Origin of the sequence: Caballeronia cordobensis, assembly GCF_001544575.2 — a bacterium.
GTDB lineage: Bacteria > Pseudomonadota > Gammaproteobacteria > Burkholderiales > Burkholderiaceae > Caballeronia > Caballeronia cordobensis.
In genome coordinates this window covers 168,596-389,840 of record NZ_FCNY02000002.1, presented here as the reverse complement: position 1 = coordinate 389,840, position 221,245 = coordinate 168,596, and the positions used below count along the sequence as shown (strand labels likewise).

242 protein-coding genes, 5 tRNA genes, 1 pseudogene and 1 riboswitch (2 of these 249 cut by a window edge) are annotated in these 221,245 nt (G+C 63.7%); of the genes and pseudogenes, 99 read left to right on the top strand and 149 right to left on the bottom strand.

The features are described from left to right. The 3 genes in view from pcaF to AWB70_RS05430 are tightly spaced (at most 21 nt apart) and all read right to left on the bottom strand, a layout consistent with a single transcriptional unit that may run on beyond the window. Positions 1-516 carry the 5' end (the start) of a 3-oxoadipyl-CoA thiolase gene (gene pcaF / locus AWB70_RS05440; RefSeq protein ID WP_053567955.1) on the bottom strand. It extends 687 nt beyond the left edge of the window, so only the first 516 of its 1,203 coding nucleotides appear in the window; its start codon is at positions 514-516; its stop codon lies off the left edge, out of view. Between the two features lie 21 nt (positions 517-537). Next, positions 538-1,194, bottom strand: coding sequence for a 3-oxoacid CoA-transferase subunit B (locus AWB70_RS05435; RefSeq protein ID WP_053567954.1), 657 nt, complete (start codon positions 1,192-1,194; stop codon positions 538-540). Positions 1,195-1,206: 12 nt separating this feature from the next. Beyond that, positions 1,207-1,911: a 3-oxoacid CoA-transferase subunit A gene (locus AWB70_RS05430; protein ID WP_014191079.1), complete on the bottom strand. Its 705-nt coding sequence runs from the start codon at positions 1,909-1,911 to the stop codon at positions 1,207-1,209. A gap of 181 nt (positions 1,912-2,092) precedes the next feature. Here AWB70_RS05430 and AWB70_RS05425 point away from each other — a divergent pair, with 181 nt between their 5' ends. Both AWB70_RS05425 and AWB70_RS05420 read left to right on the top strand, forming a co-directional pair. Further along, the gene (locus tag AWB70_RS05425; RefSeq protein ID WP_053567953.1) at positions 2,093-2,908 is read left to right on the top strand and encodes an IclR family transcriptional regulator; all 816 of its coding nucleotides are present in this window, start codon (positions 2,093-2,095) and stop codon (positions 2,906-2,908) included. A 24-nt stretch (positions 2,909-2,932) separates the two neighbouring features. Further along, complete coding sequence (locus AWB70_RS05420) at positions 2,933-3,856, top strand: LysR family transcriptional regulator (protein WP_053567952.1); 924 nt, start codon at positions 2,933-2,935, stop codon at positions 3,854-3,856. A 3-nt stretch (positions 3,857-3,859) separates the two neighbouring features. Here the strand turns inward: AWB70_RS05420 and AWB70_RS05415 are convergent, their stop codons facing one another. Beyond that, positions 3,860-4,273, bottom strand: coding sequence for a DoxX family protein (locus tag AWB70_RS05415; RefSeq protein ID WP_053567951.1), 414 nt, complete (start codon positions 4,271-4,273; stop codon positions 3,860-3,862). 103 nt (positions 4,274-4,376) lie between these two features. Here AWB70_RS05415 and AWB70_RS05410 point away from each other — a divergent pair, with 103 nt between their 5' ends. The 7 genes from AWB70_RS05410 (at position 4,377) to AWB70_RS05380 (ending at position 9,443) form a co-directional block, all read left to right on the top strand. Continuing rightward, a complete protein-coding gene (locus AWB70_RS05410) occupies positions 4,377-5,267 on the top strand; it encodes a LysR family transcriptional regulator (protein ID WP_014191075.1) in 891 nt (296 codons plus the stop codon). Positions 5,268-5,409: 142 nt separating this feature from the next. Then, positions 5,410-5,826, top strand: coding sequence for a hypothetical protein (locus tag AWB70_RS05405; RefSeq protein WP_053567950.1), 417 nt, complete (start codon positions 5,410-5,412; stop codon positions 5,824-5,826). Between the two features lie 75 nt (positions 5,827-5,901). Beyond that, positions 5,902-5,978 (top strand) — tRNA-Pro (locus tag AWB70_RS05400). Between the two features lie 171 nt (positions 5,979-6,149). After that, positions 6,150-7,019 carry a hypothetical protein gene (locus AWB70_RS05395; protein WP_053567949.1) on the top strand — a complete coding sequence of 290 codons (870 nt, stop codon included), beginning with the start codon at positions 6,150-6,152 and terminating at the stop codon, positions 7,017-7,019. A gap of 242 nt (positions 7,020-7,261) precedes the next feature. Beyond that, a complete protein-coding gene (locus AWB70_RS05390) occupies positions 7,262-7,546 on the top strand; it encodes a hypothetical protein (RefSeq protein ID WP_053567948.1) in 285 nt (94 codons plus the stop codon). A gap of 106 nt (positions 7,547-7,652) precedes the next feature. After that, positions 7,653-8,165, top strand: coding sequence for a hypothetical protein (locus tag AWB70_RS05385; protein ID WP_053567947.1), 513 nt, complete (start codon positions 7,653-7,655; stop codon positions 8,163-8,165). A 174-nt stretch (positions 8,166-8,339) separates the two neighbouring features. Then, on the top strand, positions 8,340-9,443 hold the full coding sequence (locus AWB70_RS05380) for an acyltransferase family protein (RefSeq protein ID WP_053567946.1): 1,104 nt from the start codon (positions 8,340-8,342) through the stop codon (positions 9,441-9,443). Between the two features lie 153 nt (positions 9,444-9,596). On the opposite strand, the gene AWB70_RS05370 is transcribed toward AWB70_RS05380, so the two are convergent. Genes AWB70_RS05370 through AWB70_RS05360 form a run of 3 tightly spaced genes read right to left on the bottom strand, consistent with a single transcriptional unit; the run spans position 9,597 to position 10,706 of the window. Next, positions 9,597-9,962 carry a hypothetical protein gene (locus AWB70_RS05370; RefSeq protein WP_075644212.1) on the bottom strand — a complete coding sequence of 122 codons (366 nt, stop codon included), beginning with the start codon at positions 9,960-9,962 and terminating at the stop codon, positions 9,597-9,599. Continuing rightward, positions 9,956-10,435, bottom strand: coding sequence for a glycoside hydrolase family 24 protein (locus tag AWB70_RS05365; protein WP_053567943.1), 480 nt, complete (start codon positions 10,433-10,435; stop codon positions 9,956-9,958). Before AWB70_RS05365 ends, AWB70_RS05370 begins: the two co-directional genes overlap by 7 nt. Beyond that, on the bottom strand, positions 10,416-10,706 hold the full coding sequence (locus AWB70_RS05360; RefSeq protein ID WP_053567942.1) for a DUF7940 domain-containing protein: 291 nt from the start codon (positions 10,704-10,706) through the stop codon (positions 10,416-10,418). The genes AWB70_RS05365 and AWB70_RS05360 overlap by 20 nt, the downstream gene beginning before the upstream one ends. A 62-nt stretch (positions 10,707-10,768) precedes the next feature. Between AWB70_RS05360 and AWB70_RS05355 the strand changes: the two genes are divergently transcribed. After that, a complete protein-coding gene (locus AWB70_RS05355; RefSeq protein WP_053567941.1) occupies positions 10,769-10,972 on the top strand; it encodes a hypothetical protein in 204 nt (67 codons plus the stop codon). A gap of 7 nt (positions 10,973-10,979) precedes the next feature. Here AWB70_RS05355 and AWB70_RS05350 read toward each other — a convergent pair whose 3' ends face one another. From AWB70_RS05350 to AWB70_RS39510, 27 genes are all read right to left on the bottom strand, one after another. Next, positions 10,980-11,324, bottom strand: a complete 345-nt coding sequence (locus AWB70_RS05350; protein WP_143281619.1) for a hypothetical protein — start codon at positions 11,322-11,324, stop codon at positions 10,980-10,982. 71 nt (positions 11,325-11,395) lie between these two features. Then, positions 11,396-11,863 (bottom strand): tail fiber assembly protein, encoded by a 468-nt coding sequence (locus AWB70_RS05345; protein WP_235024145.1) that lies wholly within the window; start codon positions 11,861-11,863, stop codon positions 11,396-11,398. A 3-nt stretch (positions 11,864-11,866) separates the two neighbouring features. Beyond that, positions 11,867-12,751 (bottom strand): glycine-rich domain-containing protein, encoded by an 885-nt coding sequence (locus tag AWB70_RS05340; protein WP_053567939.1) that lies wholly within the window; start codon positions 12,749-12,751, stop codon positions 11,867-11,869. Next, entirely contained in the window at positions 12,751-13,344 is a 594-nt protein-coding gene (locus AWB70_RS05335) for a YmfQ family protein (RefSeq protein ID WP_053567938.1), read from the bottom strand. Before AWB70_RS05335 ends, AWB70_RS05340 begins: the two co-directional genes overlap by 1 nt. Next, complete coding sequence (locus AWB70_RS05330; protein ID WP_053567937.1) at positions 13,335-14,387, bottom strand: baseplate J/gp47 family protein; 1,053 nt, start codon at positions 14,385-14,387, stop codon at positions 13,335-13,337. The genes AWB70_RS05335 and AWB70_RS05330 overlap by 10 nt, the downstream gene beginning before the upstream one ends. Next, positions 14,380-14,820, bottom strand: a complete 441-nt coding sequence (locus AWB70_RS05325) for a phage GP46 family protein (protein WP_082378041.1) — start codon at positions 14,818-14,820, stop codon at positions 14,380-14,382. Before AWB70_RS05325 ends, AWB70_RS05330 begins: the two co-directional genes overlap by 8 nt. Positions 14,821-14,874: 54 nt before the next feature. After that, positions 14,875-15,369 carry a phage baseplate assembly protein V gene (locus tag AWB70_RS05320; RefSeq protein ID WP_053567936.1) on the bottom strand — a complete coding sequence of 165 codons (495 nt, stop codon included), beginning with the start codon at positions 15,367-15,369 and terminating at the stop codon, positions 14,875-14,877. A gap of 23 nt (positions 15,370-15,392) precedes the next feature. Next, positions 15,393-16,556 (bottom strand): phage baseplate assembly protein, encoded by a 1,164-nt coding sequence (locus tag AWB70_RS05315; protein ID WP_063786673.1) that lies wholly within the window; start codon positions 16,554-16,556, stop codon positions 15,393-15,395. Further along, complete coding sequence (locus tag AWB70_RS05310; RefSeq protein ID WP_053567935.1) at positions 16,553-17,785, bottom strand: DNA circularization protein; 1,233 nt, start codon at positions 17,783-17,785, stop codon at positions 16,553-16,555. The genes AWB70_RS05315 and AWB70_RS05310 overlap by 4 nt, the downstream gene beginning before the upstream one ends. Before the next feature lie 3 nt (positions 17,786-17,788). Next, positions 17,789-19,465 carry a phage tail tape measure protein gene (locus tag AWB70_RS05305; RefSeq protein WP_053567934.1) on the bottom strand — a complete coding sequence of 559 codons (1,677 nt, stop codon included), beginning with the start codon at positions 19,463-19,465 and terminating at the stop codon, positions 17,789-17,791. Next, entirely contained in the window at positions 19,458-19,652 is a 195-nt protein-coding gene (locus AWB70_RS05300; protein WP_053567933.1) for a hypothetical protein, read from the bottom strand. The genes AWB70_RS05305 and AWB70_RS05300 overlap by 8 nt, the downstream gene beginning before the upstream one ends. A gap of 10 nt (positions 19,653-19,662) precedes the next feature. Continuing rightward, complete coding sequence (locus AWB70_RS05295; RefSeq protein WP_053567932.1) at positions 19,663-19,956, bottom strand: phage tail assembly protein; 294 nt, start codon at positions 19,954-19,956, stop codon at positions 19,663-19,665. Next, positions 19,953-20,312 (bottom strand): phage tail tube protein, encoded by a 360-nt coding sequence (locus AWB70_RS05290; protein WP_053567931.1) that lies wholly within the window; start codon positions 20,310-20,312, stop codon positions 19,953-19,955. Before AWB70_RS05290 ends, AWB70_RS05295 begins: the two co-directional genes overlap by 4 nt. A gap of 10 nt (positions 20,313-20,322) precedes the next feature. After that, entirely contained in the window at positions 20,323-21,807 is a 1,485-nt protein-coding gene (locus AWB70_RS05285) for a phage tail sheath subtilisin-like domain-containing protein (protein WP_053567930.1), read from the bottom strand. Next, positions 21,807-21,989, bottom strand: coding sequence for a DUF2635 domain-containing protein (locus AWB70_RS05280; RefSeq protein WP_053567929.1), 183 nt, complete (start codon positions 21,987-21,989; stop codon positions 21,807-21,809). Before AWB70_RS05280 ends, AWB70_RS05285 begins: the two co-directional genes overlap by 1 nt. Before the next feature lie 9 nt (positions 21,990-21,998). Further along, on the bottom strand, positions 21,999-22,619 hold the full coding sequence (locus AWB70_RS05275; protein WP_053567928.1) for a phage tail terminator protein: 621 nt from the start codon (positions 22,617-22,619) through the stop codon (positions 21,999-22,001). Further along, complete coding sequence (locus tag AWB70_RS05270; RefSeq protein ID WP_053567927.1) at positions 22,616-23,056, bottom strand: hypothetical protein; 441 nt, start codon at positions 23,054-23,056, stop codon at positions 22,616-22,618. Before AWB70_RS05270 ends, AWB70_RS05275 begins: the two co-directional genes overlap by 4 nt. Next, positions 23,053-23,394 (bottom strand): head-tail adaptor protein, encoded by a 342-nt coding sequence (locus AWB70_RS05265; RefSeq protein ID WP_053567926.1) that lies wholly within the window; start codon positions 23,392-23,394, stop codon positions 23,053-23,055. Before AWB70_RS05265 ends, AWB70_RS05270 begins: the two co-directional genes overlap by 4 nt. Before the next feature lies 1 nt (position 23,395). Further along, positions 23,396-23,728, bottom strand: a complete 333-nt coding sequence (locus AWB70_RS05260) for a head-tail connector protein (protein WP_053567925.1) — start codon at positions 23,726-23,728, stop codon at positions 23,396-23,398. Further along, a complete protein-coding gene (locus tag AWB70_RS05255; RefSeq protein WP_053567924.1) occupies positions 23,725-23,946 on the bottom strand; it encodes a hypothetical protein in 222 nt (73 codons plus the stop codon). Before AWB70_RS05255 ends, AWB70_RS05260 begins: the two co-directional genes overlap by 4 nt. 56 nt (positions 23,947-24,002) lie before the next feature. After that, on the bottom strand, positions 24,003-25,244 hold the full coding sequence (locus tag AWB70_RS05250) for a phage major capsid protein (protein WP_053567923.1): 1,242 nt from the start codon (positions 25,242-25,244) through the stop codon (positions 24,003-24,005). A gap of 11 nt (positions 25,245-25,255) precedes the next feature. After that, complete coding sequence (locus tag AWB70_RS05245) at positions 25,256-25,942, bottom strand: HK97 family phage prohead protease (protein ID WP_053567922.1); 687 nt, start codon at positions 25,940-25,942, stop codon at positions 25,256-25,258. Next, the gene (locus tag AWB70_RS05240) at positions 25,932-27,206 is read right to left on the bottom strand and encodes a phage portal protein (protein ID WP_053567921.1); all 1,275 of its coding nucleotides are present in this window, start codon (positions 27,204-27,206) and stop codon (positions 25,932-25,934) included. Before AWB70_RS05240 ends, AWB70_RS05245 begins: the two co-directional genes overlap by 11 nt. Then, on the bottom strand, positions 27,206-28,906 hold the full coding sequence (locus AWB70_RS05235) for a terminase large subunit (RefSeq protein WP_053567920.1): 1,701 nt from the start codon (positions 28,904-28,906) through the stop codon (positions 27,206-27,208). Before AWB70_RS05235 ends, AWB70_RS05240 begins: the two co-directional genes overlap by 1 nt. Continuing rightward, positions 28,903-29,283 (bottom strand): hypothetical protein, encoded by a 381-nt coding sequence (locus AWB70_RS05230; RefSeq protein WP_053567919.1) that lies wholly within the window; start codon positions 29,281-29,283, stop codon positions 28,903-28,905. The genes AWB70_RS05235 and AWB70_RS05230 overlap by 4 nt, the downstream gene beginning before the upstream one ends. Positions 29,284-29,462: 179 nt before the next feature. After that, on the bottom strand, positions 29,463-29,816 hold the full coding sequence (locus tag AWB70_RS05225) for an HNH endonuclease (RefSeq protein ID WP_053567918.1): 354 nt from the start codon (positions 29,814-29,816) through the stop codon (positions 29,463-29,465). Then, the gene (locus AWB70_RS39510; protein WP_268760510.1) at positions 29,816-29,941 is read right to left on the bottom strand and encodes a hypothetical protein; all 126 of its coding nucleotides are present in this window, start codon (positions 29,939-29,941) and stop codon (positions 29,816-29,818) included. Before AWB70_RS39510 ends, AWB70_RS05225 begins: the two co-directional genes overlap by 1 nt. 300 nt (positions 29,942-30,241) lie before the next feature. Here AWB70_RS39510 and AWB70_RS38665 point away from each other — a divergent pair, with 300 nt between their 5' ends. Beyond that, complete coding sequence (locus AWB70_RS38665) at positions 30,242-30,397, top strand: hypothetical protein (RefSeq protein ID WP_159680168.1); 156 nt, start codon at positions 30,242-30,244, stop codon at positions 30,395-30,397. 32 nt (positions 30,398-30,429) lie between these two features. Here AWB70_RS38665 and AWB70_RS05220 read toward each other — a convergent pair whose 3' ends face one another. From AWB70_RS05220 to AWB70_RS39685, 14 genes and pseudogenes are all read right to left on the bottom strand, one after another. Next, the gene (locus AWB70_RS05220) at positions 30,430-30,915 is read right to left on the bottom strand and encodes a hypothetical protein (protein WP_053567917.1); all 486 of its coding nucleotides are present in this window, start codon (positions 30,913-30,915) and stop codon (positions 30,430-30,432) included. An 88-nt stretch (positions 30,916-31,003) separates the two neighbouring features. Continuing rightward, a complete protein-coding gene (locus AWB70_RS05215) occupies positions 31,004-31,369 on the bottom strand; it encodes a phage protein NinX family protein (protein ID WP_053567916.1) in 366 nt (121 codons plus the stop codon). 104 nt (positions 31,370-31,473) lie between these two features. Further along, positions 31,474-31,848: a beta-sandwich lipoprotein gene (locus AWB70_RS05210; protein WP_053567915.1), complete on the bottom strand. Its 375-nt coding sequence runs from the start codon at positions 31,846-31,848 to the stop codon at positions 31,474-31,476. A gap of 449 nt (positions 31,849-32,297) precedes the next feature. Continuing rightward, positions 32,298-32,699: pseudogene (locus tag AWB70_RS38215) on the bottom strand (hypothetical protein); the annotation flags it as partial. Beyond that, on the bottom strand, positions 32,696-32,827 hold the full coding sequence (locus tag AWB70_RS39505) for a hypothetical protein (protein ID WP_268760509.1): 132 nt from the start codon (positions 32,825-32,827) through the stop codon (positions 32,696-32,698). The gene AWB70_RS39505 and the pseudogene AWB70_RS38215, both read right to left, overlap by 4 nt. Next, positions 32,824-33,195, bottom strand: coding sequence for a DUF4406 domain-containing protein (locus AWB70_RS05195; protein ID WP_053567914.1), 372 nt, complete (start codon positions 33,193-33,195; stop codon positions 32,824-32,826). Before AWB70_RS05195 ends, AWB70_RS39505 begins: the two co-directional genes overlap by 4 nt. Beyond that, on the bottom strand, positions 33,192-33,602 hold the full coding sequence (locus AWB70_RS05190; protein WP_053567913.1) for a hypothetical protein: 411 nt from the start codon (positions 33,600-33,602) through the stop codon (positions 33,192-33,194). The genes AWB70_RS05195 and AWB70_RS05190 overlap by 4 nt, the downstream gene beginning before the upstream one ends. Beyond that, positions 33,602-34,105 (bottom strand): PDDEXK family nuclease, encoded by a 504-nt coding sequence (locus AWB70_RS05185; protein ID WP_235024144.1) that lies wholly within the window; start codon positions 34,103-34,105, stop codon positions 33,602-33,604. Before AWB70_RS05185 ends, AWB70_RS05190 begins: the two co-directional genes overlap by 1 nt. 59 nt (positions 34,106-34,164) lie before the next feature. Further along, a complete protein-coding gene (locus AWB70_RS05180; RefSeq protein WP_053567911.1) occupies positions 34,165-34,488 on the bottom strand; it encodes a hypothetical protein in 324 nt (107 codons plus the stop codon). Next, positions 34,485-35,456, bottom strand: coding sequence for a phage replication initiator YdaU family protein (locus AWB70_RS39165; protein WP_235024143.1), 972 nt, complete (start codon positions 35,454-35,456; stop codon positions 34,485-34,487). Before AWB70_RS39165 ends, AWB70_RS05180 begins: the two co-directional genes overlap by 4 nt. Beyond that, on the bottom strand, positions 35,453-35,797 hold the full coding sequence (locus AWB70_RS05170; protein WP_053567910.1) for a hypothetical protein: 345 nt from the start codon (positions 35,795-35,797) through the stop codon (positions 35,453-35,455). The genes AWB70_RS39165 and AWB70_RS05170 overlap by 4 nt, the downstream gene beginning before the upstream one ends. Beyond that, positions 35,797-36,273, bottom strand: a complete 477-nt coding sequence (locus tag AWB70_RS05165; protein ID WP_321167001.1) for a YmfL family putative regulatory protein — start codon at positions 36,271-36,273, stop codon at positions 35,797-35,799. The genes AWB70_RS05170 and AWB70_RS05165 overlap by 1 nt, the downstream gene beginning before the upstream one ends. Positions 36,274-36,488: 215 nt before the next feature. Next, positions 36,489-36,665 (bottom strand): hypothetical protein, encoded by a 177-nt coding sequence (locus AWB70_RS38660; RefSeq protein ID WP_159680165.1) that lies wholly within the window; start codon positions 36,663-36,665, stop codon positions 36,489-36,491. After that, complete coding sequence (locus AWB70_RS39685; protein WP_053567908.1) at positions 36,662-36,862, bottom strand: helix-turn-helix domain-containing protein; 201 nt, start codon at positions 36,860-36,862, stop codon at positions 36,662-36,664. Before AWB70_RS39685 ends, AWB70_RS38660 begins: the two co-directional genes overlap by 4 nt. 98 nt (positions 36,863-36,960) lie before the next feature. On the opposite strand from AWB70_RS39685, the gene AWB70_RS05155 reads away from it, so the two are divergent. The 7 genes from AWB70_RS05155 to AWB70_RS38650 all read left to right on the top strand — a co-directional run bounded on the left by AWB70_RS05155 (position 36,961) and on the right by AWB70_RS38650 (position 39,212). Continuing rightward, on the top strand, positions 36,961-37,860 hold the full coding sequence (locus AWB70_RS05155) for a helix-turn-helix domain-containing protein (protein WP_159680162.1): 900 nt from the start codon (positions 36,961-36,963) through the stop codon (positions 37,858-37,860). 16 nt (positions 37,861-37,876) lie between these two features. After that, positions 37,877-38,113 (top strand): hypothetical protein, encoded by a 237-nt coding sequence (locus AWB70_RS38210; RefSeq protein WP_053567907.1) that lies wholly within the window; start codon positions 37,877-37,879, stop codon positions 38,111-38,113. Continuing rightward, complete coding sequence (locus AWB70_RS05150; protein WP_053567906.1) at positions 38,106-38,402, top strand: hypothetical protein; 297 nt, start codon at positions 38,106-38,108, stop codon at positions 38,400-38,402. Before AWB70_RS38210 ends, AWB70_RS05150 begins: the two co-directional genes overlap by 8 nt. A 186-nt stretch (positions 38,403-38,588) precedes the next feature. Continuing rightward, a complete protein-coding gene (locus AWB70_RS38655; RefSeq protein WP_159680160.1) occupies positions 38,589-38,756 on the top strand; it encodes a hypothetical protein in 168 nt (55 codons plus the stop codon). After that, positions 38,753-38,917: a hypothetical protein gene (locus AWB70_RS38960; protein WP_167350981.1), complete on the top strand. Its 165-nt coding sequence runs from the start codon at positions 38,753-38,755 to the stop codon at positions 38,915-38,917. Before AWB70_RS38655 ends, AWB70_RS38960 begins: the two co-directional genes overlap by 4 nt. Beyond that, complete coding sequence (locus AWB70_RS39500) at positions 38,914-39,036, top strand: hypothetical protein (RefSeq protein ID WP_268760507.1); 123 nt, start codon at positions 38,914-38,916, stop codon at positions 39,034-39,036. The genes AWB70_RS38960 and AWB70_RS39500 overlap by 4 nt, the downstream gene beginning before the upstream one ends. Positions 39,037-39,062: 26 nt before the next feature. Beyond that, positions 39,063-39,212 carry a hypothetical protein gene (locus tag AWB70_RS38650; protein ID WP_159680157.1) on the top strand — a complete coding sequence of 50 codons (150 nt, stop codon included), beginning with the start codon at positions 39,063-39,065 and terminating at the stop codon, positions 39,210-39,212. 78 nt (positions 39,213-39,290) lie between these two features. On the opposite strand, the gene AWB70_RS05145 is transcribed toward AWB70_RS38650, so the two are convergent. Continuing rightward, on the bottom strand, positions 39,291-39,587 hold the full coding sequence (locus AWB70_RS05145; protein WP_143281618.1) for a hypothetical protein: 297 nt from the start codon (positions 39,585-39,587) through the stop codon (positions 39,291-39,293). Between the two features lie 813 nt (positions 39,588-40,400). Further along, on the bottom strand, positions 40,401-40,622 hold the full coding sequence (locus AWB70_RS38205; protein WP_143281617.1) for a hypothetical protein: 222 nt from the start codon (positions 40,620-40,622) through the stop codon (positions 40,401-40,403). A gap of 89 nt (positions 40,623-40,711) precedes the next feature. On the opposite strand from AWB70_RS38205, the gene AWB70_RS05130 reads away from it, so the two are divergent. Next, positions 40,712-41,110 carry an XkdD/Y8K6 family phage-associated protein gene (locus AWB70_RS05130; RefSeq protein WP_053567902.1) on the top strand — a complete coding sequence of 133 codons (399 nt, stop codon included), beginning with the start codon at positions 40,712-40,714 and terminating at the stop codon, positions 41,108-41,110. A gap of 13 nt (positions 41,111-41,123) precedes the next feature. Here AWB70_RS05130 and AWB70_RS05125 read toward each other — a convergent pair whose 3' ends face one another. Beyond that, a complete protein-coding gene (locus AWB70_RS05125; protein WP_053567901.1) occupies positions 41,124-41,741 on the bottom strand; it encodes a hypothetical protein in 618 nt (205 codons plus the stop codon). A gap of 108 nt (positions 41,742-41,849) precedes the next feature. On the opposite strand from AWB70_RS05125, the gene AWB70_RS05120 reads away from it, so the two are divergent. Genes AWB70_RS05120 through AWB70_RS05105 form a run of 5 tightly spaced genes read left to right on the top strand, consistent with a single transcriptional unit; the run spans position 41,850 to position 43,915 of the window. Further along, positions 41,850-42,035 carry a hypothetical protein gene (locus tag AWB70_RS05120; RefSeq protein WP_053567900.1) on the top strand — a complete coding sequence of 62 codons (186 nt, stop codon included), beginning with the start codon at positions 41,850-41,852 and terminating at the stop codon, positions 42,033-42,035. Further along, positions 42,032-42,223 carry a hypothetical protein gene (locus tag AWB70_RS38200; protein ID WP_143281615.1) on the top strand — a complete coding sequence of 64 codons (192 nt, stop codon included), beginning with the start codon at positions 42,032-42,034 and terminating at the stop codon, positions 42,221-42,223. Before AWB70_RS05120 ends, AWB70_RS38200 begins: the two co-directional genes overlap by 4 nt. Continuing rightward, the gene (locus AWB70_RS05115; protein WP_143281614.1) at positions 42,220-42,570 is read left to right on the top strand and encodes a hypothetical protein; all 351 of its coding nucleotides are present in this window, start codon (positions 42,220-42,222) and stop codon (positions 42,568-42,570) included. Before AWB70_RS38200 ends, AWB70_RS05115 begins: the two co-directional genes overlap by 4 nt. Positions 42,571-42,608: 38 nt before the next feature. Continuing rightward, a complete protein-coding gene (locus tag AWB70_RS05110; protein WP_053567898.1) occupies positions 42,609-43,631 on the top strand; it encodes a hypothetical protein in 1,023 nt (340 codons plus the stop codon). Continuing rightward, positions 43,628-43,915 (top strand): DUF4031 domain-containing protein, encoded by a 288-nt coding sequence (locus AWB70_RS05105; RefSeq protein ID WP_053567897.1) that lies wholly within the window; start codon positions 43,628-43,630, stop codon positions 43,913-43,915. The genes AWB70_RS05110 and AWB70_RS05105 overlap by 4 nt, the downstream gene beginning before the upstream one ends. Here AWB70_RS05105 and AWB70_RS05100 read toward each other — a convergent pair whose 3' ends face one another. Then, the gene (locus AWB70_RS05100; protein ID WP_053567896.1) at positions 43,916-44,113 is read right to left on the bottom strand and encodes a hypothetical protein; all 198 of its coding nucleotides are present in this window, start codon (positions 44,111-44,113) and stop codon (positions 43,916-43,918) included. A gap of 317 nt (positions 44,114-44,430) precedes the next feature. Continuing rightward, entirely contained in the window at positions 44,431-44,661 is a 231-nt protein-coding gene (locus tag AWB70_RS05095; protein WP_053567894.1) for a hypothetical protein, read from the bottom strand. 111 nt (positions 44,662-44,772) lie between these two features. On the opposite strand from AWB70_RS05095, the gene AWB70_RS05090 reads away from it, so the two are divergent. Both AWB70_RS05090 and AWB70_RS05085 read left to right on the top strand, forming a co-directional pair. Then, the gene (locus tag AWB70_RS05090; RefSeq protein ID WP_053567893.1) at positions 44,773-44,991 is read left to right on the top strand and encodes a DUF4224 domain-containing protein; all 219 of its coding nucleotides are present in this window, start codon (positions 44,773-44,775) and stop codon (positions 44,989-44,991) included. After that, positions 44,988-46,091: a tyrosine-type recombinase/integrase gene (locus tag AWB70_RS05085; protein ID WP_053567892.1), complete on the top strand. Its 1,104-nt coding sequence runs from the start codon at positions 44,988-44,990 to the stop codon at positions 46,089-46,091. Before AWB70_RS05090 ends, AWB70_RS05085 begins: the two co-directional genes overlap by 4 nt. A 12-nt stretch (positions 46,092-46,103) precedes the next feature. Here the strand turns inward: AWB70_RS05085 and AWB70_RS05080 are convergent, their stop codons facing one another. Then, complete coding sequence (locus AWB70_RS05080) at positions 46,104-46,589, bottom strand: hypothetical protein (protein ID WP_143281613.1); 486 nt, start codon at positions 46,587-46,589, stop codon at positions 46,104-46,106. Positions 46,590-47,159: 570 nt separating this feature from the next. Here AWB70_RS05080 and AWB70_RS05075 point away from each other — a divergent pair. After that, positions 47,160-47,414: a hypothetical protein gene (locus AWB70_RS05075; protein WP_053567890.1), complete on the top strand. Its 255-nt coding sequence runs from the start codon at positions 47,160-47,162 to the stop codon at positions 47,412-47,414. A 109-nt stretch (positions 47,415-47,523) separates the two neighbouring features. Further along, positions 47,524-47,880, top strand: coding sequence for a hypothetical protein (locus AWB70_RS38195; protein WP_143281612.1), 357 nt, complete (start codon positions 47,524-47,526; stop codon positions 47,878-47,880). Between the two features lie 106 nt (positions 47,881-47,986). Here the strand turns inward: AWB70_RS38195 and AWB70_RS05065 are convergent, their stop codons facing one another. The 14 genes from AWB70_RS05065 to AWB70_RS04995 all read right to left on the bottom strand — a co-directional run bounded on the left by AWB70_RS05065 (position 47,987) and on the right by AWB70_RS04995 (position 61,569). Then, positions 47,987-48,367: a MerR family transcriptional regulator gene (locus AWB70_RS05065; protein ID WP_014191072.1), complete on the bottom strand. Its 381-nt coding sequence runs from the start codon at positions 48,365-48,367 to the stop codon at positions 47,987-47,989. Between the two features lie 91 nt (positions 48,368-48,458). Further along, positions 48,459-48,863, bottom strand: a complete 405-nt coding sequence (locus AWB70_RS05060; RefSeq protein ID WP_014191071.1) for an integration host factor subunit alpha — start codon at positions 48,861-48,863, stop codon at positions 48,459-48,461. A gap of 62 nt (positions 48,864-48,925) precedes the next feature. Further along, positions 48,926-51,358: a phenylalanine--tRNA ligase subunit beta gene (gene pheT, locus AWB70_RS05055; protein ID WP_053567889.1), complete on the bottom strand. Its 2,433-nt coding sequence runs from the start codon at positions 51,356-51,358 to the stop codon at positions 48,926-48,928. Between the two features lie 84 nt (positions 51,359-51,442). After that, a complete protein-coding gene (pheS, locus tag AWB70_RS05050) occupies positions 51,443-52,456 on the bottom strand; it encodes a phenylalanine--tRNA ligase subunit alpha (protein ID WP_053567888.1) in 1,014 nt (337 codons plus the stop codon). A 202-nt stretch (positions 52,457-52,658) separates the two neighbouring features. Further along, the gene (gene rplT / locus AWB70_RS05045) at positions 52,659-53,018 is read right to left on the bottom strand and encodes a 50S ribosomal protein L20 (protein ID WP_008350196.1); all 360 of its coding nucleotides are present in this window, start codon (positions 53,016-53,018) and stop codon (positions 52,659-52,661) included. 25 nt (positions 53,019-53,043) lie between these two features. Then, positions 53,044-53,241 carry a 50S ribosomal protein L35 gene (gene rpmI / locus AWB70_RS05040; RefSeq protein WP_004191477.1) on the bottom strand — a complete coding sequence of 66 codons (198 nt, stop codon included), beginning with the start codon at positions 53,239-53,241 and terminating at the stop codon, positions 53,044-53,046. A 230-nt stretch (positions 53,242-53,471) separates the two neighbouring features. After that, complete coding sequence (infC, locus tag AWB70_RS05035) at positions 53,472-53,999, bottom strand: translation initiation factor IF-3 (RefSeq protein WP_074168877.1); 528 nt, start codon at positions 53,997-53,999, stop codon at positions 53,472-53,474. A 47-nt stretch (positions 54,000-54,046) separates the two neighbouring features. After that, positions 54,047-55,954: a threonine--tRNA ligase gene (gene thrS / locus AWB70_RS05030; RefSeq protein WP_053567887.1), complete on the bottom strand. Its 1,908-nt coding sequence runs from the start codon at positions 55,952-55,954 to the stop codon at positions 54,047-54,049. Positions 55,955-56,249: 295 nt separating this feature from the next. Continuing rightward, positions 56,250-56,326: transfer RNA gene (locus AWB70_RS05020), tRNA-Val, on the bottom strand. Between the two features lie 96 nt (positions 56,327-56,422). Continuing rightward, entirely contained in the window at positions 56,423-58,645 is a 2,223-nt protein-coding gene (locus AWB70_RS05015) for a RelA/SpoT family protein (RefSeq protein WP_053567886.1), read from the bottom strand. Positions 58,646-58,669: 24 nt separating this feature from the next. After that, the gene (locus tag AWB70_RS05010; RefSeq protein WP_053567885.1) at positions 58,670-59,023 is read right to left on the bottom strand and encodes a RidA family protein; all 354 of its coding nucleotides are present in this window, start codon (positions 59,021-59,023) and stop codon (positions 58,670-58,672) included. A gap of 63 nt (positions 59,024-59,086) precedes the next feature. Next, positions 59,087-60,007, bottom strand: a complete 921-nt coding sequence (locus AWB70_RS05005; protein WP_053567884.1) for an alpha/beta fold hydrolase — start codon at positions 60,005-60,007, stop codon at positions 59,087-59,089. Positions 60,008-60,220: 213 nt separating this feature from the next. Next, positions 60,221-60,862: a CoA transferase subunit B gene (locus AWB70_RS05000; protein ID WP_053567883.1), complete on the bottom strand. Its 642-nt coding sequence runs from the start codon at positions 60,860-60,862 to the stop codon at positions 60,221-60,223. Positions 60,863-60,864: 2 nt separating this feature from the next. Continuing rightward, positions 60,865-61,569 carry a CoA transferase subunit A gene (locus AWB70_RS04995; protein WP_014191061.1) on the bottom strand — a complete coding sequence of 235 codons (705 nt, stop codon included), beginning with the start codon at positions 61,567-61,569 and terminating at the stop codon, positions 60,865-60,867. A gap of 220 nt (positions 61,570-61,789) precedes the next feature. Here AWB70_RS04995 and AWB70_RS04990 point away from each other — a divergent pair, with 220 nt between their 5' ends. Then, positions 61,790-62,335: a LuxR C-terminal-related transcriptional regulator gene (locus AWB70_RS04990; RefSeq protein WP_053567882.1), complete on the top strand. Its 546-nt coding sequence runs from the start codon at positions 61,790-61,792 to the stop codon at positions 62,333-62,335. Positions 62,336-62,342: 7 nt separating this feature from the next. Here the strand turns inward: AWB70_RS04990 and AWB70_RS04985 are convergent, their stop codons facing one another. Together AWB70_RS04985 and AWB70_RS04980 are read right to left on the bottom strand one after the other, a co-directional pair. Next, the gene (locus tag AWB70_RS04985; RefSeq protein WP_053567881.1) at positions 62,343-62,780 is read right to left on the bottom strand and encodes an acyl-CoA thioesterase; all 438 of its coding nucleotides are present in this window, start codon (positions 62,778-62,780) and stop codon (positions 62,343-62,345) included. Positions 62,781-62,798: 18 nt separating this feature from the next. Then, positions 62,799-63,572: an SDR family oxidoreductase gene (locus AWB70_RS04980; RefSeq protein WP_014191058.1), complete on the bottom strand. Its 774-nt coding sequence runs from the start codon at positions 63,570-63,572 to the stop codon at positions 62,799-62,801. 180 nt (positions 63,573-63,752) lie between these two features. Here AWB70_RS04980 and AWB70_RS04975 point away from each other — a divergent pair, with 180 nt between their 5' ends. Next, the gene (locus AWB70_RS04975) at positions 63,753-65,426 is read left to right on the top strand and encodes an electron transfer flavoprotein-ubiquinone oxidoreductase (RefSeq protein WP_014191057.1); all 1,674 of its coding nucleotides are present in this window, start codon (positions 63,753-63,755) and stop codon (positions 65,424-65,426) included. A gap of 43 nt (positions 65,427-65,469) precedes the next feature. Here the strand turns inward: AWB70_RS04975 and aroC are convergent, their stop codons facing one another. The 3 genes from aroC to AWB70_RS04955 all read right to left on the bottom strand — a co-directional run bounded on the left by aroC (position 65,470) and on the right by AWB70_RS04955 (position 69,230). Beyond that, complete coding sequence (aroC, locus tag AWB70_RS04970) at positions 65,470-66,576, bottom strand: chorismate synthase (protein WP_053567880.1); 1,107 nt, start codon at positions 66,574-66,576, stop codon at positions 65,470-65,472. 64 nt (positions 66,577-66,640) lie between these two features. Next, positions 66,641-68,578, bottom strand: a complete 1,938-nt coding sequence (locus AWB70_RS04965) for an MFS transporter (RefSeq protein ID WP_053567879.1) — start codon at positions 68,576-68,578, stop codon at positions 66,641-66,643. A gap of 199 nt (positions 68,579-68,777) precedes the next feature. Continuing rightward, positions 68,778-69,230, bottom strand: coding sequence for a CBS domain-containing protein (locus AWB70_RS04955; protein ID WP_014191054.1), 453 nt, complete (start codon positions 69,228-69,230; stop codon positions 68,778-68,780). A 248-nt stretch (positions 69,231-69,478) separates the two neighbouring features. Between AWB70_RS04955 and AWB70_RS04950 the strand changes: the two genes are divergently transcribed. From AWB70_RS04950 to AWB70_RS04940, 3 genes are all read left to right on the top strand, one after another. After that, positions 69,479-70,816: an O-acetylhomoserine aminocarboxypropyltransferase gene (locus AWB70_RS04950; protein WP_053568119.1), complete on the top strand. Its 1,338-nt coding sequence runs from the start codon at positions 69,479-69,481 to the stop codon at positions 70,814-70,816. Beyond that, positions 70,813-71,664 carry an alpha/beta fold hydrolase gene (locus AWB70_RS04945; protein ID WP_053567877.1) on the top strand — a complete coding sequence of 284 codons (852 nt, stop codon included), beginning with the start codon at positions 70,813-70,815 and terminating at the stop codon, positions 71,662-71,664. Before AWB70_RS04950 ends, AWB70_RS04945 begins: the two co-directional genes overlap by 4 nt. Positions 71,665-71,786: 122 nt before the next feature. Next, complete coding sequence (locus AWB70_RS04940) at positions 71,787-72,107, top strand: Mpo1-like protein (protein ID WP_014191051.1); 321 nt, start codon at positions 71,787-71,789, stop codon at positions 72,105-72,107. Here AWB70_RS04940 and AWB70_RS04935 read toward each other — a convergent pair whose 3' ends face one another. Then, complete coding sequence (locus AWB70_RS04935; RefSeq protein ID WP_014191050.1) at positions 72,108-73,415, bottom strand: YihY family inner membrane protein; 1,308 nt, start codon at positions 73,413-73,415, stop codon at positions 72,108-72,110. 106 nt (positions 73,416-73,521) lie between these two features. Here AWB70_RS04935 and wrbA point away from each other — a divergent pair, with 106 nt between their 5' ends. From wrbA to AWB70_RS04910, 5 genes are all read left to right on the top strand, one after another. Next, complete coding sequence (gene wrbA, locus AWB70_RS04930; RefSeq protein ID WP_014191049.1) at positions 73,522-74,142, top strand: NAD(P)H:quinone oxidoreductase; 621 nt, start codon at positions 73,522-73,524, stop codon at positions 74,140-74,142. Next, the gene (locus AWB70_RS04925) at positions 74,139-74,534 is read left to right on the top strand and encodes a DUF2069 domain-containing protein (RefSeq protein ID WP_053567876.1); all 396 of its coding nucleotides are present in this window, start codon (positions 74,139-74,141) and stop codon (positions 74,532-74,534) included. The genes wrbA and AWB70_RS04925 overlap by 4 nt, the downstream gene beginning before the upstream one ends. Before the next feature lie 163 nt (positions 74,535-74,697). Beyond that, positions 74,698-76,152, top strand: coding sequence for an FAD-binding oxidoreductase (locus tag AWB70_RS04920; RefSeq protein ID WP_053567875.1), 1,455 nt, complete (start codon positions 74,698-74,700; stop codon positions 76,150-76,152). Then, positions 76,149-76,952, top strand: a complete 804-nt coding sequence (locus AWB70_RS04915) for a metallophosphoesterase (RefSeq protein ID WP_053567874.1) — start codon at positions 76,149-76,151, stop codon at positions 76,950-76,952. Before AWB70_RS04920 ends, AWB70_RS04915 begins: the two co-directional genes overlap by 4 nt. A gap of 49 nt (positions 76,953-77,001) precedes the next feature. Further along, on the top strand, positions 77,002-77,712 hold the full coding sequence (locus AWB70_RS04910) for an SOS response-associated peptidase (RefSeq protein ID WP_053567873.1): 711 nt from the start codon (positions 77,002-77,004) through the stop codon (positions 77,710-77,712). 9 nt (positions 77,713-77,721) lie between these two features. On the opposite strand, the gene AWB70_RS38645 is transcribed toward AWB70_RS04910, so the two are convergent. Next, positions 77,722-77,886, bottom strand: a complete 165-nt coding sequence (locus AWB70_RS38645; protein ID WP_156903001.1) for a hypothetical protein — start codon at positions 77,884-77,886, stop codon at positions 77,722-77,724. A 121-nt stretch (positions 77,887-78,007) separates the two neighbouring features. Then, the gene (locus AWB70_RS04905) at positions 78,008-78,946 is read right to left on the bottom strand and encodes a LysR family transcriptional regulator (RefSeq protein WP_014191044.1); all 939 of its coding nucleotides are present in this window, start codon (positions 78,944-78,946) and stop codon (positions 78,008-78,010) included. 228 nt (positions 78,947-79,174) lie between these two features. Here AWB70_RS04905 and AWB70_RS04900 point away from each other — a divergent pair, with 228 nt between their 5' ends. Genes AWB70_RS04900 through AWB70_RS04885 form a run of 4 tightly spaced genes read left to right on the top strand, consistent with a single transcriptional unit; the run spans position 79,175 to position 83,928 of the window. Further along, positions 79,175-80,629 carry an efflux transporter outer membrane subunit gene (locus AWB70_RS04900; protein WP_235024142.1) on the top strand — a complete coding sequence of 485 codons (1,455 nt, stop codon included), beginning with the start codon at positions 79,175-79,177 and terminating at the stop codon, positions 80,627-80,629. A 2-nt stretch (positions 80,630-80,631) separates the two neighbouring features. Continuing rightward, complete coding sequence (locus AWB70_RS04895) at positions 80,632-82,833, top strand: FUSC family protein (protein ID WP_053567871.1); 2,202 nt, start codon at positions 80,632-80,634, stop codon at positions 82,831-82,833. Further along, on the top strand, positions 82,820-83,023 hold the full coding sequence (locus AWB70_RS04890; protein ID WP_014191041.1) for a DUF1656 domain-containing protein: 204 nt from the start codon (positions 82,820-82,822) through the stop codon (positions 83,021-83,023). The genes AWB70_RS04895 and AWB70_RS04890 overlap by 14 nt, the downstream gene beginning before the upstream one ends. 41 nt (positions 83,024-83,064) lie before the next feature. After that, positions 83,065-83,928, top strand: a complete 864-nt coding sequence (locus AWB70_RS04885) for an efflux RND transporter periplasmic adaptor subunit (RefSeq protein ID WP_014191040.1) — start codon at positions 83,065-83,067, stop codon at positions 83,926-83,928. Between the two features lie 60 nt (positions 83,929-83,988). Here AWB70_RS04885 and AWB70_RS04880 read toward each other — a convergent pair whose 3' ends face one another. The 13 genes from AWB70_RS04880 to AWB70_RS04820 all read right to left on the bottom strand — a co-directional run bounded on the left by AWB70_RS04880 (position 83,989) and on the right by AWB70_RS04820 (position 97,941). Continuing rightward, positions 83,989-84,810, bottom strand: coding sequence for an ABC transporter substrate-binding protein (locus tag AWB70_RS04880; protein ID WP_053568118.1), 822 nt, complete (start codon positions 84,808-84,810; stop codon positions 83,989-83,991). 237 nt (positions 84,811-85,047) lie between these two features. Continuing rightward, positions 85,048-86,064, bottom strand: coding sequence for a succinylglutamate desuccinylase (gene astE / locus AWB70_RS04875; RefSeq protein ID WP_053567870.1), 1,017 nt, complete (start codon positions 86,062-86,064; stop codon positions 85,048-85,050). After that, the gene (gene astB / locus AWB70_RS04870) at positions 86,048-87,388 is read right to left on the bottom strand and encodes an N-succinylarginine dihydrolase (protein ID WP_053568117.1); all 1,341 of its coding nucleotides are present in this window, start codon (positions 87,386-87,388) and stop codon (positions 86,048-86,050) included. The genes astE and astB overlap by 17 nt, the downstream gene beginning before the upstream one ends. A 27-nt stretch (positions 87,389-87,415) precedes the next feature. Further along, positions 87,416-88,888, bottom strand: coding sequence for a succinylglutamate-semialdehyde dehydrogenase (astD, locus tag AWB70_RS04865; protein ID WP_053567869.1), 1,473 nt, complete (start codon positions 88,886-88,888; stop codon positions 87,416-87,418). A 12-nt stretch (positions 88,889-88,900) separates the two neighbouring features. Then, entirely contained in the window at positions 88,901-89,929 is a 1,029-nt protein-coding gene (astA, locus tag AWB70_RS04860) for an arginine N-succinyltransferase (protein WP_053567868.1), read from the bottom strand. Further along, positions 89,926-90,972 (bottom strand): arginine/ornithine succinyltransferase subunit alpha, encoded by a 1,047-nt coding sequence (aruF, locus tag AWB70_RS04855; protein ID WP_014191034.1) that lies wholly within the window; start codon positions 90,970-90,972, stop codon positions 89,926-89,928. The genes astA and aruF overlap by 4 nt, the downstream gene beginning before the upstream one ends. Before the next feature lie 16 nt (positions 90,973-90,988). After that, positions 90,989-92,215: an aspartate aminotransferase family protein gene (locus AWB70_RS04850; RefSeq protein ID WP_053568116.1), complete on the bottom strand. Its 1,227-nt coding sequence runs from the start codon at positions 92,213-92,215 to the stop codon at positions 90,989-90,991. Between the two features lie 126 nt (positions 92,216-92,341). Continuing rightward, positions 92,342-93,313 (bottom strand): GlxA family transcriptional regulator, encoded by a 972-nt coding sequence (locus AWB70_RS04845; protein ID WP_235024148.1) that lies wholly within the window; start codon positions 93,311-93,313, stop codon positions 92,342-92,344. Positions 93,314-93,356: 43 nt separating this feature from the next. Then, positions 93,357-94,184: an ABC transporter ATP-binding protein gene (locus AWB70_RS04840; protein ID WP_045450441.1), complete on the bottom strand. Its 828-nt coding sequence runs from the start codon at positions 94,182-94,184 to the stop codon at positions 93,357-93,359. An 18-nt stretch (positions 94,185-94,202) separates the two neighbouring features. Beyond that, on the bottom strand, positions 94,203-94,928 hold the full coding sequence (locus tag AWB70_RS04835; protein ID WP_053567866.1) for an ABC transporter permease: 726 nt from the start codon (positions 94,926-94,928) through the stop codon (positions 94,203-94,205). Between the two features lie 22 nt (positions 94,929-94,950). Next, positions 94,951-95,640 carry an ABC transporter permease gene (locus tag AWB70_RS04830; RefSeq protein WP_053567865.1) on the bottom strand — a complete coding sequence of 230 codons (690 nt, stop codon included), beginning with the start codon at positions 95,638-95,640 and terminating at the stop codon, positions 94,951-94,953. Positions 95,641-95,888: 248 nt separating this feature from the next. After that, positions 95,889-96,290 (bottom strand): hypothetical protein, encoded by a 402-nt coding sequence (locus tag AWB70_RS04825; protein ID WP_014191028.1) that lies wholly within the window; start codon positions 96,288-96,290, stop codon positions 95,889-95,891. Positions 96,291-96,339: 49 nt separating this feature from the next. Then, positions 96,340-97,941: an EAL domain-containing protein gene (locus tag AWB70_RS04820; RefSeq protein WP_053567864.1), complete on the bottom strand. Its 1,602-nt coding sequence runs from the start codon at positions 97,939-97,941 to the stop codon at positions 96,340-96,342. Positions 97,942-98,207: 266 nt separating this feature from the next. Here AWB70_RS04820 and AWB70_RS04815 point away from each other — a divergent pair, with 266 nt between their 5' ends. The 4 genes from AWB70_RS04815 to rpsU all read left to right on the top strand — a co-directional run bounded on the left by AWB70_RS04815 (position 98,208) and on the right by rpsU (position 100,107). After that, positions 98,208-98,741, top strand: a complete 534-nt coding sequence (locus tag AWB70_RS04815; protein ID WP_014191026.1) for a GNAT family N-acetyltransferase — start codon at positions 98,208-98,210, stop codon at positions 98,739-98,741. A 55-nt stretch (positions 98,742-98,796) separates the two neighbouring features. Then, positions 98,797-99,390, top strand: coding sequence for an IMPACT family protein (locus AWB70_RS04810; RefSeq protein WP_053567863.1), 594 nt, complete (start codon positions 98,797-98,799; stop codon positions 99,388-99,390). Continuing rightward, positions 99,387-99,722, top strand: a complete 336-nt coding sequence (locus AWB70_RS04805; protein WP_053567862.1) for a 2Fe-2S iron-sulfur cluster-binding protein — start codon at positions 99,387-99,389, stop codon at positions 99,720-99,722. Before AWB70_RS04810 ends, AWB70_RS04805 begins: the two co-directional genes overlap by 4 nt. 172 nt (positions 99,723-99,894) lie before the next feature. After that, positions 99,895-100,107 carry a 30S ribosomal protein S21 gene (rpsU, locus tag AWB70_RS04800; protein ID WP_006999077.1) on the top strand — a complete coding sequence of 71 codons (213 nt, stop codon included), beginning with the start codon at positions 99,895-99,897 and terminating at the stop codon, positions 100,105-100,107. 337 nt (positions 100,108-100,444) lie between these two features. Here rpsU and AWB70_RS04795 read toward each other — a convergent pair. The 4 genes from AWB70_RS04795 to AWB70_RS04780 all read right to left on the bottom strand — a co-directional run bounded on the left by AWB70_RS04795 (position 100,445) and on the right by AWB70_RS04780 (position 104,108). Then, positions 100,445-100,521, bottom strand: a tRNA-Met gene (locus AWB70_RS04795). A gap of 39 nt (positions 100,522-100,560) precedes the next feature. Next, complete coding sequence (locus AWB70_RS04790; protein WP_053567861.1) at positions 100,561-102,081, bottom strand: peptide MFS transporter; 1,521 nt, start codon at positions 102,079-102,081, stop codon at positions 100,561-100,563. 203 nt (positions 102,082-102,284) lie between these two features. After that, a complete protein-coding gene (locus tag AWB70_RS04785; RefSeq protein ID WP_053567860.1) occupies positions 102,285-102,917 on the bottom strand; it encodes a LysE family translocator in 633 nt (210 codons plus the stop codon). A 66-nt stretch (positions 102,918-102,983) separates the two neighbouring features. Next, entirely contained in the window at positions 102,984-104,108 is a 1,125-nt protein-coding gene (locus AWB70_RS04780; protein WP_053567859.1) for a porin, read from the bottom strand. A gap of 259 nt (positions 104,109-104,367) precedes the next feature. Between AWB70_RS04780 and AWB70_RS04775 the strand changes: the two genes are divergently transcribed. Beyond that, positions 104,368-105,111 carry an SDR family oxidoreductase gene (locus AWB70_RS04775; RefSeq protein ID WP_053567858.1) on the top strand — a complete coding sequence of 248 codons (744 nt, stop codon included), beginning with the start codon at positions 104,368-104,370 and terminating at the stop codon, positions 105,109-105,111. 18 nt (positions 105,112-105,129) lie between these two features. Here AWB70_RS04775 and AWB70_RS04770 read toward each other — a convergent pair whose 3' ends face one another. Beyond that, positions 105,130-105,810, bottom strand: coding sequence for a reverse transcriptase-like protein (locus AWB70_RS04770; RefSeq protein WP_053567857.1), 681 nt, complete (start codon positions 105,808-105,810; stop codon positions 105,130-105,132). 128 nt (positions 105,811-105,938) lie between these two features. Between AWB70_RS04770 and AWB70_RS04765 the strand changes: the two genes are divergently transcribed. Continuing rightward, positions 105,939-106,445: a PRC-barrel domain-containing protein gene (locus AWB70_RS04765; RefSeq protein WP_053567856.1), complete on the top strand. Its 507-nt coding sequence runs from the start codon at positions 105,939-105,941 to the stop codon at positions 106,443-106,445. A gap of 52 nt (positions 106,446-106,497) precedes the next feature. On the opposite strand, the gene AWB70_RS04760 is transcribed toward AWB70_RS04765, so the two are convergent. Beyond that, positions 106,498-106,740 (bottom strand): hypothetical protein, encoded by a 243-nt coding sequence (locus AWB70_RS04760; protein ID WP_014191017.1) that lies wholly within the window; start codon positions 106,738-106,740, stop codon positions 106,498-106,500. An 85-nt stretch (positions 106,741-106,825) separates the two neighbouring features. Between AWB70_RS04760 and AWB70_RS04755 the strand changes: the two genes are divergently transcribed. Beyond that, positions 106,826-107,050 (top strand): hypothetical protein, encoded by a 225-nt coding sequence (locus tag AWB70_RS04755; protein WP_053567855.1) that lies wholly within the window; start codon positions 106,826-106,828, stop codon positions 107,048-107,050. A gap of 64 nt (positions 107,051-107,114) precedes the next feature. Here the strand turns inward: AWB70_RS04755 and AWB70_RS04750 are convergent, their stop codons facing one another. Both AWB70_RS04750 and AWB70_RS04745 read right to left on the bottom strand, forming a co-directional pair. Continuing rightward, complete coding sequence (locus AWB70_RS04750; RefSeq protein WP_063786675.1) at positions 107,115-107,849, bottom strand: DUF2968 domain-containing protein; 735 nt, start codon at positions 107,847-107,849, stop codon at positions 107,115-107,117. Positions 107,850-108,107: 258 nt separating this feature from the next. Further along, entirely contained in the window at positions 108,108-108,659 is a 552-nt protein-coding gene (locus tag AWB70_RS04745; RefSeq protein ID WP_053567853.1) for a hypothetical protein, read from the bottom strand. Between the two features lie 270 nt (positions 108,660-108,929). On the opposite strand from AWB70_RS04745, the gene AWB70_RS04740 reads away from it, so the two are divergent. The 3 genes from AWB70_RS04740 to AWB70_RS04730 all read left to right on the top strand — a co-directional run bounded on the left by AWB70_RS04740 (position 108,930) and on the right by AWB70_RS04730 (position 111,485). Continuing rightward, positions 108,930-109,205, top strand: a complete 276-nt coding sequence (locus AWB70_RS04740) for a hypothetical protein (protein ID WP_053567852.1) — start codon at positions 108,930-108,932, stop codon at positions 109,203-109,205. Between the two features lie 161 nt (positions 109,206-109,366). Continuing rightward, positions 109,367-110,779, top strand: coding sequence for a glycerophosphodiester phosphodiesterase family protein (locus AWB70_RS04735; protein ID WP_053567851.1), 1,413 nt, complete (start codon positions 109,367-109,369; stop codon positions 110,777-110,779). Between the two features lie 202 nt (positions 110,780-110,981). Beyond that, positions 110,982-111,485: a hypothetical protein gene (locus AWB70_RS04730; protein WP_053567850.1), complete on the top strand. Its 504-nt coding sequence runs from the start codon at positions 110,982-110,984 to the stop codon at positions 111,483-111,485. An 11-nt stretch (positions 111,486-111,496) separates the two neighbouring features. Here AWB70_RS04730 and AWB70_RS04725 read toward each other — a convergent pair whose 3' ends face one another. Further along, positions 111,497-113,083 carry an inorganic phosphate transporter gene (locus AWB70_RS04725; protein ID WP_053567849.1) on the bottom strand — a complete coding sequence of 529 codons (1,587 nt, stop codon included), beginning with the start codon at positions 113,081-113,083 and terminating at the stop codon, positions 111,497-111,499. Positions 113,084-113,375: 292 nt separating this feature from the next. Here AWB70_RS04725 and AWB70_RS04720 point away from each other — a divergent pair, with 292 nt between their 5' ends. The 4 genes from AWB70_RS04720 (at position 113,376) to AWB70_RS04705 (ending at position 115,519) form a co-directional block, all read left to right on the top strand. Beyond that, positions 113,376-114,314, top strand: coding sequence for a CHAD domain-containing protein (locus AWB70_RS04720; protein ID WP_235024141.1), 939 nt, complete (start codon positions 113,376-113,378; stop codon positions 114,312-114,314). Between the two features lie 133 nt (positions 114,315-114,447). After that, a complete protein-coding gene (locus AWB70_RS04715; protein WP_053567848.1) occupies positions 114,448-114,657 on the top strand; it encodes a hypothetical protein in 210 nt (69 codons plus the stop codon). 101 nt (positions 114,658-114,758) lie between these two features. After that, the gene (locus AWB70_RS04710; RefSeq protein WP_053567847.1) at positions 114,759-115,133 is read left to right on the top strand and encodes a hypothetical protein; all 375 of its coding nucleotides are present in this window, start codon (positions 114,759-114,761) and stop codon (positions 115,131-115,133) included. A 125-nt stretch (positions 115,134-115,258) separates the two neighbouring features. Further along, the gene (locus AWB70_RS04705) at positions 115,259-115,519 is read left to right on the top strand and encodes a hypothetical protein (RefSeq protein WP_053567846.1); all 261 of its coding nucleotides are present in this window, start codon (positions 115,259-115,261) and stop codon (positions 115,517-115,519) included. A gap of 600 nt (positions 115,520-116,119) precedes the next feature. Here the strand turns inward: AWB70_RS04705 and AWB70_RS04700 are convergent. From AWB70_RS04700 to acs, 4 genes are all read right to left on the bottom strand, one after another. Beyond that, positions 116,120-116,209 (bottom strand) — tRNA-Ser (locus tag AWB70_RS04700). A gap of 43 nt (positions 116,210-116,252) precedes the next feature. After that, positions 116,253-118,277 carry a sodium:solute symporter family protein gene (locus AWB70_RS04695; protein WP_014191005.1) on the bottom strand — a complete coding sequence of 675 codons (2,025 nt, stop codon included), beginning with the start codon at positions 118,275-118,277 and terminating at the stop codon, positions 116,253-116,255. Further along, complete coding sequence (locus AWB70_RS04690; protein WP_053567845.1) at positions 118,274-118,600, bottom strand: DUF4212 domain-containing protein; 327 nt, start codon at positions 118,598-118,600, stop codon at positions 118,274-118,276. The genes AWB70_RS04695 and AWB70_RS04690 overlap by 4 nt, the downstream gene beginning before the upstream one ends. An 80-nt stretch (positions 118,601-118,680) precedes the next feature. Beyond that, positions 118,681-120,663, bottom strand: coding sequence for an acetate--CoA ligase (gene acs, locus AWB70_RS04685; RefSeq protein WP_053567844.1), 1,983 nt, complete (start codon positions 120,661-120,663; stop codon positions 118,681-118,683). A 330-nt stretch (positions 120,664-120,993) separates the two neighbouring features. Between acs and AWB70_RS04680 the strand changes: the two genes are divergently transcribed. The 9 genes from AWB70_RS04680 (at position 120,994) to AWB70_RS04640 (ending at position 128,513) form a co-directional block, all read left to right on the top strand. Then, complete coding sequence (locus AWB70_RS04680; protein WP_053567843.1) at positions 120,994-121,917, top strand: DMT family transporter; 924 nt, start codon at positions 120,994-120,996, stop codon at positions 121,915-121,917. A gap of 236 nt (positions 121,918-122,153) precedes the next feature. Then, positions 122,154-122,696 carry a TIGR00645 family protein gene (locus tag AWB70_RS04675; RefSeq protein ID WP_014191001.1) on the top strand — a complete coding sequence of 181 codons (543 nt, stop codon included), beginning with the start codon at positions 122,154-122,156 and terminating at the stop codon, positions 122,694-122,696. A gap of 51 nt (positions 122,697-122,747) precedes the next feature. After that, positions 122,748-124,271, top strand: coding sequence for a fumarate hydratase (locus AWB70_RS04670; RefSeq protein WP_053567842.1), 1,524 nt, complete (start codon positions 122,748-122,750; stop codon positions 124,269-124,271). Positions 124,272-124,471: 200 nt separating this feature from the next. After that, positions 124,472-124,948 carry a bacterioferritin gene (gene bfr / locus AWB70_RS04665; protein WP_014190999.1) on the top strand — a complete coding sequence of 159 codons (477 nt, stop codon included), beginning with the start codon at positions 124,472-124,474 and terminating at the stop codon, positions 124,946-124,948. 8 nt (positions 124,949-124,956) lie between these two features. Then, entirely contained in the window at positions 124,957-125,820 is an 864-nt protein-coding gene (gene murI, locus AWB70_RS04660) for a glutamate racemase (protein WP_053567841.1), read from the top strand. Between the two features lie 177 nt (positions 125,821-125,997). Then, on the top strand, positions 125,998-126,234 hold the full coding sequence (locus AWB70_RS04655) for a (2Fe-2S)-binding protein (protein ID WP_014190997.1): 237 nt from the start codon (positions 125,998-126,000) through the stop codon (positions 126,232-126,234). Positions 126,235-126,554: 320 nt separating this feature from the next. Continuing rightward, positions 126,555-127,286: an energy transducer TonB gene (locus tag AWB70_RS04650; protein WP_053567840.1), complete on the top strand. Its 732-nt coding sequence runs from the start codon at positions 126,555-126,557 to the stop codon at positions 127,284-127,286. Between the two features lie 27 nt (positions 127,287-127,313). Next, entirely contained in the window at positions 127,314-128,072 is a 759-nt protein-coding gene (locus AWB70_RS04645) for a MotA/TolQ/ExbB proton channel family protein (protein WP_014190995.1), read from the top strand. A gap of 18 nt (positions 128,073-128,090) precedes the next feature. Beyond that, a complete protein-coding gene (locus tag AWB70_RS04640) occupies positions 128,091-128,513 on the top strand; it encodes an ExbD/TolR family protein (protein ID WP_014190994.1) in 423 nt (140 codons plus the stop codon). Positions 128,514-128,906: 393 nt separating this feature from the next. On the opposite strand, the gene AWB70_RS04635 is transcribed toward AWB70_RS04640, so the two are convergent. Beyond that, positions 128,907-129,869 (bottom strand): LysR family transcriptional regulator, encoded by a 963-nt coding sequence (locus AWB70_RS04635; RefSeq protein ID WP_014190993.1) that lies wholly within the window; start codon positions 129,867-129,869, stop codon positions 128,907-128,909. A 162-nt stretch (positions 129,870-130,031) separates the two neighbouring features. Here AWB70_RS04635 and AWB70_RS04630 point away from each other — a divergent pair, with 162 nt between their 5' ends. The 4 genes from AWB70_RS04630 to hemP all read left to right on the top strand — a co-directional run bounded on the left by AWB70_RS04630 (position 130,032) and on the right by hemP (position 132,385). Further along, entirely contained in the window at positions 130,032-130,904 is an 873-nt protein-coding gene (locus AWB70_RS04630; RefSeq protein ID WP_053567839.1) for a pirin family protein, read from the top strand. 157 nt (positions 130,905-131,061) lie between these two features. Then, positions 131,062-131,460 (top strand): OsmC family protein, encoded by a 399-nt coding sequence (locus AWB70_RS04625; protein WP_053567838.1) that lies wholly within the window; start codon positions 131,062-131,064, stop codon positions 131,458-131,460. Between the two features lie 40 nt (positions 131,461-131,500). After that, positions 131,501-131,989 (top strand): SRPBCC family protein, encoded by a 489-nt coding sequence (locus AWB70_RS04620; protein ID WP_053567837.1) that lies wholly within the window; start codon positions 131,501-131,503, stop codon positions 131,987-131,989. A 147-nt stretch (positions 131,990-132,136) separates the two neighbouring features. Then, entirely contained in the window at positions 132,137-132,385 is a 249-nt protein-coding gene (gene hemP, locus AWB70_RS04615; RefSeq protein ID WP_053567836.1) for a hemin uptake protein HemP, read from the top strand. 258 nt (positions 132,386-132,643) lie between these two features. Here the strand turns inward: hemP and AWB70_RS04610 are convergent, their stop codons facing one another. The 6 genes from AWB70_RS04610 to uvrB form a co-directional block, all read right to left on the bottom strand. After that, positions 132,644-133,057 carry a GlcG/HbpS family heme-binding protein gene (locus AWB70_RS04610; protein WP_014190988.1) on the bottom strand — a complete coding sequence of 138 codons (414 nt, stop codon included), beginning with the start codon at positions 133,055-133,057 and terminating at the stop codon, positions 132,644-132,646. Positions 133,058-133,097: 40 nt separating this feature from the next. Then, on the bottom strand, positions 133,098-134,501 hold the full coding sequence (locus AWB70_RS04605) for a 4Fe-4S binding protein (protein WP_200826397.1): 1,404 nt from the start codon (positions 134,499-134,501) through the stop codon (positions 133,098-133,100). Beyond that, the gene (locus tag AWB70_RS04600; RefSeq protein ID WP_014190986.1) at positions 134,498-135,349 is read right to left on the bottom strand and encodes an FTR1 family iron permease; all 852 of its coding nucleotides are present in this window, start codon (positions 135,347-135,349) and stop codon (positions 134,498-134,500) included. Before AWB70_RS04600 ends, AWB70_RS04605 begins: the two co-directional genes overlap by 4 nt. 65 nt (positions 135,350-135,414) lie before the next feature. Further along, positions 135,415-135,753 carry a cupredoxin domain-containing protein gene (locus AWB70_RS04595; RefSeq protein ID WP_041730263.1) on the bottom strand — a complete coding sequence of 113 codons (339 nt, stop codon included), beginning with the start codon at positions 135,751-135,753 and terminating at the stop codon, positions 135,415-135,417. A gap of 71 nt (positions 135,754-135,824) precedes the next feature. Next, positions 135,825-136,370 carry an iron transporter gene (locus AWB70_RS04590; RefSeq protein WP_081478172.1) on the bottom strand — a complete coding sequence of 182 codons (546 nt, stop codon included), beginning with the start codon at positions 136,368-136,370 and terminating at the stop codon, positions 135,825-135,827. 311 nt (positions 136,371-136,681) lie between these two features. Further along, positions 136,682-138,778, bottom strand: coding sequence for an excinuclease ABC subunit UvrB (gene uvrB, locus AWB70_RS04585; RefSeq protein ID WP_014190983.1), 2,097 nt, complete (start codon positions 138,776-138,778; stop codon positions 136,682-136,684). A gap of 388 nt (positions 138,779-139,166) precedes the next feature. Here uvrB and AWB70_RS04580 point away from each other — a divergent pair, with 388 nt between their 5' ends. Further along, positions 139,167-140,366 (top strand): amino acid aminotransferase, encoded by a 1,200-nt coding sequence (locus tag AWB70_RS04580; RefSeq protein ID WP_053567834.1) that lies wholly within the window; start codon positions 139,167-139,169, stop codon positions 140,364-140,366. A gap of 76 nt (positions 140,367-140,442) precedes the next feature. On the opposite strand, the gene AWB70_RS04575 is transcribed toward AWB70_RS04580, so the two are convergent. After that, positions 140,443-140,661: a hypothetical protein gene (locus tag AWB70_RS04575; protein ID WP_053567833.1), complete on the bottom strand. Its 219-nt coding sequence runs from the start codon at positions 140,659-140,661 to the stop codon at positions 140,443-140,445. Between the two features lie 239 nt (positions 140,662-140,900). Between AWB70_RS04575 and AWB70_RS04570 the strand changes: the two genes are divergently transcribed. After that, the gene (locus tag AWB70_RS04570) at positions 140,901-141,452 is read left to right on the top strand and encodes a hypothetical protein (protein WP_053567832.1); all 552 of its coding nucleotides are present in this window, start codon (positions 140,901-140,903) and stop codon (positions 141,450-141,452) included. Between the two features lie 80 nt (positions 141,453-141,532). On the opposite strand, the gene AWB70_RS04565 is transcribed toward AWB70_RS04570, so the two are convergent. Next, positions 141,533-142,945, bottom strand: a complete 1,413-nt coding sequence (locus AWB70_RS04565) for a lactate utilization protein B (RefSeq protein WP_053567831.1) — start codon at positions 142,943-142,945, stop codon at positions 141,533-141,535. A gap of 11 nt (positions 142,946-142,956) precedes the next feature. After that, a complete protein-coding gene (locus AWB70_RS04560) occupies positions 142,957-143,691 on the bottom strand; it encodes a (Fe-S)-binding protein (protein ID WP_053567830.1) in 735 nt (244 codons plus the stop codon). A gap of 190 nt (positions 143,692-143,881) precedes the next feature. Between AWB70_RS04560 and AWB70_RS04555 the strand changes: the two genes are divergently transcribed. Then, positions 143,882-144,697 (top strand): IclR family transcriptional regulator, encoded by an 816-nt coding sequence (locus tag AWB70_RS04555; RefSeq protein WP_014190978.1) that lies wholly within the window; start codon positions 143,882-143,884, stop codon positions 144,695-144,697. A 79-nt stretch (positions 144,698-144,776) separates the two neighbouring features. Here the strand turns inward: AWB70_RS04555 and pbpG are convergent, their stop codons facing one another. Further along, entirely contained in the window at positions 144,777-145,961 is a 1,185-nt protein-coding gene (pbpG, locus tag AWB70_RS04550) for a D-alanyl-D-alanine endopeptidase (protein ID WP_014190977.1), read from the bottom strand. A gap of 749 nt (positions 145,962-146,710) precedes the next feature. Between pbpG and AWB70_RS04545 the strand changes: the two genes are divergently transcribed. Then, positions 146,711-147,286: a phasin family protein gene (locus tag AWB70_RS04545; RefSeq protein WP_014190976.1), complete on the top strand. Its 576-nt coding sequence runs from the start codon at positions 146,711-146,713 to the stop codon at positions 147,284-147,286. 169 nt (positions 147,287-147,455) lie between these two features. On the opposite strand, the gene lpdA is transcribed toward AWB70_RS04545, so the two are convergent. The 3 genes from lpdA to aceE all read right to left on the bottom strand — a co-directional run bounded on the left by lpdA (position 147,456) and on the right by aceE (position 153,998). Then, positions 147,456-149,513, bottom strand: coding sequence for a dihydrolipoyl dehydrogenase (lpdA, locus tag AWB70_RS04540; RefSeq protein ID WP_075644211.1), 2,058 nt, complete (start codon positions 149,511-149,513; stop codon positions 147,456-147,458). A gap of 74 nt (positions 149,514-149,587) precedes the next feature. After that, positions 149,588-151,225, bottom strand: a complete 1,638-nt coding sequence (gene aceF / locus AWB70_RS04535) for a dihydrolipoyllysine-residue acetyltransferase (protein WP_053567829.1) — start codon at positions 151,223-151,225, stop codon at positions 149,588-149,590. 79 nt (positions 151,226-151,304) lie between these two features. After that, positions 151,305-153,998, bottom strand: a complete 2,694-nt coding sequence (gene aceE, locus AWB70_RS04530; protein ID WP_014190973.1) for a pyruvate dehydrogenase (acetyl-transferring), homodimeric type — start codon at positions 153,996-153,998, stop codon at positions 151,305-151,307. 295 nt (positions 153,999-154,293) lie between these two features. On the opposite strand from aceE, the gene fixL reads away from it, so the two are divergent. The 7 genes from fixL to AWB70_RS04495 all read left to right on the top strand — a co-directional run bounded on the left by fixL (position 154,294) and on the right by AWB70_RS04495 (position 164,295). Then, the gene (gene fixL / locus AWB70_RS04525) at positions 154,294-156,828 is read left to right on the top strand and encodes an oxygen sensor histidine kinase FixL (RefSeq protein WP_041730259.1); all 2,535 of its coding nucleotides are present in this window, start codon (positions 154,294-154,296) and stop codon (positions 156,826-156,828) included. Further along, complete coding sequence (gene fixJ / locus AWB70_RS04520) at positions 156,825-157,460, top strand: oxygen response regulator transcription factor FixJ (RefSeq protein ID WP_014190971.1); 636 nt, start codon at positions 156,825-156,827, stop codon at positions 157,458-157,460. The genes fixL and fixJ overlap by 4 nt, the downstream gene beginning before the upstream one ends. A 312-nt stretch (positions 157,461-157,772) precedes the next feature. Beyond that, entirely contained in the window at positions 157,773-159,080 is a 1,308-nt protein-coding gene (locus AWB70_RS04515; RefSeq protein ID WP_053568113.1) for a DUF3300 domain-containing protein, read from the top strand. 63 nt (positions 159,081-159,143) lie between these two features. Beyond that, positions 159,144-160,055: a DUF2950 domain-containing protein gene (locus AWB70_RS04510; RefSeq protein ID WP_053568112.1), complete on the top strand. Its 912-nt coding sequence runs from the start codon at positions 159,144-159,146 to the stop codon at positions 160,053-160,055. 201 nt (positions 160,056-160,256) lie between these two features. Beyond that, complete coding sequence (folD, locus tag AWB70_RS04505; RefSeq protein ID WP_053567828.1) at positions 160,257-161,111, top strand: bifunctional methylenetetrahydrofolate dehydrogenase/methenyltetrahydrofolate cyclohydrolase FolD; 855 nt, start codon at positions 160,257-160,259, stop codon at positions 161,109-161,111. A 155-nt stretch (positions 161,112-161,266) separates the two neighbouring features. Then, on the top strand, positions 161,267-163,384 hold the full coding sequence (locus AWB70_RS04500; RefSeq protein WP_053567827.1) for a M3 family metallopeptidase: 2,118 nt from the start codon (positions 161,267-161,269) through the stop codon (positions 163,382-163,384). Between the two features lie 140 nt (positions 163,385-163,524). Continuing rightward, positions 163,525-164,295 (top strand): hypothetical protein, encoded by a 771-nt coding sequence (locus AWB70_RS04495; protein ID WP_053567826.1) that lies wholly within the window; start codon positions 163,525-163,527, stop codon positions 164,293-164,295. A gap of 28 nt (positions 164,296-164,323) precedes the next feature. Here the strand turns inward: AWB70_RS04495 and AWB70_RS04490 are convergent, their stop codons facing one another. Then, on the bottom strand, positions 164,324-165,601 hold the full coding sequence (locus tag AWB70_RS04490; RefSeq protein WP_053567825.1) for an amidohydrolase family protein: 1,278 nt from the start codon (positions 165,599-165,601) through the stop codon (positions 164,324-164,326). A 76-nt stretch (positions 165,602-165,677) separates the two neighbouring features. Further along, positions 165,678-166,505, bottom strand: a complete 828-nt coding sequence (locus AWB70_RS04485; protein WP_235024140.1) for a nitrilase-related carbon-nitrogen hydrolase — start codon at positions 166,503-166,505, stop codon at positions 165,678-165,680. Positions 166,506-166,611: 106 nt separating this feature from the next. On the opposite strand from AWB70_RS04485, the gene AWB70_RS04480 reads away from it, so the two are divergent. Continuing rightward, positions 166,612-167,535 (top strand): LysR family transcriptional regulator, encoded by a 924-nt coding sequence (locus AWB70_RS04480; protein WP_053567824.1) that lies wholly within the window; start codon positions 166,612-166,614, stop codon positions 167,533-167,535. Here the strand turns inward: AWB70_RS04480 and AWB70_RS04475 are convergent. The 8 genes from AWB70_RS04475 to AWB70_RS04435 form a co-directional block, all read right to left on the bottom strand. Continuing rightward, positions 167,495-168,079 (bottom strand): GNAT family N-acetyltransferase, encoded by a 585-nt coding sequence (locus AWB70_RS04475; protein WP_053567823.1) that lies wholly within the window; start codon positions 168,077-168,079, stop codon positions 167,495-167,497. The genes AWB70_RS04480 and AWB70_RS04475 overlap by 41 nt on opposite strands. A gap of 81 nt (positions 168,080-168,160) precedes the next feature. Then, complete coding sequence (locus AWB70_RS04470; RefSeq protein WP_053567822.1) at positions 168,161-170,938, bottom strand: DUF4118 domain-containing protein; 2,778 nt, start codon at positions 170,936-170,938, stop codon at positions 168,161-168,163. Between the two features lie 646 nt (positions 170,939-171,584). Next, on the bottom strand, positions 171,585-172,169 hold the full coding sequence (gene kdpC / locus AWB70_RS04455; RefSeq protein ID WP_053567821.1) for a potassium-transporting ATPase subunit KdpC: 585 nt from the start codon (positions 172,167-172,169) through the stop codon (positions 171,585-171,587). A 4-nt stretch (positions 172,170-172,173) separates the two neighbouring features. After that, entirely contained in the window at positions 172,174-174,306 is a 2,133-nt protein-coding gene (kdpB, locus tag AWB70_RS04450; RefSeq protein ID WP_014190959.1) for a potassium-transporting ATPase subunit KdpB, read from the bottom strand. Positions 174,307-174,320: 14 nt separating this feature from the next. Next, positions 174,321-176,090: a potassium-transporting ATPase subunit KdpA gene (gene kdpA, locus AWB70_RS04445; RefSeq protein ID WP_053567820.1), complete on the bottom strand. Its 1,770-nt coding sequence runs from the start codon at positions 176,088-176,090 to the stop codon at positions 174,321-174,323. Continuing rightward, positions 176,087-176,182 (bottom strand): K(+)-transporting ATPase subunit F, encoded by a 96-nt coding sequence (gene kdpF / locus AWB70_RS04440; RefSeq protein WP_041730256.1) that lies wholly within the window; start codon positions 176,180-176,182, stop codon positions 176,087-176,089. Before kdpF ends, kdpA begins: the two co-directional genes overlap by 4 nt. Then, the gene (locus AWB70_RS38955; RefSeq protein ID WP_193788504.1) at positions 176,179-176,286 is read right to left on the bottom strand and encodes a potassium ABC transporter ATPase; all 108 of its coding nucleotides are present in this window, start codon (positions 176,284-176,286) and stop codon (positions 176,179-176,181) included. The genes kdpF and AWB70_RS38955 overlap by 4 nt, the downstream gene beginning before the upstream one ends. 226 nt (positions 176,287-176,512) lie before the next feature. Next, positions 176,513-178,402 (bottom strand): DUF262 domain-containing protein, encoded by a 1,890-nt coding sequence (locus AWB70_RS04435; RefSeq protein ID WP_053567819.1) that lies wholly within the window; start codon positions 178,400-178,402, stop codon positions 176,513-176,515. A 353-nt stretch (positions 178,403-178,755) separates the two neighbouring features. Between AWB70_RS04435 and xth the strand changes: the two genes are divergently transcribed. After that, positions 178,756-179,538, top strand: a complete 783-nt coding sequence (gene xth / locus AWB70_RS04430) for an exodeoxyribonuclease III (RefSeq protein ID WP_014190957.1) — start codon at positions 178,756-178,758, stop codon at positions 179,536-179,538. A gap of 18 nt (positions 179,539-179,556) precedes the next feature. Here the strand turns inward: xth and ntrC are convergent, their stop codons facing one another. The 3 genes from ntrC to glnA form a co-directional block, all read right to left on the bottom strand. Continuing rightward, positions 179,557-181,041 carry a nitrogen regulation protein NR(I) gene (gene ntrC / locus AWB70_RS04425; protein WP_053567818.1) on the bottom strand — a complete coding sequence of 495 codons (1,485 nt, stop codon included), beginning with the start codon at positions 181,039-181,041 and terminating at the stop codon, positions 179,557-179,559. A gap of 105 nt (positions 181,042-181,146) precedes the next feature. Beyond that, positions 181,147-182,289, bottom strand: coding sequence for a nitrogen regulation protein NR(II) (gene glnL, locus AWB70_RS04420; RefSeq protein WP_014190955.1), 1,143 nt, complete (start codon positions 182,287-182,289; stop codon positions 181,147-181,149). Positions 182,290-182,417: 128 nt separating this feature from the next. Further along, a complete protein-coding gene (gene glnA, locus AWB70_RS04415) occupies positions 182,418-183,833 on the bottom strand; it encodes a type I glutamate--ammonia ligase (protein ID WP_014190954.1) in 1,416 nt (471 codons plus the stop codon). A gap of 352 nt (positions 183,834-184,185) precedes the next feature. Here glnA and AWB70_RS04410 point away from each other — a divergent pair, with 352 nt between their 5' ends. Then, positions 184,186-184,650 carry a rhodanese-like domain-containing protein gene (locus AWB70_RS04410; protein ID WP_053567817.1) on the top strand — a complete coding sequence of 155 codons (465 nt, stop codon included), beginning with the start codon at positions 184,186-184,188 and terminating at the stop codon, positions 184,648-184,650. A gap of 9 nt (positions 184,651-184,659) precedes the next feature. Here the strand turns inward: AWB70_RS04410 and AWB70_RS04405 are convergent, their stop codons facing one another. The 6 genes from AWB70_RS04405 to hrpA form a co-directional block, all read right to left on the bottom strand. Next, positions 184,660-185,355, bottom strand: coding sequence for a copper homeostasis protein CutC (locus AWB70_RS04405; protein ID WP_053567816.1), 696 nt, complete (start codon positions 185,353-185,355; stop codon positions 184,660-184,662). Next, positions 185,352-186,170 carry a competence/damage-inducible protein A gene (locus tag AWB70_RS04400; protein ID WP_053567815.1) on the bottom strand — a complete coding sequence of 273 codons (819 nt, stop codon included), beginning with the start codon at positions 186,168-186,170 and terminating at the stop codon, positions 185,352-185,354. The genes AWB70_RS04405 and AWB70_RS04400 overlap by 4 nt, the downstream gene beginning before the upstream one ends. A 10-nt stretch (positions 186,171-186,180) precedes the next feature. Further along, positions 186,181-187,038, bottom strand: a complete 858-nt coding sequence (locus AWB70_RS04395; RefSeq protein ID WP_014190950.1) for an EI24 domain-containing protein — start codon at positions 187,036-187,038, stop codon at positions 186,181-186,183. A 78-nt stretch (positions 187,039-187,116) separates the two neighbouring features. Next, the gene (locus AWB70_RS04390) at positions 187,117-188,130 is read right to left on the bottom strand and encodes a sterol desaturase family protein (protein ID WP_014190949.1); all 1,014 of its coding nucleotides are present in this window, start codon (positions 188,128-188,130) and stop codon (positions 187,117-187,119) included. Between the two features lie 85 nt (positions 188,131-188,215). After that, complete coding sequence (locus AWB70_RS04385; protein ID WP_041730255.1) at positions 188,216-189,241, bottom strand: YVTN family beta-propeller repeat protein; 1,026 nt, start codon at positions 189,239-189,241, stop codon at positions 188,216-188,218. Positions 189,242-189,388: 147 nt separating this feature from the next. Continuing rightward, positions 189,389-193,837, bottom strand: coding sequence for an ATP-dependent RNA helicase HrpA (hrpA, locus tag AWB70_RS04380; protein WP_235024139.1), 4,449 nt, complete (start codon positions 193,835-193,837; stop codon positions 189,389-189,391). 22 nt (positions 193,838-193,859) lie between these two features. On the opposite strand from hrpA, the gene argA reads away from it, so the two are divergent. Beyond that, positions 193,860-195,242, top strand: a complete 1,383-nt coding sequence (gene argA / locus AWB70_RS04375; RefSeq protein WP_014190946.1) for an amino-acid N-acetyltransferase — start codon at positions 193,860-193,862, stop codon at positions 195,240-195,242. A 60-nt stretch (positions 195,243-195,302) separates the two neighbouring features. After that, positions 195,303-195,575 carry an oxidative damage protection protein gene (locus AWB70_RS04370; RefSeq protein WP_008350541.1) on the top strand — a complete coding sequence of 91 codons (273 nt, stop codon included), beginning with the start codon at positions 195,303-195,305 and terminating at the stop codon, positions 195,573-195,575. A 300-nt stretch (positions 195,576-195,875) separates the two neighbouring features. Here the strand turns inward: AWB70_RS04370 and AWB70_RS38190 are convergent, their stop codons facing one another. After that, positions 195,876-196,058, bottom strand: coding sequence for a hypothetical protein (locus AWB70_RS38190; RefSeq protein WP_143281610.1), 183 nt, complete (start codon positions 196,056-196,058; stop codon positions 195,876-195,878). 170 nt (positions 196,059-196,228) lie between these two features. Between AWB70_RS38190 and proP the strand changes: the two genes are divergently transcribed. Further along, positions 196,229-197,704 (top strand): glycine betaine/L-proline transporter ProP, encoded by a 1,476-nt coding sequence (gene proP, locus AWB70_RS04365; RefSeq protein ID WP_053567814.1) that lies wholly within the window; start codon positions 196,229-196,231, stop codon positions 197,702-197,704. Between the two features lie 47 nt (positions 197,705-197,751). Here proP and AWB70_RS04360 read toward each other — a convergent pair whose 3' ends face one another. Continuing rightward, the gene (locus AWB70_RS04360) at positions 197,752-198,204 is read right to left on the bottom strand and encodes a metallophosphoesterase family protein (protein WP_053567813.1); all 453 of its coding nucleotides are present in this window, start codon (positions 198,202-198,204) and stop codon (positions 197,752-197,754) included. 66 nt (positions 198,205-198,270) lie between these two features. Here AWB70_RS04360 and AWB70_RS04355 point away from each other — a divergent pair. After that, positions 198,271-198,355 (top strand) — tRNA-Leu (locus AWB70_RS04355). A 22-nt stretch (positions 198,356-198,377) separates the two neighbouring features. Here AWB70_RS04355 and AWB70_RS04350 read toward each other — a convergent pair. Continuing rightward, entirely contained in the window at positions 198,378-198,590 is a 213-nt protein-coding gene (locus AWB70_RS04350) for a hypothetical protein (protein ID WP_041730253.1), read from the bottom strand. Positions 198,591-198,696: 106 nt separating this feature from the next. Further along, positions 198,697-198,990 (bottom strand): hypothetical protein, encoded by a 294-nt coding sequence (locus tag AWB70_RS04345; RefSeq protein ID WP_041730987.1) that lies wholly within the window; start codon positions 198,988-198,990, stop codon positions 198,697-198,699. A gap of 173 nt (positions 198,991-199,163) precedes the next feature. Here AWB70_RS04345 and AWB70_RS04340 point away from each other — a divergent pair, with 173 nt between their 5' ends. From AWB70_RS04340 to AWB70_RS04330, 3 genes are all read left to right on the top strand, one after another. After that, positions 199,164-199,505 carry a hypothetical protein gene (locus AWB70_RS04340; RefSeq protein WP_235024138.1) on the top strand — a complete coding sequence of 114 codons (342 nt, stop codon included), beginning with the start codon at positions 199,164-199,166 and terminating at the stop codon, positions 199,503-199,505. A 37-nt stretch (positions 199,506-199,542) separates the two neighbouring features. Further along, positions 199,543-200,343: a phosphodiesterase gene (locus AWB70_RS04335; protein ID WP_053567812.1), complete on the top strand. Its 801-nt coding sequence runs from the start codon at positions 199,543-199,545 to the stop codon at positions 200,341-200,343. Positions 200,344-200,413: 70 nt separating this feature from the next. Beyond that, positions 200,414-201,628 carry an MFS transporter gene (locus tag AWB70_RS04330; RefSeq protein ID WP_053567811.1) on the top strand — a complete coding sequence of 405 codons (1,215 nt, stop codon included), beginning with the start codon at positions 200,414-200,416 and terminating at the stop codon, positions 201,626-201,628. On the opposite strand, the gene AWB70_RS04325 is transcribed toward AWB70_RS04330, so the two are convergent. The 5 genes from AWB70_RS04325 to AWB70_RS04305 all read right to left on the bottom strand — a co-directional run bounded on the left by AWB70_RS04325 (position 201,607) and on the right by AWB70_RS04305 (position 203,975). Beyond that, complete coding sequence (locus AWB70_RS04325) at positions 201,607-202,023, bottom strand: response regulator (RefSeq protein WP_053568108.1); 417 nt, start codon at positions 202,021-202,023, stop codon at positions 201,607-201,609. The genes AWB70_RS04330 and AWB70_RS04325 overlap by 22 nt on opposite strands. Positions 202,024-202,058: 35 nt before the next feature. After that, a complete protein-coding gene (locus AWB70_RS04320; protein ID WP_053567810.1) occupies positions 202,059-202,691 on the bottom strand; it encodes a response regulator in 633 nt (210 codons plus the stop codon). 105 nt (positions 202,692-202,796) lie between these two features. Next, a complete protein-coding gene (locus tag AWB70_RS04315; protein ID WP_014190937.1) occupies positions 202,797-203,372 on the bottom strand; it encodes a ferritin-like domain-containing protein in 576 nt (191 codons plus the stop codon). Between the two features lie 204 nt (positions 203,373-203,576). Further along, a complete protein-coding gene (locus AWB70_RS04310; protein ID WP_008350559.1) occupies positions 203,577-203,738 on the bottom strand; it encodes a DUF1328 family protein in 162 nt (53 codons plus the stop codon). A gap of 60 nt (positions 203,739-203,798) precedes the next feature. Next, positions 203,799-203,975, bottom strand: coding sequence for a DUF1328 domain-containing protein (locus tag AWB70_RS04305; RefSeq protein ID WP_008350561.1), 177 nt, complete (start codon positions 203,973-203,975; stop codon positions 203,799-203,801). 233 nt (positions 203,976-204,208) lie between these two features. Here AWB70_RS04305 and AWB70_RS04300 point away from each other — a divergent pair, with 233 nt between their 5' ends. Both AWB70_RS04300 and AWB70_RS04295 read left to right on the top strand, forming a co-directional pair. Further along, positions 204,209-205,660, top strand: a complete 1,452-nt coding sequence (locus tag AWB70_RS04300; protein WP_053568107.1) for a sensor histidine kinase — start codon at positions 204,209-204,211, stop codon at positions 205,658-205,660. Between the two features lie 183 nt (positions 205,661-205,843). Then, the gene (locus AWB70_RS04295) at positions 205,844-205,978 is read left to right on the top strand and encodes an entericidin A/B family lipoprotein (RefSeq protein WP_014190935.1); all 135 of its coding nucleotides are present in this window, start codon (positions 205,844-205,846) and stop codon (positions 205,976-205,978) included. A 144-nt stretch (positions 205,979-206,122) separates the two neighbouring features. Here the strand turns inward: AWB70_RS04295 and AWB70_RS04290 are convergent, their stop codons facing one another. Both AWB70_RS04290 and AWB70_RS04285 read right to left on the bottom strand, forming a co-directional pair. Beyond that, entirely contained in the window at positions 206,123-206,905 is a 783-nt protein-coding gene (locus AWB70_RS04290; RefSeq protein ID WP_053568106.1) for a DUF4397 domain-containing protein, read from the bottom strand. Positions 206,906-207,230: 325 nt separating this feature from the next. Beyond that, on the bottom strand, positions 207,231-208,172 hold the full coding sequence (locus tag AWB70_RS04285) for an EamA family transporter (RefSeq protein WP_053567809.1): 942 nt from the start codon (positions 208,170-208,172) through the stop codon (positions 207,231-207,233). A gap of 219 nt (positions 208,173-208,391) precedes the next feature. Beyond that, positions 208,392-208,533: riboswitch (TPP riboswitch) on the top strand. Between the two features lie 141 nt (positions 208,534-208,674). Between AWB70_RS04285 and thiC the strand changes: the two genes are divergently transcribed. From thiC to AWB70_RS04255, 7 genes are all read left to right on the top strand, one after another. Then, complete coding sequence (gene thiC, locus AWB70_RS04280) at positions 208,675-210,606, top strand: phosphomethylpyrimidine synthase ThiC (protein WP_053567808.1); 1,932 nt, start codon at positions 208,675-208,677, stop codon at positions 210,604-210,606. A 229-nt stretch (positions 210,607-210,835) separates the two neighbouring features. After that, entirely contained in the window at positions 210,836-211,039 is a 204-nt protein-coding gene (locus AWB70_RS04275; RefSeq protein WP_374730226.1) for a YMGG-like glycine zipper-containing protein, read from the top strand. A 200-nt stretch (positions 211,040-211,239) separates the two neighbouring features. After that, entirely contained in the window at positions 211,240-211,752 is a 513-nt protein-coding gene (locus AWB70_RS38950; protein ID WP_053567807.1) for a hypothetical protein, read from the top strand. A 251-nt stretch (positions 211,753-212,003) separates the two neighbouring features. Further along, complete coding sequence (locus AWB70_RS39495; protein ID WP_268760500.1) at positions 212,004-212,132, top strand: hypothetical protein; 129 nt, start codon at positions 212,004-212,006, stop codon at positions 212,130-212,132. Between the two features lie 243 nt (positions 212,133-212,375). Beyond that, positions 212,376-213,977: an L-lactate permease gene (locus AWB70_RS04265; protein ID WP_053567806.1), complete on the top strand. Its 1,602-nt coding sequence runs from the start codon at positions 212,376-212,378 to the stop codon at positions 213,975-213,977. 100 nt (positions 213,978-214,077) lie between these two features. Beyond that, positions 214,078-215,010, top strand: a complete 933-nt coding sequence (locus AWB70_RS04260; protein WP_053567805.1) for a DMT family transporter — start codon at positions 214,078-214,080, stop codon at positions 215,008-215,010. A gap of 100 nt (positions 215,011-215,110) precedes the next feature. After that, positions 215,111-215,638 carry a hypothetical protein gene (locus tag AWB70_RS04255; protein WP_053567804.1) on the top strand — a complete coding sequence of 176 codons (528 nt, stop codon included), beginning with the start codon at positions 215,111-215,113 and terminating at the stop codon, positions 215,636-215,638. A 9-nt stretch (positions 215,639-215,647) separates the two neighbouring features. Here the strand turns inward: AWB70_RS04255 and arfB are convergent, their stop codons facing one another. The 3 genes in view from arfB to recB are tightly spaced (each overlapping or abutting the next) and all read right to left on the bottom strand, a layout consistent with a single transcriptional unit that may run on beyond the window. Next, positions 215,648-216,058 carry an alternative ribosome rescue aminoacyl-tRNA hydrolase ArfB gene (arfB, locus tag AWB70_RS04250; protein WP_053567803.1) on the bottom strand — a complete coding sequence of 137 codons (411 nt, stop codon included), beginning with the start codon at positions 216,056-216,058 and terminating at the stop codon, positions 215,648-215,650. Beyond that, positions 216,055-218,028, bottom strand: coding sequence for an exodeoxyribonuclease V subunit alpha (recD, locus tag AWB70_RS04245; RefSeq protein ID WP_053567802.1), 1,974 nt, complete (start codon positions 218,026-218,028; stop codon positions 216,055-216,057). Before recD ends, arfB begins: the two co-directional genes overlap by 4 nt. Beyond that, a protein-coding gene (gene recB, locus AWB70_RS04240; protein ID WP_053567801.1) for an exodeoxyribonuclease V subunit beta crosses the window boundary here: on the bottom strand, positions 218,025-221,245 show its 3' portion. 472 nt of this gene lie beyond the right edge of the window; 3,221 of the gene's 3,693 nt are visible here — the last part of the coding sequence; its start codon lies beyond the right edge, outside the window; its stop codon occupies positions 218,025-218,027. The genes recD and recB overlap by 4 nt, the downstream gene beginning before the upstream one ends.

Sequence of the window (221,245 nt, the reverse complement as noted above, 5' to 3'; positions counted from 1 at the left end):
GTCCGCCACGTTCTCGGCGGTTTCGGGCATCGAATCGACGCCGTATTGTTTCTTCATCAGCGGATTGATGAAACGCCAGCCGATGGTCGTGTCGTGAATTTCAGCGGAACGCGAAAACGCGCTCGTCGCCTTGCCCATCACGAAGGGCGCGCGGCTCATGCTTTCGACGCCGCCCGCGATCATGAGGCTCGTCTCGCCCGCCTTGATCGCGCGCGCGGCGACGCCAATCGCGTCCATGCCCGAGCCGCACAGGCGGTTCACCGTCGAGCCGGGCGTGCCGACCGGCAAGCCCGCCAGCAACGCCGACATGCGCGCGACGTTGCGGTTGTCTTCGCCCGCCTGATTCGCGCAGCCATAAATCACTTCGTCGATGGCTTCCCAGTCCACTTCCTTGTTGCGCTCGACGAGCGCACGCAGCGGCACCGCGCCGAGATCGTCGGCGCGCACGGACGAGAGCGAACCGCCGTAGCGGCCGATCGGCGTGCGGATCGCATCACATACGAATGCTTCTTTCATTGTTTATGTCTCCAGGTTCTCTCAGGCGGCCTCGGACAGCGGCGCGTATTGAAGCGGCACCTTGGCCAGCTTCTGCAATTCATCGAACGACAAGCCTTCCACCATCTCGCGCACGACGAAGCCTTCCGGCGTCACGTCGAAGACGGCGAGGTCCGTGTACACGCGGTTCACGCATTCGACGCCCGTCACCGGATACGTGCAGACATCAACTAGCTTGCTTTCGCCCTGCTTCGTGAGCAGTTCCATCATCACGTAGACCTGCTTCGCGCCGATCGCGAGATCCATCGCGCCGCCGACCGCCGGAATCGCGTCGGGCGCGCCGGTGTGCCAGTTCGCGAGATCGCCCGTGGCCGAGACCTGGAACGCGCCGAGCACGCAGAAATCGAGATGGCCGCCGCGCATCATCGCGAACGAATCCGCGTGATGGAAAAACGCGCCGCCCGTCAGAAGCGTGACGTGCTGCTTGCCGGCGTTGATGAGTTCGTCGTCCTCGGCGCCTTTCTCAGGCGCGGGGCCCATGCCGAGCAGCCCGTTTTCGCTGTGCAGGAAGATTTCGCGGTCGGCCGCGAGATGATTGGCGACGAGCGTCGGCACGCCGATGCCGAGGTTCACATACGCGCCTTCGGGAATGTCCGCGGCCACGCGCCTGGCCATTTCGTCACGAGTGAGTTTCTTCATGGCTGCTTTTCCTTAGGCTGCGAGTTCTGCGGCGAGTTGGTCCACATGAGCGGCTTGCGGCACTTCCACGACGCGCTGCACGAAAATGCCCGGCGTCACGATGTTTTCGGGGTCCAGCTCGCCGAGCGGCACGACCTTCGACACCTGCACGATCGCTGTCTTCGCGGCGCTCGCCATGATCGGGCCGAAGTTGCGCGCAGTTTTACGATAGACCAGATTGCCCCAGCGGTCGCCCTTGTAGGCCTTCACGAGCGCGAAATCGGCGTGCAGCGGCGCTTCGAGCACGTAATGCTTGCCGTCGATCACGCGCGTTTCCTTGCCTTCCGCGAGCTTGGTGCCATAACCCGTCGGCGTGAAGAATCCGCCGATGCCCGCGCCCGCCGCGCGGATGCGCTCGGCCAGATTGCCCTGCGGCACGAGTTCCAGTTCGATTTCGCCCGCGCGGTAGAGCGCGTCGAACACATGCGAATCGGTCTGGCGCGGGAACGAGCAGATGATCTTGCGCACGCGCTTGGCCTTCAGCAAGGCGGCCAGGCCCGTGTCGCCGTTGCCGGCGTTGTTGTTGACGATCGTGAGTTCGCGGGCGCCCTGCTCGATGAGCGCGTCGATCAGCTCGGACGGCATGCCCGCCGTGCCGAATCCGCCGATCATGATGGTCGCTCCGTCATTGACGTCGGCTACGGCCGAGGCGAGCGAATCGAAAATCTTGTTGATCATTGCCGTTCCTGTCTGTCTCGAACTGGGGTTTACCTGCTCGTCAGCACACTTGCGCTGAAATGTTCGTCATGCGAACATGGATTCGTTTAGCGAACATCGGCATGGTAGTCCTGCATTCGTTGTCGTGTCAACGAAGCAAGTGCGAAGTACGGGTTTTTACCGGTGTCTTGAATCGAGGCTTATGAAAAATTCCACTCCAGTCAGCGAAGTCGAGGCGCAAGACACTCCGTCGCGTCCGGGCGATGCCTACGTCCAGTCGTTCGCGCGCGGGCTCGCCGTGATCCGCTCCTTCGATGCGAACCGCCCCGCACAGACGCTGACCGATGTCGCCGCCGCCACCGGCCTGACGCGCGCCGGCGCGCGCCGCATTCTTCTGACGCTGCAGGCGCTCGGCTATGTCGAGGCGGACGGGCGGCTCTTTCAACTGACGCCGAAAATTCTCGATCTCGGCTTCGCCTATCTGACGTCGATGCCGTTCTGGAACCTCGCCGAACCGGTCATGGAGGATCTCGTCGAACAGGTGCATGAGAGCTGTTCGGCGGCGGTCCTGAACGGCGCGGAAATCGTCTACGTGCTGCGCGTGCCGACGCACAAGATCATCACGCAGAATCTGTCGATCGGCAGCCGTCTGCCCGCGTTCTGCACGTCGATGGGCCGGGTGCTGCTCGCCGCGCTCGACGATGCGCGGCTCGACGACGCGCTCGACGCGAGTTCGCTCGTCGCGCGCACGCCGCGCACCATCGTCGATAAGGACGCGCTCAAGGAGGCAATCGCCGTCGTGCGCCGGCAAGGCTGGGCGATCGTCGATCAGGAACTGGAGGAAGGTCTGATTTCGATGTCCGCGCCGATCCGCGACCGCCAGGGGCGCGTGATCGCGGCGCTGAATATCAGCGGCAACGCGCAGCGCAAGAACGCGAAGCAGATGGTGAAGGCATTTCTGGAGCCGCTTCAGGAAGCCGCGCAGCGCGTATCGGACATGGTCGCGCGGCGCGGCTGACGCTCCAACCACGCGCGAGCCAGCATGAACGATCTCGATCTCAACCTGATTCCGTACCTCGTCGCCATCGACGAGACGCGCAACGTAAGCCGCGCCGCCGAACGCCTCGGCGTGAGTCAGCCGCGCGTGTCGACGGCGCTTGCGCGCCTGCGCGAGTACTTCAACGATCCGCTCTTCGTGCGCACCTCGCGCGGCATGGAGCCGACGCCGCGCACCATCGCGCTCGTGCCCGCGGCGCGCGAGGCGCTCGAGCGCATCGAGCGCGGCCTGCTCGACCGGCAGCACTTCGATCCCTCGACGAGCACGGACACGTTTTCGATTGCGCTGTCCGATGTCGGCGAAATCGTGTTTTTGCCGCGGCTCCTGCAGGCGTTCGCGAAGCACGCGCCGGGCGCGAATCTGCGTTCGGTGTCGGCGTCGCACGGCGATGTCGAACGCGGGCTCGAAGCGGGCGAGATCGATCTCGCGGTCGGTTACTTTCCCGATCTGCGCGGCAACAACTTCTTTCAGCAGCGGCTGTTCTCGCATCGCTTCATCTGTCTGATGCGGCGCGATCATCCCTTCGCCAACGAGCCGCTCACGCTCGAGCGCTTTCTTGCATGCGGCCATGCGGTCGTGCGCGCCGAGGGCCGCAGCCAGGAGATTCTGGAGAATCACCTCGACAAGGAGCGCGTCCGGCGTCGCGCCGTGCTCGAAACGCCGCATTTCATGAGCTTGCCGTTCATCCTCTCGCGCACCGACCTGATCGCGACGGTACCGCATGCAATCGGCTTCGCCTACGTCGCCGAGCATGCGTCGATCACGCTCGCCGAGCCGCCGCTTCCGCTGCCGCGCTTCGATCTGAAGCAGCACTGGCATCGCAAGTTTCACAACGACGCGCGCACGATGTGGCTGCGCGGCGTCGTCGCGTCGCTTTTCAACGACGCGCTCGACGAGTGGCCGAAGTGAGCGTCAACGCCGGGCGTCGATGCTCCATGCGCCCGGCCCCGCCGCCGCGATGAACAGATAGATGAACGACAGCAGCACGGCCGGCTCGCCCCCATTCAGAAGCGGCAGAAAGAAGCTGCCCTTCGGCGCGTGACCGATGAAATACGCGAACGCCAGTTCGCCCGACAGCACGAAGGCCGCCGCGCGTGTGAACAGGCCGATCAGCACGAGCGCGCCCCCGACCAGTTCGATGACACCCGCCGCGCCGAGCAGCGAAAAGAGCGGCAAGCCGTCGAACATCGCGATGTGCGGAACATGGAAAAGCTTCGCGCTCGCGTGCGTGAGCACGACATACGACGCGACGATACGCAGCAGCACGTGTGCGTAGCCGGCAAGCGCCGGCGCGCCGGCCGAAGCGGAACGGAATTCAGTAGACATTGCAAACGCTCCTTCGAAAGTGGATTGCGGCAGTCTATGCAGCCATGGTCCGTCGATAAATCCGGCTAACATTAGCGTTTTGTTTCCAGACAGGAAATGATCGATGGATGCTCTGACCAGCTTGCGCGTGTTTCGGGAGGTCGTCGAGGCGGGCAGCTTCGTCAAGGCCGCCGAGCGGCTCGATATCTCGACGGCCATGACGAGCAAGCACGTCGCCAATCTGGAACGGCAGTTGGGCGTGCGCCTTCTGAACCGCACGACGCGCCATCTGAGTCTTACCGAAGCCGGCAGCGTGTACTACGAACAGTGCAGCGAGGCGCTCGATATTCTTCAGGCCGCGGAGGCGGCCGTCGGCGTGCAGACGGCGCAGCCGCAGGGCGTGCTGAAAGTGACCGCGCCGGGCTGGTTCGCGAATCGCAAGTTCGCGGATCTGCTCGTTGCGTATCAGGCGCGCTATCCCGGCGTGCTCGTCGATCTGCGGCTGGAAAACCGCTTCGTCGATCTGGTCGAGGAAGGCTACGACATGGCGATACGCGCGACGTCCGAGCCCTCGCCTTCGCTGATCGTGCGGCCTCTGTGCAAGATGCCCTTCGTGCTCGCGGGCTCGCAGACGTATTCCGAGAAGCATGGCCGCGTGCGGCATCCCGATGATCTCGCGCGGCATCGCTTCGTGCTGCCCACTTACACGAACATCGATTCGGTGACGCTGACCGGTCCGGACGGCGCGTTCGTCGTGAAGAATCAGGCCGTGCTCAAGACCAACGATACATCGATGGCGCTTCAGCTCGTGCGCGCGGGACTCGGGCTCGCGTATTTTCCGGCGTGGATCGTCGAGCCCGAACTGGCGTCGGGCACGCTCGTGCGCGTGCTGCCGGCCTATACGGCCTTCGCACCGTCCGTCTACGCGGTGTACACGAGCCGCAAATACATGACGACGAAAGTGCGGACGTTCATCGACTTTCTGTCGGAGTCGCTGGCCGATCGGCCAATATGATTAGGAATACTCTTATTCTAGCGTCGTTTTCCGCGTGTCATGATCGCGCCGCTTTCGGCTCAGGCGATCGAGTTGCGACAAAAAATGTCAACTTCGCGCCGCCGGGATCGTTCCTGTCACCCGCACGCGAGGCTCGCGCGAAATGGATTTTCCCCTGCTCCCCCTGGCGTTCAATCTGGCATTGCTGGGCATGGCGCTTTTCATCTGCCGCACGTTGAACGCGAGTCAGGCTTCGTTGAGGTGGAACGGCGCGCTGATCTTTCTCGTGCTGTGCATCGCGGCGATGCTGCTGGATTTCACGCTGACGATGGTCTTCGCGTCCGCTCACTTCCATGAGCGCAACCAGTACGACACGTTCGGCTCGCGGCTCGCGTGGGGCGAGCGCATTCCCGCGTATCTGATCCCATGTGCGATCTCGCTCTTGCTGGCCTGGCGGTTCCGCAGGCGTCAGCAGTTCGCGCACGAACGCGCGAATAGGGATGAACGCGGCACTGCCTGGGGCCGCTCAAGGCGCCGCTTCGCTCCAATCGGCATCGATGCGCTCACGCCGCGCGAGTGAATTTGTCGAGTTCTATGGCGAAATGCGTCGAAGCAGTTCTACTATTCGTTTCCCTCTGATATACTTTTGCTCTTTCGGGGCGTAGCGCAGCCTGGTAGCGTACCTGCATGGGGTGCAGGTGGTCGGAGGTTCAAATCCTCTCGCCCCGACCAGATCAAAACCCGCGTTGGCATTGGCTGACGCGGGTTTTTTCTTTTGCGCCGGCTGTATGTAAATACAGTGAATTTTAGGCAGGAAATTAGGCGCGCCTAATACAGCCTCCGCCCTTCCGTGCTACAACTGTACGTCTATACAGTATTGAGTTCGGGCCTTAGGAAGAAAAAATGAGTAACGAGCATCGACTTACCATTGGTGACTTCCTGACGGACGTCCCGCCCGGAGACGCAAGGGAGGTCTCCATCGAAGGGGCCATGAAGGCGAGTAACGGTAACGTTCTTCTCCAGCCAAAGGATCTTTTCCTCAATTGCGAAACCTGCGACGGGAATCGGTATTTCGACCATGATGGCAAGTGGCTTCAATTCCCCGGCGATAAGGGAGAGTCGCTTTCGCTCTTTTGGACTTATCACTGCAAGAATTGTGAGCAAGACTCGAAGACGTTTGCCCTCGTGCTCACCTACCCTGAAGGCTCGAACGCCACTGTTCGCACCGCGATGAAGTTCGGAGAAGCGCCGCCATTCGGAGCGCCACTGCCAAAAAGACTGCTCAGCCTCGCGGGTGGCGAACGGGATTATCTATTGAAGGGCAGGCGCTGCGAAAACCAGGGGCTCGGCATCGCTTCGTTTGCCTATTATCGACGTGTCATTGACGCCCAGAAGAATAAGCTGTTCGATCAGATTATTCGCGTTTGCAAGGAAACCCAGAACGTCCCGGACCTCGTCGCCGAGCTCGAGGCGGCGAAGAGCGAACGCCAATTTACAAGCGCTGTTGACAAGGTAAAAACGGCTCTGCCGGATAATCTTAGGATACGCGGGCATAACCCACTAACGCTGATTTACGACGCCCTGTCGGAAGGCCTTCACGCAGACACAGACGAAGGATGCCTTGAAGATGCGAAAACGATTCGGGTTATCCTCGCAGAGCTAACCGAACGTATCTCGCAGGCACTGAAAGACGACGCCTCGGTTAACGATGCGATCCAGCGCTTACTCGCCAAAAAGCAGGATCGTGAGCGAAAGGACAATGTCAATAGTTGATACCGCGCTCATGCTTTGAATGTCTTGAAGTCATCGAGAACGCTTTGCGGTACATTCATACAGTGCCCGAAGTAGGCGGACGGATCCCAAGATGACGACGATATGGTGCCCTGTCTGCGCGCGGAGGCTCGCGCGCGACGAGTTTCAGCCGGCGGTCGGCGACATGCCGAATCGGTGGGTGTGCGGGGATTGCGATTGCGTCGTCAACGAGTATGACGACGAGTACGAGCAGCCTGAGTGCGATGGGTAAGAACGGAGCCGTTCTTCTTGGCGAGGTCGCCGAGCGCGCGAGCCACATCGAGATAGCGTGCTCGCGCTGCGACCGCAAGGGCCGGTACCGAGTTGCTAAGCTGGTCGCGCGGCTCGGCGAGGACTTCCCGATGACGGACCTCGGCGCCGAGCTGGCGGATTGCCCGCGGCGGAGCATGGCCGCGCATCACGAGCGGTGCGACGTGTATTTCCCGACGCTTGTGCAGATCATGGCTGATGAAGAGCACAGATCCGCTTCGACGAGCGACGACTGCTGAGGGCCGCCGCCAGGTAACAGATAGGCATTCTGGATTCGGGCTATCGGCTCTGACGACCTTAGCGATCCCGTGAAGACGACGACAATTCGAGTATTTGACTGCGACGATGACTGACGAACGCCCTGAACAAACGCAAGCACCAGATAACAGTTGGGTCGGCGCATCCGACGATTTGAGACAAGCACGGTTAAAACATGCCGATCGCCTAGCGACAACATATCAGGAGCTAATTCAGAAGCAGGTTGAGGCGATCTCGAAGTTTTTGCTTCTTGTCAATGCAGGCGGAGCAGCAACCGTCCTTTCCGCAATGGCTCAAGGTGTAGAAGACGACTTCCGCCTCGCGCTGACATTCTTCGTGCTCGGAATTGCCTTTGTCGGGCTGGCAATGGCGTCATCATGGTGGATTTATCAATCCGGTTCTCGCGCCCATGCAAGTCACTTCACACGTCACGTCCAGGGAGAAATCGACTGGCTGGATTACATGAAGGCCATCCAGCCGGAGCATTGGAGTTTTTCCCGGCGGTTGAACGAACGCTGTGCCAATTTTATCTATTGGGCATCTTTCTTCCTCTTCTTGGGTGGTTGCATCGCCGGAGCCTTTTCGATCTGGTGCCACTGAGCCCTACCTTCGCGCGCCGTTTATGCGAACCGCCTAGCGAAGTTGCACGAAGATCTGAATGCGCCGCGTCTCCGTGCGGCCCGCCGACGTCGTGATCGCGCACGCGACGACATCTAATTGGTCCGATCGTTTACGTTAAAATGCGCGGCGTAATTTTCGAGACATGGGTAGAAAATGAAGGGAAGAATCGACGCGCTGACGTCGCTCAGGTTTTTCGCAGCCGCCGCGATCTTCGCTCTGCACGCTGTGCAGATACCGGGCTTCCCCGTAACATCCTTCGGCAGTTTCAACCCTGTCCACGGCGTTTCTTTTTTCTACGTCCTGTCCGGTTTTATCCTGCATTACAACTATCGCGACAAAGAGATTCCGTGGCTTAGGTTCATGGCGCTGCGATTCGCCCGAATCTGGCCGCTGCACCTTTTCGGGCTGGGCCTCGCGCTAGCGCTGCGCTGGTCGGACATCGTGAGTTGGATCCACGCATACGTCTCGCCCGCCTGGCTGTTCGGCATCGTGTTCCTGCTCCAGGCATGGGCGCCGGACAACAATATCTATTTCGCGATCAACGGCGTTTCTTGGTCCATCTCGGTCGAGATGTTTTTTTACGCCTGCTTCGTACCGTTGAGCCTTGGATTCCGCAAGAAACCGTTCATGCTGCTGCTCGGCGCGATAGCGTTTCACGCGATTTATCTCTTCGTGACGCGGAACCACGAGGGGCCGCCCAATCTGATCAACCCCGCGTTTCGCCTATTAGAGTTTGTAATCGGGATAGCGGCAGCTGAGTTAATGACGCGAGCTCGAAGCCGTGGGATAGCTACGAAATTTAGTACTTTCGCTGAGTTCGCTGCGATCTGCATCGTGCTGTGGGCAGACTCGACGACGGGGGCTGTTATCGGCTTCATGCAAGGCAAAGCGACCGACCCCGTGCTCGCGACAATCTATACGATGTGGCCTGACCCGTTTATAGCTGCGTTGTTGGTGGTTTTCGCATCAGGGGCGGGCGCCATGTCCAAAGTACTGGGGTGGAGGCCGCTCATCGTTCTCGGTGAGATTAGCTTCGCCCTATATCTCGTGCATCAGCCAGTGCAGTGGGCCGTTTCGCAGCATCTTCAATCGCTCGGACCAGTCGGGATGCTGATCGCATCCATCGTCGTTTCGCTGGCAGTGTCAGCCGCGGCGCACTACTGGATCGAGAAGCCAATCTACAACGTGGCGGCAGGACGCCTTCGGAAGAAACGGCGAGAAAGCAACGGCCTCGCCACCATCCGAAGGAGTTTTTGAGGGCGCTCGTCATTGCTACGTCAGCGGCCGGTCGGCTTCCAACCGCACTGGGCTGCGCCCGCCCGGTTGTGCGCGAGAATCGCCTTCGCAGTCTCGTCGCTGAGCACATCCGTCGCGCTCACGTAGATCGGCTTCGTCCAGTCGCACGCCGTGTCAACGATTCGGGTCTTGACCTGCACCAACGGCTCCGCGACCGGCGTCTTCACCCGGTCGGCCCCACTCGTTTCGCAGCTCGTCAGCGGCAGAGCCAGCAGGCAGAGCAGCAACGTCGTTTTCCACATGGGTTCTCTCCTTCGAGGCTTCGGCGCCGGTGCGCGCGGCAGCGGCATTGGCTTGCGCTTCGCCGTCACGCGCTTCGGCGACTTGCGTCTTCGCTTGCTGAACTGCAGCATTGGCTTCGGCAACCGTCTGTTTCGCCTCCGCGGCAGCCGTCTTTGCCTGCTGATGGCGCGTGAAGCCGAACACCGCGGCGAGCGCCGCGACGACCCACGGACCGAACTCAAGAATCAGGCTCAACATAAGGTGCCCCCATGGAGGATGTAGGCCGCGCGCAGCGTCTCGACCTTGTGCTGGAACTGGCCGTAGCTGTTGCCGGGCAGGCTCGCCCAGATGTTCGAGCACCTCGCGATTGCGCTCTCGATGCGGCCCGCAACGATGTCGTCGATTGCGCGGCGCTCGCAGATCTGCTGGATGGCGATCTTGTCTTGCGAGATCGGCGAAAAGTCGTGCAGCCCGAGCAGGCGCTTGTACGCGTCGAAGTAGCGCGCGAGCAGCTGGTAACGCCCGGCTGCCGTCGACGCAATGCCGAGGCGCCGCAGCTGCACGAGGCGCCGCGGATGATCCGCATAGCCGACGAAGAGCGCCCCTCCGACGATCACGTTGTAGCCGTCGTCGCTATCAGGGTCGATCGACGTCCCTTCCGAGATGGAAAGCATGTCGAGGAACGCAACGACGTTCTGCCCGCCCGCGTCTTCAGATTTGATCCGCGCCATCGCCGCCCTCCTTCGGGGTGCGCTTCACCGACGTGTAGCGGATTGCGATGAACGACAAGCCGAAGATCGTGTAGGCAATCCACTGCTGCACGTTCTGCGGGATCACGTCGCGCAGTTCGCGCGGCATGCCGGACCACGTTTGCGAGATGAGCGGACCCGCGCCGGCGAGCGCGGTGAACGCGGCGCCGGCGATCACCGTGCCTTTCTTGTGCAGCTTCTGCCAGCCATCGGCCAGCGTGAGCCGTAGTCTGGTGAACGGGATGAGTGGCATAATCGCTCCGGGTCGCAGCCAAATAAAAAGCCGCCCGAAGGCGGCCGAACGAGGACAGAAAAATGAAAAGAACCGAAAAGTTCGCGCTTGGAAGCGCTGCCGCTGGCGTGGTCGCCGGCATCGCCTTGCACCAATGGGCCGATTTCCTTCCGACGTGGTGTTCCGTCGTGCTCGGCGTCTTCGTTGCTGCCGGGCTTTACAAGGCGCTGATCGAGCAGGCCGCAAACGAAAGCATCGTCGACAGCAAGTCGATCAATCAGAAATAGATCCGGCCTACCGCGTCCACCCTCGCGTTTCAGGTCGAACGCCAGCGCGGTTGTAAAGCAACTGGTCCAGCTTCGAATTCGTGTCCTTGATGTCGGAGCCGATCGCCTTGAGCTGGTCTTTCACATCGCTGCGCAGTGCGGCCTGATCGCGTTCGATGGCTTGGAAGTGCACTTCCTGCTGTCGATCGCGCTCTTCGAGTAACAAGACGCGCTGAGAAACGTTGTTGTAGAGCCCAATGCAAAAACCTGTCGCAGAGACGGCCGCGAACATCACGGACAAGACCGTCGGGATATTGATCGTCCCGTCGAACCAGCTACGGCGTGTATCTGGAGGGTGCTGTGATACGGACATGCGGACTCCTATGCGCCGTGAGTGAAAATGAAAAGCCGCCCGGAGGCGGCTCTTGAACTCTCGCCTGGCGATCAGGCGGATGGCGCAATCGGCCACGCCGGACTTGCCTGCGTGAGATCGACGCGATTGACGGCGACGCGATATTGCTTCCACAGTTTGAGGAGCGCAGTTTCTGCAGGCGTCGCCTCATCGAGGTCGACAGCATCCTGAAGCGGATTGATAGCCTGCGTCGCCTGCTGAAGGAGCGCGTCACGTGTCGCCGTGTTCGCCGCAAGGATGTCAGCGGGTGAAGGCGACGGCGGAACGTATTCGGAGAAGTTGGTGCCGTCGTACACCATCCCTACAGTTGGCATCGGGTCGCGGCCCGTAATATCGACGAGCACAGCGACGAACTCAGGCGTGTAGCGATTCTCGATGGGAATGTAGTCGCCCGCCCTGTGAATGACTTCGCCGTTCTCGTCCATCACGTCTTCGGCGTATGACAAGGGTCCGATAATTTCAGCAACGCGCCCCTGATCGATGTGTGCGTAGGTTTGCATGATTTAGACCGCTCCGAATTCATAAATTATCACGCGCCCGTTAGCGCCCGCGCCGCCGGAGATCGACGCCTGGGACGCATTGGTGACGCAGCCCGAGCCTCCGGCGCCGGGTGCCGAGGCCGAATTGCCTGGCGCATTCCCAGCTTGCACGACGCCACCCCCGCCCCATGGACCGTCAGCGCCCGGCGACGCTCCAATTGCGGTAGTGCCAAGCCCGAGCGCAAAAGTTATCTGCGCGGGGTTCCCTGCCGTAAGCAGAATCGCCTGCCCGCCGCTTTGCGTTGCAAAGCCAGTCGCACCGTTACCCCCGCCCGTGAGCAAGGGAGGCGCGCTCGGACCTGCGCCAGACCCGACGCGCCCGCCGGGGCACGTGATCGCGGAACCCACTGAAGTCGTACCGCCGTTATTGCCGCCACCGTTGACAGGCGTCCCGCCAGGGCCGATCGTGATTGTCGTTCCGCTCGCAACAGGCGTTGCGAAATAGACTTCGGCATAGGCACCCGATCCACCCGGACCGCCCACCGCGCATTGGCTCGCGCCCGTGACTGGCGTTCCCGCGCCGCTGGCGCCGCCGCCGACCGCCAGAATGAGTTGCGCCTTGCAACCCGGTGTCTGCGTGTACGTGCCCGTTGACGTGAAAATTTGAATGTTCAACAAACGACCGGGAGTCACACCCCTGATAGCCTTCAGGAGCTGCGTTCGGTCCGCTGCGCTCAGAGTCTGGCCGGACGTCTCGACCACGTTCGCGATCTCTTCCTGAACGTGGTCGAACCAGACGTCCTCGAGATCGGTCGCGGCGATACCGCTGACCGCATTACCGTTCGTGAAGCCGTCTTTGCCGGCGCCGAACTTGTCGACGACACGCGTTGCTGTGGAAATTCGGCGCATCAGGCCTCTCCGTAATCGATGTAAAGAACTGTGTGTGCTGGTGCGTACTTCGCGAGAATGCAGGCGAGGCCCGGATCACCGAAGCGCGTGAGCGGCTCATTGGCGCGGCTGTTCGCCTTGAACCGCACCGACGTTGACGCCGATGGAACGGCAATTCGCCAGGCATACCGCCACCCGCCCTGATTCAATGGCGCGTTGCATTTACTGTTTGCCTTGAACGGCTTGTATTCGGTGATCGTGGCGTCTGGATAACCGAGCGCGGCAACGAAGTCGATGAAGAACTGCCGTGACTGCCCGCCCTCGAACGCGATCTTTTGCAACAAGCGCCCGCGCCGCTCTGCGATCGTCACCGCGTCCGGATAGCATTCGTCGGGAAGTCCGTAGTTCCGCTCCCAGTCAGCGAGTAGTTCGATCGCGGTGCGCGGATCGGCCTCTTCGATCAGCGCGTCGATGCGTTCTTCGATCCGCTCGAATTCCTGCGCCCACGCATCGAGCAAGCGCGTCACGAACGCATCCGGCTCGCGCGGCCACGCGGGGCCGTATGGCGTCAGGTTTTGGCAAAGCTCCAGGTAGTCGGCAGCCGTCAAGCCCATGTAATGCTCCCGAATACCGGCATCTGCCCCGTCGTGTACACCTGATTTGTCGTAGGCGACACGACCACGTTGTCTGTCTCGCCGGCCGCCGTGCTAACCGCTTCCCGAATGTGGCTGATGAGCAGCGTGACGCCCGGCGCGGCCTCGCGCAGGAGCAGGTCGCGCAACTCTGCCTCGACTGCGGCTTTAACGGCCGCTGTTGCGGGCGTGAGTTGAATCGTGAAATTGAGCGGAACGGCAACCGGCGCGACGACGTACACATCGGCAGTAACCGGTCGGCGACTCGGGTCGTCGATGTAGTTCTGCACCGCCAGAACCTCGGCGGCATCGGGGATGATCGACGCGTCGTTGTCTCGGACGAATCGCACCGTCACCGTGCCAGCACCCATCTCCTTCGGGTACACCCATGCGCGCGTGACGCCGGGCACCTCAAGCGCCCACCGCTCGTAATCGGATTTCGAACCGCCCGCCGGAGGCTGTTGAATGCGCGCGATGAATCGGCTGCGAAGGCTGGTGACGGACTCGATGTCCGATCCGTTTGTGAGAGCGCCGGAATCGACCGTGACGACCGACTGCACACCCGCGATCGGATTCAGAAGCGTGAGGGTGGTCGTAGCGACGGTGTTGCCGGCCGCACCGGCCTCAACGGCTTCGACCGGGACGGAAGTCGCGCTCGCGCCGAGCGTCGTGTCCGCCGTGACCGTGAACTCTTCGCCGTCCGCGCGCTTCATCAGCGTGTCGACGGGGATGAGCGTGCCGACCGCGCCTGTCACCAACACATTCCCGCTTGCCGCCGCGGCCGCCTTCTGCTCGACGCCCCAGATCGATGCCCATCGGATCAAGATCTCGTCGTCGGCAGTGTCATAGATGACTTGCCGCGCGATCCAGTCGAGATAGCCGTGGATCTCATGCGAGGCACCGGCCAGCACGCGCGAGAGCACCTCGGCGTCGGATCGGCGCAGTAATTCGTCCTGGCTCAATCGCGTGAGCAGGTCGCCGCGCGTGCGCGCGACAATATCGGTGAGCGCCGGGCGGTTAAACATTGTTGATCAGACTCCAGACGTTAGAAAACCGCAGCGTCGTTGCTGCAGCGTCCACTCGATAAATCGTTACGGTCAGACCTAACCCGTCGTTTCTGATGCGCTCGGCGGCCACCGTGACGCGCGTCGCGACGCCGTCGTCGATCAGGTGCGCGAGCGCTTCCTTCGCGTATTGCTCGGCGCGATTCAGCGTGCTTTGCGTCAGCTTCTCGCGCGCGAGCAGCCAGAGGCGCGACCCGATCTGGTCGTTCTCGACGTCCGAGACGTTGTCGCCCCACCAGCCCCACTTCGTGTCGTCGATGGGGTCGTCGGGCTCCGCGCGGCGCCACGTGAAGAGCGACATGATCACCGCGCGCACGAGCGGGTTCGTCTCGGCGAGCAGCGAAGATTCGACGCCGTCGATGTAGAGCGGCACGTCCTGCGCGTAACTAGGCATGAGCGCCCCAAAAAAAAGCCGCCGAAGGCGGCCGACTCTCAATCGTTGCGACGGTCAGTCCAGAGACAGCCCGCCGTTCTTGTGACCCAAGAAGGACTTCCCTCCGATGGTCGCGTCGCCGGTGATGTTGACGTTCCCGGTTATCGTCATGCCATCGGCTCCGCTGATACCTTCCGTTGCTTGAAGCGCGCCGATCACCTTCACGTTTCCGGTGATGGTGATGCCGTCGGCGCCGAGCACGATCGACTGTCCCTTGTCGTCGTGCAGCGCGACGTCGCCGTCTCCCAGCCCCGTGAGCCTGTATCGACGATCTGCGACAACGACCGTGATGCCGTGCGACCGATCACCGTCGAGGAACACGGCGACCGCTTCCGCGCCCGCGCGCGGCCGACTCGTGAAGCCGTATGGCTCGAAGTGCTCGACGTTATCCGCCGTCTCGTCCGCGAGCAGGTTCAACTGCAGCGATTGCATCTTCGTCGATGCGTTGGCGAGCGCGACCGTCCCGCGCGCGAGCATGTTCTGAATGCGCCGCGTGATAGGCCCAGCCATCTTTGCGAATGCTCGGGAATCCATTAGCGTTTCACGTCAGACCAGCCGCTCTTCGACTTCACGGCTGCATTGTTGACCTTGGGCGCCTTGCTGTCGGCGGGCACGACGTCCTTCCAATCGCCCCCCTCGCCGGTGCCCTTCTTCTTGCCGGCCTTCTTCGCCGGGCTGTTGACGTAGCCATCCTTCGGCCCGACCTGCAGGCGACAGACCATGCCCTGATCGCTCAGCGAATACGTCACCTCGGCGATGACGAACTCATCGTCGAAACCGATCACCGGGTCGACCACGCGCACGAATTGGTTGTGCAGCCACAGCGAGCCATCGGATTGCCGCCAGCCCGCGACCGTGTACGTCGTTTCCAGCGCCTTCGCCTTACGATGCGCCTGCTCGTATCGCACGCGCTGCGCCGCGGTGCCGCCGTCACACTGCCCGCTCGATTTCTTCACGAGGACGCGGTGACGCTTCAGCACGCTCGTGTCGGTCAGATCCGCGAACTCGCTCGCGACCGTCTCACCGAAGTCGTCATCCGTGCCGGAGCGCTGCCCCTTGCAGACGTATTCGGTATAGACGTCCTTGTAGTCGAGCGGCGCATCCGCCGACATGATGTTTTCGCCGAGCTTCAGCGCGGTCTTCGCCGTGCCGGCCGTGCCGACGTCGATGAAAACGAGTTGCCCGAGCGCGTCGTCGGTCGCAAGCAACTGCCGAAGCTTCAGCATGCGGTCGATCGACTCGAACACGCTCTCGCCCTGGTCGATCGCGTGCGCGAGCGCCGCGCCCGTGTCCATCTGCGTGACGACCTTGATGCCGTACACGCCTGCGAGATCGGCCGCGATGCGCTCGACCTTCGCGCCCGCCCAACTGCCCGGCTTATTGACCGCCGAGCAATCCACCAGATCAGACGTCTTGCTGCGGCCTTTCACGCCGACCGTGAGGCTCTGCCCGTCGTATCGGATCGGCGTCGCGTCGACGTACCCCGTCAGCACGCGATCCTCGCCGATGAACACTTCGCACTCGTCGCCCGGGCGGATACGCCGCGGGACGTCCGTCTGCCCGGGCCACTTATCGGTGACGCTGAGCTCGAACTCGCGCACCTGTCGCTCGATGCCGGCCGTGATCTCTACCGACTTCCAGCCGCCGTATTCCTTGCCGTTCACCAACAAGCGCACGGCGTTCTTGTCATCGGTCATACCGACAGCACCCTGATCGGTTCGGCTGGCACGAAGCCGGGCCGGCGAATCTTGTTGAGGTCCACGATCTCGCCCTCGCGCGCGACGTCCTCGAACTGGTCGTATGCCGTCACCAGGGCAGGCGTGATCGAGCGCGGCGTGATCGTCTTCAGCCGCGCGCTTTGCGAGAGACGCCCGGTCACATCAGCGTGGACCGCGGCGCGCGCGTCCTGCAGCGCGACGTAGACCGGGTCCGAGACGATCAGGCTCTCGTTATCGAGCGCAGCCGTCACGTTGTCGCGGATCTTCACCGCGTCGTCATAGATCGGCAGATCCATCGTCGTCGTCATGCCGACGGCCTGCACGAGCGCCGCTTGTCCGAACAGATGATTGATTGCCGCCGCGTTCGTCGCGGCCTGCGCGCGGCTCGGGCTGATGCCGGGCGTCTTCGCAACCGCATCCGCAATCGTGGCTCGATTCGCGAATGTCGCGCTCAGGCTCGTGAGCGCCGACACCACGTCGCCGTTGCGTGCGCTCGCCCCGCCGCCGCCAAACATCGACGCGACGCTCTCAACGACCGACTCGCCGCGCTTGTACATGCCGAAGATCGTGTCGGCCATCGCCACGGCATCAGGAATCAGCGTCGTTGCGCGCTGCTTCAAAAAATCCAGCGGGTTCGACATGATCGATTTCACCGTCGATTCGGCGTTGTCGATCAGATCGAGCGCGTCATTGAACGTCTTCACGCCGTCGTCGAACACCGACGACGCCTTGCCGTTCACGTCGAATTTCTCGACGTAGTCGAAAGATCCAGCCTCCTGCAGCCTGTCGGCCGCCTCCAGCGACTTCGCGCCGAGCGAATTGCCCGCGCTCGGGAACGCCAGTTCGCCCGCCTCGACGAACGAAAGCTGCACCGTGCACATGCCGCCGTTCGCGATGCTGTGCGAGACGCGCGCGGGGTCTTTCAGCGAAACCTTCAGCTCGCCATACCACGGATGCACGAGCGTGCCCGGGCCGGCCGTCTCCAGCGCTTCGAGCAGCTTGTCGCGCGCGTCGAGGTAGTCGGCGCCGATGAGGAATGCCGTTACATTCAACTCGCGCGTGGCGCGTCCGAGATCCTCCGCGTACGGCTTGTCGCGCTGCGGATACTCGTGCACCTGCGTGCGCCGCCCGAAGCTGCCATCGTCGGATTCAACCTCGAACGGCACGCCCCGGAACGTCGCCGGCTGCAGTTTGTCTTTCCACGCCATAGATCAGAACGCCAGTTGACTGCGGTATCCCACATCGGGGTTGATCGACAAGCCCGGCTGATTGCTGCTGCCCGGATCGACGCGCGTGCCCGGGGGCGCATCCTGAAACCGCACGACGAGTTCGCCGTTCAGCTTCGTCTGTCCGCCTGCACCAGCCAGCGCGCCCGCGAGCGGACCGCGCGACAGCGGCACGGGCGAAGACTGGAGCGCCGCAGGTTGCTGCAGCACGTTCGCGCCCGCGCGAGCCGGCGACGGTGCCGGACCAGTGAAGAATCCGCCGATCGCACCGAGCACGGACCGACCCGCGTCGAGAATCGGATCGACGAAGCCCTTCACACGGTCCCAGAGGCCCGAGAAGTACGTAACGATCGGCTCCCAGTTCTTGATGATCAGCCCGAGCGGCGTGAAGTTCAGGAAGTACGCCTTCACGAACTCGAATCCGGCCGTAAAGATCGCCTTCACCCCATCCCACAGCGCCGTGAAGAACGGGCCAACCGTCTCCCAGTTGCGATAGATCAGATACGCGGCGCCCGCGATCAATGCGACGGCAATGCCGATCGGGTTTGTCAGAAACGCGCGGCTCAACAGGAACAGCGCCCGCACGGCGATGAGCACGCCCTTCGCGAAGAACGGGAAGATGTACGTGCCGATCCGCAGGAATACTGCCGCGAGTTGCACCGCCGACGACACCGGGCCGATGAGCATGATCGTTCCGAGCCCGTACAGCACGTTGCGCAACCCGCCGACCGCCGACACGAACGAATCGATGCCGTCGATCACGCGAATGATGCCCGTCCCGAGCGCCTCGAAGCCGCCGGACTCGACCCAGCCTTGAAACGCCTTCGCGACGCGCTCGATGTAGCCGCCGATCTTCTGCTGCAGCAGTTCCTTGTTCGCGCCGATCCATTCGGAAACCGCCTTCACGGCAGCCATCACCGATGGTGCCGCGACCGCGAACGCTGCGGCGATCTGCACTTTGATCTGCCGCGAGATCAGCCCGAAGCTGTCGCCGAGGTCGTCGAGCTTGCCCGTCGCCTCGTCCGACAGCACCGCACCGAGCCGCTTGGCATCGTTCTGTGCATCAATCAGCGCCTTGCCGCCGCCCTTCAGCGTGGCGATCATCTTCGCGCCGGCCTTGCCGAACAGTTCCATCGCGATGCGCGTGCGCACGGCGGGGTTCTCATTCTTCTCAAAGGCGTCGGCCAACTGCGGCAGGACCGATTCGACGCTGCGAATCTGACCTTTCGCGTCGCGCAGCGGAATGCGCAGCTTCGTCAGCAGATGAAGCAGACTGTCGTCTTTGCCCGCGCCCGCCTCGGCGAGTCCCTTGTTCAGCTTCGTGACGGACTCTATGAAGTCCTCACTCGACACACCGCTCGCCTCGAAGACCGTCTGCAGCGACTGAAGCGGCCCGATCGCAACGCCTGTCTTGTCCGACGCGTCTTGCAGCGCGCCGGCGTATTCGAGCGCGCCCTGCGCCGCGTGCAGCGCGGCAAACCCGACCGCGCCGAAACTGATCGCGGCGGGCAGGCCGATGCTGCCGAGCAGCCCGCGGCTTGCGCCGCCGAGATCGCGAAACGTCTTGTGCGTGGCATTAATGCCCGTGCGCACTTTCTGAAGCGTCGGCGAGATCTTGTCGACCGCGCTCAGAATCGCTTTCAGTTGGAAGGAATCAGCCATCCTCGGGCCTCTGTTGTTCGGCGATGCGCAGCGCGTTTCGCTCGTAGCGATTGAAGTCGGTGAGCGAGAGCGCCATCACCTCGGCGGGGCTGATCTTCCAGAAATACGCCAGGTCGAAGACGCGCTGTTCGAACGCTTCGGCCTGGCTCGCGGCCAGTGCCTCCGCCGCCAGTTCGTCTTCGTCCACGGCCCCTCGCTTACGCGCCTGCGCCTGCCGCGTCCTGACCGAAGAAGCCCATCACGATTGCCTGCAGCGCGGAGAGATCCGAAATCGCCAACTGTTCGACCGACGACATCGGAATCTTCGCGAGACGCACGACGTAGCGCGCGACGACCTTCGGGCGAAGCTCGACCCCCTGACCGTCGTCGCTCTGCACGACGAGGTAGGGATAGCCGAGTTCCATCACGTCTTTCGCGGTCGGCTCGCGCAGGTCCAACTCCTGCGCTTCTTCGCCATGCGCCGAGATCGGCTTGCTGAGTGTGACGATCATTGCCAGATTCCCTTCGTGCCTTCGAATTCGAGGTCGACTTCACCGTCCTCGCCCTTTGCCGTCGGCTCGCCGACGAGGTACGCGCCCGAGAGCGTGTGCACCTTGCCGTTGGCGAATTCCGACGTGATGGTCATGTCGGTGCCGTTGATCAACGTGTCGATCGGGAAATCCGGCATGAAGATCGCCGTCACCTTCACGGACGGCACGCGGTTCGTCTCCTTGAAGCCGACCGCGCCCTTCGTGCTCGACACCGTCTCGCGCACGACCTCGCCGATGGTCGCTTCGAGGCTGCCCTTCACTTCGAGCTGCTCGCCGTCGACCTTCACGAAGCACATCCCTGCTACGCGCTTACCCATGTGCTACTCCTTAATACTGAAGGCGGAACTGCGCCAGGACGGCGAAGATACGCAACTGATTGACGAGATCCGGCGGGAACAGCACGTCGAGCCGGTTCGGGTTATCCGCGTTGCGCTCGACGATGAGGTTGTCGGCGAATGCTTTGGCGTTCTCGACAAGGCCTTCGTCTTCCATGTCCGCGTATTCCGCTGCAAGCTCGCCGCGGATCACGCTCGGCGTGACGATCGCCGCACCAGCGCCGAAGCGCGTGCCGTCGTTGGCCAGCTTGTGACGCGGATACTTCGTCGTGATGCGGCTGCGCAACCGGCGGATAATCGCCGCGAGTTGGTGCAACGTCTCGCTGTCGAGGTACGACGCGTCGGCCTGACCCCAGAGATTCTTCTGGTAGGTCGTGATCGCGCGCTCGACGCGCACGACGCCGCCCGACACGTAGCTCGTCGCGATGCCCGAGTTGAGCAGCGTTTGACGCTCCGTCTGGATGTAGCGGTTGCTTGCCGGTGCCGCGGTAATGCCGGTCAGTTCGCCGGTCTGCGTGGGACGCGCCGGATCGGCGGCAATGAACACCGCATTGCGCGCGCCATACGCGGCCGCGTATTCCCAGACCGGGTTCGGCACGAGCGTCTCGAAGCCGGCAACGGTAACGTGTTGATCGTTGCGCGCGGCGCCCGCGGCTTGCACAGCCGAGAAAGTGCCGCGCAGAGCCGAGTAGACGTGGCCATAGATCTGGCGATTCCATGCCCAGCGGCCCGTCGTGTCATTCATCGTCGTGCGCATCAGATCCAGCGTCGTGGTATCCGCATACGGCTCGATGATGAAGTCGTATTCGTCGTCGCCCATCGCCGCGACAGCCGCAGCCAGCGACGGCACAGCCGATCCGCCGCTCATCGCGTTGACGGTGGCGGTGATACCGGCTGGGGTGTATTCGCCGCCAGCCGCGCCCTTCTGATTCATCTGCAGCAGCAGATCATTGCCGAGCGCGCCCTTGTTCCGCGCGGTCAGCGTGACCGTGCCAGTCGAAGCCGCAGCCGTCACGGGCAGATCCGTGTTCGCGTTGATTGCCGCCGCCAGAGCGGTCGCCACCGTGGCAGCCGTGTCGCTTGCGGCCACACCGACCTGCACGCGGTCAGCGCCGATGTACGCGTTGAGCGTGCCGCCAGCCGTCGCCGTGCCGGTGAGCGCGAACGAACCGGTCGCCGAAGCGCCTGCACCCGGATCGTCGAGTGCGATGCACCAGACTTCGCCCGACGCATCGCCTTCGCGATACTTCGCGTGCATGCGCGCGAGCATCGAACCGACGCCGAAGAGCGTCTTCGCCTGATCGCTGCGGGAGACGAGCTGCGGCACGTTTGCCGTCGCGGTTCCGGCCGCCAATTTCTGGCCGATCAGCAGAGTACGAACAGACTGCGCGAAGTAGCCCGCCTGGCTGTTGTCGACTTCGGCGTAGAAGAGGGGAACCCTTTCATTGGCCGGAACGTTTTGGAATGGCACGGTCATTATTTGGTCCCTTTCTTCACGGGTTGCGATTCGCCGTCATCGGCGATTACTTCGGTCACGTCGCCGTCGTTGAGGCGACGCAGCCAGTAGACGTTCGGCTCGACCTCTCGGCCTTCTTCGGGCAAATAGCCCCCCTTCTCCGGGTCGGGCACTTGCCGACCGGATACCGGTTTGATACGCATGGGTTGCTCCTATGTTTGCGGGAGGTCGATCGTTGCGCCAGTTTCGGCGCGGCCATCCGGCCCGGGAGATCCGCCCTCATAGGCGTTCGGGTCGTCTGGGAAATCCTGTTTCGGGTGATTCGGGTCGGCCGGGTCGATCGCGTCGACGCGCACGTTCAGCCCTTCGAGCGACGGCAACTCGTTGTCACGCACCCACTTCCACGTGTCCTCGTACGAGATGTCGTACTGCGCCTTGAATTCGAACTGGTAATAGAGACGCGCACGGTCCATCTGCAGCAGCGACCCGCCGTCGTATTCGATCTGGTCGTAGTCTTCGCCCGGCTCCCAACCGACCAGCGTCTGGAAGAGGATCTTGCGGATGTCATGAACGCTCGTGATCGCGCTCTGGCCGCGCTCGTCGGCCGCGTTGCTCAGCACGACGACGACAGCGAACGAATCCTCGACCGTCTGCCGATAGCTGTTGCTGCTCTGTTGCTGATCCGGGTTCTCGTCGAGCGGCACGACATACGCCGACGGCACCAGCATGTTCGCGGCTTCCGGCAGAATCTTGAATTGCGCCGCGCCCGCGACGCGCTGCGCGAAGATCGGCGCGCGCGCACGGATGTGTTCGATGACTGCTTCGAGGTTCATCGCGGAATCAGCGCATCTTGAAGCGCTGCCTTGATCGTGGATTGCGACACTTCGCGCCGACGATCCAGCGCTTCGGTCATGTAGTTCGCGCGTGGATCGATGCGCCACGCACTGCCCTCGTCCCCGCCCTTGCGCCGCACGCCATACCAGAGGAATGCGGGGTAGAAATCACCGCCCATCTCAGGCGTCTTCTGCGGCGCGATTCGCACGAGGAAGCCGGAACGGCTCACCTTCGATTTAATGCTGCGCCAAAGCGTGCCCGTGTCGCGGCCGGGATACTCGCCGGGCGCTGACACCGCGCGCCGCGCGACGAGGCGCCGCGCTTCCTTCTGGATGTCGCGCCCGCGCGCCCGCATCACCTTGCGGATCTTCTTCTTGTCGAAGTCGATCCGCGTGTGCCCCGTCCATCCGACGTGAACTTCGACGCCGTCGCTCATATCGCCCCCAGCAGTTCGGCGTCGATCGCGACGAACACCGCGTCGCCGTCGAGCGGCAGAGTGCGCTTTACGCGATAGCGCAGCCCGCCGTGCTCGACGACATGCTCGCCCGTGATCGACGCTTCGGTGACGCGCGCCGAGCGGCGCACGATGAAACGGTCGGTCACGGCGCTGTTCACCTGCATGGACCCGAAGAAGATGCCGCTGCTCACCGGCGCGCGCTTCGCCCAGACGTCGAAGCCCGCATCGAACGTCTGCTCGATGCCGAATCCGGCATCCGGAATGTCCTGCCAGCGGCGAATCTTCACGAGCTTGTTCAGTTCGCCGGCTGTCGGCATATCAGACTCCCATGTTCACGCGGTACGGCTGCAGCATAGAGCGCGAGCCGCGCGGCATTTCCATCGCCTGGCCGGTCACGACGTCCTCGCGCATCGCGTAGAGACGGCCGAAGATCAGCAGGATTGCGGCGACGATCGGCGGCTCGATAACCATCGGATCATCGCCCGCGGTTCCGTCGAGCACTGCCTGCGCCATTTCCTCGTTGGTCGAGTAGAAGCGCCGGTTCGTGAATTCTTCGGCTTCGCCGATCGCCGCAGCGAGGTATGTATCGATCAGCGGATCATCGGCGTCGACGCGCGCGTGTGCGATAGCAAGTGCCCGGTCGAGGATCATTTCGAAGCCTTGTTCGCCGGCTCGGCGCGCTTCTTGTTCTCGGCAACCGGCGCCGCCTTGGCTTCCGATGCTTCCGCCTTCTTCGTCGACTTCACCTCTTCGGCGAGGCCGTTACGAATCAGGTCTTTCGCGCGCTCGTCCGAGACGGTGCGCGTTTCGCCAGCATGAACCCAGCCGGCGCCGTGTTCCTGATGCGTCTTCAAGATCTTGATTTCCATGATTCATGCGGGCGACTTGCGCCGCCCGCCTCCGTCTATCAGATCACCATCCCGACTTACGGCGTCGGGTCTGCGAGGTCGCCGTAGACCAACGATTCCGGACGGTACACCGCGAGCGCGAGGCGCTCTTCCGCACGGATCGTGACCATGTTCTTCGTGAAGTTGTCGGCGTCTTCGGTCGAAACCTCGACGTTCGCGTCTTCGCGATCGAACACTTCGGCGGCCATGTTGAACGCGCCGATGAGGAACTTGCCCGCGGCGATCGCGTTCGTGTCGATCACCGGCAGCTTCCACATGCGCTGCTGGCCGCCGTCCTGCACGTTCACCCAGATGTACTGGCCGGTCGTGTCCTTCTGCAGCTCCATGTCGGCCCAGTCGTTCGGGTTCAACACGATGCCGCTCGGGCGGTATTCGGCGATGCGCGACTGGAGGATCGCGCGACGGATGATGTCGATCGGCGTGTCGCCCGACTTACGCAGCGTTTCGTTGAACGCCGTCGCCTGCGGAATCAAACCGAGCAGGTTCTGGCCCGTGCCGTCGCCAGCGAGGATCTGGTTTTCCTCGACGTACTGCAGACCGTAACGCAGGCGGCCGTCGATGTAGCTTTGCAGCAGCGGGATGTCCGCGAGAACCTGCTTCGACGCGCGCACCCAGTGGGCCAGCGTCTTGACGGTCGTCGTCACGAGGTCGAACGACAGGTCCGACTGCGGCTTCGCGCCACCTTCGGCCACCATCGCGGCCATGTTCTGGAAGCCGGTTTCCTTCACATACTCGATCGCGTTCGAGGACGTGCGGCCCTGCAGCAGCAGGTCGCGGATCGTCATCTGGCGCAGTTGCGGCGTGATGATGCCGGCCTGACGATCCGGGCGGATCGCGTCGCCGACACCGCCCGTGCCGGTCGTCGCGCTCGTGATGCTGGTCACGGCCTTCAGCGCCATGCGCGCGATGCCGCGCCCCTTCGCTGCGAGCGTCTTGAAGTCGTCGCAGTCGGTGAATTGCGCACCGATCGACTTCGCGTCGAGATCCACGCTGCCCGCGCCGCGACGAGCCAGCTTCTGTTCGAGGTCGGTGAGACGCGTCTGCATCTCGATGCCGTCGCTCGACAGCTTTTCGAGTGCGGACTTCGTGTCGGCGGCGATCTTGCCGGTGGACTTGATTTCTTCCGTGGCCTTTTCGCAGAACGACTTCATCTCGTTGTCGCGCTTCGCGAGCGCTTCGACGATCTGCTTGATCTCGTTCTTGTCGTCCGCGTTGTCGATCGCGCCCTTGCGCTGGATCATGCGTTCGATATGGTTCATGCTGTCTTCCCTTAGTTAAAGGATGGGAGTGAGAAATTGCCGATGCTCTTTACGAGCTCCGAAACGTCGCCTTTGCCCTCGGACTCACTCCGATCAAGCAGGTGTTTCAGTCCGCGATTGGCGATCACCGCGGCCTGCGACTTCGAGAAGCCTGCCTCACGCAGGATCCCCTCGAAATCCGAAAGAGATGGAAGCTCGCCGTGCGCGATGCGCGACTTCACGGCGTCGATGCGCGCCTCGTCGTTGGCCGGCACGGTCACAATGGAGACTTCGACCAGGTCGACCGCGCGCAGCGTGCGCACGCCCGTCTTCTCGTCGTAGCTCGAATCGCGCACGTAGTAGCCGATCGACAGACCGGTGATCGCGCGCGACTTCATGCCGCGGAACGCGATCTTTGCGTACGGCGCCTCGTCGAGCCACAGCGCGCCGTCGCCCTTCAGGCCGACGCCGTCCTCGGCGAGCGACTGCCAGTCGCCGATCGGCTCGCCGGTGCGGTGCTGCCAGAGCACCGGCAGCGCGCGCTCGTTGGCCTTCAGTTCGGCCAGGCTGTCGGCGAACGCGCCGGGCGCGACGATCTCGTTGTAGCTGTCGACGACACCGAAGACCGAGCCGTAGCCAGAAAAAAGGCCGTCTTCTTTGACGGCCTTCGTGTCCCACTGGAATGCTCGCGTCTTGAACGCGGCGCTCTTACGATTCATGTTTCACTCCCTCAATGCCGAGCCAGCTTTTCAGCGCGTCGCGCGCGGCCGTGCTATCGCCCTGCGCGCCGAGTTGATCGATCGGCAGAAGATTGGATTGCACCGTCAGCGAATCACCACCGTCGACCGGCGGCCGATTCTCCAACTCGCGGATCTCGTTGCGCGTCATCCAGCCGTTCTGTGCCGCCGACGAATACAGCGCTGCGCGCCCGGCCGAATCGGCACGCATCAGGCCTTCGAGGCTGAATTCCGAGTAGTACTTCAGGCGGTCGACGGGCGAAAGCAGGCTTTTCGAGACGCACTGCTCGATGCGCGTGAGATACGGACGAAGCGCGAACGTCAGGAAGCCCTGCATCTGCTGCTCGAGCCCCGTGCCCCAGCTCGTCGATTTCTCGCTGTGGCCGACCATGAACGGCGGCACGCGAAACCAGCGGCATATTTCTTCGATGTTGAACGCGCGCGTTTCGAGCATCTGCGCGTCATCGGGATTGATGCTGAGGCCCTGGTATTCCATGCCAGCTTCGAGCACCAGCAGCTTGCCGGTATTCGCCGTGCCGGCGAGCTGTTCGGCGAGGCCCGCGCGGATCGACTCACGCTGGTCTGGCTTCAGGATCTGGTTCACCTTCAGCGCGCCACCCGCCCGCATGCCGTTCGCGAACACGCGCCCGCTCGCCTCGTCCGCGGCCATCGCCGATGACAGGCTGTTGCGCGCGTATGCGATCGGCGACAGGCCGATGAGGCCATCGACGCCGAAGCCTTTCAGATGTGCGATCTCTTCCTCGGTGTATTCCTTGTATCCGTGACGCGGGTCCGAATACGCGTAGACAAGGAAGCCGTCCCTGTCGATCTTCACGACCATGCGATCGGGCCGCAGCAGCTCGAGCGACACGACGCGCTTGCCGACGTACGTCTTCAGCCAGTACGAATTGCCCCAGAGGCAGAGGTGCGAGACGACCGCTTCCCAGAACTCGACGGCCGTCATATTGGCGTTCGGCGCATCGTGCAGCAGCGCGTACAGCCAGTGGTCGCGGGCGACATCGCGCCCGCCGCTTCCGTTTCGTTGATACGTGATGAGCGGCAGCGTCGAGATCGTTTCCGAAATCAGACGGATGCACGCCCACACCGTGGCGACTTGGAGTGCCGTGTGCGTGTTGACCGGCTTGCCGGCGTACGTGTCGGTTCCCGCAAACCGCCGCCAGACGGCGACGTCGGTAAGTCCGAACGACTTCCCGATCCACGCCCGGGCTTTTTGCGCAAGGTTCATTAGACAATCACCGGGTTGGAGATGAAATCGCTAAGGTCCGGTCCTTCTTCGTTCAGCATTGCACGCCCGACCGCCATGATTAGCGCGACGGGGCCGTCAATCTTCTGCTCTGCCCGTTCCTTGTTCGGATAGATGTTGTCCTTCACGTCGATCTTCGCGACGACGTTGCTGATCATCCACGTCATAGCCGGACAGTTGCCGTGCGCCAGCTTTCGCTCGAGAACCAGCTTCTCGACTTCCTTCATCGGCTCCGACATGTTGCGCACGGTCTGTCCGACTTCGACCATCGTGATGCCCTCGGCGAGCATCTCCTGCGCGAATTGCGCAGCCTGGAACGGGTCGTATGGAACCTGCACGGCATCGAAGCGCGTCGCGAAGGTCCGGAGGTCCTCCTTGATCGCCTCGAAGTCGATGACCTCGCCGTCGGTCAGCGTCATGACGCCATCGAGATGCCACGACTGATAGAGCTGCGCATTGTTGTCCGCCTGCTCGAGCACGCGCGACTCCGGCGCGTAATAGCGGCCGTGCACATGCCAGAGCGGATCGTCGGACGTCGGCGGGAACACGGCGACGAGCGCCGCGATGTCCACCTTGCTGGCGAGGTCGAGCGCGATGTAGCACTTGCGCCCTTCGAGCTCGGCGAGCGATTTGCGCGGCGGGCACGCGGCCCACTTCAGCATGTTCATCCAGCCGTTCTTCGCGCCGACCCACTCGTTCAAGTGCTTCGTGCGAAACGTCGCTTGCTTGCTCGCCGACTGCATCGCGTCGCGTTGCCGCGCGCGGAGGAAGTCGCCGTCGATCGAGATGTCGAAATTCGGATTGGCCTTCTTCAGCGCTGATTCGCTCGACCAGTCGTCGCCCTCATCGATCGTGTAGATGATCGCCCAGAGCTCCGGATTGTCGACGGTGCCTTCGAGCACCTTCTGGCAGTCGCGGTCGAGCTGATAGCACGGGCCGCCGATGTTCGAACCGGCCGTCGTGATGACCAGCATGACGGGCTGATCGCGCGCGCCCATACCGGTTTCCATCGTGTCGAACAGGCTGCTGTCCGGATGCTCGTGATACTCGTCGACGATCGCGCACGATGGGCTCGAACCGTCGCCCGGCTTCCCGATTACCGGCTCGAAGCGGCTGCCGTCGGCGAGCCGCACCATATTGGACGCGTTCACCTCGACAGCGAAGGCGTCCTTCAACTCGGGCGTGCGGTCGACCATCAGCTTCGCGGGGCGGAAGACTTCCCACGCCTGCTTTTCAGTGGTCGCGCCGCTATACACCTCGGCGCCGAACTCGCCGTCAGCCGTGAACATGTACAGACCGATGCCGCCGGCGATGATCGACTTGCCGTTCTTCCGCGGGACGCGGAAATAGATGGTGCGATAGCGCCGCCGGCCGTCCTTCTTGCGGACCCAGCCGAACGGGATGCCGATACCGAACTTCTGCCACGGCTCAAGCTGCACCGTGCTGCGTTTCGCGGCCCATTTGCCCTTCGTATGAGGCAAAAGCTGCAGATATTTGATGATTCGTTCGGCCTTTGCGGGCTCGAAACGGTACGGAAAGTCGCGCCGCCGCTGCTTTTTCAGGTCGTCGAGATGCCGTTTGCAGGCCAGTTTGACCCACTTGCAGGCGACGATTTTGCCCTTTACGACGTCCCGAGCGTACTGTTCCGCGGCTTCGACGTGCGGAAACGCGGGCTTTTTCATAGGTTATCGAACGGGTTTGCCGCCTTTTTCTTGCCACCACCGCCCACTTTCGCGCGGTCGGACGGCGAGAGGCCCATCTTTCCGAGCATCGCTTCGAGGCGCGCGAGACGCGCGGCCGGGAAGTCGAGCCAGTTGCTGCGCTGCTCGGCGAGCAGGCGCGATGCGAGCTCCAAGATGAAACGATCGGAGTTGCGCAGCACGTCGACCGGCGCGTTCGCGACGATCTCGTCCCACGCCGCAGCCTCGTCGGCGTTGAAGTAGCCAGGCGCTTCGCCGATCGGCCCGGTCGTCTCGGCATCTTCACGAGCGCGGTCCGGATTCTTGTCGAACGCGCCGCGCAGCGCCAATACGTTGGTCGGAGTGCGCGGGCGAGCCATTGCGAACGAGTCTCAAAAACGCTCCGGCGGGCGATTGTTGCGCCAAACGCCAAAACATGAATTTTGTGGAAATGAAAAAATGGCTAGGCGAGCGGTCAGAAGGCCTAGGGCGCTGCACTTTTTGCCCGCCCCTCCCCACCGACGCGCCGACAGCGCGTAATGTTTACAACGACACGCGGTCAGCCGAGCCGCTCGCGCGCCGTCTTCAGCTTGTGGCAGGGCTCGCAGATCGACTGCAGGTTGCCCTCGTCATCCGTGCCGCCTGCTGCCTTGCTGCGGATGTGGTCGACCTGCTTGGCCTCAGTGACGCGGCCCTTGCGCATGCACACCTGACACAGATAGTGATCGCGCTTCAGGATCCGTTCGCGCAGTCGCTGCCATGCGGCGCCATAGCCGCGCGCAGTCGTGCTGCCCTTGCGATCCTCTCGACGCTTCCAGTTCGACGCCTTGTCCGCATGCGCATCGCAATAGCCAGTAGCGACGAGCGCCCTGCAGCCAGGCTGCTTGCACGGGCGCATAGAGCGCGCTGGCATCAGTCGTCGCCTCGTGCAAACAGATCGGACGTGTCGTCGAGCGCACGCGCGAACACGAACGCCGCGCGCGCCCACATGTTCAGCCAGATGCTGAAGCCCTCGAACACATCGTCGACGTCGAACATGGCGGACCAATTAGGTTGAGAGCAGAACCGCAGCTTCCGAGGAATGGGGATTCGCACAGGCGAGCGGAACGGGTTGCGCTCTCAGATTGACGTCGCCCGGATGTGTTCTCCGGCGCCGGCCGCCGGGTGACGGCGTCAATCTGAAAGCGCTAATGAGTCTGTGGGGTTGAAAAGCGAGACGACGAGCAATAGCATGGTTTCTCCCTACCCAAGGAGGAAACTATGTCTAACGGTGGTCCGGCTTTTCCCGTCACGGATGTCGTTGTCAACAATCAGGCCCAACCGTCGAGCAACGGTGGCATGACGCTGCGTGATTACCTCGCGGCGGCGGCGCTTCCCGCAGTGATCGCAGCCGCTGCCGCACAACGCGCGTCGCCAAGCGCTGTCCCATATCACGACATGCTCGCGCAGTCGGCCTATCTCTTCGCTGATGCAATGATCAAGGCACGAGGCTAAAAGCAAAAAGCCCGCTCAGTGGCGGGCTTCTATCAGTGCACCAACTCGGCTTCATCTTGTGGCACCGATCCCTCCCTGCGGGGATCGATAAGCTCACGCCGAAGCGGAATTGGTAATCTGAGCAGCATTCTAGCGAAACTCTCAGGGTTTACAAGCGATTTCTTCAACGAAGCTTCCGCTTCGGCACGAATCAGATCCCACGGCCGGCCGCGCAGATTGACCCCGTGCGCCTTGCGCATGCGGGTGATCACCTGCACGTCGCTCATGCCCCAGATGTAGTGATACTTGAGGATGAACTTGTGCACCGGGTGCTGCATCGACGACCACGCGCGCTCGACGAGCCATGCATCGAGCTCGTCCTTCGACAGCGCCACCGCGCCGCCTTCATATTTCGATTCCGAATCCCTGATTGAGACATACCAGCGCGCCCACTGCGCGCAAACGCCTGCCTGAAACTTCGGCAGACGCACCACGCGAGCCCAATTGTCGAGCCGCTCCCCGAAAGTTTCGAACGTCATCCTATTGTCCCCATTCCATATTTAGGACCACTACATTCTACTTCATTCGTCTAAGCTAAACAATTGTTTCTTAAGATGTTTCTCCCGTTTACGCTTCTGCGAGTTCATCATGAACCTCATAGCCGAAGGCTTCTGCCACCCGCAGACGACAGATCGCGACCTTCGGCGACTCGTCGACCATGATCCCGTGAAAGTCTGGGTTCATCTGGGCCTCGGCGAGCCATTCGAGTTTGCCGTCCTCGCCCACGCGCGGATACGTCACGTAGCACTGACGCTCGGCTATGGGCGCGGCAATGTGCCAGTTGTCGGACGGCTGATACTGGATATAGCCGACGTACTGCACGTCGACTTGGCACCAATCCATGCCGCAGGCGTGCTTCACCTGCGCGTCGAGGCCTTCGGCGCGCGCAGTCCAGTAGTCGAGCTGCGCGCCGGAGAGTTCAGCGACGTTCATTGCATCCACCGCGTCTGAGAATAGGCCGCCAGGCCAATGCCGCACGTGACGACCCAGACGACCACGAAGACAATTCCTTGAGCGTTGGCAGCCATATTTCCTCCTTACTTGACGGAGACGTCAGGGACGATCACCGACGGCTTGAAGACGACCTTGTAGTGGTACGTGCTGACGTTTGCCCCGTCGAGTTGCTCGACAAAGTACGTGACGTTGTCCGATAGCCCGAGGAAGTGCTTCTTGAAGCTGGACGGCCCGGTTTTACAGGTGATCGTGACCTCCCGGTTCTTGTCTGCATTGCCGAGCGAGCAAAGCCCCTCGATGCTCAGCATGTATTCGCCGGTGATGCCGTTGTAGAACACGACGCGCCGGTTGATCTCGAAGTTGTCGGCGGCCTTCGACAGATTCCTCGACGCCACATCAGCGTCATTGCAGCCAGCCAAGGCGGAGAGGCATGCGAGTGCCAGAATCAGTTTTTTCATTTCGTCACCTTTTGCGGTTGCGGGAGGCTCCAGTTGCCGCGGCGGATGCCGAGCGCGGCGTAGAGCGGATCGAAGTTGTCGGGCAGCGTGTTCATGTTGTTGTCTCTCGTAGGTCCATCTCTTCCATGCCGCTCGCGAGGAACGGCGCCAAGGTCTTCTTGTTGTCGTCTACGTAGGCCCGGGTTCGATACACACCGGGTTCGATCCACGCATCGTCGAGAATCGGTATCCCTTCGCGCCGATCCTCGGGAATCCATGCATCAACCCAAACAAACGGCCTGTCTTTGCTCTGAATCCTCGGCAGCGCCAGCCGATACACCGTCGTTTCGAGCGTCTGCGTCAGCCGGAACCGCTCCATCGCATACCGCTTCCCGTTGCGGCCGCGGGGCGAGCGCCACCCCGTCTCCGCCGGAATTCGAATCAAGCACCGCACCCTCTTCCTCCTTCAAACCCATCTTTTCGGCGCGCACGGGCACCCAGCGCTCGTATCCGCGATCCCATGTCGAGAACTTCACCTCGCGCGCCGCCTTGCCCTGGTCGATCCACGCATGGCACGCCCAGCAGCCCGGCACCGTGAATTCGTGCTTCGCCTTGATGCCCTTTCCCTTGCCGTGGCGCAGCTGGTTCGAATGGCACGGCACGACCGACTCGCGCCCGACGCACACACCGAACACGCGCAGATAGCACGGCTCATCGCGGCACGCCGCCAGATACTTCGAGCCTTCCTCGACAGTCGGCTTCTTCACGCGCGCCTTCATCGCCGAGCGGCGCAGCGTCGTCGCGCGGTCCGCCGTCTTGAACGGCGAGCGCTTCATCGGCGTCTTGCTCACGAGCGGCTTGTTGCGCTTCATTTGCCCCTCGCCGCCGCGATGAGTCCGAGCACCAGCTGCGCCGTGCCGATCCCCAGCGCGAATTTGGCCGGCACCGTCGGGGCGATGAAGATGCAGGCGGCCAAGCCGAAGAAATACGAGTCCTTCACGCGGCCTCCGCTTCGTCGAGCAGCTTGACAACGGCTTCTTGCGAGATAACCGGCATGTCGCCAGCCAGGCCGACGATGTGACGCGCCTGCATCACGCGAAGACGGAGCCCGCGCGCCAGCGTGTGCTCGACATTCGCCCCTTCCGACTGCTCCCAGCCCGGCAGCAGCGCAATGCCGTCGCAGTCGGAGAGAAGCTTGATGCAGGCGCGCATGCATTCGAGCCAGGTCGGATCCGGTCCGACATCGATCTCAGCCGGATTGGCGATCTCGAAGCCCATCGCGCGCAGGCGCGCCGCCTCGGCGTGGAATGCCGGGAAGTTCAGCTCGGGATAACCGGACATCGGCCCGGCCAGATATACGCGGATCATGCTGCGAGCCTCCCAATGCGGCACATCGCATGCATGGCTGCGAACAGCACGGTGATGGCTTCCGACACCGCGCGAGCCTCCTGCTCGACCTTGGAAGTGATCTCAGCCGACGACGGGAACGTCTTTCCGGTCCATCGATAGATCGCAGGCGCACGCCCGTTGCCCTTTTTGGCTTCCGATTTCCGCGTCTGCTCGATGTACCCCTGACGGATCAGGGTGATGAACACGTGCTTCGTCGCGTCGCGCGACTTGTCCAGTTCGTCGGCGACCGCGCCGATCGTCGAATGACCGCGGCGGCGCAGAGCCTCCAGCACGATGCGCTGGTTCATCGGCATCACCCTGTGCGTCTTTTTCGGCATCGCGCGGACGCTCAGGTCCTGCCGGGCGTAGTTTTCGGTGCATCGCATCAGAATTCCTCCACAGCCCAGCCGCCGCCGGACTTTTTCGCATTTGCCGTCACCGCGATGAATCGAAGCGGGTACTGGTCGGCGACGACCTTCACCTTTACCCGCGCGTCGTCTTGCCAGTGGCCCTTCACCTCGTGACACTCCAGCTCGCCGCTCGCGAGCATCACGGCGAAATCAGGCGTGTAGAACGTGTTGTCAGCCAGGCGGAACTTAATGCCCTCGAACCGGAACCAGACGATGTCGCCGGCGTGCTTACGCTGCTCAAGGTGAGCGGCGTAGCGGCGCTCCGTGGCGTTCATTGCGCCCGCCTTCAGCCGTCCCAGCGCCTGCATGGCTTTCTTTGCGGCTTCGCGCGGCGGGGCCGTCTTGCGCGCCGCCGGAGCGAGCGACTTGACCGGCTCTGCGCACGACGCGATGTCGTCGAATTCGCTGTTCGGCTTCGTGCCGTGGATCTCGGCGAGCTTGCGTTGCGCGTATCCGCAGATGCCGTGCTCTTCGCGCACGGTGGCCGTGCCGACCTTGTCGGTGCCTTCGGGATAGCGGAGCGCTGTCGTTCGTTTCGTCATTTCTTCGCTTCCCTCTTGGCCAGAACCACCAAATACGGAGCAAACACGACCGTGGCGAGAGCGCCTTCACCCGCCCACACGAGGGCCAAGACAATCGCGAGAGAACTGATCAGGTCGTATGTGGCGTTGACCGGCGCAAACCGCTCGAAGTCTTCAGATTTGAATGTGATCGCGGCGATCCAGAGGCAGACGGCGACCAGCGTCACGTACACGTGGACCAGCGTCCGCGCCGCGCCCACGTCACACACGAGCCAAAGGTAGAAGCACGCGGCAAGGAAAAGGTCGAGCACGCCGTCTCGTGCGAGCTTTCTGATGTTCATGCGGCCTCCGTGTTGCCGTTCTTGTCGCGCGGGATGTCGTTGAAGTAGGCGTAGAGCGCTTCGTACCGCTCCTCGCTCTCGCGGCCGACTGCGCGCAGGAGGTCTTCCATCCATTCGCCCGGGCCAGCGAGCTTGCAGACCCGCGCCTTGTACTGCTCGAAGAACTGGAACTTCGCCCGATCGACGCCAAGCTGCTTTCCGAGCTCGAGATACCCGGCCTCGCTCTTCCACCAATCCGCGGGGACCACCGCGCCGCCGGAGGACGACGCGCCCTGCTGCTTCACCGGAAACAACCCGGTCCAGCCGCGCAGCACCGCTTCCTCGACCGTGACGTCGGCCGCTTGGCCTTCAGAGGCCAGCTTCGCCATGCGCTTGATCGAAACCTTCGCCGCGGCAAGCGTCCAAGGCGCTTCCTTGGTCTTTGCCTCGCGGTGCTCGCACCACATGGCCCAAACGTCTGCAGGGATGCCTCCAGGAAGTTCAAGGCTGCGAATCTGCGAATGCAACGCAACTCGCGGCGCACGCCGCGCGGGTTTCGTTTCACTCTCCTCTTCTCTTATCTCTTCTTCTCTCTTCTTATCTAGGGCGTTACTGGAACGCTCCTGCAACGTTTCATCGTCGTTACGTGTTTGTTTCGCCTTCTCGCGATGAGCGCGAACACGTTCGGTGCTGGAGTCGGAGCGCATCTGGCGTTTCTCCCACGCCAGCGGCTGCCAGTTCTCGTCGATCAGGCCTGCAGCCACCAAGCGACGCTTTACTTCGCCGACGACCGAGTGATCGATCCAGAGGCGCTGCGCGACGATGCGCGTCAGCAGTTCGGGAGCGCAGTCGTTATCGAGCGTGCCTTCCCCCTTCAACGCGAGCACGCCGATGAAGTGACGCTGATCTTCGAACGCGAGCGAGATCATCTTCGGGTCGTTGAGGAAGTCGGTGTACATCCGGAACCACGGCATCGTCTTCGTGCTCACGCTGCCACCTCGACGGGAAGGCCGATGAGTTGCTGACGGCAACGGCGGCCCGGCCGGCGCGCCGAGTCGCGCACGGCGAGCACTTCGCCCTTCACGAGTTCATTCACGCGGCCGCACACGGTCGAGATCTGGAGGTTCGCGCGGGCGGCGATCTCGTCGCGGGTCAGCAGCACGCGGCTGTCGCCCTTGAACACGTCGAGGATGCGGCGCTGCGAGTCGCTGATCTCGTCGAGCGACAGCGCGTGATACGCGTCGATCTGGGTCCGGGAAGCTTTCATGGTGGGTTCGCGGTCGATGAGGTCGAAGGCGGAGATCTGGTTCGGACAGGCGGCGATCTGCATCACGACGCCTTGCGCGCGGCGATGTGCGGCACAGCCGGCGCGACCGACTCGGCGGGGCAATAGATCACGTACGTCAGAGACAGCATTTCTTGAACGTCGCGGTGCAGCTCGTGCGCGATGCCGTCCAGATCTGCGCGCTCGTTCTTGTCGACGTGGCCGTCGGATGTAGCTTCGCGGTGCCGCGTCGCGAGCTGGCCGACGCGCTCGACAAGTCGCATGAATTTGTCTTGAATCTGCTCGTTGTCGATCTGGTCGCTAACCTGCGGCAGAGGAATGAACGTGCCGCCCGACTGGCGCGCAACCTCTGCGGCGAACAGCGTCGTGCCGCTCGCGACCTGCATCTGCATCGCCATGTCCGGGTGTACGCGCTGCGGCGGTGTGCCCTTCTCATACACACGGTTGTCCAGTGCCTGCGTCGTAAGACCGAGTTCGGCGGCCATCCGATCGCGGCCACCGGCCGACTCGATCATTTGCACATACGCTTGACGAAAGCCCACGATTGCATACCTCAACTAGTGGTGTTCCCGGATTGTTCGTTGCTGGATACTTCTTCCAACAACAAAAACAACACGATTTACGGGGTAAAACAAAATGAAAACGAGGTGCGGCGCAGGAGACCACGGCGAGCTTAGTAGTCCTCAATCAGACCGGCAGAACCCCATTCTCAGACCGGCACAAGAAGGACACTCGCCTATTGCTTCGCTGCTTTGGCTGGTCCTGCTGACTCCACTTTCAGTCTCCGGAGTTGCAGGACCGCCTTCTTACGCGCCTCATCAAGCGCTCCTTCAGGAAAGCCCTTCGCAATGAGTTCGAGCAACATGCCTCGAATCTCTTTCTGCTCGGTGGCGGTGAGCGGCGCTTCCGTCATGCCGGCTCCGCGTTGCTTTCAGAGGCAAGTTCTTCGTGCAGCCTCACAAGACTGTCTTTCGTGGTCGCGCGGACGTCCTTTCGACGGCCGGTCTCGATGTGGCTGATCGCGCCTTGCGAAAGGCCGCAACGCTCTGCGATCTCCTCTTGAGAAAGCCCTCGCTTTCGAATCGAAACGACGAGCTGTCGCGCGTCCATTTGGCTGCCCCATTCCAAGTGATAACGGCTTCATTCTAATACATATGTATTTAGACGTCAATACCACCGTAGTTGACTCATCGGGCACAATCCAATACATGAGTAATATTGGAAAACGTCTGATTGAAGCCCGCACAAAGCTCGGCTGGTCACAACAGGACCTCGCCGGGCGGGCCGGCGTCAGCCAAGGGACAATCGGCCACCTCGAAAGCGGCCGAAATAAGAGCTCGACCGCGTTGCCCAAGATCGCGGCGGCCCTAGGGGTGACTGTCGAATGGCTTACGTCAACGAGTGATCAGACAGGGAAAAGCGGCTCTATTCCAGCAATGGGCGCCTCCGGCTTGGCTGATAGGATCAAGTCCATCATCGACGAAGCGGAAGGCAACATCTCCAAAGTTTCGGCGGCGGCCGGCACGACCGACGAAGAGGTCGCCGGATGGCTGTCCGGGAAAACTCAGCAGATCGGCGTTGACCAGGCCGTCGCGCTGCAAGAGGCGTTCGGCGTCAATTCCGTTTGGCTAATGCTGGGGAAGGGGTCGCGCAAGACCGCGGTTCGATACAACGATGAATATGAACCCATTCCCGTCACTGGCTGGCGGGGCGTACCGGTGGTAGGAATGGCCCAGCTCGGAGATAACGGATTTTGGGCCGACGTGGAGTATCCCGTCGGTCACGGGGATGGCTTCGTCGACGTCCCCAGCAAGGATAAGGACGCGTACGCACTGCGGTGCAAGGGCGATTCGATGAGGCCGCGCATTAAGGACGGCGAGTTCGTCGTCGTCGAGCCAAACCACGAGATCGAGCCGGGTGACGAAGTTCTCGTCAAATCGAGAGACGGACGCGTCATGGTGAAAGAATTTATGTATCGCCGCGCCGGTCGGGTCCATCTCATGTCCACGAACGAAGTTCACGGGACTCTCGCCTTTGCCGATAGCGAGATCGAAAAGATGCACTTTGTCGGATGGATCGCTAAGCCATCCGCATGGCGGCCGGACTAGCCCTAGGAAGAGCGAAGTGAAAATCGCGCCAACCTGCCGGTACGAACACGGCCTCCTCCAGCCAATTCCAACAACGGAAGGCTCTGCTTGGGGCCTCATGGGCGTTCACGTACAGCGCGCGACGGCCGGAATGCGCGTCGGCGATGCGCTGCAGGCCGTGTACCCCAATGACAGAATTTTCACCGTGAGGGTATTTCGTTGCGCGGCGTGCGGCTATATAGAAATGTTCGACGAGGACATCGCGAATGAGTGACCGCAGGCTCAAACTGATTCGGGACATTGACACTAGCGGCGGCGGCGGCGATGATGGGCGCATGGAACAACGCATCGCAGCCCTCGAAGCTGCAAGTCTCGATACCCGCGATCGTCTCATCAAGATTGAGACGCGGATGGACGCGCTCGCCTCCAAGGAGGATCAGCAGAAGCTGCGCTCCGAGCTCCACGAGTCCCTGAACGCACAGACCTGGAAGATCATAGGAATGGCTGCGACCCTTTGCGCGGTTGTGTTCTACCTCGCACGCTTCGTCGTTCCGCACGCGTAAGCCCCTCGCCCAATCTGAGTGAAAACCCGCTTCGGCGGGTTTTTTGTTGCGCGCGCGCCGCGCAACGCCACTCTGGCAGCCTCTGTTACAAATTAGCCATATCGCTCAAATACGTTCGTATTTACTTTTCGCAAATACCTTTGTATTATGTCTCCATGCACTCGACGAGCTGTGCGGGAGATGAAGATGACGCTGGCCCAGATCGGTTTTCGGTTTCTCGTTTCTCCCTCCCGCGCCAAAGGCGAATGGCATCACCCGAGCGCAGTCGCGCAGCTCGTATCAGTCGGCTGGACTGACTGCACCGACATGAGCGACGTGCAATTTGATGAATTCATGGGAGTAGCGACGGCATGAACCGCGCATTCAACGATAACGCCCTGCTCCGCGACGTCGAGCGCCTGCAGGATGCGAACACACTGATCAAGGCGATTGGCGTCATCGGCCTGTACGGCGTCGGCATCGCGTGCGTCTGGTTCCTCTGCACCGCTTTCCGCGCTGGAGCGTTTTGGCAATGACTCTGCTCAAGATCTGGGGCGCCGTCCTCATCGTTGCGGCCGCATTCTTGGCGCTCGATTCTGAAACAGCACACCGCAAAGCTGAAATGGAACGCTGCGCGCACACGCGCTGCATCTGATAACTGGTCCCGAAAAGGCTCACCCCATGAACGCATATCAGATAGTAGTCCTGCTGTTCATCGTGACCATGATTTCGGCGATTGCGCTCGTTCGCGGCGCGGATCTCCGAGCCAAGCGCCACTTCGACGAGATCGAGCAGAAGAAAAAGCGCATCCGCTGGCCGGCGGCGCACTGAATTCCAACCACCCGCGCGCCGGCGCGTAATCCGGCCGTCTGACTTGATGACGTTGCACTCTGACCGTGACGGTCAGCCTCACCGGAGGTGACCCAAAGTGTCGCTGCCTAGCAGAGAGAGGAATTTGAAGTCAGCGCGAAGGACTTTCACCGGCGACTTCATGCCGGTCATGATTTTCTGCGTCGCGACGGTAACGATTCTTTGCATGTTGACTTGCAACGCTCGGTTGTCGCCTGTCAGTGAACCGTCAGAACCGAAAACGTCGGCGAGACATTCGTGCGTCACCTGGATTCGGAACGTCTTGTCTGCAATCAGTTGATTGAAGAACAGATCTCCCTCCAGGCGCAGCACAGGTCGCTGAGGTAGTGCATTCATGAAGGAACGTCCTATGTTAGCTGTGAAAAACGCGCAACACGCTTACTCGCAACGTTCGATCAGTCGTGCGGCCATGTCGGCCGGAGCACTGGGTGGCCTCAACACGGCAGCACTGCAAAGCTGCCTGTGCGAGTCACCGGCTAAACAACCTAGCGCGCCGACGAGCGTAGGCCGAACCGCGACTATAGGCGTCCTCTTCGCTAGGGAATCTGATTGCACTGTCGTGACGCGCCTCAGTGACCTTGGGACCGGTCAAGTCGATGTCAACGACAGTAAAGGCAAAGCCGCCAGTCAGCAGCGGATGCACCACGACGTGGTACTCATGATTTCCGACCTTGATCAAGCGCGCCATGGCGAATTCCAGCGGAAGGCATACACAACGGGGAACCATTGTGCGCTTTTTCTGAGGCAGGAAACGAGAGATCAAGGAACGGACGGTATTTAAGCGTCGAGACCCGATAAAGCAACGAGCGTGAGTGAAAAAAACTTGCAGATGCTCCACATTGAGGGAGCCGGTGACATCTTCGTCAGAAGTCAGCGGCCATGACGCCGATTGGCGATTCTTCGCCGTCGAATGCCTTCCGGATCACCAGGTCGGAGATTCGTTCGATGTTCGTCAGGACCGCCGCTTCGTCTCCGAGTGGCGAGCCATCGGAACCGAAAGTCTCGCTGAGGCAGGCGTGAGCGACTTTTACCTGGACTGTGACTCTATGAATCAGATAGTAGAAAAACAGGTTCCCGTCTTTGTGTTCGAAAGCCGGATTACATGGGCAAATCATGATGGAACGCCTTATAGCTCTTCGCGGTTATGGACTACCTACCGAGCTTCGCAACGCGTCGCCGAGCGTCCGCCGCGCCGCCGTCACGCGCCTGATCTTCAGTTTCGAAATGGAGCCCGCTGTCGTGACGTTTTTCGGAGACGTCCGTGCCGGCACGACTGATCTCGATGACTGAGTAGGTGAAACCGCCACCTCGAAGTGGGGTTACGGCAATTTGAAATTCAAGATCGCCGGCTTTGATCGGATCGCTTGTCATAAAGGCTCCGGATGTTGGGACCAATCCTAACACGAGCGAAAGTTTGATCTACCCGGCGCAGCGAGTGCCGGTGCAACGAAGAGGACAGCATGCGCACGAAACACACGCCCGGCCCGTGGCGCTGGGAAATCAATCGCCTGCACAAGAGCATGCAGCTCGTCGGCGGCGTTCCGACCTATGACCTGACCGTAATGGACTTTGCGCGCTGGGGCATGGATGGCGCATGCGTTCGTCTTCGCGAGGACGTCGAAGGCATGAACATCATGCACCGACTCGCTGACCGCGCGGACTGGATAGCACCGTTTCACGGCCGCGAACATCACGCGAACTGGTGCGCAGACGTCACCCATCCGGACATGCGCCTGATGGCCGCCGCGCCCGATCTGCTCGAAGCGCTCAAAGCAGTTGTTTCTGTTGCGGATCGCGCAACTGTCGAGTTCGACATGGCCCGCGCCGCTATCGCTAAGGCAACCGGAGAGAAAGCATGAGCGATGGCCGGAATCACTCGGAAGCAGCCTTCATAGACGAATGCCGGACTACCCAAGACAAAATGAGCTTCTCCGACATTGCGCGGAATCGCTCCGCATCTAGAGTTGACGGCTTCATCTTGCCGCGCGCGACCTCGTTTCGGAGTCGTCCTAGCTCTTCTGCAAGCTCGAACTCTTCGTCCGTAATGAAGCCCTTCGCGTACAAATTCGGAATCGAATTCTGCGCCAGTCGCCCACGAGTATCCGCCAACAACTCGTTAGCAATCTCTGCGGCCGTCGACCGAACCTTCGCCCACATTTCCATTATCACGCCGCTCGGATTAGCTTCCAAAACCGTCTCGCTGACGCGCGTTTGCTCAGCGACGACCTGCGCAGCCTCGTTCGCGGCTTCCGAAGCTGGCACATGTATTTTGGCGGCGGCCGGTATCAACGATTCGAGGTCCTGGGAGAACTCCGATGACGCGCCCAGAATCTCCAGTTTTGTCATGCGACGAAGGAGGGCTATCCACTGTTCTCGGAACTCAAACGCCAATATCAGGACGACAATGGGCCACGCTACGGCTTTCAAGATCTCTGCTGACGACGTCATCGAGATTTCGACCAGCTTCAACAGGAACGTCGGTGAGTCCATGCGGATTCCTCTCCTCGGAGCTTTTGCACGCGCTTATCGTGCGGCCCGCCACAAGCGGCAACGGATCGTAACACGGCGATCGACTGATGAAATCGCCTCGGCAGTCGCATGATCCGCCTAGCCCGCCCCTACCTCGCGCTGCTCGAGGCCCTAGAAAAACTCGGCAGCGCGATGAAACCGACTGACGTGCTTATCCATCGAGTGTGCGCGAGCTTCGCGCAGATGGTCGCGGGGATGACGGGGCAGCGCGTCACGGTGCTGATTGGCGAAACACCTATTGCGAGAGAGAAATGAGCCTGCGCCGACTGATGCAACTCCACAACTTGGCAGATGACCTTTCGAGCCGTGCTCGCGTCTCGCGCCGCGCTGCTGACAAGGCAGCGTCTATCAACAACGGCAATGCGACCGTGTATTTCCTGCGCCGAGCTGCGCAGATGGAACGCATTGTCGCTGCCTGCCTTTCGCGCGGGGTGTCACTGTGACTGCTGGACTTCTCATCAAACGCGAGATCGCGCGGCGTCTCAATGGAAATTGCCGCGCCAATCTAAAAACCGGAGGCGTCCTGGCGATGACCGGAGACACTTTTTCATCCTGTGCCGAGTGTTTATCTCCGTGTGAGCGCAGCGACCACGCGAGCGGCATCACCGGCAACACTCTGAAGTTCGAAGTTGTCCTCCAAGACAAAGGCGCGAAGCTCTTCTGGGCGTGTCCCGGATGCGGCAAGGAGACATGCGAAAAGACTGGCCTGTTGTCGACAGAGCAAGCTGTCGCGCAGATCGAGGCCGATCCACTCTGCTTCACCTGCCGAACGAAGCAGCCGACCGCCTGACCCGCTGTCTCGACGCAGCGACAACGATGAGGAATGAGATGAACGAGAAAGAAATCCGCGCAAGCATGACGTCCGAGCAGATCCAGCTTGAGCGCAAGCTCACGTGCGAGGCGATCGACGGCGCGATGGCCTTCGGCTATCAGAACACGAACCCGCCGCCGAGCGAGGATCATTGGCTCGCGCCGTTCTGGAAGATCGGCCGCAAGCAGGCCGATCTCGAAGCCGCTCTCGCAGCCTCGACCGCGAGCGACAAGCAAGAGGCGGTGGCGCTTCCGAAAGCCGTGCTTGAAGCGCTTCGCTTCTACGCGAACGGAGATCATTTTTCGATCGATGAAGACCACCACGAATTCGACACGGTGAGTGGAGAACCGCAGAACTTCTTGTTCAGCCTGCGCAACGACGACTGCACGATGATCGAAGACGGCGGCATTGCACGAGCGGTCTTGCGCGGCAACATGAGCGACTTCGAAGAGCCACCGGAGCCAGTAGAAGGCGAAGTATTTGTCGTCGCCGGCGCCGCCCCTCTCGCCAAGTCCGCTGAGAGCGGGAAGGAAGAGGCGGTAAACGGCATCCCGGCAACCCTTCGGCATGACGAGGGTGCGATCGCTCGTTGCTCCTACTGCGGCCGATATTCGCTCGACCCTAAGACGCTGAGCAATCGCCAGCCGAAATGCGACTGCGGCGAGCAGCATGGATGGAGTGGCAGTTTCAAGAAACCCGACTGTGATGCGAAATGGAGCGGAGCCGCTCCTCGCCCTGCTGCGCAATCGGAGATTGAGAGCCGCCTGAAGGTTGCTAACGACTGTTGCGACCGTCTGATGCAGGCATGCTCCGATGCCGGCTGTCCTGACGGCGTGCGCATGGATGACTGGATTCGGGCCAACGTGCGCCCTGCTGCGGCCCACGATGCCCGTGAATTCGACACGGAGGCAGCATTGAAAGCGGCGCTTGGTCAGAAATATACGCCGCCAAACGTAGAGATGAACTACGACTGGCTGTCGCCGACGAGCGCTGATCGTGCTGACCTTGAGGCCGATGCGGGAAAGGAGAAGCAGGGATGACCGTCTACGTCGACGACATGAAAGCCGCGTACGGCCGCATGGTGATGTGCCACATGCTGGCGGATTCCACCGACGAGCTTCTCACGATGGCCGACAAGATCGGAGTCGCGCGGAAGTGGATTCAGAAGGCGGGCACGTATCACGAGCACTTCGACATAGCGCTGTCGAAGCGTGCGCTCGCAGTTGCCGCCGGCGCAATCGAGATCGATCGCCAAGGCGTTGCAGCAATCCTCAAACGTAGACGCCTGGAGATTGCCGCGTGTGCGCCTGTCACGGAAGGCTAATCAGGAGTGCGCGAGCGCCATCAGATCCGGCAGCTTCCAATTCGGCGCCTCTTGAGCAACCTTGTGAATGAAGGTACGCCAGTACACATCGCCGTGCGCTTTGCTGTCAGCGTCGTAGTGGCCGTATTGAATGACAACGTCCGCCACCGCAAGAGCGTCGGCGGATTCGAGAAGGGTTTGGGCTTGGATTTTGTTCATGCCCGCGTTATCGGCAGCAACAGACCGAACTTTAGGCAGTGAAATGCAGCATCAAATCGAAGCGCTCATGCGCGTGTCGCGCGATTACTTAAAAGCCATGCAAATGTCGAACGTCCTCGAAAGCTTGCCTGACCGCGACGGCAGTCTCTGGTGTCTTCGGCGACCAGTCCCATCCAGTCGCGTCCTCGTCGGCATCTCCGCGCGGGGTAAGAAACACGGTGAGGTCGGCTCTGGAGCCTTCCTTTTCGCTCACGAACCTGTTCATCTCGCGGACGAACTCCGATGGCGGGATGGGTGGCAGAGAGTGGTCCATCCGGTCAGTGGCTCCGCTCATCGGAGATCTCGGCCCTTTCGGCTCTTCGTCGCCACGCTGATAGGAAGGCGAGTTTCGCCCATGCAAAGGCATCGGCCCCGACATTCGCTTCGCGCAGTCCGGTGTATGCGCAGAAGTATTCGAAGTCTTCCTGCCCCGTGTGCCCTCGTTCGTTTCGTGGCGGCAGAGCGCTTGAAACGAGTTCGAGCAGTTCGTGAGGGTTTCCGTAGCTCATCGCTGTCTCCTCCTACTGTGACAGCTTGTCAGCAACGAGCGGGCCTAAATGCGATTGAAGAGAACACTGAAGAATTCCTGCGCATGACGCGCGAGTATCTGGAGAGGAACGATGGCCGCAGTACTTGAATCGCCGCTTGAACTGACCGAAGACGAGCTCGCGCGCATCACCGGCTATAAGCGCCCGTCCAAGCAGATGGAGATGCTCAAGTCGCTGGGCATCCCCGCGCGCCGCCGCCCCGACAACTCCGTGCTGGTCATGCGCATGCACTGCATCGCGCCGGCACAGATCCCCACCGCAACGATAAAGCGCGAGCCACGCGTTAAATGAACCGAAGAAGAAAACATCACCGCGGCCTGCCCCGCCGCGTTATCGTCAATCACGGCGCGTTCTATTTCTTCGCGCCGGAGCCGATGCGCAACCCGTGGACGCAGAAAGAGCAGCGCTGGATTCGCCTGTGCGGATTCGAGGAAGGCGAAGCGCTCATGTACGAGCGCCTCGGCTTCCTGATGAAGGAAAAGAAGCTCGTCAGCGGCACGATGCCGAACCTGTGTGAGGAATGGAAGCAGCGCAAGCTCGCGCGCTACACGCCCGCCGTGCGCAAGGAATACGAACGCATGGCCGATTTCATCGCCGAAAAGCTCGAAGAATTCACCGTCGCCGACGTGAAGGCGCGGACGATCACCGTCTTCCTGCGGAAGTATTTCGCGGAGAAAAACAACACGGCGCAGAAGTACGTGAACGTGCTCCGCAAGATGTTCAAGATGGCAATCAGCGAGATGGGCTTGCGCGACGACAACCCGTGCGACCAGCTCGACCTGTCCGACTACGAGACCAAGCGCCGCGAGGTTTTGCCGACGCACGACGTCATAGCGAAGATCCGCGAGGCCGCGCTGACCGGAAAGGACGGCCTGCCGACCGAGTCCGGCCCGATGTTCCAGTGCATCGTCGACATGGCATATCTGTGCTGGCAGCGAGCGATCGACGTGCGCATGCTGCGCGACGCGCAGATCGAAGGCGGCGCCATTCGGTTCAAGCCGACGAAGACGGCGAAGTCGAGCGGGAAGATGGTGGACATCGCAATCACGCCGTCGATCGATGCGGTGATCGAGCGCGCGAAGGCGATCAAGCGGAAATACAAGATCATCAGCCCCTACCTGTTCCCGTCGACGAAAGGCACGCCCTACACGAAGACCGGCCTGCATTCGATGTGGCGCCGCGCGAAGGAGCGCGCCAAGGTCACCGACGACGTCGTGTTCAAGGATCTGCGCGCGCTCGGTGCGACGGACGCCGCACGCCAGGGCAAAGACAAGAAGCAGATCCAGACGCGCCTCGCGCATACGAGCGGCCGGACGAGCGAAATCTACATCAAGGAGGTCATCGCGGAACGCTCAGAAATGGACGTGAAGCTTCCATGGGAAGAGCTATAGACAATGCTGCGACTACCGCGGCAGAGAGGCGATGTACGCATTCATTGCGTCGATCGCCCGGATCGAATTCTCGAGCAGCTCGTGATAACTACGTCGTATGTTGGAAACCTCGGCAAGCTCACGCTTCGATCGGGGCGCTGGCAGGTTTGTCAACTTCACCAGCATCTGCTCTCGAGCATATAGAAAGGTCGCCAACTCCCGATACGCGGGCTGCAACACGAGATCGTCGTGGTCTCTGTCTAGGGATTTAAGCAAGTCTTCCACACGAACAAGAACGTCCTTCATCTGCGCAGTCGCAATCTTCCACCCCTCCGGCGTCGGATGCAGAAGGTAGGTATCTAAGCTTCCGACCACGAATGTCTGCTTGCTTGCCACCAAGAGTTGAGACCGTCGCGCCAAGTCTTGCATTCGTTCCCGCAGTTGGGATCTTCTTGCCTCGTCGAACGTTGCAAATATCGTGTTCGCTGAGGTCCGGAACGCGACTGCGAGACGCTCCATTGCTGCCCCAGCGGCGCCAACTGCCTCGGCTGTCTGCTGTAGGACATTCAGTCGCGCCGCCTCCGACGGCCGATCAGTTGACGGGCTAGCGCCCCCCGGGGCGCTAGCATTAACAGTGGTGCCCCCCGCAGCTACTGATAATGCGCTGACCGACAGAAGAAGGACGGCAATCGCCGCAACGCTGTTGGATCTCATCATTTGCCTCCTCGCCAAACGGCCGATGCTTCGAAACGTAGTAGAAAAGTCGAGATCCGGCCGCCAAGAAAACCCTTAGCTTGACCGCTCGCTTCTTCCTCGCCAAGCATCAGATGCTGCCTAATACTGAAACGAGGATCTAGGCTGGATAAGGGTTTCAAGCCGATTAATCTTTGAGCATTTGTTAGGCATGGTATTATCGCCGCCTTTAATACAGAGCCTTTGCGGCGAGTGAATTCCCGCATGGGGTGCAGGTGGTCGGAGGTTCAAATCCTCTCGCCCCGACCAGAAATCAAAGGCTCTCCGGCTTATGCCGGAGGGCCTTTTTTCTTTGGCCCGTCGAGGCCGTCGTATCGAACATGGCGAGCAAAAACAATGGCGTATAACAAGCTCAACAACCCGCGCGCGTTTCCCGGCAACAGCAACTACGGCATGTCGTTGCGAGACTACTTCGCGGGACAGGCGCTTGCCGGCGACGTGGCCGACGAAGCCCTGCCGAGCGATGCATCGTCCGCGCTGCTGGAAGAACGCGCCCAACTCTATTACCGTCTGGCCGACGCCATGCTCAAGGTGCGCGCCGAGGACGAAGCCGTCACGAAGACGACCGCATTGATGGGCATGACCATCTAGCGCATACGCTGCGGCGAGCCGTTTTGATCATACTTGAAAGCCAAAAAAACACTTGTGTGTCAGTTATTTAAGGCCTACTCTTAAGGTGACACGTAAGGAACGGCGCCCCATGCCTTTGTCTGTTTCAGCGCTGGCGCAACTGCCGCGCATTCGATCTGACCGAACCTCTTCCGCGTTGCGCGCCGAGGTGGCGAGGTGGTTCCATCCGGCAAGCCGTGCGCGTGTTTCCCGTTTCGGGCGCATCTATCCAGGCGGTAGCCGCTACGTCTGCGTGAGCGCGCCGAAATCAGGCGGTCTATTCGCGCTTTACTTCTTCCACCACGGCGCCGGCGACTGGCGCATCTATCCGCCCTGGGGCATCGGACCAAGCATCGTCTACTGGTCGATCAACATCGCGATGCCGGAGCGCCAGTCTCAGGCGGCAGTTGGTCAGCAGAAGCGCATTCGCTCCGCCATCGAGTCTTGAGGGCAATCGGCAAGCGCCGCACGCATCACGCGTATCGTCCGGACGAAAAAATGCCGCGACGAATCGCGGCATTGCAGAGTGTATTCAGGGTTAAGGCGGAAGGCGTTCATCCGCCCAGCAAATCGATCACCTGAAGAATGTCCTTGCGCAACTGATCGACATCGACGGCCGGTTGCGCTTGCGTCGCAGCCTGCGCTTCCATCATCTCGGTTTCATCGCCGTTTGCGCGCCCTTGCGAATCGAGGCGATTGCGCGCGCCGTTGATCGTGAAGCCTTGTTCATACAACAACTCGCGAATGCGCCGGATCAGCAACACCTCGTGGTGCTGATAGTAACGGCGATTGCCGCGCCGCTTGACCGGCCTTAGTTGCGTGAACTCCTGCTCCCAATAGCGCAACACGTGAGGCTTGACGCCGCACAACTCGCTGACTTCGCCAATCGTGAAGTAACGCTTGGCGGGGATCGGAGGCAAGACGACTTTTTCCATCGTCGATCAACCATCGTTATAAGTGATGTCGATTGAAGCGCGGTGGGCAAAAAGAGCGTGGCGCGCGGATGGCCCGCGCGCCGAAGCGAGATCAGCGAGTGAGATCCGTCTCCGCTCCCGTTTCGACCAGCGCCTTCAGCTTCTGACTTGCATGAAACGTGACGACTCGCCGCGCGGCGATAGGAATGGCCTCGCCCGTCTTCGGATTGCGGCCCGGACGTTGAGGCTTGTCGCGCAACTGGAAATTGCCGAACCCGGACAGCTTGACGCTCTCGCCGCTCTCCAGCGCATCGCGGATGACTTCGAAGAAGGCTTCGACCATATCCTTGGCTTCGCGCTTGTTCAGACCGACCTGGTCGAACAGCATCTCGGCCAGCTCGGCTTTCGTGAGCGTGGGCGTGTCGCCGGGCGCGCTCGAGGTCTGGGTATCTCGGGTCATGGCGCTACGCTGCGCCGAAAGAAGGGCTTCGAAATCACTCGAGTTCATTTGGTTCATATCGGTAAAACGGCGCTTGCCACGTTTGAGACTTGGGCGTTGACGGAGGGGCCAACTGCAGGCTATCCGCGCAACCGCGCGCCGTGTACTCGAGCCAGGCGATCCACCAGCGTTTTAATGGCCGTATCGACCGTTTCGTCCTGAAGCGTGCCGCCAGTATCTTGCAACGTTACACGGAAGGCAAGACTTTTCTCGTGCGCTCCCAAGCCACCGGAAGTATTTGATTTTGGACGAAATTCATCGAAAAGCGCAACCCTCGTGACGTGCCTGCAAGCGGTCTCCGAGCGAGCGTTTTCGAGCTCGTCGATGAGCGCCTGAACGGGTACGTGTTGATCCACGACAATCGCGATATCGCGTCGCACAGGCGGAAATTTCGACACTTCCGAGGGCGCCGGCAGCGCGCGATCCATCAGCGCATCGGCGTCGATTTCGAAGAGGATCGGCGCATGCGACAGGTCGTATTTTTGCAGCCAGCGCGGATGCAACTCGCCGATCCAGCCGACCGCGCGCCCCGCCACTTCGATACGTGCGCTGCGACCCGGATGCAGCGCCGGATGCTCGGCCGTCACGAAGCGCGGCACGACCGGCGCGAAGAGCGCTTCGACGTCGCCCTTCACATCGAAGAAGTCGACGTTGCGCGACGCCGCGCCCCACTGCTCCTCGATCACCGGACCATATGCGAGGCCGCCGATCATCTTCGGCTGTGCGAAGCCTTCGACCGCCAGTTCGCCCGCCTTCACGGACGCGTCGCGATGGAACACGCGCCCCGCCTCGAACACGCGAATGCGCTCGGCGCGGCGGTTCAGGTTGTGGCGCAGCACTTCGATCAGGCTGCCGAACGTCGTCGTGCGCATGACCGAAAGCTGGCTCGCGATCGGGTTGAGCAGCTTGATCGGGTTATCGTTGCCGGCGAAGTCCTTCTCCCATTCGGCATCGACGAAACTGAAGTTGACCGTCTCCGAATAATCGCGCGCGGCGACCGCATGCCGCAGCGTGTGGATCGAACGCTTCGTTTCGTTCGTGATGCGCATTTCGCTGCGCGCGACCGGCGGACGCGCCGGGATCTTCTCGAAGCCGTAGATGCGCGCGACTTCCTCGATCAGGTCTTCCTCGATCTCGATATCGAAGCGATACGGCGGCGGCGTGACTTTGAACGACTCGCCGTCGCGCTCGAAGGCGAGGTTCAGGCGCGTGAAAATCTGCGCGATCTCTTCCGCGCCGATCTCCACGCCGATGATGCGATGCGCGCGCGACACGCGCATCGTGACCGGGTTGCGCTCGGGCACGTTGACGATCTGATCGTCGACGGGACCGGCTTCGCCGCCACAGATATTGAGAATCAGGCGCGAGATGCGCTCGATATGCTCGACGGTCGTCGAATAATCGACGCCGCGCTCGAAGCGATGCGCGGCATCGGTCGAGAAGTTGTACTTGCGCGCGCGCCCGCGGATCGAGTCCGGCCACCAGAACGCGGCTTCGAGATAGATGTTGGTCGTGTCGAGCGTGACGGCCGTGCTGTCCCCGCCCATGATGCCCGCGAGGCTTTCGAGATGATGGTCGTCCGCGATCACGCCGACCGTTTCATCGACTTCGATGGTATTGCCGTTCAGCAGCTTGAGCGATTCGCCCTTCTTGCCCCAGCGCACTTCCATCGCGCCGTGAATCTTGTCGAGATCGAACACGTGCGACGGACGGCCGAGTTCGAGCATCACGTAATTGGAGATATCGACGAGCGCGGAAATGCTGCGCTGGCCCGCGCGCTCCAGACGCTCGACCATCCATTGCGGCGACTTTGCGTGCGCGTTCACGCCGCGGATCACGCGGCCCGAGAAGCGGCCGCACAGATCCGGCGCGAGCACCTTCACGGGCAGCGTTTCGTCGAGCTTCGTTTCGACGGCAGGCATGTCGAGCGGCTTGAGCGGCGCACCGGTGATCGCGGCGGTCTCGCGCGCGACGCCGAACACCGACAGGCAATCCGCCTTGTTCGGCGTGAGCTTGATCTCGAACACGGTGTCGTCGAGATTGAGCGCCTCGCGAATGTCCTGGCCGACCTTCGCATCGGCCGGCAGGATCAGCAAGCCGCTGTGATCTTCGGACAACTTCAGTTCGCGCGCCGAGCACAGCATGCCCTGGCTATCGACGCCGCGCAGCTTGGTCGGCTTGATCGCGAACGGCGGGCCACCCGCTTCGGCCGGGGGCAGTTCCGCGCCGATGAGCGCGACCGGCACCTTGATGCCCGGCGACACATTCGGCGCGCCGCACACGATGTTCAACGTTTCGCCCGTGCCGGCATCGACCTGACAGACATTGAGCTTGTCGGCGTTCGGATGCTTCGCCACTTCGAGCACCTGCCCGACGACGATCTTCGTGGTCGGCGGCGCGACCGGACGCAGGTCTTCGACTTCGAGACCGGCCATCGTCAGTGCATGCGCGAGTTCGTCGGTGGAGAGCTTCGGATCGACGAAACTGCGGAGCCAGGATTCTGGGAATTGCATGTGTGTCTACGTTCGAAATGTTTGGAGTCTCTCGTCCGGCTTCGTGCATTGCCTCGAAACCGGACGCCGCGGGCTAAGCGCGTCTTACGCGAACTGGCGCAGGAAGCGCAGGTCGTTCTCGAAAAACAGACGCAAGTCCTGCACGCCATAGCGCAGCATCGTCAGACGCTCGAGGCCGCTGCCGAACGCAAAGCCGATGTAGCGCTCCGGATCGAGGCCCATGTTGCGGATGACGGTCGGATGCACCTGACCGGAACCGGAAATCTCCAGCCATTTGCCCGCGTTCTTGCCGTGCTCGAACATCATGTCGATTTCGGCCGACGGCTCCGTGAACGGGAAATACGACGGACGGAAGCGCACGAGAATGTCGTCGCGCTCGAAGAACTTCTTGAGGAAATCGGTATAGACGCCCTTCAGATCGGCGAAGCTGATGTTCTCTTCGATCCACAAGCCTTCGACCTGATTGAACATCGGCGAGTGCGTGGCGTCGCTGTCGACACGATACGTGCGGCCGGGCACGATCACCTTGATCGGCGGCTTGTTCATGCGCGCGTAGCGCACCTGCATCGGGCTCGTGTGCGTGCGAAGCAGCAGCGGCCGGCCATCGGCGTCATTGGCGTCGACGTAAAAGGTATCCTGCATCGAGCGCGCCGGATGGTTCTCCGGGCTGTTCAACGCGGTGAAGTTGTACCAGTCGGTTTCGATTTCGGGACCGTCGGCCACGTCGAAGCCGATCGTGCCGAAAATCTGCTCGACGCGTTCCCACGTGCGCATCACCGGGTGCAGCGTGCCGGAGCCCGCGCCGCGTCCGGGCAGCGTGACGTCGATGGCTTCGGCCGCGAGACGCTGGTTCAGGAGCGCATCGGCAAGCGCCTGACGGCGCGCGTTGAGCGCCCCCTCGACCTGCTGCTTCGCCTGATTGATGCGTGCGCCTTCGGTCTTCTTCGCTTCCGGATCGAGCTTGCCCAGGCCCTTCAGCAACTCGGTCAGCGCGCCGGACTTGCCGAGAAACCGCGCCTTTTCGTTTTCGAGCGTGGTGGTATCGGCGGCGTGTTCAAAGGCGCTTTTCGCGTCGGCGACAATCTGGTCCAGATCCATTGATCCCATCTTTTCGAAGTTCTGACTAAGTTCGGTTTTGGGCGTGGCCTGCCTGATGACGACAAACACTCTATTCACAAGCCATGCGCAAAACCGTCCGACCAACAAAAACGGGGCTCGGTGAGAGCCCCGTTTTCTGCCTTGCCGCCGCCTTCAACAACTTGGCGGCGAAGAGGCGAACCACGCAGTACTAATTTCGCAATTAGGCTGCAACGGCGGCTTTCACCTGCTTCACGATCGCAGCAAAAGCAGCCTTGTCGAACACAGCCATGTCAGCCAGCACCTTACGGTCGAGTTCGATCGACGCCTTCTTCAGGCCGTTGATGAACACGCTGTAGGTCATGTCGTGCTGACGCACCGCCGCATTGATACGCGTGATCCACAGTGCGCGGAACACACGCTTCTTGTTGCGGCGATCGCGGTAGGCGTACTGGCCTGCGCGCATGACCGCCTGCTTGGCGATGCGATAGACGTTATTGCGACGGCCACGGTAACCCTTGGCCAGACGGATGATCTTCTTGTGACGGGCCCGTGCGGTAACCCCACGTTTTACTCGAGGCATGTTGCTCTCCTTAAGTTAGATGAGGTTAGGCGAACGGCAGCATTGCGCGGACGGAGTTCAGATCGGAATCATGAACGGCCGTGGCGCCACGCAGATGGCGTTTGTTCTTGGTGGTTTTCTTGGTAAGAATGTGGCGCTTGAACGCTTGACCGCGCTTGACGGTACCGCCCGGACGCACCACGAAGCGCTTTGCAGCACTCTTCTTGGTCTTCATCTTCGGCATGAAACAACTCCAGTTTATTAGATGGTCATGGGTGTGCGGCTGATCTTCCCGTGCTGGCCAGATCCCTACCCGCCCTTCGAAACCCACGCTCCACTTGTTTGCGTTCGGCTCAGTGAAGAACCGCCGCATTTCATGAGCGGCGCCGCGTGAGCACGCCACTCTGAAACCTTCAGACAATGCCGCGCCAGCCGTCTTGCGACGGCGCGCGATCCATCGTCTCACTGCCTGCGTTACTTACCCTTCTTCTTCGGGGCAAGCACCATGATCATCTGGCGCCCTTCCATCTTCGGCATTTGCTCGACCTGGCCGTATTCGTCCAGATCCGTCTTCAGACGTTCGAGCATGCGCATGCCGATTTCCTGGTGCGCCATTTCGCGACCGCGGAAACGCAACGTGATTTTCGTCTTGTCGCCGTCTTCGAGGAAGCGTGTGAGGTTGCGCAGCTTGACGTTGTAATCACCGTCATCCGTGCCGGGGCGGAATTTGACCTCCTTCACCTGCACGATCTTCTGCTTCAACTTCGCTTCGTGCTGCTTCTTCGCTTCCGAATACTTGAACTTGCCGTAATCCATCAAACGGCAGACAGGCGGCGAAGCCTGCGGCGCGATCTCGACGAGATCCACGTCGAGCTGTTCCGATTGGCGGAAAGCCTCGGCCAGTTTCACGATTCCGAGCGGCTCGTTGTCCACCCCGACCAAGCGCACTTCGGGTGCAGTAATCTCACCGTTGATGCGATGTGACGACTTATCAGTAGCGATGTTACGTTTCCTCTAAAAATTAAAAAACAAGCCGCGCTGCGAGTGACTTACCTGAACGCCCGCACTTCCTGCTGCAGGCGCTCCAGAAATGCGTCGACCGGCATGACGCCGAGATCGACACCGCCACGAGCACGCACGGCTACGGTTTGCGCATCACGCTCTTTGTCCCCGACGACCAGCAAATAGGGCACCTTTTGCAGCGTGTGCTCCCGTATTTTATAGCTAATCTTCTCATTGCGCAAATCGGACTCCACTCTAAGCCCTTGTTTTTGCAACGATTGGGCCAGATTTCCAGCATAATCCGCCTGACTTTCAGCAATATTCAGCACAACGGCCTGGATCGGCGCGAGCCACGGCGGCATCGCACCGGCGTGGTGCTCGATCAGAATGCCGAGGAAACGCTCCATCGAACCGACGATCGCGCGGTGGAGCATCACCGGACGGCGGCGGCTGTTGTCTTCCGCGACATATTCCGCGCCGAGGCGCTCCGGCAGCACCATGTCGAGCTGCAGCGTGCCGCACTGCCACGAGCGGCCGAGTGCATCCTTGATGTGGTATTCGATCTTCGGACCGTAGAACGCGCCCTCGCCGGCGAGCTCTTCCCACTGCAGACCGCAGGCGGTGAGCGCCTCGCGCAGACCCTGCTCCGCGCGATCCCAGGTTTCATCGGTGCCGGCGCGCTGCTCGGGGCGCAGCGACAGCTTGATGTCGATGTGATCGAACCCGAAATCCTTGTACACGCTCATCGCCAGCGTATTGAACGCGATCGATTCCGCGATGAACTGATCTTCGGTGCAGAAGATGTGCGCATCGTCCTGGACGAAACCGCGCACGCGCATCAGGCCGTGCAGCGCGCCCGACGGCTCGTTGCGGTGGCACGACCCGAACTCCGCGTAGCGCAGCGGCAGATCGCGGTACGAACGCAGACCGTGATTGAACACCTGGACGTGGCCCGGGCAGTTCATCGGCTTGATCGCGTAATCGCGTTTTTCCGACTCGGTCGTGAACATGTTTTCACGATAGTTCTGCCAGTGACCCGACGCTTCCCACAGCGAACGGTCCATGATCATCGGGGTCTTGATCTCGAGATACCCGGCCTCGTTCACGCGGCGGCGCATGTATTGCTCGACTTGCTGCCACAGCGACCAGCCCTTCGGATGCCAGAACACCATGCCCGGCGCTTCGTCCTGAAGGTGGAACAGGTCGAGCTGCTTCCCGAGCTTGCGGTGATCGCGCTTCTCGGCTTCTTCGAGCATATGCAGGTACGCGTCCTGGTCTTCCTTTTTGGTCCAGGCGGTGCCGTAAATGCGCTGAAGCTGCTCGTTCTTCGAATCGCCGCGCCAGTATGCGCCCGCGACTTTCATCAGCTTGAAGACTTTCAGCTTGCCGGTGGACGGGACGTGCGGCCCGCGGCACAAGTCGATGAAATTGCCGTGCGAGTACAGACGAATCTCGTCGCTCTCGGGAATCGACGAAATGATTTCCGCCTTGTACGCCTCGCCGATGCTCTTGAAGTACTCGACGGCCTCGTCCCGCGACACCACGCGGCGCGACACCGGCTCGTTCTTCTGCGCGAGTTCCTGCATTCGCTTCTCGATTTTCTCGAGATCTTCGGGCGTGAAGGGACGGCTGTACGAGAAATCGTAGTAGAAGCCGTTATCGATGACCGGCCCGATGGTCACTTGCGCCTCGGGGAACAGATCCTTCACGGCATAGGCGAGCAAGTGCGCGGTCGAATGGCGCACGACATCGACGCCTTCCGGGTCTTTGTCCGTGACGATGGCGAGCGACGAATCCTTGTCGATCAGAAACGACGTGTCGACGAGTTCACCGTTGAGCTTGCCGGCGAGCGCCGCCTTGGCAAGGCCCGCGCCGATCGATGCCGCGACTTCCGCGACCGTCACCGGGTGGTCGTATTGTCGGACCGACCCATCAGGCAAACGTACCGAAACCATATCGTTCTCCAAGACGCCGGCGCACGCCAGGCGATTTCGATTAAGCATTGCCGCGCGATCTTCGTTTCCAGAATCGCAAGGCAAAAAAAATGCGGCCCCGCTATCGAGGGGCCGCATTCACTTTTCACACATACCGCGAAACAAATTGGCAGAAGGCGAATTAGGTCCTCGACTAGCGTCGCTCCGAAGTTGTTTCGGTCAACGTTCGACGTGCCATGTTTTTTCGCCTTTTGCGCTGAGCGCTTCTTGCGGTTTGAAACCCCGCGAACCGAAGTCCGCTGAATTTCGTTTTCGTTGGTAGGCTCGATTGGACTCGAACCAACGACCCCCACCATGTCAAGGTGGTGCTCTAACCAGCTGAGCTACGAGCCTGAAAGAAGTGAGATTATATGGAGCGTTTCAGATCTTGGCAAGTGCTTATCTTCAGGAAAATCGAAAATATTCGCCGATCCGTTCAACGCCGCCGGATTACGCGCGCCGCGATGCGCGAATCACGCCCTGCACTTCGCCAAGCAGCGTGCAGGCGCGCTGAATCTGCGCGGCGTTCGACACTTCCACGGTGAACTGCATATACGCGATGTTCCTGCGGCTCTGGCTTTTCACGCCGATCACATTGATCTTCTCGCGCGCGAACACTTCGGAGATATCGCGCAGCAAGCCCTGCCGATCCGCCGATTCCACCGCGAGATCCACCGGATATACGGACGATCCACGCCCGTTCATCACATCCGCGGACCACGTGGTGTGCAGCACGCGCTCCGGCGAGCGTTGCGCCATGCGCTTGAACGTCTCGCAATCCGTGCGGTGCACGGACATGCCTTTGCCGCGCGTGACGAAACCGGCGATTGCGTCGGGCGGCGCGGGACGGCAGCAGCGCGCAAGTTGCGTGAGCAGCGCATCGACACCGACGACGAGCACGCCCGTCGATGCACCGTGCGCGACGCTCTGCCCGCTGCTGCGCTTTTCGAACTGCTCGGGCGCTTCCGGCTCCGGCTCGGGCGGCGGCGTGTCGGAGAGCGCGTGCTCGATGTTGCGGAGGCTGAATTCGTCCTTCGCAACAGCCGCGTAAAGCTCTTCGGGCGTCTTGAAGCCGAGTTTCGCCGCGAGTTGCTCGAGGCTAACCGAGGTCTTGCCTTCGCGCTGCAAGGTTTTTTCAACGATGGTCCGCCCCGCCGCGATGTTCTCGGCCGCGTCGGCCGCGAGGAACCACGAGCGCACCTTCTGCCGCGCCCGCGCGCTGTGCAGATAGCCGAGTTGCGGATTAAGCCAGTCGCGCGACGGCCCGCCCTCCTTCACCGCGACGATCTCGACCGTCTGCCCGTTATGCAGTGGCGTGTTGAGCGGCACCATCGCGCCGTCGACGCGCGCGCCGCGGCAGCGATGCCCGAGCTCGCTATGCAGGTGATACGCGAAATCGATGGCCGTCGCGCCGTGCGGCAGCGCGATCACGCGGGCCTGCGGCGTGAGCACGTAAATGTGGTCGTCGTCGAGCGTGGCGTCGCGCAGGTGCTGCCAGCCCGGCTGATCGCCTTCGACATCGTCCTTCCACGCGAGAAGCTGGCGCAGCCAGGCAATCTTCTCGTCGTATTTCTCGCTCGCCGTCACCTGGCCCGCGTAGCCGCGCGTGCCCGCTTCCTTGTAGCGCCAGTGCGCGGCCACGCCGTATTCGGCGAACTGATGCATCTCGTACGTGCGGATCTGAACCTCGAACGCGCGCCCGTCGTCGCCGATCACGACTGTATGCAGCGACTTGTAGCCGTTGGGCTTCGGACGCGAGATGTAGTCGTCGAACTCGCGCGGCACCGGCTGCCACAGGTTGTGCACGATGCCGAGCACGGTGTAGCAGTCCTTGATGTCGCCGACGATGACGCGAAACGCGCGCACGTCGTTCAGCTCGGAGAAGTCGAGATGCTTGCCGCGCATCTTCTTCCAGATGCTGTAGATATGCTTCGGCCGTCCGCTCACGTCCGCCCTGATGTGGGCGGTGTCGAGCTCCTTTTGCAGGCGCGCGATCGCCTCGGTCACATAGCTTTCGCGTTCGACACGCTTCTCGTCGAGCAGCTTCGCGATGCGCTTGTACGTGACCGGATCTTCGAAGCGGAACGACAGATCCTCCAATTCCCACTTGAGCTGCCAGATTCCCAGCCGGTTCGCGAGCGGCGCATAGATTTCGAGCGTCTCGCGCGGCACGTCCGGAGACGGATCGATCTTGTGCGCGGCGTGATAACGCAAGCTCTGCACCCGCGATGCAAGCCGGATCAGTACGACGCGAATGTCCTGCGCGAACGCGAGCAGCATCTTGCGCAGCGCTTCCACCTGCGCGCGGCGCGCGGCCTGCGCATCGCGCGTGTTCTCGGGCAGGTCCGCGAGCGTGGCGCGCGAACTGACCGAGCCCAACCGCAAGAGCTTTCTCACATCGCCGACGAGCCGCTGCACTTCCGGGCCGAAGCGCTCGGCGATGACCTTGTCCGGGTCGTCGAGATGCGGCGCGAGCACGAAGAGCGCCGCCGCCGCGACCGCGTGCGCGTCGACGTTGAGCGTCTGCACGATGCGCGCGGTGCCCACCGCATGATCGGCGAGCAGTTCGCCCGTCGAGACGCGCGCGTCCCCGGCGTGCTCGCGCACGAACGCGAGCGCGTCGTCGATGGACGGCTCGGGCAGGGTTTCGGCGGGGGCGGCGGTCTCGGTCATGCGATTGCAACCACTACGGCAAAATCAGCCGCGCTGCGCGGCGATTACGCAGATTTCGATGAGGCACGCCGGATTGGCGAGCTTCGACTCGACCGTGGCGCGCGGCGGCGTGTTGCCTTCCGCGACCCACGCATCCCAGACGGCGTTCATGCCGGAGAAATGCACCATGTCGGCGATATAGATCTGCACGTTCAGCAAATGCGACTTGTCGCTATTCGCTTCTTCGAGCAAGCGGTCGATATGACCGAGCACTTCGCGCGTCTGACCGGTGATGTCCTGATCCGTGTCCTCGGCGATCTGGCCGGCGAGGTACACCGTGCCATTGTGGATCGCGGTCTCGGAGAGGCGCGGGCCGACGTGATGACGAATGACTGCCATTGTGTGTTCCTGATCGATGAAAGATGAAAAAACCGGCATGAGCGACGCACGCTCAGCCCAATATTATGCCCCGCTGCCGCCATCGCCGAGGAAGAACCCCCTGGCGACGGCGATCTGACCGGCGACGAGAAACGCCGGCGCATGTCCCGCGCCCGGAATTTCGACGCTGCTCACGGCCTGGCCCCGCTCGACCATCTGCGCGACCGTCTCGCGCGACAGCAAGTCCGACGTCTCGCCGCGCACGACGAGCACCGGCGTTCTGATCGACGCCAGCGACTGCCACAGGAACGCCTCGCCGGCCGCGTTCTGCTCCTCGGTCGCCGCCCCGAAAGGCGCCGCGATGCCCGGGTCGTAGCGAAAGCCCCATGCGCCATCGCGCTCGTGCAGGAGCGGCGTGTTGATGCTCGTCCATTCCTCGTCGGTCAGCGGCCCGAACGACGCCGCGAGCGCCGCCGCATGCCGCACGCCTTCGTCGAGCGACGCGAAGCGCGTGGGCTTGCCAAGATAGTCGCCGATGCGCGCCAGCGCGATCGGCTCGATATGCGGCCCGACATCGTTGAGCAGCATCTTCCTGATCGGCGTATTGGGCAGACCGCCGAGCGCCATGCCGATGAGGCCGCCCATCGACGTGCCGAACCAGTCCACCGTCTCCACGTTCAGGCGCGCGATCAGCGTGACCATGTCGGCGACATACTGCGCCACGCCGTAATAACGCGGATCGGCAAGCCAGTCGGACAGGCCGCGCCCGACGACGTCCGGACACACCACGCGATAGTCGTGCGCGAACGCCTGCGCGAGCTTGTCGAAGTCGCGCCCCGAGCGCGTCAGTCCGTGCACGCAGAGCAGCACGCGCGGATTGCCCGGATCGCCCCATTCCGTATAGGCGATACGATGCAGCCCCGCGGGGCTCGCGCATTGCACGAAGCGCTGGCGCGGCTCGCAAAGATCGGAATGCACGGGTTCGACGACGATCGGTGTGGTCATGGAAAATATCCTCGTGGAAGAGTCCAAACGATTGTAAAGCGCCTTTCGTCTCATCGAGCGAGCGCTGGCCGAACGGACGAGCCCCAACGGACGCCCCCTCGTCACATGCGGCCAATGGCGCCAAAAGCAAAACGGGCGAAGCCCTGAAAGCCTCGCCCGCCTGGAACCTACCGCCTGGTACCGCCCGCATGCCGCCCAAATGGCGGCGCGATGTCACTTCACGCTCGTGACATCGAGCGGCGCGCCCGTCTTCTTCTGGATTTCCTCGACCGTCACGCCGTCCGCCAGTTCGACCAGCTTCAGGCCGTTGTCGGTGACGTCGATCACGCCGAGATCCGTGATGATGCGATCCACGACGCCCACGCCCGTCAGCGGCAGCGAGCATTCTTCGAGGATCTTGTGCTGGTCGCCCTTCGCGACGTGCTCCATCAGCACGACCACCTTCTTCACGCCGGCGACGAGGTCCATCGCGCCGCCCATGCCCTTGATCATTTTGCCGGGAATCATCCAGTTCGCGAGATCGCCCTTCTTGCTGATCTGCATCGCACCGAGGATCGCCAGGTTGATGTGGCCGCCGCGGATCATCGCGAACGAATCCGCCGACGAGAAAATCGACGAGCCCGGCAATGTGGTCACGGTCTGCTTGCCCGCATTGATGAGATCGGCGTCGACTTCTTCCTCATACGGCGACGGCCCGATGCCGAGCAGGCCGTTTTCCGACTGGAGCCACACTTCCATGCCGTCCGGCACGTGATTGGCGACGAGCGTAGGCAGCCCGATGCCGAGGTTCACGTAGAAGCCGTCCTGCAGTTCCTTCGCCGCGCGCGCGGCCATCTGGTCACGAGTCCAAGCCATGATTACTCTCCTTTCGCGCGGACGATGCGTTGTTCGATGCGCTTTTCCGGATGCGCATTCAGGACGAGGCGCTGCACGAAGATGCCGGGCGTGTGGATATGGTCCGGATCCAGCTCGCCGACCTCGACGATTTCTTCCACTTCGGCGACGGTGATCTTGCCCGCCATCGCGCACATCGGGTTGAAGTTGCGCGCCGTGCGGCGATAGATCAGGTTGCCGGATTTGTCGGCCTTCCATGCCTTCACGAGACCGACATCCGCAGTGAGCGAATGCTCGAGCACATAATGGTTCTCGCCGAACTGGCGCGTTTCCTTGCCTTCGGCGATCACGGTGCCGAAACCGGTATTCGTGAAGAACGCCGGAATGCCCGAGCCGCCCGCGCGCAGCTTTTCGGCGAGCGTGCCCTGCGGCGTGAATTCGAGTTCGAGTTCGCCGGCGAGATATTGCCGCTCGAACTCCTTGTTTTCGCCGACGTAGGACGAAATCATCTTCTTGATCTGGCGCGTCTCCAGAAGGAGACCGAGGCCGAAGCCGTCGACGCCCGCGTTATTGCTGATGCAGGTGATGTCTTTCACGCCCGTGTCGCGCAGCGCGGCGATGAGCGCCTCGGGAATGCCGCACAGCCCGAAACCGCCGACGGCGAACGTCTGCCCGTCCTTGACGATGCCCTCTAGCGCAGCCTTCGCGCTCGGATAGACCTTGTTCATCTGAGTGTCCCTTCCATGTTTGAAACCAACTGAAAATCGGCTTATTGACGCCGCCGCGGTGCTGTCGCACGCGCGTCAGGCGGCCTTTTGGCGTGGCACAAGAGTACTTTGGCGCGTCGATCCGGCACAATACGCAAAAATACATAAGTCATTGCCCGCGCGCGTTTGGTTCCCCGGCTGCTTTTGCCGGGCATCAAGAAGCGCGCGGCCCCGATTTCACATGCGTGCACTGGATTATCAAACCGCGTTTCAACTCGCGCCCGTCGGGCTCGTGCTTTCGCGCGAGCGCTCCATCGAGGACTGCAACGAACAGCTCTGCGCGATCTTCGGCTATGCGCGCGAGGCGCTCATCGGCAAGTCGTTCGAAGTGCTGTATCCGTCGCCGGACGAGTTCGCGCGCATCGGCGAGCGGATCGCCGCGCATATCAGCCGGTCAGGCACCTACAGCGACGACCGGATCATGAAGCGCAGGAACGGCGAACTGTTCTGGTGCCACGTGACCGGACGCGCGCTCGACCAGGCCGCGCCGCACGCGGCGGGCGTCTGGACCTTCGAGGATCTGAGCGCGACGCGGCGGGTCGCCATCGAACTGACGCCGCGCGAACGGGAAATCGCCGCGCAACTCGTGACGGGCAAGACGAGCAAGCAGATCGGCCGCGTGCTCGACATCAGCCCGCGCACGGTCGATATCTATCGCGCGCGGCTCATGAGAAAGTACGACACGGGCAACGCCACCGAGCTTCTGCAGCGGCTGCTCGGCACGTAATGCGCGATCAGAGCGCGACCGGCGTGCTCGTCTCGATGGTCTGCCGCAGGAAATCCGGAATCGGCACCGACTTGCCCGCGGCGTAGTCGATCCACACGATCTTCGCGGCGCCGCGCGCGTAGAGCGTCGCGCGGTCATCGGCGCGAAAAAGTTCGAAACGCGTATCGAAGCTGCTGCGGCCCGGCTTGCCCACCGACATGCGGCCGATCACGTCGCCGGGATAGTGAAGCTGCTTCAGAAACTCCATCGAGGCGTTCACGATCACCGGACCTTGGCCCTCGCCGTTGCCGCCCGTGATGCCGATCTGATCGAACCACGAGATCCGCACCTGCTCCATATAGCGGAAATAGACGGTGTTGTTGACGTGGCCGAAGGCGTCCATGTCGCCCCAGCGGATCGGCATGGACAGGTCGAAGACGGTGTGAAAGGTGTTATCCGTGGTCATCAGTTGCGTTTGAAAATGTCAGAGCGAAAAACCGTCGTCGGCCGAAATGACCGAGCCGTTCATGAACTGCGATTCGTCGGCGGATAGCAGCAGCAACAGGCCGTCGAGATCTTCCGGCGAGCCCACGCGGCGGCGCGGCAGCATCGAAATGAGTTTCTGGCCCTGCTCGGTTTTCCAGTGATGGTGATTGATTTCGGTGTCGATATAGCCCGGGCAGATCGCGTTCACGTTGATACCGTGGCGGCCCCATTCGAGCGCCATCGCCTTGGTCATCTGCACGACGGCGGCCTTGCTCATCGAATACACGCCGATCTGCGGAAACACACGCAAACCGGCCACCGACGCCACGTTGATGATGCGATAGGCCGGCTTGGCCGGCCCGTTGCCGCGCATGATCATGCGCTTGGCGACTTCCTGCGCGACGAAGAACGCGCCACGCACGTTCGTATCGAACACGAATTCGAAGTCGGCCGGCGTGACGTCCGTCAGCTTCTGCGTAGTCGACACGCCCGAATTATTGACGAGGATGTCGATCGTGCCCGCTTCCGTTTCCGCGTGCGCGACGGCGGCCTTGATGCTCTGATAGTCGGTCACGTCGAGCGACACCACATGCGCCGCGCCGCCCGACGACTCGATCTCGGCGCGCAATTCCTTCAGACGCTCGGTGCGCCGGCTCGCGAGCACCACTTTGGCGCCCGCCGACGACAAAACCTGCGCGAAACGCTTGCCCAAGCCACTGGACGCGCCGGTAATCAGCGCGACCTTGCCTTCCAGGTTGATCGAACGGCCCATTGTGCTTCCTTGTTCTATGGTTGATTCGGCGTATCAGCGCTAGCGTTGACACGGATACCGCATCGCAACATAACTATAGTACGATCGTGCTAAATGGGGTGGGGTTGGTTGCAGCCCGCCTGACCTTCCCTGACAATACGCGATCCCGAAAGGGCATTCTAACGGCACATAGGAGCATTGATGACCCCGGCGAGCCTCATCGAGCAATACGGTCCCCGCGAATCGATGGAATACGACGTCGTGATCGTCGGCGGCGGACCAGCCGGTTTGTCGGCGGCCATCCGGTTGAAGCAACTGGCGGAGGAAAAAGGCGTCGAGATCGGCGTGTGCGTCCTGGAGAAAGGCTCCGAAGTCGGCGCGCATATCCTGTCCGGCGCGGTGATGGACCCGCGCGGCCTCTCCGAGCTGATTCCCGACTGGAAAGAGAAAGGCGCGCCGCTCGATGTCGAAGTGACCGAAGACCGCTTCCTGTTCCTGTCGCAGAACGACGCGAAGCAAGTGCCGAACTGGCTGCTTCCGGACAACTTCAAGAATCACGGCAACTACGTCATCTCGCTCGCCAATGTCACGCGCTGGCTCGGTCAGCAGGCCGAGGCGCTGGGCGTCGAGATTTTCCCGGGCTTTCCCGCCGCCGAAGTGCTGTACGCGGAAGACGGTTCGGTCCGCGGCGTCGTCACGGGCAACATGGGCGTGGGCAAAGACGGCGAGCCGACCGAAAACTTCCAGCTCGGCATGGAACTGCACGCGAAATACACGCTTTTCTGCGAAGGCGCGCGCGGGCATCTCGGCCGTCAGCTGATCGACAAATTCAAGCTCAACCAGAATTCCGATCCGCAGGTGTACGGCATCGGCATCAAGGAATTGTGGGAAATCGATCCGGTCAAGCACAAGCCTGGTCTCGTCATCCACACCGCCGGCTGGCCGCTCGAACCGGATACCTACGGCGGCTCGTTCCTCTACCACATGGACAACAACCAGGTGGTCGTGGGCTTCGTGGTCGGGCTGGGGTATTCGAATCCGTATCTGTCGCCGTTCGAGGAATTCCAGCGTTACAAGACGCATCCGTCGATCCGTGCGTTCCTCGAAGGCGGCAAGCGCATTTCCTATGGCGCGCGCGCGATCACGGCGGGCGGTTTGATGTCGCTGCCCAAGCTCGCCTTCCCCGGCGGCGCGCTCGCGGGCGACGACGCGGGTTTCCTGAACGCATCGCGCATCAAGGGCAGTCACGCTGCGATCAAGTCCGGCAAGATGGCCGCCGAAGCCGCCTTCGACGCCGTGCAGGCTGGCCGCCAGAACGACGAACTCACGGCCTATCCCGAAGCCTTCGATACGTCCTGGCTCAAGACCGAACTGCATCGCGCGCGCAACTTCAAGCAGTGGATGAGCAAGGGCCTGTACCTCGGCACCTTCATGGTGGGGCTAGAGCAGAAAGTGATGGGCGGCAACGTGCCGTGGACGCTGCACCATCAGCATTGGGATCACGAGATGCTGAAGCCGGCGTCGCAGTGCAAGCCGATCGTCTATCCGAAGCCCGATGGCAAGCTCACGTTCGACCGCCTCTCGTCGGTGTTCATCTCGAACACGAATCACGAAGAGAATCAGCCGGCGCACCTGACGCTGAAAGATCCGAACGTGCCGGTCAACGTGAACCTGCGCACCTATGCGGGACCGGAAAGCCGCTACTGTCCCGCCGCAGTGTACGAGTTCGTCAAGTCCGACGACGGCAGCGAGCGATTGCAGATCAACGCGCAGAACTGCGTGCACTGCAAGACGTGCGATATCAAGGATCCGACGCAGAACATCGTGTGGGTCACGCCGGAAGGAGGCGGCGGGCCCAACTATCCGAACATGTAACGTCTGAAAGGACAAAGGGCGCCGAAACCGGCGCCCTTTTCTTTTACTTCGCCGGCATCTGCGCGGCGATCTTCGGCGTATCGACGATCACATCGCCGCATTGCGCCCGATGACGCAGCGCGTGGTCCATCAGCACCAGCGCGAGCAGCGCTTCCGCGATCGGCGTCGCGCGAATGCCGACGCACGGATCGTGACGGCCGAAGGTTTCGACCGTAGCCGGCGCGCCTGCCTTGTCGATCGACTGGCGCGGCGTGCGGATGCTCGACGTCGGCTTGATCGCGATCGACACCCGGACGTCCTGCCCGCTCGAAATGCCGCCGAGAATGCCGCCCGCGTTGTTGGTCGCGAAACCTTCGGGCGTCATCTCGTCGCCATGCTGGGAGCCGCGCTGCTCGACGCTCGCAAATCCCGCGCCGATTTCGACCGCCTTCACCGCGTTCAGGCCCATCATCGCGTGGGCGATGTCGGCGTCGAGACGATCGTAGAGCGGCTCGCCCAGACCGACGGGCACGCCCGTCGCCACGACTTCGATGCGCGCGCCGACCGAATCGCCGTCGCGGCGCAGGTTGTCCATGTAGTCCTCGAGCTGCGGAACGATCTCCGCGTTCGGCGAGAAGAACGGATTCTCGCGAACGTGCTGCCAGTCCACGAACGGAATTCCGATTTCGCCCAGCGCGCTCATGCATCCACGGGTTTCGAGGCCGAACTTCTCGCGCAGCCACTTCTTCGCGACCGCGCCCGCGGCGACGGTCGGCGCGGTCAGGCGTGCCGACGAACGGCCGCCGCCGCGATAGTCGCGCACACCGTATTTCTGCCAATAGGTGTAGTCCGCGTGACCGGGGCGGAACGTCTCCACGATGTTGCCGTAGTCCTTGCTGCGCTGATCGGTGTTGCGGATCAAGAGCGCGATGGGCGTGCCCGTCGTCACGCCTTCGAACACGCCCGAAAGAATCTCGACCTGATCCGGTTCCTGACGCTGCGTGACGTGGCGCGACGTGCCCGGACGGCGACGGTCCAGTTCGACCTGGATATCGGCTTCCGTGAGCGCCATGCCCGGCGGGCAGCCGTCGATCACGCAGCCGATCGCCGGTCCATGCGATTCGCCGAAATTCGTGACGGTGAAGAGCGTGCCAAGGGTATTGCCGGACATGAGCGTCGACCTGAAAAAAAGTGTCGGGGGAAACCGCTATTATGCCAGCGCCGCCCGTTATGGCTTAACGCCGCGCGCCGCGCAAGGCCGACACGACGTCCTGCAGATACGCGGGCGTCGCGTCTTCCGGGGCGATCGGCTCGCCGACCGCGAGCGTGAGGCGCGTCATCGCGCCGCGATGCATCGGCCGCGGCCACTGCGCATCTTCGTGGCGCGAGAACACGCTGCCCCAGAGCCCGCGCAGCGCCATCGGCACGACGGGCGCCGGTTGGCGCTTCAGAATTTCCGTGATGCCGCGCCGGAACGGATTCATCTCGCCGTCGCGCGTCAGCTTCCCTTCGGGAAAGATGCAGACGAGATCGCCCTCGCTTAGCGCCTTCGCGCATTCGTCGTAGGCGCGTTCGAGCATGCGCGCGTCTTCGTGCGCGGGCGCGATCGGAATCGCCTTCACGCGGCGGAACAGCCGGCCGAGCACCGGCGTGCGAAAGATGCGGTGATCCATCACGAAGCGGATCGGCCGCGGGCTTTCGGCCATGATGACCACCGCATCCACGAAACTGACGTGATTGCACACGAGCACCGCCGCGCCGTGCGACGGAATGCGCTCGGCATCGACGAGACGGATGCGATAGAACGTGTGCACCAGCATCCACGCGATGAAGCGCAACAAGAACTCCGGCACGAGCGAATAGATATACACGGCGACGACGACATTGAGCAGCGCCGTCGTCAGAAAGAGCCCCGGAATGCCGACGCCGAACGACGTGAGCGCGAGCGCCATGAGCGCCGACACGATCATAAAGAACGAGTTGAGAATATTGTTCGCCGCGATGATGCGCGCGCGGTGCGTAGGCTGGCTGCGCGCCTGGATCAGCGCATAGAGCGGCACGCTGTAGAAGCCGCCGAACATCGCGAGCAGGAACAGGTCCGCGAGAATGCGCCAGTGCGTCCACACTTGCAGGAATTCCGGCACGCCGAGCAGGTGTCCGGCGGGCGCGATGTTGTGGCTGGCGAAAAACAGATCGATCGCGAATACGCTGATGCCGATCGACCCAAGCGGCACGAGGCCGATCTCGACGCGGCGCTTCGAGAGCCGCTCGCACAACAGCGAGCCGGTGCCGATGCCGATGGAAAAAGTCGCGAGCAGAATCGTCACCACGTCCGGATTGGCCGACAGCACGTCTTTCGCGAAATTGAAGAACGACGTCAGAAAGGTCGCGCCGACGAACCACAGCCACGAAATGCCGAGCAGGCTCAGAAACACGGTGCGGTCCTGCTTCGCGAGCTTCAGATTGCGCCACGTCTCGGAAATCGGATTCCAGTTGATGCGCAGATCCGGCTGCGACGCCTCCGACTTCGGCACGAACGTCGACGCGACGCGCCCGATGACCGCGAACGCGATGCACGCGGCGGCCAGCAACATCGCGCCCTGTTCGGACGCGCCCGCCGCCGCACCGCCGATGATCGTGCCGATCAGAATCGCGACGAAGGTGCCCATCTCGACGAGCCCGTTGCCGCCGACCAACTCGTGCGAATCGAGATGCTGCGGCAGATAGGCGTATTTCACCGGCCCGAACACGGTCGAATGCACGCCCATCAGAAACGTGCATGCGTAGAGCAGCGGAGCGCTGTGCAGCACGAAGCCCGCGCCGCCGATCAGCATCACGACGATCTCGAAGCTCTTCACGAGGCGCGCGAGCACAGCCTTGTCGTATTTGTCGGCGATCTGGCCGGAGGTCGCGGAGAAGAGCACGAACGGCACGATGAAGATCGCGGAAATGAGAAACGCGGCGGTCTTCGGATCGACGCCGGAAAAGCGCGCGGCCTGGAATGTCACCAGCGACGTGAATCCGACCTTGAAGACGTTGTCGTTCATCGCGCCGAGAAATTGCGTCCAGAAGAACGGCGCGAAGCGGCGCTCGCGCATCAGGCGGAACTGGCTGTCGCCTTCGTGCGAACGCCGGGCAGTGCGCGACTCGGCGCGCATCGGTTTGTCACTCATGTCTTGCGGGATATTGAAGTCCGGCGTTGATCGCGAGGGCGAACGAATCCGGATGGAGCGAAAGCGGGCTCGAAAAGCGCCATGACGCGCCTCGGCCAGACGAAAAAAAACGCGCCGTCGGCGCGCTGCGAATGATGAACTCTGCGCAAGATATCGGCAATGCCGCGAAGCGCGGAACTTCGCGGCACATCGTCAAATTTCAACGCGCTTCTTCCTGCTGCTCGGGCCAGTCGCGGATATACGCTTTCAGCATGCGATTTTCGAAGCCCTGCTCTTCCACGACGGCCTTGGCCACGTCGTAGAACGAGATGACGCCCATCAGCTGACGCTTTTCCATGACGGGCAGATAACGCACGTGATGTTCGAGCATCATGCGGCGCACTTCGTTGACGTCCGTTTCCGGCGTGCAGGTGAGCGGATGGTCGTCCATGATCTTGCGGATGGTCGTGGTGCCGACCGCGCCGCCATTGTTGTGCAGCGTCAGGATGATTTCGCGGAAAGTCAGCATGCCGACCAGGTCGCCGTACTCCATGACGACGAGCGAGCCGATGTCGTGCGCCGCCATGGTGTCGACCGCGTCGGAGACCGGCGTGTCCGGCGTCACCGTGAACAGCGTGTTGCCCTTTACTTTAAGAATGTCGCTGACTCGCATGACTGTCTCCTCGCGAAATGCCGGTGCCTGTGCCCAAACGTTGATGAAACGATGAGTCGATGCTATCGGAAAGACCCGCAAAAGGAAAGCCGCGCGCGCCGCCGGATCGCCCGCACTGGCCGAACGGACAAGGCTTTGCACGATTCGCGGCCGCGCGTTCGCCCTAGGTTTGGGCGCGCGCATCCGATGTTACGATGATTGACCCTCATTTTCGCCGCATGCCGCCTCAGGCGCGCCGGCCGCCCATGATGCCAGCCAATCGTTTCGACACGCTCGCGCTGCACGCGGGCGCCGCGCCCGACCCCGCCACCGGCGCGCGCGCCACGCCGATCTATCAGACCACGTCGTTCACGTTCCGCGACTCCGATCACGCCGCCGCGCTCTTCAACATGGAGCGCTCGGGGCATGTGTATTCGCGCATTTCTAATCCGACCGTGGCCGTGTTCGAGGAACGCGTGGCCGCGCTCGAAGGCGGCGCCGGCGCGATCGGCACAGCGAGCGGCCAGGCCGCGCTGCATCTGGCGATCGCGACGCTGATGGGCGCGGGCTCGCACGTGGTCGCATCGAGCGCGCTCTACGGCGGCTCGCACAATCTGCTGCATTACACACTGCGGCGCTTCGGCATCGAGACGACTTTCGTGCCGCCGCACGACCTCGACGCGTGGCGCGCCGCCGCGCGGCCCGGCACGCGGCTCTTCTTCGGCGAAACGCTCGGCAATCCCGGGCTCGACGTGCTCGACATCGCGGGCGTGGCGGAGATCGCGCATGAGCACGGCGTGCCGCTGCTCGTCGATTCCACGTTCACGACGCCCTACCTCCTGCGCCCGTTCGAACATGGCGCGGACCTCGTCTATCACTCCGCGACGAAATTCCTCGGCGGACACGGCACGACGATCGGCGGCGTGCTCGTCGACGGCGGCACGTTCGACTTCGCGGCGAGCGGGCGTTTCCCCGAATTCACCGAGCCTTACGAGGGCTTCCACGGCATGGTGTTCGCCGAGGAAAGCACCGTCGCGCCGTTCCTGCTGCGCGCCCGCCGTGAAGGCCTGCGCGATTTCGGCGCGTGTCTGCATCCGCAGGCGGCGTGGCAACTGCTGCAAGGCATCGAAACTTTGCCGCTGCGCATGGACCGGCATGTCGCGAATACGCGCAAGGTGATCGAGTTCCTGCTGAAATCGCCGGCGGTCGAGGGCGTGGCCTATCCCGAACTGCCGACGCACCGCGATCACGCGCTCGCCGCCCGCCTGCTGCCGCGCGGCGCGGGCGCGGTGTTCAGCTTCGATATCAAGGGCGGCGTGCCGGCGGCGCGCAAGTTCATCGAAACGCTCACGCTCTTTTCGCATCTCGCGAATGTCGGCGATGCGCGCTCGCTCGTGATCCATCCCGCTTCGACGACGCACTTCCGTATGGATGCCGCTGCGCTCGCGGCCGCGGGCATCGGGCCGGGGTGCGTGCGCCTGTCGATCGGCCTCGAAGACCCGGACGATCTCATCGACGATCTCAGGCGCGGACTTAAGGCCGCGCAGAAAGCCGCCGAAAGCGGCCAGGACGCAAACGCGCCTGTGCCGCTCGGGAGTCGCGCATGAACATCGATATGGCAGGCGCGAAAGGCCGCGCGACGTATGCCTACACCGGCGGCAAGCGCTTCGACGCCGCGCGCCCCGCCGTCGTGTTCATTCACGGCGCGGAGCACGATCACAGCGTGTGGGCCTTGCAAACGCGCTATTTCGCGCATCACGGCTTCGGCGTGCTCGCGCTCGACCTGCCGGGCCACGGCCGCACCGGCGGACCCGCGCTGTCCACCATCGGCGCGCTCGCGGACTGGGTGATCGCGGTGCTCGACGCCGTGCGCGTGCAAAAGGCGCTCTTCGTCGGCCACAGCATGGGCTCGCTGATCGCACTCGACGCCGCCGCGCGCCATCCCGCGCGCGCGATGGGTCTCGCGCTTCTCGCGACCGCCGCGCCGATGCACGTCTCCGACACGCTGCTCGACGCCGCCCGCGAGCACGAGCCCGAAGCGATCGACATGGTGAATCAGTGGTCGCATTCGACGATCGCCGCCAAGCCGTCGAGCCCCGCGCCGGGTTTCTGGCTGCAAGGCGTGAATCAGCGGCTGATGGAGCGCGTGAGCCTGCGCGGCGAAGCACAGCTTTTCCATACCGATTTCAGCGCCTGCAACAGCTACGCCGATGCGCTCGAACGCGCCGCCGCCGTGCGCTGCCCGGTGTGCGTCGTGAGCGGCAGACGCGACGCGATGACGCCGCCGCGCGCCGCACGCCCGCTCGTGGACGCGCTCAGGCAGGCAGGCGCGGCCGTGCAAACGGTGGAGCTGGACGCCGGCCACGCGCTGATGTCCGAGCAGCCCGACGCCACGCTCGACGCGCTTTTCGCGTTCGCGCTCGGCTGCGCCAAAACGCAGGCGCAAGCGGACTGAACGGCTCGCACGGTGCGCCACACAAGCCCGCTGCCCCCGCTTGCACGGCGCGCACGACCGTCGCAGAATGAATCTTGCTGGCTCGTCATCGGACACCGGCAGGCATCATCAGGGAGGCCGTCATGGCGCACACCGCACACGGAGAACATTTCGCGAATTTCGCCGAGTTCTATCCCTTTTACCTCGACGAGCACCGCAACGTCGTTTCGCGCAGGCTGCACTTCGTCGGCTCGCTGGGCGTGATCGGCTGCCTCGCGATGGCGGTCGCGACCGGCGACTGGCTCTGGCTGCCCGCGGCCGTCGTCTGCGGCTACGGCTTTGCATGGATCGGCCATTTCTTCTTCGAAAAGAACCGCCCGGCGACGTTTCGCCACCCCATCTACAGCCTGATGGGCGACTGGGTGATGTTCAAGGACATCTGCGTCGGCAAGATTTCGATCTAGTCACGCGGGCTGCTCGGGCATCGACGAGCGCGGCAGGTCACGCATGCGCGCGCTCGTGAGCGCCGACGCCCGCGCGGCGATCAGCGAGCCGAGCGTGATTTCGAGCTTCTCGTTCTCGAGCGCGTTCATGAGCGCGCTGCAATCCACCTGCGCCGCATCGAGCTTCAACTGGTACTCCAGCTCCGCCCGGTCGATCACGAACTGCTCGAACAGCATCGTCACCGTGATCTGACTCGGATTGGCGATCAGCACATAGCGCGGCTGGCGCGAATCTTCCAGCCGGCCGATCCAGCCGAGCGCATCGAGCCGCGCGATCAGGCGCGTGGACGTGTCCAGATCGCAGCGCGCGAAGCCGGAGAGTTGCAGCGCCGTATAGCCGGGCTTGCCCTCGTCGCGCGCCTCGACGAGCCGCGCAAGAATTTCGAGCGCATCGAGCAGATCGCTGCCGGGAAAATCGCGCCGATGATACTGCCCGGTGCGAATCGCGGGCAGCGCGGACGTGACCATCGCCCCGACGAGCGCGATCATCCAGCACAGATAGACCCACAGCAGGAACACCGGCAGCGCGGCGAACGCGCCGTACACGGCCGTGTAGGTTGGAATGCGCCGGACGTAGGAGCCGAAGCCGCGCTTGCCGAGCTCGAAGGCGATCGCCGCGATGATCCCGCCGACGATCGCGTCGCGCCACTCGACCCGGCAGTTGGGCATGTAGACGTAAATGATCGTGAACGCGAGCGCGGTGAGCGGCAGCGAGACGCCGGTCAGCGCCCATTCGACGATCGGCGGCATCAGGTTGTGCGAACCCGCGAACGCGACCGAATGCGCGAACACGTAAGAGGAGATCGACAGGCTGCAGCCGAAGAGAATCGGCCCGAGCGTGATGATCGACCAGTAGACGAGCACGCGCTGCGCGATCGGCCGCGCCTTCTTCACGCGCCAGATGACGTTGAACGCGGACTCGACGGTCATCATCGTCATGACGGACGTCACGAAGAGGATGATCATGCCGACGGTCGTGAGCCCCTTCGCCTTCGACGCGAACTGGTTCAGATACTTGAAGATCTGGTCGTTGATCTGCGGCGGCATCAGGTGCACGGCGAGAAAATCCTGCAGCGACGCCTGAAACGAGCCGAAGATCGGAAACGCGGTGAAGAGCGCGAAGGCGACGGTCGCGAGCGGCACGAGCGACAGCACGCTCGTGAACGTGAGGCTGCCCGCCACCTGCGCCACGCGGTCTTCGCCGAGCCGCCGCGCGACGAAGCTCGCGAGACGCCTGACCGCGGCGAGATCGATGAAGGAATGCTGCAAACGCTTCTCCCGTCGTGGCGGCGCCGTGCGCCGAGTTCGCACTGAGGCCGCGCCGCGCCACGAAAATCACTCAATACCTATAATAGCCGTTCACTAAAAAAGCCTTATGAACGACATCCTCGTGCTTTACTACAGCCGCCACGGCGCGACCCGGGAGCTTGCGCTCGCGATCGCCCAGGGCGTCGACAGCGTTCCCGGCATGCAGGCGCGCGTGCGCACGGTGCCGCCGGTCTCCACCGTCTGCGAGGCCACGCGACCCGACATTCCCGCCGACGGCCCGCCCTATGCGGAACTGCGCGATCTCGAAGAATGCGCCGGTCTCGCGCTCGGCTCGCCGACGCGCTTCGGCAACATGGCCGCGCCGCTCAAGTATTTCCTCGACGGCACCACGCCGCAGTGGCTCTCCGGCGCGCTCGCCGGCAAGCCCGCGAGCGTCTTCACCTCGACCGGCAGCCTGCACGGCGGCCAGGAGAGCACCCTGCTTTCGATGATGCTGCCGCTGCTGCATCACGGCATGATGATCGTCGGCATCCCTTACACTGAATCGCGGCTCACCACGACGCAAAGCGGCGGCACGCCGTACGGCGCGTCGCATCACGCGCGGGCGGGCGGCGATGAAAACCAGCGCCACGGCATCTCCGCCGACGAGAAAGCGCTCGCCATCGCCCTCGGCGCGCGGCTCGCGCGCACCGCGCTCAACCTCGTGCGCGGCGCCCGTTCGGCATGAGTTCCCCCGCGCAGGCATCGCGGCCGAATTCCGCGTTCGCATTCGGCGCGCTCGCGAGCCTCGTTGCGCTCATCGCGCTCACGGTTCTCTGGGAACTGTGGCTCGCGCCGCTGCGTCCCGGCGCGTGGGCGCTCGCCCTGAAGGCGCTGCCGCTCGCGTGCGCGCTGCCGGGCGTCGCGCGCAAGCGCCTTTACACGCTGCAATGGGCGTCGATGCTCGTTCTGCTCTATCTCGCCGAAGGCGTCGTGCGCGGCATGACCGATGCGGGGCTGTCCGCATCGCTCGCCTGGCTCGAAGCACTCTTCGCCGTGGCGTTTTTCGTCTGTGCGCTCGCCTATGTCGCGCCGTTCAAGCGAACGGCGCGCATGAACGCACGTGCGAAAAAAAGCTAGTCTGGCCGCTTTTTTCGCGACGAATCCGCCGGGGCGTGCAGCTTTGTAGCACGAATCGGCGGCCAGCGCGCGACCCTATGCCATTCGGACGAGGGTCGCACGGGGCCTGCCTGCGCGATACTGTGGACTACGACGCTCTATCCGGATCTCTGCTCATTTCCTCATGACCGCATCTCAAGCTTTCCTCGCCGCGTGCACCGAAGTGCTCGGCGCGCCGCACGTCCTGACTAGTTCGACCGATACCGAGCCCTATCTCGTCGACTGGCGCAAGCGCTACCGCGGCGAGGCGTGCGCCGTGCTTCTGCCCGCCGATACGGACCAGGTCGCCGCGGTCGTGCGGCTCGCGCGCGAGCATCGCGTCGCGATCGTGCCGCAAGGCGGCAACACCGGACTCGCCGGCGGCGCGACGCCCGATGCAAGCGGCGCGCAGGCCGTCATCAGCCTGAAGCGACTCAACCGCATTCGCGGCATCGACCCGCACAACAACACGATCACCGTGGAAGCAGGCGTCGTGCTCGCCGAGATCCAGGCGCGCGCCCAAAGCGCACAGCGCCTCTTTCCGCTGAGCCTCGCGGCCGAAGGCAGTTGCACCATCGGCGGCAATCTGTCGACGAACGCGGGCGGCACCGGCGTGCTGCGCTACGGCAACACGCGCGAGCTATGCCTCGGTCTCGAAGTCGTCACGCCGCAAGGCGAAATCTGGGACGGCCTGCGCGGCCTGCGCAAGGACAACACCGGCTACGATCTGCGCGATCTCTTCATCGGCGCGGAAGGCACGCTCGGCATCATCACCGCGGCCGTGATGAAGCTGCATCCCGCGCCGGTCGCGAAAGTCACGGCGCTCGCCGGGCTCGCCTCGCCGAACGCCGCGCTCGACTTTCTTTCGCTGGCGCAACATCATGCGGGCGCGCTTTTGACCGGCTTCGAGCTGATGTCCGATTTCTCGATGCGCCTCGTCGGCCGGCACTTTCCGCAACTGCGCTATCCGTTCGGCGAGCCGCACGCGCAAACCGTGCTGCTCGAACTCTCCGACAGCGAAAGCGAAGCGCACGCGCGCGCCCTCTTCGAACGGCTGATGGAAGACGCGCTGGAAAAAGGCATCGTCGAGAACGCGGTGGTCGCGGAGAGTCTTGCGCAATCGCGCGCGTTCTGGGACTTGCGCGAGCACATTCCGCTCGCGCAGGCCGAGGAAGGCCTGAACATCAAGCATGACATCGCCGTGCCCATTTCGAGCATCGGCCGCTTCATCGACGAAACCGATGCGATCATCGCGAAGGCCGTGCCCGGCGCGCGCATGGTGACGTTCGGCCATCTCGGCGACGGCAATCTGCATTACAACGTGCAGGCGCCGGAAGGCGTCGATCAGAAGCAGTTCCTCGTCGAGCATCAGACGCCGATCAACGCACTCGTGTACGACCAGGTGCACCGGCATCGCGGCAGCATCAGCGCGGAGCACGGGCTCGGCCAGTTGAAGGTCGATGAAGCGATGCACTATAAATCGAGCGTCGAAGTGCGGCTCATGCAGGCCATCAAGGCCGCGCTCGATCCGGACAATCTGATGAACCCCGGCAAGGTCGTGCGCCTTGGCGGCGCGCCTGGCAAGGAGAACCTCGCATGAAGATTCGCGTGCTGTCGGACCTGCATCTCGAATGCGACGAGCCGCTGGCGATTCCCTATGCCGAGGCCGATCTCGTCGTCCTGGCGGGCGATATTCACAACCACGCCGAAGGGCTGCGCTGGGCGGCGGAAAACTTCGATTCCGATACGCCCGTCATCTACGTGCCCGGCAATCACGAGTATTACGACGCCGAGTTCGGCGCGATGGAAGCGGCGATGCAGGACGCCGCGCGCAGCGTCGACAACGTGCACTATCTGAATAACGCGTCGCTGGTCGACCGGCGCGGCGCGTGGCGCGTGCTCGGCACGACGCTCTGGACCGACTTCGCGCTCTTCGGCTCGGGCGCTGACGAGATCGAAGCCGCCAAGGCCGCGTGCACGAAAGTCATGCTCGACTACAAAGGCCTCATCCAGCTCGCCTGGCCCGAGCCCGACGGCGAGCCGCGCGAGTTCGCGCCCGACGATTCCCTCGCGCTGCACGAACAGGCCCGCGCGTGGCTCGAAGCCGAGCTTGCGAAGCCCTTCGCGGGCCAGACGATCGTCGTCACGCATCATGCGCCGATGCGCGAAAGTCTCGCGCCGCGCTATGCGGAAGATCTCGTCTCGGCGGGCTTCGTCAACCATCTGCCGACGCTCGCGCGCTCGCCCGCGTCACTGTGGATTCACGGGCACACGCATACCTCGTTCGATTACGTCGTGGGCGGCACGCGCGTCGTGTGCAATCCGCGCGGGTATTTCAGCCGCCGCACGCAGCAGTGGGAAAATCCGGATTTCGCGTGGGACAAGGTCGTCGAGATTTAGGGAAATCGACAAGGCAGCAGACCGAGGTTGGACTTTGCGGAGGAACGCCATGTGCGGCCGAATCAGCCAGTACCGACTGCCGATGCATTACGCGCAGCGCCTGCATCTGAAAAATCCGTTCGTGCTCGTGGATGCCGCCGACAGGCGTCCCGGCTACAACCTCTCGCCCGGCACGCATCCGCTTGCCGTCTATCCCGACGACACCATCCGCGCGGTGCATTGGGGCTATTGCCCGCCGTGGGCCATCCAGAAAAAGCTGCCGCAGACGATCAACGCGCGCGTCGAGACCGCCGCGACGAGTGCGTATTTCAAGCATCTGTGGAAGAAGGCGCGCATTCTCGTGCCGGCCGACGGCTGGTTCGAATGGCGCATCGAGCCCCGCCCCGGCGATCCCGCGGCGAAGCCCTTCAAGCAGCCGTACTTCATCCGGCGCGCGGATGACGAGCCGATGTATCTCGCCGCGCTCACCAGCATCCTGAGCGACGAGGACGCCGCCGCGCCCGGCGCAGGCTTCGTCATCGTGACGGCCGCCGCCGACGAAGGACTCGTCGATGTCCACGATCGCCGCCCGCTCGTGTTCTCACCGGCCGTCGCGCGGCGCTGGCTGGATGCCGGCGCGTCGCTCGAAGACGTGGCCGCGCTCGTCAAATCGGACGGCGTGCCGGCGTCGCACTTCGTCTGGCATCGCGTTTCAACCGATGTGAATCGCGCGGCCAACGATGAGCCGCGGCTCATCGAACCGCTGGAAACCCTGCTCTGAAAAAAACGATCAGCGGTCGTACGGGTGGCGTTCGTCCTTGATGCGCACCGGCACCAGACGCCGCTTCGCGTCGCGTTCCGACTGGGCGCGCATGGCGTTGAAGAGATCGCGCGACGCCGGAACGGCGATCAGCACGAGAAGCGCGGCCAGTGCGAAGAGAAGTGGCGTACTCATTTGACTTGCCCCGGTAAAAGATGCGATTGAACAGTCCTGAAAGTATCAAGCTGCGGACAAACTGTGAGTAAGCAAGTGTTGCGCCGCGCTTTTTTTCGTAACTGAGCGCCGCTTCCGCCCGTCAGGCGACGACGAATTCCTTCAGCGATTCCGCATCCGCGGCGAGCGTGTCGGGCAGCGCGTCGCGCAGAAATTCGACCCACGTGCGGATCTTGGCGTCGAGATACTGGCGCGACGGATACAGCGCGTAGACGTTCAGCTCCTGCATCGTGTATTGCGGCAGCACGCGCACGAGCGTGCCCGCGCGCAGGCCCGGCAGCGCGGACGACGTCGGCAGCACGCCGATGCCCATGCCCTCGCGGATGGCCGCGCCCATCGCCTCCGCGACGTTCACCGTGAACGTCGACGGGCCGAGGCTCACCGTCTCCTGACCGTTGGGGCCGTCGAAAACCCAGCGGTCCGGCGGAAACACCGGCGTCATCAGATGCAGGCAGGTGTGGCGCACGAGATCGGAGAGCACGTGCGGCGCGCCGTGCTTTTCGATATAGGCCGGCGACGCGCACGCGATGCTGAACACCGTCCCGAGCCGCGCCGACACCAGCCCGGAATCGGGCAGGTCCGAGGCCAGCACCACGGACACGTCGTAACCTTCGTCGAGCAGATCCGGCATGCGCTGCGCGAGCGTCAGCTCGACCTGCACCGCCGGATGGCGCTGCTGATAGCGCGAGATCATCGGCACGACGTAATGCTGGCCGAAGCTCGTCATCGAATGGACCTTGAGCTTGCCGGACGGACGCGCGTGGGCGTCGCCGGCCTCGGCTTCCGCCTGATCCACATAGGCGAGGATCTGCTCGCAGCGCTGCAAGTACCGCTCGCCCGCTTCGGTCAGCGCGATGCGCCGCGTCGTGCGATTCAGCAAGCGCGCGCGCAAGTGCGCTTCGAGGTCCGACACGGCCCGCGAGGCATAAGCCGTCGTGGTGTTGAGATGCTGCGCCGCCGCCGTGAAGCTGCCCGCTTCGACGACGCGTACGAATACGCGCATGTTTTGGAGCGTGTCCATACCGCCTTCCCGACTTCAAGAACTGTTTGTGACGCAAATTGTTGCACGATTGGCAACAACGATTATCACACCATTCGTAAAAATGCTTTGCATTCTTACGGGTTATTCGACAATCTCCGTAAAAATATAATCGCCTCCTGGAATCTAATTCGAATTCGGGAGTGAATCGTGCGAGGGCGAGTGTTCCGTAAGACTGCTACAGCCGCGGTTCTTACAACAATCTTGATAATGGCCGGATGCGCGAGCACCGGCAAGATCGCGCCGCAGGATTCGCTCAAGGATGCCGCCACGCTCGACGTCGGCAGCGCGATCCGCGCCGCCAATGCCGACGCCCAGTGGCCCGACGCGCAATGGTGGCAGGCTTATCGCGATCCGCAGCTCGACCAGTGGATCGGGCGTGCGACCAGCGGCAACCCGACGCTCGCGATGGCGGCGGCGCGCGTGCGCGAGGCGCAGCAACAGGCGGGCGTCGCGCGCTCGGAACTGTTGCCGCACGTCGATGGCGCGATGGGCGTGTCGCGCAAGAACTGGCCCAACAACGATTTCTACGGCCCCGGCCCGTTCGCCGACACGACGACCTGGGACAACACCGCCGGCCTCACGCTGTCCTACAACCTCGATCTCTGGCACCGCGACGACAACAATGCCGAGCGCGCGCTCGACGTCGCCCACGTGCGCGCCGCCGATGCCCGCGCCGCGCAACTGGAGCTCGAAACGAATATCGTGCGCGCGTATATCGGCTTTTCGCAGTCGTTCGCGCTGCTCGATATCGCCGAGGACACGCTCGCGCAGCAGGAGCGCATCGCGGATCTCGCGCGGCGGCGGCTCAAAGGCGGCCTCGGCACGCAACTGGAAGTGACGCAGGCCGAAACGCCCTTGCCCGAATACGAGCGCCAGGTCGACGTCTACAAGGAAGAAATCCTGCTCGCGCGCAATCAGCTGGCCGCGCTCGCGGGCGAAGGCCCCGGCGCGGGCGAGGCGCTCACGCGTCCGGCGCTGTCGCTCGCGACGCCGCTGCCGCTGCCTTCCGCGCTGCCGGCCGAGCTCGTCGGTCATCGCCCGGATATCGTCGCGGCGCGCTGGATGGTGGCGGCACAGGCGCGCGGCATCGATGTCGCGAAGGCCGGTTTCTATCCGAACATCAATCTCGCGGCGTCGCTGACGCAGGCTTTCGCGGGCGGCGCGCTGCTCAGCTTCCTGACGCGCGACGCGTCCGGCTACAGCTTCGGCCCGGCGATCTCGCTGCCGATCTTCGAAGGCGGGCTCCTGCGCGCGCAACTCGGCGCGGCCTCGGCGCAATACGATCAGGCCGTCGATCATTACAACGCGACGCTCGTCGCCGCGCTGAAAGATATCGCCGATCAGGTCGTGCGCGTGCATTCGCTCGATACGCAGCTCGAAGCGTCCGGCCGCTCGGTCGCGGTCGCGCGCAAGAACTACGATCTGGCCAACGAAGGCTACAAGCGCGGGCTCACCGATTATCTGAACGTGCTCATCGCGCAGACGCAATTGCTGAAGGCGCAGGACGGCCAGGCGCGCGTGCGGGCGCAACGGCTCGCTTCATACGCGACGCTCACGTCGGCGCTCGGCGGCGGCATCGACGATCCGTCGAACGGGCCGGAGGCGACCGCGCTCGCGCCGTCGCAGCATATCGGGCCGTTCTCGAAAGCGAAGCGGGACTGAGCATGGCCACGCCCGCTTCCTTCATCGAACGCCGGCCGCTCGCACATGCCCTGCTCGACTGGGCGCGCACCGACGGCCTCGCGTGGGTCTATATCTTCAAGGCCGTGCTCGCGGCGCTCTTGTCGCTGTGGATCGCGATGCGCCTCGACATGGCGCAGCCGCGCACCGCGATGACCACCGTCTTCGTCGTGATGCAGCCGCAAAGCGGCATGGTGCTCGCGAAAAGCTTCTATCGTTTCTGCGGCACGATGGTCGGCCTCGTCGTGATGATGATCTTCATCAGCCTGTTCTCGCAGCAGCCGGTGCTGTTCCTTTCGGCGACGGCGCTCTGGGTCGGCGTCTGCACGGCGGGCGCGGCGCGCAACCGCAACTTCCGCTCGTATGGCTTCGTGCTCGCGGGCTACACGGCGGCGCTGATCGGCATTCCGGCGGCGCAGCATCCCGAGGGCGCGTATCTGACGGCGCTCACGCGCGTCAGCGAAGTGACGCTCGGCATCGTGTGCGCGGGCGCGGTGAGCGCGCTCATCTTTCCGCAGCACGCGGGCGAGCAAGTGCGCACCACGGTGCGCCGCCGCTTCACGCAGTTCGTCGATTACGTGTGCCGCGCGCTGTCGGGCAATATGGAACGCGCGCAGATCGAGCGGACGAATCTCGCGTTTGTGTCGGATATCGTCGGCTTCGAGGCGGCGCGCAGCGTCGCGGTGTTCGAGAACCCCGAGTCGCGCATGCGCGGCGGGCGGCTCGCGCGCCTGAACAGCGAGTTCATGAGCGCGTCCACGCGTTTTCACGCGCTGCACCAGTTGATGAACCGGCTGCGTGAAAGCGCATCGGCAACGACCATCGCCGCACTGGAGCCGTTCTTTCGCGAAGTGCCGCCGCTCTTTTCCCTCTCGGGCGAGCCGGTCAGGAACGCCGCCGACGCCGCGCGCGCCGCCGCCCAGTTGCGCGATTACAAGGCGGCGTTGCCCAGGCGCGTGCGCGAGGCGCGCAGCGCACTCGAAGCGAATCCGGACTTCGTGCAACTCGAATTCGATACCGCGGCGGAACTGCTCTACCGCTTCGTCGACGACATGCTCGCCTACGCCGACACCTACGCGTCACTGACTGCGCCGTCGCACGAACGCGAGCACTGGATCGCGCGCTACGTGCCGAAGACCAACATGTTCGCGGCGGCCATCTCGGGCTTGCGCGGCGCGGCCGTGATGCTCGTGCTCTCCGCGTTCTGGATCGAAAGCGCGTGGCCGAGCGGCGGCACGATGGTGCTCAACGCCGCGGCCGTGTGCGCGCTCGCGTCGTCTTCGCCGCGGCCCACGCTGATGTCCGCGCAGATGGCGTTCGGCACGCTGCTCGCGGCCATCGCCGGGATGATCGTGGTGTTCGGCGTGTTTCCGCACATCGACGGCTTCGCGCTGATGTGCGCCGCGCTCGCGCCCGCACTGCTTCTCGGCACGTATCTGAGCACGCGGCGCACGCTCGCGGGCGTGGGCATCGGTTATTGCATCTTCTTCTGCTTTCTCGCAGGGCCGGACAATCTCGTTCATTACGATCCGACCGGCTTCATGAACGATGCGCTCGCGCTCGTGCTGTCGATGATCGTCGTGGCGATCGCGTTCGCCGTGCTGCTGCCGACCGACGCGCCGTGGCTGCGTCATCTGTTGCTCGGCGACCTGCGGCGCGAGGTCGTGAGCGCGCGCCGCGGGCGGCTTTCGAGCCTCTCGACGCACTTCGAAAGCCGCACGCGCGATCTGCTCGCGCAGATCAACGCGCTGCCCGCGAGCCGGCCGCAACAGCAACGCGACGCGCTGCAATGGCTCTTCGCGGTGCTCGAATTCGGCAATGCGGTGATCGATTTGCGGCGCGAGATCGCGGCGCTCCCGGGCGAGCCGCGCCACGCCGCGTCGATGCCGTGGCGGCGCGCCGTCGATGCGATGCTCGATGCCGTCGCGCGACTGTTCGACCGGCCGAACGCCACGCGTTTTCAGGCCGCGCTCGCCGCCGCCGTGCGAGCGATTGCCGATACGCAGACGCTGCTTCTCGAAACCGGTTCATCGCGCGAGGAACGGCATCGGCTGCAACGCATCGTCAGTCATCTGCATTTCATCCGCACCGCGCTGCTCGATCACGAATCGCCGTTCGCGTCATTCGCACGCGATGCGCGCGAGCGCAACGACACGCCCGAAGGAGCGCCCCATGCTGCCGCGTAACGTCTCGATCCTCGAAGCCTATGTGCCGACGATCCTCCTGCTTTTCATCGCCGGCGCGATGATCACGTGGATCGTCGACCGCGCGCTCTCGCTGACGGGCCTCTATCGCGTCGTGTGGCATCCGGCGCTCTTTCGCGCGAGTCTGCTCGTCTGCATCTGCGGCGCGCTCGGGCTCTATGCGTATCGCTGATCGGCGACATCCATTTATACAAGCTGAAAAAGAGTTGCATCATGATTCTCAGAAAAATCATCGGCCTGGTTTTGACCATTGCGATATTTGCGGCCGCGCTCGTCATCGGGCGCGTGCTGTGGGTGCATTACATGGACGAGCCGTGGACGCGCGATGGCCGCGTGCGCGCGGATGTCGTCAACGTGGCGCCGGACGTGTCGGGCGCGGTCGTGCAGTTGCCCGTGCGCGATAACCAGCTCGTGAAGAAAGGCGATCTGCTGATGGAGATCGATCCGTCGCATTATCAGATTGCCGTCGAGCAGGCGCAGGCGAATGTCGCGGCGCGCGTGGCCGAGCTGCGCATGCGCCGTGCGGACGCCGCGCGCCGCGCCGACATGGACAGCCTCGTCGTATCGAAGGAAGCGCGCGAAAACGCGATGCAGACCGCATCGACCGCACAGGCGCAGTTGCAGCAGGCGCAGGCCGCGCTCGATGCAGCGAAGCTCAATCTCGAACGCACGAAGGTGTTCTCGCCGGTGGACGGCTACGTGACGAACCTGAACGTGTTTCGCGGCGACTACGCGACGGCGGGCGCGGCCAAGCTCGCGATCGTGGACAGTCACTCGTTCTGGGTGTACGGCTACTTCGAGGAAACGAAGCTGCCGCATGTGCGCATCGGCGACAAGGCGTCGGTGCGGCTGATGAGCGGCGGCGAGCTCAAGGGGCACGTCGAGAGCATTTCGCGCGGCATCTACGACCGCGACAATCCGCAGAGCCGCGAACTGCTCGCCGATGTGAACCCGACCTTCAACTGGGTACGGCTCGCGCAGCGCGTACCGGTGCGCGTGCATATCGACGAGGTGCCGGACGGCGTGCTGCTGAGCGCGGGGACGACGGCGACGGTGATCGTGACGCCGTCGATGTGATAAAAAAAAGCCCGCTCCGGATCGCTCCCGAGCGGGCTATTCATATACCGCCACACCGCCTTACTTCAACACCACCTTCACATCGAAATACCTCGCGGCGAAGCGATCGATGGTCCCGTCGTCCTTCAGTTCCTTCAGCGCGCGATTGAGCGCGTCCTTCAGCGCCTTGTCGTTCTTGCGCACGCCGAAGCCCACGCCCGAGCCGAGCAGCTTGTCGTCCGTCACGGCCGGACCCGCGAACGCGAAGCCCGCGCCCTGCGGCTGCTTCAGAAAGCCCTTCGACGCCGCCTCGGCATCCTGGAACGCGGCATCGAGACGGCCCGAGGCCAGATCGGCGTAGATCTGATCCTGCGCCTGATACGACTCGACGTCGATGCCCGCGGGCGCCCATTTCGCCTTCGCGTACGTTTCCTGGATCGAGCCTTGCAACACGCCGACGCGCTTGCCCTTGAGGCCATCGACGGTCGGCAGAATCGGGCTGCCCTTCTTCGCGATGAGCTGATTCGGGATCGTGTAGATCGGATCGGTGAAGTCGATCGCCACCTTGCGCTTGTCGGTTATGGTCATGTCCGAGTTGATGCCGTCGAACTTGCGCGCCTGCAACGCGGGAATCAGGCCGTCGAACGAATTCTCGACCCACACGCATTTCATCTTCAGCTTCGCGCACACCGCGTTGCCGATGTCGATATCGAAGCCCATCAGCTCGCCGCCCGGCGACTTCGATTCGAACGGCGCATACGACGCTTCGACGCCGAAGCGCAGTTCCTTCATGTTCTCGGCCGCGTGCGCGTTCAGCGCGGCAGCGCCCGTCGCAAACGTTGCGCCCAGCACCGCGAACGCGGCGAGCTTGCGGCTGATCCAATGCGATTCTTTCAACTCCATCTCCTTCCAAGTGCGGTTCAATCGAATGTCCGATGCGGCTTCTCGCCGTCGATGAAGCATCGCGGTGCAAAAGTTCGCGATCAAGCAGGAAATCGCCGGATGATGCGCCGCATCAAACATTGGGGCGCGATTGTAGCGCGGGCGAAGGCGCGATACGCCGAATGCGGAGTCAAGCGATTTGGCAAGCCGGTGTCGCGCTCATGCAAGTGCAAGAGCGTGCATACGCGCACCGGCCATTCAGGATAGCGAAGCGAGCGTGGTGTCGGTCGTATCGACGACCATCAGGCCGGCGCGCAGCCCCGGCTTCACTTTCGGATTCGGAAACACGATGCGCTCTTCATCGTGCGACACGCGATAGCAATACTCGCCGTCGCGCGCGAGTTCGGTGCCCGCGGGGAACGCGGTGAAGTTCGGCACATCGCTCGCAACATTCAGCACGAAGCGCTCGCTGTGCTTGTCGATCTGCGCGACGACCGTGAACACGCGCAGCGGCGCTTGCTCCGACGCCGCCGCACCCGCGATCAGCCGGCGCAACGCCGCATCCGACGCGGCGAAGCGCGCGAGATCGTTTTCACCGAACGGCCGCACCTTGCCCAGTTCCAGCGTGCACGCGAGCGCGCCCGCTTCCTGCGCCGTGAAATGCGTGAACGTGCTGCCCTTTTCCCGATGCAGCAGCACGGCCTGCAGACGCGCATCGCGCAGCCAGTCGAACATCGCGCGGGCAAGCGGCGCGCCCGTGTGAGGCAGCAATGCGAACTGCTCGAACACGGACGCGCGAATCGCCGTGTGCATGTCGATGTGCCACTTCGGATGCGCGGCGTCATCGAAGAAAGCGAGCGCGGCGCGCTCCAGTTCCGCGGCGCGCGGCGCTTCGCGGCTATCGCGCAAATTCGCGTGACGGCCACTGAAAAGGCGATTGAGATCGTCCTCGATATAACGCTCGCCCGCGCGCATCGCGTCGATGTTGCCGAGGATCACGAGCATGCGCGCGGCAAGCGGCGCGCGGCCGTTCGCGATGTCCGCGACGAGCATCGACAGCATTTCGATAGGCGCGGTTTCATCGCCATGAACGCCCGCCGAGGCGAGCACGCTGTGCGTCGGCGCGCCCGGCGGTTCGAGCAGCACGACGCCCTCGCCCTGCCACGCCCAGCGCACGCCCGAAGCCGCCACGCCGCTTTCGACGGAAGGCCGCCCGCCCGCGAGCGTGAACGCGAGAAAGTCGTCGAGCAGGGACGAATCAGCGCTGGAAGTCATAAACGGAGCCCAGCCCGAGAAGGGTCGTCAGTTCGTCGAGCGCGGCGCGCGATTCGCCGAGCAGCTTCGGATCGGCGAGATCGGCGGGTGCGAGACGATCGCGATAATGCCGGTCGATCCACGCGTCGAGTTGCGTGAAAAGCGTGTCGTTCATCCATACGCGCGGATTGACCGCGGCGCGCTCGGCAACGTTCAGCACGACGCGCAAGCGCAGGCACGCCGGGCCGCCGCCGTTTTTCATGCTCTCGCGCAGATCGAAGACGAGCACTTCGTCGATCGGCGTCTTGCGGTTGCCGAGCGAATCCAGATACGCCGCCACGCGCGCATTCTCGCGGCATTCCTGCGGCACGACGAGCACTTGCCGGCCATCCGCGCACGACAACAACTGGCTGTTGAAGAGATACGACGAGACCGCGTCTTCCACGCTCACTTCGCTCGCCGGCACTTCGAGCGCGGTGAACGCCGCGCCCTGCGCGTCGAGCTTCGCGCGCAACGCATCGTAGACCGCGTGCTGATCGACGAACGCGCGCTCATGACAAAAGAGCGTCGTGCGATTGCCGACCGCGATGACGTCGTTGTGGAACACGCCGGCATCGATCACGTCGGGCGATTGTTGCGCGAACACGGTGGCCTCGTCGGCGAGACCGTGCAGGCGCGCGACCGCGCGGCTCGCTTCGAGCGTCTGACGCGCGGGATAACGCTGCGGCTGCGGACCGCCGCCGTATTCGCTTTTCCCGTACACGAAGAATTCGACGCCCTTCTCGCCGTACTCGCGCGCAAAGCGCGTGTGATTCGCCGCGCCTTCGTCGCCGAGCGCGGGCGTGCCGGGCAGCGCGTGATGAATGCAGAAGCGCGATTCATCCGCGAAGATCGCGGCAAGCGAGCGGCGCGTCTCGCCATGTTCGATCGCGCGATGCAGCTTCGCCGCGAGATTCGCGGGCGTGAAGTGCACGCGACCGTCCGCCGTATCCGCCGATGGGCTCACGGTCGCGGCGTTGGCCGTCCACATCGCCGATGCGGAGCTCGCCGCCGCGAGCAGTTCCGGCGCTTCGCGGGCGGCGCGCGAGACGACGGTCGCGTCGTCGCCCGTAAAGCCGACGTCGCGCAGCAGTTTGATCGACGGCCGTTCGAGCGGCGGCAGCACGCCCTGATGAAAACCGAGATCCGCAAGCTGTTTCATCTTGCGCAAGCCCTGTTTCGCGGCGGCTTTCGGATTGGCCGTCGATTTCTCGTTGCTGCGCGACGCGACGTTGCCGAACGACAGCCCCGCGTAGTTGTGCGTCGGGCCGACGAGCCCGTCGAAGTTCGCTTCGGTTGCCTGCATGGTCATTCCCGCTGCTTGAAACGTGACTTAAAACGCAAGACCGGGCGAAACGCTCGCCGGCATCTGCAGTTGCGCGCTTTCCACCGACGCCATCGGATACGAGCAATAGTCCGCCGCGTAGTACGCGCTCGGCCGCTGGTTGCCCGAACGTCCGACGCCCCCGAACGGCGCCGCCGACGACGCGCCGTTGGTCGGCCGGTTCCAGTTGACGATGCCCGCGCGAATCGTGCGCTGAAAATGCTTCCACGCGGCTTCGCCGTCGGCGAGCAGGCCCGCGGACAGGCCGTAGGCGGTGTCGTTCGCGCGTTCGATCGCTTCATCGAAGGTCTTGTAGCGCGCGACCTGCACCATCGGGCCGAAGTGCTCTTCGTCCGGTACGTCGCGGGCGTTCGTGACGTCCAGGATCGCGGGCGAGACGAAGCCGAGGTTCGGCGCGCGCTGCGTCATGTCGAGCAACGGCTTCGCGCCTCGTTCGATCAAGTCGGCCTGCGCCTGAACCAGACGCGCCGCCGCGCGCGCCGAGATCACCGCGCCCATGTACGGCTGCGGTTCCTCGTCGTACTTGCCGACGCGGATGCTCGCGCTCACGTCGATCAGGCGTTGCATGAAGCGCTCGCCGAAGGCATCGTCGGGCACGAAAAGACGGCGCGCGCACGTGCAGCGCTGCCCCGCCGACAGAAACGCCGACTGAATCGTGTGATGCACGGCCGCGTCGATGTCTTCGACGTTCGCGATGACGAGCGGATTGTTGCCGCCCATCTCCAGCGCGAGCACGATCTCGGGACGGCCGCCGAATTGCCTGTGCAGCAGCGTGCCGGTATCCGAGCTGCCGGTGAAGAACAGCCCATCGATCTGCCGGTGATTCGCGAGCGCGACGCCCGTGTCCTTCTCGCCCTGCACGAGATTGAGCACGCCCGCGGGCAGGCCGGCCTGAATCCACAGCGCGACGGTCGCCGCCGAGACGCCGGGCGCCAATTCGGACGGCTTGAACACGACCGCGTTGCCCGCGATCAGCGCCGGCACGATATGCCCGTTCGGCAGATGCCCCGGGAAGTTGTACGGCCCGAACACTGCAACCACGCCATGCGGACGATGCCGCAGCACCGCGACGCCATCGGCCATGGGCGCGCGCTTCTCGCCGGTGCGCTCGTGGTAGGCCTGCACGGAGATATCGACTTTCGCGGCCATCGAGGCGACTTCCGTGCGCGCCTCCCACAGCGGCTTGCCGGTCTCGCGGCCGATGATGTTCGCGAGCGCTTCCTTGTTCTCGTTGAGCAGCGAGGCGAAGCGTTTCGCGACGGCCACCCGTTCCTCGAACGACAGCGCGGACCACGACGCGAACGCGCGCCGTGCCGCCGACACCGCGCGGTCCACGTCGTCCGCCGACGCGCTCGTGCCCTGCCAGACGGTTTCATCCGTGCCCGGATTGCGCGATGCGAACGCCGCGCCCTTGCCTTCCTGCCACTGACCGCCGATATACAACTGGTTCGAAATTTCCATGTCGTCTCTCATTCACTTGGCCCGCGGATACGATGTCAGCACGCGCACCTGATCGCCCTCGTTCACGCGCAATGCGGCCGCTTCTTCCGATGTCAGCATGAAATAGCCATCGGCGACCGCGCCCGTCGTCGCGCCGCAGCGGAAGTCTTCGAGCAGCGTGTTCGACACGAGGCTCTTCGCGTCGCCCGCCGCCCCATGCTCGCCGATCTTCACGCGCGCCAGCACGCTCTCGCGCACCGTGCGCAGATCCGCGACGTGGCATTCGAGCACCGGGCCCGCATCGAAAATATCGACGTGATTCTCGTAACGCAGCCCTTCCGCTTCGAGCATCTTGCGCGCGGGCGCGGTGTCCTTGTGCGTGACGCCGACCGCGTGTTGCGCGGTATCGGGCAACAGATCGAGATACACCGGATAGCGCGGCATCAGCTCGGCGACAAACGACTTCTTGCCATGCGAGCTCAGGTAATCCGCTTCGTTGAAATCGATCTGGTAGAAGTGCGAGCCGACCGCGTTCCAGAACGGCGACTCGCCGTTTTCATCGAAATGGCCGCGCAGTTCGGCGCACAAGCGCTGCGGAAAACGATCCGTGAACTGCGCGATGAACATGAAGCGCGAGCGCGACAGCAAACCGCCCACGCCCGCCGTGCGATAACGCGGGCTCAGAAAGAGCGAGCACACCTCCGCGTAACCCGTCAGATCGTGTGAGATGTTCAGCAGCGACATGCGCGTCCACACGCCCATGTCCTTGCTCGCATGCACGACCGTGGATACGCGATAGTTGTAGAACGGCTGCTCCAGACCGACTTCCGTTTCGATGCCGCACACGCCCGCGACATCGCCCGTCGCGGTGTCTTCCATCACGAAGAAATAGCCCGCTTCGAAAGCCTGCGCCTTATCTTCGAGCGTGCGGCGAGCCCGCTCGACACGCGCGGCCAGGGCCGGACGATCCGGCTTGAACGTGGTGAGGCCCGGCCCCGTTTCCGAGGCGAGCCCGACGAGCGCATCGACGTCGCCCGGTTGCGTGCAACGCACGACGATCATTGCAATTCTCCCGATGCCTGATGCAACGGCACGCAACGCACCGTGTCCTTGTCTTCGACGCCGAGCGCGGCGCGCGCGGCGGGGTCGAGCGCGGCGCCGTCGGCGCGCGTGCCGGCGAGCGCGGCCACGATGCAACGGAATTCGTGCGCGCCGCCCGCCGCGACGAGATACGGCGCGCCGCTCTCCGACGCGGCTTCGCGCACCGTGCGCAGCTCGCCTGACGCCGCCGACGCGCTTTTGCCGACGGCGATCGTGAGCACCGGGCCGGCATCGAAGATATCGACGAAACGATCCGGCTCGAAGCCTTCCTCGAGATGAATGTCGTAGGCGAGCAGCGTGCTTTCATTCGGCTCGCCCAGCACGCGCTGCGCTTCGCCGGGCAACAGAGGCACGTAGAGCGGATAACTCGGCATGACTTCCGCGATGAACGTGCGGCTGCGTCCGCCCGACTCCATTTCGACCTGCTCGAAATCGCGCCCGAAGAACTTGCGGCCGACCGCTTCCCAGAACGGCGATGCGCCGGACTCGTCGCTGACGCCGAGCATCAGCGAAAACACTTCGCTGGAAAAGCGCTTGCGGTTCGCGGCGATGTAGATCATGCGCGCGCGCGACAGCAGATGCGCCGCCGCTTCGCTCGCTTCGTTGCGCAGCGACGGATCGATATAAAAGCCCGTCAGGCGGCTCTTGCCCGTCAGTTCGTGCGACATCGTGAGCGCGTGGATCTTGCGGTTCACCTTGAGCTCGCGCGACGCGTGGATCAACGCATCGTTGCGAAACGCGTAGAACGGCTCGGAATAACCCGCCGATGCGACGATGCTCGACGTGCCGAGCAGCCGGCCCGTGTGCGCATCCTCCAGCACGAAGAGATAGAACTCCTCGCCCGGAAATTCCACTTCGGCGCGAAACGAGTCTTCCGAGAGCGCGACGCGCGTTTCGAGCGCGCGCCGGTCGCGCGGCAGCGAATGCAGCACCGGAACCGCGGCGCGCGCCATGCGTTCGAGCTCGTCGAGATCGGCGAGTCTTGCGGGACGGACGAAGAGCATGATCGGGTTCCGTTCCTTACTTGACGGCGGCCGTGCCGACCACCTGCTCGATCGCCTTCTCGATGCGCGCGAAGCCTTCGTCGAGATCGGCCATCGGCATGATGAGCGACGGCGCGAAGCGCAGCACGTTCGGCCCCGCGATCAGCATGATGACGCCGTTCGCCGCCGCCGCATTGAGCACGTCCTTCGCACGGTCCTTGTACGTTTCGTTCAGTTCCGCGCCGATCAGGAGACCGCGGCCGCGAATCTCGCTGAACAGGCCGAAGCGCTCGTTGATGCGCGCGAGATGCGCCTTGATCGCGCGGCTGCGCTCGTTCACGCCTTCGAGCAGTTTCGGATCGCTGATGAGTTCGACGACCTTCTCCGCGATCGACGCGCCCAGCGGATTGCCGCCGTACGTCGTGCCGTGCACGCCGACCTTGAAGTGCGCGGCGATCTCGTTGGTCGTGAGCATCACGCCGATCGGAAAGCCGTTGCCAAGCGCCTTTGCGCTCGTGAGGATGTCGGGCGTCACGCCGTATTGCATGTACGCGTAGAAGGTGCCCGTGCGGCCGACGCCGGTCTGCACTTCGTCGAAAATCAACAGCGCGCCGTGCTTGTCGCACGCTTCGCGCAGGCCCTTGAGGAACGCGGGATCGGCGGGCAGCACGCCGCCTTCGCCCTGCACCGGCTCGACGATCACCGCGCAGGTTTTCGGGCCGATGGCTTCGAGCGCCTTCGGCAGATCGTTGTACGGCAGATGACGGATGCCCGCGGGTTGCGGGCCGAAGCCTTCCGCATACTTCGGCTGGCCGCCGACGCTCACCGTGAAGAACGTGCGCCCGTGAAACGACTGCGTGAACGAGATGATCTCGATCTTGTCGTTGCCGTGATTGTCGATGGCATAGCGGCGCGCGAGCTTGAGCGCGGCTTCGTTCGCTTCCGCGCCCGAGTTCGCGAAGAACGCGCGGTCGGCGAAGGTGAGCTCGGTGAGGCGTTTCGCGAGGCGCAACACCGGCGCGTTCGTGTAGCCGTTGCCGATATGCCAGAGCTTCTCGCCCTGCTCATGCAGCACTTTCAGCAGTTCGGGATGACTGTGGCCCAGCGCCGTCACCGCAATGCCGCCGGCGAAATCGACATAGTCGCGGCCTTCCGTGTCCCACACGCGCGAGCCGCGGCCCCGGTCGGGCACGAAATTGGCCGGCGCGAACACCGGAACCATCACTTCGTCGAACGTACCGCGATTCACATTGATGTCGGTCATGAGCCACTCCTCGGTTTTGAGCATCGGTTTTTCGTGCGATAGGTTCGATATTAGGCAATCGCGCGCAATCCGTCTTGCGCGATCGCGACATGCTTCGATAGGCTTTTTTGCAGTTTTCAGGCCGTTTTAATCCGAACCCGGCGGCTCGATGAGCGCGCCGCCGCGCGGCTCGTCGATGGCCCCGCCGCGCTGCTTCTCGATCCAGTTGCGGCGCTCTTCGCGCGGCGTCACGCCGAAGCGGTCGCGATACGCATTGGAAAAATGCGCCGCCGACGAAAACCCGCACGCGAGGCTGATCTGCACGACGGACTTGCTCGTGCGCTGCAACTGCGTGCGCGCCTTCGTGAGCCGCAGATTGAGGTAATACTTCGACGGCATCGCGCCGAGATATTGCCGGAAAAGCCGTTCCAGCTGACGGCGCGAAATGCCGACGAGACTCGCGATTTCATCGGTGGCGAGCGGGTCTTCGACGTTCGCTTCCATCAGTTGCAGCGCATCGTTCAGACGCGGATGACGCTCGCCCGGCGCGGTCACGAACGGAATGCGCTGACGCTCCGTGCCCGCGCGCAATACGCCGACGCCAAGCGAGTCCGCGATGCGTTCGGCGAGATCCTGCCCGTGATCGCGGGCGATCATCGCGAGCATGAAATCGATGCTCGCCTGGCCGCCCGAACAGGTCGCGCGGTCGCGGTCTATTTCGAAAATCTGCTGGCTGACGATCGCGCGCTCGAACTGCTCGGTGAACTGCTGGTACGTCTCCCAGTTCACGGCGACGCGATACTGCGCGAGCTGCCCGGCCATCGCGAGCCACCACACGCCATGATGAATGCCGGACACGAGCGGCGTGCGCGGCGCCACGCGCGCGAGACTCGCGAGAAAGAGCCGGTAGTCCGCGAACTGCTGATAGCGCTCCGAGACGACGATGAGCCAGTCGCAGCGCACGGCGTCGTTGAACGCGCAGTCGGCGGGAAGCTGCGCGCCGCCGGAAAGCGGCACGGGGCGGCCGTCCCACGAACAGATGCGCCACTCGTAGAGACGATGGCCGTCGATTTCGTTGGCGAGCGACAGCGTATCGACGATCGGCGCGATGCCGCTCATCGACACCGGCGGCAGCGCGACGATCGCAACTTGCAGCGTCACGTTACTTTAGACTGCCCGAAAGGAACTGACGCAGGCGCTCGCTCTTCGGCGTGGTGAGCACGTCGGACGGCGCGCCCTCTTCTTCCGTGCGGCCCTGATGCAGGAACATCACGTGATTCGACACGTTGCGCGCGAAACCCATTTCGTGCGTGACGACGATCATCGTGCGGCCTTCCTCGGCAAGACGCTGCATCACCTTCAGCACTTCGCCGACGAGTTCGGGATCGAGCGCGGACGTGGGTTCGTCGAAGAGCATGACATCGGGATGCATCGCAAGCGCCCGCGCAATCGCGACGCGCTGCTGCTGCCCGCCCGACAGATGCGACGGATACTGCTTCTCCACGCGCGGAGGCAGGCCGACTTTCTCCAGATACTCGCGCGCGCGCTCTTCCGCTTCTTTCTTCGACACGCCGAGCACGTGAATGGGCGCTTCCATCACGTTCTCGATGGCGGTCATGTGCGACCACAAATTGAAGTGCTGAAAGACCATCGCGAGCTTGGTGCGCACGCGCTGCAACTGCTTGTGATCGGCGACTTCGAGATTGCCGGACTTGTCGGCTTTCGTGCGCACGGCTTCGCCATCGACGATGATCTGCCCCGCGTTCGGCCGCTCCAGAAAGTTGATGCAGCGCAAGAACGTGCTCTTGCCCGAGCCGCTCGCACCGATGATGCTGATGACATCGCCCGCTTTGGCCGCGAGCGAGACGCCCTTCAACACTTCGTTGTCACCGTAGCGCTTGTGAATGTCCTCGGCGACGAGCTTGATCGCGACGTCTTTGGCGGTTGGCTCCAACGCTTTCTCCTCGGGTGATGACAGGGTGTGATGCATGGCTTCGAATTCTAACTCTCAGACGCGGCGGGCCGTGCCGGCCGGCCGCAGGTACGCGAGCCAGCGCTGCTCGGCACGCCGGAACGCCGCGACCAGCGCAAACGAAATCGCGATGTACAAAAGCGCCGCGATGCCGAACGATTCGAACGACTGATAGGTCGCCGAATTGGCGTCGCGCGCCACCTTCAGGATGTCCGGCACGGTCGCGGTGAAGGCGACGGTGGTCGCGTGCAGCATCAGGATCACTTCGTTGCTGTACAAAGGCAAGGCGCGGCGCAGCGCGGACGGCAGGATCACGCGGCGGTACATGGTGAAGGTGCTCATGCCATAGGCGCGCGCGGCCTCCACTTCGCCGTGCGAAATCCCGCGGATCGCGCCCGCGAAGATTTCCGTCGTATAGGCGCAGGTGTTCAATGCGAACGCGAGAATCGCGCAGTTGAAGCCGCTTTTGAAGAACGCTTCGAGCAGCGACTGCGTGCGCACGAATTCGAGGCTGTACATGCCCGTGTAGAGCAGGAGCAGTTGCACGTAGAGCGGCGTTCCGCGAAACACGTAGGTGTAGAGGCGCACGGGCGTCGAGAGCCAGCGGTTTTTCGATACCCGCGCGCAGGCGAGCGGCACCGCCGCGCAGAAACCGAGCGCGATCGACACCACGAGCAGCCACAGCGTGACGACGAGGCCCGAGGCGCGCATGCCGTCGGAATAGAGAAACGGGCGCCAGTATTCGGCAAGGATCTGGATCATGGCTTGTCTCGTTTAGCGTGGGTCAGAGTTCGGCATGCCGCACGCCGATCGAATAGCGCCGTTCGAGCGCCATCAGCACGAGGTTCGATGCGCTCGTGATCGCGAGATAGATCAGCGCCGCGATCAGAATGAAGAAGAACATGTTGAAGGTGCTCTTGCCCGCGTCCTGCGCGGCCTTCACGACATCGGCGAGACCGATGATCGACACCAGCGCCGTCGCCTTCACGAGCACCTGCCAGTTATTGCCGATGCCAGGCAGCGCGAAACGCATCATCTGCGGAAAGAGAATGCGGCCGAACACGCGCATGCCGCTCATGCCGTACGCGCTGCCCGCTTCGAGCTGGCCGCGCGGCACCGCCAGAAACGCGCCGCGGAACGTCTCGGTGAAATACGCGCCGTAGATGAAACCGAGCGTGAGCACGCCGGCCGTGAAGGGATCGATGTCGAACTGATTCCAGCCGAACGCATCGGTGAGATGATTCACCGCGATCTGGATGCTGTAGAAAAGCAGCAGCATCAGGACGAGATCGGGCACCGAGCGGATGAGCGTCGTGTACGCGGTCGCGATGCCGCGCAGCGGCGCATGACGCGACAGTTTCGCGGATGCCCCCGCGAGGCCGAGCAGCACCGATACCGCGAGAGACAGCACCGCGAGCGCGAGCGTCTCTTTGGCGCCCGCCCAAAGGAGCGGACCGAAGCCGTATAGGAACAAGAGGCGCCTCCATCGTCTTTCGTGGAAAGAAGCGGAGCGCGCGTGACTGAATGTGAACGCCGCTCCGTCGATTGGCGGCGATACTCGCAAGCGAAAATCAAACGCTCAATTGCGAGGGCGCGTTCTTGTTGCATTGCAGCACGGCGGCCAGGCGAGCCGCGCCGCGGTCCGGCGCCCGCCGCGCAACGCGCCGCGCACCGGACAGGCTGGAAAACCCGCACGCGCGCGGCGTGCGGAAATTGCGCTTTTCAGGTCGCTTTTTCGATAGACCGCACGAGCTGCGCAACCTGCCCGTTCGCAACCGCGATGTCGGGGCTGTCCTGCAGCAAGGGCAGAAATTGCTCCGCGAAAACGGGATCGCGCGTGCCGGCGCTGAACATGCCGGCGACGGCCTTCGCGTGCCCGATGCGCGCCTCGGCGGTGGCTTCGTCGTCGTCGAGGACATCGTCGAGGGCGGCGATCAGCGTCGAGAGCGGCGTGAGCCAGCGATACGCCGAGCCGTTGATCACGATCTGCAGGAATTCGCCCGGCGAAACCGGCCCGAACTCCGCCTCGTGGCGCGCGCGCAGATGCGCGAGCACGCTGCGATGAAGCGCGAGCAGCGGATGCCGCACGTCGCGCAGAAAAGCGGTGGCTGTCTGATCGTTCATGGTCGGGCCTCGTCTGGAAACATCCTAAATAAGGACGATTCAGTCTCGATCAAGCGCCGCGCGTCTTCCCTGCATAGCGGATGAATTCCGCCGCGGAAAGGGGTGGCGAGAAGAGCCAGCCCTGCCCGAAGCGCGCGCCGCGCGCATGCAGATACACCGCCTGCTCCTCGCGCTCGATGCCCTCGGCGATCACCTGCACGTCGAGCGTCGCGGCCATGTCGATGATATGCGACGCAACGCTCGACGACGCCGCGTCCTGCCCGATCGTATCGACGAAAGATTTGTCGATCTTCAGCCCGTCGATGCGAAACGTCTGCAGATGCGAGAGGCTCGAATAGCCGGTGCCGAAATCGTCGAGATAGACGGCGTGGCCCGCGTCCCGGAACGCGCTGATCACTTCCTTGGCGGCGTCGGCGTCGAGAAAGCTGCGCTCGGTCGCCTCGATGCGGATCTGCTGCGGCCGCACGCCCTGTCGCGCGATCGCGGGGCCGAGCACGTCGAGAAAGCGCCGCGTCGTGAGATCCGGCGCGGAGAGATTCACCGACACGTAGTACTCCGGGTAGCGCTTAAGAAACTCGCCGAGTTCGAGCAGGATCGTGTCGAGCACCTGATCGGTGATCGCCTGGATCAGCCCGCGATGCTCCGCGAGCGGAATGAAATGATCGGGCCGCACAATGCGGTCGTGGTATTTCCAGCGCACGAGCGCTTCGGCGCCGACGCAGCGCCGCGTGCCGAGATCGACGATCGGCTGATACGCGACGATGAACTGATGCCGCCGCACGGCATCGCTCAGCTGGCCGCGCGGCGACAGCCTGCGCACGATGAAAAACGCCGCCCAGCCCGCGACCAGCAGCCCCGCCGCGAGGCCGCCGAGCAACCAGCCCCAGGGCAGCGCGCGGGCGCGCTGACGCAAGCTCTGCTGCGGCGCGCTCACGACGACCGCGAGCGGCATCGACGCGGAGCGCCGCACGACGTACGGCTGGCAGTCGCATGCGGGCGCGGCGGCGGGCCGCCGCGCGGTGCGATACACCGCGAGAATCGCGGCGGCGTCGGTGGCGGGCGTGGTCGCGATCACGCGGCTCACTTCGGTGTTGATGACGCCGACACCGCTCGCGGGATCGCCGAGCGATTCGAGACTGTCGACGTAAAGCGATGGGTCGGCGGCGACGTAAAAGCCATCGCGGCCCATCACGAGCGAGGTCTTGCCGCCGGGCAGACGCGCGAGGCCGTACCAGGCCATCACGCCGTCACGCGAGCGCCAGTCGGGCGCGGGCAGCGTGAGGCCGTCGAGCGTGCCCGCCGACACCGCGCCGAGCAGCGACGAACATTGCCAGCGCCCGTCGCGATCGTAAGCGCCGGCATCGCGCACCTGCTCGTGCGTGAGCGCGATGCGCCGCAGCGCATCGAGATACGGCGGCGAACACGGCGCGGCCGCCACCTTGCCGATTTCCCAGAGCGCGCCGGACAGGCGTCGCGTCACGTCTTCGGCGCGATTGAGCGCGGCATTCGCGACGGTTTTGAGGCGTTCGCTCTCCTCGTGCCGCTGGCTGCGCTGCGCGAACAAAAAGCCGATCCCCGCCGGCGCGAGCGCCGCAATCAAAACGATGACGATCAGAAGCGCCGCCAGCGCGCCACGTTGAATATTGTTCATTGCCTGTTATGGACCGCGGCGCGAGGCATGTCGCGCGCACGTTTTTTCGTTTCCTGCCCGACGCCGTCGGCCTCGTTCGCGCCGCCCCTCGCGCAGTCTCGGACAAACGACTTAGTGTAGGGGCCGCGCATCGCCCGATTCAACGTTTTCTTTGCCCGAAAGCTAGGCGCGTTGGTGGGTTTCCGCACGGCCCGCCGAAGCTTTTTTTGCCGTTCGCGCACCGTGCGAAAATTGCCAGACCAGAAACCGCGCTTAACTCCCTCCGCATGACAGACATGGCTTCACACGATCGCCCTCGCCTTCTCGTTCGCGACGCCGCTTCCGGCGACTTCGACGCCATCGCACGCATCTATTCGCATTACGTCGAGCACGCGCTCGCGACCTTCGAGGAGACCGCGCCTTCCGCCGACGACATGCGCGCGCGGCATGCGGCGATTGCCGCGGCGGGCTTGCCGTATCTCGTCGCCGAACTCGACGGCGCGGTGGCGGGCTACGCGTATGCGTCGGCGTACCGGCCGCGCTCGGCTTACCGGCATACGATCGAGGATTCGGTTTATGTCGCCGATGGCCACGGCGGGCGCGGCATCGGTCTCGCGCTAATGCAATCGCTCATCGAACGATGCGAGCGCGGCCCGTGGCGGCAGATGATCGCCGTGATCGGCAACAGCGGCAACGCCGCATCGATCGCGCTGCATGCGCGGCTCGGCTTCGAGCATGTCGGCGTGCTGCGCCGCGTCGGCTTCAAGCATGGCCGATGGGTCGATTCCGTGCTGATGCAGCGCGCGCTCGGTGCGTCCTGACGCCGCTTCGATAAGATTCGATCTTTGCCTTACGCGTTTCCGAGCCCTTCGAGCCTTGCCGACCTATACCCTCGCCTCTTCCGTCAGCGCTGAAATCGACATTCGCAAGAGCCGGTTCATCGCGCTCGCGATTCCCGTCGCCAATCGCGATGAAGCCATGCGCGAGCTCGAACGCCTGCGCGCCGAGCATCCGGCCGCGACGCACGTCTGCTGGGCGCTGCTCGCGGGCGGACAGTCGGGCATGTCCGACGACGGCGAGCCTTCCGGCACCGCCGGGCGGCCGATTCTCGAAGTGCTGCGGCATCACGAAGTCGATGGCGTGCTGGCCGCCGTCGTGCGCTACTACGGCGGCATCAAGCTGGGCGCGGGCGGCCTCGTGCGCGCCTACACCGATGCGATCGCGAGCGCGATGCAGCGGGCCGAACGCGTCGAGCGGATCGAGCGCGGGCTCATCAGCATCGAAATCGACTACGCCGACGAAGCGCGCGTGCGCCGATGGATCGAGCAGCACGATGCCGAACTCGTGCAAAGCGAATACGGGATGACCGTGCGCCTCGTTGCGCGGATGGCCGCCGCCGCACGCGAGCCGGCGGCCGCCGAATTGCGCGATCTCACCAACGGCCGCGCGGGCGTCGAGGTTCAGGCATGAGCGACGATGCGCGCGCGTTCGCGCTGATCATCGAGCCGGCCGGGCATTTCGTCGCGGTGAGCGACGGCGCGACGCTGCTCGAAGCGGCGTTGCGCGCGGGGCTGTCGTTGCCGCGCTCGTGCCGCAACGGCACGTGCCGCGCCTGTATGTGCCGGCTGGTCAATGGCGAGATCGCCTATCGCGTCGAATGGCCGGGGCTCACCGCCGAGGAAAAGGCCGAGGGTTGGATTCTGCCGTGCGTCGCGCTGGCGCGCTCGGACGTGACGATCGATCAGCCGGAAACGCGCGAGGCCGCGCCGCCCGTGCGCCCGGCCCGCTCGCGCGGGTTCTGAGCCCGCGGACGCGGGTATTTGGGGATTGTCGTCTTGATTCAACGACCTACGATGTGATTCCCGAGTCCGCATGCGCATGTTTCCGTACAAAGTGCGTGCAGGGTGACTCTCAAAAAGTGTACAATTGCGCTTTGCCCTAAATTCTGGCAGGGCCAGATCAACCGAGATTTCAATGACTAAAGTACTGTTGAAAGAGAACGAGCCTTTCGACGTCGCCATGCGTCGTTTTCGCCGTACCGTCGAACGCACGGGCCTGATTCAAGAACTCAAGTCGCGCATGGCTTATGAGAAGCCGACCACCGAGCGCAAGCGCAAGAAAGCTGCTGCTGTTGCTCGTCTGCGCAAGCAGATCCGTCGCGCGCAACTGCCGAAGAAGTTCTATTGATCGACGCGGGGCGCACTGCCCTCGTTTGTCGGAAAGAAATCGGCATCGCAACCTGAGATCGGTCGGGTCGCGGTTTCGCGTGCAGGTCGCGCGAAAGCTCGCGGATGTGCGCACTTTCGGTTGCGCGCCCCATCGATGATAGTTGGCAAGATTGCATGAAGCCTGTGTGAGTGGAAGCTCATGCGGGCTTTTTGTGTTGGGGGTGTGATTTTTGGGAGGCCTGAATAGGCTTCCGCGAGGGACGAGACCTATATGGAGCGCAACGGCTCACGAACCTCGCAAAACCCACGCACAAAAGCAAAGAGCCCGGCTGAACCGGGCTCTTTGCTTGATGATTTGGTTGCGGGGGTAGGATTTGAACCTACGACCTTCGGGTTATGAGCCCGACGAGCTGCCAGACTGCTCCACCCCGCGTCTGAAGAATTGAATTATAGACTGAACTATTCCCGAACGTCAAACGCTTTTTGTACCCAGCGGCGGCGTCGCGTTGAGCGCCTCCTCCACCGCGCGCTGATGCGCCCGCGACAGCCTTCCAAGCAGCGGCAGCAGCACGATGGCGACAACCGCGCCGCCCGTCGCGAGCCAGCCGAGCCCGAAGAACAGTTGCGTGTAGAGCGGCAGCGATTGAACCGCTTCGAGGTTGCCCAACGGCATCCGCGCGAAGTTGGCGACGACGCTGCCGAGATACTGTGACACGCCCGTCGCGACGAAATACGCGCCCATCATGAAGCCGCTCATGCGGGCGGGCACATAGCGCGCGATCATCGCGAGACCGAGACCCGACACGAGCAGCTCGCCAAGCGAATACAGGCCATACCCCGCCACCATGAACCAAGACGACACGCGCCCGTCCACGGCATAGCGCCCGCTCGCACTGAACACGAAGAAGCCGATCGCCACGACGACGAAGCCCAGCGCATACTTCGCGGCCACCGGAATGTCGCGGCCGCGCCGTGCCTGCCGCGTATAAACGAACGCGAGTATCGGGCTCAGCAACATGATCCAGATCGGATTGAGCGCCTGAAACTGCGCCGCGCTCCACGTGAACAATTCCACGCCGCCGACCGAAAACGACGGATCGACGTTGCGCAACGCGAACAGCGTCAGCGACGTCGACATCTGCTGATAGAACACAAAGAACAGGATGACCTGAAGCGTCAGGATCAGCGCCGCGATGAGGCCCGAGCGCTCGCCCGGATCGCATTTCCTGAGCATGTAGCCGAAGATCGCGAGAATCGCGATACCGGCCGCATACACGCAGGCGACGGCCACCGCCTTGTGTTCCAGAATGAAGACCGTCGCGACGGCGAGTGCAATGCCGCCCGCCGCGACCGCGATCACGGCCTTCCAGCGGATCGGCTGATCGTCCGGCGCGGAGCCGATGCGCGCGAGCGTGCGGCGCATCACCGCGAAGTTGAGCAGGCCGAGCACCATGCCGCCGCCGCAGACGGCGAACGCGGCGTGCCAGCCCCAATGGTCCTTGATCCACGGCGTCGCGAGCATCGAAAAGGTCGAGCCGATGTTCACGGCCATGTAGTAAATCGTGAACGCGCTGTCGATGCGCGCGTCGTCACCCTCGTAGATGCGGCGCACGAGATTCGCCGCGTTCGACTTGAACAGCCCGTTGCCGACGACGATCACGCCAAGCGACGCATACATGAAGCCGAGCGTGTTGACCGGCAGCGCGAGCATCAGATAGCCGAGCGCGAGAACGATTGCGCCCGCGGTCATGGTGCGGCGCGCGCCGAGCACCTTGTCGCCGATCCAGCCGCCGATCGACGGCGCGGAGAACACGAGCGCCGTGAAAGCGCCCCAGGTCAGATTGGCGCGGTCGTCGGCGAAACCGATCTGATCGACCATGAAAAGCACGAGCAGCGCGGCCATGCCGTAATAGCCGAAGCGCTCCCACATTTCGATCAGGAAGACGGTCGTGAACGAGCGCGTCTGCGTGCCGCCGGACGAGTGAGTATGCATCGGAGAAGATCCTTCAAACAGCGATAAGCGAATCGGTGTGCTTCAAAGCGCTGAATGCACTAATAAGCGAAACATCGATTTTGCGCGACGAAGGCGCGATTATCGCAAACCAGCAACCGCTATCTTGCTCGCCCGCAAATATGCGGCGACTATCCGTCAACGTAATAATTCTTGCGATTATCTCGATTGCGCCGTGCGCGAATTCAGCTCGCCGGCCGTCGCACGAACGCCAGCATCACACCGAAGCCGATCATGAGTGCGCCGCTTACCCGATTGAACCAGGTGAAGCCGCGCGCGCCGCGCGACAGCGTTCCCAGGCGCGCGCCGAGCGCGGCATAGATGAAGATCGCCACCAGTTCGAGCAGCAGGAACGTCGCGCCCAGAATCGCGAAGCTCGTCGCGTAGGCGCTGCTGTCGACGAATTGCGGGAAGAACGCCGTGAAGACGAGAATCGCTTTCGGGTTGCCGGCCGCGACCCAGAATTCCTGCTTCGTGAGCCGCGCGAGGCTTACCGGCCCGCGCGCGCCGCCCTCTTCCTTCACGACGAGCGACGGCCCCGAACGGATCAGCTTCACGCCGATCCAGACGAGATACGCGGCACCCGCGAACTTGATCGCGGTAAAGAGTGACTGCGACGCGAGCAGCAACGCGCCGAGCCCAAGCCCAGCAATGGCGATCATGATCGCGAATGCGACGATCCGCCCGAACGCCGCCAGCACCGAAGCGCGCACGCCCTCGCGCGCCCCATTTGATAGCGACAGCACGTTGTTCGGCCCGAAAGCCATATTGATGGCGAAGCACGCGGGCAGGAAAAGCGAGAAGGTCTGGAGCGACATGGGACACCTGCGGACCGGCTGAAGCGAGACCGTCAAGTTAGCACGCGCGGCGTGTCCACAAAAGCGTCAGAAACGATGACGGATGCCCGTGCTCAACATCAGCTGATTGCGGCCGCTCGACGGATCGTTGGTATTGATCACGGCCGGCGCGCCCGAGGACGCGCGCTGATAGATCGACTCGACATAGACATCCGTGCGCTTGGACAGCAGATAGTCCACCTGCAGCCCGCCCTCGTGCCAGTGCGCGCCGCCGCCGTTGGTGTACACGTACATGCCGGCGAGCACGATCGCGGGCGTGAGCTTGTAAATGCCGTTGATCTCGTAGTTGTTGAGCGCGAGCGACGGCATCGCTTCGCCCGTATCGGCATCGGTCACGCCTGCGTTGATCGCGCGGGAAAACGCGCCGCTCAGCGTGAATTCGCCGAGTTCGTAGCTCGCGCCGACGCCGAACGTGTTCTGCCGCTGCACGTTCGCGTTGAAGACGGTGTTGGCCGGGCCGGGCAGCGTGAGCGAATCGTAGGCGCCGCTCGTCGTGTTGCCGCGGCCGTTGTTGTGCAGATACGCGGCGCCTGCGTTGAACGAGCCTGCCGAGTAGCTCGCCCCGACGCTGTATGCGCGATTGTTCGAAAACGCGCCTGCCTGATTCGAAAACGCGTACAGGCCGCCGAAGCTGAAGCCGCCGTAGGTCGCGCTCGTGTACTTGACGGAGTTCGCGGCGAGGAACGAGTTGTTCGCGTTGTCGTTGTCGAGCACGTGCGCGAAGGCCGTGCCACCGGTGGTGCCGGTCAGCGTGAAGGTCTGGAAATAATCGTGGATCGAGTCGTATTGATGACCGAACGTGACGGTGCCGAGCTTGTCGCTGCCGATGCCGACATACATCGGATGATCGTTGATGCCCTCGCCCGTCGCGACCGAGAGGCCGCGCTCCAGACGAAAGATCGCGCGCGCGCCGCCGCCCAGATCCTCGGACCCTTGCAGGCCCCAGTAGCTGCCGTCGATCGTGCCCGACGTCAGGCGATATTGCGAATGCCCGCCCACATTGTTGACGTAGGCGAGACCCGCGTCGAGCTCGCCGTACAGCTGCACCGAACTTTGCGCGTAAGCCGCCGCCGGCATGCCGATGAGCGTCGCGAGCAGGGTCATCGATACCGGGAGCGTGCGTCCGGCGACGCGCGCGCTTTCGGAAGTCATCGGCGCGGTTCGGTTCGCTCTCGGGCGGATTGGCATGTAAGTCTCCGGCAGTTCTCGGCTCAGGAAAGATTGTCAGTTCTGTGACGGGGCTTGTCAGTCAAAAAAACGCGTCCGCGCCTTTCTGTGTCCCGGAACCAACGAACGACCGTCTGCCAAACGTTTCAGCTTGCCGAATCCGCGCGCTTGAGCGTAGCCGGCGTGCGCGCGAGCTTGCCGCTAGAATCGAGGCGCCTTCAGCCAACCCAACCCGGTCACGCCCATGTCTCTCCCGATTCGCGCCATCCTCACAGGTCACACTCGCGGGCTCGGCGCCGCGCTCGCCCGCCTGCTGCTCGAAGCAGGCGCGGACGTACTCGCGATCTCCCGCACGCGCAATCCCGAGCTCGCCGCGCGTCATCCCGGCAAGCTGCACGAAGTCGAATTCGATCTCGCCGACCTGACGCGGCTCACCGAATGGCTGGCGGGCGACACCTTGCCTCGCTTCCTGTCGGGAGCAGAGCGCGTTGTGCTCGTCAACAATGCGGGTTTGCTCGCGCCGGTCGGCAGCCTCGCGGATCAGGACCCGGCGGCCGTCGCGCGCGCGGTCAGCGTGAACGTGGCCGCGCCGATGGCGCTCGCGGCCGCCGTCGTTCAGGCCGGCGCGCAGGCGGCGGATACGCGCATCGTCCATATTTCCAGCGGCGCGGCGCGCAACGCGTATCCGGGATGGAGCGTCTACTGCGCGACCAAAGCGGCGCTCGATCATCACGCGCGCGCGGTCGCGCTCGACGGCAACCGCGCGCTGCGCATCTGCAGCGTCGCGCCGGGCGTCGTCGATACCGACATGCAGGCGGAAATCCGCGGCGCCGATCTCGCGCGCTTTCCGATGCGCGAACGCTTCGACGCCCTGAAGCGCGACGGTCAGCTAGCGACGCCGGAGGCGTCGGCGCGCAAGGTGGTCGATTATCTGTTGAGCGATGCGTTCGGCGACACGCCGACGGCGGACGTCCGTGATTTGACGTGACGGCGTCTCGTACCGGCTTCACGCCGCTTCAGCGGCCGCGCCGGTGGATTCGAGCGCCGCGCGGGACAGCTCGTCCGCGCGGACGTTGCGCGCACGCGGCACCCACTGCAGCCGTACATCGCCGATTCGCGCGATGAGCGCGCGGGCGCGCGCGGCGTGATGCGCGAGTGAACGGATGCCCGCGTTCTGCGGCGCGTTCATGTCGTCGATGACGACGCGGCTGTCGCCATACATCACGATATCGGCGGCGCCTTCGCGCAGCGCCGCTTCAAGCAGCGCGATGAGCGCGAGATATTCCGCCGCGCTGCTGTCGCCGGTGCCCATTGCGGCGCTGATCTCGACCGTCGCGCCGAGCGGCCCGACCAGCACGCCGCCGATGCCGAGCCGCCCCGGATTGGGCAGCGCCGAGCCGTCGAACCAGCCGCGCCATCCCTCTGTCTCGACGCGATGCCTGTGCCGCTTCGCCTCGTCGACGCGTTCGGCGCGCCGCGTCTCTCTTGCGCGCAACGCATCCGCATGGCGGTCTTGCCCGGCGCGGCGCGCATCGATCAAATCTTGCAAAGACTGCTCGCCCGCGGCCTTTTGCAGTGTCCTGACGAGGGCCGCGTGCTCGGAAATCGACGCGCCCCTGGCGAGCCGGCGGCTCTGCAAGCGCTCCTTCTTGTACGCGACGGCGAGCAACTCCTCGAAAGCGATCATGGGCGGCAGGCGATTGAACGAACTGCGAGCTTATCAGACGGCCATGACGCGTCATGGGTACGTCCGTTGCTGAACACAATGCGTGAAAGGCGACGCCTCCACACAAACCTGTCAGCAAGGAGCGGATCATGGATCAATCGATGGAATCATCTGAGGCCGGCGCGAAGATCGTCGGCAAGGGTGCGGCGACGGCCGCGGGCCCCGGACCCGACGTGATGGCCGCGAGCACGCTCGACGGCAATTCGGTGATGAGCAGCGACGGGCACGACGTCGGCTCGCTCAAGGAGATCATGCTCGACGTGACGAGCGGGCGTATCGCCTATGCGGTGCTGTCGAGCGGCGGCTTTCTCGGCATCGGCGACAAGCTGCTCGCCGTGCCGTGGAGCGCGCTCACGCTCGACACAGACAACCGCTGCTTTCGCCTCGATGCGACCGCGGAGCAGGTGCGCAACTCGCCGGGCTTCGACAAGGATTCGTGGCCGTCGATGGCGGACCGCGTCTGGGCCAGCACCGTGCATCAGCACTACGGCCGCGAGCCGTACTGGTCGAACGATCGCACGCGCGACATCGGCCAGAGCGGCGCGATCCCGCCCGGCGGCGTGGACGCACCCGAATCGGGCGGCGTGAAGCTATAACAAAAGGGAATCGCCGCCGGAAGGCGGCCGGAACGAAAGCGCGTGCGCGCGGTCAGTCGAGCGGGCGCTCTCCGACCTGAATGTCGACGCCTTCGGTCTCGCCCATCAGCGCGCGCAGGACGTCGCCTGCGAAGTCCTCGATGGCGAAATGCCATTCGAGCGAGCCGACCGGGAAGTCGTGCGGATTGCACTTGCCCTGTGCACGACGGATCGCACCGACCGAGAGGCTCAGCGCGCGCGCGTGCTGAAAGTGCGGGTCGTCCGAGTCGAGGAACGGGAATTGATCTTTATCCATGACACCCTTAACGGTCCCTGCCGACGAAACTTTAGGTCCGCCCCGGCGACGCAATCGTTTGCGTGCGTGCGAGACTGAAAACACTATGCAACCCTATGAGAATCTAGCCGGCAATTCGGGCGTCGAAGCATTCGACATCCTGCGCGACGGCATCAAGGTTCGCTTCGCGAGCGGCGGGACATACTTGTATGACTATCGCGTGCCCGGTCGCACGCGCGTCGAGGAAATGAAGCGTCTGGCCCGCGCCGGACGCGGGCTCAGTACATATATCGCCAAGTTCGGCCCAGAGTATGCCGAACGATTCGACTAGCTGCTCGAACTGGCGATTTTACGCGAAGTCGCGAAGTTTTCTTCGGACGAAAGAATGTACCGTCTCATCGAAGCGACGGCAGATGCGGCACGCTGTCGTTGACCGTTGCGTTCAACTGATGAAGTGCGCGCTGCGCCTTGTTCAGTTGCGCCTGCGCAGCGACCCGCCGGCCTTCGAGTTGCGCCAGTTCCTTGCGGACCTCCTGCTGCTTCAGCGCAACTTCCTGGTCGTGCTGGCTGCCCTGCTGCAAATCCGTGCGCACGCGCTCGACTTGCGCCTCCGACTCTTCGATAAGACGCGCTAGCTGATCGTTTTGCGCTTCGAGATGCGCGCGCCGCATGTCGTTATCGGCGAGACGCATCGCCTGCTCGACGAAATGTCGAAACGCCGGCTCGGCGGCATTGATTTCGCCCGCCTTCAACACGCGCCACACCGCGTCCTCGTGATACAGCACCGCGTAATAAATCAGTTCGCGCGCCGAAAACAACAGACTCGCGCGGTAGGAGAAGCTCTGAAACGTGCGAAACGTCGAGAGCGAGCCTTGCTGAATCAGCCATTCGACTTCGGCGATCTGGCCGGCCTGCAAGGACTGAACGCCCACGGATTGCGACGGCACCGCGGCAGGCCGTAAAGGCGTCACGCGCGTGACGGGCGCGGCGTCCGACATTTCTTCGTTCAAAGACACGTCTTCGGCGATTTCAGGCGAGGTCATCCGGATTGGACCGTTTGCCTTCTGGCGCACGAGAAACGAAGGCGGATTGTCGAGCAAGCTACCTCTTCTGCTCAGCAGGTTTTTCACGATGGCTCCCTGGCCGAGTCCCTGTTTGGAACCAGCCGTCATGCAGTAAGAGTAAGTCCGGTGCAAAGAACGGGACCGCAAGCGATATTCGAATTTTCTGAACGCACCGATGACTATTCTGCATGACGAAGGACGGCGAGACGTACTTGTTCGAATAAGCTGTTGATTCAGTATAGGCGAGACATTCGGCGTTTCAAACGAAGCGATAAAACCCCAATGCAGCCACCGCTTTTCCGGAAATTAAAAAAACGATTGAATTCAGGAATGACGATAATACGCCTGAGCGCCCGTCATTCTCATTTTCGCGATCTGGGCGGAACGCGCTTTCGACATCAACGCAACCATACGCATGATCCGGATTCCCTGAATGCCGCATGCCATACCTGGCGTACTGGCGACACTCGACTCCAGACTGACCATGTTCCCGTACAGATGATCGAGCAGCGGAGCCACGGCAGGCGCCTGAGCCGACACGCGCAGACCCTTGTGTTCGATACGTTCGCCCGCGAAAAATTCCGACAGCATCGCGGGCGTTTCGATATCCAGCCGTCCTTCGCTTCGATTCTGAAAATATGTGTAAACGGATTCGAGTTGCCCGACCGGCGCTTGCTCCACGCGCCGTGCAATTGCCGCGCAGCGTTGCAGTTTCCAGTTTTCGCGCTGACTCGCCATTGCGATCGAATCGGCAATGCGCGTGCGCAATTCCGCTTCGCGGCGCGCGATCAGTGCGCGCACCATATGGGCTTCCTCGCCCGATTGCTCGGGCAAGCGATCGCGCCATTCAAGTAAATCGTTCAGTGTGATCGACATGACATACTCCGCGGCGTCCAGTCTATTGAGCCAGTTTCCGGCAATTCGAGATCGTTTGGATCGCGAATTGTAATGGACCCGCGCTCGTGTCGCCTGTCAAATATGCTATCCGGATTCGGACTTTTTAGGCCGAATTGAGAAACAAATAAGTAGAGTCCTAATAAGCACAGTCTTAGTGCGAGTTTTAACGACAAGTTCGAGTTCGATGCGGCACGCTCGATGCTGACATGACTGTAAGCGGTGCCTGCCGCCCGACTCAAGGAGACGAACATGAGAACCACCATCGCAATTGCTGGCGCGCTCCTCGCGATCGCCAGCACGTCCGCGCTGTCGCAGGAAATGTCGCGCGAACAGTTGATGCAGCGCCAGCAGCAAATGCAGCCGGGCAAGAACGAGCCGATGCCAAGCCCGCGTGCGGGTGACTCGTCGCAAGGCGGCGTGCAATCCGGCAGTTCGGGCAGCGGAACGCTGATGCAGCAGCGCGAGCAAGGCATGTCGCCGAATCAGTCGCAAGGCTCGCAGTCGTCCGGGCCGATGAAGCAGTGACGCGGCACGCGGGAGTATCAAACGACGCCGGCTTGCAAGCCGGCGTTTTCATTGGGGACGATAGCCGCATCCGGATGTAAAGGGTTGCTTCCTTAGTCATACAGACGTCACTCGCCGATCGTAATAATGCGCGGGACAATTCGAAGCGGACGGGAAGCGAAATGAAGCGTGCACGACAGCATCGTAAGCACTGCATCGCGGCAAGCGCCGCACTTGTCTTATCTTTCACGGTGAGCGCGTGCCACGGCGACGACGACAACGGCGCGTCCACCGCCGCGCCTCCCGCGACCGCCGCACCCACTGCATTCTCCACACTCGATGGCCGGCAGCCGCTCGTCATCGGGCATCGCGGCTTGCCGGGCCTGCGTCCCGAAGAGACGCAACCTTCCTATGAACTCGCCGCCGACAGCGGCGCGGATGCGCTCGAAGAAGACCTGCATCTCTCGAAGGACTGCGTCCTCGTCGCTCGGCATAATCCGTGGCTCTCCGATAACACCAATGTCGCCGATGTCGCGAAGACCAACGCGTCGGTGGCGGCGAGAAAGCGCACCGTGCCCGGCGTGCTCGTGAACGTGAAGTGGACGACGACGCCCGAAACGGGCCCGTCGCAGTATCTGACCGACCTGACGAATCCGAGCGACCCGAAGTCGGTTCTCAAATCGCTGATCGTCGATGGCGAGGATCACACGGGCGACTGGTCGATCACGGACTTCACCGCCGCCGAGCTCGGCGCGCTCCTCGGCGGCACGACCTACGACGCCGCGAACGAGCGCCCCGCCGAGTTCAACGGCAAGTATCCGATTCTCACGTTCCAGCAGATCATCGATATCGCGAAGGCGAAGAGCGCGGCGACGGGCCGCTCGATCGCCGTCTATCCCGAGACGAAGAATCCGACCTGGAACAACGCGCAGGCGATCGCGAACGGCTGCGGCGCGGCGGGCAGCCGTCCGCTCGAAGACGCGCTCATCAAGATACTCAACGACAACGGGCTGAACGATCGCAACGCGGCGGTCTTCGTGCAGAGCTTCGAGCCGGGCAGCCTTCAGTACATGCGCACGCACGGTCTGAACACGAAAATCGTGCAGCTGATCGACGGCTACGATGTCGATTACCGCACCGGCGCGGTCATCTACAACGAAATCACCGACAGCCGTCCGCTCGACTGGACCGTCGCCGGCGATCCGCGCTGGTTCGACGCGATGCTCACGCCCGCCGGCCTCGCGCAGATCAAGACCTATGCGGACGGCATCGGCCCGTGGAAGCCGCAGATCGTGCCGCTCAAGATCTCGCCCTTCCCGGCCGCCAATCCCGACGGCACGCCCTTCGCCGGCTCGACCGCGCAGGCGGCCACGCAAGCGCCGACGAGCCTCATCGGCGATGCGCACAAGGCCGGACTCTTCGTGCACGTCTTTACGTTTCGCAACGAGAAGAAGTATCTGGCGGCCAGCTATAACGGCGATCCGGCCGCCGAGTATCTGCAGTTCTTCCGGCTGGGCGTGGACGGCGTGTTCACGGATTTCGCCAATGCCGGTTTCGCGGCCCGCGCGGCGTATCTGAAGGAACTCGGCCGCTAGGCCGCCCGGCGTCTGCCACACCACGATCACGGCCAACGACACAGCGCGCTTGTCCACAGTTTCGGTGGACAAGCATGTAGATAACTCGATGACCGCGCGGCTATCCCGTTGAAGTGAAAAGCGTTTCGAGCCGTGCATTCGAGGTTTGCGCGTCGATAAACCGTATATACTGTTTTCTCCACACACGACGAGGAGAAAACGAATGAGCACACCGCAAGTCAAGGCGCCGACCAAGAAGGCTTTCCATTTCCCGAAGAGCGCCGCCGACAAGGCCGCCGCAAGCGCAAAAGCAGACGGCAAGACCAGCAAGAAGACGCAGGCAAAGCCCGCCGCCGCACCCAAGGCCGCGACCAAGGCGCCCTCGCCCGCCGCCACGCCGAAGACCGCGAAAAAGCAAGCCACGAAAGCGCCCGCAGCCAAGACCATCAAGACGGAGGCGGCCGTCGCGAGCCAGCCGAAACCCGAGCCGAAAGCCAAGCGCGCGAAGAAAGAAAAGGTCGTGCGAGACAGCTTCACGATGCCCAAGTCGGACTACGCGAAGATCGCCTCGCTCAAGGAAAAGTGCCAGAAAAACGGCGTGCGCGTGAAGAAGAGCGAACTGCTGCGCGCGGCGCTCGCGATGCTCGACGCGGCCACGGAAAAGCGCCTCGTCGAAGCGATCAAGGCACTCGAAACGGTCAAGACCGGCCGTCCGGCGAATGCCTGAGCGTCACAGTTTCAGAAGAGGTTTTTGAAGAGCCAGTAGAGGCCGGCTGCCAGCGCAATCGACGCGGGCAGCGTCAGCACCCACGCGAGCACGAGGCTGCGCACCGTGTTCCATTGCAGCCCCGAGCCGTTGGCCGCCATCGTTCCGGCGACGCCCGAAGACAGCACGTGCGTCGTCGAGACCGGCAGGCCATAGGCATCGGCGGCGCCGATGGTGAGCATCGCGACCAGTTCCGCCGAAGCGCCCTGCCCGTACGTGAGATGCTGCTTGCCGATCTTCTCGCCGACAGTCACGACGATGCGCTTCCAGCCGACCATCGTGCCGAGCCCGAGCGCGATCGCCACGGCCACCTTCACCCACGTCGGAATGAATTTCGTCGCGTGATCGAGCTGCTTCTTGTAGTTGTCGATCACCGCGCGGTCGGCGGGCGTGAATGCGGGCGTGTTCGCCTTCTCGATCAGGCGGATTGCCTCGGAGACGAGGTACATGTTGTTGCGCACGTTATCGACGAGATTCTGCGGCACCGCCGCGAGCGATCCCGACGCGCCAACCTGGCTGGCGATGACATCGGTCAACTGCTTCATGGCCGGCAAGGTCGCCGATGAAATCTGACGGGTGCGCACGTAGGATTGCACGTCCTCGCGCGGATCGGAGGAAAGCGGCGCGCCGTTCGTGTACTTCGCGAAAGTCGCGGCGGCATCGTGCGCGACGGCCACGAAGTTCTGCGTCTCGGCGGGACTCACGGCCTTGTTGAGCGCGTAAGCCGTCGGCACCGTGCCGATCAGAATCAGCATGATGAGGCCCATGCCCTTCTGACCGTCGTTCGAGCCGTGCGCGAACGATACGCCCGTGCATGTCAGGATCAGCAGCGCGCGAATCCAGAATGGCGGCGGATGATTCTTTTTAGGCTCCTTGTAGAGCGCCGGCACGCGCACGAGCGCTTTGAGCAACAGCAGCAAAAGCCCCGCGCAGATGAAGCCGACGACCGGCGACAACAGCAGCGACTTGCCGACGCCCGCCGCCTGCGACCAGTCGACGCCGCTCGTGCCGTTCGGCCCGCGCAGCAGTTGATTCATCAGCCCGACGCCGATGATCGAGCCGATCAGCGTGTGCGAACTCGACGACGGCAAGCCGAAGTACCACGTCGCGAGATTCCAGATGATCGCGGCGATGAGCAGTGCGAAGACCATCGCAAATCCCGCGCTGCTGCCGACCTGCAGAATCAGTTCGACCGGCAGCAATTGCAGGATGCCGAACGCGACCGCGCCGCTCGAAACCAGCACGCCGATGAAGTTCCACGCGCCCGACCAGACCACCGCGAGATTCGGCGTCAGCGAATGCGTATAGATGACGGTGGCGACGGCATTGGCCGTGTCGTGAAAGCCGTTGACGAACTCGAACCCGTGCGCGATCAGGAGCGCGACGCCGAGCAGGACGTAAGGCAGCGCGGAACTCAGCCGGACCGACTCGAGATCGGACGCGAGATGCAGCCCGACATAACCGATGCCGCCAGCGAGAATGAGCAGGAATACGAAGAGGCCGGTGCGGCGAGCGCGTTCACTGACGCCGCCATGCTGAGGAAATGCGATGTCCGGCATGATTGCCTCGCGCGTTTGCCATAGCGGTGCACAGCATACGTTCCGTCGAAGCACGCGAACGTGAATATTTTGTGTCAATAGTTCGCGTAATGCTTTCATTGCGCGAATCGCGGACGCGTCCCGCATGCGCGAGAACGTTTTCATTGGGCTTTTGAAGCGCTGTCACACGCATGACATTCTGCATGTCTATGTTTCCGGCCAGCATCCATTGGACGACCGGCGAAGACCGCCGGCGCACGACCGAGACGCAACCATAACGAAGCGTCGTGCGATACAAGTGCATACCGAGACGATGACACTGAATTTCGACCCAGCGCTCGAACGAAAGAGCCTTAGCGGTTCGCCCGGTTCCCATCCCGCCGCCGCGCGCCCGCGTGTCTCCGATCCATTCTCCCTTCGCGACCAGCCCGTCGCCGATGCTTTCGTCATGCTGACGGCGCCGCTCGCGAGCGACGCCTTCCAGCAGACCGAGCTCATGGCCGGGCCTGCCGACGCCGCGCTGCTCGAACGGTTGCGCTCGACGCTTCGTCGTCTGCGGGCGCTGTGGTGGGCATTCGAGCCGCTGCTCGACGAGAAAGAGGCGCGCATGATACGCAAGCGCTTCAAACGTCTCGCGGACATCGCCGGTGAGCCGCACGATTTCGATGCCGCCTGCGACCTGCTCGCTCGCGCCCAGACGCGCTGCACGCGTCTCGAACCGGTCGTGCAGACGCTGCGGCAGCAACGGCGCGAGGCATCGGCGACGAGTTGCGTGATCTTGCGACGCGCGCACGTCGATGTCCTTCTGCGCCGCGCCCTCGCCGATGCGCGGCGGCGTCTTGAAGCGCGCGGCGAAGACCGCTCGCTGGAAGCGTTCGCGCGTCAACGTGTGTCGCTCGCCGACGATCTCCTGAGCAAGCGCGAGCATCGCGCGGCGCGGATGAAGCGTGTGGATGCCAAGACCTTGCGCAGCATCGAGGAAGCCGCGACGAAACTGCAATGCCTGCTCGAAGTGTTCGCGCCGGTTCTGGAGCGCGGACATCGGCACACGATGGCGCATCTGCTCGCGGCGCAGGCGGCGCTCGTGCGCCTGCACGACGTGCTGGCGAGCGAGGCCGTCGTGCGGCGTGTCGCGCCGTCGCTGAACGACAAGGACGCCCTCGACGAAGCCGTTCGCTGGCTGAACAAAGCCGCCCGCGACGAATCGCGCGCCGCGCTCAAGCGTCTGCGAGCGCTGCCCGAGCTCGTCTGACGCGCGCGCGGACGGCGGTCCCTCCTTTCGTCTGTCTCCGGCTGGCGGCCGGGTTCCCGGCGTCGGACGGGCGCCGTCATCCGGGTTTCGCGGGCGGCGGCGCATCGGCATTCTGAACGCGTGGCGCTCGCGCATGGCGACGCCTTTCGTCATCGATAGCCGTCAAGGGAGCTTCGCCATGTACTTCGGAACACTCGTCGACCGGCCGCGCAGCGAGCGGGAAAATTGGGAACGCGACATGGATGCGTCGCGGATTGAAATGCCGGGGCGTTGGCGCGCGTTCTGGTGCCGGGCGATGCGGCTTTTCGCCCGACCTGCTCGCGTCGGTGAGGCGCGAAAGTAAAGGATCGTCGCGCACCGAGGTAATAGGATTCGTCCGGTCGTTTTTTACCGCCGGAGCGGCTTAAATGCGGGCCTTCTCAGCATAATGAAAAAGGCTATTCGATGACCAACCTTCACATTTCCGTCGATCCGCACGGCCACGCGACGGTCTCGCAATTGGTGCAGATCAGCGAGCACTGCGCCAACCGCGCACGGCTGCTGATGTCGCTCGTGAATATCGTCGCCGCGCCGGGCGGCTTCGAGCACTTCTGCGCGTATCCCGAATCGATGCGCCGCGACATGCTGGACCTGATGCGCTCGGTCGCGGAAGAGCAACTGCCGCTCATCGCCGCACTTGAAGAGCACGCGACGAAGTCGGGTTACGAGCGAGGCGGTCAGGCCGCACGCGAGGTTCTGGTCCATGAAGAGCAGGCCGCGAACTCCGCCCTCCACTACGACGCTGAAAATCAGGCCGCTCAGTTGATGATTCACCATTGAGTCTTCAGGCGTCGCGCCTGCCGCGAGCCTGTGTTGCGATGCCCCGCGCCACGCGCGGGGTTTTTCGTTCGTAGCCCGGCATCGTTTCGCAATGCCCTTCCTGTTCCGCTCCAACGAAAACAATCATGCGAACACCACGCGTCCTGTCGACGCCCATCGCCCTCGTGCTTCTGATCGGCGTCATGCCCGCCCGCGCGGCGTACAGCGAGCACTGGATGACGAATGCGGAAATCGCACACGCGCAGCCGAAGTCCGCTGCACCGCAAAAACCCGTCAAGCCCGCGCCGAAACCGCCGAGACATACCGTCGCCGCGACCGCCGACGACGATCCGATTGCCGCGTTCGCTCACGCCGGGCACGCGCAACACAAGACCGCGCACCGTTGATTTGCGGTTCGCGCGACGTATTACGCGATTAATCCGATTCCATTCCGGGTTGCATCGACTATGCTTGTCAATGTCGTAAGAGGTGGGTGACACGCGCCATTGCGCCCTGCCATGTGCGAGAGTTCATCGAGCATTATTAGAGGCGCAGTCATGCCGTGGCGCTCATTTCTCTTACGACATTTCTTTTTCTTGTTTGGGCTCTCTGGTTCATTTTGCGATGCGCATTCGTGCGCCACGAACCTGCGTTCGCCGCCGATTCATCAGGAGTTCGAATCTTTAATGGTTTGAGTGGAAGCGCGGGCGAAGCACAGCCTCGGCAGTCGAACATACGCCTGAAATGGCCCGCACGATTCTGAGTCTGGTGCGTGGCTATATTTTGTCGCCGGTCGGAAATGTGAGGCCTTTCGTTCACCGCCCCTGGCTATGCGATCAAAATGAGAGTCGTCTTATAAGGGCGGATGGAGAACGAGACCTTACAGGCGGCGTTAGAACACCAAAACAAAGCGCCACATCGTTTCACCGCCACATCTGCCATCTGATAGGCCAAAAAAACCAAAAGCCCCGTAAGTCATTGACCATACGGGGCCTTCTTCAGTGTCCTGGCGGAGAGAGGGGGATTCGAACCCCCGATAGGTTTTACCCTATACACGCTTTCCAGGCGTGCGACTTAAACCACTCATCCATCTCTCCGGAAGACCGCGATTATACCAAGTTCCCGCGTCTGCGCCAGCCCCTACGGATGACGGATGTAATCGACGAGCGCGCGCGTGTACGCATCCGGTTTTCGGTCGAAAAGGCTCACCGCAATCGCCACCGCAAAGCCCGCCGGCACGCCGAAGACGCCCGAGCTGATCGGCTCGATGCCGAACCAGCGCGGTCCCGCGAAGCCCGTCAACTGCACGAAGAACGGATAGGTCGACACGATGTAATACACGCACACGACGAGCCCCGCGATCATCCCCGCCACCACGCCGCGCTGCGTCGTGCGCTTCCAGAACACGCCGAGCACCAGCGCGGGAAAGAGACTCGACGCCGCCAGCGAAAACGCCGCGCCCACGAGAAAAAGAATATTGCCCGCATTGAGCGACGCAACGTACGACGCCAGCAACGCCACGCCGAGCAGCAAAATCTTGGAGATGGTCACGCGCCGCTGGCTCGTCGCGCGGCGATCGACCATGCAGTAATAGACATCGTGCGACAGCGCATTGGCGATGGTGAGCAGCAGCCCGTCCGCCGTCGAGAGCGCCGCCGCCAGCGCGCCCGCGGCGATCAGACCGGAGATGACATACGGCAATCCGGCGATCTCGGGCGCGGCCAGCACGACCATGTCCGGCTGCATCTGGATGCCGGCCCAGCGCACGATGCCATCGCCGTTCACATCGCTGATACGGATCAGATACGGTTCGACGCGCCGCCACTGCGTCACCCATTGCGGCAGATCGGCGAAGCGATGCCCGACTAGCCCCGTCAGAATCTCGTGCTTGATCAGCACCGCGAGCACCGGCACCGTCAGATAGAAGAGCGCGACGAAGAACAGCGTCCAGCCCACCGAACGCCGCGCCGACGACACCGAGGTCGTCGTGTTGTAGCGCGTGAGAATGTGCGGCAGGCTGGCCGTGCCGATCGACAGGCATAGCAGCAGCGACAGGAAATTGATCTGATGCACGCGCGGGCTCTCGTCGCCCGCCGAGCCTGGCGCGAAGGCCTCGGTCATCGGCACGGGCGGCGCGACGCGTTCGATCAACGCGTCGCGTTCGCGGGACCACTTCACTTGCGCGTCAGCGGGATCGCGCGGAAAGGCGGCCAGATCCCGCTCGCGCTCGTTGATCTCGCGCAGCGGGCCGTTGTGCCGCCGCAGCTCGGCGATCTCGGCGACGAGGCGCGCATGCTCGGCGTGAAACGACTGCGGCAGCGCGTCGATGCGCTGCTGCATCTGCGCGGCCTGGCGCTCGTAATCGGCACGCACGCGCGCTTCGTCGGGCGAGACGGCGACGGCGCGTTCCAGCGCTTCGACGCGCTCCATCACGCGCCCATAGTTGAATTGCGGAAACCAGCCGAGCCCTTCGCGATGCGCGATCATCGAGACGGGAATCAGCATCGCGCTGATCAGAATGATGTACTGCGCGACCTGCGTCCACGTGACCGCGCGCATGCCGCCGAGAAAGGAGCACACGAGAATGCCCGCGAGCCCGCAGAAGATGCCGATCGAAAACTCGATGCCGATGAACCTCGACGCGATCAGCCCGATGCCCTGTATCTGCGCAACGAGATAGACGAAGGAGCAGAGAATCGCCGCGATGGCCGCGAGCGCGCGCACAAGGTTGCTGGAGAAGCGCGTGCCGAGAAAATCGGGAATCGTGTAGCGCGCGAGCTTGCGCACGTAGGGCGCGAGCAGAAACGCGACCAGACAGTAGCCGCCCGTCCAGCCCATGACGTAGGCGAGGCCGTCGTAGCCGCTCGCGTAGATCGAGCCGGCCAGACCGATGAAAGACGCGGCCGACAGCCAGTCCGCCGCGGTCGCCATGCCATTGAACGCCGAAGGCACGCGCCTGCCGGCCACGTAGTATTCGACGAGATCCGACGTGCGCGACAACAGCCCGATTACCGCGTACACCGCGATCGGCACGAACAGGAACACATAGCCGATCCACATGCCCGGCCCCGTCGTGCGCTCGATGCGCTCCATCAGAAAGATGAAAAGCAGAAAGCCGACGGTATAGAGCGCGTAGGAAAGAATCAGCCGGTTGGTGAGTTTCATGCCGCGCCGCCCTCGTCCGATCTGGCGGCGCGCGCGAGACGCGCATCGGCGAACTGCATGAGCACGATATAGAGGAGGATCAGCGCGACATACACGAGAATCGCGCCCTGCGCGCCGAAGTAGAACGGCAGCGGAAAGCCTGCCACGCGCACATGCTCGAAACGTTGCGCGAAAAGCGGCAGGCCGAACGAGACAATGAAGCCGATCGTCATCAGCACGGCGATCAACGCGACGTTGAATCGCCAGTAGCGGCGATGCGCGCGCGCCATCGCCGCGGAAACGGGCGGCGGCGAGGCAGGCGTCGTGTTGGAGGAATCGGACATGCGGCTTTTTATCAAAAGCGCATGTCGCCGGCAATACGGATCGACCGCCGCCGCGAACGAGGCAGCGGTCGAGCGCGACTTCAGCGCGCTTCGCCGAGCTGATCGAGAATCGCGGGATTCTCCAGCGTGGAGACGTCCTGCGTGATCTCCTCGCCCTTCGCGAGCGAGCGCAAGAGCCGCCGCATGATCTTGCCCGAACGCGTCTTCGGCAGGTTTTCGCCGAAGCGAATGTCCTTCGGCTTCGCGATCGGGCCGATTTCCTTGCCGACCCAGTTGCGCAGCTCGGTCGCGATCTGCTTGGCTTCGTCGCCTTCCGGACGCGAACGCTTGAGCACGACGAACGCGACCACGGCTTCACCCGTCGTGTCGTCCGGACGGCCGACAACCGCCGCTTCCGCCACCATCGGATTCGCGACCAGCGCCGACTCGATTTCCATCGTGCCGAGGCGGTGGCCGGAGACGTTCAGCACGTCGTCGATGCGGCCCATGATCGTGAAGTAGCCGGTTTCCTTGTCGCGCACCGCGCCGTCGCCGGCAAGATACAGCCTGCCGCCGAGCTCTTCGGGGAAGTAGCTCGTCTGATAGCGTTTGGGATCGCCCCACACGTTGCGCAGCATGGACGGCCACGGACGCTTGACGACCAGAATGCCGCCCTGCCCGTTCGGCACGTCCTGACCGGTTTCATCGACGACCGCGGCCATGATGCCAGGCAGCGGCAGCGTGCACGAACCCGGCACGAGCGGCGTCGCGCCCGGCAGCGGCGTGATCATGTGACCGCCGGTTTCCGTCTGCCACCACGTATCGACGATCGGGCACTGCGCGCGGCCCACGTTCTCGTGATACCACATCCACGCTTCCGGATTGATCGGCTCGCCGACCGTGCCGAGGATGCGCAACGACGACAGGTCGTAGCTCTTCGGATGCACTTTCGCATCGGCTTCCGATGCCTTGATGAGCGAGCGGATCGCGGTGGGCGCGGTATAGAAGATCGTGACCTTGTGACGCTGGATCATCTCCCAGAAGCGGCCCGCGTTCGGATACGTCGGCACGCCTTCGAACATCACCTGCGTCGCGCCGATCGCAAGCGGACCGTACGCGATGTAGCTATGCCCCGTGATCCAGCCGATATCCGCCGTGCACCAGAAGATGTCGCCCGGCTTCATGTCGAAGGTCCACTTCATGGTCTGCGCAGCCCACAGCAGCGTGCCCGCCGTGCTGTGCTGCACGCCCTTGGGCTTGCCCGTCGAGCCGGACGTGTAGAGGATGAAAAGCGGATGCTCCGCGCTCACCCATTCCGGCTCGCACTGCGCCGATTCGTTCTCGACGATCTCGTGCAGCCACGCGTCGCGGCCTTCGGTCCATTGCACCTTGCCGCCCGTGCGCTGGTAGACGATCACGTCCTTCACCTTCTCGCAGCCGCCCGCGGCGAGCGCTTCGTCGGCGATGCTCTTGAGCGGCAGCGCCTTGCCGCCGCGCATTTGCTCGTCGGCGGTGATGAGCGCGACCGCGCCGACATCGACCAGACGCTCGTTCAGCGATTTCGACGAGAAGCCGCCGAACACGACGGAATGCGTCGCGCCGATGCGCACGCACGCCTGCATCGCGACGACGCCTTCCACCGACATCGGCAGATAGATCACGACGCGGTCGCCCTTCTTCACACCGCGCTTCTTGAGCGCATTGGCGAGGCGGCAGACGCGCTCCAGCAAGTCCTGATACGTGACGTTGGTGACGGTGCCGTCGTCGGCTTCGAAGATGATCGCGTTGTCGGCGCCGCGGCCCGCTTCGACATGACGGTCGAGACAGTTGTACGAGGCGTTGAGCTCGCCGTCTTCGAACCACGTGTAGAACGGCGCCTTCGATTCGTCCAGCACCTTGGTGAACGGCTTGTGCCAGGCGAGCGTGTCGCGAGCGACTCCCGCCCAGAAACCTTCGTAGTCGCGCTCGGCGTGCTCGACAAGCGCCTTGTAGGCGTCCATGCCGGAGATTGCCGCGCCCGCCGATGCCTTGGCTGACGGCGGGAACACGCGTTTTTCATGAAGAACCGATTCGATCGCAGACATCGACAACCCCTTTGATGGTGTTTCCAGAATCCGGCGGTGCGCGCGTCGCTGAATGGGCCGCGTGCGCCGCATGTTATGAGGTTCGAAAGCGCCGAACGCATGGCGTTCCGCGCACGGACCTTGTCTCCATAATGACCGCGCCGGGGTGGCGCGGAAGATGTCACAGCACATTCGCTGCCGTGCCCATCCCGCAGTGATTTGAAGATAAGCCCGCCAACTTACCCGCTTCTTACGTGAACCGCCCGCGCGGCACGGGGTATACACGGAGTCGTCGCGGCTTCTACAATGCGTCCCCACAATCGTAACTGAACTCGCCGCGCGTTATCCAGATTGAATCGCTACGCTTTCTTACTCATCGCGGCCATGCTGCTCGTCGGCAGTAACGTCGGCATCGGCAAATCGATCGTCGCGTCCGTGCCCGTTCCGCTCTTCGCGCTTCTGCGCTTCGTGATCGCGCTCGCGGTGCTCTGGCCGCTTCTGCGCTGGTCGAAGATGAAGCGCGTCGCGCGCGGCGAGTGGGTCAATCTGTTCCTGCAGGCGTTCTTCGGCACCTTCGGCTTCACCTTGCTGATGCTCAACGGCGTTGCGCGTACGAGCGCGGTCGCGGCGGGCGTCATCACCAGCACGCTGCCGGCGACGGTCGCGCTTTTCGCGTGGATCTTCCTCAGGGAGAAGCCAGGCGCGCGCGCACTGGCGTCGATCGGGCTCGCGATCGCGGGCGTGCTCGTCATCAACGTCGCGCAGGCCGGCGATACCGGCGCAAGCTCCCTCGCCGGCAATCTGATGGTGCTCGGCGCGGTGTGCTGCGAATCGCTCTACGTGATCCTCTCGCGCCGCCTCACGCAAACGCTGCCCGCCATCGATATCTGCGCGTACACGCACGGCATCGGCCTGCTGTTGATGCTGCCGTTCGGCATGACGTCGCTCTCCGGTTTCGACTGGACCGGCGTCGCATGGGATACGTGGGCGCTCGTCGTCTGGTACGGACTGTCGGCCAGCATCTTCTCGTTCTGGCTATGGATGAAAGGCATCCGCCATGTCGATGGCAGTCTCGCAGGCGTCTTCTGCGCCGTGCTGCCGGTCGCGGCGGCCTTTTACGGCATCGCCTTCCTCGACGAGCGGCCGACGCTCGCGCATGGCGTAGCGCTCGCGTGCGTCGTCGCCGGCATCGGGCTCGCGAGTGTCAGGCCACGCGTCAGGCCACCCGTCAGGCCGCGCGCGGCGGGCGCGGTGTCGCGCGAATCAGGCGTGTAGATCGCGGCGGCATGCCATCGGCGCTTTCCGAAAGCTTTCGGCAGGCACGCGCGGCGACGCGGTACAATTGCGGGCTTCCCGATACCGCGAATGCGCTTTCTTGCGCGTGCGCCGGCGCATCGCACATTTGGTTCGTCATATTCGCCCGTCATCATTTCCGGTCCGACTCACCGACTGAAAAGCCGCCCATGTCCGCTCCCAAGCATGCTTTTACCCCGCCCTCCCGTTCCGGCTCGATGAAAGTGCTGCCGAGAATCATCTTCATGAGCCGCTGGCTGCAGGTGCCGCTGTACCTGGGCCTGATCGTCGCGCAGGGCGTCTACGTCGTGCTGTTCCTGAAGGAAGTGTGGCATCTCGTCACGCACGCGATGACCCTCGACGAAACCAACATCATGCTCGTCGTGCTCGGCCTCATCGACGTGGTGATGATCTCGAACCTGCTCATCATGGTGATCGTCGGCGGGTACGAGACGTTCGTATCGCGCCTGGGCGTGGAGGGCCATCCCGACGAGCCCGAATGGCTCGACCACGTCAACGCCGGCGTGCTGAAGGTCAAGCTCTCGATGGCGCTCATCAGCATTTCGTCGATCCATCTGCTGAAAACCTTCATCAATCCGGACCAGCACACGTTCCATACCGTGCTGTGGCAGGTGATCATTCACGTCGCGTTCCTGGTCTCGGCGCTCATCATGGCGTACGTCGACCGGCTGACCACCCACACGCATCCGCGCCACTTCCACGACGAATCCTTTTCGCCGCCCCGGAACGCAATCGAGTAAAGCGTCGCCCAGAACGCCACCACATAATTTCGTCCCCCCTGAGCTTACGCCATGACCGTCATCAAGCAGGAAGACCTGATTCAGAGCATCGCCGATTCGCTGCAGTACATCAGCTACTACCATCCGCTCGACTATATTCAGGCGCTCGGCCGCGCCTACGAGCTGGAAGAAAGCCCCGCCGCGAAAGACGCGATCGCCCAGATCCTGACCAACAGCCGCATGTGCGCCGAAGGCAAGCGCCCGATCTGCCAGGACACCGGCATCGTCACGGTGTTCGTGAAGGTCGGCATGGACGTGCGATGGGACGGCGCGACGATGTCCGTCACCGACATGATCAACGAAGGCGTGCGCCGCGGTTATCTGAATCCGGACAACGTGCTGCGCGCGTCGATCGTGAGCCCGCCCGAAGGCGGCCGCAAGAACACGAAGGACAACACGCCGGCCGTGATCCATTACGAGATCGTGCCGGGCGACAAGGTGGACGTGCAGGTCGCGGCCAAGGGCGGCGGCTCGGAGAACAAGTCGAAGTTCGCGATGCTGAACCCGTCGGATTCGATCGTCGACTGGATTCTCAAGACCGTGCCGACGATGGGCGCGGGCTGGTGCCCGCCGGGCATGCTCGGCATCGGCATCGGCGGCACGGCTGAAAAGGCGATGGTCATGGCGAAGGAATCGCTGATGGACCCGATCGACATTCAGGACGTCATCGCGCGCGGGCCGCAGGACTGGATCGAGGAACTGCGCGTGGAACTGCACGAGAAGGTGAACGCGCTCGGCATCGGCGCGCAGGGTCTCGGCGGCCTCGCCACCGTGCTCGACGTCAAGATCATGGCGGCGCCCACGCACGCGGCGAGCAAGCCAGTCGCGATCATTCCGAACTGCGCGGCGACGCGCCACGCGCACTTCACGCTCGACGGCACGGGCGCGGCGAAGCTCGAAGCGCCCCCGCTCGACGCCTGGCCGAAGGTCACGTGGCAGCCGAACACGGAGACGAGCAAGCGCGTCGACCTGAACACGCTGACGCCGGAAGAAGTCGCATCATGGACGCCGGGGCAGACGCTGCTGCTCTCCGGCAAGATGCTCACGGGCCGCGACGCCGCGCACAAGCGCATTGCCGACATGCTCGCCAAGGGCGAAAAGCTGCCGGTCGATTTCACCAACCGCGTGATCTATTACGTCGGTCCGGTCGATCCGGTGCGCGACGAAGCCGTCGGCCCGGCGGGCCCGACCACGGCCACGCGCATGGACAAGTTCACGGACATGATGCTCGCGCAGACCGGCCTCATCTCGATGATCGGCAAGGCCGAGCGCGGCCCGGTCGCCATCGAGGCGATCAAGAATCACAAGGCAGCGTATCTGATGGCGGTCGGCGGCGCGGCCTATCTGGTGTCGAAGGCGATCCGCGAGGCGAAGGTGCTCGCGTTCGAAGACCTCGGCATGGAAGCGATCTATGAATTCGACGTGCAGGACATGCCGGTGACCGTCGCGGTCGATTCGACAGGAACCTCGGTCCACAAGACCGGCCCCGCCGAATGGCAGGCGAAAATCGGAAAGATCCCCGTCGCGACGGCTTGAAGCGAATTCAATAGCGGTTTATAACGCTAGAGACGAAGAGCCGGGCACACTGCCCGGCTCTTTTCTTTGCGAAGGCGCTATTCGAGAAGCATTTTCATTCTCAGTTTCGTCTGGAATAAAGAATTTCCTCTCAACCTTGGCATTGTCACGCTCAAGGTTTATCTTTCCCTCAGTGCCCCACGTTACAACAAGGAACAATCATGCAAGGCGACGCAAAGGTCATCGAATTTCTGAACGCTCAGTTGAAAAACGAACTGACCGCGATCAATCAGTACTTCCTGCACGCCCGGATGTATCAGCACTGGGGCCTCGAAAAGCTGAACAAACACGAGTATGACGAATCGATCGGCGAGATGAAGCATGCCGACTGGCTTATTCAGCGCGTATTCATGCTCGACGGCCTGCCGAACCTGCAGGATCTGCACAAGCTGCTGATCGGCGAAGAGACGAAGGAAATTCTCGAGTGCGATCTGAAGCTCGAACAGATCTCCCAGTCGACCTGCAAGGAAGCGATCGCGTACTGCGAGTCCGTGCGTGACTTCGTTTCGCGCGAGATCTTCGAAAAGATCCTGCACGACACCGAAGAGCACATCGACTGGCTGGAAACGCAGCTCGATCTGATCGACAAGGTCGGCATCCAGAATTATCAGCAGACCATGATGGGCGACCACGAATAAGCCGTTCGATGTCCGTGACGGCGGTTTCCCCGATGATTCCCGACGCGAGCGCGCCGGTCGGCATTTTCGACTCCGGCCTGGGCGGCCTGTCGGTGCTGCGCGCCGTGCGCGCGACGCTGCCGCGCGAGCGGCTGATCTACGTCGCCGATTCCCTTCATGCGCCCTATGGCGAACGCGACGACGATTTCATCGTCGACCGCACGATGGCAATCGGCGAATGGCTCGTCGGACAGGGGGCGAAGGCGCTCGTCGTCGCGTGCAATACGGCGACCGCGCAGTCGATCGCGCTCGTGCGCGAGCGGCTGCCGATTCCGCTCGTCGGCGTGGAGCCTGGTGTGAAGCCGGCGGCGGCGGTGTCGAAATCGCGCGTGGTCGGCGTGCTGGCCACGGCCGTGACGCTGCGTTCCGCACGATTCCAGTCGCTGCTCGACCGCTACGCGGGCGACTGCCGCTTCATCTGTCAGGCGGGACACGGGCTGGTTCAGGCGGTCGAGCGATGCGACACGTCGTCGCCCGCGCTCATGGCGCTGCTCGAAAGCTATCTCGCGCCGATGCTCGACGCCAACGCCGACACGCTCGTGCTCGGCTGCACGCACTACCCGTTTCTGGATCGCGCGATTCGCCAAATTGCCGGCGAGCGGCTGCAGATCGTCGATACGAGCGTCGCGATCGCGCGGCAACTCGAACGCCTGCTCGACGCCCACGCGCTCAGGAACACCGCGCAGCCGGACACGCTGCCGCGCTTTTGCTCCACCGCCGATGGCGAATCGCAGCGCCAGCTCGCCGCCTCCCTCCTCCAGATCGACGCTCCCGTGGAGCACGTCGACATCCGTTCGCGCCGCGCGCGCCTGCCTGAACCCGACATCGTCTGAGGGTTTCTCTCGCGAAAGCGCCTCGTGCGTCGTGCGCTTTCGCCCGCCAGACAAGGCTCCCTAGCAATAAACTCGCTAACTCGCGCGCTCTGTTACAAAAAACACCGAGCCCCGCTTGCAAACGCAGCAATCTAGAATGATAATAATTCGCATTAACGCTAGCTATCGCGAACGATCATGATTGTCTGTGTCTGCAAATCAGTGTCCGACCGCAAGATCCGAGCCGCCATCGCCGATGGAATGGATTCCTTCGACGAACTGCAATTCGAGCTCGGCGTGGCGCTGTGCTGCGGCAAGTGTGAATCGAGCGTGCGCGACGTGATGTTGCAAAGCGGCGTCTGTGCGTCGCGCTGCGGCGTCGAGCATCGCGAGATGGTCGCGCCGCTCACGTTCTACGAACGCCAGGCTGCCTGAAGCATCCCGCGCGGAGCGGGCAACACCGCATCCGCGCTCAACCGACGGCGCCCGCTGCCGCTCTCGCTGTCGGATCGTTTGATCGCCTCCAGCAAGCCAAGTTACCTTCGCTCTTCCGGTCACTTCTAGCCAGCCGCGCAACCCCTTATCCCTGGAGGGAAAAATGGAATTGCTGATCGGTTTTGTGACCACCCTGTTTATCTCCCTGCTTATTTTCCGAAAATGACGTCGTCTGGTTTCTTCCGCGCCGAACTCGTGCAGTCGTTGGACCGCAGCGTCTCCAGCAACAACCCGCGCAGCACCGCAAGCAGCCAATAACAATGCAGTCCCCGACCACTACTACCGCCGTATTCCAGACGGCGCAGGCATCCAACGGCAATCCGCGCGTGATCGCGGCGTGCGCCGCTGTCGTCGCGATTCACGTCGCGTTGCTGGGCGCCGCGCTGACCCTGCGCAACGAGCCGTTGCCGCGCCCGATCGAAGCGAAATCGATCACCGCGCAACTGATCAGCGAAACGCCGCAGCCCGCGCCGCAGCCGGTCGCGGTGGAAACGCCGCCGCCGCCCAAGCCGGTGCCGCAGCCCGTTCCGAAGCCGCAGCCCAAGCCGAAGGTCAAACCGAAAATCGAGCCGAAGCCCACGCCGATGCCGGTGACCGAGGCGCCGTCGCAGATCGCCGCCCCCGCGCCCGAACCCACGCCGCCCGCTCCGCCGCAGCCCGCCCCGCCACCGGCGGCGCCCGCTATCGGCAAACCGAGCATGGATCTCGCCGCGCCGAAGAACGTCGCGCATCTGAGTTGTAACATCGCGCAGCCAGACTATCCGGCAATGGCGAAGCGCCGCGGCGAAACCGGCACGGCCGTGATCCGTCTGACGGTGGGCCTGTCGGGCAAAATCGAGAACGTCACGCTGCAAAAAAGCAGCGGTTCGTCGCGCCTCGACGACGCGGCGCTCGACGCCGTGCGTGGCAGCGCGTGCAGCCCGTACAAGGAAAATGGCGAAGCGATCCGCGCGACCGCCACGGTGCCGTTTGTTTTCAGTCTGAACGACTGATCGTTTTTTAGATACAAGGAAAGAGAAATGGAAAACTACGGGATTGCGCACGTCTGGGCGCAAGGCGACTTCGTGACGCGGGGCATCGCGCTCGCGCTCGTCATCATGTCGGTGCTTTCGTGGACGGTGATCGTCGTGAAGGCGTGGAACGTCGTGCGCCTGAAGCGCCTGACCAAGAACGCCGAGCAGGCGTTCTGGCACTCCGACGATTTCAACGACGGCATCAAGAAGCTCGGCAGCAAGTCGTCGAGCCCGGCGGACAACCCGTTCCTCGCGCTCGCGCTCGCCGGCCAGGAAGCGGCCGAGCACCACACGCAGACGCAGCCGCATCTGCACGACCGCATGGACGTGTCGGACTGGATCACGCGCTGCCTGAAGGACGTGATGGACGAAGGCGTCGGCCGCATGCAATCGGGCCTCGCGGTGCTCGCGTCGATCGGTTCCACCTCGCCGTTCGTCGGCCTCTTCGGCACGGTGTGGGGCATCTATCATGCGCTCTTGACCATCGGCGCGACCGGCCAGACGTCGATCGATCAGGTTGCCGGTCCCGTCGGCGAATCGCTGATCATGACCGCGTTCGGCCTTTTCGTCGCGATTCCGGCGGTGCTCGGCTACAACGCCCTCACCCGCGCGAACAAGGGCATCGTCACGAAGCTGAACCGCTTCGCGCACGGCCTGCACGCCTTCTTCGTCACCGGCGCCAAGCTCAACTCGGCGACCCGCCCCTCGAAGAACGGCAACGCCGACAGCCTGCGTCTCGCGACGCGCGCGTCCGCGTCGTCGTAAGCGAAGGGAGGTCGCAACATGGCCATGAGCCCTTTCGCCGGCGATGAAGACGACGGCATGATGAGCGAGATCAACATGACGCCGCTCGTCGACGTCATGCTGGTTCTCCTGATCATCTTTCTCGTCACGATTCCCGCCATGCATCACGCGGTGAAGATCGACCTGCCGCACGCCAGCAGCCAGCCGCAGGACGAGAAGCCCGCGCATGTGAACATCGCGATCAAGGCCGACGGCACGACGCTGTGGGACGATCAGCCGATCGACGAAGCGACGCTCAACGCGCGCATCGCGCAGGCGGCGCAGCAGAATCCGCAGCCGGAAATCCATCTGCGCGCGGATCGTCAGGTGGCGTATGAGAAGGTCGCCGATCTGATGTCGGCGGCGCAGTCGGGCGGATTGACGAAGATCGGTTTCGTCACCGAGCCGAAGAACGGCAAGTAACGCGCAGGCTACAGCTCGAAGCGCCCTCTTCCGGGCGCCCAAAGTAAAAGGCCTGCATCGCCAGACAAGCCCTCCAGGGCGCTCCAAAGTAAAAGGCCTTCATCGCCAGATGAAGGCCTTTTTTCGTGCGCACTCGGCGCATTCGGGCGAGGCGGTCACTTTGGGTTCGTATAGCCAGAACCAGAAGTCCCGTCACATGCGGCAGCCGTGGTCGACACGGACAGCGCAATCAACCCTATCAGGCTAACTATCAGAGCAGCCGTCAGTTTTCGCATAGGAGCTCCTTAGCGAAAGAGCCTTCAATATACCGCCGCGACTTTCGGGCTTCAATTGAATCTGACCATCGCAAGCGCGCGCTTCAATGTCTTAAGCCAATGAGCCCTGCCCGCGCGGTCAAACTGTTTCGCGTTCCGGCTTTTCGTGAACAGGACATTCTCCGGGAAAGCGCTGGCCGCTACCGATCGACTCGACGAGAAAATCGACGAACGCGCGCACTGCAGGGACCATGCCCTGCCGCGATAAAAACACCGCGTACAGTTGCGGCGACGGAAACGTCCAGCCCGGCATGACCGGCGAAAGCTGACCCGAGCGCAACGGCGCGCCGTACATCATCTCGGGCAACGCCGCGATGCCGACGCCGCGCATCACGGCCTCGCGAATCATCGAGAGATCGGCGGTGACGAGGCGCGGCTCGTGCTCGAATTCATGGCGTGTGCCATCGGGCGCGATCAGCCGGTAGACATGGCGGCCGTCCGCCGAGGGCGTGTCGAGCGTGTCGTACTGGGCGAGCTCGGCGGGCGTCATCGGCGGCGCATTCGATCTGAGCAGCGAGGGCGCGGCGACGAGCATCTGCTCCGTGCGCCACAGCGGCCGCGCGACGACGTTCGAGCTCGCGGGCGGCTCCGAGCGCACGCGCAACGCGACATCGACGGCGTCCTCGAACAGATCGACGACCCGGTTCGTCACGCGCAGCACGATGCGCACTTCCGGATAGCGGTGCATGAAATCCGGCATCACGGCGGAGAGAAACGTCTGCGCGATCGTCACCGGCACGCTCACGCGCACGGTGCCGCGCGGCGAATCGCGCAGGCTTTGCACGACGTTGACGGCCGCCTGCGCCTCGGCGAGCATCGCCTGGCAATGCTGGTAGAAAAGCTGGCCGGCCTCGGTGAGCGCGAGCTTGCGCGTGGAGCGCTGCAACAGCCGCACGCCCAGCGACGCCTCCAGTTCCGACACGCGCCTCGAGAGCCGCGACTTCGAGATGCCGAGCACGCGCTCCGCGGCCGAAAATCCGCCGTGCTCGACGACGTGCGAGAAGTACATCAGATCGTTCAGGTCATGCGAGTCGGCTTTCATGTATTACTCGATGTGGCGCTGAAGTGTGCAGCGATTCGTTATCGCCAGCGGGACAATCCATTGCGCTGCAGGCTCTTTTACGGCGAAATGCGGCCCATATAATAGCTCTGTGTTTCAAATTTAGTGCTATTCCCTTACTTTCCGATTCTGGAGCGAGGCCTCATGTCCACCAGCCGCAGTATCGAACGCATCATCCCGGCGACCCGCACCGTCGAAGGCGGCGGGTTCGTCGTGCATCGCCCGTTTCCGACCCGTCTTCTGATGGACTTCGATCCGTTCCTGCTCCTCGACGAGATGGGCCCCGCCGACTACGCGCCCGGCGAGGCGAAAGGCGCACCCGATCACCCGCATCGCGGTTTCGAGACCGTCACGTACATGCTCGAAGGCGAATTCGGCCACAAGGACTCGGCCGGGCACTCCGGCACGCTGCGCCCCGGCGACGTGCAATGGATGACCGCCGGCGCGGGCGTCGTGCACAGCGAAATGCCGGCGGAGGAATTCACGCGCCAAGGCGGCCGCGTGCATGGCCTGCAACTGTGGGTGAATCTGCCGCAGCGCGACAAGATGATCGCGCCGCATTATCAGGAGATTCCGTCGGCGCGGATTCCCGTTGCGACGAGCGAGGACGGCAAGGTCAGCGTGAAGGTCATCGCGGGCGAAGCGCTCGGCGTGAAAGCCGCGATCGAGACGCGCACGCCGATTCTGTATCAGCACTTCACGCTCAAGCCGGGCGCAAAGATCGATCTGGCCGTGCCGCGCGACTATCGCGTGTTCGCCTATCCGCTTTCCGGCACGGCGCTTTACGGGCCGCAGCGCCAGCCGGTGCGCGCCCAGCAGATGGTGATTTTCCGCGATGACAGCGACACGATCGCGCTCGCCGCCGGCGATGAACCCGTCGAACTGCTGCTGATCGGCGGCGTGCCGCTGAAGGAGCCGGTCGTGCGCTACGGCCCGTTCGTCATGAACACCGAAGACGAAATCCGTCAGGCGGTGGTCGACTATCAGGCCGGCCGGATGGGGACGATCACGCATTAGGCTCATGAGCCTTGACCGCGCGGGCGGCGGTCGAAAACACAGAAACGGTGCGGCACGAACGGACACATTACGTCACAATGACCGTTCTAGCCGCACCGCTTTCGTATCCTCGTCATCTTTGTCATTTTCGCAGTCCAACAGGAACAAGGAGCAACGCATGGCCGGACCTTCCGTGAGCGCCCGCATCGGCGGCACCGACTATCAAGTCCGTCTCGACGACGGCACGCATTCGTGGATCGCCGACGAACCGGCCAGCATCGGCGGCGGCGACACGGGGCCGGAACCGGCGTCGCTGCTGCTCGCGAGCCTCGGCGCATGTACGTCGATCACGCTGAAGATGTACGCGAAGCGCAAGGAATGGCCGCTGGAAGCGGTGCACGTCGAGTTGTCGATGACGAGCACCGCCGACGGCACGAACATCGAACGCCGCATCGCGCTCACGGGCGAGTTGTCCGGCGAACAGCGGGAACGGCTATTGCAAATAGCCAATGCGTGCCCGATGCACAAGGTCTTGTCCGGTGCAGTCCGCATCGAGTCCGGGCTCACTCAGCAGTGATGCATCGCGGGCACCACGAACGTCCAAGGAAACCGTCGTCTTGAATTTCGAACATCTGATCCAGATCAACGATCCGCTCAACCCGCTCGTCGAAGCGCTCACGCGCGACCAGTTGTGGGAAGGCCTCGTCCTGCGCGCCGAGCAGCCGCAGCTGTTCGTGCTCGGCCTGGATAGCTGCGACATCCTTTCGCGCGAAGGCGACACGATGGAGCGCGAGCTGCACTACGGCCAGGCCACCGTGCGCGACCGCGTGACGCTCACGCCCGGTTCGAGCGTGCGTTATGACATCCTGCCGACCGCGGAGTATGTGGGCGGCTCGCTCACGATGGCGATCGAGCAACCCGACGCGCTTCAGCTTTTCCTGCGCTTCACCTATCGCACGACGCTGCCGGAGAACGAGAATCCGAGCGCCGACGAGCGTCAGACGCAGGAAATCGTGAAATCGGCGTATCGCGAGTCGGATATCGACACCGTGCGCCTGATCCGGCAGTTCGCGCACGGCCGGACGGCGGGTAAGCCGCTGCACTGAGCCGATTTACCGATGCGGTGGCGCAGGTTCGCCGCCGCATCGAGCGTAGCTATCGGAAGGTGCGATTCAATCGGAAAGTCTAGTTGCAAATAGGAATAGTTATCATTTACTATAGACCCATCGAATCAACGAACGCACACTTCCGACATGACCGACACGCTGCGATCCTCCACGCTCAGGCTGCGCCGCCCGGCTGTCCGCGACGCCGCGATCACCCGCCCGAAGACGACCACCGTCACGACGGTGCATGTCGCGCACGCCGCGCAAAGCAGCGGCGAGCGGTCGCTCAAGAGCGACGCGCTGCTGCAGGGGCGCAGCCACGTGAGCATCGTGCATAACGGGGAGACCTATCAGTTGCGCGCAACGCGTCTGGGCAAGCTGATCCTGACGAAGTAGCGCGAAGGCAAGAACAGCAGTAGTACAGGGTATTGTGGGGACCACCTCGCCAAGAGGTGTTTGGCCTTAGCCAGCGAGGACGACTTGCACGCGAGAATTTAGACCCCTTCGTGCAAACACCAGCCAGTCGTCGATAGCAAGCGAAGCCGCTTTTTTTGGTTCCTGCGCGAGTGCAAGCGCCATGATGCGCTGCATCGGAAATCGAACGGCACGCTCTTTGACGAGAGCGTGCCGTTTTTATTTGATGCGCGCGTGAAATCAGACGTTCTCGATGCCCAGCGCCGCGATGCCCGCCTTGGCAATCTGCGCGTCCTGCTCCGACTTCACGCCCGATACGCCCACCGCGCCGACGATATCCGCGCCGACGAAAATCGGCACGCCGCCTTCGAGCATCGCCGTCAACGGCGCGGACAGGAACGCGGTGCGGCCCTGCTTGATCGTGTCTTCGTAGACCTTGGTTTCGCGGCGGCCGAGCACGGCGGTGCGCGCCTTGCCCGTCGCCATTTCCGCGGTGCTCGCGCCCGCACCGTCGAGACGATGCAGATGCAGCAGATGCCCGCCGTCGTCGACGATCGCAATCGTCACATTCCAGTTGTGTTCCCTGGCGTGCGCCTCGGCGGCGGCGGCCATGGCCTTGACGTCTTCATCGGTCAGTACGGGTTTGGTTCTCACTGCTCGCTCTCTCGTTGCCGTGCGACACGGCGTGGACGGTTTATCGGCTGAAGCCCCAGAACATCAGGTACCAGGCGCTGTCCGCGACGGCCAGCGCAAGGACAAACCATACCATCGCGAGGAGGCGCGAACCAAGCGCCGATGTATAGCGGCGCGTCACGCGCCACGCGAGCCACGCGCTCCACAGGTTCGCGGCGGCGAGCAGGCCGAGGCGCAGGCCCGGCACCCACCACAAGGGCAGATGTTCGGCGCGCAGCAGCGACACGGTCGTCGCCGACAGGCCGAGAAATACGCCGACGCCCGCAAGCGGAATCAGCGCGAGCGTGAGGTGATGCAGGCGCGTGGCGTCGAACTTCCCGAGCATGCGCGTGCCCGCCGCGAGCAGCGCCAGCAACGCCGTGCCATAAACGAGCCCCGTCACGACGATATAGCCGACGACCATCGTGCCGTCGAGCCACGAGAAAACGTCGTTCTGCTCCGGATAGTGCGTGAACAGGAACCACGGCGCGTTGGTATCGAGCGGCCAGAGAATGTCGTGATCGATCAGCCACGCGGCGAAAATCTGCTTCAGATCGACGAACCACGTGCTCACGGTCCAATGGAACGCGCCGATCGCGATGCCCAGCAGCCCGTACAGAATGAGCGCGGTGTCCCACGGATTCGCGGCCTTGTCGCCGAGCTGCACGACTTCTTCCGACGGCGAGCGCCACGTGAGCGCGATCGCGTCGCGATGGCCGCTGCATCGGCCGCACATGTGACAGTCTTGCGCGCCCTTCATGTTGCGCAAGGGAACGAGCGGCGCGCAGTTGATCGGAATCACGCGATGACCGTGCTCGCCCTTCGTGTACGAGCGGCGCCACGCGTCTTCGTCGACCTTGAAATGAAACGGCGCGAGACGCGCGAGCAGCGAGAACACGCCGTTGACGGGGCACAGATACTTGCACCAGACGCGCTTCTCGCGCCCGTACAACACGCCGATGATCATCGCGCCAACGGTCGAGCCGCCGAGCACCAGCAGCACCGCCTTCGGATACTGATAGACGCTGACCATCTGCCCGTAGATCGTCGTGAGACCGAACGCGACGAACGGCCAGCCGCCCCAGCGCATCCAGCGAGGGATCGCCCAGCCGCGGCCGAACTTGCTCGCGAACTCGGACAACGCGCCTTCCGGACACAGCACGCCGCACCAGACGCGCCCGAGCATGACCATCGACAGCAGCACGAACGGCCACCAGATGCCCCAGAACACGAACTGCGCGGCGAGCGTGAGGTTGTTCCAGAGATGCGCCGCGCCGTCCGGCAGCGGCATCACGGCGGGAACGACGATCAGAAACGCATACACGGCAACGACGACCCACTGAATTGCGCGGATCGTGCTGCCGTGACGCTGCATCCATTGGCCGGCTTGCTGAAGCCGGCCTGCTCTAGGTATGACGGAACTCATGCTGGACGGCTTGCCGCCTTTTGTTTTTGCGCCATCTGGTTATTCGAGCGGCGCAACAGGAGATAGATGACGATCCAGTAGACCGCATACGCGACGAGGTTCATGCCCGCCGGATGCGCCCGATAGCCCGTGAGCGTCGCGACGAGCGAACCGAACGTGCTCGAATCGTCGAGAATCGCGGACGTGTTCCACACCTGATTGACGATGACCGGCAGCACTTCCATGTCGATCAGCTTGTCGACGCCCGTTTCGAAGAGGCCCGCCGCGAGGAACAGCAGCATGATTTCGGTGACGCGGAAGAACGTGCGCCACGAGAAGATCTTGCCGCCGAGCTGCAGCACGTAGAACGTGAGCAGCGCGAGACCGAAGCCGAGCACGATCGCGACATACTGCGACGCGTCCACGTGCCCCGACTGGCCGAAGCCCACGCCGTACAGGAACACGGCAGTTTCGCTGCCTTCACGCGCGATCGCAAGCGCGACCAGGAGCGCGATGCCCCACCAGTGCCCGTCCTGCGTGCTCTTTTGCAGCGACGTTTCCATGTCGCGCTTGAGCGTGCGGCCGTGGCGCTTCATCCACAGCACCATCTGCACGATCAGCACGCAGGCGACCAGCACCATCGCGGTCTGGAAGTAATCCTGCGCATCGCCCGACAATACTTCGGTGAAGCCGATGAGCGCCGCGCCCAGCGCGACCGCCGCGAGCAGGCCGATAGCGACACCCGTCCACAGATAAGGCAGGCCGCGGCGCGCCTGATGGTCGCCGTTCTTCAGCCACGCGTAGAGAATGCCGACGACGAGCAACGCCTCGACGCTCTCCCGCCACACGATGAAAAGTACCTGCCCCATTCCAAACCTCCCGCAATTCCACTGCAATCGGCCGCGCGCCGACCGAGGCGCGCGCGGCGCGTCCGTTACTTCGCGACGATCACGCCTTGCGCGCTCTGATGGAAATCGTCGAAGAACTTGTATTCACCCGGGTCCAGCGGCGCGATCACGACGAACGAATCCGCGCCCGGCGCAAGCACCTTCTCCTTGCGCAACTGCACGCTTTCGAACTCGGCGGCGCCCTTGCCGATGTTGTGCACCTCGATCTTGATGCGCTGCCCCGCCGGCACTTCGATGCGCGTCGGGTTGAGCTTGCCGTCGTTCATTTCGAGCTTGAACGTCGGCAGGTCGGCGGCTTGCGCGATACCCGCGATCGATGCGAGCGCCGCCGCCGCGAAAGCGGCCATGTGTTTTTTCAGTTTCATGCGTACTTCCTGAAGATAGATGCATCCGGCCGCGCAACAGCCGGATGCTCACGGGCGCTTGACTGAACGACTCAGTAACCGCCCTTCTTGCCGATGCCCGCGAACGGGAAGTCGTATTCGATCGTGAACGGCTTGAACCACGGGCCCACGCCGGTTTCCTTGTCGACGTGACGGCCGAACGCCATATGGCCTTCCTGCGTCGGCGGCGAGATATGCAGCTTCAGGTGATACTTGCCCGGGCCGAACAGCTTCACGTTGTCGCCGTAGTGCGGGCCGTCGCTCGCGACCATCGCCATCAGGTCGCCCTTGACCGTCTGCGTCGTGCCGACCTTCGTGAGTTCATACGTCACGTTCAGATAAGGCATCCAGTCGCCTTCCGCGAAACCGGTCGGATTGTTCTTGACCGCGTGGATGTCCGCTTCCAGATGGATATCCGAATCCGACGCCTTGCGCATCATGCCTTCAGGCGCCATCGTGATCGGCTGGAGGTACACGGCGCCGGTTTCCATGCCGCCCTCGATATGCTGCTTGCCGATCGGATATTCGGCGGCCGAGGCTGCCATCATCGCCGTGAGACCTGCCGCGGCGACGAGACCGCGCATCAACGTTGAACCCATCAGAAACTCCTTGTTGTTATCGATTGGCGCGCGCCATGCGAGCCTTGCCACTGAACCTTGAAAATGCATCCGCACCGTCGTTCCCCGGCGCGCCCTTAGCACAGTTCCGTGAACGTTAATACGAACCATTCTCAATGTTCATCAGTTTAGCATCGTTCGACACCCGGAACAATTTGAGTGTGCTTACAAACCTAGGCGCCGTAAGGCTTTTCGCGGAATCGCGCGATGTGGCGCATTAACAAAAAAAAGCGGCGAACCCTTCGATTCGCCGCGCTTCGTGAATAAAACCTCGCACATCACTTACATTCAACTTACTTTCCGCCGATTCCGCTCACGTGATCGCCCACGTTCGCCCCGAACACGCGTTGTCGCAGGAGCGCCAATTGGTCGCGGGTCTGGGCCGCCTTTTCGAATTCGAGATTCTTGGCGTGGTCCATCATCTGCTTTTCGAGCCGCTTGATTTCCTTGGCGATCTGCTTCTCGGACATGTCCTCGAACTTCGCGCGCGTCTGCGCTTCCTTCAGCTCGGCGCGGGCATCGTCGGCGTTGTAGACGCCATCGATGATGTCCTTGATGCGCTTCTCGACGCCGCGCGGCGTAATCCCCATTTTCTCGTTGTGCGCGATCTGCTTGGCGCGCCGCCGCTCGGTTTCGCCGATGGCGCGCTTCATCGAGTCGGTCATGTTGTCGGCGTACAGGATCGCCTTGCCGTTCACGTTGCGCGCCGCCCGGCCGATGGTCTGGATCAGCGAACGCTCGGCGCGCAGGAAGCCTTCCTTGTCGGCGTCGAGAATCGCGACGAGCGACACCTCGGGAATATCCAGCCCTTCGCGCAGCAAGTTGATGCCGACGAGCACGTCGAACGTGCCGAGCCGCAGGTCGCGAATGATCTCGACACGTTCGACCGTGTCGATGTCGCTGTGCAGATAGCGCACTTTCACGCCGTGATCGGCGAGAAACTCGGTGAGCTGCTCGGCCATGCGCTTGGTCAGCACGGTGACGAGCACGCGCTCGCGCGCCGCGACGCGCGCATTGATTTCGCCGAGCACGTCGTCCACCTGCGAACGCGCGGGGCGCACTTCGATTTCCGGATCGACGAGGCCGGTCGGACGCACGAGCTGCTCGGCCACCTGCCCCGCTTTCGTTTTCTCGTAGTCGGCGGGCGTCGCGGAGACGAAGATCGCTTGACGCATCTTGCGCTCGAACTCATTGAACTTGAGCGGGCGATTGTCGAGCGCGGACGGCATGCGAAAACCGTAATCGACGAGATTTTCCTTGCGCGCGCGGTCGCCGTTGTACATGCCGTTCAACTGGCCGATCAGCACGTGCGATTCATCGAGCAGCATGAGCGCGTCGGGCGGCAGATAGTCGACGAGCGTCGGCGGCGGCTCGCCGGGCGCCGCGCCCGAGAAATGCCGCGAGTAGTTCTCGATGCCCTTGCAGAAGCCGAGCTCCTGCAGCATTTCGAGATCGAAGCGCGTGCGCTGCTCCAGCCGCTGCGCCTCGACGAGCTTGCCGTCGCCATGAAAGAATTCGAGCCGCTCGCGCAATTCGAGCTTGATGGTTTCGATCGCGCGCATCACGGTATCGCGCGGCGTCACGTAATGCGACGACGGGTACACGGTGAAGCGCGGAATCTTGTTGCGCACGCGGCCGGTGAGCGGATCGAAGAGCATCATCGATTCGACTTCGTCGTCGAAAAGCTCGACGCGCACCGCCATTTCCGCATGCTCTGCCGGAAAGATATCGATCGTGTCACCGCGCACGCGGAACGAGCCGCGCTGGAAATCGGCTTCGTTGCGCGTGTACTGCATCGCGATCAGGCGCGCGATGACATCGCGCTGGCCAAGCTTGTCGCCCGTGCGCAGCGTGAGAATCATCCGGTGATATTCCGACGGATTGCCGATACCGTAGATCGCGGACACGGTCGCGACAATCACGACATCGCGCCGCTCGAGCAGGCTTTTCGTGGCCGAAAGACGCATCTGCTCGATATGCTCGTTGATCGACGAATCCTTCTCGATGAACAGATCGCGCTGCGGAACATACGCTTCCGGCTGGTAATAGTCGTAGTACGAGACGAAGTACTCGACCGCGTTGCGCGGAAAGAACTCGCGGAACTCGGCGTAGAGCTGCGCGGCGAGCGTCTTGTTCGGCGCGAAGACAATGGCCGGACGGCCCATGCGCGCAATCACGTTGGCCATCGTGAACGTCTTGCCGGAGCCCGTCACGCCGAGCAGCGTCTGGAACGACAGGCCGTCCTCGACGCCTTCGCAGAGCTTCGCGATGGCTTCGGGCTGATCGCCCGCGGGCGGATACGGCTGATAAAGCTGAAACGGCGAACCTTCGAACGTGACGAACTTGGATTCGTCCAGTTCTTCGGGAGATTCGATGAGGGTATCGGACATGTGAACCTGAAGACCTGAGTCTGCGCCGGAGCAAACAACTATTCTAGCGGCTGCCGGAAAACACGCGCGGCGCGGAACGGAGAGCGGATCGGATGCAGATTGGGACCGCGCCGCCGATCTCAAGCGCGTGTCTTGCGGCCCTTTTTGCGCGTCCGGCGCACATCGGTCAAAACCATGCCCGCGCGAAAAACCCGCGTCGCAGGCTGGCTGCGGCGAAAAAGCCCGTGCGGATTCGTTACAATGGACGGCTGGGCCCGACGGCGGGCGTGCAACACGCATCGAAACCGCCGAAGACGCCGCTCACGCATGCTCCGCCTCGCGCGCGCCGCCTTTTGCCGTTCGCGAGCGCAATCCTGCCGCACCGTCTTTTTCTCACTGCCGATAGATCATGTCTCTTTTCTCTGCCGTCGAACTCGCTCCCCGCGACCCGATCCTGGGCCTGAACGAAGCCTTCAACGCCGATACGCGCACGACCAAAGTCAATCTGGGCGTCGGCGTGTACACCAACGAGGAAGGCAAGATTCCGCTGTTGCGCGCCGTGCGCGAAGCCGAGAAGGCGCGCGTCGACGCCGCGCTGCCGCGCGGTTATCTGCCGATCGACGGCATCGCCGCCTATGACAATGCCGTGCAAAAGCTGCTGCTCGGCGAGAGCTCGCCGCTCATCGCCGCAGGCCGCGTCGTCACGGCGCAGGCGCTCGGCGGCACGGGCGCGCTCAAGATCGGCGCTGATTTCCTCAAGCGCTTGAATCCGAACGCGATCGTCGCGATCAGCGATCCGAGCTGGGAAAACCACCGCGCGCTGTTCGAAAGCGCCGGTTTCGACGTGGTCAACTACCCGTATTACGAAGCCGCCACGCACGGCGTGAACTTCGACGGCATGCTCGCGGCCCTCAACGGCTACGCGGCAGGCACGATCGTCGTGCTGCACGCGTGCTGCCACAACCCGACCGGCGTCGATCTGTCGGACGACCAGTGGAAGCAGATCGTCGAAGTCGTGAAGGCGAAGAATCTCGTGCCGTTCCTCGACATGGCGTATCAGGGTTTCGCGGAAAACATCGATGCGGATTCGGCCGCCGTGCGTCTGTTCGCCGCTGCCGAGCTGAACGTGTTCGTCTCGTCGTCGTTCTCGAAGTCGTTCTCGCTGTACGGCGAGCGCGTCGGCGCGCTGTCGATCATCACCACGAGCAAGGAAGAATCGGCGCGTGTGCTGTCGCAACTGAAGCGCGTGATCCGCACGAACTACTCGAACCCGCCGACGCACGGCGGCTCGATCGTCGCGGCGGTGCTGGCTTCGCCGGAACTGCGCGCAACGTGGGAACAGGAACTCGGCGAAATGCGCGATCGCATCCGCGCGATGCGCAACGGTCTCGTCGAGCGCCTGAAGGCGAGCGGCGTCGATCGTGATTTTTCGTTCGTCAGCAAGCAGCGCGGCATGTTCTCGTACTCGGGCCTGACCGCGGCGCAAGTCGATCGTCTGCGCGACGAGTTCGGCATTTACGCCGTGAGCACCGGCCGCATCTGCGTGGCCGCGCTCAACACGCGCAACCTCGATGTCGTGGCGAACGCCGTCGCGGCCGTTCTGAAGTAAGCCTCCGCGTTCTTCCGCGGAAACAAAAATGGCGCCCCGGCGGGCGCCATTTTTTTGTGCCCTGCTTTCCGGTGCGTCAGAGCGTCTTTTGCGCGGGAAGCGTTTCCGGCGTAACGGCATCGTCTTCGACGAAACCGAGCGAAATCGCGCGCGCCAGTTCCGCGCTCACGCCGGCGACGCCGGTTTGCTCGTGCCGCAACGCCGCGCCGCCGCCCTCGCCCGCATGCATGCAGAACGTCAACGCGACAGGAAGCAGGATGGCGACGGGCCAGTAGGTCGATATAGTCTTTTTCATGGGACTGCCTTGGTTCGATAGTCGCAGTGGACGAAGACCCACTGACGGACGCTTCGAATGTTACGCAATCGTCCCAATCTTAAAAAGCCATTGAAAAGCAAAGGTTTGTTGCGCAAGCGACAACAAGCGTCGATGCCGGACTGGCGCAGCGTCGTCATAAAGGCTTACAAAGTTGTCGGGACAACGCGGCCTCCGTGGTGTCTCATGGGAATAGTTGGTCAACGAACCCTTTCGAAATCATGAAATCCGCTGTTGCTGGTCTCTTGCTTGCCTTTTCCGCCGCGCTGCTCGGCGGTTGCGCCGCCTATCCGGACGGGTCGGTCTACGGCGGTGGTTATCCGGCCGCCGTGTATGACGATCCCGGCTATGGCTATTACGGCGCGCCGCCGGTGCAATCGGGCGTCGTCATCGGCGGCGGGTATTACAACGGTCCGGGTCCGTACTACGGTCCTGGCCCCTACTACGGTCCTGGGCCCCGCCGCTATTGGGACGACGGTCCCGGCTGGCGACGTCCGCCGCCTCAAGGGGGCTGGAACAACCGGCCGTCCAATGGCGGCGGTCATGGCGGCCCGCCGCCGCAAGCCGGCGGCGGACGTCCGTCCGGCGGTCCGCCCCCGCAGGCGGGCGGCGGCGCGCCGCTGCCTAAAGCCGTGGGCGGTCCGCCGATGCGGCCTCCGGCTGCCGCCGCCCCGCCGCCTTCCAATCCGGGCGGCAACAACCAGGGCGGCAATCGCGGCAGCAGCTACGGCGGCGGCAACAACAAGTGGCATACCGGGCCGGTCGGAAACTGAGCCGCTTCGCTGCATCTGCCCGACAAAAAACGGCGCTGGAACGCAAGTTCCAGCGCCGTTTTTCGTCATGGACGCGGCCGTCAGTCCAGATGCGAATGCTGCGCCTTGTACAACTCCCGGAACGTGCGCCCGACCGGCGCGGGCATGTCGCGCGTGCCGGTCCATCCCGCGCCGAACGGCAGACGCGAGATCGTCTTCCGGTTGCCGCCCATCCGTTCGAGCACACGCACCGCGAGCTTCGTGAAGAGCGCATACGCCGCCGGGCGTTTCGCGAGATAGCCCCACGCCGCCAGCGCCGCGCGTTCGTTCCACGGCCGCAACCGCCGCTCCATTTGTTTTTCGCGTAACTTTCGTAACAGATCCGACAGCGGAATGCCGACCGGACAGACGCTATTGCATTCGCCACAGAGCGTCGCGGCTTGCGGCAGATCGAGCGCGCGGTCGATGCCGACATACGCCGGCGTGAGCACCGAGCCCATCGGTCCGGGATACACCCAGCCGTACGCATGGCCGCCGATCTTCTGATAAACCGGGCAATGGTTCATGCACGCGCCGCAGCGGATGCAGCGCAACATCTCCTGAAACTCGCCGCCGATAAGCCCGGTCCGCCCGCCATCGACGAGCACGAAGTACATGTGCTCCGGCCCGTCCGTTTCGTCCGCCGCGCGCGGCCCGGTCAGCAGCGAAAAATAGTTCGAGACGGTCTGCCCGGTCGCGGAGCGCGGCAAGAGGCGCATCGCGGTGGCGAGATCTTCGAGCGTCGGCAATACCTTTTCGATGCCCGTCACCGCGACATGCACGCGCGGCATCACCGTGCACATGCCTTCGTTGCCCTCGTTCGTCACGACGGCCACCGACCCCGTCTCGGCGATCACGAAGTTGCCGCCCGTCACGCCCATGTCCGCCGACATGAAATGCGGACGCAGCACCTCGCGCGCCTCGCGCGTCATCTCGGGAATGTCGGTAAGACGCGGCTTGTTGTGCGTCTTCGCGAAGAGATCGGCGATCTGTTCCTTATCCTTATGCACGACCGGCGCGATGATATGGCTCGGCGGCTCGTTGTCGTTGATCTGCAGGATGTATTCGCCGAGATCGGTTTCGATCGACTGCACGCCCATCTCGCCGAGCACGCGGTTCAGTTGCATCTCTTCCGAGACCATCGACTTGGTCTTGATGACCTTCTTCACGTCGTGCTTGCGGGCAATCTCGGCGACGAGCTTCGCCGCGTCCTGCGTCGATTCGGCATAGAGCACCGTCGCGCCGCGCCGCGTCGCTTCGCGCTCGAAGGTTTCGAGCCATACGTCGAGATTCTCGAGCGCGCGATTGCGGCGCTCCTTCAGCGCGGCGCGGGTCGCTTCGAAATCGATGTCGCGCACCGCGCTCGCCCGCGCGCTCACGAACTTGGTCGAGAGCTTGGTGAGATTCTGCTGCAGGCGCTCGTCGGCGAGTTTCGATGAAGCGCGCGCCTTGAAGTGCATCGTCTGGACTTGCATGGGTCGCTCCTTCAGGCGTTGCGGGTCACGTCGCCCGCGAGCACTTGCGCGATATGCAGCACGCGCGTGCTCGTGTCTCCGGTTCTGCGCAGCCGTCCTTCGATGTTCAGCATGCAGCCGAGATCGCCGAGCACGACGGCATCCGCGCCGCTTGCCTTGATGTTCGCGCATTTCTCGTCGACGATCGCGGTCGAGATGTCGCCGTACTTCACCGCGAACGTGCCGCCAAAGCCGCAGCAGTGTTCGCAGCCGCTCATCTCGGTCAGCGGCACGCCCGCTTGCGCCAGCAGTTCGCGCGGCTGCGACTTCACGCCGAGCTCGCGCAGGCCCGAGCAGGAATCGTGATACGTGACCATGCCGTCGAACGCGCCCGGCTCCATGCGCGCCTTTGCGACGGTCACGAGAAAATCGGTGAGCTCGAAAACGCGCGGCTGCAGGCGCGCGAAGCGGTTCATCAGTTGCGGATCGTCTCGAAAAAGATCGCCGTAATGCGCGCGGATCATGCCGCCGCACGAACCCGACGGCACGACCACGTAATCGAACTGCTCGAATTCGCGCAGCGTTTTCTCGGCGAGATCGCGCGCGAGCGGCCGGTCGCCGGAGTTGTAGGCCGGCTGGCCGCAGCACGTCTGGGACGGCGGCACGATGACCTCGAAACCCGCGCGCTCGATCAGCTTGATGACAGAGAAGCCGATTTCAGGACGCATCATGTCGATGAGACACGTGACGAAAAGTCCGACTCGCATTGGGGGCGTTTCCTGTTTTGTAGAAGTGATGTGAACGCACGCCGATTATCCGCGAAAGTCCCGCGCGACGGCGTTCGCGGCGGCCCGCGCGTATTTGGGACGATCGATGTTCCCCAACAGCGTTCGCTTTTTTCACATTATGAGATACAATTGCCGTTCCGCTGTTTGACGCATCAACCGATTTTTTACGATGAGCGATACGAACCCGGAATCCAAAACCTCCATTCAGGTGATCGAGCGCATGATGCGTCTTCTCGACGCCCTCGCCGACCACACTGATCCCGTCAGCCTGAAAGAGCTGTCGCAGAGCACCGACCTGCACCCGTCCACCGCGCACCGCATCCTGAACGACATGGTGCTGTGCCGGCTCGTCGACCGCTCCGATCCCGGCACGTACCGGCTCGGCATGCGCCTGCTTGAGCTCGGCAATCTGGTGAAAGCGCGTCTTTCGGTGCGCGAAGCCGCCATGCCGCCGATGCGCGAACTGCATCGGCAAACCGGGCAAACGGTCAATCTGTCCGTCCGTCAGGGCGACGAGATCGTGTATATCGAGCGCGCCTATTCCGAGCGCTCGGGCATGCAGGTCGTGCGCGCGATCGGCGGCCGGGCGCCCTTGCATCTGACTTCGGTCGGCAAGCTCTTTCTCGCCGCCGACGAAGCGTCGCGCGTGCGCGCCTACGCAATGCGCACCGGTTTGTCGGGCCACACGCAGAACAGCATCACCGATCTCACCAAACTCGAACGCGAGCTCTCGCACGTGCGCCAGCAAGCGTGCGCGCGCGACAACGAAGAGCTGGAGCTCGGCGTGCGCTGCATCGCGGCCGGCATCTATGACGACACCGGGCGGCTCGTCGCCGGCCTGTCGCTATCCGCGCCGGCCGATCGTCTGCAGGACGCGTGGCTCAAGCAACTGAGCCATACCGCGCTCGAAATCTCGCGGCAACTGGGCTATCGCCCGGAAGAGGCCGCAATGGAAGCGCAGCAGGCTCAACACGCGCATCGCTGAATCCGCGGCGCATGAAAAAACGGGATTCGTCTTTCGATGAATCCCGTTTTGCTTTTGCGTCCGTGAAGCGAAGAAGCGCTTAAGGGTTTGCGCCACTGCCCATGTCGGCGCTCATGATGTGAGGCTCGCCGAGCGTGTCGAGATACGAGCGCAGGCGGCCCGCATCGGCGAAGCGCGAATACTTGCCGTACGAGTCGAGCAGCACCATCACGACCTGGCGGCCGTTCACGTTCGCCTGCATCACGAGGCACTCGCCCGCTTCGTTGATGAAACCCGTCTTCTGCAAACCGATATCCCACGATGCATTGCGAATCAGCGCGTTGGTGCTGTTGTACGCGAGATTGCGCTTGCCCGTGAACACCTCGTAGCTGCGGTCGGTCGAGAACTTGCGGATCAGCGGATACTGGTACGCGGCATTCACCATCTTCACGAGATCGCGCGCGCTCGACACGTTCTGGCTCGTGAGACCCGTGGAATTCTCGAAGTGCGTATCGGTCATGCCGAGGGACTTCGCCTTCGCGTTCATCGCGGCGATGAAGCCCGGACGGCCGCCGGGGTAATAGCGCGACAGCGCCGCGGCCGCGCGATTCTCGGAGGCCATCAGCGCGATGTGCAGCATGTCTTCGCGATTGAGCGCCGAGCCGACCGCGAGGCGCGAGCCGGTGAACTTCTCGTAATCGCGATCTTCGTCGGTGACGGCGAGCTCGTCGGTGAGCGGCATGTGCGAGTCGAGCACGACCATGGCCGTCATCAGCTTGGTGATCGACGCGATGGGCACGACGGCGCGCGAGTTCTTGTCGAAGAGCGTCTCGGACGTGTTCTGATCGACGACATAGGCGACGCTCGAACGCAGCGCGAGGCTATCGGGCGTGTCATGCAGCCCGAACGCCTGGCCGACCGACGTCGCGCGCGGCTGGAAGGCCACCGCGTGCACCGCGGCGCGGCGCGCGTGCGGCTCCATGCGATAGGCGACGCGGCGCTTCTTCGACGCGCGGGGCGCGTCGTCGTCGTCATCGGCGGCGGCGACCTTCGCGGCTTTCGCCGGTTTCGGCGCCCGGAGCGTGGTCTTCGCCACGCGGGCCGGTTTTTCAGCTTTGACGGGCTTCTTTGCTGTCTTGGTTGCGGTAGTAGTGGTCTTCGCGAGGGCTTCAGCCGGAACCGCTGCGAAGGACGTCGCGACTGCGATGGAGACGGCGAGGGACAATGCGGAGCGCATCGCCACGCCATGCACCATCTTCAACGACGAAAACATTTCGGTTTTCATTAGTGTTCTGTTGGGCGGCTGGAGAGTACCGCCAAGTGTAGTGAAGCTACGAAATTTAAGCAATATTAAGTACTTATGGGCACTCGTTAAACCGAGTTGTAAGCCGTGATTGCTTATTGCCGATTGACCACGCGCCGCGATCGGAAGAAACGATCGACGCGGCGAAACCGTGCTGCCGACAGCGCCCTTTTCTGCCCGACGACACACGCACTATCGGCAAAACTTTCCACGACTTTAGTCGAACCGGTGAAACAGATCGGACAAAACGCAGATTTTCGATCGAGGGAATGAGGTGCAGCCACGGCCCGCACCGCTTGCGGCAGTTTGGGCAGCCGAAATGTTAACGTTTCTTCAACAATTTGGTGTACGGCGGCGTCTTAAAAATAAGACATGCATGAGAAACCTCCTTTTGCATCGCGGCAAGGGCAACATCAAAAGTTCATGCAGCCGTGCTTTCATCGGAGCATGCGAGGGTGAGCACCCTGTCTTGCAGCCCTTTCCAGCCGTAGGCGGCTAGGGGTTTCCCCGCACGCATTTCGCTCCTTCCCCACAAAGTAAGCTCTTGTTTAACAACGGTTTTCCCCGATGGTGCGACGCACAAAAAGTGCTTGACATCCAACGGAATATCTCTAAAATGGGCTTCATGTTGCGACGCACCAATTGCAGTTGCACCTAACCGGCAGGTTCGCCGAGCCGGATCTACCAAACCACGACCCGCGCTTTGATGGGTCGGCCATCAGGAGCCTGAGATGACGCTGTTGACCCCCGAGCAAATCGCCGCTGCACAGAAAGCCAACTTCGACACGCTGTTCGGCCTCACGAACAAGGCATTCGAAGGCGTTGAAAAGCTCGTCGAACTGAACCTGCAAGTCGTGAAGTCCACGCTGGCCGAAAGCCAGGAAAACGCACAGCGCGCGCTGTCGGTCAAGGACGCGCAAGAACTGCTCGCGCTGCAAGCCAGCCTGACCCAGCCGGTCGCGGAAAAGGTGCTGTCGTACGGCCGTCACCTGTATGAAATCGCATCGGCCACGCAAGCCGAATTCGCCCGCGTCGCGGAAGCGCAGTACGAAGAGCAAAACCGCAAGGTGCAAACGCTCGTCGACAACGTCGCGAAGAACGCACCGGCCGGTTCGGAAACCGCTGTCGCCGTGATGAAGTCGGCCATCACCGCCGCCAACACGACGTACGAAACGGTTCACAAGGCAACGAAGCAAGCTGTCGAAATCGCTGAAAGCAACTTCAACGCCGCTGCCACGGCTGCGACGAAGGCTGCTACGCAAGCGACGGAACAAGCTTCGCGCGTCGCGAAGAAGTCGGTTGCCTAAGTTTGCCGCCGGGTTCTGCCCGGCGTAGTGCAGCACGCATCACGAAAAACCCGGCCACCGCGCCGGGTTTTTTGTCGTCTGTGGGTCTGTGGTTTGGATCGCTGCACACAAGAAAGGCGCGCTCCCATAACAGGAGCGCGCCTTTTGCACTTTTACGAAGCGCCGGAGCTTACTTCTTGCGCTGCGGCGGCAGGTCCGTGCACACGCCTTCGTACAGTTCCGCCGCCATGCCGACCGATTCGCCGAGCGTCGGGTGCGGGTGGATCGTCTTGCCGATGTCGGTCGCATCCGCGCCCATTTCGATCGCGAGACACACTTCGCTGATCAGATCGCCCGCATTCAGACCGACAATGCCGCCGCCGATCACGCGATGCGTTTCCTCATCGAAAATGAGCTTGGTGAAGCCTTCGTCGCGGCCATTGGCGATCGCGCGGCCCGATGCGGCCCACGGGAACACGGCCTTGCCGAACTTGATGCCTTCGGCCTTGCACTGATCTTCCGTCTTGCCCGCCCACGCCACTTCCGGGTCCGTATAAGCGACGGACGGAATCTGCAGCGCATCGAAATACGCTTTCTCGCCGTGCGCCGCTTCCGCCGCGACGTGACCTTCGTGCACGGCCTTGTGCGCGAGCATCGGCTGGCCGACGAGATCGCCGATCGCAAAGATGTGCGGCACGTTGGTGCGCATCTGCTTGTCGACGTCGATGAAGCCGCGATCCGTCACCGCGACGCCCGCCTTGTCCGCGCCGATCTTGCCGCCGTTCGGGCTGCGGCCGACCGCGAGCAGCACGAGGTCGTAACGTTGCGGTTCGGCCGGCGCCTTCTCGCCTTCGAAGGTCACGTAGATGCCGTCTTCCTTCGCTTCGGCCTTGGTCGTCTTGGTCTTCAGCATGACGTTGGTGAAACGCTTGCTGTTGAACTTCTCCCAGACCTTCACGAGATCGCGGTCCGCGCCGAGCATCAGGCCGTCGAGCATTTCGACGACGTCGATGTCCGAGCCGAGCGTCGAATACACCGTCGCCATTTCCAGGCCGATAATGCCGCCGCCCACCACCAGCATGCGCTTCGGAATCTGACGCAGTTCGAGCGCGCCGGTCGAATCGACGACACGCGGATCGTCCGGGAAGAACGGCAGCTTCACGGCTTGCGAACCAGCCGCGATGATCGCCTGCTTGAACTTGACGACCTTCTTGCCGTCCGGCCCCTGCACTTCCATGTGATTCGGATCGACGAAATTGCCGACGCCCGTCACGACCGTCACCTTGCGCGCCTTCGCCATGCCTGCGAGACCGCCGGTCAGCTTCTTGACGACGCCTTCCTTGAAGCCGCGCAGCTTGTCGAGATCGATCTTCGGCTCGCCGAAGCTGATGCCGTGCGCGGCCAGCTCCTTCGTTTCATCCATCACGAGCGCGGTGTGCAAAAGCGCCTTCGACGGAATGCAGCCGACGTTCAGGCACACGCCGCCGAGCGTCGAGTAACGTTCGACGAGCACGGTCTTCATGCCGAGATCGGCTGCGCGGAACGCCGCCGAATAACCGCCGGGGCCCGCGCCGAGCACGAGCATGTCGCATTCGACGTCCGCCGAGCCGGAATAGCTGCCGGCCTGCGGAGCGGGCGTCGGGGCTGCGGCCGGCGCCGAAGCCGGAGCCGCCTTCTGAGGCGCAGCCGCAACCGCACCGCCTTCGAGCGTCAGCACCAGCGTGCCTTCCGACACATTGTCGCCCACCTTGACCTTCACTTCCTTCACCGTGCCCGCGGCGGGCGACGGCACGTCCATCGTCGCCTTGTCGGATTCGAGCGTGATGAGCGACTGCTCCTTCTCGACCGTATCGCCCGGCTTCACGTGAATTTCGATGACCGGAATGTCCTTGAAGTCGCCGATGTCCGGCACCTTCACATCCTGCACGCCGCCGCCCGAAGCCGGCGCCGGCGCCGGAGCAGCCGCAGCCGGTGCGGGCGCAGCGGCCGGCGCGGCCGCGGCAGCCGCGCCTTCCGTTTCGATCATCGCGATGACCGAGCCTTGCGACACCTTGTCGCCCTGCTTGACCTTCACTTCCTTGATCGTGCCCGCGACATCGGCGGGCACTTCCATCGTGGCCTTGTCGGTTTCGAGCGTGATGACGCCCTGTTCCTTTTCAATGGCGTCGCCGGGCTTGATATTGACTTCGATGACATCGACATCGGAGAAGTCGCCGATGTCGGGTACTTTTAGTTCGACGAGACTCATGTTGTCCCCTAAGAGATGTGCGGATGGAACCTCAGGCACACGCCCGGGGTTCCGCCGTCGGCCAGATCAGACGATCAGAGAATGACGCGACGGAAATCCGCCAGAATCGCCGACAGATACGCGTTGAAGCGCGCGGCGGCCGCACCGTCGATGACGCGATGGTCGTACGACAGCGACATCGGCAGCGTGAGGCGCGGCACGAACTGCTTGCCGTCCCACACCGGCTTCTGATAGCCGCGCGACAGACCGAGGATCGCGACTTCGGGTGCGTTGATGATCGGCGTGAAGTGCGTTCCGCCGATGCCGCCCAGCGACGAGATCGAGAAGCAGCCGCCCTGCATCTGATCCGGCTTCAGCTTGCCGTCGCGCGCGAGCTTCGACAGGTCCGCCATCTCCTTGGCGATATCCACGAGGCCCTTCTTGTCGGCGTCGCGGATCACCGGAACGACGAGACCGTTCGGCGTATCGGCTGCGAAACCGATGTGGTAGTACTGCTTGAAGACGAGGTTGTCGCCGTCCAGGCTCGCGTTGAAGTCCGGGAACTTCTTGAGCGCCGAAACCACGGCCTTGATGACGAACGCGAGCATCGTGAACTTCACGCCCGCTTTCTCGTGCTCCTTGTTGAGCTTCACGCGCAGCTCTTCGAGCTCGGTGATGTCGGCTTCGTCGTTGTTCGTGACGTGCGGGATCATCACCCAGTTGCGATGCAGGTTCGCACCCGAGATCTTCTTGATGCGCGAGAGCGGCTTCGGATCGACCGGACCGAACTTCGTGAAGTCGATCTTCGGCCACGGCAGCAGGCCCAGCTCGCCGCCGCCACCGCCAGCCGGAGCGGCAGCGGCAGGCGCCGCGCCCTGACCGGACATCACGCCCTTCACGAACGCGGTGATGTCGCCTTGCGTGATGCGGTTCTTGGGCCCCGTGCCGCGCACGCGCGACACATCGACGCCCAGTTCGCGCGCGAACTTGCGCACCGAAGGCGACGCATGGCTCGATGTGCGCGTGCCGTCGCCGGCAGGCATCACGGGCGCCTGCGCGAGAGCGGACGGCGCTTCCTTCGGCGCGGGCGCGGGCTTCGCGGGCGCATCCGACGGCACTTCCTTCGCGGCGGCGGGAGCGGGAGCGGGCGACGGCGCTGCCGCCGCGCCATCCGCGCCACCTTCGAGCACGAGAATCAGCGTGCCTTCGGAGACCGTGTCGCCGATCTTGACCTTCAGTTCCTTCACCGTGCCCGCGGCGGGGCTCGGCACGTCCATCGTCGCCTTGTCGGATTCGAGCGTGACGAGCGACTGTTCCTTCTCCACCTTGTCGCCCACTTTCACGGCGATCTCGATGACCGGAATGTCCTTGAAATCGCCGATGTCCGGCACTTTCACGTCGACGGAACCGCCGCCCGACGCCGCGGCGGGCGCGGGCGCAGCGGCCGGCGCGGATGCGGGCGCGGCGGCCGGAGCCGGCGCTGCGGCGAACGCACCGCCTTCCAGCACGACGATCAGCGTGCCTTCCGACACGTTGTCGCCCACCTTGACCTTGATTTCCTTCACGACGCCCGCTGCCGAGCTCGGCACGTCCATCGTGGCTTTATCGGATTCGAGCGTGACGAGCGACTGCTCGGGCTCCACGGTATCGCCCACCTTGACCAGCACTTCGATCACGGGGACGTCCTTGTAATCGCCGATGTCCGGCACTTTGACTTCGATCGCTTGACTCATTATTAGTGTCTCCTGGGTTGCACGCGGCCTCCCTCCGCTTCGGAGAGAGGCCGCGTCACAACGCACGGGGGCGATGCCTTTAGACGGTCATCGGGTTGGGTTTGGACGGGTCGAGGTTGTACTTCTTGATCGCCTCGGCGACGACCTTGCGCTCGATCGTGCCTTCGTCGGCCAGCGCGTTCAACGCGGCCAGCGTCACCCAGTAGCGGTCGACTTCGAAGAAGTGGCGCAGCGCTTCGCGCGTATCCGAGCGGCCGTAGCCGTCGGTGCCGAGCACCACGAACTTCTGCGGCACGAACGCCCGGATCTGGTCGGTCAGCGCGCGGATGTAGTCCGTCGATGCGATCACCGGACCCTTCGCGCCCGTCAGCAGCTTCGTGACGTGCGCCACGCGCTTCTCTTCCGTCGGATGCAGCAGGTTGTAACGCTCGACGGCCTGACCTTCACGCGCGAGCTCGGTGAAGCTCGGCACGCTCCAGAGATCGGCGGACACGCCCCAGTCGTCTTTCAGCAACTGGGCGGCGGCGATCACTTCGTTGAAGATCGTGCCCGCGCCCATGAGCTGGACGTGCGCCTTGGCGGGCGCGTCGGACTTGCGGAACGAGTACATGCCCTTGATGATGTCCGAAGCCACGGCATCGCCTTGCGGGATCGCCGGATGCTCGTAGTTCTCGTTCATCACCGTGATGTAGTAGTACACGTCTTCCTGGTCCGCGACCATGCGGCGCAGGCCGTCCTGCATGATGACCGCGAGTTCGTAGCCGAACGTCGGGTCGTAGCTCACGCAGTTCGGAATCGACGCCGCCCACAGGAGCGAGTGGCCGTCTTCGTGCTGCAGGCCTTCGCCGTTGAGCGTCGTGCGGCCCGCGGTGCCGCCGAGCAGGAAGCCGCGCGAGCGCATGTCGCCCGCGGCCCATGCCAGATCGCCGATGCGCTGGAAGCCGAACATCGAATAGAAGATGTAGAACGGGATCATGATCTCGCCGTGCGTCGAGTACGACGTCGCGGCCGCGATCCAGTCACACATGCCACCGGCTTCGTTGATGCCTTCCTGCAGAATCTGACCCGTCGTCGATTCCTTGTAGAACATGAGCTGATCGGAATCTTCCGGCACGTACTTCTGGCCTTCCTGATTCCAGATGCCGATCTGGCGGAACAGGCCTTCCATGCCGAAGGTGCGCGACTCGTCCGGGACGATCGGCACGACGCGCTTGCCGAGCGCCTTGTCCTTCAGGAGGATGTTGAGAATCCGCACGAACGCCATCGTCGTGGAGATTTCGCGGCCTTCCCCCGTGCCCTTCAGCAGCGGCTCGAACGCGGCGAGCGCCGGCACCGGCAGCGATTCCGCCTTCTCGCGGCGCGTCGGCAGATAGCCGCCCAGGTCCATGCGCTTCTGGCGCATGTACTCGAGTTCCTTCGAGCCTTCCTCGAACGTGAGGTACGGCACGTCGGCGATCTGTTCGTCGGTGAGCGGCAGACGGAACTGGTCGCGGAATTTCTTCAGCGTGTCGATCGGCAGCTTCTTCTGCTGGTGCGTGATGTTCATCGCCTGGCCGTGCTCGCCCATGCCATAACCCTTGATGGTCTTGGCGAGGATGACGGTCGGCGCGCCCTTCGTCTTGGTCGCTGCGTCGAAAGCCGCGTAGATCTTGTGCGGATCGTGGCCGCCGCGGTTCAGGTTCCAGATGTCGTCATCGGACCAGTCGGAGACCAGCGCCTTCAGTTCCGGCGTGTTGAAGAAGTGCTCGCGCACGAACGCGCCCGACTCCGACTTGTACGTCTGGTATTCGCCGTCGACGACTTCCATCATGCGGCGCATCAGCGCGCCGGACTTGTCGCGTGCGAAGAGCGCGTCCCAGCGGCTGCCCCAGATCACCTTGATGACGTTCCAGCCCGCGCCGCGGAATTCGCTTTCCAGTTCCTGGATGATCTTGCCGTTGCCGCGCACCGGGCCGTCCAGGCGCTGCAGGTTGCAGTTGATGACGAACACGAGGTTATCCAGACGCTCGCGGCCGGCCATGCCGATCGCGCCGAGCGATTCCGGCTCGTCGGTCTCGCCGTCGCCCAGGAACGCCCAGACCTTGCGGCCTTCGGTCTTGGCCATGCCGCGCGCCTGCATGTACTTCATGAAGCGCGCCTGATAGATGGCCATGATCGGGCCGAGGCCCATCGAGACGGTCGGGAATTGCCAGAAATCCGGCATCAGCCACGGATGCGGATACGACGAGATGCCCTCGCCGCCCACTTCCTGGCGGAAGTTGTTCAGTTGCTTTTCGTTCAGACGGCCGAGCAGGAACGCGCGCGAGTACACGCCCGGCGACGAGTGGCCCTGCACGAACACGAGGTCGCCGCCGTGCTCTTTCGACGGCGCGTGCCAGAAGTGGTTGAAGCCGACGTCGTACAGCGTGGCCGCCGAAGCGAACGAAGCGATATGCCCGCCGACGTTGGTGTCCTTGCCCGCGCGCAGCACCATGGCGATGGCGTTCCAGCGCGTGTACGAGCGAATGCGGTGTTCGATGTCCTGATCGCCGGGGATCTTCGACTGCGACGCGACGGGAATCGTGTTGATGTACGGCGTGTTCGCCGAGAACGGCAGGTGCTCGCCGTGCACGCGAGCGAATTCGATTTGTTTCTCGATCAGGTAGTGCGCGCGATCAGGACCGACCGCGGAAATCACGCCGTCGAGCGCGTCCAGCCACTCGGCGGTTTCCTGGGGATCGTCGTCCTTGGCGTTGGCGACATATTTGAGAACTTCGTCGGGTACAGCGGACATGCTCGTCTCCTGATGTGAGGAACACTCTCTGAAAACCGCCGGCGCACGCCCGCGCGCGAAGACACGGAAAGGCGGGCACTGGCCGCGTGCCGGCAATTCTAAAGAGGGTCGAGATCATGACGCAAGGAATTTTTCAAATCATGAGAGTTCATCTCACCATACGAAAAATTGCTGCAACGCACCGTCCGATAAGACTTTTTTGTTCAGATGTTTCTCCTCCATTTCCGGCGGTTGAGGCTTCTTTACCGTCTTTTTACGCCATTTAACAATCAGGTGGTGCGTTACAATCGCTTCCATGTTGACCGAACGGCTGATCAAACGCTCGGCGAGGTCCGCGCGCAAGCCGACCGACGCCTCGCCCTCCCGCTGGCACCACGGACCGTGGTGGTCGAACTCCTATTTACTCACGCCGCTTATTTCCATCCTCGTATTTCTGGTGGTGATGAGTCTCATCCTCTGGAGTCTGAACCGGCGCGAGCAACAGCAGCAGGAAGACACGCTGTACCGGAATGTCGCGTGGGCACAGCAACAAATACGCCTGTCGATGACGGGCGCGCAAGAGCAGATTCAGGCGCTCGCGCGCGACATCGCGACCGGGCACGGCGACCCGCAAACCTTCCAGACATCCTCCACCGACATCATGCAGGGGCATCCCGAGATCCTCTACATGAACTGGTACACGAGCGAGCATAAGCCGCGCTGGCCCAATACGCCGCTGCCCGTGCTCGGATCGCGCCTCGCGAAGCCGAACGAAACGCAGATGGACGAGGCCGTGCAAGCCGCCTTCGAGGAAGCGCGCACCACTCGCCGCCAAGTCTACTCGCCGTTGCTCTACGACGACCTCGGCAACGGCTATATCACGCTGCAGACGCCCGTTTTCCGCGACCGCGAGTTTCTCGGCTCGATCGCGGCGGTGTTCTCGATCGAAGGCATTCTCAAGCACGACATTCCGAGCGAACTGTCGGCGAAGTACAAGATCTCCATCACCGATCTGAACAACCGCGAGCTCGCGACCACGTCGAGCCGCCCGCGCCTGCCGCGCGACATGTTCTACGACCTGCCGCTCGACCCGCCCGGCCAGGGGCTTTCGGTGCGCGTGTATTCGTATCCGCAGCTCACGAACTTCACCAACAACACGCTCGTCTGGCTCGTCGCCGGGCTGTCGTGCTTCGTGCTGTGGAGCTTGTGGAGTCTCTGGAAGCATACGCGCCAGCGTTTCGAGGCGCAGCAGGCGCTCTACGCCGAAGCGTTTTTCCGCCGCGCGATGGAAAACTCCGTGCTGATCGGCATGCGCGTGCTCGACATGCACGGGCGCATCACGCACGTGAATCCGGCGTTCTGCCGCATGACCGGCTGGGATGAAAGCGATCTCGTCGGCAAGAATGCGCCGTTCCCGTACTGGCCGCGCGACGCGTATCCCGAGATGCAGCGCCAGCTCGACATGACCTTGCGCGGCAAGGCGCCCTCTTCCGGGTTCGAGCTGCGCGTGCGCCGCAAGGACGGCTCGTTCTTCCACGCGCGCCTCTATGTCTCGCCGCTCATCGACAGCTCGGGGCGTCAGACCGGCTGGATGTCGTCGATGACGGACATCACCGAGCCCAAGCGCGCGCGCGAGGAACTCGCCGCCGCGCACGAGCGCTTCACCACGGTGCTCGAAAGCCTCGACGCCGCCGTGTCCGTGCTCGCCGCCGACGAAGCCGAACTGCTCTTCGCGAACCGCTATTACCGGCATCTGTTCGGCATTCGCCCGGACGGGCATCTGGAGCTCGCCGGCGCCGCGTTCGACGGCGGCTCGCAAAGCTCGTCCGACGACATCGACATGGTCGATACCTTCGCGGGCCTGCCCGCCACCGCGCTCACCGAAAGCTCGGCGGACGCGCAGGAGGTCTATGTCGAAGGCATCCAGAAGTGGTTCGAAGTGCGCCGCCAGTACATCCAGTGGGTGGACGGCCATCTCGCGCAGATGCAGATCGCGACCGACATCACGCAGCGCAAGCAGGCGCAGGAACTCGCGCATCAGCAGGAAGAAAAGCTGCAGTTCACGAGCCGTCTCATGACGATGGGCGAAATGGCGTCGTCGCTCGCGCACGAGCTGAATCAGCCGCTCGCCGCCATCAACAACTACTGCTCGGGCTGTGTCGCGCTGGTCAAATCCGGCCGCATGACGCAGGAGACGCTCCTTCCCGTGCTCGAAAAGACCGCCCAGCAGGCCGTGCGCGCGGGCATGATCATCAAACGCATCCGCGAATTCGTGAAGCGCTCGGAACCGAAGCGCCAGGCCGCGCGCGTCGCGGATATCGTCGCGGACGCGGTCGGTCTCGCGGAGATCGAGGCGCGCAAACGCAAGATCCGCATGGTCACCGAAATCCGCTCGCGCATGCCGGTGATTTACGTCGATCCGGTTTTGATCGAACAAGTGTTGGTCAACCTGTTGAAAAATGCCGCGGAAGCCATGCATGATGCGAAGCCGAACGCCGTTGATCCGGTCATACGCGTCGTCGTGCAGCGCATGGACGGCGGCTTCGTTTGCATCAGCGTGGTCGATCAGGGTCCGGGTGTGGACGAAGCGACCGCGGAACGCCTCTTCGAGCCGTTCTACAGCACGAAATCCGACGGCATGGGCATGGGTCTGAATATCTGCCGCTCGATCATCGAGTCGCATCGCGGACGCCTTTGGGTGGTCAACAACGTCGAAGCGGACGGGCACGTGACCGGCGCGACTTTCCACTGCAGCCTGCCGATCGGCGAAGTGGAAGGCGGTTCGGGCTCAGGCGGCACGGATGCGCAGGACGAACATACGAGACAACAAACAGTTACGGGAGAACTATGAGCACAGTCACCACTCAGGAAACCGTCTTCGTCGTCGACGATGACGAAGCCGTGCGTGATTCCTTGCGCTGGCTGCTCGAAGCAAACGGCTATCGGGTTCAATGCTTCTCCAGCGCGGAATCGTTCCTCGACGTCTATTTGCCGATCAGCCATTCCGGCGCGATCTCCTGTCTGATTCTCGACGTGCGCATGGCCGGCATGACGGGGCTCGAATTGCAGGAAAAGCTCATCGCCGAGAACTCGCTCCTGCCGATCATCTTCGTGACGGGTCACGGCGACGTGCCGATGGCCGTCTCGACCATGAAAAAAGGCGCGATGGACTTCATCGAGAAGCCGTTCGACGAAGCCGAACTGCGCAAGCTCGTGGAGCGCATGCTGGAGAAGGCGCGCAGCGAGAGCACGAGCGTGCAGCAGCAGCGCGCCGCCGCCGAGCGCCTCGGCAAGCTGACGGCGCGCGAGCATCAGGTGCTCGAGCGCATCATCGCGGGGCGGCTCAACAAGCAGATCGCCGACGATCTCGGCATCAGCATCAAGACGGTCGAAGCGCATCGCGCGAACATCATGGAGAAGCTCTCCGTGAATACCGTCGCGGATCTGCTGCGCCTCGCGCTGTCCAACAAGCCGCAACAGTAACGCTTCCCTTCCCCTTCCGCGGCCGGCGTTTTCGCGCCGGCCGCAGTCGCGCATGGCAGCGCGCTTTGATGCGATTTTCGCAGCAAACGCGCCCGCCTTTTCTTCCCTCCGAAGCCCCGTTGTCTGCCGAACTGAAAAGTGATATTGGCTGAATCACGCCGCTCACGGCCTGATTCCTTCGCTTCAATCCGGCAACGCGCAACAGGCAGTGCAACGTCTTGCACGGGGGACTCGATGTCGAAACGAAATCTCGTCAATGGTTCGCGCACCGGCACGCTGAGCTCGATCGTGCTCGCCGCCACGCTCACCGCGATGCCGCTTCTCGCGTGGCATGCGAACGTCGCGCACGCGCAAACGCAGGCCGCCGCGCCCGCGAGCCAGAAACTCACCAATCAGCAGCTCGACGCGCTCACCGCGCCCGTCGCGCTGTACCCCGACGCACTGCTCGCGCAGGTGCTGATGGCGTCGACGTATCCATCGCAGGTCACCGAAGCGCAAGCGTGGTCGAAGGCGAATCCGAACGTCAAGGGCGACGACGCGGTGAAAGCCGTGCAGTCCGAGCCCTGGGACCCGAGCGTGCAATCGCTCGTCGCGTTCCCGCAGGCGCTCGCGACGATGGCCTCCAAGATCGACTGGGTGACGCAGCTCGGCAACGCCTTCATCGCGCAGCCCAGCGACGTGATGGACTCGGTGCAGCGTCTGCGCAGCGCGGCGCAAAAGGCGGGCAATCTCAAGACGACCGAGCAGCAGAAAGTCACGACGGCGCCGCCGCCGCCCGGCAGCACGACCACCAGCACGACGGTGATCCAGATCGAGCCGGCCAATCCGCAAGTCGTCTATGTGCCGACGTATAACCCGACGGTCGTCTACGGCACCTGGCCGTATCCCGCGTATCCGCCGGTCTATGTGCCGCCGCCGCCCGGCTATGCGATCGCAACGGGCTTCATGTCGGGCCTCGCATTCGGCGCGGGCGTCGCGGTCGTGAATTCGTTGTGGGGCAACTGCAACTGGGGCCACGGCGATGTGAATGTCAACGTGAACCGTTACAACAACATCAACACGAACAACCGCATCAACGCGAACAGCAACAACGTGCGCTGGAACCGCAACGATCCGCAGTTCAACCGCACCAATGTCGCGGCGAACCGCCAGAATTTGAACAACGTGAATCGCGGCGCGAACGCCAACCAGTTTCGCGGACGCGAGGATGCGCGCGCGCAGGCCGCGCAGACGCTGCAGCAGCGCACCGGGCAGAACCTCAACGAATCGGCAAGCCAGAGAGCGCAGAGCATCCGGCAACAGGGCGGCCCGAACGCGCGCGACACGAGCGACCTGCGCCAGCGATCGCAGAACGTGAACCGCGACAACGCGCTGCGCGGCGCGGGCGACGGCAACGGCGCGCGGCAGGACGCGCAGCGCGGACAGGCGAGCCGCGAGTCGCTCGCGAACCGGTCGCACGAGCCTGTCGGCGGCAGGGGCGGCGGCGTACAGCGCGAGGCGGGCGGGGGCGGCGGCTTCGGCGCGGGCGGCGGCGGCGTGCAGCGCGGAGGCGGCGGATTCGAGCGCGGGGGCGGCGGGTTCCAGCGAGGCGGCGGCGGCGGCGGTTTTCATCGCCGTTGATGTCCGATGCAAGGCCCACGCGCCGCGCACGCACGCGGCGAACGCCAGAACCAGGAGCCCGACATGACCCGTAATCAAGCATCCGCTTCAATCAGCAAGCCCTTGCTGCGCGCGCTCGTCGCCGTCTCGCTCGCGTTCTGCGCCCCGGCGCCCAGGGCGCAGGCCGTGTATCCGACCGCCGAAGCCGCGGCAGAGGCGCTCACCGACGCCATCGCCACCAACGACGAAACCGCGCTCGCCAAAGTGCTCGGCAAGGACCACCGGCGTTACGTGCCCGAGGGCGCGATCGGCAGGGAGGACATCTACGCGTATCTCGGCGCCTGGGCGCAGCAACACCGCATCGTCGAGGATAAAGAGCCGCTCGATGGCCGCCCGGCCGCGCATATCGAAGCGGGCACGAGCGGCTGGACGCTGCCGATTCCGCTCGTGAAGGTCGCGAAGGGCTGGCGCTTCGACATGCGCGCCGCGCACGACGAAATGCTGACGCGGCGCATCGGCCGCAACGAAAACTCGGCGATGCAGGTCGCGCTCGCCTACGTCGCCGCGCAAAACGACTATCGCAAGGCGGCGGACCGCTACGCCGACCGCTTCGTCAGCACGAGCGGCAAACACGACGGCCTCTACTGGCACTCGGCACCCGGCGAGCCCGACAGCCCGCTTGGGCCGCTGGCCGCGACGATGCCGAACAAGCCGACCGATAAGGACGGCTACTACGGCTACCACTACCGCATCCTGACCGCGCAGGGCGCGCACGCGCAAGGCGGCGCGAAGAACTACATGCAGGGCGGGCAACTCAAGGACGGTTTCGGCCTGATCGCGACGCCCGCGCGCTACGGCCAGACCGGCGTGATGACCTTCATCGTCAATCAGGACGGGCAGATCTACGAGAAGGATCTCGGCCCCGCGTCGATCCAGCGCGCGGCCGCGATCAAGTCGTTCGACCCGGATTCGTCCTGGCAGGCGGTCACTCAGTAAGCATCGGAAGATTGGCGGCAACGGCGAGTCAGAACGCGGGAATGCCCCCGGCGGTATAATTTCGCCCTTTCCCAGGGGCGCATTGGCCGAAAATGCGCCCAGCACCCCGCGCGAGCGCCGCGCACCGCAGCCGCACAGAGCCGCGGGCACGGCGCCAGCTTCATGCCCTCGCGCCCTCGCCCATTCTCGATCCGATTCGCCATGACCGCCCAACTCATCGACGGCAACGCCCTTTCCAAGACCCTTCGCGCGGATGTCGCCCGCCGCGCCGCCGCCCTCACCGCTCGTGGACACAAGCCGGGCCTGGCCGTCGTGCTCGTCGGCGACAACCCCGCGAGCGAAGTCTACGTCCGCAACAAAGTGAAGGCGTGCCAGGACAACGGCCTGCACTCGGTGATGGACCGCTTCCCCGCGACGCTCACGGAAAGCGAGCTGCTCGCGCACATCGCGAAGCTCAACGCCGATGCGTCGATTCACGGCATTCTCGTGCAACTGCCGCTTCCCGCGCATATCGACAGCCACAAGGTGATCGAAGCAATCGCGCCGCAGAAGGACGTCGACGGTTTTCACGTCGCCAATGCGGGCGCGCTGCTGACCGGCAAACCGCTTTTCCGCCCCTGTACGCCCTACGGCATCATGAAGATGTTCGAGGCGCACGAGATCGACCTGAAAGGCGCGAACGCGGTGGTGATCGGCCGCTCGAACATCGTCGGCAAGCCGATGGCGCTGCTCTTGCTCGAAGCCGGCGCGACCGTCACGATTTGTCATAGCAAGACGCGCGATCTCGGCAAGCACACCCGCGACGCCGATGTGATCGTCGCGGCGGTCGGACGGCGCGACATCGTCACCGCGGACATGGTGAAGCCCGGCGCAACGGTCATCGACGTCGGCATGAACCGCAACGACGAAGGCAAGCTGTGCGGCGACGTCGATTTCGCCGCGGTGAAGGAAGTGGCCGGCACCATCACGCCGGTGCCGGGCGGCGTCGGCCCGATGACCATCACGATGCTGCTCGTGAACACAATCGAGGCGGCCGAGCGCGCGGCGCAGGCCTGAGCCGCGGCGCGGGGGCGAACCACCGTTCATCGCCCCCTTAAAAACAATCAATTGGAATTTGCCCCGCCCGCCCCAATAATCTCCAAACGAGCCGGCGCGGGGCGTGCTGCCCACCCCGCGACGTGCGCTTCACCCAACACCAGAACGGGAGAGCCATGAGCGATACCACCAATACCTCCAACACGGCAGCAGCCAATCCGCTGCTCGATTTTTCCGATCTTCCGCGCTTTGGCGAAATCGAGCCCGCGCACGTCACGCCGGCGCTCGACGTGCTGCTCGCCGATGCGAAAGCCGCCGTCGATCGCGCGGCCGCGCCCGAGACGCCCGCGACCTGGAAGGACGTCGTCGAGGCGGTCGAGCAGGAATCGGAAAAACTGTCGCGCGCGTGGGGCGTCATCGGCCATCTGAACGCGGTCGCCGATACGCCCGAACTGCGTGCCGCCCACGCCGAAAACCTGCCGCGCGTCACCGAATTTTCCGCGAGCGTCGGCCAGAATCTCGCGCTGTACGAGAAGTACAAGGCGATTGCCGCCGGCACGGAATTCGCCGGGCTGTCCGCCGAGCGCAAGAAAATCCTCGACAATTCGCTGCGCGACTTCCGCCTTTCCGGTGCCGAACTGCCCGAAGACCGCAAGCCGCGGTTCGCGCAGTTGCAGGAAGAACAGGCGGCGCTCGCGAAGGCGTTCTCCGATCACGTGCTCGATTCGACGAACGCCTATGCGTATGTCGTCACGCAGGAAAGCGATCTCGCCGGCCTGCCCGACGACGTGATCGAAGCGGCCCGCGAAGCCGCCCAGCGCGACGGCAAGCAGGGCTGGAAATTCACGCTGCATTTCCCGTCGTATTTCCCGGTGCTGCAATATGCCGAACATCGCCCGATGCGCGAAGCGATGTACCGCGCGTACGTTACGCGCGCGTCCGAGCTCGGCGCGACCTACGGCGGCGGCAAGGCCGAATGGGACAACACGGCGAACGTCGTCGAAAATCTGAAGCTGCGCGAGGAAGAAGCGAAGACGCTCGGCTATCAGAATTTTGCGGAAGTGTCGCTTGCACCGAAGATGGCCGAGTCGCCCGCGCAGGTTATCGCCTTCCTCGAAGATCTCGCGAAACGCGCGCGTCCTTACGCCGAAAACGACTGGATGGAACTGCGCGCTTTCGCCGCGACGGAACTCGGCATGCCCGAGCTTCAGCCGTGGGATATCGCGTATGCGGCCGAAAAGCTGCGTCAGAAGCGTTATTCGTTTTCCGAAAACGAAGTGAAGCAGTACTTTCCGCAGGAAGCCGTGCTGAAGGGACTCTTCAAGGTCACGGAAACGCTTTTCAACGTGTCGATTCGCCGCGACGAGGCCGCCGTGTGGAACCCCGACGTCCGCTTCTTCCGCGTCGAAAACAAGGACGGCACGCTCGTCGCGCAGTTCTATCTCGATCTTTACGCGCGCGAAGGCAAGCGCGGCGGCGCGTGGATGGACGACGCGCGTTCACGTCACAAGCGCACGCAAGGCGGCGTGCAGACGCCGGTCGCCTATCTCACCTGCAACTTCTCCGCGCCTGTTGGCGGCAAGCCCGCGTGCTTCACGCACGACGAAGTGATCACGCTGTTCCACGAGTTCGGGCACGGGCTGCATCACATGCTCACGCGCGTCGACGAGCTGGGCGTGTCGGGCATCAACGGCGTCGAGTGGGATGCGGTCGAATTGCCGTCGCAATTCATGGAGAACTTCTGCTGGGAGTGGGACGTGCTCACCGACATGTCCGCGCACGTCGATACCGGCGCGCCGCTGCCGCGCGAACTGTTCGACAAGATGCTCGCCGCGAAGAACTTCCAGAGCGGTCTGGGCACGCTGCGCCAGATCGTGTTCTCGATGTTCGATATGGTGCTGCACACGTCTTACGATCCGGCGAACGCGACGCAGAACGTGAACGACCTTGCGCGCGAGATCAACGAGAAGTTCCATGTGATTCCGCAAGCGCCGTTCTCGCGCTGGCCGAACACGTTCAGCCATATCTTCGCGGGTGGGTATGCCGCGGGGTACTACAGCTACAAGTGGGCCGAAGTGCTTTCAGCCGATGCGTACGCGGCGTTCGAGGAAGCGGCCAAGGCCGGCAACGGTTCGGTGCTGGACGCGAGCACGGGCACGCGTTATCGGCGGGAGATTCTGGAAGTCGGCGGCAGCCGCCCGGCGATGGATTCGTTCAAGGCGTTTCGTGGACGCGAGCCGGATATCGATGCGTTGTTGAGGCATAACGGGATGTCGGGGGCGGCGGCGAGCTGACCTGCGCCTCGCTCAAGTGAAACCCCGGTCGTGTGGCCGGGGTTTTTTTATCGCTAAAGATTTCATGCCTGCCTTCCGATATCCCGTTGTCGGCGCGCCTTAGGGCGTGCGCTGCAATCAATCGGAACGCAAAAAAAGACATGAAACTGCTCCAGAAACTGATGCTGCTCGCTCTGCCCATTCTTGCCGCATGCGGAGGCGGCGGCAGCGACGACAAAACCTGCGTGTCCGACCTGAGCAATCTCACGAAGTCATGCGTTCCGACGACGTCGCATGCACTGCCGGAAGGCATCTGGTATGGCGCGGTGAACTCGTCGCAGTCGGTGGCGGCGCAGACGATCGTGCTGGAAAACGGACAGTACTTCAGCATCTTCACGCGGGGCGGCTCGTTCATCTGGCTGATCGAAGGCATCATGAGCGCGACCGACGGCTCGTTCACCGATTCCGCGACCAACGGCTTCCACTCGCTCGGCGCGATCCGCGGCGGCTCGCTGACCGGCAATTTCACCGCGAAGAGCACGCTTTCCGCGACGACCAGCCTCTTCGTCAGCCCGGACACCACGGCGACGAACTTCAACGGCAACTACAACTCGACGTACGACACCCCGATTTCGATCAACGACGTCGCGCGCACGTGGACGAGCGCAACCGGCGTGTCGCCCGCATCGACGATCACGTTCGCGGCCGACGGCACCGCCAGGGGCGTGCAGCTCGCGTGCACGTTCACCGGCACGTTCAAGCCTCGCGCGAGCGGCAAGCATCTGCTCGACGGCACGCTCAGTTTCACCGGCGCGGCGTGCTTGCTCGATAACGTGTCGATGCCCGTCGAAGCGACGGTCGTGAACGGCCAGCTCACTGTCGTCGGCGTCACGCCGCAGCGCGATCAGGCGTTCTATCTGTCGGCGCAGTGACGCAAAGCCGGCCCGGCAACGTCGAGAATCATTGCCGCTCGATGCGGAAATCGACTTGCGACGGCCGGCCTTCCAGCGACAACGCCGCGCGCACCGCCGGGCTTCGGCTCACCACCTTGCCCTGTCGCACGACCGCGATGCGCGCCGCCCTGAGTCGAATCGCCTCGATAGGGTCCCGCGCATCAAGCACCACGCAATCCGCGTTGCATCCCACTTCGATGCCATAGCCTTCCAGCCCGAGAATCCGCGCCGGATTCTTCGTCACCGCGTCGAAGCACGAGCGCATCGCATCGACGCCCGTCATCTGCGCGACGTGCAGGCCCATATGCGCGACTTCGAGCATGTCGCCGGAGCCGAGGCTATACCACGGGTCCATCACGCAATCATGGCCGAACGCCACCGTGACGCTTGCCGCCATCAGTTCAGGCACGCGCGTCATGCCTCTGCGTTTCGGATACGTATCCGAGCGCCCCTGCAACGTGATGTTGATGAGCGGATTCGCAATCGCGTTCACGCCCGCCTCGCGCATCAGCGGAATGAGCTTGCTGACGTAGTAGTTATCCATCGAATGCATCGACGTGAGATGCGAGCCGGTCACACGCCCATGCAGCCCGAGCCGATGCGTTTCCGCCGCGAGCGTTTCGATATGACGCGACATCGGATCGTCGGACTCGTCGCAGTGCATGTCCACGCGCAAGCCCTGCTCCGCCGCGTATTCGCACAGCAGTTTCACCGATGCCGCGCCATCCGCCATCGTGCGCTCGAAGTGCGGAATGCCGCCGACGACATCCACGCCCAGCGCAATCGCGCGCTTCAGGTTCTCGAACGCACCCGCGCTGCGCAACACGCCGTCTTGCGGAAACGCGACGAGTTGCAGATCGAGATACGGCTTCACGCGCCGCTTCACTTCGACGAGCGCCTCGACGGCGAGCAGGCGCGGATCGCAGACATCGACGTGAGAACGAATCGCCAGCAGCCCGCGCGCGACGGCCCAGTCGCAGTACTGCAATGCGCGCTCGACGAGCGCTTCCTGCGTGAGATCGGGCTTCAGTTCGCCCCACAGCGCGATGCCTTCGAGCAGCGTGCCCGACGCGTTCACGCGCGGCAGGCCGTAGGAAAGCGTCGCGTCCATGTGGAAATGCGCATCGACGAAAGGCGCGGTGACGAGCGAGCCGTTTGCATCGATCTCTTCGCGCGCCGTCGCCGAAAGATGCGGCTCGATCGCGGCGATGCGCCCTGCTTCCATGCCGATATCGACAAGTTCGCGCGAATCCGCGAGCGCCGCGCGGCGAATGATCAAATCCATGTGCGAAGCCTCCGTCCCGTACTGTGTCGCTCGATTGTATCGGGACAGAAATGCCGTGCGCGCACGCTTTAACGCATCAGCGCATCACGCGATTCCGGCCGACGATCGCGAAGCTGAGCGGCAGCGCGCCGCGCGGCGACGCGCGCTCGGTTTCGATCGCAATCGGATACGCGTTGCCCCGATGCGCGAGCGGCGCGTACAGTTCGGGCCGGCGCGCGGCCAGCGCCCGCCGTCCGCTGCTCGCCGCCGCCAGCGAAGGCGACACGCGCGCGACGATCAGGCCATCGCTCGCGGCGGCATGACGCGCGAGCACGCGGCCATCGGGACCGACGATCAGCGCTTGCTCGCCCGATGCGTGGCCATAGGCGATATACATGCCGTTGTCGGCGGCGCGTGCGGCGAGCGTCGCGCGATGCGGCCGCTCGCCGCGCACCGGCGCGATGAGCAGCGTCGCGCCCATCAGCGCCGTCATCCGCACGTTCTCGACGACATCGTTGTCCTCGCCGATCAGCACGCCAATGCGCATGCCGAACGGCGCGTCGAACACCGTGAAGCCGTTGCCGCCGTGAAGGCCCCGTCGCGTCGCATGCAGCTTGCGATGCCGCACACGCGCGCCGCCCGGAAAGCACAGGGCGTAGCTATCGTAAAGGCGGCCGTCTTCCGTGCGCTCGATCCAGCCGATGCCCGCCGCGACGCCGGTCGCATCGACGGCGGCGCTGATCCGGGCCACGAGGTCATCGAACGATTCGGCGTGCGCGTCATCCAGCGCGGCGGGCGGGAAGACGGCGAGTTGCACGCCCTGCCGCGCGGCATCGGCGAGCTTTGCGGCCATGAAAGTGCGATCGTCGGATTCGAGCCCGATCACGGCGATGCGAAACGATGCGGCTTCCAGGCGGACTTCCAAGCGAGCCTCCGGCAAAAACGAGTAGACGGCCTTATTGAACCGCTCGCGCATCGATTAGTAAAATGAATGTTTCGATCGATTCGATTACTTGCTGGAATCGAAGACCATGGAACTGAAGCTCCTGCGCGCCTTTCTCACCATCGCCGAACTGCGTCATTTCGGCCGCGCCGCCGAAGCCTTGCATTTGAGCCAGCCCGCGCTCAGCAAGCAGATCGCCGCGCTGGAAGCGAGCCTCGGCGCGCGCCTGTTCGAGCGCGGCCGTCACGGCGCGGACCTGACAGCCTTTGGCGACGGCTTCATCGCCGATGCGCAAACGCTCGTGCGCGATGCGGACACCGTGCTCGCCCGCGCGCGCGAAGCGGCCAGCGGCACGCGCGGGTTTCTGCGCGCCGGCTTGTGCCTGTCCACGCTCACGCACGTGCCGAAGCTCATCGCGGAATTCGGCGCGCTGAATCCGGGTGTGCGCATCACGCTGCACGATCTTTCGTCGCACGAGCAGACGCATCGCATTCTCGCGGGCAAGCTCGATGTCGGATTCATGCGCATGCCCGCGAGCGCCGGGCTCTCGGGCTTCACCCTGCTCGACGAGACGCTCGCGCTCGCCGTGCCCGAGCACACGCGCCACACGCGTCTGCCCGCGAATCTGAACGAGCTGAACGAGCCGGGATTCATCGCGCTGACGCGCACGCGCGGGCCGGGACTGGCTGCGCAGATCGATCGCTGGTGCGCGGAGCACGGCTTCACGCCGCGCGTGATTCAGGAAGCGGACGACATCCAGTCCGTGCTGGCATCGGTGGCGGGCGGCGTGGGCGCGGCGTTCCTGCCTTCGCGCGCGCAATATCTGCTGCGCGATGCCCGCGTGTTGACCTTGCGCGACCGGCCCGCGCGATGGCGCGTCGGACTCGCATGGCACGCCGGGCGCGAGAGCACGGTCACGGCGCGCTTCGTCGCCTTCATGAAAGCGCGCGTGAAAGCGCTGAAGGCGCGCGCTACGCTCGACGATCGAGCTTCGCAAGCAGCATCGCTTTGACGCCGGGCCATTCGTCGTCGATGATCGAAAAGCGCACCGAGTTGCGTTTGCGTCCATCGGGCATGATGCGCTCGTGCCGCACGACGCCCTCCTGCGTCGCGCCGACGCCGAGTATCGCCGCGCGTGATTTCTCGTTGCGCTCGTCGGTCGTGAACTGCACGCGCACGCACTGCATCGCTTCGAACGCGTGCGCGAGCAGCAGATATTTCGCTTCCCTGTTGATGCCCGTGCGCTGCGTCGATGCCGCGAGCCACGTATGGCCGATCTCCAGCTTGCGGTTCGCGCGGTCGATCTTCCAGTAGCGCGTGCTGCCGACAACCTTGCCATCCCGAAGCCGCACGACGGCGAACGGCATCACCGTGCCCGCATCGCGGCCCGCCAGCGCCGTCTCGATGTATCGGTCGATCGTGTCTTCGTTAGGCACGACCGTCACGCTCAGATTCCAGAGCTCGCCATCGGCGGCGGCATCGAGCAAGGCGGCGCGGTCTTCGCGTTGCAGCGGGCGAAGCTGCACGCGCTGTCCGTTCAGGGTGGGTTGGCTCATCGGTCGTGGGCGGTTTTTTCGTGAGCGGACATCATAAGGCGCGGCGGCGAACGGCGTTGGACAGCCGATGGCCGGCGCCGCTCAGACATCGCCTGCCGACTTCGATTCGACATCTTCGTCGGGCGGCACGTCTTCCGGCGCGGCATCGTTCGCGGGCAGCGTGAACCAGAAGCGCGCGCCTTCGATGCGCCCGTTCGCGTCCGCGCGATTTTCCGCGCCGATCTGCCCGCCATGCGCCTCGACGATCGCACGGCAGATCGCGAGACCGAGCCCGATGCCCGGTTGCGCCGATTCTTTCTCGCCGCGCGTGAATTTGTCGAAGAGACGATGCTGCATGCCGGACGGCAAACCCGGCCCTTCGTCGTCGATGCACACGCGCACGAAGCGCGCATCGCCCTCATGTTCCAGCGCCGCGCCGATACGGATCGGCGTGCCCGGCGGCGTGTACTTCGCGGCGTTCTCCAGCAGGTTCGCGAAGAGGCGCTCCATCAGCACGGCGTCGAGCCGCAGCAGCGGCAAGTTCGCCGGCACATGCGCCTGCACCGCGCGCCCCGCGAGCACGCGCCGCGACGTGGCGAGCGCCGCGCCGACGGTTTCCTCCAGCATCGACCACTGCCGGTTCAGGCGGATCGCGCCGGCTTGCAGCCGCGCCATGTCGAGCAGATTGACGACGAGCCCGCTCATGCGCAGCGCTTCCTCGTGAATCGCGTGCACGAGTTCCTGCGACGCATGCGCGCCGCCGCCCGCTTCGCGCGCCTGTTCTTCGAGCACCGACGCGAAGCCGACGATCGACGTGAGCGGCGTGCGCAGATCGTGCGAAATCGCCGACAGCAGCGAATTGCGCAGCCGCTCCGATTCCATGTTGACGAGCGCGTCCTGTGCGATCTCGACGTAATGCACGCGTTCGAGCGCGAGCGCGATCTGCGACGCGAACGTCTCGATCATGCGGCGCTGCTCGGGCACCGCAAGCTCGGCTTCGCGCCCGGTCGAAAGCGCGAGCACGCCGCGTGTGCGCATCGGCGCCTTGAGCGGCAGATAGAGCGCCTGGCTCGCGGGCAGGGTGTCCGTGCCGCGTCCCGCCGGCTTTTGCTGATCGTAGACCCATTGCGCGATGTCGAGATCGAGGCACGCGGCGTCGAGCGTCACATCGGGATTGGGCTCGCCGACTTTCTGCCTGACCTTGTCGGCGGCGTCGGGCAAAAGGATCGCGACTTTAGACTGAAACACTTCGGCGACATGCCGCGTGCCGATCTCGATGATCTGCTCGGTCATCAGCGCGGCGGCGAGCTCTTTGGTCATCGCGTACATGGCGCCGGTGCGGCGCTCGCGCTGCGACGCGATGCGCGCCTCGCGCCGCAGGCTCGACGTGAGATGGCTGATCGTGAGCGAGGTGAGCAGCATCACGACGAAGGTGAGCAGATATTGCGTGTCCGTCACGGAGAACGAAAGCTCGGGCGCGACGAAGAAGAAATCGAACGCCGCGACCGACAGAAACGACAGCATCACGCCCGGTCCGCGCCCGAGCTTCACCGCCGCGAAGATCACGCCGAGCAGATAGAGCATCACGAGATTCGTGATCGCGATCTGGCGCGCGGCGAGCCCTTGCGCGACGAGCGTGATGCCCGCGCCGATCGCCAGCGCATAGCCATACGCGCGCGGCGACGAATGCGCGCCGTCGCGCCAGGTGCCGAAAGCCTCGGCGAGCGTGCGGCGATCCGCATCGCGCGTGCCGGTCGAGACGAGCGTCACGTCGATATCCGAGCCTTGGCCGATGATGCGCTCGCTCACCGTCCGCTCGAAGCGCCGCCGCCACCCCGCCCTGCCCGATGCGCCCGCCACGAGCTTCGACACGTTGCGCATGTGCGCATAGTCGATGAGCGTCGCGGCGGCATCGGCGCCATCGAGCGTCACGGTTTCCGCGCCGAGTTCGGAGGCGAGTTTGAGCGCATCGAGCGTGCGTTTTCTGATGTCGTCGGAGAGGCGTTGCAGCTTCGGCGTTTCGACGTAGACCGCGAGCCAGTCCGCCTTGAGCGCCGCGGCGAGCCGCGCGGCCGCGCGCACGAGCGTGGCGCTTTCCGGGCCGGGGCCGATGCAGGCGATCAGCCGTTCGCGCGCGCGCCAGATGCGTTCGATCGACTGATCGGCGCGGTACTCGCGCATTTGCGCATCGACGCGGTCCGCGGTGCGCCGCAACGCCAGTTCGCGCAGCGCGATGAGATTGCCTTTGCGAAAGAAGTTGCGCACGGCGTGTTCGGCCTGCTGCGGCAGATAGACCTTCCCTTCGCGCAGGCGGTCGAGCAGTTCCTCGGGCGGCAGATCGACGAGCGTGACTTCATCGGCGAGATCGAAGACGCGGTCGGGCACGGTTTCCCAGACGCGAATGCCCGTGATGCGGCCGACGATATCGTTGAGGCTTTCGAGGTGCTGGACGTTGACGGTCGTATAGACGTCGATGTTCGCATCGAGCAGTTCTTGCACGTCCTGCCAGCGCTTCAGGTGACGCGAGCCTTGCACGTTCGAATGCGCGAGTTCGTCGACGAGGATCAGTTGCGGTTTTCTTTGCAGCGCGGCGTCGAGATCGAATTCTGTGATGACGCGGTGCTTGTATTCGATGCGCGCGGGGGGCAGTGTTTCCAGTCCTTCCAGGAGCGCGAGGGTTTCCTTCCGGCCATGGGTTTCGACGATGCCTATGACCACGTCCACGCCCTCGTCGCGGCGGCGGCGCGCAGCCTGCAACATCGCGAAGGTCTTGCCCACGCCGGCTGATGCGCCAAAGAAGACTTTCAGCGTGCCGCGGTGGCGTTTTTCTTCCTCTCGATGGAGTTTGTCGAGGAGTTCGTCGGGGGTTGGGCGGGGCATGGGTTCTTGCTGGCGCTTTGGAGGTTCGTTTTGCTTCGGCTATTTGCCGGATCCCGGTTTGTTGTTGGTTTATTAGCACTGCCCCTCCCCGGGGCGGGGGTAACTTTCTTTGCTGCTGCAAAGAAAGTCACCAAAGAAAGCAGCTTTCTCACCGCCCGCGGTCACACGCACGTTGGCCATTTTTCTCCTCCGGGAACGGCCCTCGCCTAAAGAGTGCCCTCACAAGACCAATCGGGCTTGGATCGCGCACGGTCCGCCACATCGCACCACACAACAAACTGGTACAGCCATTTCAAGCTCCGGCCCGCTTCGCGGCCGACGGGTCAATCAGGTATGCGGCGGTTTCCCTTGCATACCCGGCGGCAGCGCGTAGCGCTGTGCCGAAGCTATTTCGTGCTGAACCAGCGCCCTCAAAGTCATGGCTTGTCAGACCGTGCGCGATCCAAGCCCGGTAGGTCCTTCGACGGCGACACTTAGGCGAGTGCCGCCTCGGAGGAGAAAAGTGGCCAAACTGCGTGTGACCGCGGGCGGTGACGAAGCTGCTTTCTTTGCCTACTTTCTTTGCAGCAGCAAAGAAAGTAGGTGCCGCCCCGCACAGGGGCAATGCTAATAAACCAACACGAAAACGGGATCCGGCCAAAAAAAACTACTTCGCCGCCCCAGCGGCATCCAACGCAAGATTCAATTTAAGCACATTCACCCGCGGCTCCCCGAACACTCCAAACTGCCGCCCCATAGTAGCCCCAGCGACAAGCGCTTCGACCTGCGCAGCGGCCATCCCTCTCTCCCGCGCAACGCGTTCAACCTGATACGCCGCCGCCGCCGGACTGATCTCCGGATCGAGCCCGCTACCAGAAGAAGTCACAAGATCAACCGGCACAGCGCCGGAAGCGCCGGAGGCACCAGAAGCACCCAAAGCAGCAATCCTCCCCTTGACCTCGTCAGCCAGCGCCCCATTCGTCGGCCCGAGATTCGAGCCGCTGGACCCGCCAGCGTTATAAGGATTCGGCGTCGTCGCCGACAAACGCCCCCAGAAATACCGAGGCGCATCGAACTGCTGCCCGATCAGTTCCGAGCCGACCACCTTCCCATCGCGCTCGATCAGACTGCCGTTCGCCTCGCGATGAAACGCCGCCTGCCCGACCGCCGTCACGATCGCCGGATAAACGAGCCCCGTAACGATCGTCAGCGCGACGAACATCACAATAACGGGACGCAAGATGTTCTTCATGATTTCAACTCCATCCGAGTGCGGTGATCACCATATCGATCAGCTTGATGACCGGAAACGGCAGCACGATGCCGCCCAGGCCGTAGACCAGAAGATTGCGCCGCAAGAGCGTCGCCGCGCCCAACGCGCGATACTTCACGCCCTTCAGCGCGAGCGGAATCAGAAACACGATGATCAGCGCATTGAAGATCACCGCCGACAAAATCGCCGACGAAGGCGACGCCAGATGCATCACGTCCAGCACGCGCAATTGCGGATAAGTCGTCGCGAACGCGGCCGGAATGATCGCGAAGTACTTCGCGACATCGTTAGCAATCGAAAACGTCGTGAGCGAACCGCGCGTCATCAGCATCTGCTTGCCGATCTCGACGATCTCGATCAGCTTCGTCGGGTTCGAGTCGAGATCGACCATGTTGCCCGCTTCCTTCGCGGCCTGCGTGCCCGTGTTCATCGCCACGGCAACGTCGGCCTGGGCGAGCGCGGGGGCATCGTTGGTGCCGTCGCCCGTCATCGCCACCAGCCGCCCCTCGGCCTGATGCGCGCGGATCGTCGAGAGCTTCGCCTCGGGCGTCGCTTCGGCGAGGAAGTCGTCGACGCCCGCTTCCGCCGCGATCGCCGCCGCGGTCAGGCGATTGTCGCCCGTCACCATCACCGTCTTGATGCCCATCTTGCGCAACTCCGCGAAACGCTCGCGAATGCCGCCCTTCACGATGTCCTTCAGCTCGATCACGCCGAGCGCGCGCGTCCTGCCTTCGATGCTTTCCGCGACCACGAGCGGCGTGCTGCCGCGACGCGCGATCTCATCGACGGCGCTCTGCACGTCCTGCGGAAAACGCCCGCCGCGTTCCTCGACATACTTCTTCACCGCTTCGGCCGCACCCTTGCGGATCTCGCGATTGGGCAGATCGACGCCGCTCATGCGCGACTGCGCCGAGAATGCGAGGAAGTTCGCGTGCAGCAGGCCCAGGTCGCGCTCGCGGATGTTGAAGCGCTGCTTCGCCAGCACGACGATACTGCGGCCTTCCGGCGTCTCGTCGGCCAGCGACGCGAGTTGCGCCGCATCGGCGAGATCGCGCTCGGCGATGCCCGGCGCCGGCACGAACGACGACGCCTGGCGATTCCCGAGCGTGATGGTGCCGGTCTTGTCGAGCAGCAGCACGTCGACGTCGCCGGCCGCTTCCACGGCGCGGCCCGAGGTTGCGATCACGTTCGCCTGCAACATGCGGCTCATGCCCGCGACGCCGATTGCGGACAGCAGCCCGCCGATGGTCGTCGGAATCAGACATACGAGCAGCGCGACGAGCGCGGTGATCGTCACGACATGGCCCTGCTTCGCCGCGTCCACGGCAAACATCGAGAACGGCAGCAGCGTGGCCGTGGCGAACAGCAGCACGAGCGTCAGCGCGACGAGCAGGATCGTCAGCGCGATTTCGTTCGGCGTCTTCTGACGCTTCGCGCCTTCGACCATCGCGATCATGCGATCGAGAAACGCCTCGCCGGGATTCACCGACACACGCACCACGATCCAGTCCGACAGCACGCGCGTGCCGCCCGTGACCGACGAGAAGTCGCCGCCCGACTCGCGGATCACCGGCGCGGACTCGCCCGTGATCGCGGATTCGTCGACGGACGCGACGCCTTCGATCACGTCGCCGTCGGCGGGAATGACATCGCCCGCTTCGACCAGCACCACATCGCCTTTCACGAGATCCGTCGAGGTCGTGATGCGGATCGGCGATTTCGGATGCGGCTCGTTGAGCTTCTTCGCCATCACGTTGTGCTTCGCCTGCCGCAGCGACGCGGCCTGCGCCTTCGAACGCCCTTCCGCGAGCGCCTCGGCGAAGTTCGCGAAGAGCACGGTGAACCACAACCACAGCGCGATCGCGAGGATGAAGCCCGCGGGCGCTTCGGCGTCCCCGGCGAGCGCGGCGATCCAGAGCACCGTCGTCAGAATGCTGCCGACGTAGACGCAGAACATCACCGGATTGCGCAACTGCGTGCGCGGCGCGAGCTTCTTGAACGCATCGGCGATCGCGGGCCTGAGCAGCGACGGATCGAACATCGAGCGTGCCGCCGTGCGCGCCTGCCCGAGATTCTCCGGACGATGCAGCGGCGGCGTTTGATTCAGTTGGGTCATGCTGTCCTCGAAGTTCAGTGGCCTGCGATCATGGTGAGATGCTCGACGATCGGGCCGAGCGCGAGCGCAGGTACATACGTCAGCGCGCCGACGAGCAGGAGCGTGCCGAGCAGCAGCACCACGAAGAGCGGACCGTGGGTCGGCAACGTGCCCGCATTCACGGCGAGGCGCTTTTTCGCGGCGAGCGAACCCGCGATCGCGAGAATCGGCACGATGGTGCCGAAGCGCCCGAACCACATCGCGATGGCGAGCATCGAGTTGTAGAACGGCGTATTCACCGAGAGCCCCGCGAACGCGCTGCCGTTGTTGTTGGCGGCGGAGCTGAAGGCGTAGAGGATTTCGGAGAAACCGTGCGCGCCCGGATTCGCGATACCCGCCTTGCCCGCTTCCGTGAGCACGGCGATGGACGTCCCCACGAGCACCAGCAGTGGCGTGAGCAGGATGACGATGGACACCATCTTCATGTCGAACGCTTCGATCTTCTTGCCGATGTATTCGGGCGTGCGCCCGATCATCAGCCCGGCGACGAACACCGCCAGCAGTGCGAACGCGAGCATGCCGTAGAGACCGGAGCCGACGCCGCCGAAAATCACTTCGCCGAGCTGGATCAGCAGCATCGGGACGAGGCCGCCGAGCGGTGTCAGCGAGTCGTGCATATCGGCGACCGCGCCGCAGGATGCCGCCGTCGTCACCACGGTGAAGATGCCCGATTGCGCGATGCCGAGGCGCGTTTCCTTGCCTTCCATGTTGCCGCCCGCCTGCAGCGCGGACGCGTGCGTATCGACATGAAGCGACGCGAAGAGCGGATTGCCCGCCTGTTCCGCCGAGATCTCGGCGACGCACGCGACCGTGAGCGCGATGGTCATCGCCGCGAGGACGGCATAGCCCTGACGCCGGTCGCCGACCATGCGCCCGAAGGTCATGCACAGCCCCGCCGGAATGATCAGGATGGCGAGCATCTGCATGAAGTTGGAAAACGGCGTCGGGTTCTCGAACGGATGCGCCGAGTTCGCGTTGAAGAAGCCGCCGCCATTGGTGCCGAGCATCTTGATCGACTCCTGCGATGCGACCGGGCCCATCGGCAGCGTCTGTTTATCGACCTTGACGGTTTCCGTTTGCGTCTGGGTTTGCGTTTTGTATTGCGTGACTTCGAGCGTCGGCACGTCTTCATATGCCTTGAAGTTCTGGATCACGCCCTGGCTGACGAACACGAGCGCGAACACGACCGCGAGCGGCATGAGCACGTAGAGCGTCGAGCGTATGAGATCGACCCAGAAATTGCCGATGGTCTGCGCGCTATGGCGCTTGAAGCCGCGTATCAGCGCGATCACCACGGCGATGCCCGTCGCCGCCGACAGAAAGTTCTGCACCGTGAGGCCGAGCATCTGCGCGAGATAGCCGAGCGTGCTTTCGCCGCCGTAGTCCTGCCAGTTCGTGTTGGCAACGAAGCTGACGGCGGTGTTGAACGCGGCGTCGGGCGTCATGCCGCTCATGCCCTGCGGGTTGAGCGGCAACATGCCTTGCAGGCGCAGGATCGCGTACAGCACGAGCGCGCCCAACGCGTTGAAGAGCAGCACGGCGAGCGCGTACTGCTTCCACGACATCTCCGACTCGGGATCGACGCCCGCGAGGCGATAGAACACGGACTCGACAGGCCGCCCGATTCTGCGCACGACGACGGACGTGCCCTCGAACACGTTCGCCATGTAGCGCCCGAGCGGAAGCGCGAGCGCGATCAGCACGACGATGAATATCGCCGTCTGCGTGAAGGTATTCGCGTTCATTCGAGATCCTCCGCACGCAGAAGCGCGTACACGAGGTAGACGAAAAGCAGCAGCGTCGAGGCTGCGGCGAGCCACATCATCCAGAGATTCATGAGCGGCCTCCCGACGCGCGGCGGCGCAGTTGCTCGCAGCCGCTCGTGAGCGCCACGCAAAGCCCCCAGAAAAGGACGATGCCGGCGAGGTAAAGCAAGTCCATTGTCGTGTTCTCCCCTTGTGCGGTTTAGGACTGAGGGGAGATTACGAGGATTGGTGTAAAGGGCGGGATAAAGGTGGAGCGTGCGGTGTAAAAATGGTGTAAAAGTCGCGCGCGCTGCACGGCGACGACGCGTTGGTGACAGTCTCACGCGGTCGCAGCGCGCGGCTCGCATACTTGACTGTCAATGCGCGGGCAACATTCTTATCACCGCACGCCTGACTGCGAATTAATGATTAAAGAGCTCGCCCGAAGGTGAACTCGGGGGACGCAACTCAAACGATGCGTCCTCATCAGACGACTCTTCCTCTGAGAGCATTGACGTAGCAGAAGGCGCGGGCGACTTCTTTCCCATTGCTTGCTCGATTAATTCGATCAATGCACTCTTTCGCCGCGCGTAGAACCGCTCGAAATCATCTCGCCGAAGCGAACCCGCATCGATTCGACGGCTCGCCAGGATCGCATTCATCTCGGCGTCTCCAAGTTGCACCTGCTTGTGTGTCTGCAGCTTTCGCACATAGTTTGATGGCGGCTGACCTCCTATCATGCGATTGGCCTTATAGGAAATGGGCGTCTTGTTCACCACGGAATTGAAGGCGGCTCGCCTTATGCCATTATTTTCGCACCAGCTCTGCGGAAAAATATGGTGAATATCGAGCGCGAGTTCCTCCTGATCGAGCGCGCGAATTTCCGCTTTCCAAAAGAAGTCATGCGCGCCCTCGCGCAGCAGCAAAACATTCAGACCTTTATAAGCGGCAGAAAGACGCGACGACATCCGATCCAGCCGGTCCGAATTGAACACCGCATCGGCGACGGTCCTCGGCGTGGATTTATCGGATTCGATCCAGGCAAGAACATCCTCAACGTCATTCGCGATGCGAGTCTCGATCGCGCCACCGTACAGTTCACCGAGTACGCCACACCAGAACCACTGAGAGAGCTTCGTGTATATGACAGGTTCCAGCCAGCGCCGCTTAAGTTGGGCCATGATGGCGGCAAGCGGCGCGAGTTGTGTTCGATACGGCAATTCCCGAGGCTTGGTGATGCACTCCATGCGAAGGAATTGAGCGGCGGCGACGAAGCCCATCTCCACATCGTCGGCCCACTTTACATAGGCAGAAAGCGGCATGGAGAGGATTGATGCCCGTTTCGCGCTCACGGGTTGGACAGCCTTGCCCGTCTTGCCGACGGCGAGGTCAGCGACGCGTTGCTCCAGTGTGTGAAGCATCGAGACGGCTTGAAGGAAGTCGGTCGACTCGACGAGCGTCAGCACCGCATCCTCGCGCAAACGCGGGAACCTTCCCGCAATCCTGCGTCGTGCGTTACCGAGCCAATCGTCGCGCAAGTTGAAGCCCTCAGCGGCGTAAGTAGCCGTAACGAGTTCGAATACGTTCAGCGGAACGCCGCCCGTGTTGACTTTTTCGAAGACGAGACAGACCGCTTCTTTAGAAGTCGCTCGACCGAGCTGAATCACGGGCAGTTGATAGTTTCGGAACGCCGACAGCACTTCTTTCCGAAACTTGATGTATAGCGCGAAATGCTCCTGCGCATACTCCTGGAGTGCTTCTTCCCACTCGTCGGAGTTAAGGATCTGGTCGCAGGGAAAATAGAGCAGACTGCATTCATTCCGCGTCGTGCTCAGGTCCAGCACGACATCGCGCCCGAAGTTGGTGCGCAGGACGCGGTCGTCGTCGGTCGCAATGATGGCGTCGTCGAGACGCTCGCCGCCTTCGAGTGCCGTGGGAATGTGCCAGTAGTAATGCCGTTCGATCGATTTGCCGTTGTCGGTCCTCGTCTTCACCGATGATTGCGACGCGAGCACTTGCGTGAGCGTAGTTAGCCGTTGCTGACCATCCAAAATCAGCAGTTCGGCGTCGGGGCCATCAGGAGGAAGACTGACTCCCTCGACCGGGCGAACTTGAAATCGCGTTTCTCCGCCTGTCTCCAACAACATGACGGCGCCCACAGGAAAAGATCTTGCGACGCTGACGAGCAGGCTACGGATGTGATCATCGTCCCATACCCATCCACGCTGAAAATCGGGAAGCTGAATCTTGCCTTTTGTGATGTCAGCGAGAATCTCAGGCAGCAAACGCTTCGTACTATCGAACGTGCTCATTGGAATCTGATTTCAGAAAGAATATTGTGACGGCTTTATCAGGGCGAACGCTTCGCTCGCACAGTTTCGTGACTCATGGCAAACCTTCAGACCATGGCTTGACGAACATCCCCTGGCTTGGTCGACTCGCCCTGGATCGAACGAATAATTTAGTAATCTAATTAGCATTGCAAATTTTTGTAAAGGCGCGTGATCCACTTCCTGAACCTCGCGTTACACGTCGAATTCTACCAACCCGAGATTCATGCCCGGATGGACGCAACTGCTCTTATCGGTATGATGCTGAATCCCCGTCGCGAGCGGTCGCCGCCAATCGTTCAGCCGACGATAAGCAAACCAACACCGGTCACGTCATGAAAATCGCCACCTGGAACGTCAACTCCCTCAAAGTCCGCCAGCAGCACGTCATCGACTGGCTCGCAGCATCGCAGGTCGACGTCCTGTGCCTTCAGGAACTCAAGCTCCCCGACGAGAAATTCCCGCGCGCGGAACTCGAAGCCGCGGGCTACAAAAGCTGGTTCGCGGGTCAGAAGACGTACAACGGCGTCGGCATCCTGGTGCGCGCCGAATCGAACTACGAGGTCGATGAAATCAACGTCGTGCGCAATATTCCCGGTTTCGAAGACCTTCAGCAGCGCGTGATCGCCGCGACGGTCGATGGCGTGCGCATCATCTCGGCCTATTTCCCGAACGGACAGGCGCCCGGCTCCGAGAAGTTCGCCTACAAGATGCGCTGGCTGGATGCGCTGCGCGTATGGCTGCGCGAAGACATGGCGCGTCATCCGCAACTCGCGCTCTGCGGCGATTACAACATCGCGCCGGAAGATCGCGACGTGCACGATCCGAAAGCCTGGGAAGGACAGAATCTCGTGTCGCCGGAAGAGCGCGCGCACTTCACGCAGCTCATCGAACTCGGGCTCACGGATGCCTTCCGCAAATTCGAGCAGGCCGAGAAGCTCTTTACGTGGTGGGATTACCGGATGCTGGCGTTTCGCCGCAACGCGGGGCTGCGCATCGATCACATCTTGCTGTCGCAGGAACTCGCGGCGCGCTGCACGGCGTGCGAAGTGGACAAGGTGCCGCGCAAGTGGGATCAGCCGTCGGACCACACGCCCGTGATCGCAACCATCGACTGATCCCTGTTCAAGCAAACGTCACGCGTCGAGATGCAATTCCTGAATCTTGCGCGTGATCGTATTGCGGCCGATCCCCAGCCGCTCCGCCGCTTCCACCTTGCGCCCGCGCGTGAAGTCGAGCGCTTCGCGAATCACGGCCGCCTCGAAGCGGCGCGCGAGTTCATCCATGACATCGGCGGAATTCTCGCGCAAGAGGCGCGCGACTTCCGTGCGCAAACCGTTTTCCCATACGCTCGCCGTCGCGCCCGCAAGCGGCGCGGCAATCGCGCCCGCGCCGTTCTGCACGACCGGGTTCGCGGCGACCGCGCCATCCGTCGACACGGCGATGCTCTCCGGCGTGACGTCCTGACGCGGCACGAGATCGGGCGGCAGATCCTTTTGCTCGATCACTTGCGCGGGCGCCATTACCGTGAGCCAGTTGCAGAGGTTCTCCAACTGGCGGACGTTGCCCGGAAACGGCAACGACGCGAGATACGCAAGCGCGTCGTCGGAAACGCGCTTGGGCTCCACGCCCAGATCGCGCGCGCTCTTCTGCAGGAAATGCCGCGCGAGCAGCGGAATGTCCTCGCTGCGCTCGCGCAACGCGGGCAGGCGCAGGCGGATCACGTTGAGGCGGTGATACAAGTCCTCGCGAAACAAGCCCTGCCGCACGCGCGCGTCGAGATTCTGATGCGTCGCCGCGATCACGCGCACGTTCGCCCGCAGCGGATTGTGCCCGCCCACGCGATAGAACTGCCCATCCGACAGCACGCGCAACAGACGCGTCTGCAGATCGAACGGCATGTCGCCGATTTCATCGAGAAAGAGCGTGCCGTTCTCGGCCTGCTCGAAGCGGCCCTGGCGCATCGCCTGCGCGCCCGTGAACGCGCCGCGCTCGTGGCCGAATAGTTCGGATTCCAGCAGATCCTTCGGAATCGCCGCCGTGTTCAGCGCGATGAACGGTCCGTTAGCGCGTGGGCTATGTCGGTGCAAGGCGCGCGCGACAAGCTCCTTTCCGGTGCCTGATTCGCCCGTGATGAGCACCGTCGCGGCCGAATGCGACAGGCGGCCGATCGCGCGGAACATGTCCTGCATCGCGGGCGCCTGGCCGAGCATCTCGGGCGTTTCGGTCACGCGCTCGTCATACGCCGCTTCGCCACGCATGCTTTCGTCGACGGCGCGGCGGATCAGCTCGACCGCTTTATCGACATCGAACGGCTTGGCGAGATACTCGAACGCGCCGCCCTGAAACGCGGCGACCGCGCTGTCGAGATCCGAAAACGCCGTCATGATGATGACCGGCAAACCCGGCAAACGGTCGCGCACGGTCTGCAGCAGTTCGAGCCCGGAGCCGCCCGGCATGCGGATGTCGGAAACCAGCACTTGCGGGCTTTCCTGTTCGAGCGCGGCAAGCGCGTCGCGCACGCCCGAGAAGCTGCGCGTCGTGAAGTTTTCTCGTGCGAGGGCCTTTTCCAGCACCCAGCGGATGGATTGGTCGTCGTCTACTATCCAGATCGGCTTCATATCGTTCGGCGAGAAGTCTTCGTGTGGTTCGGTGTGAGCCCGTCGAAACGGTCAGGCGTCAAGGCGTGGGTGGCGTTCCTGGCGTGAAGTGGATGGTCGTCGATGTCAGTTCTCGAAGGGCAGCAGGATGGCGAACTCGGTGCAGCCCGGCCGGCTTTCCACTTCGATCAACCCTTCGTGCTGATGCACGAACGATTGCGCGAGCGTGAGACCGAGACCGCTGCCGTCTTCCCTGCCCGAGACGAGCGGAAAGAAGATCCGGTCGCGGATTTCATCGGGAATGCCGGGGCCGTTGTCAGTGATATGCAAGTCCAGTGCCAGTTTGTGCAGCTTCTTGCCGATCGTCACCTTGCGCGCGATGCGCGTGCGCAGTTCGATCTTCGCATCGCCTTGCGAGATGCGTTCCTTCAGCGCTTCGGCCGCGTTGCGCACGATATTCAACAGCGCCTGGATCAACTGCTCCTTGTCGCCGCGCAAGTCGGGCACGCTGACGTCGTAATCGCGCTCGATCGTGAGGCCGCGCGGAAACTCGGCGAGGATCACGGCGCGCACGCGCTCGCAGACTTCGTGGATATTCACATCGCCGACGATATGCGGATGCCGGTGCGGCTCGAGCAGCCTGTCGACGAGCGTCTGCAATCGATCGGATTCCTTGATGATGACCTGCGTGTACTCGCGCAACTCGTCGCGTTCGCGCTCGCCGAGCTCGAATTCGAGCAACTGCGCCGCGCCGCGAATGCCGCCGAGCGGATTCTTGATCTCGTGCGCGAGATTGCGGATCAGTTGCTTGTTGACCGCGGTGAGATCGTGGATGCGCTCTTCGCGATCCGTGCGCAGATGCCGCTCGTTCTCGAAGAGTTCCAGCAGCAGGTAGTCCGGCGCGGCTTCGAGATAACCGACGATCGCATGCACGTGCACCGGCTCGCGGCTCGGCCGTTCGAGCACGGCGTCGAGCCGCGTCGCGTTGAAGCGGTTCTCCGCGATCGACGCGATCGTGGCCGCCAGTTCGTTCGCATCGGCGAAGAGCTCGGGCCATTTCATCTGCGTCAATTGCTTGCGCGACATCTCCAGCATCGATTCCGCCGAAGGGTTCGCGTAGGCAATCCGCAGGTTGCGCATGTCGAGCACGAGCACGACCGTAGGCAGCGCTTCCAGTCCGGGCAACAGCCCCGTCGCGGCGAGCTGCGTGTCGTCGGAGAGCGCGTCGGCGTGGCCTTTACGCGCCTTGATGAGATTCTTTAACACCATCGTGCAATGAGTGAGGCCGTTCGTGACACCGATCTTCTTGTTGATTCATGACACGCTCGGCGATTAAAAAAGGGACGGCGCGCCGTCCCTTTTTCGTCATCGCTTTACATGCGTTGCGCGCATGCGGCTTACAGCGAGTAGTACATCTCGAACTCGATCGGATGCACCGACTGACGATAACGCTGCAACTCCTGCGTCTTCAGTTCGATGTATGCGTCGAGCATCGAATCCGTGAACACGCCGCCGCGCGTCAGGAACTCGCGATCCGCGTCGAGCGCGTCGAGGGCCTGGTCGAGGCCCGCGCACACGGTCGGGATCTTCTTGTCTTCTTCCGGCGGCAGGTCGTACAGATTCTTGTCCGCGGCTTCGCCCGGATGAATCTTGTTCTGCACGCCGTCGAGACCCGCCATCATCAGCGCGGAGAAGCACAGGTACGGGTTCGCCAGCGGATCCGGGAAGCGCGTTTCGATACGGCGGCCCTTCGGGTTGCTCACGTGCGGAATACGGATCGATGCCGAACGGTTGCGTGCCGAGTAAGCCAGCTTCACGGGCGCTTCGAAGTGCGGCACGAGACGCTTGTACGAGTTCGTACCCGGGTTCGTGATCGCGTTCAGCGCGCGTGCGTGCTTGATGATGCCGCCGATATAGAACAGCGCGAATTCCGAGAGGCCTGCGTAGCCGTTGCCCGCGAACAGGTTCTGGCCATCTTTCCAGATCGACTGGTGCACGTGCATGCCCGAGCCGTTGTCGCCGACGACCGGCTTCGGCATGAAGGTCGCCGTCTTGCCATACGTGTGCGCCACGTTATGGATGATGTACTTCATCTGCTGCAGCCAGTCCGCGCGCTGCACCAGCGTCGAGAACTTCGTGCCGATTTCGTTCTGGCCCTGGCCCGCCACTTCGTGGTGATGCACTTCGACCGGAATGCCGATCTGTTCGAGCAGCAGACACATTTCCGAGCGGATGTCCTGGAACGTGTCGACGGGAGCGACCGGGAAGTAGCCGCCCTTCGTGCCCGGACGGTGGCCCGTATTGCCGCCTTCGAATTCCTTCGCCGACGACCACGGCGCTTCTTCCGAGCCGATCTTCACGAACGTGCCCGACTGATCCGTGTTCCACTGCACCGAGTCGAAAATGAAGAATTCCGGCTCCGGACCGAAGAAGGCGGTGTCGCCCAGGCCCGAGCTCTTGAGATAGGCTTCGGCGCGCTTGGCGAGCGAACGCGGGTCGCGCTCGTAGCCCTTGCCGTCGGCCGGCTCGACCACGTCGCAGGAGAGCACCAGCGTGGCTTCTTCGTAGAACGGGTCGATGAACGCAGTGTTCGCATCCGGAACGAGCAGCATGTCCGACGCTTCGATGCCCTTCCAGCCTGCGATGGACGAGCCGTCGAAAGCGTGGCCGCTTTCAAATTTGTCTTCGTCGAAGTGCGAAACCGGCACGGAGACGTGTTGTTCTTTGCCGCGCGTGTCGGTGAAGCGGAAGTCGACGAACTTGACGTCCTCGTCCTTGACGAGTTGCATGACGTCGGCCACGGATTTACTCATTACCTATCTCCTGATTAACAAAAGTCGGCGAATCGCTTCGCCGCCCCGACCAATCCTGAACATCGATTCAATCGAGGATGGAAAAGCAGCTTCCGTGCCAAGCGCACCAACTTTGCGCTAAGCGCTTGAAGCAGCGCGCGTTTCGAGTGAAACCGATCCGTACGATGAAAAGGTTTCCGGTTTGCCGCTCCTACCGCGCGCACCTTTTCGGTGCGCACTCGTTTGTCCAGATTTATCACGGCACCACTCAGGTGCATCGACGTATTCTTGCACCACAATCGCGCATTCATCCTGCACCCGGCGCGGCTCCCGTGCACGCTAGAATGATTCTTTGCGCCTTACGGAGACCGCCATGAGCACGCTCGAACAACTCTATAGCCAGGCCGCCCAGCGCGCCGCCGACAACAAGCTCACCTACGCGGGCGCGTTTTCTCCCGCCGAAGCATTCGAACTGCTGCAGCTCGATCCGCGCGTGCGGCTGATCGATGTCCGCACCCGCGCCGAACTGGATTGGGTCGGCCGCCCCGCGATCGACGGCGCGCAATACGCGCACATCGAATGGATCCGCTACCCCGGCTCGGTGCCGAACGCCGAGTTTATCGAACAATTGCGACAGGTCGCCACTCCGGATACGCCTGTCGTGTTTCTATGCCGCAGCGCGGCCCGTTCGAAGCTCGCGGCGGTCGTGGCGCAGAAGGAAGGCTATGGGCAGGCGTATGACCTGCTCGAAGGCTTCGAAGGCGACAAGGATGGACAGGGACACCGGAAGACGGTGGCGGGATGGTGCTTTCGCGGGTTGCCGTGGATCGGGGCTTGAGCGACGTCTTTAGCTCTGCGCATCGAGCAGCGTTCGCACGCGCCTGACTCGCCCTTCATCGACAGGCGCGAGCCCCTTTCCGTCGACTCTCACGCCCGAGCCGAAATGCACCGCGCGCACGCCTGTCGACACGACGAACCGCGCTACCGCATCGATAGTCAGTCCGGCGCCCGCCAGCACCGCGCAGCGCGTGCCCGCCGCCCTTTCGACGAGTCTGGCGATCGTCGCCTCGCCCTCCAACACGGACGGCCTGCCGCCCGAAGTCAGCACGTTCGTCACGGCCTCAAAGCGCAGCAGCGTATCGAAGGCGGCCAAGAGATCGCGCGTTTCATCGAATGCGCGGTGGAACGTGAACGGCAAGCCATCGGCGGCCTCGATCACGCGCGCGAGGCCATCGGTATCGATATCGCCATTTGCGCGCAACATGCCGGTGACGATCGCGTTCGCGCCCGTCTTCGCAATCGCGCGCACGTCGCGCAGCATGACCGCGTAGTCGTCGGCATCGTAGACGAACGAGCGGCTGTGCGGCCGCACGATCACGTTCACCGGAATGCCGACCGCGTCCACCACGGATTCGATCAGGCCGATGCTCGGCGTCAGCCCGCCCTCGCCCATCGCGGTGATGAGTTCGAGCCGGTCCGCGCCGCCGCGTTCGGCCGCGCGCGCGTCGGAAACGGTCGTCGCGATGACTTCGAGCAACGTCACTTCGCTTCCTCCGGCGGCACTTCCACGACTTCGCCGCCCAGCGCGATCACGCCCTCGCGCAGCACCTCGAACGCCGCATTCGCCTGTTCCGGATCGCCCTTCACGCCCAGATCGATGTGCGAGCGCGCATAAAGCGCCCCGCGCGTCGCATCGCCGACACTCGGCAGGCTGAACGCCCGCACGCCGTCGAAATCGCGCTCGATCGCGACCATCAGCGGCGTGATGCGCGATTCCGGCAGGCCGAAAACGAGCAGCGAACGCTCGACATGCGGCACCGCGTGATGCAGATGCGCGTACTTGTTGTCGAGCACCCATTCGATCATCGGCCAGGCCATGACGGGAAAGCCCGGCACGAAATGATGGTCGCCGACGGAAAAGCCCGGAATCTTGTTGTAGCTGTTCGGAATGATCGCCGCGCCCTGCGGAAACGTGCCCATGTTCAGCCGATGCAGATTCTCGGGCGATTCCAGATCGACCGGCTTGCCCGCTTCGGCGGCCGTGTCGCGGATGCGCGCGCGAATCAGTTCCGCGGCTTCAGGATGCAGTTCAAGCGGCACACCGAGTGCCTTCGCCGCGCACTGGCGCGTGTGATCGTCGGGCGTAGCGCCGATGCCGCCCGTCGAGAACACGATATCGCCCGATGCGAACGTGCGCGCGAGCGTCGCGGTAATGCGCGCGGGATCGTCGCCGACATAGTCTGCCCAGTCGAGCGACAGGCCGCGCGCGCCCAGCAATTCGATGATTTTCGGCAGATGCTTGTCCGTGCGGCGGCCGGACAGAATTTCGTCGCCGATGATGATGACGCCAATGCCCATGAATGCCTCTCTAATCTTTCAGTGATACGTCGCGGGTTTCGACTGTGATCGCCGCGTAATGCGGCGCGCTCGCGCGCAGGCGTTCGAGCGCGTGCAGACAGTAATGCGCGAACCAGAGCGCGGAAAACACGAGGATGAACGCATACGCCCAGATCGTCACCACGGCGACGACCGGGAAAAGCGGCAGCAGCCAGACCGACCATGCCCAGAGCATCGTCGGCACGGAACTCAGCAGGCCGCTCACGATGCCGATGCTCAGCAGCGGCCAGCGCGCCTCGCGCACGATCGCGCGGCGCTCGTCCGCGCTCGCGTGCAGCGCCAGCGCGTCGTAGGTCATCACGCGATACGTCAGCCAGCCCCACAGCAGCGGCGGAATCAGTGCGAAGAACGGCGGAATGAGCCACAGCGGCAGCGTCACGACGAGCAGCACGAGGCACACGACAGTCGTCACGACCGAATGCCCGAGGCTGCCGTACCACGAGCCGCCGCGCCGCTCTTCCAGCGACGCGTAATGCCCTTTCGGCCGGCGCGTGAGCAGCTTGACGACGCCCGGCATCGAAATGGTCGCGATAAGCAGCAGCACCGTCACGACGATCAGCGGCACCGTCATGATGACGACGAGAAACGGCGCGATTACCGCATGCAGCGACGAGAAGCCGACCGTATCGAAAAGGCGATACATCGCGGAGGTGAGCGCCCAGCCGTCGAGCCAGACGTTCGCGGCGCCCGTCAGCGTCTGCCAGAAAAACCAGAGGACCGCGCCCCAGACCACCGTGGCGACGCCGAAGGGCATCAGCGTGAGCCAGAGCATGCGCGGATGAAAGACGTTCGCAAGCGCGCGCACGAACGAACGCAGCAAGTCACTCATGCGTGATTCTTAGAAGGTAAAGGAAGAACCGACAGGATAAACCAGCGCCGCCCGCGGGCGCTGGTCTCGAGGGAACGGTCAGACGGCCGCCGAGTTGTCCGATGTGGACGCGCGGCGTGTCGAAAGACGCGCGGCGATGCGCTTGAACGCGAGCCAGTGCTGCTCGATGAAGCCGTCGCCGTAATGGACAGGCGCGATGCCCGGCGCACCGAGCTGGTCGCGAATGCCCGTCGGCTCGACGGTACGGTCGAACGAAGCCGAGCGGAACAGGATGTCCCAGAAGGAAAACAGCACGCCGAAATTGCAGCCGTAGGTCGTGCCTTCGTGACCGAAACCGATCGCGTGATGGCGCCGATGAAACGCCGGGCTCACGAAGATCCGCTCGCCAAACCAGCCGAAATGCAGCCGGATATTCGCGTGCTGCACGCTCTGCATGAAATTGGTGATGGCGACGAGCACGACGAATTGCGACGGCTCCACGCCGATCACGAGCGCGACGCACGCGAAGAAGCTCGCTTGCAGGACGTCGTCGAGCAGATGGTTACGGTCGTCGGTCCAGAGCGACATCTTCCGCTGGCTGTGATGCACCGCGTGCAGTTCCCACCAGATGCCGAAACGATGCTCCAGGCGGTGATACCAGTAGCCCGCGAAATCGAGGATCAGCAGATAGATGATGAAGGTGACGAGCGGTTCCGTGGTCACGCCCGGCCAGAGATTGTCGATCTCGAGATTCGGCACGCTGTGGAGGCGCAGCCAGCTTTGCAGCGAATCGAAAAGCGGCTGGAACGTGAAGAAGAAAAACAGATTGAGGATGCCGAGCTTGACGATCCACGTGTAGAGCACGTCCACGCGCACGCCCTTGCGGTCCTTCCACGTTTCCGCGGGGCGGAACGCTTCGAGCGGACGCAGGATCGCGTACATCGTGAGGACTTCCAGCACGCCGACGATCACCCAGTAGAGCGCGTCGTAGGTGTCTTCGTCGTAGTCCATCATGCCGAGCTTGAACAGCGCCGGCTGGACGACATCGACGTAAAGCAGTGTCTGCAGCGACGAGACGAAACTGTCGAGAGCCGAAAGAATGGAATGCAACATGGTGCTCCGTGGTGCTAGCGGCGGCCCGGTTGCGCCGGACCTGCCTCCATCGTAGTACAGGGCGCGGTTGCGCGCCCTGTTCTGCTTACGCCCCGTTCGGCGCCGTGACCGGCGCGCGATTGAAGAAGTAGATGCCGTGCGGCGAACGGCCCACCTTGATCGTCTCGATAAGCTTACGATTTGCAAGGTCGATCACGCCGACATGCTTCGCGAAGCGGAACGTAACCCACAGATACTTCTTGTCGGCGGAAAGTTCCATGTCATCCGGGCCCGGCAGCAGTCCGGTGATATCGCCGACATTCGTGAGCGCGTCTTCGTCGATGATGCTGATCGTGTTCGCGACGCGGTTCGACACCAGCACGTGCTTGCCGTCGACCATCGAGCGGAAGTTGTGCGCGCCCTTGCCCGTCGTGATGGTCTTGACGACCTTCTGGTTGCGCCAGTCGACCACGGCCACGTAATCCGCGCCGGTCATGCCGACGAGCAGAAATTTGTCGCCCGGCGTAAGCCACACGCCCGCCGGCACCTTGCCGACCTTCATCTTCCATTTCACGGTCTGCGTCGCGAGGTCGATCGCGGCGATCTCGCCCGAAACCTGCAGGGAGATGAACGCCGTCGAGCTGTCGTTGGTGAACGCGATATGGCTCGGCATGGTCGCGAGCGGCAGGCGCTTCGCGATGGCGAGGTTCTTGCCGTCGAAGTGATAGATGTCGAGACGGTCGAGACGCAGACCGGTGGACACGAACCACTTCTTGTCCGGCGAAAAGCCGATCTGGTACGGGTCCTCGATGTCCTGAACCCAGCGCTGGAACGCGCCGGTTTTCGGATCGACGAACATCAGATTGTTCGACACCGAATTCGCGACGATCAGCGAGGAATTGTCGGGCAAGGGCATCAGGTGGTGCGGCTCCTTGCCGGTGGGCACGGTGCCGACGACCTGACGCGTGTTTTCGTCGATGAGGCTCAGCGTGGCTTCCGCCGAATTGAGCACGATGACATTGTTGGCGAACGCCGCGGTGGCGACGAGCGCGGCGCCGGCGGCAAGCGCGGCGCGTGCGGCAGCCGCACGGAAACGGCCGCAAGCGTGGCCGGAACGGAATATGTTGCGCATGGGAATTGGGTTTCGAAAGGCAGGCGTCATTGTAGAACGTTTGCCTCGCGCGGCGCGTTGACCAGGTGCGGCTTTTTGCGCAATGCGCTGCTTCGGCGCAAGAAATGAAAGCCTTTCAGACACTTCTCAGTCGCCCTCAGTCGCTCGTCATCGCTGCATCGATTCCCAGACCTTGTACAGGCGCTTCACCGAAACCGGCATCGGCGTGCGCAATTCCTGCGCGAAAAGCGACACGCGCAATTCCTCCAGCAGCCAGCGATATTCGGCGAGCCGCGCATCCGCGACGCCTCCGCGCTGCGCAAGCGCGCGCTGATGATGCTGCGCGAGCGGCTGAAGATCGGCGAAGAGCCGTGCATCGCGGGCCGGGTCGGCCTTCAGCTTGTCGATGCGCAGCCCGATGCCCTTCAGATAACGCGGAAAGTGCGCAAGCTGCGCATAAGGCGTGTCGATGACGAAGCGTTTGCCGATCAGCGCGCCCGCCTGCGCCTGCATATCCGCATACGCCGACGCGAACGATTTCGCCTGCGCGAGCTTTTTGGCCAGCGCCGCGTATTCCGCGAGAATCGTGCCGACGAGCCGCGCGATTTCGTTCGCGAGCAGCGTCAGGCGCCCTTTCGCGGCGTCGCGGCGCGCGTGGAAACTGGCGTCGTCGTCGGGAAGCGGGTCTTGCAGGCACGCGCGATCCAGCGCCGTCTCGACGATCTGATCGCGCAACTCCTCCGCGGTGCCGAGCGCCATGTATTGCATGGACATCTCGCGCAGGCCCGGCAGGTTCTTCTCGAGATAGCGGATCGGCTCGCGCAATTGCAGCGCGAACAGCCGCCGCAAGCCCGCGCGATGAATCCGCGCCGCCTCCTCGGGCGAGTCGAACACTTCGACGTCGCAATGCGTGCCGCGATCGACCAGCGCCGGATAGCCGAACAAGGTCTGCCCGCGCCGGCGGATTTCGAGCAGATCGGGCAGCTTGCCGAAGTTCCACGTCGTGAGGTTTTCATAAAGCGCGGTGCCCTCGCCGGGTTGCGGCGCTTGCGGCGGCGATTCCGATTCTCCCGAGAGCGCATCGAATGCCGCCGCCGAGGTCAGCTTCTGGAACTGCTGCTGCGCCTGGCCGCCGAGTTCCGCACGCAATTGCGCGAGGTTGCGGCCCATCGCGAGCTGGCGGCCATGCTCGTCGATCACCTTGAAATTCATGAACAGATGCGCGGGCAGCGTTTCGAGCTTGAAGTCCGCGCCCCGCACCGCGACCTGCGTCTGCTCGCGAATATCGGCGATGAGCGTATCGACGAGCGCGCCCGCGCCGAACTTCGGCCCGGCGTGCCGCTCGGCGAATCCCGCCGCGTATTCCGGCAGCGGCACGACGTGGCGGCGCAGCTTCTGCGGAAGCGACTTCAAGAGCAGTTGCGCCTTCTCCTTGATCATGCCCGGCACGAGCCATTCGACGCGGCGCGCATCGACCTGATTCAGCCCGTAGAGCGGCACTTGCAGCGTCACGCCGTCGCGCGGCGCGCCCGGCTCGAAGTGATAGGTGAGCGACATCTCGATGCCCGACATCGTCATGCGCTTCGGGAACAGATCGGTCGTGACGCCGGCGGCTTCGTGGCGCATCAGGTCGTCGCGCGAGAGGAACAGGAGCTTGTCGTTGCCCTCTTTCTTCTGCTCGTCGCGATACCAGCGTTCGAACGCGGCGCCCGTCCACATGCCGTCGGGAATCAGCGCGTCGTAGAAGCCGTGGATGAGTTCGTCGTCGACCAGCACGTCCTGTCGGCGCGACTTGTGCTCCAGTTGCTCGATATCGGCCACCAGCTTGCGGTTGTGCGCGAAGAACGGCAGGCGCGTATCGAATTCGCCTTCGACGAGCGCGCCGCGAATGAACAGCTCGCGCGCGTATTTCGGGTCCTGCTTGCCGAAACTCACGCGCCGGCGCGCGTAGACGGTCAGGCCGTAAAGCGTCGCGCGCTCGTAGGCGACGACCTGCGCGGCTTTTTTCTCCCAGTGCGCGTCCGAAAGCGATGTCTTCAGCAAGTGCGCACCGACCGTCTCCAGCCATTCCGGCTCGATTTTCGCGATGGTGCGCGCGTACAGCCGGCTCGTTTCGACGAGCTCGCCCGCCATCACCCAGCGCCCCGCTTTCTTCAGCAGCGCCGAGCCCGGCCACAGATGAAACTTGATGCCGCGCGCGCCGAGATAATGCGGCTCGTCGTCGGCCTTCAGACCGACATTGCCGAGCAAACCCGTCAAGAGCGAAAGATGAATCTGCTCGAAGGTCGCATCGGATTCGTTCAGCCGCCAGCCGTGTTCGCGCACGACCGTCAGCAATTGCGAATGCACGTCGCGCCATTCGCGCAACCGCAGATGCGACAGGAAGTTCGCGCGGCACGCATCGGCAAGCTGCTTGTTCGATTTCTTGTGCGCGACGGCGTCTTCGAACCACTTCCAGATGCGCGTCCACTGCAGGAATTCGGAACGCTCGTCGACGAACTGGCGATGCGCCTGATCCGCCTGCTCCTGCGCTTCGATCGGCCGGTCGCGCGGGTCCTGCACGGACAAGGCGGAGGCGATGATCAGCACTTCCGCGAGCGCGTGATGATCGCGCGCCGCGAGAATCATTCGCCCGACGCGCGGATCGAGCGGCAGGCGCGCGAGTTCGCGGCCGAGCGGCGTGAGCGCGTTGTCGTCGTCGACGGCGCCGAGTTCGTTCAGCAACTGATAGCCGTCGGCGATGGCGCGGCCCGGCGGCGGCTCGATGAACGGGAACGTTTCGATCGCCGTCAGATGCAGCGACTTCATGCGCAGAATCACGGCGGCGAGCGACGAGCGCAGGATTTCCGGATCGGTGAAGCGCGGCCGCGACTGGAAATCGGCTTCGTCGTAGAGACGGACGCACACGCCGTCCGCGACGCGCCCGCAACGGCCCGCGCGCTGGTTCGCCGCCGCCTGCGACACCGGCTCGATCTGCAACTGCTCGACCTTGTTGCGATACGAATAGCGCTTCACGCGCGCGCTGCCGGTATCGACGACATAGCGGATGCCCGGCACCGTCAGCGACGTTTCCGCGACATTGGTCGCGAGCACGATGCGCCGCGCGTTCGAGGGCCTGAACACGCGCTCCTGCTCCTGCGCGGACAGCCGCGCGAAAAGCGGCAGAATTTCCGTGTGCGGCGGATGGTGCTTGCGCAGCGCTTCGGCGGCGTCGCGGATTTCGCGCTCGCCCGGCAGGAACACGAGCACGTCGCCGGGACCGACGCGGCACAGTTCATCGACGGCATCGACGATGCCTTCCATCAGATCGCGATCCGTTTTCCGGTCGTTGCGCTTCGGTGCCGTGCCCTGCGCGTTCTTGATCGCCTCGCTTTCCTCTTCGATCGGCCGGTAGCGCACTTCCACCGGATACAGCCGCCCGCTCACTTCGATGACCGGCGCGGGTTTTTCGTCGCTGCCGAAATGGCGCGCAAAGCGTTCGGCGTCGATGGTCGCGGAAGTGACGATCAGCTTCAGGTCCGGGCGCTTCGGCAGGATTTCCTTCAGATAGCCGAGCAGAAAGTCGATGTTGAGGCTGCGCTCGTGCGCCTCGTCGATGATGATCGTGTCGTAGGCCTTGAGGAGCGGATCGGTCTGCGTTTCCGCGAGCAGGATGCCGTCCGTCATCAGCTTGACGGACGCGCCCGGCGCGAGATTGTCCGTGAAGCGGACCTTGTAGCCGACCACTTCGCCAAACGGCGTGCCGAGTTCTTCCGCGATGCGCCTGCCCGTGGCCGATGCCGCGATACGCCGCGGCTGCGTGTGCCCGATGAGCCCGCCGCCGCCCGCGCCGAGGCCGCGCCCGAGCGCGAGACAGATTTTCGGCAGTTGCGTGGTCTTGCCGGAGCCGGTCTCGCCGCTGACGATCACGACCTGATTCGCGTCGATCGCGCGCGCGATCTCCTCGCGCCGGCCGGAAACGGGAAGCGCTTCGGGGAACGTGATCGGCGGAACGGGATTCGGCGTGACGACGCGCGGCGCGCGCGGCTGACGCGGTTCGCGCGGTTCAAATACTTCGGACGGGCGTTCGGATTTCGGCGCTTCGTTTCGGCGTTCGACGACTCGCGGTGCGCGTGGGGTCGTGTCCGGCTGGCGAGTTTCGGCGGGCCGGTTCTGCGCGACCCGTTGCGGAAGGTCGCGCTTCGGTCGCGGTTGCGGTTGTGGTTTCGCTTGCGGTTGCGGTCGCGAAGCAGCCTGTGCTGCTCCGCGCTCGTCGTCTCGCGGCTTGCGCGAAGGCTGATCGGGTTGTGGCGGCGGTGTTTTCTTCGCAGGCTGCGGACGCTGATCGGATTTCGCCGGCGCTGTCTTAGCAGGCTGCGGACGCTCAGGCGCTTTCGGCTGCGGCGGTTTCGGAGCCGCTGCGGCCTCCGCTTTCGTGCCCGCAAACCGCCGGGCGGCGAGTTCCTTCTTGCTCAATCCCGCCGTCTCGCCGGCGGCGCCCGCGCCTTCGCCCTCCCGCGCTTCGCGCAGCAGGCTTTCACGCAGCTTCTTCAGCTGGTCCTGAGTGTCGGTGGCTTTATCGGCGGATTGGGGCGTGCCCTGCTGGCCGGGGCGGGCGGGTCGGAAAACATTCGGCATAGCGTCGCATTATAATCCCGGGATGAATTCCCAAACCGACCTCACGATGAGCACACAGGCGGCCTCGCAGCCGGTTGCGGCAGAGCCCGAAGCACCGAATCCCCTCGCCCAGTTCGTCGAATGGATGCGCTCCGTCGCGCCGTACATTCACGCGTTCCGGAACAAGACCTTCGTCGTCGCGTTCGGCGGCGAGCTGGTGCACGAAGGACGCCTGAACGCGCTCGTGCAGGACGTCGGCCTGCTGCACGCAATGGGCATCCACGTCGTGCTCGTGCACGGCTCGCGCCCGCAGCTCGACGAGCAACTGAGCCTGCACGGCGTCGAATCGTCGTTCTCGCACGGATTGCGCATCACCGACGCCCGAGCGCTCGAATCCGCCAAGGAAGCGGCCGGCGAAGTGCGCCTCGACATCGAGGCCGCGATCAGCCAGGGCTTGCCGAACACGCCGATGGCCCACGCGCACATCAGCGTGGTGTCGGGCAACTTCGTGACGGCTCGGCCGGTCGGCATTCTCGACGGCGTCGATTTCCAGCACACGGGCGTCGTGCGCAAGATCGACGGCGACTCCGTGCGCCAGTCGCTCGCGTCGAACAAGATCGTACTGCTCTCGTCGCTCGGTTTTTCGCCGACGGGCGAAGCGTTCAATCTGTCGATGGAAGACGTCGCGTCCGCCGCGGCCATCGCGCTGCGCGCCGACAAGATCATTTTCGTCACCGAGATCGACGGCCTGGTCGATGCGGAAGGCGCACTGATTCGCGAAATGTCGCTCGACGACGCCTATCGCCTGCAGGAAAGCGGCGAATTGCAGGGCGACACGGCGTTCTATCTGAAGCATACGGTGCGCGCGTGCCGCGGCGGCGTGGCGCGCGGGCACATCATTCCGTATTCGCTCGACGGCAGCGTGCTGCTCGAACTCTTCCTGCACGATGGCGTCGGCACGATGATCTCGTACGAGAATCTCGAAAGCCTGCGCGAAGCGACGCCGGACGACGTCGGCGGCATTCTCACGCTGATCGAGCCGCTCGAATCCGACGGCACGCTGGTGCGGCGCGGGCGGCACCAGATCGAACGCGATATCGACCACTTCTCGGTGATCGAGCACGATGGCGTGCTGTTTGGCTGCGCGGCGCTCTATCCGTACACGCAGGAGCGCATCGGCGAGATGGCGTGCCTGACGGTCGCGCCCGAGGCGCAAGGTTCGGGCGACGGCGAGCGGCTCCTGAAGCGCATCGAGCAGCGCGCCCGCGCGCGCGGTTTGACGCGCATCTTCGTGCTGACGACGCGCACCGAGCACTGGTTCCTGAAACGCGGCTTCGTGAAGGTGACCGTGGACGACCTGCCCGAAGACCGCAGGCGCCTCTACAACTGGCAGCGCAAGTCGCTCGTCCTGATGAAACAGCTTTGAACAACATGATCTGAAGCGCGAGACACGCGCTTCGTCCCCGCTACAGAGGAGAAACTCACAATGGCCCGAATGGTTCAATGCGCGAAGCTCGGCAAGGAAGCCGAAGGACTGGATTTCCCGCCGCTGCCCGGCGAACTCGGCAAGCGCATCTACGAAACGATCTCCAAGGAAGCCTGGCAAGGCTGGCTCAAACAGCAGACGATGCTCATCAACGAGAATCGTCTGAACATGGCCGATCCGCGCGCGCGCCAGTACCTCATCAAGCAGACGGAAAAATACTTCTTCGGCGAAGGCGCCGATACGGCTTCGGGCTACGTGCCGCCGCAAAGCTGAAAGCGCGTTCAGTCGCCCTGCAAGAACCGGCCCATGCGGCCGGTTTTTTCTTGTCCGCGCGCCGGGAAATTGGTCCGTTCAGTACACCGTGAGATTCGGCGCAATCCTATAGCCAGCAAGGGATCGGGCGCTTCGCACGATACCGTAGGAAGTAAGCGGTTTGCACATCGTCTGTCATCGTGTTATTATCTTGCTCGTTATCAACAGCAATTCACCATCATTCACGCGTAATTGTTTCCGAAGCACGCTTCGGCTCATCGCGCGGTAGTGACAGTTTTCATACAAAGAGGCGCGTCGGTTTCAAGCAACAACGCCGGCCTTTTTCGTCTCAAGCAGTTTTTTCGCCGACGTCGCGGCCCACCCGCGGCAGTTCACGTTTTCCGTAGAGCTCGCCGTCCGCACGTCAAACTCGTTTGTTTCACCGAGTGCATTTTCGCGACCACACCCGCGCGAGGCACCGGCACCGTGTTTCTTTTCGCTCATCAGCGTCGAGCCGTTCGGCCCGAGGCTGTGGGAAGCCTTTGCTTTCGTCTCAAGCGTTCGCGGCGCCGTCTCGAAACTGCACTATCCCGGCAATTGGCGTCCGTCCTCCGCGGCGACGCACCCGAAGTTCCTTGCGGGCCTTCGGGATCGAATACGGAGTTTTTCGAACTATGTCTTCTCTTCACGAGGGCCTTTGGCGCAATAACGAACCATCGAGTCAGAAGCCCGACCTCACCCTCGACGACATCACCATCGTCGATCAATCCTTGTTGAAGCGCGCCGTCGGCGCCATGGCCATCGGCAACGCGATGGAGTGGTTCGACTTCGGCGTGTACAGCTACATCGCCGTGACGCTCGGCAAGGTGTTCTTCCCGTCGTCGAGCCCGGCGGCGCAGTTGCTCGCGACTTTCGGCACGTTCGCGGCCGCGTTTCTCGTGCGCCCGATCGGCGGCATGGTGTTCGGCCCGCTCGGCGACCGCATCGGCCGCAAGCGCGTGCTCGCGATGACGATGATCATGATGGCCGTCGGCACCTTCTGTATCGGCCTGATTCCGAGCTACGACACGATCGGCGTGATGGCGCCGGTGCTCCTGCTCGTCGCACGCCTCGTGCAGGGCTTTTCGACGGGCGGCGAGTACGGCGGCGCGGCGACCTTCATCGCCGAATTCTCGCCGGACAAGAAACGCGGTTTCATGTCGAGCTTCCTGGAGTGCGGCACGCTGGTCGGTTACGTGCTTGGCGCGGGCGTCGTCGCGGTGATGACGGCCGTCATGTCGCAGGACGCGCTGCTTAGCTGGGGCTGGCGCATTCCGTTCATCATCGCGGGTCCGCTCGGCCTGATCGGTCTGTACATCCGGATGAAGCTCGAAGAGACGCCGGCGTTCCAGCGCGAAGCCGAGAAGGCGGAAGCCGTCTCGCACGAGACGACGAAGCAGCAGTTCCGCGAGACGCTGCTCCAGCAATGGAAGCCGCTCCTGCAGTGTGTCGGCCTCGTGCTGATCTTCAACGTGACCGACTACATGGCGCTGTCGTATCTGCCGAGCTATCTGTCGGCGACGCTCAAGTTCAACGAGTCGCATGGCCTCTTCATCGTGCTCGTCGTGATGGTGCTGATGGTGCCGCTGACGATCCTCGCGGGCCGCCTGTCGGACGCGATCGGCCGCAAGCCGGTGATGCTCGCAGGGTGTATCGGCTTGCTGGTGCTGTCGATTCCGGCGCTGCAACTGATCCGCGTGGGCACGGTGCCGTCGATTTTCGCGGGCATGATGATGCTCGGCGCGCTGCTTTCGACGTTCACGGGTGTGATGCCGTCGTCGCTGCCCGCCCTCTTCCCGACGAAGATCCGCTACGGCGCGCTCGCGATCGGCTTCAACGTGTCGGTGTCGCTGTTCGGCGGCACGACGCCGCTCGTCACGGCATGGCTCGTCGACACGACCGGCAACCTGATGATGCCCGCGTACTATCTGATGGGCGCGTCGCTGATCGGCATCGTGTCCGTGCTCGCGCTCTCCGAAACGGCGAAGAAGCCGCTGAAGGGCTCGCCGCCGGCGGTGTCGTCGAAAGCGGAAGCGCATGCGATTCTGCGCGGCCATCGTGAAGCCGCCGAAATGGACGATACATTCCCGGAAGGCACGGTGCGCGCCTGACGTCCGCGCGATGGAAAAAGGAGCCGGCGCTCGATGCGCCGGCTTTTTCACGTCATGAGCTGCACGATGTGCGCTTGCGGCTTGCCATCGTCGATATCGAGCAGCGCGAGCGAAATCGGCAATTTGAAACGGCGCGGCCCCGCGCTGCCGGGGTTCACGAAAAGCACCGCGCCGCGATGCTCGATGACCGGCTTGTGCGAGTGGCCCGTCACGACGACATCGATGCCGTCGAGCTCCTTCGGCGCATCGGCGATGTCGTGCACGACGTGGATCGTCGCGCCGCCGAGTTCGATGCGCGCATGCGCGGCGAGGTGCGCGACGCCGTCGCCGATATCGTTATTGCCGCGCACGACCGTGAGCGGCGCGAGCGAGGCGAGCGTATCGAGCACGTCGCGTTTGCAGATATCGCCCGCGTGGATGATGTGCGCGACCCCGCGCAAAGCGGCGAGCGCCTCGGGGCGCACGAGATTGTGGGTGTCGGAGATGACGCCGATGCGCATTGCGTGCCCTCGCGCATGATTCGATGCCGACGATTATGAGGGCAATGGTAGAATCGCGTCCGCCCTGCCGGGGTGATGAAATTGGTAAACATAGCGGACTTAAAATCCGCCGCCTCACGGCTTGCCGGTTCGAGTCCGGTCCCCGGCACCATCCGCCACCTCGAAGCCCCCCCTCACACCGCGTTCAACAGCCTCTGCGCATCCCTCACGGCATCGAAAAGCGCCTCGATCGCCGTATCGCGATCCAGGAGGCACACATGTTCGATATCGAACGGCAGCGCGTCCACATCGATGAAGCGTACCGTCCCCGCGAAGCAGTCGCGCGACTTCCCCCTGCGCACGGAAGCGATGTAATGGGGCGTGATATACAGGGCAACGGGCGACATGGCGGCCTCGGGTCGATCCGGACGATGAGCCCAGTCTAGTGACGCCGGCCGCCGCCCGGCACCCGCCCGACGCGGGGAGCGCGCCCCCTCTTTCGCGGCCCCGCCGCTACACCGAATGCCCCAGCACGCGGGCGACGTAATGCCGTCCCCACGCCTCGCCGTGCGCGATCGCCTCGGCGACGGTCTCGAACAGGCCGTGGTCGCCCGTCATTTCGCCGGAATCGTCGGCGAGCTTCGAACCGTGCAAGGGCTGCTTGTCGAGCCGCGTCACGCGCACGCGAATCGCATAGCCCTCGGACGGGGCCACACCGGCTTCCTCGTCGGCCTCGTCGGTCTCGCGCGGCCGGGGCACGGCCTGCATGGCAAGCAGGTAGTCGCCTACTTCGATGTCCTTCTGCATGGCGGTCGCCTCCATCGCGATCGAACGCGCTCGAAAAAACGCCAATGCCGATTGTGCTACCGCATCGCGCGGTAAAACAAGCCGTCGGGCGGCACGCGTGTTATAAAGCTTCGCCCGACTTTCATCACGCTCCGATGCACCTCGCGGCATCGGGCTTCGAACCGGATTCATCGATGAAGCTTCGCCTGCTCCTGCTCTTTATCCCCCTCGCGTATCTCGCGGGCTGCACGTCCTACTACAAGAACGTCGAAGCCTGCAAGGACAAGGCGCGCGCCGAGTATCCCGACGCCGCGAGCGCACCGCTCAGAATCACCGGCTCCGGCGCGAGTTATCATGGCTCGCGGGTGGTCGTGCACGGCACGATCCAGAACCCGCCGAAGCCGCCCGCCACCAAGCCGGTGATGGTCACGGCAGCCGCCGAATGCACGTTCCGCGAGACATCGATGACCGGTTTCCAGTGGCTCGTGCCCGCGAAACTCGCGCCAAAGCCGCCGGCAGAAGACGCCGACGAATAAAGCCGATCCCCCGCCCGCGACGAGGAGAGACACGCGCATGCTGCTCGCCCAGATCAGCGATCTGCACATCACGCCGCCGGGCACGCTCGCCTACGGCCGCGTCGATACGGCCGCCTTTCTTTCCCGCGCCATCGGCGTGCTCAATGCGCTCGATCCGCGCCCCGACACGGTGCTCGTCACGGGCGATCTCGTCGACGCGGGCGGCATCGACGAATACCGGCATCTGCGCACGCTGCTCGATACGCTCGAGATGCCGTGGCGCGTGCTCGCCGGCAATCACGACGATCGCGGCAATCTGCGCGCGGTGTTCGGCGATCGCCCCGAATTCGCGGGCCACGAGGCCTTCCTCCAGTACGCATTCGATGTCGGCGGCGTCCGCGTGATCGCGCTCGACACGCTCGATCCCGGCTCGGGCGCGGGCCGGCTGTGCGCAACCCGCCTCGGCTGGCTCGAAGCGGAGCTCGACGCCTCGCGCGAACGGCCCGTGCTGATCGCCATGCATCATCCGCCGTTTGCGTGCGGTATCGGCTTCATGGACGACATTCGCCTCGCCCCCGACGACAGCCGCGCGCTCGACGCGCTCCTGCGGCGTCATCCGAACGTGGAGCGCATCGTGTGCGGCCATGTGCATCGGGCGATCACCGCGCGTTTCGGCGGCACGATCGTGTGGTGCGCGCCCTCGACGGCGCATCAGGTCGCCCTGCAACTGAAGCCCGATGGCCCGGAAGCCTTCGTCATGGAGCCGCCCGCATTCGGGCTGCATCTGTGGCGCGCGGATCTCGGCCTCGTCACGCATTGCGTGAGCGTCGAACAGGGCGGCGGGCCGCAGCCTTTCTAACGGCGCGGCGCGCTGCGGCGCGCGCGCGTCTTGCGTATGATCGGCGGCTGGTCATCATGCCCCGCGATCCATGCCCGCTTCTCCTCAGTCGAATCCGTCCGAGCGCCATCCGCATTACTCGCGCGCGACGCTGTGGCTGCTCGCCACCATCGCGGGCGTCTCGGTCGCCAACATCTACTTCAATCAGCCGCTGCTCGACGACTTCCGCGCGAGCTTCCCCGAAAGCGCGTGGCTGATCGGCGCGGTGCCCGCGTCGACGCAACTGGGCTATGCGCTCGGCATGCTCGTGCTCGCGCCGCTCGGCGACCGCTTCGACCGGCGGCTTCTGATTCTGCTGCAACTCGCGGCGCTCGGCGTGTCGCTCGTCGTGGCGGCGAGCGCGCCGACGCTCGCGGTGCTGATCGCGGCGAGCCTTGCGATCGGCATCGTCTCGACCATCGCGCAGCAGGCGGTGCCCTTCTCCGCCGAACTCGCGCCCGCGGCCGAGCGCGGCCACGCCGTCGGCATGGTGATGAGCGGTCTCTTGCTCGGCATCCTGCTCGCGCGCACCGTGTCCGGCTTCGTCGCCCAGTATTTCGGCTGGCGCGCAGTGTTCGGCGCATCCGTGATCGCGACCGTCGCGCTCGCGGTCATCGTGATCGCGCGGCTGCCGAAGAGCCGGCCGACTTCGACGCTGTCCTACGGCAAGCTGCTCGGCTCGTTGTGGCGTCTCACCGTGGAAAGCGCGGCGCTGCGCGAAGCCGCGCTGACGGGCGGCGCACTCTTCGCAGCGTTCAGCATCTTTTGGTCGATCCTCACGCTGCTGCTCGCGGGCGCGCCGTTTCACATGGGTCCGCAGGCGGCGGGGCTGTTCGGCATCGTCGGCGCGGCGGGGGCGCTCGCCGCGCCACTCGCCGGGAAATCCGCCGACAAGCGCGGGCCGCGCGCCGTCATTTCGCTGTGCATCGGGCTCGTCGCGCTGTCGTTCGTCGTGTTCGCCTTTTCGGCGACGAGCATCGTCGGGCTCGTGATCGGCGTGATCGTGCTCGATGTCGGCGTGCAGGCCGCGCAGATTTCGAACCAGTCGCGCATCTACGCGCTCAAGCCCGAAGCGCGCAGCCGCGTGAACACGGTCTACATGGTCGCGTATTTCATCGGCGGATCGCTGGGATCGGCGGCGGCCTCGCTCGCCTGGCACGCGATGGGCTGGACGGGCGTGTGCCTGGCCGGGCTCGCCGCGACGGCGCTGGCCGCCTTCAGCCACTGGCGCGGACGCGAAGGCGCTCAGACGCGCTCGCGCGCGTAGTCGTGCAGCGCGTCGAGTACGCGATCGAATTCGAGGGATTTGTCGAAGAAGTGACGCACGCCGAATTGCAGGCACCGCTCGCGGTACGCCGGCAGTGCGTGATTGGTCAGCACCGCGACGAACGCGCCGCGCGCGCGCGCCACGCCGCTCGCTTCGAGCCAGGCGAGCACGTCGATACCCGAGCCGCGCTTCAGTTGCAGATCGACGATCACCGCGTCGAACGCCTGCGACGACAGAAGCGCGATGGCGTCGTCGGGCGTATCGGCGAACGCGGTCACGCGCCAGGACTTGAGCGCCTCGATCGCCTCGGTCAGGCTGCGGCGGATCAGCGGCGAGTCCTCGATCAGCAGCGCCGCAAGCGGCGCGAGCGGCGCTCTTCGTCGATCGTCGGTCATGATTTGATCGCCCACGTCGGGCACCCTCCGCGCCGCTATTCGATCAGTCCGTTCTTGATCGCGTAATAGGTGAGATCGGCGTTATTGGCGAGCCGCATTTTTTCCAGCACGCGCGCGCGGTACGTGCTCACCGTCTTCACCGACAGATGCAGTTCCTGCGCGATCTCCGTCGGAATCTGGCCGCCCGCGAGCTTGCAAAAGATCTGGAACTCGCGCTCCGAAAGCAGTTCGTGCGGCCGCTCGGCGGCGGGCTTGTCGAGCTTGTCGGCGAGCGCATCGGCGATGAATTCCGACAGATACCGATGCCCGCGCGCCACCGTGCGGATCGCACGCACGATTTCGTCCGGCGCGGCGTCCTTGTTCAGATAGCCGTTCGCGCCCGCCTTCAGCAGGTTGATCGCGTACTGGCTCTCCGGAAAGCCCGACAGCATCAGCACGCCCTGCTCCGGCCGGATCTGCTTGATCACGCGCAAGGTGTCGACGCCGTTCTTGTCGGGCATCGCGATATCGAGCAGCACGACGTCGAACGCCTGCTCGCGCACGCGCGCGATGGCCTCGTCGCCCGTCGCGGCTTCCGCGGTGACTTCCATGTCGGGCTCGTCCGCGACGAACTGCCGGAACCCGCTGCGCACGATCGCGTGATCGTCGGCTATCAAGACTCGAATCATTCGGGTCGTCCGCGCTGCCGGACGTTCTTGTAGGAGTTGAGCGGTCATCGTTCGGATGCGCCGGACGCGCGCGCTGCGCACAAGGCGCGTCCGGCGCGCGAGGCCTTATCCGTTGCGGCCGGCGAGCAGATCGGCCATGTCGTCGGCGTGCTCTTCCTCGACGGCCAGGATCTCTTCGAAGAGTCGCCGCGTCGTGACGTCCTTGTCGCCGAGATAGCGGATGATCTCGCGATACGTATCGATCGCGATGCGCTCCGCGATCAGATTCTCGCGAATCATGTCGATCAGATCGTGGCCTTCCTTGTACTCCGAATGCGAGCGCGACTTCAGGCTGTCGGGCGCGAAATTCGGCTCCCCGCCCAGTTGGACGATGCGCTCGGCGAGCGTGTCGGCGTGCTCCTGCTCCTCGTTGGCGTGCTCGAGAAACTCCTGCGCGACGGCTTCCGAATGGATGCCCTTCGCCATGAAATAGTGGCGCTTGTAGCGCAGCGTGCAGACGATCTCGGTCGCGAGCGAGTCGTTGAGCAGCTTCAGCACGGTCTCGCGATCGGCGCCATAGCTCGACGTGACGGGACCTTCGTCCATGTGCTGGCGCGCGTCGGCGCGAATCTTGTCGAGATCGAGGACGAAGGCGTCCGTGGACTGGCTCGGCGCGGCTTTTACAGCAGACGATTTGGACATTTGGTTCGCTCCTCACAGATAGGAATGAGATGACGGTCGCTGGATCGGGCGTGCGCGCTCGTGAAGCGCGGCTTATCTATAGCGCCCTGCTATTCAATCAGGGACTGCGATGCATGCGGCATGCCTGATCGCCCGAAAAGGCCGCGCGGCGGACGAGAATCCCCCGCGCGGCCCGATGGCTCGCGGTTCGGCGCGAACCGCGCGTCACGTTCGGAAGACGCCGAGCAGCAACGTGACCACGAACACGACGAGAAAAATGAAGAAAAGGATCTTCGCGATTTCCGCCGCGCCGGCCGCGATGCCCGTGAAACCGAACACGGCCGCGATGAGGGCGATGACGAAAAAGACAGCAGCGTAGTGAAGCATGTGACCTCCTGCAAAAACGGGTGATGGGAACCGGTGTCGCGCTATCGGCTGAGCGCGGCGCTAATCGATGGCTTTTTTCGTGACGACGAAGCCCAGCACCAGAAACACGACGCAGAGAATCAGGAACAGCACGAACAAGAACTTGGCGATGGCGGCAGCCCCGGCGGCGACGCCCGTAAAGCCCAGCACGCCGGCGATCACAGCCACGATCGCGAAAAACAATGCCCACTTGAGCATGATCGTTCCCCGTAAGAATGGATGACGCATCCATCCTAGCGACGCGTTTCTGGACGCGCATTCGGGCAGGCTCCTTTTTTGCTGTGGGAATCCACCGACACCTGCTTTCAAATCGGCTGCGCGCCGTGAAACGCCGATCCGACGACACCATGAGCCACATACCGACGATGCTGCCCGGGGAATCGCCACTTCATTCGCCACCGGAATCGCCGATCTTCGCCGACGACTCCGCCATGCCGAAAGCCGCCGCCCGGCCCGCGCCCGCGGGCATCGCGCATCGCGCGTCGCGCCTGAACGACTGGATGCGCCGCTATAGCTGGGCCGTCGCGATGACAGTCGCGATCGTCATCACCGTGGGCGGTCTCGTGATCCTGGAGTCGGGACGCATGCGGATCGCGGCGGAGTACGAAACCGCGCTCGACGCCAAAGGCGCGACCGCGCAACTCTCGACACTCGCCGCCGATATTGCGACGCTCACCGCCGACGAGCGCGGCTTTGCGCTCAAGCCGGACGGCGCGTATCAGGCGCATTTCGCGGACACGGCGGCACGCGTGCGGCGCACGCTCGCCTCGCTCGATGCGTATTACCGGCGCATCGGCGACGACGCGGCGCTCGCGAGCTTCGCGCAAATCCGCGCCGCCGCCGACGATGAAATCGCGCACGGCACGGCGCGTCTCGCGGAGCCATCGAAAGACGCCGCCGATGCCGCCGTCCCCACGCCGGCCGACGCGAGCGCGAGCGCAGGCACGAGCGCGACCCTCGACGCCGCGCTCGCGCTCCTGCGCCTGAACGAAGAACGGCGCGCCCAGCACGCGCTCGATGCGAGCCGCGCCGATCAGCGCATCTCGACGCTATGCGTCGCTGCGCTATGCGCGCTCAACATCGTGTTGTTCCTGCTGCTCTTTCGCAATCTGGGCATTCAGCTCGACAAGCAGGCGCGCGTGCAGAAGGCGCTCATCACGCAGCAGGAGGAGCTGGATCAGCTCGTATTCGCGCGCACGCGGCAACTGGAAGCGCTCGCGTGGCATTTGCAGTCCGTCAGCGAAAACGAAAAGACGGAGCTCGCGCGCGAACTCCACGACGAGCTCGGCTCGATTCTCACCGCGAGCAAGATGGATGTCGCGTGGGTGCGCGGCAAGCTGAAGGACGCCGAGCCCGCGATGGCCGAAAAGCTCGCGCGCGCGCTCGGCAATCTGGATCAGGGCATCGCGCTCAAGCGGCGGATCATCGAAGACATGCGCCCGACCGTGCTCGCCAACTTCGGGCTCGTGACCGCCCTGCGCTCGCTCGCCGACGAAGCCGCGCAACGCAACGGCTGGAGCATCGAATTCGATTTGCCGGGCGAAGACGTGAAGCTCGGCGAGGCGATCGAGATCGCGCTCTTTCGCGTCGCGCAGGAGTCGCTCACGAACGCGGCGAAATACGCGCGCGCGAGCCGCATCCGCGTGGCGCTTGGCGTCGGTGAAGAGAACGTCTCGCTCTCGATTACCGATGATGGCATCGGCATCCGTCCGCAGGATCTGAAGCGCACGCAGACGCATGGGCTCGTCGGCATGCGTCAGCGCGTGTCGGCGCGCGGCGGGCGCTTCGAGATCGAGCGCGTCACGCCGCACGGCACGGCGATCAGCGTATCGATGCCGCGCGAGCGCAGCGCCGACGCCACCGACCTGGCGCAATCCGCGTAAGACGATGCCGACACGAAGTGCGGACGCCGCCGACACGAAAATCGCATGCGTGCCTACAGCCCGCGACGCCGCGCTTTTTTATGATTACTAGACCGATAGGCCGGGCGGCATGAGGCGTCCGTCACTCGAAACGATGCGCGAACCGATTCCTGTCACGCATTTCAACTCCAAGGGGAATACAACATGACTCGACTCATCGCTCTGCTGCTGATCGCGGGCACGGCGGCTCTCGCGGGCTGCAACACCGTCTCGGGCGCGGGCCAGGACATTTCGAAGGGCGGCCAGGCCATTTCGAACTCCGCTGAGCAGCACAAGTAACAATCGTTCCATAGCGTTGCTGTAGTTCCCTCTCTTCCCGCCACCTCGTGTGGCGGGATTTTTTTGTGCCGTTGCTCCCACGCATGGCGCAAAAAAATCCGGCCGCGATAGGCGGCCGGACTAAGTCTCTTAGCACCCGCTACGTCATTGCGTGTCGGGCAACTCCAGCGCCGGCTGCTGCGTGTTGCCGCCCTGCGCCACCAGCACGCGAATCTTGCCCGGCACCAGTTGCGAAGCCGCGTTGCCCGAAGGCAGCGTCGTCACGAGCCAGTCCGCGTTGTTGCCGAGATTGAACGATGCCGACGTATAGACCGGCGTCTTCGAGCCCGGCAGCGTCGCGATAAGCTGATACGTGCTGCCGGAAACATAGAGCGAGTCCTGCGTCGACGCGGGCACGGCGTTCTTGTAGGCGACACCCGCCATCGTCGGGCTCACGTTGGCGATGTTCGTGCCCGGCGCCACTAGATAGATGTCCAGATTCGGCGCGTTGGTCGAGGCATTGAAGGCGCGAACCCGTGCGCTCGTCGACAGCAGTCCCTTGTCGAAGGGATCGTCGATCACCGCGATCGACGGCACGAAGCCCGCATCCGGCAACGCGATCACCGTGTACTCGTGGCCCTTCGCGGCATTGCTGATGCTGGTATCGGTCGCGAGCTGCGTCGTCGTGTTGACCGCGGCGTAGGAGAAGTTGTGCTGGCCGGTGTCGATGTTCGCGAAGTTGGTCACGGTCTTGTACGCGAGATTCGGCTGCAGGATCTTGCCGTTGTCGTAGAAGTCGACGTTCGGCCCGCTCGGGATCGCGTGAATGAAATGGACTTCCGGCGGCGTGACGCCGATTTCCTTGCCGACATCGTCGGAGCTTCCTCCGCAAGCGGAGAGCAGAGCAGCGACGGCAGCGAGCGCGGCAGCGGTGCGGATGAGCTTCATGATTTCACCTTCCTTTATTTTGATCGACACCTCGTTGGCCGGGTCCGGACGAAGGCTTGCGCCCGATTCGTGGACCCTGGTTCTGTTTTCTTTCTTGACCGATCGGTCGACGTCAATCGCGCCGGCGATGCGGGTGCCTGCCATCAGCAAAGGATGTGCCCCTGAGGGACATGAATGACTCCCTCGCGCCCGGCAAAGCCATACAGGACGGGGCTTCCGGAATCGTTAGAGGAATTATTCGGGACGTGTGAAAGACACGCGGCGGAGCGGCATCGAACGATGCAGTCCGCCGGTGCGCGAAGCGGCTTTTACAACGCGGGGACGCTCAGGCCAGCCCGCGCCGCCGATAGTCGAACCAGAACGAAAGCCCGACGGAAAGCAGGATGACGAGCGTCGCGATGACGGTCCACTGCGTGATGATCTCGCCGAGCAGCGCCGCGCCGAGCAGGACCGCGACGACCGGGTTCACGTACAGGCAACTCGTCGCGACGATCGTGCTCGTGTTGCGGATCAGGAAGTTATACGCGACATACGCGGCCATCGAACCGACGGTCACGAGATAGACGAACGCGAGCCCGGCCCCCGGCGCGACGTGCGTGAGCCGCTCGCCGGACAACAGCGCGATGCCCGTCGCGATCAATCCGCCCAGCCCGATCTGCAAGGCCGTGGACATCAGCAGATCGGAAGGCTGCGGCAGCCGGGTCGCGAGATGCGCGCCGCCCGCCCAGAGGATCGCCGCGCACAGAATGGCGAGTGTGCCGAACGTGGAACTCGGCGACGGATCGCCGTGATTCAGCAGCACGATGCCGACGAGGCCCAACGCCACCGCGAACCACTCGCCCTTCGCGACGGCGCGGCCCGCGAGCGCGGTGAAGATCGTCGCGAAGAGCGGCACCGTGGCCACCATCACGGCGGCGGTGCCGGTGCCGACGGTGCGCATGCCGTAGGCCATCATCCCGCTGGACAATCCTTCGAGCAAGGTGCCGACGATCGCCGCGTTGCGCACTTCCCGCGCGCTGGGCCACACCGCCTTGCGATGCACGGCGATCGCGAACAGCCCGGCGCCCGCGAACAGGTTGCGCAGCCCGCCGAGCATGAGCGGCGGAAACGATTCGAGCGACAGGTGAATCCCGAGATACGTCGATCCCCACACGAGATAGACGACCGCGAGCGCGAGCGCCACCTGCCCCTTGAAGGAACGCGGCGCGCGAAACGGAAAACGGTCGGGAAAACTGAACGGCAGACGCGGCGGCGGCAGAGCGGACATGCATTACTCCGCGACGGCTGCGCGCCGGACGAAAACAGGCAAAACCAGACAGGACGGCATGACGGAAAACGAAGAGGCGGATGGCGCGGGAAGGGGCCGCTCGATCTTCGGGAAAACCCGGAAGTTCGCGGCGCCCGCCATTATGCAGTAAGCGCCCTCTACGAACGACGGAATTTGAAGATGGTTGCCAACACGCCACGCCACGGTGTAAGGTGGCGGCTGCTAACGCGGGGGTCCTGCGTTGCGCATCGCGATTTCAACCGGTTTCATCGATCGAATCGCTTCGTGCGGCGTGGGTGAGAAATACCCTTTGAACCTGATCTGGATAATGCCAGCGCAGGGAAGCGTTCGGGTTCGACGGTTTGCAGCATCCCGCCACTTCTTCCGAACCCGTACCTTTCCATCTCGTTCCTCCCTGTTTAGCTCCTGAGTCAGCCGAGCTCGGTGTCGCTCGTTCGCGTCGCGCTTCGGAAATAACCGTCCCACACAGGAGATACAACACATGAATGCCAACCCCAAGTTCCTGTCCGAGAACGCCGTCGTCGATGCCGCCGCCATCGCGCCCCTGCCGAACTCGCGCAAGGTCTACGTCGAAGGTTCGACGCCGGACATCCGCGTGCCGATGCGCGAAATCACGCAGTCGGACACGCCCGATGGCTTCGGCGCCGAGAAGAATCCGCCGGTCTACGTCTACGACACGTCGGGTCCGTACACCGACCCGGACGCGCACATCGACATTCGCTCGGGTCTGGAAGCACTGCGCGGCGCGTGGATCGAGAAGCGCGGCGACACCGAGGAACTTGCGGGCCTGTCGAGCGACTACGGCCGCGAACGCGCCGCCGATGCGAAGACCGCCGAGCTGCGCTTTCCCGGCCTGCACCGCAAGCCGCGCCGCGCGCTCGAAGGCAAGAACGTCACGCAGATGCACTACGCGCGCGCCGGCATCGTCACGCCGGAGATGGAGTACATCGCGATTCGCGAAAATCAGCGGCGCGCGGAATATCTCGAAAGCCTGAAGTCGAGCGGCCCGAACGGCGAAAAGCTCGCGGCGATGATGGGCCGTCAGCACGCCGGACAGGCGTTCGGCGCAGCGGCGTTCGGCAAGGATGCGCTCAAGGAAATCACGCCCGAATTCGTGCGCGAGGAAGTGGCGCGCGGCCGCGCGATCATCCCGGCGAACATCAATCACCCGGAAAGCGAGCCGATGATCATCGGCCGCAACTTCCTCGTGAAGATCAACGCGAACATCGGCAATTCGGCGGTGAGCTCGTCGATCGGCGAGGAAGTCGACAAGATGACGTGGGCGATCCGCTGGGGCGGCGACACGGTGATGGATCTCTCGACCGGCAAGCACATCCACGAAACGCGCGAGTGGATCGTGCGCAATTCGCCGGTGCCGATCGGCACGGTGCCGATCTATCAGGCGCTTGAAAAGGTCAACGGCAAGGCCGAAGACCTGACCTGGGAAATCTTCCGCGACACGCTCATCGAGCAAGCGGAGCAAGGCGTCGATTACTTCACGATTCACGCGGGCGTGCGCCTGCAATACGTGCCGCTGACGGCCAACCGCATGACGGGCATCGTCTCGCGCGGCGGCTCGATCATGGCCAAGTGGTGCCTCGCGCATCACAAGGAAAGCTTCATCTACGAGCACTTCGAAGACATCTGCGAAATCATGAAGCAATACGATGTCTCGTTCTCGCTCGGCGACGGCCTGCGCCCCGGCTCGATCTACGACGCCAACGACGAAGCCCAGCTCGGCGAACTGAAGACGCTCGGCGAACTCACGCAGATCGCATGGAAGCACGACGTGCAGGTGATGATCGAAGGCCCCGGCCACGTGCCGATGCAGCTCATCAAGGAGAACATGGACCTGCAACTGGAGTGGTGCGACGAAGCGCCCTTCTACACGCTCGGGCCGCTCACGACGGATATCGCGCCGGGTTACGACCACATCACGTCGGGCATCGGCGCGGCGATGATCGGCTGGTTCGGCACCGCGATGCTCTGCTACGTCACGCCGAAGGAGCATCTCGGCCTGCCGAACAAGGACGACGTGAAGGAAGGCATCATCACCTACAAGCTCGCGGCGCACGCGGCCGATCTGGCGAAGGGTCATCCGGGCGCGCAGGTGCGCGACAACGCGCTCTCGAAGGCGCGCTTCGAGTTCCGCTGGGAAGACCAGTTCAACCTCGGCCTCGATCCGGACAAGGCGCGCGAATTCCACGATGAAACGCTGCCCAAGGATTCCGCCAAGGTCGCGCATTTCTGCTCGATGTGCGGCCCGCACTTCTGCTCGATGAAGATCACGCAGGACGTGCGCGACTTCGCCGCGAAGCAAGGCGTGTCCGAAAACGAGGCGCTCGCCAAAGGCATGGAGACGAAGGCGATCGAGTTCGTGAAGAAAGGCGCGGAAATCTATCAGCCGACGTGATGCTTGCCTAAGGCTGACGACGGCCTGTCGCACGAGACGTGCGGCAGGCCGTTTTTTTTGCCTTCGCGCGGCGCAAAGCCTTGCGGGAACTGGCTGACCGGGTTAATCGGAGGATTCGGGCACTTTTCGTGCTGATGCCTGAATGAACCGGCGAAAACGTCCGAACGCTCGAACGGCGCTTCGCAGCCGATTCACTTCATCATCGAATTGGAGAGTCGACATGAAAACCATGAGACAGATCGGCGCCGCTGCAATGGTCGTTGCGTTCCTCGGAGGACTGACCGCTTGCGGCGACATGACCACGCGTCAACGGGATACCGCGATCGGCGCCGGCGTGGGCGCGGCGGGCGGAGCGGTCATCGGCGGCAGCGCGCTTTCGACGCTCGGCGGCGCGGCAGTCGGGGGTGTCATCGGCAATCAGGTCGGCAAGTAATCTTCCGGGCGGCGAGGCGCGACGCCTCGCCCGAAGCGACCCGTTGTTTCATATCTGATACAAAATCGCGCGCCGTAACGCTTTTTGACGTGACGCACGGTGTCGGTCCTGCGCCGGTCGACTAAGCTTCTCCTTAACGGACCCGCACGCTTCGCATCCGATTCAGAGGTCCGGCAAGCCGCAGTGCAAGGAGCAGCATCATGATTTCCGCCCGCATCATTTCCGGACCCGCAACGGCCGCCGTCGCGCTCGCTGCCGGGCTTCTCGTCAGCGGGTGCTATTACTACGGCTATCCGGCGTATCCGTCTTATCCCGTCGTCGACGCGACCTACGTCCAGCGCGAATTCTCGCTGCCCGGACAGGCGGCATCCGGCGCGGCGGCGGCCACGCTTCCACCGCAGTACGAGTACGCGGTCGGAGCGCCTTACGCCGATTACTACCAGACCTATCCGTACCCTTATCCCTATCCTTACTACCCGCCTTATGCGGCGTACCCGGCCTATTACGGCTACGGCTATGGCTATCCCGCGGTCTCATTCAGCTTCGGCTACTGGGGCGGCAGCGGATGCTGCTGGGGCCGCGGCTGGCACGGCGGCGGCTGGAACGGACACGGCTGGCACGGCGGCGGCGGTGGATGGCATGGCGGCGGCGGCAACAACTGGCACGGCGGCGGTGGAGGCGGATGGCACGGCGGAGGCGGCCGCGGGCACTGAACGGCGCATCGGACCGTTACATCAGATGAGACAAACATCGGCTTAAACGGCGTCGCGTAACATCGCTGCAACATTTTCCGACTCAAATCTGGCGGCGCACGCCTCGAACCACTTTGTGCGCCCCGACACTTTCCTTATCCGACAAGGCATCGGCCGATTTCGCCAGACGATTGGCATGCTTCTGGCTATATAGCTCCCCTATTACCGCAGCACATTTTTCCGCACACGCTTTCCGTATCGGGGGATCGGACATGATGGCCTTCTTGTTTTTCCTGGCGTGGATGCTCGCCTCGCTCGCCCTTCTGACCGTCTGGGTGTTTCGCCAGACGCCGCCCGCCGGCCGCGACGACGGCACGCCCGCCGCCATCGCCGAAAGCTGATTGTCTCTTCGCCTGTGACGACGCGCCCGCATGCGGCGCGTCCCGTCACGTCCCTGCGCGACGCCCGCGCCGCAATGAACCGCCATTGACTCCTTGACGCCAGCCGTTCGCGCCCTATTCTTAGTGAGCGCGTTATGCGCTTGCTTAACCGGCGACCGCAGCGAAGCAGGACATCGAACGCCACGCGCGAGCGCGGTATCGGCTCGTCGCCGCTGCCGCACATGACCCCGGCAAGGAGACCCGATGTTCCATCAGCTTCTCACCCCGATCGCCCATTCCCTCTTCGCTTCTTTCGTCGTCGCCGCGCTGCCGATCGTGCTCGTGCTCGTGCTGCTCGGCTGGGCGCGCCGTCCGGCATGGCAGGCGTCGCTCGCGGGCCTGATCCTCGCGCTCGTCATCGCCGTGGCGGGCTGGCATTTTCCGGTCGGGCTCGCGCTCGATTCGGTCGCGGCCGGCGCGGTGTTCGCGCTGTGGCCGGTCATGTGGATCGTGTTCGCGGCGATCCTGCTCTACAACGTCGCACAACGCTCGGGGCGCTTCGAGGCTTTTCGCCAGTGGATGGTCGATAACCTGCCGAACGACCGGCGCATCGTGCTCGTGGTGATCGGCTTTTCGTTCGGCGCGCTGCTCGAAGGCATTTCGGGCTTCGGCACGCCGATCGCCATCACGAGTTCGCTTCTGATCCTGCTCGGTTTTCCGACGCTCGAAGCGCTGACATTCACGCTGATCTTCAACACGGCGCCGGTTGCATTCGGCGCGCTCGGCGTGCCGATCACCGTGCTCGGCGCGGTCACGCACCTGCCCACCGACGCCCTCGCGAAAATGGTCGGCCGCCAGTTGCCGCTCTTCGCGTTCTTCCTGCCGTTCTACGTGATCGGCGTCTATGCGGGCTTTCGCAACATGCTGCGCATCTGGCCGGTGCTGCTTGTCTCCGGCGGCGCGTTCGCGCTCACGCAGTTCGTCACGTCGAATTTCATCAGCTATGCGCTGACCGACGTGCTGTCATCGCTCGTCTCGCTGATCCTGACGATCGCGTTTCTGCGCGTGTGGAAGCCCGTCGCCGACGAGCGCTTCGCGGTCAACGCCGAGCGCCTTCCGGGCACGGACGCGACGCTCTCGGGCGGCCACGGCTGGGTGCCGTGGATCGTCGTGTCGGTGGTCGTGATCGTGTGGACGGTGCTGAAGATCTTCCTGATCGGCGATGTGAAAATCGCGTGGCCGGGTCTCGACAAAGCCGTCTACATCACGCTCTACAACCAGCCCTACGGCGCGATCTGGGACTTCCAGCCGCTCGCGACGGGCACCGCGATTCTCGTCGCGTCGATCATCACCGCGCTCATGGTGAAGCTGCCCGCGCGGGAATACAGCGCGGCGATCGCCGATACCTGGGTGCAGACGCGCATCGCCATTCTCACGGTCGCGACCATCGTCGGGTTGGCGTATCTGATGAACTACTCGGGCATGAACTACACGCTGGGCCTGGGCGTCGCGTCGGTCGGGCCGTTCTTCCCGCTCGTCTCCGCCTTCCTCGGCTGGGTGGCGGTGTTCCTGTCCGGCAGCGATACGTCGGGCAATGCGCTGTTCGGCAATCTTCAGGTCGTGGCGGCGAACCAGCTCAATCTCAATCCGGTGCTGATGGCGGCGACCAATTCGTCGGGCGGCGTGATGGGCAAGATGATCTCGCCGCAGAACATCTCCACCGGCGTGGCCACGACCGAGCTCAAGGGCAAGGAAGGCCTCGTCTTCGCGCGCACGTTCTGGCATTCGATCCTGCTCACGATCCTGCTCGGCGTGCTCGTCTGGCTGCAACAGAACGTGCTGACGTGGATGATTCCGCCGCACTGATCTCCCGTTTCTTGCGCAGTCTTTCAGCAAGCGTCTTTTCGAGACGCGCGCGGTGCTACCATGCGCGGACTTTCGCTATGCATACCGAAGTCCGCCCGCCATGTCACCCGCCAATCTGCTGCAACTGATCGTCCTCGCCGCCCTATGGGGCGCGTCGTTTCTCTTCATCCGCGTGGGCGTCGCCGAGTTCGGCGTCGCGCCGCTGATGGCCTTGCGCGTCGGCATCGGCGCGCTGTTTCTGGGCGGCATGCTGCTCGCGCGCCGTCCGCTCGCCGCTACCGCCGCGACGCTGCGCGCACGCTGGCCGCAACTGCTCGCGGTCGGCATTCTCAACTCGGCCGCCCCGTTCTGCCTTTTCGCGTATGCCGAGCTGACGCTTTCGGCCGGCGCGACGTCCGTCATCAACGCGACGACGCCGCTCTTCGGCGCGCTCGTCGCGTATCTGTGGCTGCGCGACCGTCTGACGACCGCGCGCACGATCGGCATGGCGATCGGTTTCGCGGGCGTGCTCGTGCTGGTGTGGAACCAGATCGCGCCCGAGCACGCGGGCCACGACGCCGCGCTGCCCACGCAAGGCATGCTCGCGGCGGCCGCGGCGCTCGCGGCATCGGCGCTGTATGGCGTCGCGGGCAACTTCGCAAAAAAGTATCTGATGGACGTCGACGCGATGACCAACGCCGCCGGCAGCATGATCGGCGCCACCCTGACGCTCGCGCCGATCGCTTTCTTCACGTGGCCCGCCGCGCCGGTGTCCGCGCACGCATGGGGCGCGGTGCTCGCGCTCGGCATCGGCTGCACGGGCATCGCGTACTTCATCTATTTCCATCTGGTGGCGGTGGCCGGTCCCGCGCGCGCGATGACCGTGACGTTCGTCATCCCGCTCTTCGGCATCTTGTGGGGCGCGCTCTTTCTCGGCGAGCACGTCTCGCTCGTGATGATGACGGGTTGCGCGATCGTGCTCGCGGGCACGGCGCTCGCCACCGGCGCGGTGAAGCGCACGTCCTTTGCGGGGCGGCGCAAGCTCGCGCCGTAAGGCCGGGCTCGCGCATGCGCATCCGTCAAATTATTTGGATGCGCGTTGCGTCTTACGGGAAGCCGCGTCATCCTTCGCGCTTTTTGCGCAAGGAGCCGACATGGCCGTTTCGTTCGCCAAGCTGAAGCATGAAATGATGAAGATGGTGCCGCCCACGCTCTTCTTCTTCGTTCTTCTGAATGCCGTCGTCATCATTCGCGCGCTGATGCTGAAAGGCACCGGCATCTCGCTGCCGACGTCGGTTTCGGTCGTCTTCGCTTCGCTGATTCTCGGCAAGTCCGTGTTGCTCGCCAACATGCTGCCGTTCATCAATCGCTATCCGGACCATCCGCTCGTCTGGAATGCGGCGTGGAAAACGCTCATTTACACCATCGTCGCCGGCATCCTGCACTACTTCGAGCGTCTATTCGAATTCTGGAAGGAGACGCACGGCCTGGCGGCGGCGCATCACGAACTCCTCGCGCATATCAACTGGCCGCAGTTCTGGGCGATTCAGATTCTTCTCTTCCTCATGATCGGCAACTACTGCGCGTTCGCCGAACTCGGGCGCGTGATCGGACGCGTTGCGCTCAAGTCGTATTTCCTCGGCCCGCGCGTGGACGTCCCGCCGACGTGGCGGCAAGGCTGACTTTTCGATTTACTCGCCGCGCACCGGCCCGCGTCCCGCCTTGATCGCGCCGCGCTTCACCTTGCCTTCCACGCGCCGCGTTTGCGATGCGCGCGTCGGCTTGGTCGCGATGCGCTTGCGCCGCGTCACCGAAACGCTGCGAATCAGTTCGTCGAGCCGCGCCAGGGCCGCCGCCCGGTTCATGTCCTGCGTGCGATGCTCCTGCGCCTTGATGACGATCACGCCCTCGCGCGTCACGCGGCTGTCGGAGAGCGCGAGCAGGCGCGCCTTGATGTGCTCCGGCAACGACGACGCGCGAATATCGAAGCGCAGATGGATCGCACTCGACACCTTGTTGACGTTCTGACCGCCCGCGCCTTGCGCGCGCACGGCCGTCAGCTCGATTTCGTTGGGCGGCACGGCGAGGCTGTCGGTTGTCATCGTTCGATTTCCCTCGATAAGCGCTGCATGCGCGCGGCCAGCCCGGAATCGCGTTGCGTCGGTTCTCTCACCGCCTGCGCAAAGATCGCCGCCGAGCCGATCACGTCGATTCTGCGCTTCGCGCGCGTGATCGCCGTATACACCAGCTCGCGCGACAACACGCGCACGAACACGCCGGGCAACACGAGCGACGCATGCTCGAACTCCGAGCCCTGCGACTTGTGGACGGTCAGCGCGAACGCGGTATCGTGCGGCGGCAGCGCGGCGGGCGACACGTAGCGCAGCGCGCCATCGGCCATGCGGAACGCCACGCGCAAGAGCCCGTCCGCGCCCGGCAGCGCAATGCCGATATCGCCATTGAAAAGCCCGAGCGCATAGTCGTTGCGCGTGACGATCACCGGCCGTCCGGCGAACCACTGCGCACCGAGCGCAAGCGCAATGCCCGCCTGCTCGCGCACTTTCGCGGCGATGCGCGCGTTCACTTCGTCCACGCCACGCGGTCCCTTGCGGGTCGCGCACAGCACGCGATAGCGGTTGAGCGCGTCGAAGAGTTGCGCGTGATCGGCGTCTTCGTCTTCGAGCACGGCCAACAGCGCTTGCGCATATGGCGCGAAGCCCTTCGCGAGGCGCGCGAGCGTGCGCTCGGAGAGCGCCGTGTCGCCATCGTCGAAAAGCGCGGCGGCGCGTTCGCCGGAAGCGTCGAGCGCATGAAGCGCGGCCTTTTCGTCGCCGTCGCGGATCGCGATCGACAAACGCCCGATGTCCGAATCGAGCCCGAAGCGATAGTTTTTCTGCAACCAGACGACGCAATCGGTCAGCGCGGATGCCGGGCCGGGCGCTTCCGGCGGCGCGTCGAAGAGTCCGAGCTGCGGATCGCCCGACGGTGGCTCGGCGTGCGGCACCACGGGCTGAAGCTTTTTTACGTCGAGCGCCAGCGCCGACGCGATCCGTGCGACGCCCGCGCCGCTGAACGACGGCTCAGCGCTCAGTTCCGCGAACACCGCGCCCGCCTCGACCGCCGAAAGCTGATCCTTGTCGCCGAGCATCACGAGCCGGCTCGACGGCGCGACGGCTTCGAGCAGATGCGCCGCGAGCGCGACGTCGATCATCGAGGCTTCGTCGACGACGATCACGTCGTACGGCAGCGGATTGTCGCGATGATGCCGGAAGCGCCCGTCCGCCTGCACGCCGAGCAGCCGTTGCAGGGTGAACGAGGTGCGCGGCAGCCGCGCGGCGAGTTCGGGCGGCAGCTTGTCGGCGCGCTCGATCAGCGCTTCCTGCATGCGCTGCGCGGCCTTGCCGGTCGGCGCGGCGAGCGCGATGCGCAGTTGCGGATCGTCGTCGAGCAGGCACGCGAGCACGCCCACGACGGTTGTGGTCTTGCCGGTGCCCGGGCCGCCGCTCACGATCGTCAGCCGCCCCGCCAGCGCGACGAATGCGGCAACGCGCTGCCAGTCGATATCGTCGCCGGCGCGCGGGCCGAAATAGCGCGCGATGCGCGCAGCCTGCGCTTCGATAGCCCGCGGCAGCATCTGCGCACCCGCGCCGCGCGAGCGTTCGACGAGCGCCTCTGCGAGCCGTCGCTCGTAATCGAAGTAACGCGCGAGATAGAGCCGCCCATCCTCGTCGATGACGAGCGGCAGCAGATCCGCCGCGTCCGCACGCGCATCGTCGCGCACGAGGCACGCGACGCCGCTCGCGAGCAACGCGTCGCGCGCCTCGTGAAAGCGCTCGTCATGACGGCGCGCGAGCGTGGCGAGCGGCAGGCAGACGTGACCCTGCGCAGTGGCGCGGCTCAACGCCAGCGCAGCGCGCTCGGCCCACAGCACGCCGCGTTCGTCGGCGTCGAGCCGAATCGCGAGCGCCTTCATGCGCCGCGCGAAGCCTTCCGCAAGCGCGGCGCTTTCGTCCGCGCCCGCGCGTTCGACGAGATCGGGCGTGACAGGGGGCGTGACAGCGGGCGTACTCATGCCGCGCCTCCCGCCATCAGCCGGTCGAGCGCTTCGACCAGTTCCAGCGACGGCCGCCCGCGATGCACGCCGCTCGCCGCATCGCCGTCGCGCCAGTCGGGACGCACGCCGCGCACGAACAGATACAGATAGCCGCCGATATGCGTGTCGTACGCGTAGCCGGGCAAGCGCGCGCGCAAGTAGCGATGCAGCGCGACCACGTACACGAGCGCCTGAAGGTGATACGCATGTTCCGCCATCGCGACGCCGAGCGGCGCGGCGGCGTAGTCGGAGGCGGCGTCGCCGAGATGATTCGACTTCCAGTCGATGATCCAGTAACGCCCCTCGTGCTCGACGATCATGTCGATGAATCCCTTGATGAACCCGCGCAGCGCGCCGGACTCCAGCGCGACGTCGGGAAAGCCGTGCGCCGCGAGCACGCGCCGCAACGCGGTGAAATCGAGCGCCTCGGCCGGAAACAGAAACTCCAGCTCGTTCATGCGGCGCGTCATGGCGATGTCGTGCAGCCGCATGCCCGGCGCGATTTCGGCGGCGACGGTATCGGCGAGCAGGCGCAGCATCATCGGACGAAGCTGCGGTGCCAGCGCTTCCGGCGCGGGCGTCGGATGCTCGTGCAGCGCGCGCTCGACGGCTTCCGGCCACTTCGACGGCTCCGTGAAATCGGCAAGCTCGTACATGCGATGCAGGCATTCGCCCGCCGCCGCACCGCGCGGAAACGCGAGGATGTCGTCTTCGGCGAGCGGCGCTTCCTTCTTCGCCGACGCTTGCGCGCGCGCATCGTCCTTGAGCGCGGCGAGTGCGTCGTGGTCGGGCCGCGCTTCGGCCGGCTGCGCCTGATTCGCTTCGTCGCGCGCGCCCGCGGCGATCAGCGAACTGAAGCTCGCCATGCGCCATGAGTCGCGCAAGATGCGCCGGTTCGTACGCGCGGCGATCTCGTGCTGGTTCGACATATCGGCGACGAGCGGCTCGCGCATCTCGATGACCGGCAGCGGTGCGACGCCGATCGCGCCATCGCATTTCGCCGCGAGCGCGTGCCACGCCGCGGCGATCTCCGCGTCCTCGGGCGGCGCCTTGCTGAACGCGTCGAACTCGCGACCGTTGCCCGCGACGAGCCAGTTGAGCACGCTGCGGCGCGACTCCTTCGTCGAGCGGTTCGAGAGATAAAAACCCGCGACGACATAACAGCGGAACACCGCCCGCGTCAGCGCGACATAGACGAGGCGCGCCCGCTCGGCGGCCTGCTCGCGCGCGATCGTTCCGCTCACGTGATCGTCCTCGTCGCCTTCGATGCCGTAATGCAGCACGGCGACACCCGCATCGTCGTGATATTCGCGCGCATCCGGCAGGCCCGAGGCGGACGGCTCGCGCGCGCTGCCGTCGTTCAGGAACGGACAGAACACGACCGCATACTCCAGCCCTTTCGACTTGTGCACGGTCACGATCTGCACGAGATTGCGGTCCGATTCGAGACGCAGTTGCGCTTCCTCGCCGCCGCCTTGCCGCTCGCGTTGCGCGGCGAGCCAGCGCAGCGTCGGCGCGATGCCCGGCTGCTCGGCCGATCTCGCCTGCAACAGCTCCGCGAGATGATTGACATTGGTGAGCCGGCGCTCGCCGTCGGGCCGCGCGACGAGACGCGTCGCGATCGACAGTTCGCGCGCGAGCGTGCGCCACATCACGGCGAAGCCGCGCTCGTGCCAGATCGTGCGATAGCGCGAAAAGCGCTCGACCCAGCTCGTCGAATCGATCGGCTCGCCATGCGGATCGGCGGCGTCGGCGTGTTCGAGACGCCAGAGCGCGGCGGCGTCGAGCCCGAACCAGTCGGTCGCGAGCGCCGCGCGCAGGCGGCGCAGGTCGCCGGGCGTATCGATGGCGGCAAGCACGCGCTCGATCTGCTCGGCGTCGGGCGAGCCGAACACCGAGGCCTGCGCGAGTTCGACACTGCCGATGCCCCACGACGCGAGCACGCGCTTCACCAGACTGCCCTGCCGATGCGTCTGCACGAGCACGGCGATATCGCCCGCCGACAGCGCCTTGTCGCCGATTCTCACTTCGCCGCGCGCCGCCCCGCGCAGAAGCCGCGCGATCTCGGCGGCGCAGGCTTCGGCGGCATCGCGCTGCGCATGGGTTTTTGCAAGCGCCGATTCACCATGCGGCAGCATCCACACGCAAAAATCGGCGATGTCGGCATACGCCGCGGCGGGCGTCTCATCGACGAACGGTCCGCGCTTCCTCGTGCCCGCGCGCACCGGCTGATAGTCCAGCCCATCGAGGATGAACGCCTTCGCATTCGCTTCGAACACGCGGTTGCACGCCTCGATGATCGGCGGCGTCGAACGTTGGTTGACCGCGAGCGTATAGCGCGCGCTCGCGCCGTCGCGCGCGGCGAGATACGTGTGTAGGTCGGCGGCGCGGAAACTGTAGATCGCCTGCTTCGGATCGCCGACCAGAAAAAGCGGCCCGTGCGGCGCGAACACGCGGCTAAAGATCGCGTATTGCAGCGGGTCCGTGTCCTGGAATTCGTCGATGAGCGCAGCCGGATAACGCGCGCGCAACGCCTCGGCGAGCCACGCATGCTTGACGAGCGCGTGATGCAGGTTCGACAGCAGATCGTCGAACGACACGACGCGGCGCGCGCGCTTTCGCGCGGCGAGTTCGGCGGGCGCGTGAGCGAGCCATTCGCGCACGATGTCGAGCCACATCGCGCGCTGCGACGCCTCGGCGGCGGCGGCGGACGCGGCGAGCGCCTCGGCCTGGTCGAAGAAGGCGTGCTCGGGCGGCGTGTTCTTCGCCTTCGTGCCTTTGGCGAGCGCGGTGGCCGTGAGCTTGAGCGCGCGTTCGGGCGGCGGCGCGTGGCAGTCGCCTTCGGCGAAATAGGCGGTCCACGCATCGATGGCCTCGCCCACGATCTTCGCGCTGTAGCTGTTGCCCTTGAGCGCGCCCTGCGCGTCGGCGAGCAGCTTCACGATGCTGTCGCGCTCGGCGTTCCACAACGCGCAAGCCTCGTCGAAAAGGGCCTGCATGTCGGCGGCTTCCGCCGCGCCGGTGTCGCCGAAGCGCAGCGCCGCAAGCGGCTTCTTCAGCCGCCGCGCGAGTTGCGCATCGAGCGATGCGGGTCCAGCGCCTTTCGCAACGAGCCACGACGCGAACGACGGCGTGCGCGCCGCGACCGGCTCGACGCGCTCGCGCCAGAAGTCCGCCGCCAGTTCGAAGCGCAGCG

Coding starts and splice junctions, on each gene's coding strand:
- AWB70_RS05435 (WP_053567954.1), bottom strand. CDS start 1,194: ATGAAGAAACTCACTCGTGACGAAATGGCCAGGCGCGTGGCCGCGGAC.
- AWB70_RS05430 (WP_014191079.1), bottom strand. CDS start 1,911: ATGATCAACAAGATTTTCGATTCGCTCGCCTCGGCCGTAGCCGACGTC.
- AWB70_RS05425 (WP_053567953.1), top strand. CDS start 2,093: ATGAAAAATTCCACTCCAGTCAGCGAAGTCGAGGCGCAAGACACTCCG.
- AWB70_RS05420 (WP_053567952.1), top strand. CDS start 2,933: ATGAACGATCTCGATCTCAACCTGATTCCGTACCTCGTCGCCATCGAC.
- AWB70_RS05415 (WP_053567951.1), bottom strand. CDS start 4,273: ATGTCTACTGAATTCCGTTCCGCTTCGGCCGGCGCGCCGGCGCTTGCC.
- AWB70_RS05410 (WP_014191075.1), top strand. CDS start 4,377: ATGGATGCTCTGACCAGCTTGCGCGTGTTTCGGGAGGTCGTCGAGGCG.
- AWB70_RS05405 (WP_053567950.1), top strand. CDS start 5,410: ATGGATTTTCCCCTGCTCCCCCTGGCGTTCAATCTGGCATTGCTGGGC.
- AWB70_RS05395 (WP_053567949.1), top strand. CDS start 6,150: ATGAGTAACGAGCATCGACTTACCATTGGTGACTTCCTGACGGACGTC.
- AWB70_RS05390 (WP_053567948.1), top strand. CDS start 7,262: ATGGGTAAGAACGGAGCCGTTCTTCTTGGCGAGGTCGCCGAGCGCGCG.
- AWB70_RS05385 (WP_053567947.1), top strand. CDS start 7,653: ATGACTGACGAACGCCCTGAACAAACGCAAGCACCAGATAACAGTTGG.
- AWB70_RS05380 (WP_053567946.1), top strand. CDS start 8,340: ATGAAGGGAAGAATCGACGCGCTGACGTCGCTCAGGTTTTTCGCAGCC.
- AWB70_RS05370 (WP_075644212.1), bottom strand. CDS start 9,962: ATGTTGAGCCTGATTCTTGAGTTCGGTCCGTGGGTCGTCGCGGCGCTC.
- AWB70_RS05365 (WP_053567943.1), bottom strand. CDS start 10,435: ATGGCGCGGATCAAATCTGAAGACGCGGGCGGGCAGAACGTCGTTGCG.
- AWB70_RS05360 (WP_053567942.1), bottom strand. CDS start 10,706: ATGCCACTCATCCCGTTCACCAGACTACGGCTCACGCTGGCCGATGGC.
- AWB70_RS05355 (WP_053567941.1), top strand. CDS start 10,769: ATGAAAAGAACCGAAAAGTTCGCGCTTGGAAGCGCTGCCGCTGGCGTG.
- AWB70_RS05350 (WP_143281619.1), bottom strand. CDS start 11,324: ATGTCCGTATCACAGCACCCTCCAGATACACGCCGTAGCTGGTTCGAC.
- AWB70_RS05345 (WP_235024145.1), bottom strand. CDS start 11,863: ATGCAAACCTACGCACACATCGATCAGGGGCGCGTTGCTGAAATTATC.
- AWB70_RS05340 (WP_053567939.1), bottom strand. CDS start 12,751: ATGCGCCGAATTTCCACAGCAACGCGTGTCGTCGACAAGTTCGGCGCC.
- AWB70_RS05335 (WP_053567938.1), bottom strand. CDS start 13,344: ATGGGCTTGACGGCTGCCGACTACCTGGAGCTTTGCCAAAACCTGACG.
- AWB70_RS05330 (WP_053567937.1), bottom strand. CDS start 14,387: ATGTTTAACCGCCCGGCGCTCACCGATATTGTCGCGCGCACGCGCGGC.
- AWB70_RS05325 (WP_082378041.1), bottom strand. CDS start 14,820: ATGCCTAGTTACGCGCAGGACGTGCCGCTCTACATCGACGGCGTCGAA.
- AWB70_RS05320 (WP_053567936.1), bottom strand. CDS start 15,369: ATGGCTGGGCCTATCACGCGGCGCATTCAGAACATGCTCGCGCGCGGG.
- AWB70_RS05315 (WP_063786673.1), bottom strand. CDS start 16,556: ATGACCGATGACAAGAACGCCGTGCGCTTGTTGGTGAACGGCAAGGAA.
- AWB70_RS05310 (WP_053567935.1), bottom strand. CDS start 17,785: ATGGCGTGGAAAGACAAACTGCAGCCGGCGACGTTCCGGGGCGTGCCG.
- AWB70_RS05305 (WP_053567934.1), bottom strand. CDS start 19,465: ATGGCTGATTCCTTCCAACTGAAAGCGATTCTGAGCGCGGTCGACAAG.
- AWB70_RS05295 (WP_053567932.1), bottom strand. CDS start 19,956: ATGATCGTCACACTCAGCAAGCCGATCTCGGCGCATGGCGAAGAAGCG.
- AWB70_RS05290 (WP_053567931.1), bottom strand. CDS start 20,312: ATGGGTAAGCGCGTAGCAGGGATGTGCTTCGTGAAGGTCGACGGCGAG.
- AWB70_RS05285 (WP_053567930.1), bottom strand. CDS start 21,807: ATGACCGTGCCATTCCAAAACGTTCCGGCCAATGAAAGGGTTCCCCTC.
- AWB70_RS05280 (WP_053567929.1), bottom strand. CDS start 21,989: ATGCGTATCAAACCGGTATCCGGTCGGCAAGTGCCCGACCCGGAGAAG.
- AWB70_RS05275 (WP_053567928.1), bottom strand. CDS start 22,619: ATGAACCTCGAAGCAGTCATCGAACACATCCGTGCGCGCGCGCCGATC.
- AWB70_RS05270 (WP_053567927.1), bottom strand. CDS start 23,056: ATGAGCGACGGCGTCGAAGTTCACGTCGGATGGACGGGGCACACGCGG.
- AWB70_RS05265 (WP_053567926.1), bottom strand. CDS start 23,394: ATGCCGACAGCCGGCGAACTGAACAAGCTCGTGAAGATTCGCCGCTGG.
- AWB70_RS05260 (WP_053567925.1), bottom strand. CDS start 23,728: ATGATCCTCGACCGGGCACTTGCTATCGCACACGCGCGCGTCGACGCC.
- AWB70_RS05255 (WP_053567924.1), bottom strand. CDS start 23,946: ATGGAAATCAAGATCTTGAAGACGCATCAGGAACACGGCGCCGGCTGG.
- AWB70_RS05250 (WP_053567923.1), bottom strand. CDS start 25,244: ATGAACCATATCGAACGCATGATCCAGCGCAAGGGCGCGATCGACAAC.
- AWB70_RS05245 (WP_053567922.1), bottom strand. CDS start 25,942: ATGAATCGTAAGAGCGCCGCGTTCAAGACGCGAGCATTCCAGTGGGAC.
- AWB70_RS05240 (WP_053567921.1), bottom strand. CDS start 27,206: ATGAACCTTGCGCAAAAAGCCCGGGCGTGGATCGGGAAGTCGTTCGGA.
- AWB70_RS05235 (WP_053567920.1), bottom strand. CDS start 28,906: ATGAAAAAGCCCGCGTTTCCGCACGTCGAAGCCGCGGAACAGTACGCT.
- AWB70_RS05230 (WP_053567919.1), bottom strand. CDS start 29,283: ATGGCTCGCCCGCGCACTCCGACCAACGTATTGGCGCTGCGCGGCGCG.
- AWB70_RS05225 (WP_053567918.1), bottom strand. CDS start 29,816: ATGCCAGCGCGCTCTATGCGCCCGTGCAAGCAGCCTGGCTGCAGGGCG.
- AWB70_RS39510 (WP_268760510.1), bottom strand. CDS start 29,941: ATGTTCGACGTCGACGATGTGTTCGAGGGCTTCAGCATCTGGCTGAAC.
- AWB70_RS38665 (WP_159680168.1), top strand. CDS start 30,242: ATGACGCTGCGTGATTACCTCGCGGCGGCGGCGCTTCCCGCAGTGATC.
- AWB70_RS05220 (WP_053567917.1), bottom strand. CDS start 30,915: ATGACGTTCGAAACTTTCGGGGAGCGGCTCGACAATTGGGCTCGCGTG.
- AWB70_RS05215 (WP_053567916.1), bottom strand. CDS start 31,369: ATGAACGTCGCTGAACTCTCCGGCGCGCAGCTCGACTACTGGACTGCG.
- AWB70_RS05210 (WP_053567915.1), bottom strand. CDS start 31,848: ATGAAAAAACTGATTCTGGCACTCGCATGCCTCTCCGCCTTGGCTGGC.
- AWB70_RS05195 (WP_053567914.1), bottom strand. CDS start 33,195: ATGATCCGCGTATATCTGGCCGGGCCGATGTCCGGTTATCCCGAGCTG.
- AWB70_RS05190 (WP_053567913.1), bottom strand. CDS start 33,602: ATGCGATGCACCGAAAACTACGCCCGGCAGGACCTGAGCGTCCGCGCG.
- AWB70_RS05180 (WP_053567911.1), bottom strand. CDS start 34,488: ATGAACATCAGAAAGCTCGCACGAGACGGCGTGCTCGACCTTTTCCTT.
- AWB70_RS05170 (WP_053567910.1), bottom strand. CDS start 35,797: ATGCAGATCGCCGCCTGTCCGAACCAGATCTCCGCCTTCGACCTCATC.
- AWB70_RS38660 (WP_159680165.1), bottom strand. CDS start 36,665: ATGACGGAAGCGCCGCTCACCGCCACCGAGCAGAAAGAGATTCGAGGC.
- AWB70_RS39685 (WP_053567908.1), bottom strand. CDS start 36,862: ATGGACGCGCGACAGCTCGTCGTTTCGATTCGAAAGCGAGGGCTTTCT.
- AWB70_RS05155 (WP_159680162.1), top strand. CDS start 36,961: ATGAGTAATATTGGAAAACGTCTGATTGAAGCCCGCACAAAGCTCGGC.
- AWB70_RS05150 (WP_053567906.1), top strand. CDS start 38,106: ATGAGTGACCGCAGGCTCAAACTGATTCGGGACATTGACACTAGCGGC.
- AWB70_RS38655 (WP_159680160.1), top strand. CDS start 38,589: ATGACGCTGGCCCAGATCGGTTTTCGGTTTCTCGTTTCTCCCTCCCGC.
- AWB70_RS38960 (WP_167350981.1), top strand. CDS start 38,753: ATGAACCGCGCATTCAACGATAACGCCCTGCTCCGCGACGTCGAGCGC.
- AWB70_RS39500 (WP_268760507.1), top strand. CDS start 38,914: ATGACTCTGCTCAAGATCTGGGGCGCCGTCCTCATCGTTGCGGCCGCA.
- AWB70_RS38650 (WP_159680157.1), top strand. CDS start 39,063: ATGAACGCATATCAGATAGTAGTCCTGCTGTTCATCGTGACCATGATT.
- AWB70_RS05145 (WP_143281618.1), bottom strand. CDS start 39,587: ATGAATGCACTACCTCAGCGACCTGTGCTGCGCCTGGAGGGAGATCTG.
- AWB70_RS38205 (WP_143281617.1), bottom strand. CDS start 40,622: ATGACAAGCGATCCGATCAAAGCCGGCGATCTTGAATTTCAAATTGCC.
- AWB70_RS05130 (WP_053567902.1), top strand. CDS start 40,712: ATGCGCACGAAACACACGCCCGGCCCGTGGCGCTGGGAAATCAATCGC.
- AWB70_RS05125 (WP_053567901.1), bottom strand. CDS start 41,741: ATGGACTCACCGACGTTCCTGTTGAAGCTGGTCGAAATCTCGATGACG.
- AWB70_RS05120 (WP_053567900.1), top strand. CDS start 41,850: ATGATCCGCCTAGCCCGCCCCTACCTCGCGCTGCTCGAGGCCCTAGAA.
- AWB70_RS38200 (WP_143281615.1), top strand. CDS start 42,032: ATGAGCCTGCGCCGACTGATGCAACTCCACAACTTGGCAGATGACCTT.
- AWB70_RS05110 (WP_053567898.1), top strand. CDS start 42,609: ATGAACGAGAAAGAAATCCGCGCAAGCATGACGTCCGAGCAGATCCAG.
- AWB70_RS05105 (WP_053567897.1), top strand. CDS start 43,628: ATGACCGTCTACGTCGACGACATGAAAGCCGCGTACGGCCGCATGGTG.
- AWB70_RS05100 (WP_053567896.1), bottom strand. CDS start 44,113: ATGAACAAAATCCAAGCCCAAACCCTTCTCGAATCCGCCGACGCTCTT.
- AWB70_RS05095 (WP_053567894.1), bottom strand. CDS start 44,661: ATGAGCTACGGAAACCCTCACGAACTGCTCGAACTCGTTTCAAGCGCT.
- AWB70_RS05090 (WP_053567893.1), top strand. CDS start 44,773: ATGGCCGCAGTACTTGAATCGCCGCTTGAACTGACCGAAGACGAGCTC.
- AWB70_RS05085 (WP_053567892.1), top strand. CDS start 44,988: ATGAACCGAAGAAGAAAACATCACCGCGGCCTGCCCCGCCGCGTTATC.
- AWB70_RS05080 (WP_143281613.1), bottom strand. CDS start 46,589: ATGGAGCGTCTCGCAGTCGCGTTCCGGACCTCAGCGAACACGATATTT.
- AWB70_RS05075 (WP_053567890.1), top strand. CDS start 47,160: ATGGCGTATAACAAGCTCAACAACCCGCGCGCGTTTCCCGGCAACAGC.
- AWB70_RS38195 (WP_143281612.1), top strand. CDS start 47,524: ATGCCTTTGTCTGTTTCAGCGCTGGCGCAACTGCCGCGCATTCGATCT.
- AWB70_RS05065 (WP_014191072.1), bottom strand. CDS start 48,367: ATGGAAAAAGTCGTCTTGCCTCCGATCCCCGCCAAGCGTTACTTCACG.
- AWB70_RS05060 (WP_014191071.1), bottom strand. CDS start 48,863: ATGAACCAAATGAACTCGAGTGATTTCGAAGCCCTTCTTTCGGCGCAG.
- pheT (WP_053567889.1), bottom strand. CDS start 51,358: ATGCAATTCCCAGAATCCTGGCTCCGCAGTTTCGTCGATCCGAAGCTC.
- pheS (WP_053567888.1), bottom strand. CDS start 52,456: ATGGATCTGGACCAGATTGTCGCCGACGCGAAAAGCGCCTTTGAACAC.
- rplT (WP_008350196.1), bottom strand. CDS start 53,018: ATGCCTCGAGTAAAACGTGGGGTTACCGCACGGGCCCGTCACAAGAAG.
- rpmI (WP_004191477.1), bottom strand. CDS start 53,241: ATGCCGAAGATGAAGACCAAGAAGAGTGCTGCAAAGCGCTTCGTGGTG.
- thrS (WP_053567887.1), bottom strand. CDS start 55,954: ATGGTTTCGGTACGTTTGCCTGATGGGTCGGTCCGACAATACGACCAC.
- AWB70_RS05015 (WP_053567886.1), bottom strand. CDS start 58,645: ATGACCGAGACCGCCGCCCCCGCCGAAACCCTGCCCGAGCCGTCCATC.
- AWB70_RS05010 (WP_053567885.1), bottom strand. CDS start 59,023: ATGGCAGTCATTCGTCATCACGTCGGCCCGCGCCTCTCCGAGACCGCG.
- AWB70_RS05005 (WP_053567884.1), bottom strand. CDS start 60,007: ATGACCACACCGATCGTCGTCGAACCCGTGCATTCCGATCTTTGCGAG.
- AWB70_RS05000 (WP_053567883.1), bottom strand. CDS start 60,862: ATGGCTTGGACTCGTGACCAGATGGCCGCGCGCGCGGCGAAGGAACTG.
- AWB70_RS04995 (WP_014191061.1), bottom strand. CDS start 61,569: ATGAACAAGGTCTATCCGAGCGCGAAGGCTGCGCTAGAGGGCATCGTC.
- AWB70_RS04990 (WP_053567882.1), top strand. CDS start 61,790: ATGCGTGCACTGGATTATCAAACCGCGTTTCAACTCGCGCCCGTCGGG.
- AWB70_RS04985 (WP_053567881.1), bottom strand. CDS start 62,780: ATGACCACGGATAACACCTTTCACACCGTCTTCGACCTGTCCATGCCG.
- AWB70_RS04980 (WP_014191058.1), bottom strand. CDS start 63,572: ATGGGCCGTTCGATCAACCTGGAAGGCAAGGTCGCGCTGATTACCGGC.
- AWB70_RS04975 (WP_014191057.1), top strand. CDS start 63,753: ATGACCCCGGCGAGCCTCATCGAGCAATACGGTCCCCGCGAATCGATG.
- aroC (WP_053567880.1), bottom strand. CDS start 66,576: ATGTCCGGCAATACCCTTGGCACGCTCTTCACCGTCACGAATTTCGGC.
- AWB70_RS04965 (WP_053567879.1), bottom strand. CDS start 68,578: ATGAGTGACAAACCGATGCGCGCCGAGTCGCGCACTGCCCGGCGTTCG.
- AWB70_RS04955 (WP_014191054.1), bottom strand. CDS start 69,230: ATGCGAGTCAGCGACATTCTTAAAGTAAAGGGCAACACGCTGTTCACG.
- AWB70_RS04950 (WP_053568119.1), top strand. CDS start 69,479: ATGCCAGCCAATCGTTTCGACACGCTCGCGCTGCACGCGGGCGCCGCG.
- AWB70_RS04945 (WP_053567877.1), top strand. CDS start 70,813: ATGAACATCGATATGGCAGGCGCGAAAGGCCGCGCGACGTATGCCTAC.
- AWB70_RS04940 (WP_014191051.1), top strand. CDS start 71,787: ATGGCGCACACCGCACACGGAGAACATTTCGCGAATTTCGCCGAGTTC.
- wrbA (WP_014191049.1), top strand. CDS start 73,522: ATGAACGACATCCTCGTGCTTTACTACAGCCGCCACGGCGCGACCCGG.
- AWB70_RS04925 (WP_053567876.1), top strand. CDS start 74,139: ATGAGTTCCCCCGCGCAGGCATCGCGGCCGAATTCCGCGTTCGCATTC.
- AWB70_RS04920 (WP_053567875.1), top strand. CDS start 74,698: ATGACCGCATCTCAAGCTTTCCTCGCCGCGTGCACCGAAGTGCTCGGC.
- AWB70_RS04915 (WP_053567874.1), top strand. CDS start 76,149: ATGAAGATTCGCGTGCTGTCGGACCTGCATCTCGAATGCGACGAGCCG.
- AWB70_RS04910 (WP_053567873.1), top strand. CDS start 77,002: ATGTGCGGCCGAATCAGCCAGTACCGACTGCCGATGCATTACGCGCAG.
- AWB70_RS38645 (WP_156903001.1), bottom strand. CDS start 77,886: ATGAGTACGCCACTTCTCTTCGCACTGGCCGCGCTTCTCGTGCTGATC.
- AWB70_RS04905 (WP_014191044.1), bottom strand. CDS start 78,946: ATGGACACGCTCCAAAACATGCGCGTATTCGTACGCGTCGTCGAAGCG.
- AWB70_RS04900 (WP_235024142.1), top strand. CDS start 79,175: ATGGCCGGATGCGCGAGCACCGGCAAGATCGCGCCGCAGGATTCGCTC.
- AWB70_RS04895 (WP_053567871.1), top strand. CDS start 80,632: ATGGCCACGCCCGCTTCCTTCATCGAACGCCGGCCGCTCGCACATGCC.
- AWB70_RS04890 (WP_014191041.1), top strand. CDS start 82,820: ATGCTGCCGCGTAACGTCTCGATCCTCGAAGCCTATGTGCCGACGATC.
- AWB70_RS04885 (WP_014191040.1), top strand. CDS start 83,065: ATGATTCTCAGAAAAATCATCGGCCTGGTTTTGACCATTGCGATATTT.
- AWB70_RS04880 (WP_053568118.1), bottom strand. CDS start 84,810: ATGGAGTTGAAAGAATCGCATTGGATCAGCCGCAAGCTCGCCGCGTTC.
- astE (WP_053567870.1), bottom strand. CDS start 86,064: ATGACTTCCAGCGCTGATTCGTCCCTGCTCGACGACTTTCTCGCGTTC.
- astB (WP_053568117.1), bottom strand. CDS start 87,388: ATGCAGGCAACCGAAGCGAACTTCGACGGGCTCGTCGGCCCGACGCAC.
- astD (WP_053567869.1), bottom strand. CDS start 88,888: ATGGAAATTTCGAACCAGTTGTATATCGGCGGTCAGTGGCAGGAAGGC.
- astA (WP_053567868.1), bottom strand. CDS start 89,929: ATGATCGTCGTGCGTTGCACGCAACCGGGCGACGTCGATGCGCTCGTC.
- aruF (WP_014191034.1), bottom strand. CDS start 90,972: ATGCTCTTCGTCCGTCCCGCAAGACTCGCCGATCTCGACGAGCTCGAA.
- AWB70_RS04850 (WP_053568116.1), bottom strand. CDS start 92,215: ATGACCGACATCAATGTGAATCGCGGTACGTTCGACGAAGTGATGGTT.
- AWB70_RS04845 (WP_235024148.1), bottom strand. CDS start 93,313: ATGAGCGGCATCGCGCCGATCGTCGATACGCTGTCGCTCGCCAACGAA.
- AWB70_RS04840 (WP_045450441.1), bottom strand. CDS start 94,184: ATGCATCACACCCTGTCATCACCCGAGGAGAAAGCGTTGGAGCCAACC.
- AWB70_RS04835 (WP_053567866.1), bottom strand. CDS start 94,928: ATGATCCAGATCCTTGCCGAATACTGGCGCCCGTTTCTCTATTCCGAC.
- AWB70_RS04825 (WP_014191028.1), bottom strand. CDS start 96,290: ATGAACGATCAGACAGCCACCGCTTTTCTGCGCGACGTGCGGCATCCG.
- AWB70_RS04820 (WP_053567864.1), bottom strand. CDS start 97,941: ATGAACAATATTCAACGTGGCGCGCTGGCGGCGCTTCTGATCGTCATC.
- AWB70_RS04815 (WP_014191026.1), top strand. CDS start 98,208: ATGACAGACATGGCTTCACACGATCGCCCTCGCCTTCTCGTTCGCGAC.
- AWB70_RS04805 (WP_053567862.1), top strand. CDS start 99,387: ATGAGCGACGATGCGCGCGCGTTCGCGCTGATCATCGAGCCGGCCGGG.
- rpsU (WP_006999077.1), top strand. CDS start 99,895: ATGACTAAAGTACTGTTGAAAGAGAACGAGCCTTTCGACGTCGCCATG.
- AWB70_RS04790 (WP_053567861.1), bottom strand. CDS start 102,081: ATGCATACTCACTCGTCCGGCGGCACGCAGACGCGCTCGTTCACGACC.
- AWB70_RS04785 (WP_053567860.1), bottom strand. CDS start 102,917: ATGTCGCTCCAGACCTTCTCGCTTTTCCTGCCCGCGTGCTTCGCCATC.
- AWB70_RS04780 (WP_053567859.1), bottom strand. CDS start 104,108: ATGACTTCCGAAAGCGCGCGCGTCGCCGGACGCACGCTCCCGGTATCG.
- AWB70_RS04775 (WP_053567858.1), top strand. CDS start 104,368: ATGTCTCTCCCGATTCGCGCCATCCTCACAGGTCACACTCGCGGGCTC.
- AWB70_RS04770 (WP_053567857.1), bottom strand. CDS start 105,810: ATGATCGCTTTCGAGGAGTTGCTCGCCGTCGCGTACAAGAAGGAGCGC.
- AWB70_RS04765 (WP_053567856.1), top strand. CDS start 105,939: ATGGATCAATCGATGGAATCATCTGAGGCCGGCGCGAAGATCGTCGGC.
- AWB70_RS04760 (WP_014191017.1), bottom strand. CDS start 106,740: ATGGATAAAGATCAATTCCCGTTCCTCGACTCGGACGACCCGCACTTT.
- AWB70_RS04755 (WP_053567855.1), top strand. CDS start 106,826: ATGCAACCCTATGAGAATCTAGCCGGCAATTCGGGCGTCGAAGCATTC.
- AWB70_RS04745 (WP_053567853.1), bottom strand. CDS start 108,659: ATGTCGATCACACTGAACGATTTACTTGAATGGCGCGATCGCTTGCCC.
- AWB70_RS04740 (WP_053567852.1), top strand. CDS start 108,930: ATGAGAACCACCATCGCAATTGCTGGCGCGCTCCTCGCGATCGCCAGC.
- AWB70_RS04735 (WP_053567851.1), top strand. CDS start 109,367: ATGAAGCGTGCACGACAGCATCGTAAGCACTGCATCGCGGCAAGCGCC.
- AWB70_RS04730 (WP_053567850.1), top strand. CDS start 110,982: ATGAGCACACCGCAAGTCAAGGCGCCGACCAAGAAGGCTTTCCATTTC.
- AWB70_RS04725 (WP_053567849.1), bottom strand. CDS start 113,083: ATGCCGGACATCGCATTTCCTCAGCATGGCGGCGTCAGTGAACGCGCT.
- AWB70_RS04720 (WP_235024141.1), top strand. CDS start 113,376: ATGACACTGAATTTCGACCCAGCGCTCGAACGAAAGAGCCTTAGCGGT.
- AWB70_RS04715 (WP_053567848.1), top strand. CDS start 114,448: ATGGCGACGCCTTTCGTCATCGATAGCCGTCAAGGGAGCTTCGCCATG.
- AWB70_RS04710 (WP_053567847.1), top strand. CDS start 114,759: ATGACCAACCTTCACATTTCCGTCGATCCGCACGGCCACGCGACGGTC.
- AWB70_RS04705 (WP_053567846.1), top strand. CDS start 115,259: ATGCGAACACCACGCGTCCTGTCGACGCCCATCGCCCTCGTGCTTCTG.
- AWB70_RS04695 (WP_014191005.1), bottom strand. CDS start 118,277: ATGAAACTCACCAACCGGCTGATTCTTTCCTACGCGCTCTATACCGTC.
- AWB70_RS04690 (WP_053567845.1), bottom strand. CDS start 118,600: ATGTCCGATTCCTCCAACACGACGCCTGCCTCGCCGCCGCCCGTTTCC.
- acs (WP_053567844.1), bottom strand. CDS start 120,663: ATGTCTGCGATCGAATCGGTTCTTCATGAAAAACGCGTGTTCCCGCCG.
- AWB70_RS04675 (WP_014191001.1), top strand. CDS start 122,154: ATGAAAGTGCTGCCGAGAATCATCTTCATGAGCCGCTGGCTGCAGGTG.
- AWB70_RS04670 (WP_053567842.1), top strand. CDS start 122,748: ATGACCGTCATCAAGCAGGAAGACCTGATTCAGAGCATCGCCGATTCG.
- bfr (WP_014190999.1), top strand. CDS start 124,472: ATGCAAGGCGACGCAAAGGTCATCGAATTTCTGAACGCTCAGTTGAAA.
- murI (WP_053567841.1), top strand. CDS start 124,957: ATGTCCGTGACGGCGGTTTCCCCGATGATTCCCGACGCGAGCGCGCCG.
- AWB70_RS04655 (WP_014190997.1), top strand. CDS start 125,998: ATGATTGTCTGTGTCTGCAAATCAGTGTCCGACCGCAAGATCCGAGCC.
- AWB70_RS04650 (WP_053567840.1), top strand. CDS start 126,555: ATGCAGTCCCCGACCACTACTACCGCCGTATTCCAGACGGCGCAGGCA.
- AWB70_RS04645 (WP_014190995.1), top strand. CDS start 127,314: ATGGAAAACTACGGGATTGCGCACGTCTGGGCGCAAGGCGACTTCGTG.
- AWB70_RS04640 (WP_014190994.1), top strand. CDS start 128,091: ATGGCCATGAGCCCTTTCGCCGGCGATGAAGACGACGGCATGATGAGC.
- AWB70_RS04635 (WP_014190993.1), bottom strand. CDS start 129,869: ATGAAAGCCGACTCGCATGACCTGAACGATCTGATGTACTTCTCGCAC.
- AWB70_RS04630 (WP_053567839.1), top strand. CDS start 130,032: ATGTCCACCAGCCGCAGTATCGAACGCATCATCCCGGCGACCCGCACC.
- AWB70_RS04625 (WP_053567838.1), top strand. CDS start 131,062: ATGGCCGGACCTTCCGTGAGCGCCCGCATCGGCGGCACCGACTATCAA.
- hemP (WP_053567836.1), top strand. CDS start 132,137: ATGACCGACACGCTGCGATCCTCCACGCTCAGGCTGCGCCGCCCGGCT.
- AWB70_RS04605 (WP_200826397.1), bottom strand. CDS start 134,501: ATGAGTTCCGTCATACCTAGAGCAGGCCGGCTTCAGCAAGCCGGCCAA.
- AWB70_RS04600 (WP_014190986.1), bottom strand. CDS start 135,349: ATGGGGCAGGTACTTTTCATCGTGTGGCGGGAGAGCGTCGAGGCGTTG.
- AWB70_RS04595 (WP_041730263.1), bottom strand. CDS start 135,753: ATGAAACTGAAAAAACACATGGCCGCTTTCGCGGCGGCGGCGCTCGCA.
- AWB70_RS04590 (WP_081478172.1), bottom strand. CDS start 136,370: ATGGGTTCAACGTTGATGCGCGGTCTCGTCGCCGCGGCAGGTCTCACG.
- uvrB (WP_014190983.1), bottom strand. CDS start 138,778: ATGTCCGATACCCTCATCGAATCTCCCGAAGAACTGGACGAATCCAAG.
- AWB70_RS04580 (WP_053567834.1), top strand. CDS start 139,167: ATGTCTCTTTTCTCTGCCGTCGAACTCGCTCCCCGCGACCCGATCCTG.
- AWB70_RS04575 (WP_053567833.1), bottom strand. CDS start 140,661: ATGAAAAAGACTATATCGACCTACTGGCCCGTCGCCATCCTGCTTCCT.
- AWB70_RS04570 (WP_053567832.1), top strand. CDS start 140,901: ATGAAATCCGCTGTTGCTGGTCTCTTGCTTGCCTTTTCCGCCGCGCTG.
- AWB70_RS04565 (WP_053567831.1), bottom strand. CDS start 142,945: ATGCAAGTCCAGACGATGCACTTCAAGGCGCGCGCTTCATCGAAACTC.
- AWB70_RS04560 (WP_053567830.1), bottom strand. CDS start 143,691: ATGCGAGTCGGACTTTTCGTCACGTGTCTCATCGACATGATGCGTCCT.
- AWB70_RS04555 (WP_014190978.1), top strand. CDS start 143,882: ATGAGCGATACGAACCCGGAATCCAAAACCTCCATTCAGGTGATCGAG.
- pbpG (WP_014190977.1), bottom strand. CDS start 145,961: ATGAAAACCGAAATGTTTTCGTCGTTGAAGATGGTGCATGGCGTGGCG.
- AWB70_RS04545 (WP_014190976.1), top strand. CDS start 146,711: ATGACGCTGTTGACCCCCGAGCAAATCGCCGCTGCACAGAAAGCCAAC.
- lpdA (WP_075644211.1), bottom strand. CDS start 149,513: ATGAGTCTCGTCGAACTAAAAGTACCCGACATCGGCGACTTCTCCGAT.
- aceF (WP_053567829.1), bottom strand. CDS start 151,225: ATGAGTCAAGCGATCGAAGTCAAAGTGCCGGACATCGGCGATTACAAG.
- aceE (WP_014190973.1), bottom strand. CDS start 153,998: ATGTCCGCTGTACCCGACGAAGTTCTCAAATATGTCGCCAACGCCAAG.
- fixL (WP_041730259.1), top strand. CDS start 154,294: ATGTTGACCGAACGGCTGATCAAACGCTCGGCGAGGTCCGCGCGCAAG.
- fixJ (WP_014190971.1), top strand. CDS start 156,825: ATGAGCACAGTCACCACTCAGGAAACCGTCTTCGTCGTCGACGATGAC.
- AWB70_RS04515 (WP_053568113.1), top strand. CDS start 157,773: ATGCCGCTTCTCGCGTGGCATGCGAACGTCGCGCACGCGCAAACGCAG.
- AWB70_RS04510 (WP_053568112.1), top strand. CDS start 159,144: ATGACCCGTAATCAAGCATCCGCTTCAATCAGCAAGCCCTTGCTGCGC.
- folD (WP_053567828.1), top strand. CDS start 160,257: ATGACCGCCCAACTCATCGACGGCAACGCCCTTTCCAAGACCCTTCGC.
- AWB70_RS04500 (WP_053567827.1), top strand. CDS start 161,267: ATGAGCGATACCACCAATACCTCCAACACGGCAGCAGCCAATCCGCTG.
- AWB70_RS04495 (WP_053567826.1), top strand. CDS start 163,525: ATGAAACTGCTCCAGAAACTGATGCTGCTCGCTCTGCCCATTCTTGCC.
- AWB70_RS04490 (WP_053567825.1), bottom strand. CDS start 165,601: ATGGATTTGATCATTCGCCGCGCGGCGCTCGCGGATTCGCGCGAACTT.
- AWB70_RS04480 (WP_053567824.1), top strand. CDS start 166,612: ATGGAACTGAAGCTCCTGCGCGCCTTTCTCACCATCGCCGAACTGCGT.
- AWB70_RS04475 (WP_053567823.1), bottom strand. CDS start 168,079: ATGAGCCAACCCACCCTGAACGGACAGCGCGTGCAGCTTCGCCCGCTG.
- AWB70_RS04470 (WP_053567822.1), bottom strand. CDS start 170,938: ATGCCCCGCCCAACCCCCGACGAACTCCTCGACAAACTCCATCGAGAG.
- kdpC (WP_053567821.1), bottom strand. CDS start 172,169: ATGAAGAACATCTTGCGTCCCGTTATTGTGATGTTCGTCGCGCTGACG.
- kdpB (WP_014190959.1), bottom strand. CDS start 174,306: ATGACCCAACTGAATCAAACGCCGCCGCTGCATCGTCCGGAGAATCTC.
- kdpA (WP_053567820.1), bottom strand. CDS start 176,090: ATGAACGCGAATACCTTCACGCAGACGGCGATATTCATCGTCGTGCTG.
- kdpF (WP_041730256.1), bottom strand. CDS start 176,182: ATGAATCTCTGGATGATGTGGCTCGCCGCAGCCTCGACGCTGCTGCTT.
- AWB70_RS38955 (WP_193788504.1), bottom strand. CDS start 176,286: ATGGACTTGCTTTACCTCGCCGGCATCGTCCTTTTCTGGGGGCTTTGC.
- AWB70_RS04435 (WP_053567819.1), bottom strand. CDS start 178,402: ATGAGCACGTTCGATAGTACGAAGCGTTTGCTGCCTGAGATTCTCGCT.
- xth (WP_014190957.1), top strand. CDS start 178,756: ATGAAAATCGCCACCTGGAACGTCAACTCCCTCAAAGTCCGCCAGCAG.
- ntrC (WP_053567818.1), bottom strand. CDS start 181,041: ATGAAGCCGATCTGGATAGTAGACGACGACCAATCCATCCGCTGGGTG.
- glnL (WP_014190955.1), bottom strand. CDS start 182,289: ATGGTGTTAAAGAATCTCATCAAGGCGCGTAAAGGCCACGCCGACGCG.
- glnA (WP_014190954.1), bottom strand. CDS start 183,833: ATGAGTAAATCCGTGGCCGACGTCATGCAACTCGTCAAGGACGAGGAC.
- AWB70_RS04410 (WP_053567817.1), top strand. CDS start 184,186: ATGAGCACGCTCGAACAACTCTATAGCCAGGCCGCCCAGCGCGCCGCC.
- AWB70_RS04400 (WP_053567815.1), bottom strand. CDS start 186,170: ATGGGCATTGGCGTCATCATCATCGGCGACGAAATTCTGTCCGGCCGC.
- AWB70_RS04395 (WP_014190950.1), bottom strand. CDS start 187,038: ATGAGTGACTTGCTGCGTTCGTTCGTGCGCGCGCTTGCGAACGTCTTT.
- AWB70_RS04390 (WP_014190949.1), bottom strand. CDS start 188,130: ATGTTGCATTCCATTCTTTCGGCTCTCGACAGTTTCGTCTCGTCGCTG.
- AWB70_RS04385 (WP_041730255.1), bottom strand. CDS start 189,241: ATGCGCAACATATTCCGTTCCGGCCACGCTTGCGGCCGTTTCCGTGCG.
- hrpA (WP_235024139.1), bottom strand. CDS start 193,837: ATGCCGAATGTTTTCCGACCCGCCCGCCCCGGCCAGCAGGGCACGCCC.
- argA (WP_014190946.1), top strand. CDS start 193,860: ATGAATTCCCAAACCGACCTCACGATGAGCACACAGGCGGCCTCGCAG.
- AWB70_RS04370 (WP_008350541.1), top strand. CDS start 195,303: ATGGCCCGAATGGTTCAATGCGCGAAGCTCGGCAAGGAAGCCGAAGGA.
- AWB70_RS38190 (WP_143281610.1), bottom strand. CDS start 196,058: ATGAGCGAAAAGAAACACGGTGCCGGTGCCTCGCGCGGGTGTGGTCGC.
- proP (WP_053567814.1), top strand. CDS start 196,229: ATGTCTTCTCTTCACGAGGGCCTTTGGCGCAATAACGAACCATCGAGT.
- AWB70_RS04360 (WP_053567813.1), bottom strand. CDS start 198,204: ATGCGCATCGGCGTCATCTCCGACACCCACAATCTCGTGCGCCCCGAG.
- AWB70_RS04350 (WP_041730253.1), bottom strand. CDS start 198,590: ATGTCGCCCGTTGCCCTGTATATCACGCCCCATTACATCGCTTCCGTG.
- AWB70_RS04345 (WP_041730987.1), bottom strand. CDS start 198,990: ATGCAGAAGGACATCGAAGTAGGCGACTACCTGCTTGCCATGCAGGCC.
- AWB70_RS04340 (WP_235024138.1), top strand. CDS start 199,164: ATGAAGCTTCGCCTGCTCCTGCTCTTTATCCCCCTCGCGTATCTCGCG.
- AWB70_RS04335 (WP_053567812.1), top strand. CDS start 199,543: ATGCTGCTCGCCCAGATCAGCGATCTGCACATCACGCCGCCGGGCACG.
- AWB70_RS04330 (WP_053567811.1), top strand. CDS start 200,414: ATGCCCGCTTCTCCTCAGTCGAATCCGTCCGAGCGCCATCCGCATTAC.
- AWB70_RS04325 (WP_053568108.1), bottom strand. CDS start 202,023: ATGACCGACGATCGACGAAGAGCGCCGCTCGCGCCGCTTGCGGCGCTG.
- AWB70_RS04320 (WP_053567810.1), bottom strand. CDS start 202,691: ATGATTCGAGTCTTGATAGCCGACGATCACGCGATCGTGCGCAGCGGG.
- AWB70_RS04315 (WP_014190937.1), bottom strand. CDS start 203,372: ATGTCCAAATCGTCTGCTGTAAAAGCCGCGCCGAGCCAGTCCACGGAC.
- AWB70_RS04310 (WP_008350559.1), bottom strand. CDS start 203,738: ATGCTTCACTACGCTGCTGTCTTTTTCGTCATCGCCCTCATCGCGGCC.
- AWB70_RS04305 (WP_008350561.1), bottom strand. CDS start 203,975: ATGCTCAAGTGGGCATTGTTTTTCGCGATCGTGGCTGTGATCGCCGGC.
- AWB70_RS04300 (WP_053568107.1), top strand. CDS start 204,209: ATGCCGAAAGCCGCCGCCCGGCCCGCGCCCGCGGGCATCGCGCATCGC.
- AWB70_RS04295 (WP_014190935.1), top strand. CDS start 205,844: ATGACTCGACTCATCGCTCTGCTGCTGATCGCGGGCACGGCGGCTCTC.
- AWB70_RS04290 (WP_053568106.1), bottom strand. CDS start 206,905: ATGAAGCTCATCCGCACCGCTGCCGCGCTCGCTGCCGTCGCTGCTCTG.
- AWB70_RS04285 (WP_053567809.1), bottom strand. CDS start 208,172: ATGTCCGCTCTGCCGCCGCCGCGTCTGCCGTTCAGTTTTCCCGACCGT.
- thiC (WP_053567808.1), top strand. CDS start 208,675: ATGAATGCCAACCCCAAGTTCCTGTCCGAGAACGCCGTCGTCGATGCC.
- AWB70_RS04275 (WP_374730226.1), top strand. CDS start 210,836: ATGAGACAGATCGGCGCCGCTGCAATGGTCGTTGCGTTCCTCGGAGGA.
- AWB70_RS38950 (WP_053567807.1), top strand. CDS start 211,240: ATGATTTCCGCCCGCATCATTTCCGGACCCGCAACGGCCGCCGTCGCG.
- AWB70_RS39495 (WP_268760500.1), top strand. CDS start 212,004: ATGATGGCCTTCTTGTTTTTCCTGGCGTGGATGCTCGCCTCGCTCGCC.
- AWB70_RS04265 (WP_053567806.1), top strand. CDS start 212,376: ATGTTCCATCAGCTTCTCACCCCGATCGCCCATTCCCTCTTCGCTTCT.
- AWB70_RS04260 (WP_053567805.1), top strand. CDS start 214,078: ATGTCACCCGCCAATCTGCTGCAACTGATCGTCCTCGCCGCCCTATGG.
- AWB70_RS04255 (WP_053567804.1), top strand. CDS start 215,111: ATGGCCGTTTCGTTCGCCAAGCTGAAGCATGAAATGATGAAGATGGTG.
- arfB (WP_053567803.1), bottom strand. CDS start 216,058: ATGACAACCGACAGCCTCGCCGTGCCGCCCAACGAAATCGAGCTGACG.
- recD (WP_053567802.1), bottom strand. CDS start 218,028: ATGAGTACGCCCGCTGTCACGCCCCCTGTCACGCCCGATCTCGTCGAA.